Raw genomic sequence first — 230,686 nt, 5'->3', positions numbered from 1 at the left:
TAGCCTGGCGTGATTATGTTCCGCAGCCGGCCAGAAACGGTTTGAGCAACTTTACGGGCAACCTCGAAGAGCCGGCTGTAATGGTCAACTATTTCCTGCAGGGCGATCCTTATCAGGGGATGGTGCATTTCACCCGTTTCTTCCTGAACACCTTGCTAGGTATGGGCGGCTTTATCGATGTTGCGGGCATGGCGAATCCAAAACTGCAGCGCGTTGAACCACATCGTTTCGGCAGTACGTTAGGTCACTATGATGTAGGTTACGGTCCGTATATGCAGCTTCCGTTCTATGGCAGCTTCACGGTACGTGATGACGGTGGTGATATGGTGGATACGCTGTATCCGGTTCTGTCGTGGCTGACCTGGCCGTTGTCGGTCGGTAAATGGACCATTGAAGGGATTGAAACCCGCGCGCAACTGCTCGACTCCGACGGTCTGCTGCGTCAATCTTCCGATCCGTACATTATGGTGCGTGAAGCTTACTTCCAGCGTCATGACTTCATCGCGAACGGCGGGAAACTCAAACCAGAAGAAAACCCGAACGCGCAAGCTATTCAGGATGATTTAAAAGATATCGATTCCGAATAAGGAAGAGGTACAAATAAAAAGGTGAGCTAAAAAGCTCACCTTTTTTACGCCTGAAGAAAATCAGAATGCGTAGTTAAAGTTGGTACCGAACAGCCAAGCTTTACCTTCAGATTCGAAGGTATATGGACCTTCTTTGATGGTCACGTTCTGCCCGTGCATATAAGAAGCACCGATGTCGATAGACGCATCTTCATTGAACGCGTAGGTCGTACCCGCGCTCAGCCACAGGCGGTCCTGGTCTGGAATGGAGATGGAGCGTTTATCCGCAGGAACCGGGCTATCGTCGTAGGCGATACCAGTACGGAACGTCCAGTTTTTATCCATGTAGTAGGTCGTACCCAGCGCGAGGCGGTAAGAATCACGGAAGCCTTCTTCTTTATAGAACAATGTTTGTCCGTTGGTGCCCGTTGCTTTCAACTCCTGGAACTGACTCCAGCTGGTGTAAGCGATGCTGTAGTGAACGGCCCATTGCGGTGCTACGCGGTTATAGCCAGACAGTTCCCACATTTCCGGCAGGTTAAGCGTCAATGCGCCCGGAACGGTCGTGTTGGTTGTACCCCATGGGAACGTCACGCCAGCACCCGGTAAGCCGTTGGCCTGGCTTCTGATGCCGCTCTTATAATCACCGTCGAAATCGATTTTAACTTCTGAACGATAGGTTAAGCCCCAGCGGTTATCTTTATCCAGCTCATACAAAATACCCGCGTTCCAGCCGTAACCCCATTCATCACCTTCCATGCTTGCAATTTTAGGGCTGACCTTCGGTAATGCTGCGGTCATTTCACCGGAATAACGTTCAATTTTGGCGTCAGCATAAACGGCGTTAAAACCAAGGCCGAAGCTCCAGCTATCATTCAGGCGATAGGCGCCGCTGAGGTTAAGGTTGACCGTTTTAAGGTCGGTCTTGCCGCCGTATTCACCGACAATGTAGCTGTCGTTAAATTCGGTCGCCAGACCATAGTTAGAGGTGACAGACGCGCCCCAGCCAAACTGCTCGTTAATAGGCATCACGAAGTGCGCATTCGGAACCCATGCCGTCGGGGCGATGTTGTCCGCATTGGTGCTGCGCCCGGTGTATGGCGATTTACCGGAGATATTAACATCTGGATCGATATACACCGCACCTGCTGAGAAAGTAGGGCGATCGAACATCATGATCAGTGCCGGGTTGCGGCTGGCGTTACCTGCGTCGTCTGCGATAGCGCCTTCACCCGAATATGCCCGGCCAAGGCCAGAGGAAGAAAATTCGTTTAACTGAAAGCCTGCAGACCAGGCCTGTGTGGAAATAATTGCCACTGCGACTGCGAGAGCAGACTTTGTAAACAGGGTTTTCTGGCTCATGACCATAACCTCATCGATTTATTTTTATACAAACAATGTTACATGCCGTAACAGGAGCGCGAAGTGTAGGGTCTGAGGTACCACATAGAAATCAGACCAGTGGCGAGAGTATAGGTCCGACCAGATGGAATGTTGCAAGTATGTTTATAAGTTTTTTCAAATATGATCTTAAAAACGCGATCCAGCTGGCAAAATTGCGGGGATGCGCACTCACCTGTTCGGGCGATTTTTGTTTTGGATCATTTTTAAGTGTGATTTCGGTCGCTTATCGCATTTCGCACAATTAACGACTGGAGAGGAGGATAATGGGAGCGTAAAATATCCCCAACGTTTATCTGGCACCCTTGGTGCGAATACAGAGGAAATCTACAATGAGTAAATGCAGTGCTGATGAAACCCCGGTTTGCTGCTGTATGGATGTTGGTACCATCATGGACAACACCGATTGCACCGCGTCATACAGCCGTGTGTTCGCGACTCGCGCACAGGCAGAAGAAACGCTGGCTGCTCTCACCGAGAAGGCGCGTGGCGTAGAATCTGAGCCTTGCCAAATCACCCCGACCTTTACTGAAGAAGCTGAGGGTGTTCGTCTGGATATCGATTTTGTTTTCGCCTGTGAAGCCGAAACCCTGATCTTCCAGCTGGGTCTGCGTTAATCCCTTCTTTCAGTGCCCTTGCCACCTTCTGACAAGGGCATTTTCGTAACAAGCAGTGATTATTCACTGTGCCATAGCTCCCACTTTCATTTCTCTCCACTTGGCTAAATGTAAAAAATTGGTTAAGACTGTGATCAGGTCAGACCACTTATTTTATTTTTTAACAGGGGAGTGTTATGAGTCAGGCTTTACCGCTGGTTACCCGTCAGGGCGATCGCATCGCCATTGTGAGCGGATTGCGTACGCCTTTTGCCCGTCAGGCAACCGCGTTTCATGGCATTCCCGCCGTTGATTTGGGAAAAATGGTTGTCGGTGAGTTGCTGGCGCGCAGTGAAATTCCTGCCGATGCCATTGAACAACTGGTTTTTGGCCAGGTTGTGCAAATGCCGGAAGCGCCCAATATCGCCCGTGAAATTGTGCTGGGCACCGGGATGAACGTACATACCGATGCCTACAGCGTGAGCAGAGCCTGCGCCACCAGTTTTCAGGCGGTGGCGAATGTCGCGGAAAGCCTGATGGCAGGAACCATCCGTGCGGGTATTGCTGGCGGGGCTGACTCCTCTTCCGTGCTGCCAATTGGCGTCAGCAAAAAGTTGGCGCGGGTGTTGGTGGACGTCAATAAAGCCCGCACCACCGGTCAGCGGCTGAAGCTTTTTTCCCGACTGCGTTTGCGCGACCTGATGCCGGTCCCACCTGCAGTTGCTGAGTATTCCACCGGCTTACGTATGGGGGATACGGCAGAGCAAATGGCGAAAACCTACGGCATCACGCGTGAGCAGCAGGATGCTCTGGCGTACCGTTCGCATCAGCGAGCCGCTCAGGCCTGGGCCGAAGGCAAACTGGCAGACGAGGTGATGACCACCTATGCTCCGCCGTTTAAAGATCCCTTCTCAGAAGATAACAATATTCGCGGAAACTCTACGCTGGCGGATTACGCCAAACTGCGCCCGGCGTTTGACCGTAAACACGGCACCGTCACGGCGGCAAACAGTACACCGTTGACCGACGGCGCCGCTGCGGTGATTTTGATGACGGAGTCCCGGGCGAGAGAGCTGGGACTGGTGCCGCTGGGCTATCTACGCAGTTTTGCGTTTACTGCCATCGACGTCTGGCAGGATATGCTGCTGGGCCCGGCGTGGTCGACGCCGTTGGCTCTGGAGCGCGCGGGCCTGACTCTGGCCGATCTCACGCTGATTGATATGCATGAAGCCTTTGCCGCGCAGACGCTGGCGAATATTCAACTGCTTGGCAGCGAACGTTTTGCTCGTGACGTTCTGGGTAGGGCACATGCCACTGGCGAAGTGGATGACAGCAAATTTAACGTGCTGGGCGGTTCGATTGCCTACGGACACCCTTTCGCCGCGACCGGCGCGCGCATGATCACCCAAACGCTGCATGAATTACGGCGTCGTGGTGGTGGGTTTGGTTTGGTCACCGCGTGTGCGGCGGGTGGTCTGGGTGCGGCAATGGTTCTGGAGGCGGAATAATGGAAATGGCATCGGCTTTTACGCTACACGTGCGTCTGGATAACGTGGCGGTGGTCTCCATTGATGTGCCCGGAGAGAAAATGAATACCCTGAAAGCAGAGTTTGCTTCTCAGGTGCGGGCTATTTTGAAACAAATTCGCGATAACAAAGATCTGCGTGGCGTGGTGTTTATTTCGGCGAAGCCGGATAATTTCATCGCCGGGGCGGATATCAATATGATCGGCAACTGCCGCAGTGCGCAGGAAGCCGAAACCCTGGCTCGTCAGGGGCAACAGATGATGGCGGAAATTAATGCGTTGCCGATCCCGGTTATCGCTGCCATTCACGGTGCCTGTCTGGGCGGCGGTCTGGAGATGGCGCTGGCGTGTCATAGCCGTATTTGTACTGATGACGTTAAAACCGTGCTGGGTCTGCCGGAAGTACAGCTTGGTCTGTTACCCGGCTCTGGCGGCACGCAGCGGTTGCCCCGTCTGATTGGCGTTAGCACTGCGCTGGACATGATCCTGACCGGCAAACAATTACGCGCTAAACAGGCGCTGAAAGTGGGGTTGGTGGACGAGGTTGTGCCGCAGACCATTTTGCTGGAAGCAGCGGTGGAACTGGCTAAAAAGGAGAGTTCGGTACACCATAGCCTGCCGGTACGGGAACGCATTCTGGCCGGACCGCTGGGGCGGGCGCTGCTGTTCCGTATGGTCGGTAAAAAGACCGTACAGAAAACGCAGGGAAATTACCCTGCAACCCATCGTATTCTTGAGGTGATCGAGACTGGTCTGGCGCAGGGCAGCAGCAGCGGCTATGACGCCGAAGCCCGCGCGTTTGGTGAGCTGGCGATGACGCCGCAGTCTCAGGCTCTGCGTAACGTCTTTTTTGCAAACACCGACGTGAAAAAAGATCCCGGTAGCGAGGTACAACCCGGTCCGCTAAACAGCGTCGGGGTTCTGGGCGGGGGGCTGATGGGCGGGGGGATTGCCTACGTGACGGCCTGCAAAGGCGGCTTGCCGGTGCGTATCAAAGATATCAATGCTAAGGGAATCAACCACGCGCTGAAATACAGTTGGGATCAGCTTGAAACAAAAGTTCGCCGCCGCCATCTCAAAGCCGGCGAGCGTGACAAACAGCTGGCGCTGATTTCAGGCACCACCGATTTTCGCGGTTTTGCGCATCGAGATCTGGTAATTGAGGCGGTGTTTGAAGATCTGGCGTTGAAACAACAGATGGTGGCAGATGTTGAGCACAATTGTGCGCCTCATACCATTTTTGCCTCCAACACCTCATCTCTACCCATTGGCGACATTGCGGCCAATGCGGCGCGACCTGAGCAGGTCATTGGTTTGCACTTCTTTAGTCCGGTAGAAAAAATGCCGCTAGTGGAAGTTATTCCTCATACAACTACGTCTGAACGCACTATTGCCACCACGGTTAAACTGGCGAAAAAACAGGGGAAAACGCCGATTGTGGTGCAGGATAAGGCCGGGTTCTATGTAAATCGCATTCTTGCTCCGTACATCAACGAAGCTATCCGCTTATTGACCGAGGGCGAGCGCGTTGAGCAGATTGATGCTGCGCTGGTAAAGTTTGGTTTTCCGGTAGGGCCAATCCAACTTTTGGATGAGGTCGGAATTGATACAGGCACTAAAATTATACCTGTACTGGAAGCCGCTTACGGTGAACGTTTTAGCGCACCTGCAAATGTTGTTGCTTCAATTTTGAATGATGATCGCAAAGGTAGAAAAAATGGTCGGGGTTTCTATCTTTATGGTGCGAAAGGGCGTAAAAGCAAAAAACAGGTCGACCCTGCAATTTATACGCTTATTGGCGTCCAGGGGCAGAGCAAACTCAGTGGCCCGCAGATTGCAGAGCGGTGTGTCATGTTAATGCTCAACGAAGCGGCACGCTGTTTCGATGAGAAGATTATCCGCAGCGCACGCGATGGTGACATCGGCGCTGTGTTTGGTATTGGTTTTCCGCCATTCCTCGGCGGCCCGTTCCGGTATATGGACTCCCTCGGGGCGGGTGAAGTGGTTGCGGTTCTGCAACGACTGACTACACAGTATGGTTCCCGGTTTACGCCGTGTGAACCGTTACTGCAGATGGCGGAACGCGGAGATAGTTTCTGGAAGCACGGGGAAACTGACCTGAATTCATGAGGTCAAAGGTAAGATGAATCCGCACCGAATGTACGAGTTAAGCTCAAAATGTAAACAGAGATTGACTATACTTACGCCATTAAGGTAAAAAACAGCGTTTCATTCGGTGAATGGATAAGGCACAATGCCGGCCACCACACATTTACCCTCGCCAATAGGGGCGTTAGCTAAAGGTGTTGGTGTTTCTGGTTAACAAAAGCGGTGCAATATGCAAGTTTTTATCATGCGTCACGGCGACGCGGCCCTCGATGCCGCCAGTGATTCGGTTCGTCCCTTAACCTCCTGCGGTTGTGACGAATCTCGCCTGATGGCGAACTGGCTGAAAGGTCAAAAAGTGGATATCGAACGTGTTCTGGTGAGCCCGTTCCTGCGAGCCGAACAAACGCTGGATGTGGTCGGGGAATGTATGAACCTGCCAACCGGTGTGGATGTTTTGCCGGAGCTGACTCCCTGCGGCGATGTCGGTCTGGTCAGCGTCTATTTACAGGCACTGGCCAATGAAGGTGTCGCTACGGCGCTGGTCATTTCTCACCTGCCTTTGGTGGGATATCTGGTGTCCGAGCTGTGTCCGGGTGAAACGCCGCCGATGTTTACCACATCTGCGATTGCCAGCGTCACGCTTGATGAGAGCGGAAAGGGCGTTTTCAACTGGCAGATGAGCCCGTGTAATCTGAAGATGGCGAAAGCGATATAGTCGTTTCGTTGGCCGGATCCAGCGCGAGCGCAGCCATCCGGTAAAACGTCTTTGACATGAGCCTGCAATAAAAAGAGCCGCAACTGCGGCTCTTTCTGTTTTCCGTTCTCAGGGAAGTTCGGGCGGTAACCACTCTTCCACTTCAATCAGTACCAGCAGCGCGGCGTCGCCGCCGTACTCTTTAGGCGCCTGATGAAAAGCCATCACGTGCGGATGTTGCGCCAGCCAAAGCGGCGTTTGCTGTTTCAGAACGTGCTTTCCGTGGCCGTGCATGACGCAGGCGCAGAAGACGTGTTCACGACGACAGGCGGCAATCAGCGCCCCGAGTTCCTGTTTAGCCTGCTGTTGCGTCAGCCCGTGTAAATCAAGAAACAGTTCCGGGGAGTAGTCACCACGGCGCATTTTCTTCAGTTCAAAGTGGCTGACGTCGGCCCGCAGATATCTGACCGGACCCTCTGTGTTCAACAGCGGCTGAAACTCATCAGAGAAATAGTGGCTGGCATCAGCCTGTTCCTGCAACAGCCTTTTAACCGGCACCTCGGTGATTTTTTTACGCGGCGGTCGATGGACAATCGTGTCCTGCTTAATTTGACGAGTGCCGGTCATCAACTGGCGAAACAGCGTCTGATCCTCCTCGCTGAGCGATGTTTTCTTTTTCATTTGAGCGTCTCATCTTTTATTTTCCGTTAGTTTAACCCGACTCGATGGGCATCCGATCGCTTAAAACGCAATTTTCGCGCTCAGGCTCGGCGTGAATGCTGATTTATCGCCGTCTTCGTGGCAAACTAGCCGCCGAATTTAATACGAGCATGCCCTGGAGGAATACGTGGATAAAATTTTCGTTGATGAAGCAGTGAGTGAACTGCATACCATTCAGGACATGTTGCGTTGGGCGGTCAGCCGTTTTAGCGCGGCGAATATCTGGTATGGTCACGGGACGGATAACCCATGGGATGAGGCGGTACAACTGGTGCTGCCGTCACTCTACCTGCCGCTGGATATTCCTGAAGATATGCGCACTGCGCGCCTGACCTCCAGCGAACGCCACCGTATTGTTGAGCGCGTAATTCGCCGCGTTAACGAGCGTATCCCGGTTGCCTACCTGACCAACAAAGCCTGGTTCTGCGGTCACGAATTCTATGTTGATGAACGCGTGCTGGTGCCGCGCTCACCGATTGCCGAGCTGATCAATAATCGCTTTGCCGGTCTTATCAGCGAGCAGCCGCAGCACATTCTCGATATGTGTACCGGCAGCGGCTGTATTGCTATTGCCTGCGCGTATGCCTTCCCGGAAGCCGAAGTGGACGCGGTGGATATTTCCACTGACGCCCTGGCGGTGACCGAGCACAATATTGAAGAGCATGGTCTGATCAATCACGTGACGCCGATCCGCTCCGATCTGTTCCGTGACCTGCTGAAAGTACAGTATGACCTGATTGTGACCAACCCGCCGTATGTGGATGCGGAAGATATGTCCGATCTGCCGAATGAGTATCGCCACGAACCTGAGCTGGGCCTGGCGTCCGGAAGTGATGGGCTGAAGCTGACCCGTCGCATTCTTGGCAATGCGCCGGACTACCTGTCAGACAACGGTATTCTGATTTGTGAAGTCGGTAACAGCATGGTACATCTGATGGAACAATATCCGGACGTGCCGTTTACGTGGCTGGAATTCGACAACGGCGGTGATGGCGTATTCATGCTGACCAAAGCGCAGCTGATTGCCGCTCGCGAACATTTCAGCATCTATAAAGATTAACGACACACGCACACACAACAACGATAACGGAGCGGTGATGGCAGGAAACACAATTGGACAACTCTTTCGCGTAACGACCTTCGGTGAATCACACGGGCTGGCGCTCGGCTGTATCGTTGATGGTGTTCCGCCGGGTATTCCGCTGACAGAAGCTGATCTGCAGCACGATCTCGACAGACGTCGTCCGGGAACCTCGCGTTACACCACGCAGCGTCGCGAGCCGGATCAGGTGAAAATCCTTTCCGGCGTGTTTGACGGCGTCACCACCGGCACCAGTATTGGCCTGTTGATTGAAAATACCGATCAGCGTTCGCAGGATTACGGCGCCATTAAGGATGTTTTTCGTCCAGGCCATGCCGACTACACCTACGAGCAGAAATACGGCGTGCGTGACTACCGTGGCGGCGGGCGTTCGTCCGCGCGCGAAACGGCAATGCGCGTGGCGGCCGGGGCGATTGCCAAAAAATACCTGGCGGAAAAATTCGGCGTCGAAATCCGCGGATGCCTGACCCAAATGGGCAATATACCGCTGGAAATTAAAGACTGGTCTCAGGTCGAACAAAACCCGTTCTTTTGCCCGGATCCGGACAAAATCACCGCGCTGGATGAACTGATGCGTGCACTCAAGAAAGAGGGTGACTCCATCGGTGCAAAAGTGACCGTGGTTGCAAGCGGTGTACCGGCCGGTCTCGGCGAACCTGTTTTTGACCGTCTGGATGCTGACATCGCCCATGCGTTGATGAGCATTAATGCGGTGAAAGGCGTGGAGATTGGCGACGGCTTCGACGTTGTTGCGTTGCGCGGTAGTCAGAACCGTGATGAAATCACCAAAGAGGGTTTCCAGAGTAACCATGCTGGCGGCATTCTGGGGGGCATCAGCAGCGGGCAACAAATTGTTGCACATATGGCGCTGAAACCGACTTCCAGTATTACCGTTCCCGGGCGCACTATTAACCGCTTTGGCGAAGAAGTCGAGATGATAACCAAAGGACGTCACGATCCGTGCGTTGGGATCCGCGCGGTGCCGATCGCAGAAGCCATGCTGGCGATTGTGCTGATGGATCACCTGCTGCGTCAGCGGGCGCAGAATGCGGATGTAAAGACTGACATTCCACGCTGGTAAGAAATGAAAAAAACGGCACTTGCGGCGCTGGCACTGTTTGCCAGTTCGGCCTGCCTGGCGGCGACGCCCTGGCAGAAAATTACCCACCCGGTGGCAGGTAGCGCGCAGTCTATCGGCGCGTTTTCCAATGGCTGCATTGTGGGGGCAGAGACGCTGCCCGTACAGTCCGAACACTATCAGGTGATGCGCACCGATCAACGTCGCTATTTTGGTCATCCTGACCTGGTGACGTTCATCCAGCGTCTGAGTACCCAGGCCAATAATCTGGGACTGGGGACGGTGTTAATCGGCGATATGGGTATGCCGGCCGGTGGACGTTTCAACGGCGGACACGCCAGCCACCAGACGGGGCTGGATGTCGATATTTTCCTGCAACTGCCAAAGACGCGCTGGACGCAGTCGCAACTGCTGCGACCACAGGCGCTGGATCTGGTCGCTCAGGATGGCAAACGTGTCGTACCGTCACTGTGGAAGCCGGAGATTTTCAGTCTGATCAGGCTGGCGGCAAAAGATAATGATGTAACGCGTATTTTCGTGAATCCGGCAATTAAACAGCAACTTTGTCTGGATGCAGGGAGCGACAGGGACTGGTTACGTAAAGTGCGGCCATGGTTCCAACACCGTGCACATATGCATGTCCGGTTACGTTGTCCTGCCGACAGTCTTGAGTGCGAAGATCAACCGTTACCTCCACCGGGTGATGGCTGTGGCGCGGAGCTGCAAAGCTGGTTCGAACCTCCTAAACCGGGAACCACTAAGCCTGAGAAGAAGACACCGCCTCCGTTGCCGCCTTCCTGCCAGGCGCTACTGGATGAGCATGTACTTTAATGGATAATTTTGCCGATCTGTTTATGGTGTCTCCGCTGCTGTTGGGCGTTCTTTTTTTTGTGGCCATTCTGGCGGGATTTATTGATTCCCTGGCGGGTGGCGGCGGTTTACTCACCATTCCTGCGCTGATGGCCGCAGGCATGCCGCCAGCTCAGGCGCTGGCAACGAATAAACTGCAAGCCTGCGGAGGGTCCATCTCCGCTTCGCTCTATTTTATCCGCCGTGGCGTGGTGAACCTGGCTGACCAGAAGCTTAATATCGCCATGACCTTCATCGGCTCAATGAGCGGCGCGCTGCTGGTCCAGCATGTGCAGTCGGACATTTTGCGCCAGATCCTGCCGATTCTGGTTATCTGTATCGGTCTCTACTTTCTGTTAATGCCTAAGCTGGGTGAAGAAGACCGACAGCGTCGGCTGTACGGCCTGCCTTTTGCGCTGGTCGCCGGGGGCTGCGTCGGTTTTTACGATGGCTTTTTTGGCCCGGCAGCCGGATCGTTTTACGCGCTGGCCTTTGTCATGCTGTGCGGTTACAACCTGGCGAAATCCACGGCGCACGCCAAAGTCTTGAATGCCACCTCGAATATCGGCGGGCTGCTGCTGTTCGCGCTGGGGGGCAAAGTGATTTGGGCCACCGGTTTTGTGATGCTCATCGGCCAATTTATTGGCGCACGAATGGGGTCACGACTGGTCCTCAGCAAAGGACAAAAACTGATTCGGCCAATGATCGTCATTGTCTCCGCAGTGATGAGCGCCAAGCTACTTTATGATAATCATGGACAGGAGATTCTCCACTGGCTGGGGATGAACTAATGAATACGACCCATCACTATGAACAGTTAATTGATATTTTTAACGGCTGCTTTGCCGATGAATTTAATACCCGTCTGATTAAAGGCGATGACGAACCGATCTACCTTCCTGCAGATACAGAATTGCCGTATCACCGGATCGTTTTTGCCCATGGCTACTACGCCAGTGCACTACATGAAATTTCACACTGGTGCATTGCTGGTAAAGAGCGCCGTGAACTGGTCGACTTTGGTTACTGGTACTGCCCGGACGGGCGTGACGCTAAAACACAATGTCAGTTTGAAGACGTGGAAGTGAAGCCCCAGGCATTTGACTGGCTGTTCTGCATGGCGGCGGGCTATCCGTTTAACGTTAGCTGCGACAACCTGGAAGGGGACTTTGAACCGGATCGCGTGGTGTTCCAGCGTCGTGTTCATGCCCAGGTGATGGCGTATCTGGAAAACGGCATTCCTGAACGTCCGGCGCGTTTTATTCGTGCGTTACAGAATTATTATCACACGCCTGAACTTAAGGCGGAACAATTCCCGTGGCCCGAAGCGCTCAACTGAAGCGGCTGCCACGTTTACAATGAGGAAATAAGATGATCGCGGAGTTTGAATCACGCATTCTGGTACTAATCGACGATATGGTAGAACATGCCAGCGATGATGAGCTGTTTGCCAGTGGGTACTTGCGTGGACACTTGACGCTGGCTGTGGCAGAACTGGACGGCGGCGACGACCATTCCGCTGAGGCACTGTACGCCAATGTTACCAGCAGCCTGGAAAAAGCCATCAGCGCGGGCGAACTTTCGCCGCGTGACCAGGCGTTAGTAAAAGAGATGTGGGACACGTTGTTCCAGAAGGCGACACAACAATAATTGCCTTGCGGGCCGGATGCCGTTAACGACTCATGCGGCCCGCAATGATGACCTCAGGATTTTACCGCTTTTCCCTTCACTAATTTTCTCACCCATAAACGGTTCGGATTTAACGCGGCAAGGGTTTCTGCATCCATTGGGATGGGTTCATTACTCATTTGCGCGGCCAGGATCTCTGCACACAGCGGGGCGGAACACAGTCCGCGCGAGCCCAGCGCGCCCAGCAAAAAGACGTCACGGTAAACCGGTGCGCGCGCGGCGGTCTCTTTGTGTTCTGACAGATTGGCGTACTGGCTGAGCGTTGCCTCATAGTCCGGCACATTGCCGACCATCGGTAAGTGATCGCGGGTGGCGCAGCGAACGCCACAGCGTGCCGATTGCCCACTGACATCCACCTCTTTTACCCATGCGGCATGCGGGAAGCAGTCGAGTAAACGCTGGCGGTTTTGCTGCTGATCCTCCTCGCGATACGTTGTCTCTTCCTCACCACGACGATAGCTCGCACCGATGCAATGATGCTGATTGGCCGGATTTTGCGGCGTGAGGTAGCCGTCGTAACACAACACCTGATGTAGGGCCGATAGTGCAGGCGTGGTGGGGATATGGCTCACCTGACCGCCGACAGAATAAACCGGTAACGGTTGGGTCTGATCAAAGCGATTTATGCGATGACCATTCGCCAGCACCACTACCTCGTGTTCGACGGTTTCGCCAGTCGCAAACTGAAGCTGCCAGCTGTTTTCCTGCTGTACAAGTGATGCCAGTGTATGTTGGTAATGGGTGCGTAATCCCAGCGTCGTGGCGTAATCCAGTACGGCGGCGGTGAGCTGCGCCGGACACAGCCATCCTCCGCCAGGATACTGAATCCCGCCGCAGTTGGTTGCGACGCCGGTTGTTTGCAGAACCTGCTCAGCATCAACGGCCAGCGCGAGGTCGTCGGGTAAGGCAAGCGACAACATCTGGGTGATTTTCTGTTGGCTTTTTTCATCCCAACCAAGTTGCGTTACGCCGCACCAGTCGTGGGTAAAATCCACCGGCAGGGCGTCATACAGACGTCGGGCAAAGGTAAATGCGGTGGGGAAAAAGAGATTAATGGCGGCGTCATGTTTACTGAGTAAAGGATAAAGTGCGCCCTGACGATTACCGGATGCGCCCTGCGCAGGCTTATCGTCAGCGCAATACAGCGTTACCTGCCAGCCACGACGTAAGAGAGCCAGCGACAGCAGTGCGCTGGCAATACCGCCCCCGATAATAGCCGCTTCCCGTTTTTCCGTGCTGGCGCGTGAGAACCACGGTGCGGGTGACGGGAACGTGAGGTGTTGTTCCATCACGCCGCACAGCATTTCACGTTTGCGCCCAAAGCCTTTGCATTTCTGCATTGTAAAACCGGCGTCCTGCAAGCCCCGCCGGACAAAACCTGCGGAGGTGAAGGTTGCCAGCGTGCCGCCCGGACGGGCTAGCCGGGCCATGGCGTTAAACAGCGTTGGCGTCCACATATCGGGATTTTTTGCCGGCGCGAAACCGTCAAGGAACCAGGCGTCGACCTGCTGGTTCAGGGATTCATCCAACTTACTGGTGAGGTCGTTAATATCGCCGAACCACAAATCCAGCGTAACCCGACCTTCATCCAACAGCAGTCGATGACAACCTGCTAACGGTAGCGGCCACTGAGCCTGTAATGGCTCAGCCCACGGAGCCAGTTCCGGCCAATGCTGATGGGCCAACTTCAGGTCGTCACGCGTCAACGGATATTTTTCAAAACTGATGAAATGTAATCTTTTCAGGGTAGCGTCAGGGTGCGCAGTGCGAAAAGTCGTAAATGCCTGCCAGAGTGTGAGGAAGTTTAGCCCAGTGCCAAAACCACTTTCCGCCACTATGAATAACTGGCGTGAATGGGTGGGAAATCGGTCCGCGAGATGATTGCCGCCGAGAAAGACATAACGCGTCTCTTCCAGCCCGTTATCGTTAGAAAAATAGACATCGTCAAAATCTCGGGAAACAGGTGTACCCTCAGCGTTGAATTCGAGGTTGGCAGGTTGTATCGCGTATTGTTTCACGTAAGTTACTCGTCTGGCTTGCTGTGTCTCGATCTTAACGATGAGTGCCTGAGTGCGCAAATTTCCACATAAAATGGCTGATCGGACTTGTTCGGCGTACAAGTGTACGCTATTGTGCCACTCGAAACTTTAAAATAGTGCGACTTACAGAGGTATTGAATGAAACGTGCAGTGATTACTGGCTTGGGCATCGTTTCCAGCATCGGTAATAACCAGCAGGAAGTCCTGGCATCTCTGCGTGAAGGACGTTCAGGGATCACTTTCTCTCAGGAGCTGAAGGACTCCGGCATGCGTAGCCACGTTTGGGGCAACGTAAAACTGGATACCACTGGACTCATTGACCGTAAAGTTGTGCGCTTTATGAGCGACGCATCCATCTATGCATTCCTTTCTATGGAGCAGGCAGTGGCTGACGCCGGCCTCTCTGCAGAAGTTTACCAGAATAACCCGCGCGTTGGCCTGATTGCAGGTTCCGGCGGCGGCTCCCCACGTTTTCAGGTGTTCGGCGCTGACGCAATGCGTAGCCCGCGTGGCCTGAAGGCGGTTGGCCCGTATGTGGTCACAAAAGCGATGGGCTCAGGTGTGTCTGCCTGCCTCGCAACCCCGTTTAAAATCCACGGTGTGAACTACTCCATCAGCTCCGCCTGTGCGACATCTTCGCACTGTATCGGTAATGCGGTTGAGCAGATTCAGTTGGGCAAACAGGATATCGTTTTTGCTGGCGGCGGCGAAGAGCTGTGCTGGGAAATGGCCTGTGAGTTCGACGCCATGGGCGCACTGTCTACCAAATATAACGACTGCCCGGAAAAAGCATCCCGTACTTATGATGCGAACCGTGACGGTTTCGTTATCGCAGGCGGCGGCGGTATGGTTGTGGTTGAAGAGCTGGAACACGCTCTGGCACGTGGCGCGCATATCTATGCTGAAATCGTTGGCTACGGCGCAACGTCCGATGGCGCAGACATGGTGGCTCCATCAGGTGAAGGCGCAGTGCGTTGCATGCAGATGGCGATGAACGGCGTAGATACGCCAATCGACTACCTGAACTCCCACGGTACCTCTACTCCGGTAGGCGACGTGAAAGAATTGGGCGCTATCCGTGAAGTCTTCGGCGACAACAGCCCGGCGATCTCCGCAACCAAAGCGATGACTGGTCACTCTCTGGGCGCGGCTGGCGTGCAGGAAGCTATCTACTCCCTGCTGATGCTGGAACACGGCTTTATCGCACCAAGCATCAACATCGAAGAGATGGACGAGCAGGCGGCGGGTCTGAACATCGTGACCGAACCGACTGAAAAAGCGCTGACGACCGTCATGTCCAACAGCTTCGGCTTTGGCGGCACGAATGCCACGCTGGTTATGCGTAAGCTGAAAGCGTAAGAGATCAGAACAGGCCGGATTTGTTATCCGGTCCATGCTATACAGTAAGGGGAGCCGCCTGGCTCCCCTTTTTTATATCGTTGACAATTAATCTGGTTTACAGGCAGACTCCAGGTTCAACATTATCCTCATGATAATGCGTAAGCGTTTAACGTTATCCAACGCACCTTAATCCTGATCGTCAGGTAGAGGGGGGCGTGGGCATTCCTCGCCTTACTCTGCATTCTGGAGTAACGCATGACAGCAGTAACCCAACAAGAAAAAACACCGTCGGCGAATGTGTCGCTGTTTCGTATCGCTTTTGCCGTTTTCCTGACCTATATGACGGTCGGGCTACCTTTACCCGTCATCCCACTGTTTGTGCACCAGGAGCTAGGCTATGGCAACACCATGGTCGGCATTGCCGTGGGCATCCAGTTTCTGGCAACGGTCTTAACACGTGGCTACGCCGGGCGCTTAGCCGATCAATACGGTGCCAAACGTTCGGCGCTGCAGGGGATGTTGGCCTGTGCACTGGCGGGAGTCGCGTGGCTATTAGCGGCACTTTTACCCGTTTCCGTTCCAGTAAAGTTTGCGTTGTTGATTGTCGGACGTCTGATCCTCGGCTTTGGCGAAAGTCAGTTGTTGACCGGCACCCTGACCTGGGGATTGGGGCTGGTTGGGCCAACGCGTTCCGGCAAGGTGATGTCGTGGAATGGGATGGCGATTTACGGCGCCCTGGCGGCCGGTGCGCCGTTGGGTCTGCTGATCCACAGCCATTTTGGCTTTGCAGCGCTGGCGGCGACCACCATGGCATTGCCGCTGCTGGCATGGGCATTCAACGGCACCGTGCGTAAAGTGCCCGCCCATGCGGGGGAACGTCCTTCGCTATGGAGCGTGGTTGGGCTTATCTGGAAACCGGGGCTGGGGTTAGCGCTGCAGGGCGTGGGGTTTGCGGTGATCGGCACGTTTATTTCGCTCTATTTTGTCAGCAACGGCTGGACGATGGCAGGTTTTACCCTGACCGCGTTCGGCGGTGCGTTTGTGCTCATGCGCATTCTATTTGGCTGGATGCCGGATCGGTTTGGCGGCGTGAAGGTGGCGGTGGTTTCTTTGTTGGTTGAAACCGTGGGGCTGCTGCTGCTCTGGCAGGCGCCAACGGCCTGGATTGCGCTGCTGGGTGCAGCATTAACCGGGGCCGGATGCTCGCTGATCTTCCCGGCGCTGGGCGTGGAGGTGGTGAAGCGCGTTCCTGCACAGGTACGCGGTACTGCACTCGGTGGTTACGCCGCATTTCAGGATATCTCCTACGGCGTAAGCGGTCCTGTCGCGGGTGTTCTGGCCACCGCGTACGGCTATTCCTCGGTATTCCTTGCCGGGGCGATTTCCGCGGTGGTGGGGATTGTTGTGACGCTGCTGACGTTGCGCAAAAGCTAAACGACGAGCCAGAATATAGCTAACACAACCAGTAGCGCCGCAAATAGCAGTCCCGGTCGCGCCGACAGTGATTTAACGGTTTCAATCACTGGCGTGAACGGGCTGTAAATCGGCTGGATGTGGCGCGGATCGCTTAATTCCTGCTCCCTGTCACGCTCAACGCGGCGCAGGAAGATTTGATTGAGCAAATCCTGTATCTGCACGGTGGTAAGAATCGTTTGCGGTTGGATCTGATACGTTTGCTGCGCGTAGTCCTTGATGGCCACAAGTTCATTTGGCTCTAACGGCTGCTTGAGCGCCGCCTGCAACGTTTGCAACGTCGGGGCATTTTGCAGGCTCAGCGTCTGGCGCGCCTGTAGCCAGGTGACCAGGTGCGTAAACTGTTTTGCCGGGATCAGCTCACCGCTTTTTACCCCAGACAGTTCCAGCATCGACTGCCAGATCAGCTTGCCGGATTCTCCTGTAGCGGCCGCTACTTTTGTAACCAGTTGATTCAGCGTGTTGTGCTCGGCGGGTAGCAGAGGGCGAGCGGTTGCCGGGCGTTGCTGCGGCTGCGGAATAGAAAGCTGCCCCTGCTGCAATAGCGTCAGCACATTTTTCAACTGATCGGGCGTGAGTTGGCTGAGTGCCGTTTGTCCGTACTGTTGACGGATAAAATCGCTCACTGCCTGACGATTATTCCCCTGACTCAGCAGTTCCGTAAGCTGCGCCAGCACCTGACGATTGACATGCTTTTGTTGAGCAACCCCAAGTCGTTGGGTCAGGTTTTGTTCTGCAGCAGGAAAGTGACGTGACTGTAACGGCGTATCACTTTTGACGCCCAGATCGTGCTTCATTCCGGCCCACACCTCAGCGCTCTGCTGTTGGGTAAGTGAAATCAGACGGGTAATCAGTCGTTCCAGCACGGTACGTTGTTGCGTGGATAACGGTTGTTCGCCCGCAACGGAAGGGGCGTTTTGGCCTTCACCGGGAGGGCGCGCGGGCGTACCTGAAATGGGCTGCATCATCTCTGTTCCTTAAAACTGTGCTAGCCAGGTCTCGCAGTATGCCTGGCGGCGAGATTATGGCACACTTGCCCGGTTAACTCTCGTTCTCAAACAGGTGCGAAAGACGTGAAAATCCTCGTTGATGAAAATATGCCCTATGCCCGCGAACTGTTCAGTCGTTTGGGGGAGGTAAAAGCGGTTCCCGGTCGTCCGATTCCCGTCGCAGAACTGGATAATGCGGACGCCTTAATGGTGCGCTCGGTGACGAAGGTCAATGAAGCACTGCTTGGCGGAAAACCGGTTAAGTTTGTCGGGACGGCAACTGCGGGCACTGACCATGTTGATGAAGCCTGGCTTGCACAGTCTGAGATTGGCTTCTCCGCCGCGCCCGGTTGCAATGCGATTGCGGTTGTCGAGTATGTCTTTTCAGCACTGCTGATGCTGGCGGAGCGCGATGGTTTTGCGTTAGCCGATCGCACCGTGGGTATTGTTGGTGTCGGCAATGTGGGCGCGCGTTTGCAGGCGCGACTGGAAGCATTAGGGATCCGCACGTTACTTTGCGATCCGCCGCGTGCTGACCGGGGAGACGAGGGCGATTTCCGCTCGCTGAACGAACTGGTTGAGCACGCCGATGTACTGACTTTCCATACGCCGCTGTTTAAAGACGGTCCGTACAAGACTCTGCATTTGGCTGATGAAGCACTAATTGGCCGACTGAAGCCGGGCACCATCCTGATTAACGCCTGCCGTGGGCCGGTCATCGACAATACCGCGTTGCTGTCCCGCCTTAATGCCGGGCAACATCTGAGCGTGGTGTTGGATGTCTGGGAGGGCGAGCCGGACCTGAATGTCGCGTTGCTCGAGAAAGCGGATATCGGTACGGCGCATATTGCAGGATACACCCTTGAAGGGAAGGCTCGGGGAACCACGCAGGTCTTTGAGGCCTATAGCAAGTTTATTGGCCGCGAACAGCACGTTGCACTAAGCACCCTGTTACCTGCACCGGAATTTGGACGCATCACGCTGCACGGCACGTTGGATCAGCCAACGCTGAAAAGGCTGGTGCATTTAGTGTATGATGTGCGCCGCGACGATGCGCCGCTGCGTAAAGTCGCTGGAATTCCGGGTGAGTTTGATAAACTGCGTAAAAATTACCTTGAGCGCCGTGAATGGTCGTCTTTGTACGTCATGTGTGACGACGCCGCTGCCGCTACCTTGTTGTGTAAGCTGGGTTTTAACGCCGTTCATCACCCGGCACATTAATGTCTTCTTAATGCTCCCTGTCGAATAATACGACAGGGACGCTTACGTATTTCTGGAGTAAATCACCATGTCTGAAGGCTGGAATATTGCCATTCTGGGCGCAACGGGCGCCGTAGGCGAAGCCCTGCTCGACACGCTGGCGGAACGCCAGTTCCCGGTCGGTGAGATTTATGCGCTGGCTCGTAATGAAAGCGCGGGTGAGCACCTGCGTTTTAACGGTAAATCAATCATTGTCCAGGACGTTGCTGACTTTGACTGGACTCAAGCGCAACTGGCCTTTTTTGTTGCGGGCGTGGAAGCCACCGCAGCATGGGTAGAAGAAGCCACCAATGCGGGTTGCCTGGTGATTGACAGCAGCGGTTTGTTTGCGCTTGAACCGGACGTCCCGCTGGTGGTACCGGACGTGAACCCGTTCGTACTGGCAGATTACCGCAACCGCAACGTGATTGCGGTCCCTGGCAGCCTGACCAGCCAACTGTTGTCTGCATTGAAACCGTTGATTGACGACGGTGGCCTTTCGCGTATTACGGTGACCAATATTATCTCAGCTTCCGCTCATGGCAAAAAAGCGGTAGATGCGCTGGCCGGGCAAAGTGCGAAACTGCTCAACGGTATTCCGATTGATGACGACGATTTCTTTGGCCGTCAACTGGCGTTCAACATGCTGCCGTTGCTGCCAGACCGCGAAGGCAGTGTGCGTGAAGAGCGTCGTATCGTTGATGAAGTGCGTAAAATCATGCAGGACGAGGGGCTGATGATCTCCGCCAGCATCGTACAGTCGCCGGTGTTCTACGGTCATGCGCAAATGGTGAGCTTTGAAGCATTACGTCCGCTGGCAGCAGAAGAAGCGCGCGATGCGTTTGAGCGCGGCGAGGACATTGTGTTGTCAGAAGCGACCGATTTCCCAACCCAGGTCAGCGATGCGTCGGGTAGCCCACATCTTTCGGTAGGCTGCGTGCACAATGATTACGGTATGCCAGAACAGGTACAGTTTTGGTCTGTAGCAGACAACGTACGCTTTGGCGGCGCGTTGATGGCGGTGAAAATCGCTGAAAAACTGGTGCAGGAGTATATGTACTAATGTCTGACCTGCAACAGCTGCCCGTCCATAAAATTGCGCTGGGTATTGAGTATGATGGCAGCAAATATTATGGCTGGCAGCGCCAGAACGAAGTTCGCAGCGTTCAGGAAAAGCTGGAAAAAGCACTTTCGCAGGTCGCCAATGAACGCATCACGGTATTTTGTGCCGGGCGTACCGATGCTGGCGTTCATGGTACGGGCCAGGTGGTGCACTTTGAGACCACCGCGCAACGTAAAGATGCGGCATGGACGCTGGGGGTAAATGCGAATTTACCTGGTGACATTGCCGTGCGTTGGGTGAAAGCTGTACCGGATGATTTTCATGCGCGGTTTAGCGCCACGGCGCGCCGCTACCGTTATATCATCTACAATCATCGGTTGCGCCCAGCAGTTCTGGGTAAAGGCGTGACGCATTACTATGAGCCGTTGGATGCTGAACGTATGCATCGCGCGGCCCAATGCCTGATTGGGGAGAATGATTTCACCTCGTTTCGGGCAGTGCAGTGCCAGTCGCGCACACCGTGGCGTAACGTGATGCACATTAACGTGACGCGTCATGGTCCTTATGTGGTGGTAGATATTAAAGCGAATGCCTTTGTACATCATATGGTCAGGAATATTGTTGGCAGCCTGATGGAAGTAGGTGCCCACAACCAGCCGGAGAGCTGGATAGCAGAACTGTTAGCGGCGAAGGACAGAACGCTGGCAGCGGCAACGGCGAAAGCGGAAGGTTTGTATCTGGTGGCGGTAGATTACCCCGACCGGTTTGACCTGCCAAAACCGCCGATGGGCCCGCTATTTCTGGCGGACTAATTTGAGTCGTATAAAGGCATACTATGGAACTGATTTACTTTCTTATTGATTTTATCCTGCACATTGATGTGCACCTGGCGGAGTTGGTCGCGGAATACGGTGTCTGGGTATATGCCATTCTGTTTCTGATCCTGTTCTGTGAAACCGGACTGGTGGTTACGCCGTTCCTGCCGGGAGATTCGCTGCTGTTTGTCGCAGGCGCGCTTTCTGCATTGCCCACTAATGATTTAAATGTCCATCTGATGGTGGCGTTAATGATCGTAGCGGCAATCGTGGGCGATGCGGTGAACTACACTATCGGTCGGGTGTTCGGCGAAAGGCTGTTCAGCAATCCGAACTCGAAAATTTTCCGTCGCAGCTATCTGGATAAAACCCACGCGTTCTATGAGCGTCATGGCGGTAAAACCATTATTCTGGCGCGTTTTGTCCCTATCGTACGCACATTTGCACCGTTTGTTGCCGGTATGGGACACATGTCCTACCGTCATTTTGCACTGTTTAACGTAGCGGGCGCGCTGCTGTGGGTATTACTGTTCACCTACGCAGGCTATCTGTTTGGCGATCTGCCGGTGGTGCAGGAAAACCTGAAATTATTGATTGTGGCGATTATCGTCCTCTCCGTATTGCCTGGTGTTATCGAAGTGATTCGTCACAAACGCGCAGCATCAAGGGCGCAAAAATAGAAAGTAACTCAGCGGTTCGACCACTTTTTTGTCCAAAGTTTCGGGCTGTTATGTTTTAATGTGCAACATTCATGGTCTGTTGGGGGCAAAAATGGCATTATGCGCCCCTTATAACAAAGCTGACTAAGGTTCAGGCAGAAAGGTCACCAATGAGCTGGATTGAACGAATTAAAAGCAATATTACTCCCACCCGCAAGGCAAGCATTCCTGAAGGGGTGTGGACCAAGTGTGATAGCTGCGGTCAGGTATTATACCGTGCTGAGCTGGAACGTAATCTTGAGGTCTGTCCGAAGTGTGACCATCATATGCGCATGTCGGCGCGCAATCGCCTGCATAGCCTGTTAGATGAAGGTTCTCTTGTGGAGTTGGGTAGCGAGCTTGAGCCGAAAGACCTGCTGAAGTTTCGTGACTCCAAGAAGTATAAAGACAGACTGGCTTCTGCGCAGAAAGAAACCGGTGAAAAAGATGCGCTGGTAGTAATGAAAGGCACGCTTCACGGTATGCCGGTCGTTGCAGCCGCATTCGAGTTCGCGTTTATGGGCGGCTCCATGGGTTCTGTGGTTGGCGCACGTTTTGTTCGTGCCGTTGAGCAGGCGCTGGAAGACAATTGTCCGCTGATCTGCTTCTCCGCTTCCGGCGGGGCGCGCATGCAGGAAGCGCTGATGTCGCTGATGCAGATGGCTAAAACCTCTGCGGCGCTGGCAAAAATGCAGGAACGCGGTTTACCGTATATCTCTGTACTGACTGACCCAACCATGGGCGGTGTTTCCGCAAGTTTCGCGATGCTGGGCGACCTCAACATTGCTGAACCGAAAGCACTGATTGGCTTTGCCGGTCCACGTGTTATCGAGCAAACCGTACGTGAAAAACTGCCGCCGGGATTCCAGCGCAGTGAATTCCTGATTGAAAAAGGCGCTATCGATATGATCGTCCGCCGTCCGGAAATGCGCCTGAAACTGGCGAGCGTTCTGGCGAAGCTGATGAATCTTCCGGCACCGAATCCGGATGAGCCGACTGAAGGCGTAGTGGTACCTCCGGTACCCGATCAGGAATCAGAGGCCTGATAACGGACTCTATGGATTTCGCGTCGCAGGAAGACGGTGAGTGATTCCCGATGAGCTTACACCGCTAAGTGATTCGGGGGAGCGAGCACAGCCAACGCGCCTGCAACGTGAAAGACGACGAGTAGAAAAGGGCAGGCCGGTTGGCGCTGCCCTTTTGCTTTTATTAACGTGACGAATTGACAGGCATCATGGACAATAAACGTATTCCCCAAGCCGCGTCGCCCCTGGCGTCGTGGCTTTCTTATCTGGAAAACCTGCACAGTAAAACCATCGATCTCGGCCTCGAGCGCGTCAGCCAGGTTGCACGAAATCTGGGTGTGCTGAAACCCGCGCCGTTTGTTTTCACGGTGGCAGGCACCAACGGTAAGGGTACAACCTGCCGTACGCTGGAATCCGTACTGACCGCGGCGGGATATAAAGTCGGGGTATACAGTTCTCCTCATCTGGTGCGCTACACGGAACGTGTTCGCGTGCAGGGGCGTGAACTCGCGGAATCTGCCCATACTGCCTCGTTTGCCGAGATTGAAGCCGCACGCGGTGATATTTCGCTGAGCTATTTTGAATACGGTACGCTGTCGGCGCTGTGGTTATTTAAGCAGGCTAAGCTTGATGTGGTGATTCTGGAAGTCGGCCTGGGCGGGCGCCTTGATGCTACCAATATCGTTGATGCTGATGTCGCCGTAGTCACCAGTATTGCGCTTGACCATACTGACTGGCTGGGGCCGGATCGCGAAAGCATTGGTCGTGAGAAGGCCGGGATCTTCCGCGCTGAAAAACCGGCCATTGTCGGTGAACCGGAAATGCCTTACACCATTGCCGATGTGGCACAAGAGACCGGGGCTATTTTGCAGCGCTGTGGCGTCGACTGGCGCTATACGGTGACGGAAAGCGACTGGTCCTTTACCGACAGTCACGGTACGCTGATGCATCTTCCGTTACCTCAGGTGCCGCAACCGAATGCCGCCACGGCGTTGGCTGCGCTACGGGCAAGCGGACTTGATGTTAGCGAGCAAGCGATTCGTGAGGGGATTGAGCAGGCCATTTTACCGGGGCGTTTCCAGATTGTGAGCGAATCGCCGCGCGTTATTTTTGATGTCGCACATAACCCTCATGCAGCAGAATATCTGACCGGGCGTCTGAAAAAGTTAGTGAAAAACGGGCGCGTGCTTGCGGTTATCGGTATGCTACATGATAAAGACATTGCTGGTACGCTGGCCTGGCTGAAAAGTGTGGTAAACGCGTGGTATTGTGCGCCCCTGGAAGGGCCGCGAGGCGCGACGGCAGAACAACTGCTGGAACATCTGGGAACAGGTGAAGCCTATGATAGCGTGGCGCAGGCATGGCGTGCGGCGTTGGCAGATGCAAAACCAGAAGATACCGTGTTGGTGTGTGGATCGTTTCACACTGTCGCACATGTCATGGAAGTGATAGACGTGGGGAGAAGCGGTGGCGAGTAAGTTTCAGAATCGATTAGTCGGCACGATTGTGCTGGTTGCGCTCGGGGTGATTGTGCTTCCTGGGTTGCTTGACGGGCAGAAAAAACATTATCAGGATGAGTTCGCGGCCATTCCGTTGGTGCCAAAACCTGGTGACCGCGATGAACCGGATATGATGCCTGCTGCCACGCAGGCGCTGCCGACGCAGCCGCCGGAAGGTGCAGCAGAAGAGGTGCGTGCGGGCGATGCTGCCGCGCCGTCGTTGGATCCGTCGCGCCTGCCGGTGGCTAACGGCGCGGAGTTTGATCCTATTCCTGCGCCGGTCGAGCAACCTAAACTTAAACCGAAGCCACAACCTGTTGTTGCGACGCCAGTGCCAACACCGGCCGCCCCTGCACCTGCACCGAAACCGGTTGTCGCAGAAGCGCCGGCACCGACCGGCAAAGCGTATGTTGTGCAACTGGGTGCGCTGAAAAATGCGGACAAGGTCAATGAGATCGTGGGTAAACTTCGCGGTGCGGGTTTCCGGGTATTTACTTCCCCGTCCACGCCGGTACAGGGTAAAATAACCCGTATTCTCGTTGGGCCTGACGCCTCCAGAGATAAGCTGAAAAATTCGCTTGGCGAACTGCAGAAGATCTCCGGCTTGAGTGGGGTCGTGATGGGGTATACCCCTAATTAAGGGGACGTTGCCTGATGGCGCTGCGCTCGACGGCGCTACGCTTAGGTAGGCCGGATAAGGTGTTTACACCGCCATCCGGCAGTGCCCAAAGAGGCAAAAAGTTAGATGGCGTTGAAGATTTTTTCAGCGCCATTTTTATTTACGCGTGGAAAGGAAATCCCTACGCAAACGTTTTCTTTTTCTGTTAGAATGCGCCCCGAACAGGACGACAGGGCGTAAAATCGTGGGACATATATGGTCTGGATTGATTACGCCATTATCGCGGTGATTGGTTTTTCCTGTCTGGTTAGCCTGATCCGTGGCTTTGTTCGTGAAGCATTATCGTTGGTGACTTGGGGTTGTGCTTTCTTTGTCGCCAGCCATTACTACACTTACCTGTCTGTCTGGTTTACGGGCTTTGAAGACGAACTGGTTCGAAATGGGATTGCTATCGCGATACTGTTTATCGCGACACTTATCGTCGGCGCTATCGTTAACTTTGTGATAGGCCAACTGGTGGAGAAAACAGGTCTGTCGGGTACCGACAGGGTGTTGGGGATCTGCTTCGGTGCTTTGCGCGGAGCGTTGATCGTCGCCGCCATACTGTTCTTTCTCGATACGTTTACCGGTGTGTCGAAAAGTGAAGACTGGAGTAAGTCGCAGCTGATCCCGCAGTTCAGTTTCATCATCAGATGGTTCTTTGACTATCTGCAAAGCTCGTCAAGTTTCTTGCCCAAAGTATAAATTTTGGGTCGTTGCTGAACGAGGAAAAGACGTATGTGCGGTATTGTCGGTATCGCCGGTGTTATGCCGGTAAACCAGTCGATTTATGACGCGTTAACGGTGCTCCAGCATCGTGGCCAGGATGCCGCTGGCATCATCACCATTGATGCCAACAACTGCTTCCGCTTGCGAAAAGCGAACGGCATGGTGAGCGACATTTTTGAAGCTCGCCATATGCAGCGTTTGCAGGGCAATATGGGCATCGGTCATGTGCGTTATCCAACTGCTGGCAGCTCCAGCGCCTCCGAAGCTCAACCTTTTTATGTCAACTCACCGTACGGTATCACGCTTGCCCACAACGGCAACTTGACCAACGCCCATGAGCTGCGTAAAAAGCTGTTTGAAGAAAAGCGCCGCCACATCAACACCACTTCCGATTCAGAAATCCTGCTGAATATTTTCGCCAGTGAGCTGGATAACTTCCGCCACTACCCGCTGGAAGCGGACAATATTTTTGCCGCGATCGCCGCGACGAACCGCCAGATCCGTGGTGCCTATGCCTGTGTAGCGATGATTATCGGCCACGGTATGGTTGCCTTCCGCGACCCTAACGGTATCCGTCCGTTGGTGCTGGGTAAACGCGATATTGGTGATGGCCGCACCGAGTATATGGTGGCTTCTGAAAGCGTGGCGCTGGATACCCTTGGCTTTGAATTTCTGCGCGACGTTGCGCCGGGTGAAGCGGTCTATATCACTGAAAAAGGCAACTTGTTTACCCGTCAGTGTGCGGATAATCCGGTCAGCAATCCGTGCCTGTTTGAGTACGTTTACTTTGCGCGTCCTGATTCGTTCATCGACAAGATTTCCGTCTACAGCGCCCGCGTGAATATGGGCACCAAGCTTGGCGAAAAAATTGCTCGTGAGTGGGAAGATCTGGACATCGATGTGGTGATCCCTATTCCGGAAACCTCGTGCGATATCGCGCTGGAAATTGCCCGGATTCTCGGTAAACCGTACCGTCAGGGCTTTGTGAAAAACCGTTACGTCGGCCGTACCTTTATCATGCCGGGTCAGCAACTGCGTCGTAAATCCGTGCGTCGTAAGCTGAATGCCAACCGTGCTGAATTCCGCGATAAGAACGTGCTGTTGGTAGACGATTCCATCGTGCGCGGGACCACCTCTGAACAAATTATTGAGATGGCGCGTGAAGCCGGGGCGAAGAAAGTGTACCTGGCCTCTGCGGCACCGGAAATACGCTTCCCGAACGTCTATGGTATTGATATGCCCACGGCGACGGAGCTGATCGCTCATGGCCGCGAAGTTGACGAGATCCGCCAAATCATCGGCGCTGACGGTCTTATCTTCCAGGATCTGAACGATCTGATCGAAGCCGTCCGCGCAGAGAATCCGGATATTCAGCAGTTTGAATGTTCCGTGTTCAACGGCGTGTACGTCACCAAAGACGTTGACCAACAGTACCTCGATTTCCTCGATTCCCTGCGCAATGATGACGCTAAAGCGGTATTGCGTCAGAATGAAGCGGAAAACCTCGAGATGCACAACGAAGGGTAAGTCAGGGCATGCCGGATGGCGACGCTTTGCGTCTTATCCGGCCTACAGTCCACCATCGTTGTAGGCCGGATAAGGCGTAGCCGCCATCCGGCATTTTTATGTTACGCCTCGTCCACCCAAATCCGCATTTCACCTTCGCCACGATTGGCCCAGCTAAACCACGGAATAAACGTTAAGGTCTGCTTTTCGACCGTTGTCTGACGGTTATCAAAGCTGTACAGCGGCTTGTCACTCTCAGCGGTCAACACGCGCAGCCCTTCAGCTTGCAGCAACACTTTGCCCTTCAGCACTCCGACGCCCTGAATTTCACGCAGCTCGCTTGCTTTTGGCAGCGACAGGTTATGCAACTCAGCGCCGTTATCCGCCTGTTCCAGACAGTACACCAGCGGCCCGCGCTGAATAGCGACCTTGCCCGCAGCGTGGCGCACCAGTGGGTTGGCGTAAACGCGACGGACCGTCATCGGCAGGTTCAGGGTAATGATGTCACCTTGCTGCCACTGACGGCGCAGATGCAGATAGCCCTTAATCACTCTGCCTTGTGCCGTTTCTCCGTTGACCTGCACGTGCGGTGTTTCGCACCACGCCGGTAGACGTAGCGCGACGGTATGTTCAACGGTCTTTGGCTGGCTAAAGTGAATAGTGACCCGCTCATCCCATGGATAGTTACCGCTAATGTTCAGCGCCAGGGTCTGGTCTTTTACGCTGAACTGCGCTTCGCTCCCGGCGTAGAAGTTGATAAACAGCGCGTCCGGTCGCGGGGTGAAAATATAGTGACCAATGGCGACCAGCGTGCGGGCGATATTCGGTGGGCAGCAGGCGCAGCCGAACCAGCGCTGGCGCACCGGCTTAATGTGATCGTAAATATGGTTATGTGGAATACTTTTCGGGTACGTCTCCAGCGGATTGACGTAGAAGAAGTGCTTCCCGTCCAGCGCCATTCCACCCAACACCGTATTGTAAAACGCACGCTCCATGACGTCAGCGTAGTGCGCATCACCTTCCATTTCCAGCATGCGGCGGGCGAACATCATCAGGCCGATGGAGGCGCAGCTTTCGCCGTAAGCGGTGTCGTTCGGTAAATCGTAGTCGCTGGTAAAGGCCTCGCCGATGCCCTGCGAGCCGATACCGCCGGTGATGTACATCCGCCGCTGCACCATATTGTTCCAGATGCGCAGGCAGGTTTGGCGCTTCTCTTCATCCTGGGTGATACGGGCAATGTGCGCCAGTCCGGTCATCAGATACACCGACCGCACTGCATGACCGACCGCTTCATGCTGTTCAGCGAGCGGTTTGTGCGCATGGGTGTATGTTTTGTCTTTGATCATTCCCGGCCAGGCGTCGCCCCAACCAACCCAGTGTCGGGTACCGCCGCGTTTTTCGAACTCAATATCGTAATAGTAGGGTTGTTTGCCACGTTCCTCGACGAAATAGCAGGCCAGCGCCTGGTAGCGCGGTTCCTGAGTGACTTCATACAGACGCATCAACGCCAGCTCGATTTCCGGGTGCCCAGGATAGCCGCGCAGTTGGCCTTCTTTGGGACCAAACACCGTGTCGATGTGATCGGCAAAGCGACAAGCGATGTTCAGCAGTCGACGTTTTCCGGTGGCGTTGAAGAAGGCGACTGCCGCTTCAAACAGGTGTCCGGCGCAGTAGAGCTCGTGGCATTCGGCGACGTTGGTCCAGCGCAGCCCAGGCTCCTTTACGGTATACCAGGTGTTGAGATAGCCGTCGTCACACTGCGCCTGAGCCAGCAGCTCAATCACCTCGTCGGCGGTTTTTTCAAGCACTGCATCTGGCTTCTGGCACAGCGACCAGGCTACGGCTTCCAGCCATTTGGTGACATCGCTGTCCTGGAAGACCATGCCGTAAAACTCGCCGTGTTCCAGACCGGCGGCGATGCGGTAGTTAGCCAGCGCGTGGCTGGGTTCTGCCTCGGGAATCGTGTCGTTCAGTGCTTCCCATTGGTACGGGATCACTATGTCGCGAATCAAGCGTTGGTATTCACCCAGAAATGGATCGGTGATGGTGATTCGGTTGAGATCGGCTTCAATCACAGCAGACTGCATCATGTATACCTCAGGAAATGTGTGAATGTCGTTGGTGAAGATCGGTTGAAATACGCTGCATCATCGGGCCATTGAGGCGGCATTTGAGCAGGCACAGCGCCAGTGCGAGGTGGAAAATGGCCGGCACAATGCTTTGCAATAGGGTGATGCCCTGAAGAGAAGCTGCGGTCTGATTTTCAAGACCTGGCTGGTAGGCCACCATGATCAGCAGAATACTGATAATGCCGCCGGAAGATGCCCACGAGAGCTTGATGAAAAACAGATTAAAAGCGAAGTTCATCCCGGATGAGCGCACGCCGTTTTTCCATTCGCCGTAGTCGTCGGCGAAGGCCATGATTGAGAAGTGCAGGGGGAGGGTGAAGCCGAGGATCACGCCGTTAAGCGCAATGCAGCCCAGCCACAGCATGCGGTAATCAGCTCCGGTTGGCAGGAACCACATCGCAATGCCAAATACCACCAGAATCAGGTTGGTGCAGATATACAAGCGCACCATATCGAAACGCCGCGAGAGGGGATTAACGATGATCGCGCCTAAAATGCCCGCCACTGTCAGTACACCGAAAAACAGCGACATAAACCCGGCGCTGCCCTGCAGAACATACGAAATAAAGTACATGTAGCCGCCGCCGCGAATACACAGGATATTCACCAGCAGGAAGGACATCACCAGCATCATCAGTAACTGATCGTTTTTACGCAGCCCGGCCAGATGCTCACGCAGGGTAAATTTGCCGACCAGCGACAGCGGTACGCGTTCTTTCACCCACAAGAAGCACAGTAAAAACATCACCATGCCCACGCAGCACAGTACGGTGACGCCATATTGATAACCTTTGGCCAGATTGCCCTGACCAAAGAATTCCACCATCCACGGCAGACCGACCGCAACCAGAAAGCCGGCAATACCGCTTAATACAAAACGCCAGGACTGACACGACATCACCTGATCGTGGCGGTTCGTGACGGCGTTTATCAGCGCACAGTAGGGCACATTGTTGGCGGTATAGCCCAGGGAAAGCAGGAAGTAGGTACCGAATGCCCAGGCGATTTTCATGTTGGGGCTGATATCCGGGACGGTAAAGGTCAGGATGCCGATAATGCCCAAGGGAACGGCTGTCCATAATTGCCACGGACGAAAGCGCCCCCAGCGACTGCGGGTTCGGTCGGCAACCACGCCCATCACAGGGTCAGAGACGGCGTCGAAAATGCGTAGAACAAAAAACATTGCCCCGACAATGGCTGGGCTAAGCCCGAACACGTCGGTGTAGAAAAAAAGTAAAAAGCCGCTTATTAAATCTGAGATGCAGTGTCCACCAGCATCGCCTAATCCATAGCCTATCTTTTCGCGGGTTGAGAGCGTTTCTCCCGCATCAACGGTTTGTGCATCAGAATCCAGGTTATCAGCAATTGTCATAACCAATCCTCGAACAAGGGGGGATGATTTAAAAAGTCATTACGGCTTATCTCTGACAGTTTTTACTAAAGATGTAACGGTTCTGAGCATAGGACTGTACCGGTGTTTCGGTATATGACGGTTTTCTTTCTCTGTGAAAATGATCCTGGTTTTTACTAGAAATAATTATTTTATAGTGATCGGTGTCACGATAGTGGCGTTGGGAGGCGCCATTAGTGGTTCTGTTAGTTATTCTGTAGGGAAATGAGGGAGAGTTAATCATTGGCGCGTTAGTGGTATTCTTAGCGCTTAAGGAACCCGACATCGACTTAACCACGCGTGACAGGTAAAAACGAACGGAATGGCAAACAAGACCCGAATCAAAGATATTGCAATGGCGTGCGGTGTGTCGATTGCCGCCGTGTCCCGGGCCCTGAAAGGGCAGCCAGGACTGAGCGAAGAGACCCGGCAGCGGATACTGGCGATTGCCGAGTCTGAAGGTTACGATTTCGGTCGTTTGCGCAGTGGCCGCATTAAGCGGCTGCTATTTCTGCTGCACCGCGAGCACAATATAGCCAGTGCATTGCCGTTCTATTCCAGCGTGATGCTTGGGGTGGCTGACGCCTGCCGGGAAAACGATATTGCGATGAGTTTCTTGCCGATTGGCCCGGAAGATTCGCTGGCTGAACTCATTAATTTGCATCAGCCTGACGCGCTGATTGCCGCAGGGTATCTGGAAACGGAAACTCTGGTCGAGCTGCGTAAACTGGCACTGCCGGTCACGCTGGTGGATCTGTGGGCAGCGGATTTTCCCTGCGTCAATCCGGATAACTTTCATGGGGGCTTCATTGCGACACGGCATCTGCTTGAACAAGGGCGCAAACGCATTGCGTTTCTCGGCCATTCGCAACGCCATTACAGTATCCGCCAGCGCGTAGAAGGATATCAGCAGGCGTTATTTGACGCCGGGCTGTCTTTACCCGCGGAATATCGTGTTGAAGCACCGCCGGTCAAAGATATTGAACAGGCGCTGGTCGAGGGCATGGACAAACTGTTAGCTCTGCCGCAGCCGCCGGATGCTATCTTTGCCTATAACGATATTGCCGCGCTGGTGGCGATGCGCGTCTGCGCGCGTAAGGGGATCAACGTGCCGCAAGATATCGCGATTGTTGGCTTTGATGACATCGATGCCGCTGCCTGGGCGCATCCGGCGTTAACCACCGTGGCGGTAGATAAGCGCGAGCTTGGGCGAGATGCGTTTCGTTTACTGCTCAGCGAGCAACATGAGCGAAATTTGCTGCTGCCGGTGCGGCTGGTGATCCGCGAAAGCTCGCTGAGTGCGACCGCACATTCACAGTTGCACCCTACGCGGTAATCCGGCACAGTCACGCCATGAAGAACAAAGGGCTCTCACAGTGAAACGACTCATCATTGGTATTTCTGGCGCCAGCGGTGCAATTTATGGCGTGCGGCTGTTACAGGTTTTGCGTGACGTTGCTGGTGTGGAAACCCATCTGGTGATGAGTGCGGCGGCGCGTCAGACCCTGGCGCTGGAAACAGACCTGTCCGTACGTGAGGTGCAGGCATTAGCCAATGTGAATCACGACGCGCGTGATATCGCCGCCAGTATTTCATCTGGCTCATTCCAGACGGCGGGGATGGTCATTCTGCCTTGTTCCATTAAAACACTCTCCGGTATCGTCCACAGTTATACCGATGGGCTGCTGACCCGCGCCGCTGACGTGGTGCTGAAAGAGCGTCGTCCACTGGTGCTGTGCGTACGTGAGACACCGCTACATCTGGGGCATCTGCGATTGATGACCCAGGCGGCGGAAATAGGCGCGGTAATTATGCCGCCGGTTCCGGCATTTTATCATCGTCCCCAGACGCTTGATGATGTGATTAATCAAACGGTTAACCGTGTACTCGACCAGTTCGACATTGCTCTCCCACACGATCTGTTTACCCGCTGGCAGGGGGCATAAGCCGCTCCGCCAGCGTGCATATCTGCATTCCTTGCCCTGTTTCAGGGCAATTTTGTAACCGCGATCATATCCTCAACATTTAATTCGTTAAAACGTAACGAAACGCTGCGGTTCAACCGTCATACCTGCTATCTTCAAAATCAGGACAATATTGCAACGTTTTATTAACATATTTAACGTCGAATATCCTCATCGACGCGAAAATGGCATAAGACCTGCATGAAAAAGTCTGCAAACACACAACACAACGTAAAACATAATAAAATTTCGCCACTTGAGGGTTATGTATGAAGAAGACGGTACTTGCTTTGTCATTGCTGGTAGGACTTTCCGCCACCGCGGCCAGCTACGCAGCGCTTCCGCAGACAGTTCGTATTGGTACAGATACCACCTACGCCCCTTTTTCCTCTAAAGATGCCAAAGGGGATTTTGTCGGGTTTGATATCGATCTCGGCAATGAGATGTGTAAACGTATGCAGATCAAATGTACCTGGGTTGCCAGTGACTTTGATGCGCTGATCCCCTCTCTGAAAGCGAAGAAAATCGATGCCATTATCTCCTCTCTGTCTATTACCGAAAAGCGCCAGCAAGAAATCGCGTTCTCAGACAAACTTTACGCCGCAGACTCACGTCTGATTGCTGCGAAGGGTTCCCCGATCCAACCGACCCTTGATTCGCTGAAGGGAAAACATGTTGGCGTACTGCAAGGCTCAACCCAGGAAGCCTATGCTAACGATACCTGGCGCAGCAAAGGCGTGGATGTGGTGGCCTATGCGAACCAGGATCTTATCTATTCTGACCTGACGGCAGGACGTCTGGATGCCGCGTTGCAGGATGAAGTTGCGGCTAGCGAAGGATTCCTGAAGCAGCCTGCGGGCAAGGACTACGATTTTGCGGGTCCTTCGGTAAAAGACAAAAAATACTTTGGTGACGGAACCGGGATTGGCTTACGCAAAGATGACGCAGAGCTGAAAGCGGCCTTTAATAAAGCGCTCGGTGAACTGCGTCAGGATGGGACTTACGACAAAATGGCGAAAAAGTACTTTGCCTTTAATGTCTACGGCGACTAATACGCCAATACGGGAAGCGATTGCACCGTAACGGGGAACGATTACGGTGCATGATAGTTACAGTGCACTATTTTGGTGCTTTTATCGCTGACATAATGAGCATGAATGCATACTTAAGCGCTTTTCATGCAAAAAAATACCGCCAACAGGGCAGAATGCTTTGCCATGTTGGCCTGATTAATGGCACGATAACTGCACCTGGTCCTGTAAAGATCCCCTATAAAAGACAGTCTGTTGAGGATAGTTATGAAAAAACTGGTGTTGTCTCTTTCTCTGGTTCTGGCGTTCTCCAGTGCTACCGCAGCATTTGCCGCTATTCCGCAAAAAGTGCGGATCGGTACCGACCCCACTTATGCCCCGTTTGAATCGAAAAATTCGCAGGGTGAATTAGTCGGTTTTGACATCGATCTGGCAAAAGAACTGTGCAAGCGTATTAATACACAATGTACCTTCGTTGAAAACCCGCTGGATGCGCTGATCCCTTCGTTAAAAGCGAAGAAAATTGATGCCATCATGTCGTCACTTTCGATCACTGAAAAACGTCAGCAGGAAATCGCCTTTACCGACAAGCTTTATGCAGCAGACTCTCGTCTGGTGGTCGCGAAAGATTCGGCTATCCAGCCGACCATTGAATCGCTGAAAGGCAAGCGTGTCGGTGTACTGCAGGGCACGACTCAGGAAACGTTTGGCAATGAACACTGGGCGCCGAAAGGTATTGAAATTGTCTCCTATCAGGGGCAGGACAATATCTACTCTGACCTGACGGCCGGGCGTATTGACGCCGCGTTCCAGGATGAAGTTGCGGCCAGCGAAGGTTTCCTGAAGCAGCCGGTAGGCAAAGATTACAAATTCGGCGGCCCGTCTGTGAAAGACGAGAAATTGTTCGGAGTGGGTACCGGTATGGGGCTGCGCAAAGAGGATAACGAACTGCGCGAAGCACTGAATAAAGCGTTTGCAGAAATGCGCGCTGACGGAACTTACGAGAAGCTGGCGAAAAAGTACTTTGATTTTGATGTTTATGGCGGTTAATCACCGCTGGTGCTGATAAAGCCCGTAGATTTTTGACGTGTTGAATTTATGCCTGATGGCGCTGCGCTTATCAGGCCTACAGCGATTTTGTAGGCCGGATAAGGCAATGCCGCCATCCGGCATTTAACAGTTTGTCTGAAATCAAAAGAGGCTTCTTACTTCACCACACACGACAGGACAGGCAGCATGTTGTATGGCTTTTCAGGTGTTATTTTACAGGGCGCAATCGTGACGCTTGAGCTTGCTCTTAGCTCGGTGGTACTGGCGGTTCTGATAGGCCTTGTCGGCGCGGGCGCAAAGCTGTCGCAAAGCCGGGCAATGGCGCTGATTTTCGAAGGGTACACGACGTTGATCCGTGGGGTACCCGATCTCGTCTTGATGTTGCTCATTTTCTACGGATTACAAATCGCACTGAACACGGTCACTGACGCGGTTGGTATCAGCCAGATTGATATTGATCCGATGGTGGCGGGGATTATTACGCTCGGTTTTATCTACGGGGCCTATTTTACTGAAACGTTCCGTGGCGCGTTTATGGCGGTTCCAAGAGGCCATATTGAAGCGGCGACGGCGTTTGGGTTTACCTCTTCGCAGATTTTTCGCCGGATTATGTTCCCGGCGATGATGCGCTACGCGCTGCCGGGGATTGGCAATAACTGGCAGGTCATTTTGAAGGCGACGGCGCTGGTTTCGCTGCTCGGACTGGAAGACGTGGTGAAAGCGACACAGCTTGCCGGGAAGAGCACCTGGGAGCCATTCTATTTTGCCGTCGTGTGCGGGCTTATCTATCTGGTGTTTACCACCGTGTCTAATGGTGTGCTGCTGTACCTTGAGCGCCGCTACTCTGTGGGTGTGAAGAGGGCTGACCTGTGATTGAGATTATTCAGGAGTACTGGAAATCCCTGCTGTGGACCGACGGCTATCGCTTTACCGGCGTAGCGATCACCCTGTGGTTGCTGATTTCATCCGTAGTGATGGGCGGCATTCTGGCGCTGTTTTTGGCGATTGGTCGCGTATCCAGCAATAAGTTTATCCAGTTCCCCATTTGGCTATTTACCTATATTTTCCGTGGCACGCCGCTTTACGTTCAGCTACTGGTGTTTTATTCCGGGATGTACACGCTGGAAATTGTCAAAGGGACGGACCTTCTCAACGCGTTTTTCCGCAGCGGGCTGAATTGCACCGTGCTGGCATTAACGCTGAATACCTGCGCCTATACCACCGAGATCTTTGCCGGGGCGATTCGTTCGGTGCCTCATGGTGAGATTGAAGCCGCACGCGCTTACGGTTTTTCTTCATTCAAGATGTATCGCTGCATTATTTTGCCCTCCGCATTGCGTATTGCGCTGCCTGCGTACAGCAATGAGGTTATTTTAATGCTGCACTCAACGGCGCTGGCCTTTACGGCCACGGTACCGGATTTGTTGAAAATTGCCCGCGATATCAACTCGGCGACCTACCAGCCGTTTACCGCCTTCGGTATTGCCGCCGTGCTGTATTTGATGATTTCGTATGTCCTGATCAGTCTGTTCCGTAAAGCGGAAAAACGCTGGTTGCAGCATGTAAAACCTTCGACGCACTGAGAACATGATGTCTGAGAATAAATTAAACGTTATCGATTTACACAAACACTACGGCGAACATGAAGTGCTGAAAGGGGTATCGCTGCAGGCCAATGCGGGTGATGTGATCAGTATTATCGGCTCGTCAGGCTCTGGCAAAAGTACGTTCCTGCGCTGTATTAACTTTCTTGAAAAACCGAGCGCCGGGTCGATTGTGGTCAGCGGTCAGAACATTGGCCTGGTCCGTGACAAAGACGGTCAGCTTAAGGTGGCGGACAAAAATCAGCTGCGCCTGCTGCGTACGCGCCTGACCATGGTCTTTCAACACTTTAACCTGTGGAGCCACATGACGGTGCTGGAAAACGTCATGGAAGCGCCGATTCAGGTATTAGGGCTGAACAAGCAGGAAGCCCGCGAGCGTGCGGTGAAATATCTGGCTAAAGTGGGTATTGATGAACGCGCTCAGGGTAAGTATCCGGTGCACCTGTCCGGTGGTCAGCAGCAGCGTGTCTCCATTGCGCGCGCGCTGGCTATGGAGCCGGAGGTTCTGCTGTTTGATGAACCGACGTCAGCGCTTGACCCAGAGCTGGTGGGGGAAGTATTGCGTATCATGCAACAGCTGGCCGAAGAGGGGAAAACCATGGTGGTCGTCACCCACGAAATGGGGTTTGCCCGTCATGTCTCCACGCACGTGATTTTCCTGCATCAGGGGAAAATTGAAGAAGAAGGCGATCCGGAGCAGGTCTTCGGTAATCCGCAAAGTCCACGTTTACAGCAGTTCCTTAAAGGATCGCTGAAATAAGCGCTTGATTGCCCGGTGGCGTTTTTGTTGCTTACCGGGCCTTCGGCTTCCCGCACTCCAGACGATAACCCCAGTCGTCATAATGCACACCATTCACTTCATAGGCTTGCTCGAGCACCTGTGTGCGCACAAAACCGGTCTTTTCCAGTATGCGTACCGAGCCTTTGTTGTCCGCCAGCACCCACGCGTTTATCGCCATTACGCCAGCGTGTTCAAAGGCATAGTCGCACACCGCGCGTACCGCTTCACTGGCAATCCCTTTTCCCTGAGCGCGTGAAATAATGCAATAGCCAATATCAGCCTCTTGCGGAAAGTGATGACTAATCTGCAAACCAATATCACCGAGCGGAGTCGTGTCATGATGTTGGCGGATGACAAACGTATGGGGTGCATTAAGGCGCCGGGCGAACAGCAGGCGTGTTTCTTTTATCGGGGAGATAGTGCCCATAAAGCGCATGATGTCCGGGTTTTCGCGTAGTCGCAGGAAAAACGGCCAGTCAGTCGGTTGAAACGGGGAGAGGATAAGTCGCGGGGTGGTAATTATCGCCATAAATTCGCCATTACAGAAGTCAGGCTTATAACCTTACCACCGTAATGGCGACAGTGAACAGTCTTCGCGCTTATCGAATGACGTCGGCCAGTGCTTCCTCTAAATCATACCAGCGAAACGCAAAACCAGACGCTTCCAGCCGCTTAGGTAATGCGCGCTGACCGCCGAGAACCAGCACCGAGGATTCCCCCATCAGCAAGCGCATTGCGGTTGCGGGAACGCGTAAGACAGCAGGGCGATTCAGCGCATGGCCCAGCGCATGGGCAAATTGCTCATTACGCACCGGGTACGGCGAGACCATATTGAATGGGCCACGCAAATCGTTATCCAGCAGCCAGATGATCGCATTGACCATATCATCAATATGGATCCAGGCCAGATACTGACGTCCGTTACCGATGGGGCCGCCCAGACCAAGGCGAAACGGCGGAACCATTTTTCCGAGGATACCGCCCGCAGGTGCCAGTACGACACCGGTACGCAGCAGGCATACGCGCGTGTTATCGCTTTGCGCGCCGCAGGCAATTTGCTCCCACCGGGCGCAGAGCTTATGGGTAAATTCATTGTGCGGCGGTTCTTCTTCCGTGACGACGACTTCACCTAAGTCACCGTAGTATCCGGCAGCCGAACCTGAGATCAACGCCGTCGGTGGCGTATCGCTGGCGTTGATTAAATCGACCAGTTTCTGGGTGATACCCCAGCGACTTTGGCACAAACGCTCCTTTTGCTCAGCCGTCCAGCGCTTATCGGCGATGGGCTCTCCGGCAAGGTTAACAATCGCGTCGATGCCATTGAGGTTGGGCCTGTCCTCCAGCCCTTTCCACAGCGTAACCCGGGAGTCCAGAATCTGACGGGCCTTATCAGGGGTACGTGTTACAACGCTTATCTGATGCCCCAATTCCAGCAAACGGGGGATCAGATGGCGTCCAATCAGGCCAGTACCACCGGTAATCAGAATCTGCATATTGCCTCCCGGATAACGATTAACGCTGCCAGCTCAGCGTCATGGACACGGAGTCGGCGTAACGCAATGCGTGAAGTTTATCGATCTCTACTTCAGCATAAGTGACCCAGTGATGTTCGCGTGCGATATCGAGCACATCTTGGGTTAATTTTTCTAACAATGAGAAGCGGTTACTCTCTACGTGCGAAATAATGCTCTTGGTAATGGTGCGATAATTCAACGCATCGTTGATATCTTCGCTGGCGCGGGCTTTGTCTGCCGGGTAGTGGATGGCGATGTTAATGACGATATCCTGACGGTTCAGGATCTCCTCTTCTTTGATGCCAATAAACGTGCGCAGACGAAGGTTTTTTATACGAATAATTGCGTCAGGTTGTGACATTGCAGGTTTCCTCCATGTATGAACCTCTTAATGATACACGAGAATCGAATCGCGTTACCGGTTCTCACTCGGCGCGTGCTGCATCGCACGTTCCGTGGCGGGACGGGTACGAATGCGTTCGTACCAGTTATTAACCGCCGGATAGGTATCGAGGTCGATACGCTGACGCTGATGAGCATGAATCCACGGCCAGCAAGCAATATCCGCAATGCTGTAGTGATCGCCACCTAACCAGGGGGACATTTCCAGACGTTTGTTCATCACGTTGTACAGACGCTGAGTTTCAACCTGATAGCGCTCAATGGCGTAAGGGATGGTTTGGGGTGCAAAATGATTAAAATGATGATTCTGGCCCAACATGGGACCCAGACCGCTCACCTGCCAGAACAGCCACTGCAACGTGGTGTGGCGTTCGCGTAATTCACCGCTGAGCAGCTTGCCGCTCTTCTCTGCCAGATAGAGCAAAATTTCACCCGATTCAAACAGGCTGAGCGGCCTACCGCCGTCCTCCGGGGCGTTATCGATAATGGCCGGGATTTTATTGTTCGGCGAGATCTGCAGAAAATCCGGATGAAATTGATTCCCTTTGCTGATATCGACAGGAATCAGACGGTATTTCAACTGCGCCTCTTCGAGAAACAGCGTGATTTTGTGACCGTTGGGCGTTGGTGTGTAGTAGAGGTCGATCATTTTCAGCGTCCGTTGAGTGATGAACCGGGTCATGACAAGTATAGAGCCTGTTGGCGTGCGTGAGTTTTCATCAAGTGACAGGGTGAGAAAGACTCTATATTTTGAAAGCTAGCCAATCCAATCCCGAGGTCATTATGAGCAAACCTGCAATTACGCTGTGGTCAGATGCCAACTTTTTCTCCCCCTATGTGTTGTCCGTTTACGTTGCGCTACAGGAGAAAGGGCTGCCTTTTACGCTGAAAACCGTTGATCTCAGTGCGGGCGAGCATTTACAACCCGCCTGGCAAGGATATGCGCTGACGCGTCGCGTCCCGGTTCTTGAGATTGACGGTTTTGAATTGAGCGAATCATCGGCGATTGCCGAGTTCCTGGAAGAGACCTTCTCGCCGCCGCAGTGGGAACGCATCTATCCGCATGATGTGCAAAAACGCGCGCGTGCCCGCCAGGTTCAGGCGTGGATCCGCAGCGACCTGATGCCTATTCGTGAAGAACGTTCCACGGACGTTGTGTTTGCTGGGGTGAAGAAAGCGCCGTTGAGTGAAGCGGGTAAAGCCAGCGCAGAAAAATTGTTCGCCACGGCGGGAAGTTTGCTTGCTCATGGGAAACAAAATTTATTTGGCGAATGGTGTATCGCAGATTGTGATTTAGCGCTAATGCTTAATCGTCTGGTGCTAAACGGAGATGACGTTCCACAGGCGTTAGCAGACTACGCCACCTTCCAGTGGCAGCGGGCTTCGGTACAACGTTTTATCGCGCTTTCAGCGAAGCGTTCCTGCTGATAATCGAGCGATAATCCAGTATCATTAAACGGTATTATACGACGAGGAGTGAGTGATGAAGCTGATGTTCGCATCGGACATTCATGGGTCGTTGCCAGCCACGGAGCGCGTACTTGAACTGTTTGCCCAAAGCGGGGCGCGATGGCTGGTGATATTGGGTGATATTTTAAACCACGGACCGCGTAATGCGCTGCCACAAGGTTATGCACCTGCGCAGGTTGCTGACCGCTTGAACGCGCTGGCGTCACGTATTATTGCGGTACGCGGTAATTGCGATAGCGAAGTGGATCAGATGCTCCTGGATTTTCCAATAACTGCGCCATGGCAGCAGGTTCTGATGGATAATCAGCGGCTCTTTTTGACGCATGGGCATCTTTATGGCCCGGAAAACCTCCCGGCGCTGAATGCGGGTGATGTGCTGATTTATGGGCATACGCATCTGCCGGTTGCCGAGAAGCGTGGTGATATTTACCACTTTAACCCCGGCTCGGTCAGTATTCCGAAAGGGGGTTTTACGGCAAGTTACGGGATTCTGGATGATAATGTTCTCAGCGTAATGGCACTCAATGATCAAAGTATCATTGCGCAGATCGAGATTAATCCGTAAGTTACCCCACAAACGTAAACGCGCCGTAAGAGCGCTAGAAAAAAGAAGGTTTCCTGATGGTGGAACAGCATCGTTTGGCAAGTACGGAATGGGTGGATATTGTGAATGAAGACAATGAAGTCATCGCACAGTCCAGCCGTGAACAAATGCGGGCGCAGCGCTTACGTCATCGCGCAACGTATATCGTCGTGCATGATGGTATGGGCAAAATTCTGGTTCAGCGTCGTACCGAGACAAAAGATTTTTTGCCCGGCATGCTGGATGCTACCGCGGGTGGTGTTGTTCAGGCTGATGAGCAAATGCTTGAATCTGCCCGCCGTGAAGCGGAAGAAGAGTTGGGCATTGCAGGCGTACCGTTTGCTGAACACGGTCAGTTTTATTTTGAGGACCAACACTGTCGCGTATGGGGAGGGCTGTTTAGCTGCGTATCCCACGGGCCGTTCGCGCTGCAGGAAGAAGAAATTAGCGAAGTCTGCTGGCTAACGCCGGAAGAAATTACCGCGCGCTGTGATGAGTTCACACCGGACTCGCTGAAAGCGCTGGCGCTGTGGATGACCCGCAACGCCAAGAATGAAGGGGCGAAAGCCGAAAAACAGGAAGAGGCGGAGTAAACACCGCTTATCCAGCCTACCCAGTAATGCAATCGGGTAGGCCGGGTGACACGCTTTGACATCGCCAACCGGCGTTGTGAATTAGTGATACCCCATTATCTGCGCACCAATCACCACCACGCTGGACATAATAAACAGCAGGCCCAGCAGTGTGGCACCTACCTTCAGCCAGTTACGGAAGTCCACCCGGCAAACGCCTAACGTCGCCATTAATGATGCTGATGTTGGATAGATAATGTGGCTGAATCCGTCACCAAACTGGAAGGCCAGCACGGTCACCTGACGGTTTACGCCGACTAGATCGCCCAGAGGCGCTAACAGTGGCATAGTGAGCGCTGCCTGACCCGAACCGGAAGTGACGAAGAAATTAAATACCGCCTGGAACAGCAGCATAAACCACGCCGCAATGGCATTGTCCAGGCCGCTAATGCCGTTGGCAATGCTGTGCAGCAGGGTATTCAGCACACTCGCATCGCCTGCCTCACCATTACCAACCAGCAGTAATATCCCCTTGGCAAAACCGACCAGCAGGGCCGGGGCAATCATCATGCGTGCCCCCTCAGTGAATGAGGAAGCCATGATGTTAACCGTCATTCCGTTGAGCCGGAAGACAACGCCGATAATGCCAATCACCAGACCCATAGTGAAAAACTGGCTGGCGATTTCAGGAATGAACCATGCGTTGACGATAACGCCCCAGACAACCCAGATCATTACCGCAGTGAGGACGATCAGTACCAGCCAGTCACCCAGCGTGAAGCGTCGCTCTACCACCTCGTCCTGCTGTTCGCGGAAAAAACGGTCTGATTCATGAACGCGGGATAGCAGGGGGTTTTTCTTGATGCGTGTTGCGTAGGCCAGCGTAAAAGTCAGGCCAATCATTGTGGCAACGACCCACACCACGATACGTAAACCAGAGCCGGAGAGTACCGGGACGCCTGCAATGCCCTGTGCGACAACCACACAGAACGGGTTCATCCATGAACTGGCAAAGCCGATTTGGGTGGCAATGTAGGTCACCAGCACGGTGGTAATACTGTCGTAACCTAAGCGCACCATGAGTGGGGCGATGATAATGGCAAAGGCGACCGCCTCTTCTCCCATACCAAAGACCGCGCCACCCAATGAGAAGAGGATAAACAGCACCGGGATGAACAAGACCTCGTTACCCCGGGTATGGCGGATGAGCGCCAGGATGCCGTTATCAATGGTTCCGGTGCGCATAACAATGCCAAACGCGCCGCCGATCACCAGCATAAACATAATGATGCCAACGGCAGTACCGAATTTAGAGCCGGAGGTTAACCCTTCGAACGGAAAATTCATCAGCCCGGGACTTTCATCGCCGGTGGTGAAAAATTTCACCCGGTGATACTGCTCTTCGCCGGCATCGTTGGTCAGAATGCGAAAAGAGTGGGGATCGACCACTTTACGGGTTTTGGTTTGCCCATCAACCTGGTACTGCACTTCTTGACTGTCGAACATGCCGACGGGAACAACCCAGGTGGCCAGGCTGGTTAAAATAGCGACGAAAAAAATAATCACCAGCGTATCGGGCATAGCCCATTTTTTCGCGGATTGTGATTCTGTAACTGCAGACATGACAGACTATCCCTGTTGCAAAGCAAAGAGACTAAGTATGAGAAGAGAAGAATAGTTATTCATTGATGCAGCGCAGCTAAGCAAAATTTTCAGAATTTGCGACTGCAATTGCGGAGATAAAAAAGCCGGAAATATCAGCTATTTCCGGCTTTCATGAGCATGATGTGTAGGCCGGATAAGGCGCTTGGCGCCACTATCCGACACACGCAGCAAATTACTGCTGTTGCTGGGAAGACTGGATCGCGGTCAGTGCGATGGTGTAGACGATATCGTCTACCAGCGCGCCACGAGACAGATCGTTCACCGGCTTGCGCATACCCTGCAGCATCGGCCCGATGGAGATCAGGTCGGCAGAACGCTGTACCGCTTTGTAGGTGGTGTTACCGGTGTTCAGATCCGGGAAGATGAACACGGTAGCGCGACCTGCAACCGGAGAGTTCGGCGCTTTAGATTTCGCAACGTCAGCCATAACAGCGGCGTCGTACTGCAGCGGACCGTCGATCATCAGGTCTGGACGTTTTTCCTGAGCCAGACGCGTTGCTTCGCGGACTTTCTCAACGTCGCTACCTGCACCAGAGGTGCCGGTAGAGTAGGAGAGCATCGCTACGCGAGGTTCAATACCGAAGGCCGTTGCGGAGTCTGCGGACTGGATGGCGATTTCTGCCAGCTGTTCTGCAGTCGGATCCGGGTTGATCGCGCAGTCGCCGTAAACGTAAACCTGATCCGGCAGCAGCATGAAGAACACAGAAGACACCAGAGAGCTGCCCGGTGCAGTTTTGATCAGCTGCAGCGGTGGGCGAATGGTGTTTGCGGTGGTGTGAACAGCACCGGAAACCAGGCCGTCAACGTCGTCCTGCTCCAGCATCAGGGTACCGAGAACCACGTTGTCTTCCAGCTGTTCGCGGGCAACGGTTTCAGTCATACCTTTGTTTTTACGCAGTTCGACCAGGCGGGCCACGTAGCTTTCGCGAACCACATCCGGGTCAACGATTTCTACGCCTGCGCCCAGTTCAACGCCCTGAGACGCTGCAACACGGGTGATTTCATCCGGGTTACCCAGCAGTACGCAGGTCGCGATACCACGTTCAGCACAGATAGCTGCCGCTTTAACAGTACGCGGTTCGTCGCCTTCTGGCAGAACTACGCGTTTGCCTGCTTTACGCGCCAGCTCAGTCAGCTGGTAGCGGAACGCTGGCGGAGACAGACGACGGCTGCGCTCAGAGGTCGCAGTCAGGGATTCAACCCAGTCAGCGTTGATGTAGTTAGCAACGTATTCCTGAACTTTCTCAATGCGCTCGTGATCGTCAACCGGGACTTCCAGGTTGAAGCTCTGCAGGCTCAGGGAGGTCTGCCAGGTGTTGGTGTTTACCATGAATACCGGCAGACCGGTTTCAAATGCACGTTCGCACAGTTTTGTAATGCGCGCGTCCATTTCGTAACCGCCAGTCAGCAGCAGAGCACCGATTTCTACGCCGTTCATTGCCGCCAGGCATGCTGCAACCAGCACGTCAGGACGATCGGCAGAGGTCACCAGCAGAGAACCGGCACGGAAATGCTCGAGCATGTGCGGAATGCTGCGTGCGCAGAAAGTCACAGACTTCACGCGACGGGTATTGATATCGCCTTCGTTAACGATGGTGGCGTTCAGGTGACGCGCCATATCGATTGCACGAGTGGCGATCAGATCAAAGCTCCACGGCACCGCGCCCAGAACCGGCAGCGGGCTGGATTCTTGCAGTTTAGCCGGGTCAACTTTAACCACTTTCGCTTTGGAGGAGTCGTCAAAAATTTCGGACAGATCCGGGCGAGTACGGCCCTGCTCATCAACCGGTGCGTTCAGTTTGTTAACGATAACGCCGGTGATGTTGGTATTTTTAGCGCCGCCGAAGCTGCTGCGAGTCAGTTCAATACGCTCGTTCAGCTGTTCCGGGGTGTCAGTGCCCTGAGACATTACGAAGACGATTTCCGCATTCAGCGTTTTCGCAATTTCGTAGTTCAGAGACTGAGCGAACTGGTGCTTACGGGTTGGGACCAGGCCTTCAACCAGCACCACTTCAGCATTTTTGGTGTTCGCGTGATAGTTTGCGATGATCTCTTCCATCAGCACATCTTTCTGATTGCTGGAGAGCAGAGACTCAACGTGGCTCATCTTCAGCGGCTCAGCGGCTGGCAGAGACGAGTTCGCACGGACAATCGCAGTAGTCTGGTCTGGCGCATCGCCACCGGCACGCGGTTGAGCGATCGGCTTAAAGACGCTCAGACTTACGCCTTTACGTTCCATTGCACGGATCACGCCAAGGCTGACGCTGGTCAGACCGACGCTGGTTCCGGTAGGGATCAGCATAATAATACGGGACACGGTTTATCCTCTTTCGTTACCGTCGATTTCGACGGGTTACAAAACAGCACCGCCAGCTAGGCTGGCGGTGTGAAATCAGGCAGTCAGACGGCTCGCGTCTTGCGCGATAACCAGTTCTTCGTTGGTTGGGATAACCACCGCAGGACGGGTACCTTCTTTGTTGATGAAACCAGATTTGCCGAAACGCGCGGCCAGGTTACGTTCGTGGTCAACGTCAAAGCCCAGAACGCCCAGTTTGCCCAGGGACAGTTCACGAACCATCGCGGCGTTTTCACCGATACCACCGGTGAAGACGACGGCATCCAGACGACCGTCCATCAGTGCAGTGTAAGAACCGATGTATTTCGCCAGACGGTGACAGTAAACGTCCATTGCACGTTTAGCGTCTTCTTTGGTCTCGTAGTTGTCTTCAACGTAGCGGCAGTCGCTGGTGACTTCGGTCAGGCCCAGTAGGCCAGACTCTTTGGTCAGCATTTTGTTGATTTGGTCAACGCTCATGCCCAGGGTGTCGTGCAGATGGAAGATGATCGCCGGGTCGATGTCACCGGAACGCGTACCCATCACCAGACCTTCCAGCGGGGTCAGACCCATGGAGGTATCAACACATTTACCGTTACGGATAGCAGACACAGAACCACCGTTGCCCAGGTGGCAAGTGATGATGTTCAGTTCATCAACCGGTTTGTTCAGCATTTTTGCCGCTTCTTGAGTGACGAAGAAGTGGCTGGTGCCGTGTGCGCCATAGCGACGAACACCGTGCTCTCTGTACAGGCTGTACGGCAGAGCGTAGAGGTAAGATTCTTCCGGCATAGTCTGATGGAACGCGGTGTCAAACACGGCCACGTTTTTGTCTTTCAGATTAGGGAAAGATTTCAGCGCTTCTGCAATACCGATCAGGTGAGCCGGGTTGTGCAGCGGTGCGAAAGAGGCAGAATCTTTGATGCCCTGAATAACGGAATCATCGATAACCACGGAGCTGGTATACTTCTCGCCGCCGTGTACGATACGGTGACCAATCGCAGTCAATTGCGCGGACAATTCCGGTTTTTGTGCCAGAATAGTGTTAACGATGAAGTTCAGCGCTTCACTGTGAGCGGCGCCTGCACCTAAAGCCGCTTCTTGTTTACCGCCGTCCATTTTCCACTTGATACGTGCTTCTGGAAGATGGAAACATTCGGCTAAACCAGAAAGGTATTCTTCACCGTTTACTGCATCGATGATGGCAAATTTCAGTGAGGAGCTACCGCAGTTCAGAACCAGTACTAACTTACTCGACATGGAAGTACCTATTTATGGATACGTGGCTAAAAAAACGTCATGGAGCCAAAGAGCGTAGCGCATGATGACACCGACGTTTATGATTAACATCATGCGCCGTTGTCTTTTTGGGCATGATGGAATAAATACCTTTGAGTCTATGTCATTTTGCGTATTTTTCAGCCAATGGCATACTGTATGCCAATTTGACGACTCAATGATTTTGGACTAAAGGCCTTACAGGCCGACACAGGATACCTGATTGTGGGTATCGAAGACAAAATGTTTTGAACGATGTCCTTTGCAGTTGTTGTTTTGCACAAATTTTTTAAATTTTATATGTGAAGTTGAGGTAACCGCCATGTCGACACCGGATAATCGCTCCGTAAATTTTTTCAGTTTGTTTCGCCGGGGGCAGCACTACGCTAAGACGTGGCCGATGGAAAAGCGCCTGGCGCCCGTATTTGTTGAGAATCGCGTAATCCGTATGACGCGTTACGCGACCCGTTTTATGCCGCCGATTGCCGTCTTTACCCTGTGCTGGCAAATCGCGCTGGGTGGGCAACTGGGACCGGCCGTAGCGACCGCGCTGTTTGCGCTCAGCCTGCCGATGCAGGGCATGTGGTGGTTAGGTAAACGTTCCGTTACGCCGTTGCCGCCCTCGATTCTCAACTGGTTTTATGAAGTCCGGGGTAAATTACAAGAGGCCGGCCAGGCATTAGCTCCGGTGGAAGGGAAGCCTGATTATCAAGCGCTAGCTGACACGCTTAAGCGCGCCTTCAAACAACTGGATAAAACTTTTCTCGATGATTTGTAATTGACCCCTGATTACGCATATAAAAGAAGGCATAAGATGCCTTCTTTTTTTTCATCGCAGCAGTAGTGATACAGGAGTCCCAAATGGAAATGACCAACGCTCAACGTCTCATTTTATCTAACCAGTACAAAATGATGACTATGCTCGATCCAACCAACGCCGAGCGTTATCGTCGTTTACAGACGATTATTGAACGCGGTTATGGCTTGCAGATGCGCGAGCTCGATCGTGAGTTTGGTGAGCTGACGGAAGAAACCTGCCGCACCATTATCGATATCATGGAGATGTATCACGCATTACACGTTTCCTGGACTAACCTTAAAGACGCCCAGTCCATTGATGAGCGCCGCGTCACATTTTTGGGTTTTGATGCCGCAACGGAAGCGCGCTTCCTCGGATACGTGCGTTTTATGGTCAATGTGGAAGGGCGTTATACCCACTTTGATGCCGGTACGCATGGCTTTAACGCCCAGACGCCGATGTGGGAAAAATATCAGCGTATGTTGAGTGTCTGGCATTCTTGCCCGCGTCAGTACCACCTGAGCGCGAATGAAATTAACCAAATCATTAATGCCTGAGGGGGCGAGCGTGCAGTGCAAAGGCTTTCTGTTTGATCTGGATGGTACGCTGGTCGATTCCTTACCTGCGGTAGAACGTGCATGGTGCAACTGGGCCGATCGTTTTGGGCTTGACCACGATGAGGTGCTGGGCTTTATTCACGGTAAGCAGGCGATTACCTCCTTGCGACACTTTATGGTGGGTAAGTCAGAGGCAGATATTGCCGCAGAATTTACGCGCCTGGAGCAAATAGAGGCAACGGAGACCGCAGGCATCACCGCACTGCCAGGAGCGGTGGATTTACTCAATCACCTCAATAAAGCCGGTATCCCCTGGGCGATCGTCACGTCGGGATCCATGCCGGTGGCGCGGGCGCGCCATCGTGTTGCGGGTCTGCCTGCTCCGGAAGTGTTTGTCACTGCCGAGCGGGTAAAAAGAGGTAAGCCAGAGCCTGACGCCTATCTGTTAGGCGCGCAACTGCTGGGTCTTGCGCCGCGTGAATGTGCCGTTGTTGAGGATGCGCCAGCCGGGGTGCTCTCTGGTCTGGCGGCAGGGTGTCATGTCATCGCTGTGAACGCGCCGGCGGATACGCCGCGTCTGGATGAGGTCGATTTTGCGCTGACCAGTCTGGAGCATATTTCCGTGACTAAACAACCCAACGGAAATGTGGTCGTTGTAAGAAATACCTGAACATGATTTAGCCCCAGATTGTTGGGGCTTTTTTATGGCAGAATCGGTCCATCCCTCTCATTTAACAAGGATATGTTGTGAACGGTGAATTGATCTGGGTTCTCTCATTGCTGGCAGTTGCCGTGGTCTTGTTTGCGACGGGCAGAGTGCGTATGGATGCGGTCGCTTTGCTGGTCATTATTGCTTTTGTTTTGAGTGGAACGCTGAGCATTTCTGAGGCCTTCTCCGGTTTCAGCGATCCTAACGTTATTTTGATAGCCGCTCTGTTTATTATTGGCGACGGCCTGGTGCGCACCGGGGTGGCGACCGTGATGGGGGCCTGGCTGGTGAAGGTCGCCGGCAGCAGCGAGGTTAAAATGCTGGTGCTGCTGATGATAACCGTCGCCGGACTCGGCGCGTTCATGAGTTCTACCGGCGTTGTCGCTATCTTTATCCCGGTTGTCTTAAGCGTCTCCATGCGCATGCAAACCTCACCTTCACGCTTGATGATGCCGCTCAGCTTTGCCGGATTGATCAGCGGCATGATGACGCTGGTGGCAACGCCGCCTAACCTGGTCGTCAACAGTGAACTCCTGCGCGAAGGGCTTAACGGTTTCAGCTTCTTTAGCGTGACGCCGCTGGGTCTGGTGGTGCTGGTGCTCGGCATTATTTATATGCTGCTGATGCGCTTTATGCTGAAGGGCGATGATGCCGGTCAGCAGGGCGATGTCTGGAAGCGCCGGACTTTTCGCGATTTGATCAAAGAATATCGCCTTACTGGACGTGCGCGCCGACTGGCTATTCGCCCCGGCTCACCGATGATTGGTCAACGTCTGGACGATTTAAAACTGCGTGAACGCTACGGGGCGAACGTCATTGGCGTTGAGCGCTGGCGTCGTTTTCGCCGCGTCATTGTTGACGTAAACGGTGTTTCTGAGTTTCGTGCCCGTGATGTTTTGTTGATCGATATGTCTTCAGCCGATGTCGACCTGCGCGAATTTTGTAGCGAGCAGTTGTTGGAGCCGATGGTGCTGCGCGGCGAATATTTCTCCGAGCAGGCGTTGGATGTGGGTATGGCGGAAATTTCGCTGATCCCGGAATCGGAATTGATCGGTAAAACGGTGCGGGAGATTGGATTTCGTACCCGCTATGGACTTAACGTTGTCGGATTAAAGCGTGATGGCGCGGCGCTAGCCGGGGCGGTCGTCAATGAGCCGCTGCTGATGGGCGATATTATTCTGGTCGTGGGTAACTGGAAACTGATCACCGCGTTGGGGAAAAAGGGACGCGATTTTGTGGTGTTGAATATGCCCGTTGAGGTCAGTGAAGCGTCTCCGGCGCACAGCCAGGCACCGCATGCGATTTTCTGCCTGGTCCTGATGGTTGCCCTGATGCTGACCGATGAAATCCCCAATACGGTTGCTGCGATTATCGCCTGCCTGCTGATGGGTAAATTCCGCTGTATTGACGCAGAAAGTGCGTATAAAGCCATTCACTGGCCGAGCATTATTTTAATTGTCGGAATGATGCCTTTTGCGCTGGCCCTGCAAAAAACCGGTGGCGTCGATCTGGTAGTGAAAGGCCTGATGGACGTGGGTGGGGGATACGGGCCGTACATGATGCTGGGCTGTCTGTTCGTACTGTGCGCCACCATCGGGTTATTTATTTCGAATACCGCGACGGCGGTGTTGATGGCGCCGATTGCACTGGCGGCAGCGAAGTCGATGGGCGTTTCACCGTATCCTTTTGCGATGGTCATTGCGATGGCGGCATCTGCAGCCTTTATGACGCCGGTATCGTCACCGGTTAACACGCTGGTACTGGGACCGGGTAACTACAGCTTCAGCGACTTCGTGAAGATTGGCGTGCCGTTTACACTGATTGTCATGGTGGTCTGTATTGTGATGATCCCGATGCTGTTTCCGTTCTAATGCTTCCCTGGTGTCGTTTCGCGGGTCTTGTAGGCCTGATAAGCGTAGCGCCATCAGGCATGATGCCGGATGGCGACGTAAACGTCTTATCCGGCCTACAAAGGCAACGTCGCCGCAAATTTACAATGGCGAGTCCTGGCTAATTTCATCCAGCGAGAGATGGAAACTCGGTACAAATACGTCTAAGAAATAGTCCATCTCTTCACTGCGACGCGATTCCAGCGTTTTTTCCAGCCGCGTTTTCGCAAGCATAAACTCATTATTTCCGGCTGAAAGTTCCTCAAGGCACTTCAGATAGGCGCAAAGCGCATCGGCCTGTTTAACAATCGCGCGCTCTTCTTCGCTGCTGGCGTGTTCATCAATTAACGGCGCAAAAATATCGCGCAGTTCATCGGGTACCATGTCGACCAGTTTCTGCTGGGCAATTTTCTCAATGGCTTTATATTCCTGGGCGATTTGCGAGTTAAAGTATTTCACCGGGGTCGGGAGGTCACCGGTCAGCACTTCGGAGGCATCGTGGTACATCGCCAGCAGGGCAATGCGTTCCGCGTTAACCTGACCGCCGAACTTGCGGTTCTTGATTGCCGCCAGCGCATGCGCAACCATCGCGACTTGCAGACTGTGTTCAGATACGTTTTCGGTGCGCACGTTGCGCATCAGCGGCCAGCGGTTAATGAGTTTCAGACGGGAGAGGTGGGCAAAAAAATGGCTCTGCTTCATAACGACCCTTATATGATGGCAACCTAAGAGTCATTTTGCGCAGAGAAGGCTGTCAGATGCAAATACTCGTCATAATTCAAGTTGCATGCGCGTTGGCTTTCCTCATTCACCCCAGTCACTTACTTTTGTAAGCTTCTGGGGATTCATTGCGTCGCCGCCTTCCTGCAACTCGAATTATTTAGAGTATTATGGTTGCTGATTTTCGACTTACAGCTGGTGATAGCCAGACAGGAAGCGCTCAAATTTGCTTAGCGACATTTCGATATCGTCAATACGCGGCAGCGTCACGATACGGAAGTGATCCGGCCACGGCCAGTTGAAGGCTGTGCCCTGCACCAGCAGCACTTTTTCCTGTAACAGGAAGTCGAGAACCATTTTCTGGTCGTCATGAATATTGAAGCGTTTGGCGTCAATTTTCGGGAACATGTACAGTGCGCCGCGCGGCTTCACGCAAGAAACGCCGGGAATGTCGTTGAGTAATTCCCAGGCACGGTTGCGCTGTTCATACAGACGTCCGCCAGGCATGATGAATTCGCTAATGCTTTGGTATCCGCCCAGTGCGGTTTGAATAGCATGCTGTGCTGGAACGTTGGCGCATAAACGCATAGACGCTAGCATTTCCAGACCTTCAATATACCCTTTCGCGTGTTTCTTCGGTCCGTTCAGTACCATCCAGCCCTGACGGAAACCCGCAACACGGTACGTTTTTGACAGGCCGTTGAAGGTGATAGTCAGCAGGTCTGGTGCCAGCGGGGCAATAGAATGGTGCTCTGCGTCATCATAAAGAATTTTGTCGTAAATCTCGTCAGCAAAGATAATGAGATTATGCTGACGTGCAATTTCAACAATCTCCAGCAGAAGCTCTTTAGAATAGACTGCGCCGGTAGGGTTGTTGGGGTTGATAATAACAATCCCACGCGTGCGAGGGGTAATTTTGGCGCGAATATCGTCGAGGTCCGGGAACCAGTCAGAGGATTCATCACACAGGTAGTGCACAGCCTTACCGCTGGAAAGCGATACCGCCGCCGTCCACAGCGGATAGTCAGGCGCAGGTACCAGCATTTCGTCCCCGCTGTTCAGCAATGCCTGCATCGCCTGCACGATCAATTCGGAAACACCGTTGCCGATATAAATGTCTTCCACGGTAACATCGCGCATCCCACGTGCCTGATAATGCTGCATGATGGCTTTGCGGGCGGAATAAAGGCCTTTTGAGTCACAATACCCTTGCGCGGTAGGCAAATTACGGATCACATCAACCAGAATTTCATCCGGTGCTTCAAACCCGAATGGCGCTGGGTTGCCGATGTTCAGTTTCAGAACCTTATTGCCTTCTTCTTCCAGACGCTTTGCTTCTTTCAGAACCGGGCCACGAATGTCATAACAGACATTTTCTAATTTGCTGGATTTTTCAATAGGGGACATGAATCTTGACCTTTTAGCTGTGAATGCCACTCCCTGCCGTGGAAGTCAGCACAGAACAATGTACTCTTCCAACGGTGCATTTTGAAGGGTCTTTAGCAGAAGATTTTGATGAACTATGCAGTTATAATCAACCGTTAATGGCTGTTAAATCATTATAATTTAGAGTTTTATTCTTATTAATATATATTTCGTAGTTATCTGTTTTGATGTGATGCCAGTGTTGTGGTCGTTTATCTGGTAAGAAATAGTTATGTATCGGGCACGAAAGCAATCGTTCTCTGGGGTGAAAAGAAGAATTCGGAAATACGGAACACTTATCTCCACTGCCTGTTATCGGCATGATCGGTCAGCGCTGCAGTGTGAATCTATTGTTAAGCATAATTAATGAATGATGGAAGTTTTAATTAATTATTATTTAATATTTAAACAGCGCTCATTGAATGCGTTAATAATACGAAAATGGATAGTCTGACATAACGCCTTTTCGCATCAGATTATTCACGATAACACTTATAAATATAGTGGTTTTGGGTTAAGATAAGTCCCATGAAATGGTGTGTAGCGTATGTTCTTTGATAATTCTAATGCTGACACGTTGACCATAACATACTGAAAAATTAGATTTTAATGTGTAAATTGACGTCCATAAACTATTTTTTCATATTTACAAAATTTACATGTTTTCCATTAGTAAGAATCTGCCTGTAGCTAAAAAATGGCGCTTTCTCTTTGCTATATTCTGATGAGCCATGCGGCGCATTATATAGCGAAGTAAGAGGGTTGTTTCAGTTGTTACATCTAATACATCCTTATTTTCACTTAGTTACACTAAGTGAAACTACGAGGCAGGCACATTACAAATGGAATTTTTGTTTCTGAATGCACAGCATTAACCCGGAATGACCCGCGAGTAAGTGAAAATTTATGATAAATGCAAATCGTCCGATAATTAACCTCGATCTCGATCTGCTGAGAACGTTTGTTGCTGTTGCCGATCTGAATACTTTCGCGGCTGCGGCTGCTGCGGTATGTCGCACTCAGTCTGCGGTGAGCCAGCAAATGCAACGCCTCGAGCAACTTGTCGGGAAAGAGTTGTTCGCGCGCCATGGACGTAACAAACTGCTGACGGAACATGGTATCCAGCTGTTGGGTTACGCCAGAAAAATTCTGCGCTTCAATGATGAGGCTTGCTCATCATTAATGTTCAATAATCTTCAGGGTGTGTTAACTATTGGCGCCTCTGATGAATCCGCCGATACGATACTGCCGTTTTTGCTCAACCGCATCAGTTCGGTTTATCCGAAGCTTGCGCTGGATGTGAGGGTCAAGCGTAACGCCTTTATGGTGGATATGCTGAAGTCACAGGAAGTGGATTTGGTGGTGACCACCAACCGCCCTGGGGATTTCGAGTGCCTGAATCTGCGTACCTCTCCGACGCACTGGTATTGTGCGGCTGAATACATCCTGCAAAAAGGGGAACCGGTGCCGCTGGTCCTGCTGGACGATCCCAGCCCGTTTCGCGATATCGTGCTGTCTACGCTAAATGCTGCGCAGATCCCGTGGCGTTTGGCCTATGTGGCGTCAACATTGCCTGCGGTTCGCGCTGCAGTAAAAGCAGGATTGGGCGTCACTGCCCGTCCGGTAGAAATGATGAGTCCGGACTTGCGCGTGTTAGGTGCGGTGGATGGTTTGCCACCGTTGCCAGAAACCGAATACCTGCTGTGCTGCGATACCAGCACGCAAAACGAGTTAGCTCAGGTTATCTTTAAGTCGATGCAAACGTACCAAAACCCATGGCAATACAATCAGTTTACCCCTGAAGGGGGAGATGATTCGCTGATCGTTGAAGGTGACTTTGAGTAATGCGTCACAAATAATCGTTTTAAAATGTAAGTGCAAAAAAGAGCCACTAAAGATGAAATAACTTCCAGTGGCTCTTTTTTTATACAAAACAGGCAGTCTATGGCCCGTTTGTAAATGAAAAGTGAATAAAATCAGTAGGTAAAAGATTTTTGATTAAATTGAGCAAAAAACAAACAAAAGAAGGGCCTATTATTTTCATGTTAAAAAACTAGAGAAATTGTTGCTGTTTTTTATGATGGATTAACAAAAGCGTGTCACAGATCAAGAAAATACTCACATTTAGGGGGAGGCATCTGCACGAATTCCTGTCAAAATAGAGGTGTATTATCTTTTTTACTTCACTACGGACACGATTCAACAACATTAAAATTGGCTAATGACAGGACTGAAATGAGTCTAAATAGCACTTTATGTTAATGATACTGAATTGGTGTAAAATAATGTGAGGAAACTTTTGTTAAAGTTGACAAAAGGTTATAGAAAGGAGTAAAAAACCCCATCAATTGGCTGTATAAATGGTTTTCTACAGTGATTGTAAGGTTTTTTTTATTCCTCCCCATGAATCGATGTGGCGTTCATCTGCCGTAAAGAGCAGAGAATTTGGCGCTACTTTTGATGAGTAAGCAATGAGTATGTCAACATCCACTGAAATCATCGCTCATCACTGGGCATTCGCTATCTTTCTTATTGTTGCCATTGGCCTGTGCTGCCTGATGCTCGTCGGCGGCTGGTTTTTAGGGGGTCGCGCGCGCGCGAGATCTAAAAACGTGCCGTTTGAATCAGGTATCGACTCGGTCGGCACCGCCCGCTTGCGCCTGTCTGCCAAGTTTTACCTGGTAGCCATGTTCTTCGTTATCTTCGACGTTGAAGCGCTGTATCTTTTTGCATGGTCAACATCTATCCGTGAAAGCGGCTGGATTGGCTTTGTGGAAGCTGCAATTTTTATTTTTGTGTTACTGGCAGGTCTGGTTTATCTGGTGCGTATTGGCGCGCTGGACTGGACGCCCGCGCGTTCACGCCGCGAGCGTATGAACCCGGAAACGAACAGTATCGCTAATCGTCAACGCTAACCGCGAGGCATTAAGATGGATTATACGCTCACCCGCATAGATCCTAACGGTGAGAACGACCGTTACCCCCTGCAAAAACAGGAGATCGTAACCGACCCCCTGGAACAAGAAGTTAACAAAAACGTGTTCATGGGCAAACTGCATGACATGGTTAACTGGGGCCGTAAAAACTCAATTTGGCCATACAACTTTGGCCTTTCCTGCTGCTACGTTGAGATGGTGACCTCGTTCACCGCCGTGCATGACGTGGCCCGTTTTGGCGCAGAAGTTCTGCGTGCCTCTCCGCGTCAGGCCGACCTGATGGTCGTGGCCGGCACCTGCTTTACCAAAATGGCCCCGGTTATTCAGCGCCTCTACGATCAGATGCTGGAACCAAAATGGGTTATTTCCATGGGCGCATGTGCCAACTCGGGCGGTATGTACGATATTTACTCCGTTGTGCAGGGCGTTGATAAGTTTATTCCGGTTGATGTGTACATCCCGGGATGCCCGCCGCGTCCGGAAGCCTACATGCAGGCACTGATGCTGCTGCAAGACTCCATTGGCAAAGAACGTCGTCCACTCTCATGGGTGGTTGGCGATCAGGGCGTTTATCGCGCCAATATGCAGTCAGAGCGTGAGCGTAAGCGCGGCGAACGTATTGCTGTAACGAATCTTCGCACACCGGACGAGATTTAATTTGCGCCTGTCGGCCTGGGGATTACCTTCGCATATCACTATTCAAATAGCGCGAAGCCAGGCTTAACAGTCACCACGAACCATTTGCAATGGTGAACAATATGACCGACTTAACCGCGCAAGACGCTGCCTGGCAAACACGGGATCATCTCGATGACCCGGTCATTGGCGAACTGCGCAACCGTTTTGGGCCGGATGCCTTTACCGTTCAGGCGACTCGCACCGGGGTACCCGTTGTTTGGGTCAAGCGTGAACAACTCCTGGAAGTGGGTGATTTCTTAAAGAGATTGCCGAAACCTTACGTCATGCTGTTTGACTTACACGGCATGGACGAACGTCTGCGTACGCACCGCGAAGGGTTACCTGCCGCGGATTTTTCTGTTTTCTATCATCTGATCTCCATTGAACGCAATCGCGATATCATGCTCAAGGTGGCATTGTCTGAAAACGATCTGCGCGTGCCGACGTTCACCAAACTGTTCCCGAACGCCAACTGGTATGAGCGTGAAACCTGGGAAATGTTTGGTATTGATATCGAAGGCCACCCGCACCTGACGCGTCTTCTGATGCCGCATACCTGGGAAGGCCATCCGCTGCGCAAAGATTACCCGGCGCGTGCGACCGAATTCGATCCGTTTGAGCTGACCAAAGCCAAGCAGGATCTGGAAATGGAGTCACTGACCTTCAAACCTGAAGACTGGGGCATGCAGCGTGGTACCGAAAACGAGGACTTTATGTTCCTCAACCTCGGTCCGAACCACCCGTCTTCTCACGGTGCATTCCGTATTGTTCTTCAGCTTGACGGCGAAGAGATCGTCGACTGCGTGCCTGACATCGGCTACCACCATCGTGGCGCCGAAAAGATGGGTGAACGTCAGTCCTGGCACAGCTACATTCCGTACACCGACCGTATCGAATATCTCGGCGGCTGCGTGAACGAAATGCCGTACGTGCTGGCGGTAGAAAAGCTGGCGGGCATTACCGTACCGGATCGCGTCAACGTGATCCGCGTTATGCTTTCTGAACTTTTCCGTATCAACAGCCACCTGCTGTATATCTCCACGTTCATTCAGGACGTCGGCGCGATGACCCCCGTGTTCTTCGCCTTTACCGACCGTCAGAAAATCTATGACGTGGTAGAAGCGATCACCGGTTTCCGTATGCACCCGGCCTGGTTCCGTATCGGTGGCGTTGCACACGACCTGCCGCGCGGTTGGGACAAGCTGCTGCGTGATTTCCTCGACTGGATGCCGAAGCGTCTGGATTCCTACGAGAAAGCTGCGCTGCGCAACACCATCCTGAAAGGCCGTTCGCAGGGTGTTGCCGCTTACGGTAAGAAAGAAGCGCTGGACTGGGGTTGTACCGGTGCTGCGCTGCGTGCAACCGGTATTGATTTCGACGTGCGTAAGTCACGTCCGTACTCTGGCTATGAAAACTTCGACTTCGAAATCCCGGTGGGCGGTGGTGTTTCCGACTGCTACACCCGCGTGATGCTGAAAGTTGAAGAGCTGCGCCAGAGCCTGCGCATCCTTGAGCAGTGCCTCAACAACATGCCGGAAGGCCCGTTCAAAGCGGATCACCCGCTGACCACGCCGCCGCCGAAAGAGCGCACGCTACAGCATATCGAAACCCTGATCACCCACTTCCTGCAAGTGTCGTGGGGCCCGGTAATGCCGGCGCAGGAATCCTTCCAGATGGTGGAAGCGACCAAGGGTATCAACAGTTACTACCTGACCAGCGATGGCAGCACCATGAGTTACCGTACTCGTATCCGTACACCGAGCTATGCGCATTTGCAGCAGATCCCGGTAGCGGTACGTGGCAGCCTGGTGTCCGACCTTATCGTCCATCTGGGTAGTATCGATTTTGTTATGTCAGATGTGGACCGCTAATTATGCACGAGAATCAACAACCACAAACCGAGGCTTTTGAGCTGAGTGCGGCTGAGCGTGAAGCGATTGAGCACGAGAAGCACCACTACGAAGACCCGCGTGCGGCGTCCATTGAAGCGCTGAAAATCGTTCAGAAACAGCGTGGCTGGGTGCCGGATGGGGCGATCTATGCGATCGCTGATGTGCTGGGTATCCCGGCAAGCGACGTTGAAGGTGTTGCCACGTTTTACAGCCAGATCTTCCGCCAGCCGGTCGGTCGCCACGTGATCCGCTACTGCGACAGCGTGGTGTGCCATATCAACGGCTATCAAGGGATCCAGGCGGCACTTGAGAAAAAACTCAACATCAAGCCGGGGCAGACGACCTTTGACGGTCGCTTTACGTTGCTGCCGACCTGTTGCCTGGGGAACTGCGACAAGGGGCCGAACATGATGATCGATGAAGATACGCATGCTCACCTGACTCCGGAAGGCATTCCCGAACTGCTGGAGCGGTATAAATGAAAGACATTATCCGTACTCCCGAAACGCATCCGCTGACCTGGCGTCTGCGCGATGACAACCAGCCAATATGGCTGGATGAATACCGTAGCAAAAACGGTTATGAAGGTGCGCGTAAGGCCCTGACCGGGCTGTCACCGGACGAAATCGTTAATCAGGTGAAAGACGCTGGCCTGAAAGGGCGCGGCGGCGCAGGCTTTTCCACGGGTCTGAAGTGGAGCCTGATGCCGAAAGACGAATCCATGAACATCCGTTACCTGCTGTGTAACGCCGATGAAATGGAGCCGGGCACCTATAAAGACCGTCTGTTGATGGAACAGCTGCCACACCTGCTGGTGGAAGGCATGCTGATCTCCGCGTTTGCGCTGAAAGCGTACCGCGGTTACATCTTCCTGCGCGGTGAATACATTGAAGCGGCGGTGAATCTGCGTCGCGCCATTGCTGAAGCGACCGAAGCGGGTCTGCTTGGCAAAAATATCATGGGCACCGGTTTCGACTTCGAACTGTTTGTGCACACCGGGGCAGGGCGCTACATCTGCGGTGAAGAAACCGCCCTGATCAACTCCCTCGAAGGTCGTCGTGCTAACCCGCGCTCCAAGCCGCCGTTCCCGGCAAGCTCTGGCGCATGGGGTAAGCCGACCTGCGTGAACAACGTCGAAACTCTGTGTAACGTACCGGCTATCCTCGCCAACGGCGTGGAGTGGTACCAGAATATTTCGAAGAGCAAAGACGCAGGCACCAAGCTGATGGGCTTCTCCGGTCGTGTGAAGAATCCGGGACTGTGGGAACTGCCGTTTGGGACCACCGCGCGTGAAATCCTCGAAGATTACGCGGGCGGCATGCGTGATGGCCTGAAGTTCAAAGCCTGGCAGCCGGGCGGTGCGGGGACAGACTTCCTGACCGAAGCGCACCTTGACCTGCCGATGGAGTTCGAAAGCATCGGTAAAGCGGGTAGCCGTCTGGGTACGGCGCTGGCGATGGCGGTCGATCACGAGATTGGCATGGTGCCGCTGGTGCGTAACCTCGAAGAGTTCTTTGCCCGCGAGTCCTGCGGCTGGTGTACGCCGTGCCGTGATGGTTTGCCGTGGAGCGTAAAAATTCTGCGTGCGCTGGAGCGTGGCGAAGGCCAGCCTGGGGATATCGAGACACTTGAGCAACTGTGTCGTTTCCTCGGTCCGGGTAAAACCTTCTGTGCACACGCACCGGGTGCGGTCGAACCGCTGCAGAGCGCCATTAAATATTTCCGCGAAGAATTCGAAGCTGGCATCAAGCACACCTTCAGCAATACCCATGCGATTGGTGGTATTCAGCCGAACCTGTTGAAAGAGCGCTGGTAAACGTTTTACGCGAAAGCATTCAAGATGCGTCAAGGCGGCAACCGAGAGAATCCCTGAGCTTACTAAAGTAAGTGACTGGGGTGAACGAGAGAAGCCAACGCCGAGGCAGCTTGAAGGATAAAGCGGAAAAGAAATTCGATTAACGCTTGGTCACTGACTAAGCCAACTGGAAGCATGCTGACTATGGCTACGATTCATGTAGACGGCAAAGAATATGAGGTCAACGGCGCGGACAACCTGCTAGAAGCTTGTCTGTCCCTCGGCCTTGATATTCCGTACTTTTGCTGGCACCCGGCGCTGGGAAGCGTCGGTGCTTGCCGCCAGTGTGCGGTGAAGCAATATCAAAACGCGGAAGATACGCGTGGTCGCCTGGTGATGTCTTGTATGACACCGGCCACCGAAGGCACCTTTATTTCTATCGATGACGAAGAAGCGAAACAGTTCCGTGAAAGCGTGGTGGAATGGTTGATGACTAACCACCCACACGACTGTCCGGTCTGCGAAGAGGGCGGTAACTGCCACCTGCAGGATATGACCGTGATGACGGGTCATAGCTTCCGTCGCTACCGCTTTACCAAGCGTACCCACCGCAACCAGGACCTGGGGCCGTTCATCTCTCACGAAATGAACCGCTGCATCGCCTGCTATCGCTGCGTTCGCTACTACAAAGATTACGCTGACGGCGCGGATCTGGGCGTCTATGGCGCACATGACAACGTCTACTTCGGTCGCCCGGAAGACGGCGTGCTGGAAAGCGAATTCTCCGGTAACCTGGTAGAAATCTGCCCGACCGGCGTGTTCACCGATAAAACGCACTCCGAGCGTTATAACCGTAAATGGGACATGCAGTTTGCGCCAAGCATCTGCCAGCAGTGTTCCATTGGCTGTAACACCAGCCCGGGTGAGCGTTACGGTGAACTGCGTCGTATCGAAAACCGTTATAACGGTACCGTTAACCACTACTTCCTCTGCGACCGTGGTCGTTTTGGCTATGGTTACGTGAACCTGAAAGACCGTCCGCGTCAGCCGGTTCAGCGTCGTGGCGACGATCTGATCACCCTCAACGCCGAGCAGGCGATGCAGGGCGCGGCTGACATTCTGCGTCAGTCGAAGAAAGTGATCGGCATCGGCTCCCCGCGCGCCAGCGTTGAAAGCAACTTTGCGTTGCGTGAACTGGTGGGTGCGGAAAACTTCTATACCGGTATCGCTCAAGGCGAACTGGAACGTCTGCAACTGGCGCTGAGCGTGCTGCGTGACGGCGGTATTCATACCCCGGCACTGCGCGAGATTGAATCTTACGATGCGGTTCTGGTGCTGGGCGAAGATGTTACCCAGACCGGCGCACGCGTTGCGCTAGCTGTACGTCAGGCGGTGAAAGGTAAAGCACGCGAAATGGCAGCAGCGCAGAAAGTGGCTGACTGGCAGATTGCCGCGATCCTTAACATCGGCCAACGTGCCAAGCATCCGCTGTTCGTGACCAACGTGGATAACACCCGTCTGGATGATATCGCAGCATGGACCTACCGTGCTCCGGTTGAAGATCAGGCGCGTTTAGGTTTCGCCATTGCCCATGCGCTGGATAACACCGCTCCGGCCGTTGACGGTATTGACCGTGACCTGCAGAACAAAATCGACGTCATCGTTCAGGCCCTGGCTGGCGCGAAGAAACCGCTGATTATCTCTGGTACCAACGCCGGTAGCGCTGAAGTGATTCAGGCCGCTGCCAACGTGGCGAAGGCGCTGAAAGGTCGTGGCGCAGACGTCGGCATCACCATGATTGCCCGCTCTGTTAACAGCATGGGCCTCGGCATGATTGGCGGCGGTTCACTTGATGATGCGCTGACCGAACTGGAAACAGGTCGTGCTGATGCCGTGGTTGTACTGGAAAATGACCTGCATCGCCATGCGTCTGCCACTCGCGTTAACGCTGCGCTGGCGAAAGCACCGCTGGTACTGGTCGTTGACCATCAGCGTACCGCGATTATGGACAATGCCCATCTGGTCCTTTCTGCAGCAAGTTTTGCCGAAAGCGACGGTACGGTTATCAATAACGAAGGCCGCGCACAGCGTTTCTTCCAGGTATATGACCCAAGCTACTACGACAGCAACATTGTGATGCTGGAAAGCTGGCGCTGGCTGCACTCGCTACACAGCACCGTGCAGAGCCGTGAAGTGGACTGGACGCAGCTCGATCACGTCATCGACGCCGCCGTAGCCGCGTTGCCGCAGTTGGCTGGCATTAAAGATGCCGCGCCGGACGCGAGCTTCCGTATTCGTGGGCAGAAACTGGCACGTGAGCCGCATCGTTACAGTGGTCGTACCGCCATGCGTGCCAACATTAGCGTGCATGAACCGCGTCAACCGCAGGACAAAGACACTATGTTTGCCTTCTCGATGGAAGGGAACAACCAGCCGTCAGCGCCGCGTTCACAAATTCCGTTTGCCTGGGCACCAGGCTGGAACTCACCACAAGCGTGGAACAAGTTCCAGGATGAAGTGGGCGGCAAACTGCGCCATGGCGATCCGGGCGTGCGTCTGATTGAAGCCTCCGAAGGCGGTCTGGACTACTTCACTACCGTTCCGGCGAGCTTCCAGGCGCAGGATGGTCAATGGCGTATCGCGCCGTACTATCATCTGTTTGGTAGCGACGAAATGTCCCAGCGCGCGCCGGTTATCCAGACCCGCATGCCGCAGCCGTACATTAAACTCAACCCGGCTGATGCCGAGAAGTTGGGCGTCAATGCGGGTACGCGCGTTTCCTTTAGCTACGATGGCAACACGGTCACATTACCGGTTGAAATCGCAGAAGGGTTGACGGCGGGGCAGGTTGGTTTGCCGATGGGTATGCCGGGTATCGCGCCGGTTCTGGCTGGTGCGCGTCTTGAGGATCTGCAGGAGGCACAACAATGAGTTGGATTACACCCGATCTGATTGAGATCCTGCTGAGCATTCTCAAAGCGGTGGTGATCCTGCTGGTGGTGGTCACCTGCGGGGCATTCATGAGCTTTGGCGAACGTCGTCTGCTGGGTCTGTTCCAGAACCGTTATGGACCGAACCGTGTAGGCTGGGGCGGTTCGCTCCAGCTGGTCGCGGACATGATCAAGATGTTCTTTAAAGAAGACTGGATCCCGAAATTCTCGGATCGCGTCATCTTTACGCTGGCACCGATGATCGCCTTCACTTCGCTGCTGCTGGCCTTCGCCATTGTGCCGGTCAGCCCGAACTGGGTGGTCGCTGACCTTAACATCGGGATCTTGTTCTTCCTGATGATGGCCGGTCTGGCGGTGTACGCGGTGCTGTTTGCCGGTTGGTCGAGCAACAACAAATACTCGCTGCTCGGCGCAATGCGTGCGTCTGCGCAGACCCTGAGCTATGAAGTGTTCCTCGGACTTTCCCTGATGGGCGTGGTGGCGCAGGCCGGTTCATTTAACATGACCGACATCGTCAATAACCAGGCTGATATCTGGAACGTTATTCCGCAATTCTTTGGTTTTGTCACCTTTGCTATCGCGGGCGTCGCGGTCTGTCACCGTCACCCGTTTGACCAGCCGGAAGCCGAGCAGGAACTGGCCGATGGTTACCACATTGAATATTCCGGGATGAAATTCGGCCTGTTCTTCGTGGGGGAGTACATCGGTATCGTCACCATTTCTGCGCTGATGGTTACCCTGTTCTTCGGTGGCTGGCATGGTCCGTTCTTACCGCCATTCGTCTGGTTCGCGCTGAAAACCGCGTTCTTTATGATGATGTTCATTTTGATTCGTGCGTCGTTACCGCGTCCTCGTTATGACCAGGTAATGTCCTTCGGCTGGAAAGTTTGTCTGCCGCTGACGCTCGTCAATTTGCTGGTAACGGCGGCTGTCATTCTGTGGCAGGCGCAATAAGGGACACAAAGACCATGACCTTAAAAGAATTACTTGTAGGCGCAGGCACCCAGCTTCGTAGTATCTGGATGATCGGCCTGCATGCGTTCGCCAAACGCGAAACGCAGATGTACCCGGAAGAGCCGGTCTATCTACCGCCCCGTTTTCGTGGTCGTATCGTACTGACACGCGACCCGGACGGCGAAGAGCGCTGCGTTGCCTGTAACCTGTGTGCGGTAGCCTGTCCGGTCGGCTGTATCTCTCTGCAAAAAGCAGAGACTAAAGATGGTCGCTGGTATCCGGAGTTTTTCCGCATCAACTTCTCACGCTGCATTTTCTGCGGTATGTGCGAAGAAGCCTGTCCGACAACGGCTATTCAGCTTACTCCAGATTTCGAACTGGGTGAGTATAAGCGCCAGGATCTGGTTTACGAGAAAGAGGATCTGCTGATCTCCGGTCCGGGTAAATATCCGGAATATAACTTCTACCGGATGGCAGGTATGGCAATCGACGGCAAAGATAAGGGCGAAGCAGAGAACGAAGCCAAGCCTATCGACGTCAAGAGCCTGTTACCGTAAGGAGAGGGGCAATGGAGTTCGCTTTTTATATCTGTGGCCTGATAGCCATTCTCGCAACCTTGCGGGTCATCACTCACACCAATCCGGTACACGCACTGCTGTACCTGATTATTTCGCTGCTGGCGATTTCTGGGGTGTTTTTCTCGCTGGGCGCTTACTTTGCCGGTGCGCTGGAAATTATCGTGTACGCGGGCGCCATTATGGTGCTGTTCGTGTTCGTGGTCATGATGCTCAACCTGGGCGGTGCTGAAATCGAACAGGAACGTCAGTGGCTGAGACCGCAGGTGTGGATTGGTCCGGCGATTCTGTCGGCCATCATGCTGGCGGTGATTGTCTACGCGATTCTTGGCGTTAACGATCAGGGCATCGACGGGACACCAATTAGCGCGAAAGCGGTCGGTATCTCGCTGTTCGGACCTTATGTCCTGGCGGTTGAGCTGGCGTCAATGCTGCTGCTGGCGGGTCTGGTTGTGGCCTTCCACGTCGGTCGCGAAGAGCGTTCTGGCGAAGTGCTGAGCAACCGCACGGATGACCGCGCGAAAAGAAAAACGGAGGAGCACGCATGATCCCCTTACAACATGGACTGATCCTCGCGGCTGTCTTATTCGTACTGGGCTTAACCGGTCTGGTTATCCGCCGCAATCTGCTGTTTATGCTGATTGGGCTGGAAATCATGATTAACGCCTCTGCGCTGGCCTTTGTGGTCGCCGGAAGCTACTGGGGCCAGACCGATGGTCAGGTGATGTACATTCTCGCCATCAGCCTTGCGGCTGCGGAAGCGAGCATTGGACTTGCGCTGTTGCTGCAACTTCATCGCCGCCGCCAGAACCTGAACATCGATTCAGTAAGTGAGATGCGTGGATGAACATGCTTGCCTTAACCATTATTCTGCCATTTCTTGGCTTTGTATTACTGGCGTTCTCTCGTGGTCGTTGGTCAGAAAATCTGTCCGCTACCGTGGGCGTCGGGTCGATTGGCCTGGCGGCGCTGGTCACTGCATTTATTGGCGTCGATTTCTTCGCTAACGGTAAACAGGCATTTAGCGTTCCGCTGTGGACGTGGATGTCTGTTGGCGACTTTAACATCGGTTTTAATCTGGTGCTGGACGGCTTGTCGCTGACCATGCTCTCAGTAGTAACCGGCGTTGGTTTCCTGATTCACATGTTCGCTTCCTGGTACATGCGCGGGGAAGAGGGGTACTCCCGTTTCTTCGCCTATACCAACCTGTTTATCGCCAGCATGGTGATTCTGGTACTGGCGGATAACCTGCTGCTGATGTATCTCGGCTGGGAAGGCGTGGGCCTGTGCTCCTATCTGCTGATCGGTTTCTACTATACCGATCCGAAGAATGGCGCAGCGGCAATGAAAGCCTTCGTGGTAACCCGTGTCGGCGACGTATTTCTGGCGTTCGCGCTGTTCATTCTCTACAACGAGCTGGGCACGCTGAACTTCCGCGAAATGGTTGAACTGGCACCGGCGCACTTTGCCGCGGGCAATGACATGCTGATGTGGGCAACCCTGATGCTGCTGGGCGGTGCGGTCGGTAAATCGGCGCAGTTGCCGTTGCAGACGTGGCTTGCTGATGCGATGGCTGGCCCAACGCCTGTCTCCGCGCTGATCCACGCCGCAACGATGGTTACTGCCGGTGTCTACCTGATTGCGCGTACCCACGGCCTGTTCCTGCTGACGCCGGAAATCCTGCATCTGGTGGGGATTATCGGGGCGATCACGCTGGTTCTGGCAGGCTTCGCCGCACTGGTACAAACCGACATCAAACGCGTTCTCGCGTATTCCACCATGAGCCAGATTGGCTACATGTTCCTGGCGCTTGGCGTTCAGGCCTGGGATGCGGCGATTTTCCACCTGATGACGCACGCCTTCTTTAAAGCGCTGTTGTTCCTGGCATCGGGTTCGGTGATCTTGGCCTGCCACCACGAACAGAACATCTTCAAAATGGGTGGCTTGCGTAAGTCAATCCCACTGGTTTATCTCAGCTTCCTGGTTGGCGGCGCGGCGTTGTCGGCTTTGCCGCTGATTACCGCAGGCTTCTTCAGTAAGGATGAGATTCTGGCCGGTGCGATGGCGAACGGTCATATCAATCTGATGGTGGCAGGTCTGGTCGGTGCGTTTATGACCTCTCTGTACACCTTCCGTATGATTTTCATCGTGTTCCACGGTAAAGAACAAATTCACGCGCACGCAGGGAAGGGGATTACCCACCATCTGCCGCTGATTGTGCTGATGATCCTGTCCACCTTCGTTGGCGCGCTGATTGTGCCTCCGTTGCATGGCGTGCTTCCGGCAACCACCGAGCTGCCGCATGGTAGCGTGATGACGCTGGAAATTACCTCTGGCATCGTCGCGATTGCGGGGATCCTGATTGCAGCATGGCTGTGGCTGGGTAAACGTACGCTTGTGACCTCGATTGCCAACAGTGCGCCGGGCCGTCTGCTGGGCACCTGGTGGTATAACGCCTGGGGCTTTGACTGGCTGTACGACAAAGTGTTCGTCAAGCCGTTCCTTGGCGTTGCCTGGCTGCTGAAACGCGACCCGATGAACGCAATGATGAACATTCCGGCGATCCTCTCCCGCTTTGCAGGCAAAGGTCTGCTGCTCAGTGAGAACGGGTATCTGCGCTGGTATGTCGCGTCAATGAGCATCGGTGCGGTTGTCGTGCTGGCACTGCTGATGGTACTGCGTTGAGTTTGTTGGCCGGATGAACGACTGCCGGATGGCGCTGTGCTTATCCGGCCTACAAACCCAAAAATAATTTTTAGAATTCGTTGAAAATCTGTTCCTGAAGTACAGGCGTCATCGGCGAAGTCAGACCGAATACCGCCAGCGCAGAGCAACCGGAGCGTACTGAAGTACGTGAGGATTGCGAGCACTGCCGGGATTTGGGCTGACGAGTGAGATAGCCTGAGCAGGAATAAATATAAGGGACATACTTAGCTATGTTATTACCTTGGTTGATATTAATCCCCTTTATCGGTGGTTTCCTGTGCTGGCAGACCGAACGCTTTGGCGTGAAGGTACCGCGCTGGATCGCGCTGATTACCATGGGACTGACGCTGGCGCTTGGCCTACAATTGTGGTTGCAGGGCGGTTATTCACTGACGCAATCCGCTGGTATTCCGCAGTGGCAGTCTGAGTTCGTCATGCCGTGGATCCCGCGCTTTGGCATCTCTATTCATTTAGCTATCGACGGTCTGTCGCTGCTGATGGTGGTGCTGACCGGTCTGCTCGGTGTTCTGGCGGTACTGTGTTCCTGGAATGAAATTGAAAAGTACCAGGGCTTCTTCCACCTGAACCTGATGTGGATCCTCGGCGGCGTGATCGGCGTGTTCCTGGCCATCGACATGTTCCTGTTCTTCTTCTTCTGGGAAATGATGCTGGTGCCGATGTACTTCCTGATCGCGCTGTGGGGGCATAAAGCGTCCGACGGTAAAACGCGTATCACGGCGGCCACCAAGTTCTTCATTTATACCCAGGCGAGTGGTCTGGTGATGTTGATTGCCATCCTGGCGCTGGTATTTGTGCACTATAAAGCCACCGGTGTCTGGACCTTCAACTATGAAGAACTGCTGAACACACCGATGTCCCACGGCGTGGAATATCTGCTGATGCTGGGCTTCTTCATCGCCTTTGCGGTGAAAATGCCGGTGGTTCCGCTGCACGGCTGGTTGCCGGATGCGCACTCCCAGGCACCGACCGCAGGTTCCGTTGACCTGGCGGGGATTTTGCTGAAAACCGCGGCCTACGGTCTGCTGCGCTTCTCCCTGCCGCTGTTCCCGAACGCGTCTGCGGAGTTCGCACCTATCGCTATGTGGCTGGGTGTTATCGGTATTTTCTACGGCGCGTGGATGGCCTTTAATCAGTACGATATCAAGCGTCTGATTGCCTACACCTCCGTCTCGCACATGGGCTTCGTGTTGATTGCTATCTACACCGGTAGCCAGCTGGCGTACCAGGGTGCGGTTATCCAGATGATTGCGCACGGTCTGTCTGCGGCCGGCCTGTTCATTCTGTGTGGTCAGCTGTACGAACGTCTGCACACGCGTGATATGCGTATGATGGGCGGCCTGTGGGGCAAAATGAAATGGTTGCCTGCGCTGTCGATGTTCTTCGCGGTCTGTACGCTGGGTATGCCGGGAACCGGTAACTTCGTTGGCGAATTTATGATTCTGTTCGGCAGCTACCAGGTGGTTCCGGTCATTACCGTGATCTCGACCTTCGGTCTGGTGTTTGCCTCTGTTTACTCGCTGGCGATGCTGCATCGCGCTTACTTTGGTAAAGCGAAAAGCCAGATTGCCAGTGTTGAACTGCCAGGGATGTCGCTGCGTGAGCTGTTTATCATCCTGTTGCTGGTCGTGCTTCTGGTACTGCTTGGCTTCTATCCGCAGCCGATTCTGGATACCTCGCATTCTGCGATGAGCAACATCCAGCAGTGGTTTGTTAATTCCGTTACTACTACAAGGCCGTAAATCGCCATGACAATAACTCCACAACACCTGATTGCGCTGCTACCGCTGCTGATCGTCGGCTTGACGGTGGTGGTTGTGATGCTCTCCATTGCGTGGCGACGCAATCACTTCCTCAATGCCACGCTGTCGGTCATTGGGCTTAACGCCGCGCTGGTTTCGCTCTGGTTTGTTGGCCAGGCAGGCGCCATGGACGTCACCCCGCTGATGCGGGTTGACGGTTTCGCGATGCTCTACACCGGGATGGTCCTGCTGGCGAGCCTTGCTACTTGTACCTTTGCCTACCCATGGCTGGAAGGCTATGACGACAACCGGGAAGAGTTCTACCTGCTGGTGCTGATTGCCGCGCTGGGCGGGATTCTGCTGGCTAACGCTAACCATCTGGCGGCGTTGTTCCTCGGTATCGAACTGATCTCTCTGCCGCTGTTTGGTCTGGTGGGCTATGCGTTTCGTCAGAAACGCTCGCTGGAAGCCAGTATCAAATACACCATTCTGTCTGCCGCAGCGTCTTCATTCCTGCTGTTCGGTATGGCGCTGGTGTACGCGCAGTCCGGCAACCTGTCGTTCGTGGCACTCGGTAAGAGCCTCGGCGACGGTATGCTGAACGAACCGCTGCTGCTGGCAGGCTTCGGGATGATGATCGTCGGTCTGGGCTTTAAGCTCTCTCTGGTGCCGTTCCACCTGTGGACGCCAGACGTCTACCAGGGTGCTCCGGCTCCGGTGTCCACCTTCCTGGCGACGGCGAGCAAAATCGCTATCTTCGGCGTGGTAATGCGTCTGTTCCTGTACGCGCCGGTTGGCGACAGTGAAGCGGTACGTATTGTGCTGGGCGTGATTGCCTTTGCCTCTATCATCTTCGGTAACCTGATGGCGCTGAGCCAGACCAACATCAAGCGTCTGCTTGGTTATTCGTCTATCTCTCACCTTGGCTACCTGCTGGTGGCGCTGATTGCCCTGCAAAGTGGCGAGATGTCGATGGAAGCAGTAGGCGTGTACCTGGCTGGTTATCTGTTCAGCAGCCTCGGCGCGTTCGGTGTGGTCAGCCTGATGTCCAGCCCGTATCGTGGTCCGGATGCGGATTCACTTTTCTCCTACCGCGGTCTGTTCTGGCATCGTCCGATCCTCGCGGCTGTGATGACGGTGATGATGCTGTCTCTGGCGGGTATCCCGATGACGCTGGGCTTTATCGGTAAGTTCTACGTACTGGCCGTCGGTGTGCAGGCTAACCTGTGGTGGCTGGTTGCCGCCGTGGTGGTCGGTTCCGCGATTGGTTTGTACTACTACCTGCGCGTTGCCGTGAGCTTGTACCTGAGCGCACCGCAGCAGTTGAACCGTGATGCACCGTCTAACTGGCAGTACAGCGCGGGCGGTATCGTGGTGCTGATCTCTGCGCTGCTGGTGCTGGTGCTGGGTATCTACCCGCAACCGCTGATCAGCATCGTGCAGTTAGCGACGCCGCTGATGTAAACGATACGCTAAAACGAAAAAACCCGCCGCGGCGGGTTTTTTTATGTGCTGAGTTCAGTCAGGCTGAAATCTGGCGGCTCACCAGTGGCCCATTAATGTCTTTCGCCGCGCGCTCCATCACTTCCTGGATTACGGAAGACAGCTCGTTGATCTCGAATTTCGCCACGTAGCCATCGGCCTTCACTCTGCGCACGTGATCTTCATTGGCGCTGCCGGAAAGGGACGAGTGGATGACGACCGGGATCTTCTTCAGGCGTTCATCGGTCTTAATCTTGCGGGTCAGCGTAAAGCCGTCCATCTCCGGCATTTCCAGGTCGGTAAGCACTAGCGCAATTTTCTCGCTGATGGGCTTGCCTTCCGCCTGCGCTTCCAGGGACAGCTGCTGAATTTTTTCCCACGCGTCTTTGCCGGTGACATGCATCTGGTGCGGAATGTTCATGGCGTTAAGCCCTTTTTCCAGCATCGCACGGGCGACCTTGGAGTCTTCTGCCACAATCGCCACAGCACCTGGGGTAATATTGAATTTACTGGTCTCCAGGTGGGTGGCGCGCAGATCGTGGTTTGACGGCACAATGTCATACAGGATCTGTTCGACGTCGAGTACCAGCGCCAGGTTGTTGGTTTCTTTGTTGTCATCCAGACAGGCGATGCTGGTGATATAGCGACCGTTGACGGCTTTCTCGGCGGTATGCACTTGCTGCCAGTCCAGGCGCATAATGTTTTCCACTGACTCTACCGCAAACGCCTGTACGCTACGGGCGTATTCGGTGATCAGCAGGATGTTCAGTCCGGTCTCAGGCTTGCATCCGGCAACGGCGGGTAGGTCGATCACCGGGATCACCTGATCGCGAATGTTCACCATGCCCAGCAATGGGGCTTTCATGCCCGCCGGACGCGTAAATGCGGGCATGGGGACAATTTCGCGCAGCTTAAATACGTTGATACCAAACAGCTCTGATTTCTGCTCATCCAGCGATGTGCCGAGGCGAAACAGCAGCAGTTCAAAGCGGTTAGACAGGGTTAGGTTTGTCCTGTCATCAATGTCTTTCTGAATATTATTCATCCTGTCCTCAGTGTGAACGCCAGCCTTTTCACTGTTATCGGCACTGAGGCGGAAAAATAGAGCGTTAAACCGTGAAAACGGCGAAATCGTGCGCCAGTTCGGTGTCCGCAAACAGCGCCCGGCACTCTTCGAGCAAACGTTGGCAGCCTTTTTCATCATAACGCGAGCTGACGTGAGTCATAATCAATCGGCCCGCACCTGCCTCCCGTGCCAGCATCGCAGCCTGGCGGGTGGAGCTGTGTCCCCGACTGTTGGCCTTTTCTTCCATCGAGGCGTCCAGCGTGGTCTCATGTACCATCACATCCACCCCTTTTGCCAGTTCGAGGGCGGAGGCGCACGGCGCGGTATCGCCAAATATCGCCACGGATTTGCCCGGAATCGCCGGGGCGAGAAAATCAGCACCGTTAAGGGAACGACCATCTTCCAGCACGACGGTTTTACCGGCTTTGAGATCCTGGAACCACGGCCCTGGCTTAACGCCCGCTGCCTTCAGCGCGCTGGCGTCAAGCGCACCGGGTTTGTCATGTTCTTCAACGCGAAAACCGTAGCATTCGAGCGGATGCGCCAGCGCGAAAGCCGTTACTTTACGCAGACCGTCGTCGAGAATTTCTCCGGCGGTAATTTCCACAATCTCCAGCGGATAATCGGTCCAGGAGCCGCTCAGGCGTAATGCAGTCTCGGTAAATTCACGTAACCCTTTTGGCCCGTACAGCGTCAACGGCTGGACGTTTCCGGCCATCGAGCGGCTGCACAGCAGTCCCGGCAGGCCAAAAAGGTGATCGCCGTGCAAATGGCTGATAAAAATACGATCGAGTTTTCCCGGATTGAATGGCGTGGTCAGCATCTGGTGCTGCGTTCCTTCGCCGCAATCGAAAAGCCACAATCCCGCCTGAGTAGGGTGTTGCAGATTGAGTAATATTGCCGTTACATTGCGGGAGCGCGTGGGGACTCCCGCAGACGTGCCTAAAAAAATTAATTCCATCTTAGTATTACACTTTTCGCCATCAATAAGGCAGGGTGTTCAGGTTATCACAACCAAGGGGCAGACAATGATTCACTGGCAAGATCTCCACCATACAGAACTGACCGTCCAGCAACTGTATGCCATTCTTCAGCTGCGCTGTGCGGTGTTTGTTGTTGAGCAACAGTGTCCGTATCAGGATGTGGACGGCGATGACCTGACGGGTGAAAACCGACACCTTCTGGGATGGCATAATGATCGGCTGGTGGCGTATGCGAGGATTCTGAAAAGCGACGACGATCTCGAACCGGTGGTTATCGGTCGGGTGATTGTCAGCGCTGCGTTACGCGGGGAAAAACTGGGGCAGCAGCTGATGACGCAGACGCTGGCATCCTGTGCTCAGCACTGGCCGCACAAGGCGTTGTATCTGGGCGCGCAGGCGCATCTGCAACCTTTCTACGCGCGCTTTGGTTTCGTTCCGGTGACGGATATCTATGATGAAGATGGTATTCCACACATCGGCATGGCGCGTGAGGGACATCAAGCGTAAACAGCTCAGGTCGTCTATAGTTAGCGGGTACGTAAATAGAAAGGGAGAAAATAATGTCTTTTCATTCTTATGAATCACGTATTGATGATGACCTGGAATTACTCAGCGAAACGCTGGAAGAAGTGCTGCGCTCGTCGGGCGATCCTGCCGACCAGAAGTACCTGGAGTTAAAAGCGAAAGCCGAACAGGCGTTAGAAGAGGTGAGAAATCGCGTCAGCCACGCTTCGGACAGCTATTATTATCGCGCGAAAAAGGCCGTTTGCCGGGCAGATGACTATGTGCATGATAAACCGTGGCGCGGGATCGGCGTGGGTGCAACGGTCGGTTTAGTGATGGGTTTATTGTTAGCACGGCGATAAATTCGACACCTTCATCGCATTTGTCAGTACTCCCTAAACGGGGGTACTGCTTTTTCTCGTCAGTACCCCGTATAATGAGAGGTTTTTAACAGGGAGAGGTCTGCGTGCATTCAATTACTACTGCGCTGGAAAATCTGATGCGCCTTTTGACGCAAGAGATACCGGCAGCACCTGGCATTCGTATTTACGACATCCCTTTCCCTCTGAATGATGCTTTCGACGCTTTGGGCTGGCTGGCCAGTCAACCCGTCTGGCCGCAGTTTTATTGGCAACAGCGTAACGGTGATGAAGAAGCCGCCGTGCTGGGTGCCGTGGCCACGTTTTCCTCTCTGGCCGTCGCTCAGCAGTTTTTACACCAGCATGAAGACCATCCTGAACTGCGCATCTGGGGCCTGAATGCGTTTGAACCCCAGCGCGGTAATTTACTGCTACCTCGCCTGGAATGGCGGCGTTGCGCAGGCGTGGCAACCTTACGGTTACACCTGTATAGCGACGTGTCGCTGCAAGACGATGCCGTGCACGCGCGCGCCTTCCTTTCAACGCTTGCCAACGTGAAGCCGCTTCCCGCACTGCGCCTGAATTTAACCGCTGAGCAGCACTGGCCGGATAAAGCGGGCTGGACGCGCCTGATTGAACTGGCCACCCAAACCATTGCCGGGGAAGCGCTCGACAAAGTGGTGCTGGCGCGGGCAACCGACTTACAGTTCTCACAGCCGGTGAACGCCGCGTCGGTGATGGCCTCCAGTCGTCGCTTAAACCTTAACTGCTACCATTTCTTTATGGCGTTTTCCGCCGAGTGCGCTTTTTTGGGATCGTCTCCTGAACGTCTGTATCGGCGGCGTGACACGGCGCTGCGTACCGAAGCGCTGGCCGGAACTGTCGCTAATCATCCTGACGACCACCGGGCCTGGCAGCTCGGCGAGTGGCTGATGGAGGACGATAAAAACCAGCGTGAGAATATGCTGGTGGTGGAAGATATCTGTCAGCGACTGCAAAACTGTACGCAAACCCTCGACGTGCTGCCACCGCAGGTGCTCAGACTGCGCAAAGTGCAGCATCTGCGCCGCTGTATCTGGACTGCGCTGAATCAACCGGACGATACGCTTTGCCTGATGCAGCTCCAGCCGACCGCGGCAGTGGCGGGCATTCCGCGTGAACGGGCGCGCGCATTCATCCAGCATAATGAACCTTTTGAACGAGAATGGTATGCCGGCTCTGCGGGATATCTCTCCCTGCAGCAAAGTGAGTTTTGCGTGTCGCTACGTTCGGCGAAAATTAGCGGCAATGTGGTGCGCCTGTACGCTGGAGCCGGGATTGTACGCGGCTCCGATCCCGAACAAGAATGGCAGGAAATAGACAATAAAGCGGCGGGTTTACGTACTTTATTACAGATGGAAGCCTAATGAGTCACACATTATCGACTCATATCAAAAATCCATTTATTCGATTCTTTATACTGTGTCGCAATATTGATACCGGACAATCTTATGTCAGTAAGCGCATTTAACCGACGCTGGGCGGCGGTCATACTGGAAGCACTCACTCGCCACGGCGTCAGGCATGTTTGCATTGCGCCTGGCTCTCGTTCGACGCCATTGACGCTGGCCGCAGCGGAGAATTCTGCCTTTATCCACCATACCCACTTTGACGAGCGCGGGTTGGGGCATCTGGCCTTAGGTCTGGCCAAGGTCAGCCGGCAGCCGGTGGCGGTGATTGTGACCTCCGGTACGGCGGTAGCGAATTTGTATCCGGCGCTTATCGAAGCCGGTCTCACCGGTGAAAAACTGATTTTACTCACGGCGGACAGACCGCCTGAGCTTATCGACTGCGGGGCGAATCAGGCGATTCGTCAGCCGGGAATGTTTGCTTCTCATCCATCGCAAACGCTCTCTTTACCGCGTCCGACGCAGGACATTCCCGCCAGTTGGCTGGTTTCCACCCTCGATAATGCCATGGCTTCACTGCACAGCGGTGCGGTACACATTAACTGCCCGTTTGCGGAGCCGCTGTATGGCGAGATGGACGACACAGGCATTGAGTGGCAGCAGCGGCTGGGTGACTGGTGGCAGGATGATAAACCCTGGCTGCGCGAAGCGCGTCGGCTGGAAAGTGACAAACAGCGCGACTGGTTCTTCTGGCGGCAAAAGCGCGGCGTGGTGATTGCCGGGCGTATGACGGCGGAAGAGGGTAAGAAAGTTGCGCTGTGGGCGCAGACGTTAGGCTGGCCGCTGATTGGCGATGTGCTGTCGCAAACCGGACAGCCGCTGCCGTGTGCCGACCTGTGGTTGGGCAATGCGAAAGCGGTGACCGAATTACAGCAGGCACAGATTGTGGTGCAGTTGGGCAGCAGCCTGACCGGAAAACGTCTGTTGCAATGGCAGGCTACCTGTAACCCGCAAGAATACTGGATTGTCGACAATATCGAAGGACGGCTGGATCCCGCTCATCATCGTGGACGCAGGTTAGTCGCGAAGGTTAGCGACTGGCTGGATCTGCATCCGGCAGAGAAACGCCAGTCCTGGTGCGTCGATGTTCCACGCCTTGCGGAACAGGCGTGGCAGACGGTGGCAGCGCGTCGCGAGGCGTTTGGTGAAGCGCAGCTGGCGCACCGCATTCACGAGTATCTGCCTGAACAGGGCCAGCTGTTTGTCGGCAATAGTCTGGTGGTACGTCTGATTGACGCACTGTCTCAGCTTCCGGCAGGGTATCCGGTGTACAGCAATCGCGGGGCCAGCGGTATCGACGGTCTACTGTCAACCGCGGCAGGTGTACAGCGAGCCAGCGCGAAATCGACGCTGGCCATCGTCGGCGACTTATCGGCGCTGTATGATCTGAATGCGCTGGCCTTATTGCGCCAGGTCTCCGCACCGTTTGTCCTGATTGTGGTGAACAATAACGGCGGGCAGATTTTCTCCCTGCTGCCGACGCCGCAAAGTGAGCGTGAACGGTTCTATCTGATGCCGCAGAACGTCCATTTTGATCATGCGGCGGCGATGTTTAACCTCAAATATCACCGCCCGGAAAACTGGGAACAGCTGGAGCGCGCGCTGGCAGGAGCCTGGCGTACTCCGGCCGCCACGGTGATTGAGCTGGTGGTCAATGAGACTGACGGGGCGCAAACCCTGCAGCAGCTGCTGGCGCAGGTGAGTCATCTATGATCCTGCACGCGCAGGCGAACAAGGACCAGGCGGATGCCCCCTGGCTGGTTTTCCTGCACGGCTTCTCCGGCGATTGCCGGGAATGGCAGCCGGTCGGGGAGCAGTTTGCGGACTGTTCACGGCTGTATATTGATTTGCCCGGACACGGCGGTTCTGCGGATATTCACGTCAGCGGATTTGATGACGTCAGCGAACTGCTGCGTAATACTTTATTTAGTTACAACATACTTAGCTACTGGCTGGTGGGATATTCTCTTGGCGGCCGAGTGGCGATGATGGCGGCTTGCCAGGGGATGTCAGGGCTTTGCGGCCTGGTGGTCGAAGGCGGGCATCCGGGGCTGCAAAGTGAAGACGAGCGCGCGCAGCGTCGCCTGTCCGACGGTCGCTGGGCCGCACGTTTTCGCCACGAGCCGCTACGTGATGTTTTTAACGACTGGTACCAACAACCGGTTTTTGCCTCGCTAAGCCCTGCGCAACGGCAGGTGCTGGTTGAGCTGCGTAGCCAGAACAATGGCGTTACGCTTGCCGCTATGCTGGAGGCCACCTCGCTGGCGGGTCAACCCGATTTACGTGCGCCGCTCACCACGCGCACATTTCCGTTTTATTATTTATGTGGTGAACGTGACGATAAATTCCGCGCTCTGGCGACGGAAATGTCTGTACCGAACCATGTGATTCCTCACGCCGGACACAACGCGCATCGGGACAATCCCGCGGGCGTAGTAGACTGTCTGGCTCAGATTCTGCGTCGCTGACTAAAGGACATTTTATGATCTATCCTGATGAAACAATGCTTTACGCACCGGTAGAATGGCTCGATTGCTCTGAAGGCTATACCGACATTCGCTATGAAAAATCCACCGACGGTATCGCAAAAATCACCATCAATCGTCCGCAGGTACGCAATGCTTTCCGTCCTGTAACCGTCAAAGAGATGATTCAGGCGATGTCTGATGCGCGCTATGACGACAATATCGGCGTGATTATCCTGACCGGCGCAGGCGACAAAGCATTCTGCGCGGGCGGCGATCAGAAAGTACGCGGCGACTACGGCGGATACCAGGATGACTCCGGTGTACATCACCTGAACGTGCTGGACTTCCAGCGTCAGATCCGTACCTGTCCGAAGCCGGTTGTGGCGATGGTTGCGGGTTATTCCATCGGTGGTGGCCATGTGCTGCACATGATGTGTGACCTGACTATCGCGGCTGAAAACGCCATCTTTGGTCAGACAGGCCCGAAAGTGGGGTCCTTTGACGGCGGTTGGGGTGCGTCTTATATGGCCCGTATCGTTGGTCAGAAGAAAGCGCGTGAAATCTGGTTCCTGTGTCGTCAATACGATGCGAAACAGGCACTGGATATGGGCCTGGTCAACACCGTGGTTCCGCTGGCAGATCTGGAAAAAGAGACCGTGCGCTGGTGTCGTGAAATGCTGCAAAACAGCCCAATGGCGCTGCGCTGCCTGAAAGCAGCGCTGAACGCCGACTGCGATGGTCAGGCGGGGCTGCAGGAGCTGGCCGGTAACGCCACCATGCTGTTCTACATGACGGAAGAAGGTCAGGAAGGCCGTAATGCGTTCAACCAGAAACGTCAGCCTGACTTCAGCAAATTCAAACGGAATCCGTAATGCGTAGCGCGCAGGTATACCGCTGGCAGATCCCCATGGACGCGGGGGTGATTTTGCGTGACAGGCGGTTAAAAACGCGTGATGGGCTGTACGTGTGTCTTCGTGACGGCGAGCGTGAAGGGTGGGGAGAGATCTCCCCCTTGCCGGGCTTCAGCCAGGAAACCTGGGAAGAGGCGCAAACGGCTCTGTTGGCCTGGGTAAACGGCTGGCTGCAGGGGGAAACCTCTTTACCACAGCTGCCTTCGGTGGCCTTTGGTGCTAGCTGCGCACTCGCCGAGCTTGACGGGACATTGCCGGAGGCGGCGAATTATCGCGCCGCGCCATTGTGTACCGGCGACCCTGACGATCTGGTGCTGCAACTGGCGGACATGCCGGGCGAAAAAGTCGCGAAGATCAAAGTTGGCCTGTATGAAGCTGTACGTGACGGCATGGTGGCCAACCTGCTGCTGGAGGCGATCCCCGATCTGCATTTACGTCTTGATGCTAACCGTGCCTGGACGCCACTGAAGGCGCAGCAGTTTGCGAAGTACGTCAATCCGGATTATCGCGGGCGCATTGCCTTCCTCGAAGAGCCGTGCAAAACCCGTGATGATTCTCGCGCCTTTGCGCGGGAAACCGGGATTGCCATTGCCTGGGATGAAAGCCTGCGTGAAGCCGACTTTACCTTTATGGCGGAAGAAGGCGTGAGTGCGGTGATCATCAAGCCTACGCTCACCGGTAGTCTGGATAAGGTTCGCGAGCAGGTTGCAGCCGCGCATGCGCTCGGACTCACTGCGGTAATCAGTTCGTCTATTGAGTCAAGCCTGGGGTTAACCCAACTGGCGCGGATTGCCGCCTGGCTGACGCCGCAGACCATACCGGGTCTGGACACGCTGAGCCTGATGCAGTGCCAGCAGGTTCGCAGCTGGCCCGGCAGTGTGCTGCCATGTATTAACGTGGATGCGCTGGAACGACTGCTATGACCGTGCAGGACATGCCCGATGTCACAAGCATATCGGGTCTGGTGACGGCGTTTACCGACTGGCCGTGGCGTCACTGGCGGCAAGTTCGGGCAGAGGCGCCAGCGTTACGCCTCAATGATGAGGTGCTGAACTGGCGCGAGCTCTGTACGCGCGTCGACGCGCTGGCCACGGGGTTTGCCGCTCAGGGGGTGAAAGAGGGCGACGGCGTGCTGCTGCGTGCCTGGAATCACCCTTCGTCTGCGCTTGCCTGGCTGGCATTGTTACAGTGCGGGGCGCGGGTGTTACCGGTGAACCCGCAGCTGCCGCAGCCTCTGCTGGATGCGTTGCTCCCTGATTTAACGCTGCGTTTTGCGCTGGATCTGCAAAGCAATGACCCCTTTTCGGGGCTGATGCCGCTGCAGATCCAGCAACTGTCTGGCGAGCATGCAGCCGACTGGATGCCTCTGCGATTGAGTTCAATGACACTCACATCCGGTTCAACCGGGTTGCCTAAGGCAGCGGTGCATACCTGTCAGGCACATTTGGCGAGTGCGCAGGGGGTGCTGTCATTAATGCCGTTTGGCACAGAGGATGACTGGCTGCTCTCGCTACCGCTGTTTCATGTTTCCGGTCAGGGTATTTTGTGGCGCTGGTTATTGGCTGGTGCGCGCATGACCGTGCGTGACAAGCAACCGCTGGAACAGATGCTGGCGGGCTGCACTCATGCCTCGCTGGTACCGACGCAGCTTTGGCGATTGCTGGTAAACAACGCACCGATCACGTTGAAAGCGGTACTGCTGGGGGGCGCGGCCATTCCGGTTGAGCTGACCGAGCAGGCGCGTGAGCAGGGGATTCGCTGCTGGTGCGGTTACGGGCTGACGGAGTTTGCTTCCACGGTTTGCGCGAAAGAGGCCGATGGCCTGGGCGATGTCGGCTCTGCCTTGCCGGGCAGAGAGGTCAGGATCGTGGATGATGAAGTCTGGCTGCGCGCTGCCAGCATGGCGTCAGGTTACTGGCGCAACGGGCAGCTTATTCCGCTGGTTAATGACGAAGGCTGGTTTGCTACCCGCGATCGCGGGGTGTTAAACGACGGTAAGCTCACGATTGTCGGTCGCATGGACAACCTGTTCTTTAGCGGCGGGGAAGGTATTCAGCCGGAAGAGGTGGAACGCGTGATCGCCGCCCATCCGCACGTGCTGCAAGCCTTTGTTGTTCCGCTGGAAGACCATGAGTTTGGCCATCGTCCGGTGGCGGTCGTTGAATACGATACCCGTGCGGATGACGCCAATCTTGCTGAATGGGTTAAAGATAAACTGGCCCGTTTTCAACAACCGGTACGCTGGCTGGAATTACCGCCAGAGCTGAAAAGTGGCGGTATTAAGGTTTCTCGCCGCGCATTGCTGGACTGGGTCCGAGAAAAATCGTCATAAGCCCTGCCATAATGCACAGCACGCCGATGAGCGCCCGCCATGAAAATGAACCCTGCCAGCCAGGTAAGAACATTGAGGCGAGCCACACCAGCACGTAGCTGAGACTGAGCAGGGCGTAGGCCTTGCTCAGTGCCAGTCGGTGCAGGGCCTGGTGCCAGCAGATAACCGACAGTAAATATCCCGCCAGTCCCGCGTACAGCGTTAACGTCCCGACGCTTGCGGAAAATATCGCTTCCATAAATCGCAACGGATGCAGTATCGGCGGCAGATTGTCCATCGCGTAGCCGAGACTCAACTGAGCCAGCGAAGTAATCATGACGCTGCATAGCCCCCAGAATATCCCCATTACACCGCGCTCCCGAGAATAAAAATACCGGTGATAATCAGCCCCACGCCCAGCCAATGGCGCTTTGTGACGGGCTCTCGCCAGATTTTCCAGGCTGCCAGCGTGACCCAGACAAAGTTAAGGCTCAGCATCGGATAGGCCAGCCCAACCGGAATATTCTGCAACACTGCCAGCCATAACAGCATCGCCAGACCGAGGCTTGCCAGAGCCAGACTCATCCACCACGCAATGTGGCGTTTGCGCGCGCGGATGGCCACCGGGCGGGTGGCCTGCTTCTGGCACAGTTGCCCACCTACGCTGAGCAGACTGGCGAGGACTAACGCCAGCCAGATCATTGGGGCCGGTACTGAATCAAGACCAGACGCCCCTGATTATCAACGTAATCCGCAGGGGGAATGGCAAGTTGAGTTATATCCTGATCCTTCGAAATCGACAGCACCAGCGTAATAGTAACCTCCTGGCGATGTTGGGCTAACCAGTCGGGAAAGCCAGTCTGACTGACAAAGCGACCCTGGGCATCGGGATAATTCAGGCCATATTTTAGCTCGCCCATTTGCCCGTACAGGATGATGTCATCGCGTTTCAGGCTCCAGGCCAGACCTGCGGCGACGCCAACGTTGTCCGCAAGCACGTAGCGACTCGGTTGTAACACCTCTTTGGTCATCTCAACAAAAAACTGCGGTTGTTTCGCTTCCATGACCCTGTCGGGTATCGCGTATCCAAACAACAGCACCAGCCCCAATGGGCAGAATGCGGCATATTTCCAGGTTTTTTGGCTATTGGTCAGCGTATACCAGCCAAAAAAAGTCCAGATAAGAAAGATGCCCCACGAATAAAAAACCTTATAGGTTTCGATATGCGTCCAGACCGGGGTCTTGAGCGGACCCAGTGTGGAAACGACAAAAGTGGCGATAATACCTGTCACTCCAAACAGGATATTGATCCTGCCATTGACGCGCAGGACGCCAGATCCTCTCTCCGCCGCCTGCACACCGAAACGCGCGATGAGGAGAGCCAGCGGCGCGAAGCAGGAAAGAATATAGGTGGGGAGTTTTCCTTTAGCGATGCTGAAAAACACAATCGGCATGATAATCCAGCCCAATAGGTACAGCGCACCTCGCGGGATATCCCGCTCATTCCAGCCTGTTCGCAGCGCGCCAGGCAGAAGACCAAGCCAGGGCAAACAGCCTGCGATAAGGACGGGCAGGTAGTACCAGAACGGAGCTTTATGCTGGGCATCCGCCAGTGCGAAACGCTGAATATGTTCGACCCAGAAAAAGTAATGCCAGAAGTCAGGTTCGCGTTGTGCAATGGTTATTCCCCACGGCAACACAATGGTAATGCAACCGACCACCGCCAGCAGACCGTAGAGAAAGAGATCTTTCCATCGTTTTTGTACTAATACCCACGGCAGTACGCTGAGAACCGGGACTGCCAGTGCGAGAAAACCTTTGGTCATCACCCCCATGCCGCAGGCCAGTCCCAACAGCAAAAAGGCGATAATTTTGCCGGTTTTAGTGGTGGCCTGCATGCCTTGCCAAAAACAGCACATGCCCGCCATCAGCCACAGGGCGATGATAGGATCGAGAACTGCGTAGGTGCCGATGCTGTAAACGGAAAAAAACGTTAAGAAAATTACTGAGGAGAGTATGGCGGTGCGTTTATCCTGCCAGAGTCGCATGGCAAGCCAGGCCACCAGTAGCGCGGTGAGTAGGGTGGCAAAAATAGCGCCCGCCCTGACGCCAAAATTGTTTGCACCAAATAACCACTGCCCGATACTGTTTAACCAGTATCCGGCAATCGGTTTTTCAAAATAGCGTAACCCGAGAAAGTGCGGGACTATCCAGTCGCCCGAGTTGAGCATTTCCCGGCTAATTTCCGCGTAGCGCGTTTCGTCAGGCTGCCACAGCAGGCGGCTATTGATGGGAACAATATAATACAGCGCAATAAAGGCGATAAACGCCACGGTATAACGTAGAGATTTCATCGTGACACACTCACCGGGTACTGACAGCCGAGCCATCCCTCTCTGCCGGGTATTTTGCCGCGAACGACCTGGCCTGTTGGTAGCGTAGTGATATCGTCTGGCAGGAGCTCACCAAGTGTGCAAAACGTAATGCCCGCATCAGCGGCTCGAGTCAGCAAGTCATCAAAATCGTGATGGCAGGCGATCCCTTCAACTTCCGCATGAATGGTGTACACCGGCGTTGCTGTGTTCATCAGCATGTGGGAGAGGATCCAGGCATTGAAGTCGACAGCCTGCACTTCCCGGCCAATCACTTCATCCCAGGTCGGTAAAGTGACGGGAATCTGCGGCGTGCCGGCTTTCCCCGTCGCAAGCAGCGGGCGAAATAGTGAAGAGCCCCGACAATCGCTGTTGTAGCGTAGGTTAAAGGCTTCTTTGGCGTGGACGACGCGTTCGTCAGCACGCCATCCGGCAGCGGCTGAGCAGGTGACAGGCTGTCCGGTGATGGCCTCAAGCACGGTAATACCTTGAGAAATATCATCAATCAGTTGTTTGTCATTCCAGGTGCCACTTCGCGCCTGCCAGGCATGGTGATCCCAGGCATGCAGGCCGGTTTCGTGAAACCGGGCGGCTTGCGCAATAATGGCGGCATTCGCGTGGCCTATTTCTTTTCCTGGCCACGCGGTGCCGGCCAGTAAAATATCCCACCCGTAGAGAGAGACTGCGTTTGAGCGCAGCATCTTCCACAAAAATTGCGGTTTCACCAGACGCCAGAGATGGCGTCCCATGTTGTCAGGTCCAACGCTAAAGAAAAAACTTGCCCGAACGTTATGTCGGTTTAATGTCTCCAGCAGGCGGGGCACGCCTTCGCGCGTCCCCCTGAAGGTATCGACATCAATGCGCAAGCCCACTTTGGTCATGATGTGTGTTCCGTGATATCCACGCTGCGTAAGAAGAAATCGAGCGTCTCTTCTACCGTTTCCCGCATGTCGATGGTCGGTTCCCAGTTCAGGCAGCGTCGGGCATTAACAATACTCGGTTTACGGTGCTCAACGTCCTGATAACCTTTGCCATAGTAGCTGCTGCTTTCAACGTCACGGAAGCCGGCGAACGGCGGAAAGTGCTGACGCAGTGGATGTTTTTCAAAGCAGCTCAGCAGCATTTCTGCCAGTTCCTGAATGCTGGCTTCGTTATCCGGGTTACCGATGTTGATAATCTCGCCGTCACAGCATCCACCGGCGTTTTCTATGATGCGGAACAGCGCCTCGATACCGTCGCGAATATCAGTAAAGCAACGCTTCTGCTTACCACCTTCAATCAGCTTAATCGGCGAACCTTCCACCAGATTGAGGATCAACTGAGTAATGGCGCGTGAGCTACCGATACGGGCAGCGTTCAGGCTGTCGAGACGTGGTCCCATCCAGTTAAATGGACGGAACAGCGTGAAGCGCAGTCCTTCTTTTTCGCCGTACGCCCAAATAACGCGATCCAGAAGCTGCTTAGAAACGGAATAGATCCAACGCGGCTTATTGACCGGGCCGACGGTAAGGTTTGAGCTGTCTTCATCAAAGACCTTATCGCTACACATGCCGTACACTTCGGACGTTGACGGGAAAATAATGCGTTTCTGGTATTTCACGCAGTAGCGAATGATTTTCAGGTTTTCTTCGAAATCGAGCTCAAAGACACGCAGCGGGTTGCGGGTGTATTCAATCGGCGTGGCAATCGCCACCAGCGGCAGCACGACGTCGCATTTTTTCACATGGTATTCAATCCATTCAGAATGAATACTGATATCGCCTTCAACAAAATGGAAGCGGGGGTGTGACAAAAAACGTCCAATCGCATCGCTGCCAATATCCAGCCCATAAACCTCGTAGTTTTCTTCTTGCAGCAGGCGTTCGGTCAGGTGGTTACCGATAAAACCGTTAACACCGAGGATCAGAACACGGGTACGACGTTTGCTGGCGGAAACCTGCTGGCCGTTCAGGCGAGACCCCACCACCAGACCCAGAACCTGCGCCAGCTGTGAACCTTGCATGGCAATGCCATCGCCCGCTTGCCCGGTAATGATTTCAAGTGCGCCATCGGCACAGGCTATTTGCAATGGCGATGCGCTTATCACGGTGCCCGGTTGTGCGCCGATGGTATTCGTACACGGGCGTGATGACCAGACGGTAAATTTTTGTGTTCCTGCATAGCTAAACGCGCCAGGCCAGGGATCGGAGACGGCACGTACCTGGTTATGCAGTTGCGTTGCGGGATTGTTCCAGTCGAGGAGGCTGTCATCCGGCGTGCGGCGACCAAAATAGGTTGCATCGGCTTCCTGCTGGTGGCGCTGCTGAAAGTCAGCCGTTTTGATAGCAGGCAGCGTTTGTTCCAGCATTTGGCGGGCCGTCTGGCACAGTTTATGATGCAACGTTAATGCCACGTCATCGGGTGAAATAGCCACACGCTGTTGTGCGACAATCTCCCCGGCATCTGCGCGTTTGACCATACGGTGAAGCGTGACGCCCGTTTCCGTTTCGCCATTGACCAGCACCCAGTTCAGCGGGGCGCGACCACGATATTTCGGCAGCAGCGAGCCGTGCAGGTTGAATGCGCCTACAGGTGCGAGGCGAAGAATCTCATCGCTGAGTAAATGGCGATAGTAGAACGAAAAAATGACCTCAGGGGCGAGCTGGCTGATGCGCTCAACCCACAATGGATGATTGACGTTGTCTGGGGCATAGACCGGGATCCCTGCGCTGGCCGCAAGCCGGGAAACAGAGCCAAAAAACGCATTTTCACCGGGATTATCGGTGTGTGTGAAAATAGCAGCGATGTCATAACCCGCATCCAGCAAAGCTTGAATTCCCTGACATCCCATATCGTGATAAGCAAATACGACGGCTTTCATGCGTGGTTTTCCTCGGTTGACTGCGTGGTGTGTGGACGAATAACGTGTTGAACAAAGTAGCGGGGGCGGGCGCGGACATCGTTATAGATGCGACCGATATATTCGCCGAGTAAACCCATACCAATGAACTGTGCGCCGATAAACGTAAACAGCACGGCAAACAGCATAAAGACCCCCTCAGCTGCCCACTGCGGACCCAGCGTCAGGCGAAGAACGACCAGCAGAACGGACAGGGTGAAACCCGTGGCGGCAATCATGCTGCCCAGCAGGCTCAGCATGCGCAGCGGTGTGGTGGTCAGGCAGGTCACCAGGTCATACATCAGGTTAATCAAACGCATAAAGCTGTACTTAGAGTCGCCAAATTCACGCTCTGCATGGTGCACCGGGATTTCCGTCGCGCGACGGGCAAAGATGTTGGCAAGAATGGGAATGAAGGTGCTGCGCTCCTGGCAATGCAGCATGGCATCAACGATATGACGGCGATAGGCGCGTAGCATGCAGCCATAATCCCCCATCGCTTTACCGGTGGTACGTTGAATCAAATGGTTGATCATCCTCGAGGCCGTCTTACGAAAGATGCTGTCTTGCCTGTTTTGGCGCACCGTTCCGACCACGTCAAAGCCCTGGTCTGCGGTGGCGACCAGCCGTGGGATCTCTTCTGGTGGGTTCTGCAAGTCTGCATCCAGCGTGATGACCAAATCACCGGTGACGTGGCTGAAACCGGCCATAATCGCCGAGTGCTGCCCGTAATTGCGATTCAGCAGAATAGAGACAATATGGCTGTTGTGGGCCTGTGAGGCATCCATCATCAACTGTGCGGAATTGTCGCTGCTGCCGTCATCGATCAGCAGGATTTCATAGTCTTTCCCCAGTTTTTCGCAGGCGGCACAGGTACGTCTGATTAACTCCGGCAGGCTTTCCTGTTCGTTAAAAACGGGAATGACTACCGAGACTTTTTTAATCGGTGTGGCTTCAAACATGGTCATTGTCCTGCTATCCGGCGAAGTGCCGTGATGACGCGCTGGGTATCGTCGGCGGTCATGTCGGGAAATAAAGGCAGTGAACAGATGCGGGCGCTATTCCATTCTGTGTTGGGGAGCGACAGGGTGGGGAAGCGTTCGCGATAATACTTTTGCGTGTGCGCCGCGCGAAAATGCAGACCGGTACCGATACCTTCAGCCTTCAGTGCTTCCATTAAGGCGTCCCGACTCAGGCCGCAGCGTGCCTCGTCAACACGAATAATAAACAGATGCCAGGCGTGACCGTGCGACCATTGCGGCAAGCTCAACGGCTGAAAAGGCGTATCTGCCAGCGCGTGCTGATAGTGGTGCGCAATTTCAGCGCGACGTGCATTTATTCGACCCAGTTTATCCAGTTGTGCCAGGGCGATGGCAGCATTGATATCGGTCAGGTTGTACTTGTACCCCGGGGTTATAACTTCCGCCTGCGGTGCACGACCAAAGGTTTGCCGGTCATAGGCATCCACGCACAGACCGTGGAATTTCAGACTACGCAGACGTTGCGCGAGCGCACTGTCGTCGGTCACGATCAGTCCACCTTCCGCGCAGGTAACATTTTTGATGGCGTGAAAGGAGAAAATCGCCGTACCGCGGGCGCCAACATGACGGCCTTTGTATAAGGTTCCCACCGCATGTGCGGCGTCTTCGATGACCGGGATGCCATAACGTTCGCCGATGGCGTAAATCGCATCAAGATCGGCAGGAGCGCCGGCGTAATGCACCGGAATAATTGCTTTGGTTCGTGGAGTGATGGCCGCTTCGATTTGTTCGGGAGTGACCATCAGCGTATCGCGGTCGACATCGATCATCACCGGCGTCGCACCCAACAGGACAATCATATTGATCGTGGAAACCCACGTCATCGACGGGGTGATCACCTCATCACCTGCGGCTACGTCCAGCGCCATCAGCGTGATGTGCATACCTGCTGTAGCTGAGCAGACGGCAACGGCATGTTGGTTTCCCGTCAGCCGACAGAATGCCTCTTCCAGTTGCTGATTTTTAGGGCCGGTGGTTATCCATCCTGAGTCCAGAACGGTTTTGACGGCGGCAAGCTCTTCAGTACCGAAGGCCGGGCGAGAGAAAGGCAAAAAGTCAGACATCATTATTCCTTCAAGCCATTAAACGCCATCGCATATTTATTAGGATGATAAATAGAGGTGTCGTTAATTATTTCATCAGGCTGCAAAGATTAATGATTGAAGGTTAATTTATCCTTAAGAGTTTAAGGTTGAGAAATAATGTGGAGTGTTTTGATTTTTGTGATTATCTATTTGAAAGTGAAATGTTTTTATATTTTATTTTTCGTCGCGAGCTACCGACATTACTCCATTTTATTAAAAAATTAAGCAATGCCGGTACACATACAGCCAATTTCATCGTGACAAAAATTACAGTAGTCCTTTCAGTTTTAACGTTTTTCGGGTGGCGACGTTTAAGTCGTAATGGGCGAGGTCCTGCGGTTTAACCCAGGCGAAGTCCTGAAACTCTTCGTTAATCTTCACCTCACGATTGGCTGAAACACAATCGAAGATCAGATAAATCATGTAGATCTCTTCCTGGCGACCATCAGCATAGGTTTTGGTGCGGATATCATCACTAAAGGTCCACGGAGTTATCTCTGTGAGCACCAACTGCTCGCCCAATTCTTCGCGCACTTCGCGACGCAAGGCCTCTTCGATACGCTCACCCGGCTCAACTCCTCCACCTGAAAGTGCCCATTGACCGGGGAACACGCCGCGATCGTCGGCCATTTTGCACAGTAAATAACACCCTTCATTTTGAATTAATGGGCAAACAATCGTTCTTTGACGCATAAGTCTGTTCCTTAGTGTGTCTGTCCAGTGAGTCCATCTTTCACTCATCTTACCTGTTACCAGACGCAGAAAAAATGCGTCCAGGCCGATTTAAAGGAGAAGCGGGATTAAATGAATGCGATAACAGAAAACACGCCTCAGGCCCTTGCTGCGGCGTAAGTTGGCCGTTAACTTAACCTTTGCTAAACATTCTGAGTAGTATTTAGTTACAATATGTTATTGCATCGCCTTTTTAGCTCATTGATTCCTCGCCATCAGGCAGTACAATCCAGCGGTTTTGGGGCTATGTTTAGTTTCTTGCTGGAAAGGATAGAAAATGAAAAAAAGTATTTTATTGGGCCTTGCTGGAATGCTGTTTGTTTCTGCGTCGGCAAACGCGGTAAGCATCAGCGGCCAGGCGGGTGAAGATTACACCAACCTTGGCTTCGGTTTCGGTACCGAGTCCTCCGGGCTGGCAGCCAGCGGCAACTGGATGCATAACGACGATGATGGTGATGTTGCCGGCGTCGGTCTTGGCCTGAATATCCCGATTGGTCCTCTGCTGGCCACCGTTGGCGGGAAAGGCGTTTATACCAACCCAAACGACGGCGATGAAGGCTATGCGGCGGCGGTTGGTGGTGGCTTGCAGTGGCCGATTGGCGACAGCTTCCGTCTGTTTGGCGAGTACTACTACTCTCCGGATTCGCTTTCCAGCGGTATTGATAGCTACGAAGAAGCCAATGCGGGCGCGCGTCTGACCATTATTCGCCCACTGAGTATCGAAGCCGGTTATCGCTACCTGAACCTGGCGGGTAAAGATGGCAACCGTGACAATGCGATTGCTGACGGCCCGTATGTTGGGGTTAACGCCAGCTTCTGATGTCCCTGGCGCGGCGTTCAGCTGCGCCTGTTTTTCCTTCTCTTACTCATTCTCTTTCCCTCCATCCTCCATGTTCCCTCGCCATTGCGTTATAGTGTTTTGATTGCATAAGCAGGAGAACACAATGTTAAACGTGGAGATGCTATCCACCGGGGATGAAGTGTTGCACGGCCAGATCGTCGACACCAATGCCGCCTGGCTGGCTGATTTTTTCTTCAATCAGGGATTACCGTTAACACGCCGCAACACGGTGGGCGACAATCTCGACGACCTGGTCGCCATTTTGCGCGAACGCAGCGAACATGCCGATGTATTGATTGTGAACGGTGGTTTAGGGCCAACCAGCGATGATTTGAGCGCGCTGGCTGCGGCAACGGCAAAAGGTGAAGAGCTGGTGCTGCACGAGGCATGGCTTGCTCAGATGGAGCATTACTTCCGCGAACGCGGTCGTTTTATGGCACCGAGCAACCGTAAGCAAGCTGAGTTACCTGCCAGCGCCGAGTTTATCAATAACCCAGTGGGTACCGCCTGCGGATTCGCCGTGAAGCTCAACCGCTGTTTGATGTTCTTTACGCCGGGCGTTCCGTCAGAGTTTAAAGTGATGATCGAGCATGAGATCCTACCGCGTCTGCGGGAGCGATTCTCACTCTCCCAACCCCCGCTATGCCTGCGACTAACCACCTTTGGCCGTTCTGAAAGCGAGCTGGCGCAAAGTTTGGATCCGCTGCCTTTGCCTGCCGGGGTCACGATGGGGTATCGCTCATCAATGCCGATTATCGAGTTGAAGCTTACCGGGCCGGATTCCCAACGTGAAGCGATGCTGGCGCTCTGGCCGGAGGTGAAGCGGGTTGCCGGGCAGAATATGATTTTTGAAGGCACGGAAGGGCTGCCCGCGCAAATTGCACGCACGTTACAGGAACGGCAATACAGCCTGACGCTCAGCGAACAGTTTACTGCGGGCCTGGTCGCCCTCCAGCTGTCTCGCGCCAACGCCCCGCTGTTGGCCAGTGAAGTGGTGCCCTCTCAGGAGGAAACGCTGGCGCAAACCGCGCACTGGATAACCGAGCGACGCGGCAATCATTACGCAGATTTGGCGTTGGCGGTATCGGGTTTCGAAAACGAACATATTAACTTTGCGCTGGCAACGTCTGAGGGCACGCATGCATTACGCGTACGACTTAGCGCTAATCGCTACAGCTTGCCGGTGCGTCAGGAAGTGTGCGCCATGATGGCTCTGAATATGCTGCGCCGTTGGCTTAACGATCAGGATATTGCCACCGAGCATGGCTGGATTGAAGTGGTTGAATCACTGACCGTATAGTTTGTTATTGCCTGATGGCGAAGATTTTGTAGGCCGGATAAGGCGTTTTACGCTGCCATCCGGCAGATGTTTTGCCCGATGGCATTTCGCTTATCGGCCTACAATTGGGATGTAGGCTTGGTTAGTTAGCCTAACGCCTGTGCCAGCAGGGTTATTGGATGCTCACAGCGCTTGCTGGTGGACATCTCAATCTGCCATTTGCAGGTTTCGCAGTCGGTAACGACGATATCGGCTCCGCTTTCTTCGATCTGGCGGAATAGCGGGGCGCCAATGGATTGCGAAGTGGGGTAGTTTTCCTTTTTAAAGCCGTAGGTCCCGGCGATGCCGCAGCATTGGGAATCCAGCACCGTCAGTTCCAGACCAGGAATTTGACGCAGCAGCTCCAGCGTGTAGAGCGTCCAGCCCATTTTCTCCATATGGCAGGGGGTGTGGTAGACCACCTTCAGTGGCAGTGTTTTTAGCGGCAGCGTTTGCCCGCCGTCCAGTTTGCGCCACAGCCAACGGGTGGCCAGCTCAATATGTTCACGCAGGCCCGTGTTGTCGACATCCAGCACTTCGGGATATTCATCGCGAAGCGCAAAGGTACAGGTTGATGAGGTGGCAAGCACCGGAATACCTTTTCCGTCAATGGCTTCTCTGAGCGAAGCCACGTTGCTGACCGCCTGCTTACGTGCCTTATCGGTAAAACCGTTGGCGATCAGCGGCACGCCGCAGCACTTCTCTTTACTCAGCAACTGTACGCCGGTCCCCATCGCATTCAGCACTTTAATCAGGTCTTTGCCAAGCTGTGGATGGTTATAGTTCACAAAGCAGCCGTGAAAAAAGGCGACCTGATCCTGATACTGCGCCTGCTGTGCGGCAACGCTGCGGTACCAGCGGCGGAAGGTACCAAAGGAGTATTTTGGCAGCGTCCGGCGATGATCGATTTTTAACGCGTAATCGAGCAGCTGACGCACGGGCTTCAGCGAGGTGGCGGTATTGACGATCGGCGCGAACGGTGTGGAAACGCTGCCCATCAAATCGGTATGGCTTAAGACAAAGTTGCGCAGCGACGGACGCGTGGTGTCATATTTGGCGCGCGCGCGCTGGATGATATCGCCAATTTTAACATCTGACGGACAGGCGACTTCGCAGCGTTTGCAGTTGATACAGTATTTCAGCGCATCATCGTATAACGCACCGTCTTTTAGACGCAGACGTTCCCCGTCCGGCCCGGCCTGTTTGGGGCCTGGGTAGCTCGGATTGACGCGGCTGACCGGGCAGGCAGTGGTGCACACAGTGCATTTGATACAACTTTCAAAACGTGTGTCGCTCATTGCTGGCCTCCTGCTCGTTTTGCAATATGATGTGCGGCATGTAAGGCGCTGACTGCGCACACACCGCCTCCGCAACCCTGGGCTATAGGGTCAAAACCGCCAAGCACCGACCCGATGGCAAACAGGTTCTCTACCGTTTTTCCCGCAAGCGTTGGGCGCAGGGTGTTATCAGTATTCACACCAAATTGTTGCCACGGTTGTGGGTCGAAGACGTCGCGCTGATACCACTGCGCACGGGTCTCTGTTTGCTGGACATCCAGGCCGAGGATCGGCTCGTGGACAGCCTCGCGTGTTGCCACCAGTCCGCTGCTGAAGAAACTGCCGCTGGCGAGCACGGCAAAACGTGGACGCAATGGAATATCAGCATGATTGCGGGTCCACACTTCACTTACCACACCGTCCTGACAGGTGATTTTTTTCACCTCGTCACCGGGCATCCACACGCCGCCCTGGCGTACAAACTGACGCTGTAATTGATTGTGCAGGCGCATGCCGAGAACAGAAGGCGGTAAGGTGGGTAACAGCATCAGCGAGCAGGGCAGACGCTCGTTGAGCCACTGCCAGAGCCGGGAATCGGCGAGACCGAAGCAGGCTGGCATAATAATCATGTCGCAAGTTTTTGCTATTGGCAGCAACGCGTCACAGAGCAGTGGCCATTTATCTTCGTTATCCAGCAGGCGTGCGATGTTAACCGCGCGAAACTCGGTGGGGTTGTCGCGCAGAACATCCAGTTCCGGCAGCTCGATTTCTGCGGTGTCGACGCTGAGGTTACGCTGGCTCAGCGAGGCCGCCGCGAGGTGTGCCTGAAAATCCAGTAACCCGCTGATGCCCACCACGCAGATACGCTGAGCAGACAGCGGCCAGACCGGTACTTCCGGCGAACTGAGCCAGGTTGAGCGCAAGGTCCCCAGCGGCGTTACGCGCTGATGTACCTGATGCACCTCGCCCTGCAACTGGGCACCGGATTCTTTCAACAGGGTTTGCGCCTGCTGCGCCAGTGACAGGACGTTTTGCGTACCGATAAGGCTATAAGGGTGCAAGGGGGCCTGAGTGCGCAGTGCGTTCAGGCCTGCCTCGATATCGCTCACCGGCTGTCCATCCGGCAGCGTGCTGAGTAAATCCAGCGAGCCGGAGGAAAAATGCAGGGCGCTTTGGCCACGGGTAACAATCGCGCAGCGTAACCCGCTTTTTTGCAGTTGCAGACCGCACAGCAGTCCGGCGAGACCGCCGCCGATAATGACGGTATCAAATTTCATCCTGGTGCTCCTTTTCCAGACCGCATAACCCCTGATACACCCAGCGCGTGAACTCGCTTTCGCGCAGTGCGTCTCCCCAGGCAATCGGCTGCACGCCTTTCCAGCGTTCGTTGAGAAACTCGGAGAGCTGGGTGATGGACTGCGCGGCGGTGGTAACATTAAAACGTTGCAGTAACCCTGCGGCGCGGCAAGCGCACAGTTCGCCCTGGCATGTCCCCATCCCGACGCGAGTACGGCGGCGCAAGTCCAGCAGGCTGTTGACGGTTAAATTTTCCACGGCGTATTGGACTTCGCCTGCGGTGACCGCCTCGCACTCGCAGACCAGGCTGCGATGCTGACGACCTTCGCTCAGCCAGACCGGGGTGCGATCGCCGTGACGGTAGACTGCCGAGCCGCGTAGCGGTGCGGGCAACGAGATCACGCGCTTAAGCGTGTGCTCGGTTGATTCCTGCGAACCTGGCAGCGCGACGTCCGCCGTGGTGCAAGGGCGAGTGTTGCCCAGCTTGCGGCAGACGGCGTCGGTGGCCCATTCAGCCATCAGGCGGTAGGTCATCAGTTTGCCGCCGGTAATGGTGATAAAGCCATCCAGACCGTCGCGTTCAGCATGATCGAACAACACAATGCCGCGGCTGACGTTACGACCGCTTGGATCATTGTCGCTGGCCACCAGCGGACGCACGCCGGAGTAGGCGCGCAAAATGCGCGTTTTCGCCATAATCGGCGCCAGCTTCTCCCCTTCACGCAGCAGGATATCCACCTCTTCAGCGGTGACGCGGTTGCTGTCGATATCATCGTAATCAATATGTTGCGAGGTGGTGCCGATCAGCGAGATAGTGTCGCCAGGCACCAGAATGTCGGCATCCGACGGTTTACGGCAGCGGTTGATGACATGCTGGTTAATGCGATGATCCATGATCAACAACGAACCTTTTGCCGGGAACATGCGGATGCTCAGATCGGCATATTCCGCGATCCGCTGGCCCCAGATCCCGGCAGCGTTCACCACCACCGGCGCATGCAGGGACTGCATCTCGCCGGTGAGATGATTGCGAACGTTCACCCCGCAGACGGTTGCACCTTCACGAATCAGCCCGGTCACTTCATGGGCCGTCAGAATGACCGCGCCATGCTCTCTGGCATCCAGCATGTTGGCAGCGGTTAAACGGAAGGGATCCACGGTACCGTCTGGCACTTTGACTGCGCCAATCAACTGCGGGTTCACCGCGGGCTCGATAATGCGCGCTTGTTGAGGGTCGATCGCTTCTGCACGAATGCCCGCATCTTCGCAGGCACGAATAAAGGTGGCCTGGAAGGAGAGTTCATCTTCCGGCAGTGTGATAAACAGACCGTCCGTAGGCTCTACGCAGTGGCGGGCGATACGTTTCAGAATTTGGTTTTCGCTAATACATTCACGCGCAGATTCTGCGTCAGTGACGGCATAGCGCGCACCGCTGTGCAGCAGGCCGTGGTTACGTCCCGTCGCGCCGGTAGCGATATCGTGGCGTTCTACTAAGATGACGCGCAATCCGCGCAGAGCACAGTCGCGTGCGATCCCGGCACCTGTTGCTCCCCCACCAATGATAATCACGTCACTTGTTTGCGAGTCGCGAGTTTTCATTGTTTTTCCTCACAGTTCGTTTTTTTATCATTTAGCCACATAAAAAACATGGATTGTTTGATTTCGCGCATAATCGCTCATTATTCGAAAATGAAACGTGATTTCGTGCGCCTTTATGAACATTTGTCATAAATCTGTAACAATCTGTGCTGTGTTTCACATTTTTGTGCTGAATCTTTCCTTAACATCGCGGCCACACTGGGGGAGGTTGCGTCGTGATGACGTACTTACAGTGTTTCCTTCGAACGAAAGACGGCCACGGAGGCTACATACTATGTTGAGCATTTTTAAACCCGCGTCACATACGGCGCGCTTACCTGCAGCGGAAATCGATCCCACCTATCGTCGATTGCGCTGGCAGATTTTCTTGGGGATATTTTTTGGTTATGCGGCGTACTATCTGGTACGTAAGAACTTTGCCCTGGCGATGCCGTATCTGGTTGAGCAGGGTTTCTCCCGTGGCGATCTGGGTTTTGCGTTATCCGGTATTTCCATTGCCTATGGTTTTTCGAAATTTATCATGGGGTCCATTTCGGACCGCTCGAATCCGCGCGTTTTCCTGCCTGCCGGTCTGATTCTGGCGGCGGCGGTGATGTTGTTCATGGGCTTTGTGCCGTGGGCGACGTCCAGTATCGCGGTGATGTTTGTGCTGCTGTTCCTGTGTGGCTGGTTCCAGGGGATGGGGTGGCCGCCGTGCGGTCGTACCATGGTGCACTGGTGGTCGCAGAAAGAGCGTGGCGGTATTGTGTCCGTGTGGAACTGCGCGCATAACGTCGGTGGTGGTCTGCCTCCGCTGCTGTTCCTGCTGGGTATGGCCTGGTTTAACGACTGGAAAGCGGCATTGTACATGCCGGCATTCGGTGCGATTGTTGTCGCCCTGATTGCTTTTGCCCTGATGCGCGATACGCCGCAGTCTTGTGGCTTGCCGCCGATTGAAGAGTATAAGAACGACTATCCGGATGATTACAGCGAAAAAGCCGAAGAAGAGCTGACTGCGAAGCAGATCTTCATGCAGTACGTGCTGCCAAACAAACTGCTGTGGTACATCGCGATCGCCAACGTGTTTGTCTATTTACTGCGTTACGGCATCCTCGACTGGTCGCCGACCTACCTGAAAGAAGTGAAGCATTTCGCGTTGGATAAATCCTCCTGGGCCTACTTCCTGTACGAGTATGCGGGTATCCCGGGCACCCTGCTGTGTGGCTGGATGTCGGATAAAGTCTTCCGTGGCAACCGTGGCGCAACCGGCGTGTTCTTCATGACGCTGGTGACCATTGCAACGATCGTTTACTGGATGAACCCGGCGGGCAATCCGAACGTTGATATGGCATGTATGATTATCATCGGCTTCCTGATCTACGGTCCGGTCATGCTGATTGGTCTGCACGCGCTGGAACTGGCACCGAAAAAAGCGGCGGGTACGGCGGCAGGCTTTACAGGGCTGTTTGGTTACCTGGGCGGCTCTGTGGCAGCGAGCGCCATTGTCGGTTACACCGTTGACTTCTTCGGCTGGGACGGTGGCTTTATGGTGATGATTGGCGGCAGCGTGCTGGCGGTTATTCTGTTGGTGGTCGTCATGATTGGTGAAAAGCGCCATCATAAAGAGATTGAACTGAAGCGTAACGGGGGATAATAGATGAAAACCACATTGAAAAATCTTAGCGTCGCGTTGATGCTGACCGGTATGGTGGTCAGCAGCGCGGCCATCGCCGCTGACAAGATTGTGATTGCACATCGTGGGGCAAGCGGCTATTTACCGGAGCATACGCTGCCGGCAAAAGCGATGGCCTATGCGCAGGGCGCGGACTATCTCGAGCAGGATCTGGTGATGACCAAGGACGACCATCTGGTCGTTCTGCATGACCACTATCTTGACCGGGTCACCGATGTCGCCGAGCGTTTCCCGGACCGCGCCCGTAAAGATGGTCGCTACTACGCCATCGACTTTACGCTGGATGAGATCAAATCGCTGAAATTTACCGAAGGTTTCGATATCGAAAATGGCAAACAGGTGCAGACCTACCCAGGGCGCTTCCCGATGGGTAAATCTGATTTCTGTGTGCATACGTTCGAAGAAGAGATCGAGTTTATTCAGGGATTAAATCATTCCACCGGTAAGAACATCGGTATCTATCCGGAAATTAAAGCGCCGTGGTTCCATCACCAGGAAGGGAAGGACATTGCTGCGAAGACGCTGGAAGTGCTGAAAAAGTACGGCTACAGCGACAAACAGGATAAGGTCTATCTGCAAAGTTTTGATGTGGCGGAACTCAAGCGCATCAAGAATGAGCTGGAACCCAAAATGGGGATGGACCTCAACCTGGTGCAGCTGATTGCCTATACCGACTGGAATGAAACCCAGGAGAAAAAACCGGACGGCAGTTGGGTGAATTACAACTATGACTGGATGTTTAAACCGGGTGCGATGAAGCAGGTTGCTGAGTATGCAGATGGCATTGGTCCAGACTATCACATGCTGGTCGATGAGAAGTCGAAGAAAGGCAATATCGTGCTGACCGAGATGGTGAAGGACGCGCATCAGAATAAGATGATGGTGCATCCTTATACCGTGCGTGCCGATAAGCTGCCGGACTACACGACGGATGTGAATCAGCTGTATGACATCCTGTATAACAAGGCGGGCGTTGACGGGTTGTTTACCGACTTCCCCGACAAAGCGGTGATGTTCCTGCATAAGCAGTAACGGTATCAGGCCTGCGATAGCATGATATTGCAGGCCTTTTCACCGGCGCATTCCCGACGGTTAGATCAGACCGTCTGCGGTCAGTGTTTCCATACATGCCTGCAGTAAATATAAAGGGCTGCCGTCTACCGGCGGCTCTTTTGCCAATAATGATATTTGCCGATAAAACGTTGGCTCCAGCGCCACCGAACGTATTTGCCCGCCAACCGCCTTTAATGTGAGCTCCGGTAACAATGCGATCCCCAGCCCCTGACGAATAAAACTGATTGCCGTATCCGGGTGGTTGAACTCGTACTTAATGATTGGCTCAATACCTTGTTCTTTAAATAACGTCATGATGCTTAATTCATAGCGCCCTTTACTGATAATCAGCGGTTCTCCCACCAGTTCTTCTACTGAGATTGTGGCTTTGGCCGCCAGCGGGTGAGCCTCGGGGACAACAACGGTGAATTTGTCCCGATAAACCGGCACGCAGTACATGCCACTGACCGGAAAATGCACAAAACCCGCATCAATGCCTCCACTCTGCAGCGAATCAATAATGGCACTGCTGTTCTCTTCATAGGGAATGATTTTGATGTTGGGGTGATGCTGTTCAAAGTAGCGGATGATACCGGGCAAAATGCAGGCGCAGGCGCTGGGAAAACAGCCGATGTGCAAGGTTCGGGCTGGGTTTTGTTTCTCCTGTTCGGCGATCTCTTTTACGGCGTTCGTTTGTCCAATGATGGTCCGTAAATGTGGGAGCAGCCGGATACCTACCGGGGTAAGTTGAATATCTTTGCGCCGCTCGCGGATCAAAATATTAACCCCTAACTCTTCTTCCAGCGCCGAAATAGCCTGACTGACGGCGGACTGGGTGGTGTATAGCCGCTTGCTGGCTTCGGTAAAACCACCGTACTCAAGCACGGCCAGCAGGGCGTGGATCTGGGTTAGTGTCATTAGTTATCTCTAATTAATACTATTAAAATGATTAATTTCTCTAATAAAATAAGCCTGTTTATACTGACTTTCTACCTTAAATACCCAAAATAATTTGCGTAGCCGACACACAAGCAACGTGAACTATGACGGGGATAAATCACATTTTGACGCACCTGTCCGTTGTTCAGTCGCTCTGAGCGTTGCCTGCGTGCGCCGTCGGGACAGGTTGCCGAGTATGAAAGAAAAATTGTGGACGAAAGATTTTTGGGCCATCACGATTATCAGCTTTATTATCTTTTTTGTTTTTTATGTCCTGCTGACGCTGTTGCCGATTTATATCCTGGAGCGTCTCCATGCGACCCCTGATAAGGCGGGTTTATTAGTCACCTTCTTTTTGGGAGCCGCCATTGTGGTACGTCCGTTTGCCGGACAATGGGTGGGAAAATATTCGAATAAAACGATTCTGGTGCTCTCTTCTCTGGCCTTTTTGGTGGTCACTGCGCTGTATCCTGTTTGCCATTCAATTGAATCACTGCTGTTTATTCGGGTGCTTCATGGTGTCACGTTTGGCGTTATTACTACGGTAAAAGGGACGATTTCCGCGCGGTTGATACCGGCCTCCCGACGTGGGGAGGGCATCAGCTTTTTCTCTTTAGCTATGGGACTGGCGATGGTCGTTGGGCCATGGGTGGGTCTGAACATGGCGCGCTGGGAGGCCTTTACTTCCGCGTTCTGGCTTTGTACAGCGGTAGCGGCGGTGGGTATTGTGCTGTCATTGATTGTTGCCGTACCGCCGGTGATTCGTCATGCCGATGGCTCGCAGCCTAAGCTGGGATTTGCCGCCATGTTTGACCGTGCCGCCTTGCCTTTTGCCATGGTGACCTTCTTCATGACCTTTTCCTACGCCGGGGTATCTGCCTTCCTGGCGCTGTATGCACGCGAGCTGGATCTGATGGCCGCCGCCAGTAACTTCCTGCTTTGCTACGCTGTCTGCCTGATGATCTGCCGAACGTTTACCGGCAATATTTGTGATAAAAAAGGACCGAAATACGTGGTTTACCCGTGCCTGGTCGCCTTTACCGTAGGGCTTGTGGTGCTCGGATATACCCACGGCAGCATCATGATGATTATTGCCGGAGGACTGATTGGCATTGGCTACGGCTCGGTGACACCGGTGTTCCAGACGCAAATTATTAGCGCGGTAGAGCCGCATAAAATTGGCATCGCCAATTCGCTTTTTTTCAACGCAATGGATGCGGGAATGGCGATTGGGGCATTTATTATGGGGATGATGGTAGAAGGCGTGGGGTATCGGGCGATTTATCTGGTCGGTGCCGTGCTGGTGGTTCTTGCCGGAGCGCTGTACATCATGCAGATGAAAAAACGCGGAGACGTGGTGCTGGTCTCCGCGCATGAAGTTCACTAGGCGTTACATCTCAATCTCAATATCACCCTTTGCCCGGCAACAGCAGGGCAGTATCTCACCCGGCTGAATAAAGGCCAAAGGCTCTGCAATCCAGTCAACCTGACCCGCTACCAGGCGGGTACGGCAGGAGCCGCAGTAGCCTTCACGACATTGATACTCGACCTCAACATTGTGCGATTCAAGCGCGGCCAGCAGGGAAGGATGTTCATCCTGGCACAGCAGCTGCGTGCCAGAGATGCGCAGGGTAATACGGCCCATCAGAGCTGGAAATTACTCAGATCGTCGGTATCGACTTCGGCATCGATTTGCCCGACCAGATAAGAGCTGACTTCCACTTCTTGCGGTGCAACCTGCACGTTATCGGACACCAGCCAGGTGTTGATCCACGGAATGGGGTTCGAACGCGTCTGGAACGGCAGGTCAAGCCCTACGGCCTGCATACGAATGTTAGTGATGTACTCGACGTACTGGCACAGAATATCTTTGTTCAGACCGATCATTGAACCGTCGCGGAACAGGTAATCAGCCCACTCTTTTTCCTGCACAGCGGCCTGTACGAACAGGTCGTAGCAATCCTGTTTACACTCTTCGGCAATCTCTGCCATTTCCGGATCGTCTACGCCGCTGCGCAACAGGTTCAGCATATGCTGGGTCCCGGTCAGGTGCAGGGCTTCGTCACGGGCGATCAGGCGAATGATTTTCGCGTTGCCTTCCATCAGTTCGCGCTCGGCAAAAGCAAAAGAGCAGGCGAAGCTGACGTAGAAGCGGATCGCTTCCAGTGCGTTAACGCTCATCAGGCACAGATACAGTTTCTTCTTCAGCTCGCGCAGATTCACGACAACCGTCTTACCATTGACCGTGTGCGTACCTTCGCCCAGCAGATGCCAGTAGCTGGTCATCTCGATTAACTCGTCGTAGTAGCTGGAGATGCCTTCCGCACGCTTCTGAATCTGCTCATTGGTGACGATATCGTCAAACACCACCGCCGGATCGTTAACAATGTTACGGATGATATGGGTGTAAGAGCGTGAGTGAATGGTTTCGGAGAAGGCCCACGTTTCCACCCAGGTTTCCAGCTCAGGGATCGAGATCAGCGGCAACAACGCCACGTTCGGGCTGCGCCCCTGAATGGAGTCCAGTAAGGTCTGGTACTTCAGGTTGCTGATAAAAATGTGTTTTTCATGTTCTGGCAGCGCCTGAAAGTCAATGCGGTCACGAGAAACATCGACCTCTTCCGGACGCCAGAAGAACGAGAGCTGCTTTTCGATCAGTTTTTCGAAGATGTCATATTTTTGCTGATCATAGCGCGCGACGTTCACCGGCTGGCCGAAGAACATTGGTTCCAGAAGCTGGTCATTTTTCGTCTGTGAAAAAGTGGTGTATGCCATTGATGTGAATCCTTTGTGGGATGAGCGCCGGATGGCGGTGCAAGCACCTTATCCGGCCTACAAACCGTGCAATCGTAGGCCGGGTAAGCGTAGCGCCACCCGGCATTATTCATCAGATCTTACATGCGCCGCTTTCGCAGCCATCGTCCTGGATAGACGGCACCATATCGTCCTGAGTATCTTCAGCACCGTCGCGGGTGTTCTGATAATACAGCGTTTTGACACCAAATTTGTAGGCGGTGAGCAGGTCTTTCAGCAATTGCTGCATCGGCACTTTCCCTGACGGGAAGCGGGACGGATCGTAGTTGGTATTGGCTGAAATCGATTGATCGATAAACTTCTGCATCACGCCAACCAGTTGCAGGTAGCCGTCGTTATTGGGCATTTCCCACAGCAGTTCATAGGCATTTTTCAGGTGTTCGTAATCCGGCACAACCTGACGCAGGATGCCATCTTTCGAGGCTTTGATACTCACGTGACCGCGCGGTGGCTCAATGCCGTTGGTGGCGTTGGAGATCTGCGAAGAGGTCTCAGACGGCATCAGAGCAGAGAGTGTGGAGTTACGCAGACCGTGAGCCTTGATCGATTCACGCAACGCTTCCCAGTCGTGGTGCAGCGGTTCGTTGACGATGGCATCCAGATCTTTCTTGTAGGTATCGATCGGCAGAATACCTTTGGCATAGGTGGTTTCGTTAAACCACGGGCACGCGCCTTGCTCTTTAGCCAGCTCATTCGAGGCTTTCAGCAGGTAATACTGAATGGCTTCAAAGGTTTTGTGGGTCAGGTTATTGGCGCTGCCGTCAGAGTAACGTTTACCGTTCTTCGCCAGCCAGTAAGCGTAGTTGATCACGCCAATACCCAGCGTACGGCGACCCATGGCACCGCGTTTAGCTGCCGGGATCGGATAATCCTGATAATCCAGCAGCGCATCCAGTGCACGTACCGCCAGCACGGCCAGCTCTTCCAGTTCGTCGAGGCTGTTGATAGCGCCGAGGTTAAAGGCAGACAGCGTACACAGGGCAATTTCACCGTTTTCGTCGTTAACGTCGGTCAGCGGTTTGGTCGGCAGCGCGATTTCCAGGCACAGGTTGGACTGGCGCACTGGTGCGATAGCAGGATCAAACGGGCTGTGGGTGTTGCAGTGGTCAACGTTCTGAATGTAGATACGACCGGTAGAGGCGCGTTCCTGCATCATCAGCGAGAACAGCTCAACCGCTTTTACGCGTTGTTTACGAATGCTGTCATCGTTTTCGTATTGGGTGTACAGGCGCTCGAATTCGTCCTGATCGGCGAAGAACGCGTCGTACAGGCCCGGAACGTCAGACGGGCTGAACAGGGTGATGTCGCCGCCTTTCAGCAGGCGAGTGTACATCAACTTGTTGATCTGTACGCCGTAGTCCATGTGACGTACGCGGTTACCCTCGACGCCACGGTTGTTTTTCAGCACCAGCAGGCTTTCAACTTCCAGATGCCACATCGGGTAGAACAGCGTGGCCGCACCGCCGCGTACGCCGCCCTGAGAGCAGGATTTCACCGCAGTCTGGAAGTGCTTATAGAACGGGATACAGCCGGTGTGGAACGCTTCACCGCCGCGAATCGGGCTACCCAGCGCACGAATGCGTCCAGCGTTGATGCCGATACCGGCGCGCTGGGAAACGTATTTCACGATGGCGCTGGAGGTCGCGTTAATGGAATCCAGGCTGTCGCCGCACTCGATCAGCACGCAAGAGCTGAACTGACGGGTTGGGGTACGCACGCCAGACATGATTGGCGTTGGCAGCGAAATTTTAAACGTCGAAACGGCGTCGTAGAAATGCTTAACGTATTCCAGACGGGTTTCACGTGGGTAGTTCGAGAACAGGCAAGCTGCTACCAGAATATAGAGGAACTGAGCGCTTTCGTAAATTTCACCGGTGACGCGGTTTTGTACCAGATATTTGCCTTCTAACTGCTTCACGGCAGCATAGGAGAAGGTCATATCGCGGTCATGTTCGATGAACGAGTCCATCTGCTTGAACTCTTCTTCCGTGTAGTCTTCCAGCAGATGATTGTCGTATTTGCCCATCTCAACCATTTTAACAACATGGTCATACAGTTTTGGCGGTTCGAACTCACCGTAGGCTTTCTTGCGCAGGTGGAAAATCGCCAGACGAGCGGCCAGATATTGATAATCCGGTGCATCGCGGGAGATCAGATCGGCGGCGGCTTTGATAATCGTTTCGTGAATATCGGAAGTCTTGATGCCGTCATAAAACTGAATGTGGGAGCGAAGCTCGACCTGAGAAATCGATACGTTATTCAGTCCTTCTGCCGCCCAATCCAGAACTCGGTGGATTTTGTCGAGATTGATGCGCTCTGTACTACCATCACGCTTTGTCACCAGCAGACTCTGATTCATGTGGTTTTTTACCTGTCCGTGAAAGAAAAAAATATCCCCCGTATTATCCACAGTGCCATGTTGTGACTAAGTCTGTGGATAAATACTATATGTAGGGGTTGTTTGATAAGATAGACGCTATATGGTGAGTATTCTAGTAGGGATTCTTTTCAGTACAAGAGTTGATTTTGGCGTTAAATTGAGGTTGCAAAAGGGTAATAATCGCTAAGTGCGCGTCTTATAAGGCCTGGCGAGGATGTCAATAATTGAGAAAAAAAATAGAAAATTTGATCGAGTGCTGATTTCTTCATCGAAGAGCGATTACGTTATATGATCTGGCACAGAGTTTGTACGCCTGATAAGCGAAACGTCATCAGGCGTGCAGATAAGTTACTCGGCTTTCGCGGTGGTGTGCACCATATAGTTCACGTCCACGCCTGGACCCAGCTTAAAGGTGTTGGTGATCGGGTTGTAGTGCAGGCCGGTCATGTGGCGCTCTTTTAACACTGTCTGATCAACCCACTGTAACAATTCCGCAGGCTTAATAAATTTTTTCACATCATGCGTGCCTTTGGGCACCATGCGCAGAATGTACTCCGCGCCAACCACAGCCATCAGCCACGACTTGCCGTTGCGATTGAGCGTGGAGAAAAACACCTCGCCGCCTGGTTTCACCAACTGCGCGCAGGCTCTGACCACCGACTGCGGATCCGGTACGTGTTCCAGCATTTCCATGCAGGTCACTACGTCATACTGGTGTGCATGTTTTTCGGCGTGTTGTTCTACAGTTTCTTGTACGTATTCCACCTGAATGCCACTTTCCAGCGCATGCAGTTTTGCCACCTGTAGCGGTTCAAAACCCATATCCAGGCCGGTGACTGTTGCGCCTTCGCGCGCCATGCTTTCAGCCAGAATGCCGCCTCCGCAGCCGACGTCGAGCACTTTTTTACCAAACAGCCCGCCTGAGCGCTCGGTGATATAACCCAGACGCAGCGGGTTAATGCGGTGCAGAGGCTTAAATTCACCTTCAAGATCCCACCAGCGCGACGCGACTGCTTCAAATTTGGCAATTTCTTCATGGTCAACGTTCTGAGTCACCGGGGCTTTTTCGGCATTCATTGGGGCTTCTACTCCTTAATTAGCAATACAAACGAGTATATCAGCCTGGCAGGATGAATAAAGCCTCTCTCAGGGGGAATCCATTTACCTGAATCTGCACGGATGTGTTATAATTTGCGACCTTTGAATCCGGGATACAGTAGAGGGATAGCGGTTAGATGAGCGACCTTGCGAGAGAAATTACACCGGTCAACATTGAGGAAGAGCTGAAGAGCTCGTATCTGGATTATGCGATGTCGGTCATTGTTGGCCGTGCGCTGCCGGACGTCCGAGATGGCCTGAAGCCGGTTCACCGTCGCGTACTTTACGCCATGAACGTATTGGGCAACGACTGGAATAAAGCCTATAAAAAATCTGCCCGTGTCGTTGGTGACGTAATCGGTAAATACCACCCTCATGGTGATACCGCCGTTTACGACACCATTGTTCGTATGGCGCAGCCATTCTCCCTGCGTTACATGCTGGTGGATGGTCAGGGTAACTTTGGTTCTGTCGATGGCGACTCCGCCGCAGCGATGCGTTATACGGAAATCCGTATGTCGAAAATCGCCCACGAGCTGATGGCTGACCTGGAAAAAGAAACGGTTGATTTCGTCGATAACTATGACGGCACCGAACGCATTCCGGACGTCATGCCGACCAAAATTCCTAACCTGCTGGTGAACGGTTCGTCCGGTATCGCGGTAGGTATGGCGACCAACATTCCGCCGCACAACCTGACAGAAGTGATTAACGGCTGTCTGGCCTACATTGACGATGAAGACATCAGCATTGAAGGGCTGATGGAACACATCCCAGGCCCGGACTTCCCGACCGCCGCGATCATCAACGGTCGTCGTGGTATTGAAGAAGCCTATCGTACTGGTCGCGGTAAAGTGTACATTCGCGCCCGCGCGGAAGTTGAAGCTGACGCGAAAACCGGTCGTGAAACCATCATCGTGCACGAAATTCCGTATCAGGTGAACAAAGCGCGCCTGATTGAGAAAATTGCCGAGTTGGTAAAAGACAAACGCGTTGAAGGCATCAGCGCGCTGCGTGACGAGTCTGATAAAGACGGTATGCGCATCGTGATTGAAGTCAAACGTGACGCGGTCGGGGAAGTGGTTCTCAACAACCTTTACTCCCAGACCCAGCTGCAGGTTTCCTTCGGTATTAACATGGTTGCGCTGCACCATGGTCAGCCGAAGATCATGAACCTGAAAGATATTATCGCTGCGTTTGTGCGTCACCGTCGTGAAGTGGTTACTCGCCGTACTATTTTTGAACTGCGTAAAGCCCGCGATCGTGCCCACATCCTTGAAGCGTTAGCGATTGCACTGGCCAACATCGATCCGATCATTGAACTGATCCGTCGTGCGCCGACCCCGGCTGAAGCGAAAGCCGGACTGGTTGCCCGTTCGTGGGAGCTGGGTAACGTATCGGCGATGCTGGAACGTGCCGGTGATAACGCTGCCCGTCCTGAATGGCTGGAACCTGAGTTTGGCGTGCGTGACGGTCAGTACTACCTGACTGAACAGCAAGCCCAGGCGATTTTGGATCTGCGCTTGCAGAAACTGACCGGCCTTGAGCATGAAAAACTGCTCGACGAATACAAAGAGCTGCTGGAGCAGATCGCTGAATTGCTGCACATTTTGGGCAGCGCCGATCGCCTGATGGAAGTGATCCGTGAAGAGATGGAGCTGGTTCGCGAGCAGTTCGGTGATGAGCGTCGCACTGAAATCACCGCCAACAGCGCTGACATCAATATCGAAGATCTGATCACCCAGGAAGATGTTGTCGTGACCTTGTCTCACCAGGGTTACGTTAAATATCAGCCGTTAACCGATTACGAAGCACAGCGTCGTGGCGGTAAGGGTAAATCAGCAGCACGTATTAAAGAAGAAGACTTCATCGACCGCCTGCTGGTGGCCAACACCCACGACACGATCCTGTGCTTCTCCAGCCGTGGTCGTCTGTACTGGATGAAGGTCTATCAGCTGCCGGAAGCGAGCCGTGGTGCGCGTGGACGTCCAATCGTCAACCTGCTGCCGCTGGAAGCCAACGAACGTATCACCGCGATTCTGCCGGTACGCGAGTACGAAGAGGGCGTGAACGTCTTTATGGCAACCGCTAGCGGTACCGTGAAGAAAACGGCGCTGACCGAGTTCAGCCGTCCACGTTCAGCCGGTATTATTGCGGTTAACCTGAATGAAGGCGACGAACTGATTGGCGTGGATCTGACCTCCGGGTCTGACGAAGCGATGCTGTTCTCTGCCGCGGGTAAAGTGGTGCGCTTCAAAGAAGACGCCGTTCGTGCGATGGGTCGTACTGCGACCGGCGTACGTGGTATCAAACTGGCGGGCGAAGACAAAGTCGTTTCTCTGATTATTCCACGTGGCGAAGGCGCTATCCTGACCGTGACGCAAAACGGTTATGGTAAGCGTACTGCGGCAGAAGAGTATCCGACCAAGTCGCGTGCGACGCAGGGCGTTATCTCCATCAAAGTCACCGAACGCAACGGCTCCGTTGTTGGCGCGGTGCAGGTGACCGATAGCGACCAGATCATGATGATCACCGATGCGGGTACGTTGGTGCGTACTCGCGTGTCGGAAATCAGCGTGGTTGGGCGTAACACCCAGGGCGTTATCCTCATCCGCACGGCGGATGATGAAAACGTGGTGGGTCTGCAGCGTGTAGCTGAACCGGTTGATGATGAAGAACTGGATTCTATCGACGGAAGTGCTGCGGAAGGGGACGATGATATCGCGCCTGAAGCAGAAAGCGATGACGATGCGGCGGATGACGCAGAAGAGTAATTAAGTCGTAATGAGAAGGGCCGGAGAAATCCGGCCCTTTTTTTTAGTTCATCCTTTCCACAATCATTGCAATCCCCTGACCGCCGCCGATGCACAGCGTAGCCAGTCCGAGGGTTTTATCCCGCGCTTGTAGCGCGTGAAGCAACGTGACCAGAATACGCGCCCCGCTGGCGCCGATAGGGTGCCCAAGCGCGATTGCTCCGCCGTTGACATTCACCTTTTGTGCATCAAATCCCAGCGTTTTCCCTACTGCCAGAAACTGTGCGGCAAACGCCTCATTGGCTTCAATCAGGTCGATATCAGACAATTGAAGCCCGCTCAGTTGCAGCACTTTTTGCGTCGCCGGAACCGGCCCCATGCCCATGATGGCGGGTGCGACGCCGCCGCCGGCATAGGCTTTGATCCGCGCCAGCGGCTTCAGCCCAGCAGCCAGCGCCGCCGCTTCTTCCATGATTACCAGCGCGGCGGCACCGTCGTTGATCCCCGAAGCGTTACCGGCCGTGACGGTACCCGCTTTGTCGAAGGCCGGACGTAATGCGGCAAGGCCTTCCGCCGTAGAGTCGGCTTTGGGGAATTCATCACGATCAAACATGATCGCTTTTTTCCGCGATACCACACTCACCGGGACGATCTCTGCCTCAAATGCGCCTGACTCTATTGCCGATACCGCTTTACGCTGCGACATCAGCGCCAGTTCATCCTGCATCTCCCGGCTAATGCCATACTCCTTGGCAACGTTTTCAGCGGTGATCCCCATATGGTAGCCATGCTCGGCGCAGATCAGACCGTCGCGCAGGATTACATCTGACAACTGTCCGTCCCCGAGGCGATATCCCCAGCGGGCTTTGGCGTCTAACAGGTACGGTGCCTGGCTCATGTTTTCCATGCCGCCGGCGACAATTGCCTGAGCCTGTCCGGCCTGGATTGCCTGAGCGGCAAGCGCCACGCTTTTGAGGCCCGAGCCGCACACTTTGTTGAGGGTAAAACCGCATACGGTGTCGGCGAGACCGCTTTTTAACAGCGCCTGGCGTGCAGGGTTCTGTCCTAAACCAGACTGCAGCACGTTGCCCATGATCACCTCGTCAACCCGGAGTGGGTCAAGGCGGGCGCGCTCTAGCGCGGCTTTAATCACGGTTGCTCCGAGTTCGACGGCGCCGGTGGTGGCCAGTGAACCATTAAAGTTACCGATTGCGGTACGCGCCGCACTGACGATGACACAATTTTTCATTTTTCTGTTCCCTTAAATAAGTGGTTGCCGTCAGAACAAGGTCAATCCAATGACGAAAATGACGCCGGAGAAAAGCAGGGCGGTGATGCAGTAGCCCATAATGTCGCGCACGCCCAGCCCGGCGATAGCCAGCGCAGGTAATGCCCAGAACGGTTGCGCCATGTTCATCCACTGCTCGCCGTAGGCGATGGCCATCACCGATTTACCCAGGTCGGCACCGAGCGCCTGCGCGGCAGGCAACACGAACGGTCCCTGAATAACCCAGTGTCCGCCACCTGATGGCACGGCAAAGTTAATCAGCGCGGAGCTGAAGAAGGTCATTAATGGGAAGGTGTCTTTGTTGGCGACGTCGATGAAGAATTCGGTAATCAGCCCGCCAAGACCGGAATGCTCCATCATTAGTTGGATCCCGGCGTAGAAGGGGAACTGTACCAGGATCCCGGCGGTGCTGCGGGCGGCGGCGCTGACGGCACGCATATAGGCCATTGGCGTTTTGTGCAGCAGCAGACCGGCAATCATAAACATCAGGTTGACGGTGTTGATGGTGAGGTTGAAACCCTTGTCGGCGAAATACAGTGCCAGGTAAGCAATCCCCAGTCCGCCAATGATCAGCGTCAGAATACGGCTCTCTTCCAGACGCTCGGACGGCGGTGCGTCTGGCGGGAGTTTCTTCTGGAAATCATCTTCTTCCAGCAATAATTTTGGATCGATGCTGATCACATCAGACGGTTTCGGCGTCATCATGCGTGTGATGAACGGCATGACCACAATGAGCGCCAGAGTGATGAAAATATTGAAATCGGTAAACAGGGTGTCGCTGACCGGAATTAACCCGGCAACGTGCTCGACCGGGTTGCCCGGCGTTGCTGCCAGCAACGGCATTGAACCGGAGAAGCCGCCACCCCAGGTCAGAAAGCCGATGTAGGCGCAGGCAATCAGCAGCGGGTAGTCAGAGCCGGGTACCCGACGGGCGACTTCACGAGCAAACATCGCTCCCACCACCAGACCAAAGCCCCAGTTGATGACGCTGGCGACCGCGGCAAAGAATGTCACCAGCATAACGCCCTGTGTGGGGGTTTTAGCGGCTGAAGCGGCGGTGCGCAGCAGACTTTTAACCGGACCGGAGCTGGCCAGCGCGTGGCCGGTGACGATGATCAGCGCCATCTGCATACCAAATGCCAGCAGATTCCAGAAGCCGTCTCCCCAGAACTTGACCATGCTGATCGGTGTTTGCGGCGTCAACCACAGCGCAATGGCGAACGTTATCAGCGTCAGCAGCATGGCGAAGATCAGCGGATCGGGCAGCCAGCGGCTGACGAAACGCGTCATAAAGCGTGACATACGGCCAATCATACGTCACCTCGCAGGATGACCAGGTCGGTGGCGACAGCAAATTGTGCGTCGGTTTTCTCACGCAGGGCGGTGATATCGCAGCCTTCCGCGATTTCTGTCAGCCACATTTTACCGTCGATGAAACGGAAAACGGCGAGTTCGGTGACCAGCATATGTACCGCGTGCTGGGCCGTCAGTGGCATGGTGCAATGGCGGAGAATTTTAGCCGCGCCATCTTTCGCACAATGTTCCATGGCGATAATGACTTTACGCGCGCCGGTGACCAGATCCATTGCGCCGCCCATACCGGGCACCATCTTACCGGGAACCACCCAGTTGGCGAGGTTAGCCTGTTCATCAACCTGCAACCCACCGAGGACACAGGCATCAACATGGCCACCGCGAATTAACGCGAATGACATAGCGCTATCAAACATTGCGGCACCGGGCAAAATACCACACGGTTGCCCACCGGCGTTGACCAGATCGGGATGGGCGGTGGTGACCGGACCCAACCCGAGAAAACCGTTCTCGGACTGCAAGGTAATGTGAATATCGGCTGGCAGGTAGTTGGCGACCATCGTCGGCAGACCGATACCTAAATTCACCACGTCGCCGTCGCGAAGTTCTTGCGCCACGCGGCGCGCAATACGTTGTTTAGCATCCATAATCAGGCCTCCAGAGGGCAAATGATGTGGTCGATAACGGCGCCGGGGGTGATTATCTGGTCAGGGAGAAGCTCACCTATTTCGACCATTTCATCCGGCTCCACCAGCGTGAGGTCGGCGGCAAGGGCGATCAGTGGGTTGAAATTGCGCGCGCTGAGTTGATAGGTGAGGTTGCCAAGCATGTCTGCGCGGTGCGCACGAATCAGCGCCAGGTCTGCACGCAACGGGCGTTCAAGCAGCCAGGTTTTGCCATCAAGCGTCAGGGTCTGCTTGCCGTCTTCGACAATGGTGCCAACGCCGGTAGGCGTCAGAAAACCGCCAAGCCCCGCACCGCCGCAGCGGATTTGCTCTATTAGGGTACCTTGCGGCACCAGTTGAACCTCCATTTCACCGGCAATCATGCGTCGACCGGTTTCAGGATTGGTGCCAATGTGCGAAGCAATCACTTTGCTCACACGGCCATTGACGATCAGCGGCCCGATCCCGGTATCGACAAAGGCGGTATCGTTAGCGATAAGTGTCAGGTCTCTGACGCCGGACTCAAGTAAAGCTTCAACCAAACGGGGTGGGGTACCTACGCCCATAAAGCCCCCGACCATGATGGTCATGCCGTCGCGAAAGAAATGTGTAGCGTCTTGTAAGGTAAGAAGTTTTGTTTTCATTCTATTTCCCTGTTGCCTGGTCCATTTTGGGTACATCAGGGAATTGCAAGCGGGATGCCAGAATGGTGAAATAGAAAGGAATATCGTTAATTCATTGAATCTGTAGGGTTATTTGTTATCAGGCTATGTGATAGTGATGGGGGGGCTATGCAGAGTTTTGCGCAGTGTGCAAAATTCTGCATAGCAACTTTCTGTCTCAAACCCCTGTCGGGTCGATGTCATATTCTTGAAGTTTATACATCAGGGCGCGTCGGCTGATACCCAGCATCAGCGCCGTGCGGGTGCGGTTTCCGTCCTGTTGTTCAAGAACCTCCACGATGATCCGTTTTTCCTCGCGTTTAATTTCTTCTTTCAGGCTACGTTCCCCCGTTTGAGTGGGTTTTACTTCGGTTATTGCGCTGACGGGTGAACGGAACTGGTCGGGAAGATCGTCGGCAAAAATCACCGCGCCGGTGTTCATTACCACCGCGCGTTCAATCACATTGGAGAGTTCACGGATATTGCCCGGCCACGACCAGGCACTGAGGATCGACATTGCTGTTGGGTCGATATCGATGATATCGCGCTGATTCTCAGAACTGAATTTTTGTAAAAAATGGTTGGCCAGCAGGGCGATATCTTCCCGCCGCTCACGTAACGGTGGCAGCTGAAGGTGGATGACATTCAAACGATAAAACAGATCTTCGCGGAAAGTGCCTGCTTTCACCATTGTTTGCAGGCTACGGTTGGTGGCGGCGATAATGCGGATATCGACGCGAATGGTTTGATGCCCGCCGATGCGTTCAAATTCTCTTTCCTGCAAAATGCGCAGCAGCTTCGCCTGCAGGCCTGGAGGCATTTCGCCAATTTCATCAAGGAAAAGCGTACCCTGATGGGCGCGTTCGAATAAACCCTGGCGTAGCGTTTGCGCCCCGGTAAACGCCCCCTTTTCATGACCGAACAGCTCGCTTTCCAGTAACGATTCCGGCAGGGCGGCGCAGTTGATTTTGATAAAAGGACCGTTGGCGCGTCTGCTGTTGTAATGGATCGCCCGGGCGATCAGCTCTTTTCCGGTGCCGCTCTCACCGCTTACCAACACGCTGGCCTGCGAGAGGGCGATTTTCGCCGTATCTTTACAGATATCCTGCATTAGCGGGCTGTTGGTCAGGATATGCCCCCATTGCCAGCTGGTGCTTAGCGCTTTATGCAGGTTGCGGATCTCCTGCTTCATCGCCTGTAGCTGCAACGCGCGCTGGATAACCAGGTTAAGCTCATCCAGATCGAAAGGTTTGATCACGTAATCAAATGCGCCGCTGCGTAAGGCTTCTACCGCCGTTTCGACTTCAGCGTAAGCAGTCATCAAAATGACGGGGATACGCGGTTGCTGAGTACGCATGACTTTCAGTGCCTCAATACCGTCCATGACCGGCATGCGAATGTCCATCAACACTACGTCAGGCTGCTTTTCGTTAAACAGCGCCAGGCCAGCCTCACCGTCGCAGGCGCTGTGCGTCTCATGTCCTTGCAGAGAAAACGCGGTAGTCAGCATACGGCAAACATTGGCTTCATCATCAACGATGAGAATACGGTAGGTGGTTTTCATTCTGACGGGGTTTCCTGCGGATGAGTCGGTAAAATAAGGGTGAAGGTTGCACCGCAGCCCGGCATGCTGGCGACGCGAATATCGCCCTGATGGGCGTTAATAATCCGCTGGCTGAGGGCCAGACCAAGCCCTGTTCCCGAGGCTTTGGTGGTGAAGAACGGATCAAATATTTTTTTCTGCAGCGCAATATCGATGCCGCAGCCGTTATCCTCGATGGTCACCGCCTGGTGTGACGCCGTGTATTGCCAGGTACGGATCTTAATGTCACCGCGTGCGCTGATGGCTTGTACCGCGTTGATTAAAATGTTGAGGATCACCTGCTTAAGTAACTCGCGATCGGCAACGATCGCCGGCAGGTTGGGGTGTAACTCCGTGGTAAAATTAATGCGCGCCTGAATACCAGCGGTTTGAACCAGGATCAGCGTTTCTGCAATCAGCGTATTGAGCTGTACCTGCTGCCATTTGCTGCGTCGCGGACGAGAAAAATCCAACAGTTGCTGAATGACCCTGTTGATTGAGTCAATCTCGTTCAGCACCACGGATAAATATTCCTGATGCTCCGGCAAGGTCGTTTGTTGGCGGATAATCTGCACATAACCACGGATTGCCGTCAGCGGATTTCTCACTTCATGAGCCACTCCGGCCATCAGTTCGCCGAGGGTGGCAAGCCGTTCAGTTTGTGCCAGTCGCCGCTGGGTCTCTTTACGGGCGGTTAAATCGGAGAAGAAAACCAATGCGCCGATCAGTTCACCGTGTGCATTATGGATCCGGCTGGAAGTGACGCTTATCTCAATGACACGGTCGCGTCCGGGAAAGCTGACTTCCTGAGCGACATGTTCGGTACCATGTTCCAGCGTATCCAGCACCGGGCTGGAAAATGGGGTGTTGGAAAAAATCCTGGCATAAGGTTGCCCGACTAACTCATGCAACGTGTAACCGGTAATTTGTTCCGCTGCGGGGTTCATCGTGGTGACATCACCCTGCCTGTCGATAGCAATCACCCCGTCGGCGGCGTTTTCAATAATCAGATCGTTAAGGGTTTTGGTTTCCAGCAGCGTTTGCGCCAGCGCATTGACGCTGCGGCTAATTTGCCCCAGTTCGCCGGGCAATTCTGGCAGTCGGGTTGGCGTCTTTTGTCCCAGCGTTAACAGACCATCGGTGATGATGTCGATATTGGCACTGAGACGGCGGGAGAACAGCACGATCAGCAGCAGGCTGATCAGCAGTCCTGCCGCCAGCACGGCGACGATTCTGACGTCCATTTTTCTCGCTTGCTGGCGAATATCTTCCGTCAGTTCGTTGGCCCAGATATAGCCAATAACCTCACCATGACGTTTGATCGGTAGCATTGAGTTAAGGATGTCGCCGCGCACCTGTTGGCCTGAGACGACGATGGCCGACTGGGTGCTCATCACGTCACGTCCTGGGTGGTCAGGTGAGATAGTGAGTCCCACATTGCCCTGATAAAGCGCAGAAGGGGAGTAGGTGATCACGGCATCGAGGGCTTTGTGGTAGTAGCCCGCGCCCACGCCGGGAAACGCCTGTGTGATGCGCTCGGTGATGGGGCCCAGCGCCTGATTAAGCGCACGAATGCGCGCGTCACGCGGCAAATTTGCATAGTCGCTAAAACGATCGCCCAAGGCATCGTTTAGCAGGGCTAACACCGATGACAGTTTTTTCTCTTTTTCAGATAAGACTGCTGAACGGCCTTCGGTTTCTACGATATAACCAATGGATATCGTCGGTACTGTCACCATCAGAATGGCCATCATGATCATTTGGTTGCGTAAACGTCGCGGGGTTAAACGACGCGTCAGCCATTTCAGGTCGGGCATTCTGACATCCGTACAAGGTATTTAAGTCAAACGACGATTATCAGGGGTTAAGATAATGTTTTCTCAGCGGTGTATCATATTCCCGTAAAGAGAGGGCATTGCGACGCCGGGCATTTACCGCTACCTTAACCACACTTATTCATACCCTGAGGCGGAGCTTCGCCCCTTTGAAATACCTTGCTTCTGTTCATGCAACCCTAAAAGTCTCACGCTACCTGTTCAGAGCGCTGGCGCTGCTGGTCTGGCTTCTGATTGCTTTTGCGAGTGTGTTCTACATTGTGAATGCGCTGCATCAGCGAGAATCGGAGATCCGTCAGGAGTTTACGCTTAGCTCCGATCAGGCGCAGCGCTACATTCAGCGCACGTCTGATGTGATCAAAGAGCTGAAATATATTGCAGAGAACCGCTTAACGGCGGAAAACGGCGTGATGTCGTTGCGGGCGCGGGATGACAAAACCGTGGTGCCCAATTTTGAGCCGTTGTTTGCTGATTCCGACTGTGCGGTGATGGGCAACGCCTGGCGTGGTTCACTGGAATCGCTGGCGTGGTTTATGCGCTACTGGCGCGACAATTTCTCCGCCGCCTATGACTTAAATCGCGTGTTTCTGATCGGCAGCGATAACCTGTGTATGGCCAACTTTGGTCTGCGTGATATGCCCGTTGAACGCGATGAGGCGTTGAAAGCGTTGCATGAACGCATCGTTAAGTACCGCAATGCGCCGCAGGACGAAAACGGCAATAACCTGTTCTGGATAAGCCAGGGGCCGCGTCCGGGCGTGGGCTATTTTTATGCGCTGACGCCGGTGTATCTGGCGAATCGCCTGCAGGCGCTGCTTGGCGTTGAGCAGCCGATTCGTATGGAAAACTTCTTCACGCCGGGTAATCTGCCGATGGGCGTGACTATCCTCGATGAAAATGGTCACGCACTGATTTCGCTGGCTGGCCCTGAGGGGACGATCAAAGCTGAACCGCGTTGGATGCAGGAGCGTTCCTGGTTTGGTTATACGCCGGGTTTTCGCGAGCTGGTGCTGAAGAAAAATCTGCCGCCATCATCGCTCAGTATTGTGTATTCCGTCCCGGTCGATCTGGTGCTGGAACGTATTCGCATGTTGATCCTCAACGCTATTCTGTTGAATGTGCTGGTGGGCGCGGCGTTGTTTATGCTGGCACGTATGTATGAGCGACGTATTTTTATCCCTGCAGAAAGCGATGCCCAGCGTCTGGAAGAACATGAACAGTTTAACCGTAAAATTGTTGCCTCTGCGCCAGTCGGTATTTGTATTCTGCGCACTATCGACGGTATTAACATCCTGAGTAACGAGTTGGCGCATACCTATCTGAATATGTTGACCCACGAGGACAGGCAGCGGCTAACACAGATCATCTGCGGTCAGCAGGTTAATTTCGTTGATGTGCTCACCAGCAACAATACCAATCTGCAAATCAGCTTTGTGCATTCGCGCTATCGCAATGAAAACGTGGCGATTTGCGTACTGGTTGATGTTAGCGCACGTGTCAAAATGGAAGAGTCGCTGCAGGAGATGGCGCAGGCAGCGGAGCAGGCTAGCCAGTCTAAATCGATGTTCCTCGCCACGGTCAGCCATGAGCTGCGTACGCCGCTGTACGGCATTATCGGCAACCTGGATTTGCTGCAAACCAAAGAGTTGCCGAGTGGTGTCGATCGGTTGGTCACGGCGATGAACAACTCCTCCAGCCTGCTGCTGAAAATTATCAGCGATATTCTCGACTTCTCAAAAATTGAATCTGAACAGCTTAAGATTGAGCCGCGTGAGTTTTCACCGCGCGAGGTGATGAACCACATAACGGCCAACTACCTGCCGCTGGTGGTACGTAAGCAGCTGGGATTGTACTGTTTCATCGAACCGGATGTGCCGGTGGCGTTGAATGGCGACCCCATGCGCTTGCAGCAGGTGATCTCTAATCTGTTGAGCAATGCGATTAAGTTCACCGATACCGGCTGCATTGTGCTGCATGTGCAGCGTCATGGTGATTATCTCAGTATTCGCGTACGTGATACCGGCGTGGGCATTCCGGCCAAAGAAGTCGTGCGTCTGTTCGATCCGTTCTTTCAGGTCGGCACCGGGGTTCAGCGTAATTTCCAGGGAACCGGATTGGGGCTGGCGATTTGTGAAAAACTGATCAGCATGATGGATGGTGATATATCCGTCGATTCCGAACCCGGAATGGGCAGCCAGTTTACGGTGCGTATTCCACTGTATGGTGCGCAGTATCCACTGAAGAAAAGTGTGGAAGGGCTGACCAATACCCGCTGCTGGCTGGCGGTACGTAATGCTTCACTGTATCGCTTTATCGAAGCCAGCCTGACGCGTAACGGGATGACGGTGCTGCGCTATGAAGGTCAGCAACCCGACGCTGATGACGTGCTGATTGCCGATGATGTGCAGGAACAGGCATGGCAGGGACGCGCCGCGGTGATTTTCTGTCGCCGACATATCGGCATTCCGCAGGAGAGAGCGCCGGGTGAGTGGGTGCACAGCGTGGCCTCACCGCACGAGCTGCCTGCGCTGCTGGCGCATATATATCGCGTTGAGCTGGAGGATGAAAATCTCTCCAGCGCGCTGCCTGCCCCGGATAAAATCGGCAGTAACCACGATGACATGATGATTCTGGTGGTTGACGATCATCCGATCAACCGCCGCTTGTTGGCCGATCAGCTGGGATCGTTGGGGTATCAGTGCAAAACCGCCAATGACGGTGTGGATGCGCTCAATGTGTTGAGCAAAAATCATATCGATATCGTGTTGAGCGACGTCAACATGCCGAATATGGACGGTTACCGCCTGACGCAGCGCATTCGTCAGCTGGGGCTCACACTGCCGGTGGTTGGCGTAACGGCGAACGCACTGGCAGAAGAGAAGCAGCGTTGTCTGGAGTCAGGGATGGATAGTTGCTTATCCAAGCCGGTGACGTTGGATGTGCTGAAGCAGACGCTGACGGTGTATGCGGAAAGAGTGAGAAAAACGCGGGGATAAAAAATGCCGGATGGCGGCGTTTGCCTTATCCGGCCTACGGAACATACCTCAATGAGGTATCGTTCGTAGGCCGGATAAACGTAGCGCCATCAGGCATGTTGATGGTAAAAGGAATCAGTCTTTGTCGGACGGGCTTAGCGTCACGGACGAGAGATAATTAAGCAGGGCGATATCGTTTTCAACGCCCAGTTTCATCATCGCGGACTTTTTCTGGCTACTGATGGTTTTAATGCTGCGGTTGAGCTTTTTGGCGATTTCAGTGACCAGGAAACCTTCCGCGAACAGGCGCAGAACTTCGCTCTCTTTCGGCGAAAGACGTTTGTCACCATACCCGCTGGCACTGATTTTCTCCAGCAAACGAGAAACGCTTTCTGGGGTAAATTTCTTGCCTTTTTGCAGCGCCGCCAGTGCTTTTGGCAGATCCGTTGGCGCACCCTGTTTCAGCACGATCCCTTCAATGTCGAGATCCAGCACCGCGCTGAGGATCGCCGGGTTGTTGTTCATGGTCAGGACGATGATCGACAGGCTCGGGAAATGGCGTTTGATGTATTTAATTAACGTGATCCCGTCACCGTATTTATCTCCCGGCATAGAGAGATCGGTTATCAACACATGCGCGTCTAATTTCGGCAAATTGTTGATCAGTGCAGTGGAGTCTTCAAATTCGCCGACAACGTTCACCCATTCGATTTGCTCAAGTGATTTACGAATACCGAACAGTACAATCGGATGGTCATCGGCAATAATTACGTTCATAGTGTTCATGTATTGGGCTACCTTGCTACAGCAAGCTCTTGACGTAAGTGTCAATGTCGCTGATGTACTTTTCTATACCTGGAGCATCTTTTTCTTGAATAAGATGTTCCAGCGCTTCACATAACTGCTTGCCGGGTACCAGATTAAGCATGGCAAACACGCCTTTCAGGCGATGGGCGGTTTGGGCTAACGCAGCGAAATCGCTGGTTTCCGCCTCAGTATACAACCTCTTAACATCATCCGGTACTGTGTCTACAAAGAGTGCATAGTAACCACTGGCATGAAGTTCGGCGTTTTCATCTCCGCCGAGGGGGATTTCCTGGATCTCTTCCTGCGCCAGCTGCTCTTCTATTAGCTCGAGGACAGCTTCCTGCATAGCATTGCTCATATTAAAGTTGACGCGCAGCTGACCAGGGCCAATTTTGCGTACGCCAGACTCATCATCGCTTAAAAGCAAGCCCGAGGCAGTAAGATTAGACGGATTATCAGTTAAAAAGAGATCATATTCTTGACTACTCAACCGTTCATCGGGCGTGATGCAGGTGGCTCCCCAGTTTTCTAGCTGACGTAATACGATGCTACGTACCTCACTGGAGGTGACATCAACCATCACGCAGACGTCATCCAACAGGCGCTCTTCAATGTCAGCATGTTGGTCATGCAGCGGCATTTTAACATGGACGATATAACGCGTTCCAAGTTCTTCACGCGCTTTGATATTCAGGTGCCCGCCCAGTTTACGGGCCAGCTGATCGCATAGCCAAAAGGTCAGCGGGTTGGCTTTGCCATAGCGATCGCCCTGCGTTTCATTGATGAACGGAAAGTGTAGATTATCAATTTCATTCAACGTTACGCCTTCACCAGTATCCAGAATACGGAAGGTCAGGCGCTCTGCCTCTGATTCATCCTGGTCAACTTCGAGGGTAATTTTCCCAATTTGCGTGGTGGTTACCGCGTATTGAATCAACAGCAGCAGAATACGGCGCAGGGCGTCACGGTCGCCGCGGCGTTCATCGCTGGCGCTGAGGTTATTTTTAATCAGCAGCTGCAGGCCTTTGCGTTTAATGACCGGCAGAACGTCAGGCACCACTTCATCAATTAACGTTTGAACGGAGAACAGCGTGGACTCGCTTTTCCAACTGTCGCTCTCGAGAATATTGGCCAACTGAATTTCATCAACCATTCGCACCAGCACATCGGCCTGATTTGCCAGTTTTTGGCTGTCAGGCGTATTGAGTGCGGCGGCATTAACGGCAAGTATTCTGGCCGGATCTTTCAGGGCACTGCCGATATTCTGCATAAATGCGGCGCGGGCCTGCTGATTTTTCTCATACAGGCGCTGGGCTTGTTTCAGTTTTTTATTCACCAGCACTTCTTTGTCCTGGTCGCGAATAATAAAGATCTGCGTACGCGGTGATATCTGGCTGCGGAACAGTCGGATTTCATACAGTTCATTATTAATGGTGGCCTGGATCACGCCCTGATGCTGCTCAGCCATGCTAGTTATGTTTTGCAAATTCAAATGCGGCAGCAGGTGGTCGGCAATTTTATTGCTGATGACCGTACGGTTAGCCTCCTGGTCGTGCACCAATAATCCCAGCGGCAGCAGTGAAACAATCTCTTCGTTGATTGCTCGCAAAACGCGTAATTCATTATTGGCGGCAAGGTTTGGCGCCACGTCGGTCGAGCGGGCAGGGAGGTGGCGAAAGGTGGTATAGCCAAACAACGCCAGTGCCAGCAATGCGATGTTCAGCAACAGCGGCAGCAGGATATTTTGCAAGGTGTCGAGCAGCAATGAACCGAACGGGACCTGCCAGACCAGTCGCATATCCGTTGAGTTTAGCGCCGATGAAATCTCAATTTTGGCGTTATTGAAGCTGATACTGACGCTGTCAGGCGACTCTTTTTCATTACTGTGCTCGACCGTTGAGGTGGCATCAGGTTCCAGATGAAAACTGTCCAGCGGCATGCCTGGCGGGATCAGATCATTAATGGGCAGGTCAAACGCCACCACGGTGGCCAGATGTCCCGGCTGATTAAAGGTGGTACGCAGTGTGAAGTAATGGCCGTTTTGCCAGACCAGGCGGCGCAGCGAGGAGAAGCTTTCACGTTCATCCAGCGCATTGGCCTGCTGTAGCATTTCTGCGCGGCGCGAATCGACGATATTACCAATCGTCGACTCTTTAAAGCCGGAGGTCAGATCTTTCAGTGGCAACGTCGAAATCAGGATCAGGCTGTTGTCCTGGCCATTGAGATAATACATTGACCATGGGACATTCTCGGCTCCCCACAGGGTATCCAGATAGGTTGAGATACGCTGGGTCATCTCCAGCGTTGAGCTGTCATGCGAGCCAAAAATAAGCGCTTCGGTCTTTCTGCGTGGTTTCTCAAGATAGTAGATATCTTGTTTCAAACGGGTTTCTTGTAGTCCATCTGCTGTGGCGGATTGCGGGGTGGCGGCAATATTGTCATAAATTTGCCACGTGACGTACCGCCAGGTATCTACTCGTTTATGGATGGCATGCGTGATATCGACAATCTGATAGCTCTTATCTTTTAGCCAGGTGTTGACCGCGCTCTGGACCATCACGCCCATCATCACTAACAGCACAACGATCAGTAATAAGAAGAAACGGGTAATACTTCCCGGAAGTAGGGAAAATCGGGTAGAAGCCGTTGTGTCTGACTGACTCATTCGTGTTTAAGACCTGTTAGAACGATGCTTAAGATGAAGGGGCAGTATAAAGGGTAATGGATGAATTGCCATACTCTCGCAGCACCGGACGCATGGCACGTGTTTACCGCACATCTTGCTTCGTCACGCCGTGGTCAATCTGTACAGTCCACCGTGTCAGGTACAAATAGAAATCTTGAACCTAAGAAATTAGCATTAAATAACAAGAAATTATTAGATAAGCTTAGGTGTGATTAATACACAAAAAAATAGTTAATAATTGTTATAGTTTTTGGTTGGTAGCACAGGACTGTCAGTTTTGTGTAAATTAGGGTAAAAAAAAACCGAACGCAGAGCATTCGGTTGAAATAGGGGTAAACAGACATTCAAGAATGAATGACGGTAATAAATAAAGTTAATGATGATAGCAGTGCTATTTTAGTTGCGAGTGAAGATTTTGTTTTGTCATTCAGTGCTATGAGTTTTTCGAATGCAATTAGTTGATTTATATCGTCATATGTATGTTTCTTGACTATTTGTGCTTATTTTGCTCATTTTTTGATTTTTAAAAAGTTCCCTGATATTAACATTTTGAAACATCTGTGTAGATAAATGAAACACCTTTAAAGTTTTAGTATCATATTCGTGTTGGATTATTCTGTGTTTTTGCGGAGAATGAAGTTGCCGACTGGTTAATGAACGTAATCAGTATGCAGTGGCATAAAAAAAGCAATAAAGGCATATAACAGAGGGTTAATAACATGAAAGTCAAAGTACTGTCCCTCCTGGTCCCAGCTCTGCTGGTAGCAGGTACCGCGAATGCGGCTGAAATTTACAACAAAGACGGCAACAAATTAGACCTGTACGGTAAAGTCGACGGTCTGCACTATTTCTCCGATAACAAAGGTGATGATGGTGACAAGACTTACATGCGTATCGGCTTCAAAGGCGAAACTCAGGTTAACGACCAACTGACCGGTTACGGCCAGTGGGAATACCAGATTCAAGGTAACGCGGCTGAAAGTGAAAACAACTCCTGGACCCGTGTGGCGTTTGCGGGTCTGAAATTCGCTGATGCCGGTTCTTTCGACTACGGTCGTAACTACGGCGTGGTTTACGACGTAACGTCCTGGACCGACGTTCTGCCGGAATTCGGCGGCGATACCTACGGTGCTGACAACTTCATGCAGCAGCGTGGTAACGGCTTCGCGACCTACCGTAACACCGATTTCTTCGGCCTGGTTGATGGTCTGAACTTTGCCATTCAGTACCAGGGCAAAAACGGTAGCGTGAGCGGCGAAGACGAGAACGGCAGAACGTTCACTGGCGTGACCAACAACGGTCGTGATGCACTGCGTCAGAATGGCGACGGTGTTGGCGGATCGATCACGTATGATATCGGTGAAGGCTTCGCGCTGGGTACCGCAGTCACCAGCTCCAAACGTACTGACGAGCAGAACCGTTTAAACTTCGGTACTGGCGATCGTGCTGAAACCTACACCGGTGGTCTGAAATACGACGCGAACAACGTGTACCTGGCAGCACAGTACACCCAGACCTACAACGCAACGCGTGCAGGTGATTTAGGCTGGGCTAACAAAGCGCAGAACTTCGAAGCCGTTGCACAGTACCAGTTCGACTTCGGTCTGCGTCCGTCCGTGGCTTACCTGCAGTCCAAAGGTAAAGACCTGGGTCGTGGTTATGGCGACGAAGACATCCTGAAATATGTTGATGTTGGCGCGACTTACTACTTCAACAAAAACATGTCTACCTATGTTGATTACAAAATCAACCTGCTGGATGACAACAACTTCACCCGTGATGCGGGTATCTCTACCGATGATATCGTAGCGCTGGGTCTGGTTTACCAGTTCTAATCTGCGTTCATTGTTATTCAAAGGCCCTGCGGGGCCTTTTTTAATGCCGTTATTCCGGCGTACAGGCAACCCTTTTTGGTGTACTCTTGCGTCCGTTCGCATGAGGATAATCACGTATGGATATGAATTTTTGCCGCGCAGCCCTGTTGGCTGTGACGATCTTTTCTGTCGGCTGCGATAACGCACCAAAGCCGGTTCAGACCACACCGCCTGCGGCCACCGTACTGGAAGGCAAAACGATGGGCACCTTCTGGCGGGTTAGCGTGGTGAACGTTGATGCTAAACGCGCCGAAGAACTGCGGGTCAAGATCCAGACGCAGCTTGATGCTGACGATCAGCTGCTCTCTACCTATAAAAACGATTCTGCGCTGATGCGTTTTAACTTGTCGAAAAGCCTGTCGCCCTGGCCGGTCAACGATGCCATGGCGGATATCATCACCTCGGCGCTGCGTATTGGCGCGAAAACCGATGGCGCGATGGACATCACCGTCGGCCCGTTGGTTAACCTGTGGGGATTTGGTCCGGACAAGCAGCCGCTGCATATCCCCACGCAGGCACAAATTGATGCCGCAAAAGCACAAACCGGGCTGCAGCACCTGAGCGTAATCAATGACACGCGGCAGAACTATCTGCAGAAAGATCTACCGGATCTGTATGTCGATCTCTCTACCGTTGGTGAAGGTTATGCTGCCGATCATCTGGCCCGACTGATGGAGCAGGAGGGGATCGCCCGTTATCTGGTGTCCGTTGGTGGGGCGCTGAACAGCCGGGGGATGAACGCCGAGGGACGTCCGTGGCGAGTAGCGATCCAGAAACCCACCGATCGGGAAAACGCGGTGCAGGCGGTTGTAGATATTAACGGTCATGGCATCAGCACGTCCGGCAGTTATCGCAATTATTACGAACTGGACGGAAAGCGTCTGTCGCATGTTATCGATCCGCAAACCGGTCGGCCAATTGAGCATAATCTGGTCTCGGTGACAGTGATTGCGCCTACGGCACTGGAGGCCGACGGCTGGGATACTGGGCTGATGGTGCTCGGCACGGATAAAGCCAAAGAGGTGGTGCGTCGTGAAGGGCTGGCGGTTTATATGATTGTCAAAGAAGGCGAGGGGTTTAAAACCTGGATGTCGCCGCAGTTCGAAAGCTTTCTTGTCAGCGATAAAAATTAAAAAGCAAGATTGCAGGTTTTTATGCCCTGCAATGCGGACACACTGAGGCTAAGCACTATGCTTAACAAAGGAGTCCATTATGAATAATCTTCAACGCGTAACCGATGAGGACCGTTGGCAGTCTGTGTTACAGCGTGACGCGGACGCTGACGGTCAGTTTGTTTTTGCCGTACAGACTACGGGTATCTTTTGTCGACCGTCATGTCGGGCTAAACATGCGCTGCGTAAAAATGTCCGTTTCTTTGCCGATGCCGGGCAGGCGTTAGCGGCAGGGTTTCGTCCCTGCAAACGCTGTCAGCCGGATAAAGCCAACGCGCAGCAGCAGCGGCTGGAGAAGATTAGCCTGGCGTGCCAGCTGTTAGAGCAGGAGTCGCCGCTCACGCTGGAGGCTTTAGCTCAGCAGGTGGCGATGAGCCCGTTTCATCTACATCGTCTGTTTAAAGCTACGACGGGCATGACGCCGAAAGCGTGGCAGCAGTCCTGGCGCGTCAGGCGTTTGCGTGACGCGCTGGCGAAAGGCGCACCGGTGACCCAGGCGATTTTGAATGCCGGCTTCCCCGACAGCAGCAGCTATTACCGTAAAGCGGATGGAGCGCTGGGCATGACGGCAAAGCAGTTTCGTCAAGGCGGCGATAAGCTGGCGATTCGCTATACCGTGGCGGACTGCGCACTGGGCCGCTGCCTGGTAGCGGAAAGTGAACGCGGTATCTGCGCAATTTTACTCGGCGACGACGATGCTACGCTGGTATCTGAGCTGCATGAACTGTTTCCTGCAGCACGTGGTGTGCCTGCGGATCCCGATTTTCAACAGCGTGTGCGCGAAGTGATCGCGGTCATTAACTCACGCAATACCCCATTGTCGCTGCCGCTGGATATTCGGGGAACCGCGTTTCAGCAGCAGGTGTGGCAGGCGCTGCGTGACATTCCCTGTGGCGAAACGGTGAGCTACCAGCAGTTGGCGAATGCCGTGGGGAAACCGAAAGCGGTGCGCGCTGTGGCGAGTGCCTGCGGAGCAAATAAGCTGGCGATTGTGATCCCGTGTCATCGGGTGATCCGCGGCGATGGCGCGCTTTCGGGTTATCGCTGGGGCGTCGCCCGCAAGGCGCAACTGCTGCAACGTGAAACCACAGGTGAGGACAGATAATGCTCGATCTCTTTGCGCAGGCAAAACCCTGGCAGGAGCCGCTGGCGTCCGGTGCGGTCATTTTGCGCCGTTTTGCGTTTGATGCCGCACCTTCTTTATTACAGGAAATGGCGGTTGTCGTCAGACAATCGCCGTTTCGCCAGATGGTGACCCCCGGCGGATATACGATGTCGGTGGCGATGACCAACTGTGGTCAATTGGGGTGGACGACCGATCAGCATGGCTACCTCTATTCTCCGGTCGATCCGTTGACCGGTAGCGCCTGGCCGCGTTTACCTGACGTTTTTGCCGAACTGTGTCAACAGGCGGCAACCGCTGCGGGCTATCCCGATTTTCGACCAGATGCCTGTTTGATCAACCGCTATACGCCAGGGGCAAAACTGTCGTTGCATCAGGATAAAGACGAACCCGACCTGCAAGCGCCCATTGTTTCTGTCTCGCTGGGCCTGCCGGCAATCTTTCAGTTCGGTGGTCTGAAGCGCAACGATCCGTTAAAGCGGCTGCTGCTGGAACACGGTGATGTGGTGGTGTGGGGCGGGAAATCGCGCTTGTTTTATCATGGTATACAGCCGCTTAAGACTGGCTACCATCCGTTGACAACGGACTGCCGTTACAATCTGACTTTTCGCCGGGCGAGTAAAGAAGAATAAAAATAAGAATTATTATTGCTGTCGGCGAAGAGATGTTTAAACTGCGGGCTGTTATTACTTGTCCGGGTTGAACACATGGAACTTTTACTTCTTGTCTGGCGGCAGTATCGCTGGCCATTTATCAGCGTCATGGCGCTCAGCCTTGCCAGTGCTGCGTTGGGGATTGGGCTGATTGCGTTTATCAACCAGCGCCTGATTGAAACGGTCGACACCACGCTTATGGTGCTGCCGGAGTTTCTCGGCCTGCTGCTGTTGCTGATGATCGTGACCCTTGGTTCACAGCTGGCGTTGACCACGCTGGGACACCACTTTGTCTACCGCCTGCGTAGCGAATTTATCAAACGTATTCTGGATACTCACGTCGAGCGCATCGAACAGCTCGGTAGCGCCGCGTTGCTGGCTGGCTTAACCAGCGATATCCGCAATATCACCATCGCCTTTGTCCGCCTGCCGGAGCTGGTGCAGGGGATTATATTGACCGTCGGGTCAGCGGCATACCTGGCGATGCTGTCGACCAAAATGTTGCTGGTGACGGCAATCTGGATGGCGATCACCATCTGGGGTGGATTCGTACTGGTGGCGCGGGTGTACAAACACATGGCCACGTTGCGTGAAACCGAAGACAAGCTGTACAACGATTACCAGACGGTGCTGGAAGGGCGCAAAGAGCTGACCCTTAACCGTGAACGCGCCGAGCATATTTTTAATCAACTGTACGTCCCGGATGCCAAAGAGTACCGCCACCATATTATTCGTGCCGATACCTTCCACCTGAGCGCGGTCAACTGGTCGAATATTATGATGTTGGGTGCCATTGGCCTGGTGTTCTGGATGGCTAACAGCCTCGGCTGGGCGGATACCAACGTCGCGGCAACCTATTCGCTGACGCTGCTGTTCCTGCGTACGCCGCTGCTGTCTGCCGTTGGCGCGCTGCCCACGCTGCTCACCGCCCAGGTGGCGTTTAATAAACTGAATAAATTTGCACTGGCACCGTTCAAGGCTGAATTCCCTCGTCCTACTGCATTCCCAAACTGGAAAACGCTCGAGCTACGTAACGTAGTTTTCCACTATCAGGACAATGCTTTCTCCGTTGGGCCGGTCAATCTGACCATTCACCGTGGCGAGCTGATCTTCCTGATTGGCGGCAATGGCAGCGGGAAGTCTACGCTGGCCATGTTACTGACTGGGTTATACCAGCCGCAGTCTGGCGAGATCCTGCTCGACGGTAAGGCGGTGGCGGTCGACAAACCTGAAGACTACCGCAAGCTGTTCTCCGCCGTGTTTACCGACGTCTGGCTGTTTGACAAACTGCTGGGGCCGGAAGGTCAATCGGCCAACCCGGCGCTGGTCGATAAGTGGCTGGAACATCTGCAGATGGCGCACAAGCTGGAGTTGAACGACGGGAGCATTCTGAATCTTAAGCTGTCGAAAGGGCAGAAAAAACGCGTGGCACTGCTGCTGGCGTTAGCCGAGGAACGCGACATTATTCTGCTGGATGAATGGGCTGCCGATCAGGACCCGCACTTCCGGCGCGAATTCTACCAGGTGCTGTTGCCGTTGATGCAAGAGATGGGCAAAACCATTTTTGCCATTAGTCACGATGATCACTACTTTATTCATGCCGATCGCTTGCTTGAGATGCGCAATGGCCAGCTGACTGAGCTGTTGGGCGACGATCGCGACGCTGCCTCGCGTGATGCCGTCGCACGTACTGCCTGAATCGGTGAGTTGTTACCCGATGGCACTACGCTTATCGGGCCTATAACTCCGCGTGCCGCCGGTTTTTTATCCATCCGGCGGCTTCGTTTATTGTTATTTACATAATTCGGCATCATGATTAATGATATTTCATATCATGGATTTATGATTGATGTCCGTAATAAACAAAAATAGCGCCAGGCTACGTGATGAAGAACGTGCCCGCCTGATCTGGCTGCTAACCACTGATAAAGCCATTATTTCAACGCTGTTGGGCAAGCTTACCCTGGCTGAGCAATATGACGTCGGTACGCTTGCCGACGATATTGCTGAGGTAGGGGCGCTGGTGGAGCATTTGCCGCCACCCGATCTGGCCGATACCCTCGAAGCATTACCCTCCGAAGAGCGTCACGCGCTGTGGCGGCTGATCCAAAGCGACAAGCGTGGTTATGTGTTGCTGGAGGCGTCTGAAAACGTCTGGGACGATCTGATCGATGAAATGTCGGACCGGGAATTGCTCGACGCGCTGCAATACCTCGACATCGACGAGCAGATTTACGTGGTGCAGCATTTACCGCGTAACCTGACCGGTCGACTGCTGGCGACGTTACCGGCGGAAGAGCGGGCGCGCGTGCGCCAGGTGATGCACTACGAGAAGAATCGCGTCGGTGCGATCATGGAGTTCGAGGTCATTACCGTGCGCCCGGACGTGACGCTGAAGGTGGTACAACGCTACCTGCGACGGCTGGGTAAAATGCCGGAGAACACCGATAAACTCTTCGTCACCGACCGCAATAAAGTGCTGGTGGGCGAGCTGACGTTAACCCGTATTCTGCTCAATGACGTGCAACGCAAAGTCAGTGAGGTGATGGAAGACGATCCGCTCACCTTTGCTCCGGAAGATATCGCCGAGCACGCCGCGCGTACCTTTGAACGTGATAACCTGGTCAGTGCGGCGGTGGTGGACCCAACCGGCAAGCTGATGGGGCGTTTAACCATCGATGAGATCGTCGATGTGGTGTATGAAGAAACGGACACCGATCTGCGCCGGATGGGGGGCTTAAGCGCCGGAGAAGATGTCTTTGCCCCGGTTACCAAAGCGGTAAAAACCCGTTGGGCCTGGCTGGCTGTTAATCTCTGTACCGCATTTATCGCATCGCGCGTCATCGACGGTTTTGAACACACGATTTCACAGCTGGTGGCGCTGGCCTCGCTCATGCCCATCGTGGCGGGGATCGGCGGCAATACCGGTAATCAGACCATCACCATGATTGTCCGCGCGCTGGCGCTGCAAAACATTCAGCCAGGAAACCTGACGTTCCTGATCCTGCGAGAAATGGGCGTGGCGGTGATTAACGGGCTGGTCTGGGGCGGGATTATGGGCGGCATCACCTGGTGGTTGTACGATGACATGGCGCTCGGCGGCGTGATGACCCTGGCAATGATGCTTAATCTGTTAATGGCAGCGCTGATGGGGGTGATTATTCCAATGACCATGGTCAAGCTGGGGCGCGACCCGGCGATCGGCTCAAGCGTGATGATCACCGCTATTACCGACACCGGCGGGTTCTTTATTTTTCTCGGTCTGGCGACGCTGTTTTTGGTGTAGTCGGGCGTTTGCCTCTGACGATGCGTGGCAGGACCAGCATCGTCAATACCCCGCCAACCACGCCAATAGCCAGGTTGCCGGTCGACACCGTTGCAGCAACGGTAATCAGCATCACCAGCGTTTCGCTGACCGGCATTTTCACCAGTGTCGCTGGCTGAATGCTGTGCCAGCTGAACGTTTTCACCGCCACTATGACCATAATACCTGCCAGCACTGACATGGGGATTTTTGCCATCATGTCGCTTAACGCAGTGACCAACAGCAGCAAGACCAGCCCAGCGGCGAACGTGGAGACGCGGCTGCGTCCTTTACCCATCTCAACGTTAACAATCGTTTGACCAATCATCGCGCATCCGGCGATACCGCCATATAACCCGGCCAGAATATTGGCTATCCCCAGCCCCGTACTTTCACGATTTTTATTCGAGGGCGTGACCGTCAGATCGTCAACCAGTCGGGCGGTAAGCAGCGACTCCATCAAGCCGACAAAGGCAATACTCAGCGCGCAGGGCCAGATAATCGCCAACGTGTGCAGGTTGAGAGGCACCAACAGCTGCGTGAATCCGGGTAATCCACCGCTCAATGAGCCTTCGTCACCGACGGTAGGCAACAACTGCCCGCTGGTCACGGTGAAGACCGTCAGCAGCACGATGGCAATCAGCGGCGCGGGAATGCTTTTAATAAACCGCGGTACCCACAGCACGATAAGCAGCGTCAGAACAAACAGCCCCCAAATCAACGGGCTTTTACTCCAGAAGTGCGGAACCTGAGCAAAGAAGATCAAGATGCCTAGCGCGTTAACAAAGCCGGTCATCACGGCCCCAGGGATAAAACGCATCAGTCGTGCCATCCCCAATACACCAAACAGGATTTGGATAACCCCGGCCAGCAGCACCGCGGGCAGGATGTACTGTACGCCGTGCTGATGCACCATTGGGCCAATCACCAGCGCCACCGATCCGGCTGCGGCGGTAACCATGGCCGGACGTCCGCCTAAAAAGGACATCGCCAGACACAGGACAACCGAGGCTATCAGGCTGACTTTGGGGTCTACGCCGGCGATAACAGAAAAAGAGATCACTTCCGGGATCAGCGCCAGCGCCGTGACCACGCCGGCCAGTGTTTCGCGCATCAGCAGGCGGGGTTGACGCAGCACAACGCCGACGGAATGTTCCGCCACGGCGGCAGGGGATGAATCAGTCGCAGACATAGTTACTCTCAGGTCAGAAATGGCCTGATAACAGCAGACCGGCAGGCATCCGTGCGGTGAATAGCAAAGCGCTGCATAGTACCCGCCTGACGGGTAGGTTTCCAGAAATGATTGTCAATAACCGTATAAAGAATCAACCTATTAATAACATTTTTAAAATTTAAACATAAATTATAAACATTATTTTATTATTTTTTACTTAAGTGTTACCGTTGGGCCGTTCGATTTTCACCTGCATGAAAAGCAAAAAGCGATACTAAAAGTAAGGCATTAACATTATGAAAAAAGTGACAGCCATGCTCTTCACCATGGCCCTGGGGCTGAATGTTGTCTCGATGGCGGCAAAAGCGAAAGCAGTGGAAGAGCAGGAAACGGATGTACTGTTGATTGGCGGCGGTATCATGAGCGCCACATTGGGAACCTATTTACAGGAACTGGAACCACAATGGTCTATGACCATGGTCGAGCGAATGGATGGGGTGGCCGAGGAGAGTTCAAACGGCTGGAACAATGCTGGCACGGGCCACTCCGCGCTGATGGAACTGAACTACACGCCGAAAAAAGCCGACGGTACTGTCAGCATTGAAAAGGCCGTTGAAATTAACGAAGCCTTCCAGATTTCCCGCCAGTTTTGGGCCTATCAGGTCAATAACGACGTGATGCATGACCCACGCTCATTTATCACTACCGTTCCCCACATGAGCTTTGTCTGGGGGGATGAGAACGTTAACTTCCTGCGCGCGCGTTATAAAGCCCTGCAGCAAAGTTCGCTGTTCCGTGGCATGCGCTACTCCGAAGATCACGCCCAGATCAAAGAGTGGGCACCGCTGGTGATGGAAGGACGCGATCCAAACCAGAAAGTGGCAGCAACGCGTACCGAGATTGGGACTGACGTCAACTACGGCGAAATTACGCGCCAGCTGATCGCTTCGTTACAGAAAAAGCCTAACTTTGCGCTGCAACTCAGTACTGAAGTACGGGGTTTTAAGCGTAACGCTGATAACAGCTGGACCGTCACGGTTGCCGATCTGAAAAACAACGCAGCGGAACGCGACATCAAGGCGAAGTTTGTCTTTATTGGCGCCGGTGGCGCTGCGCTGAAACTGTTGCAGGAAACCGACATCCCGGAAGCGAAAGGCTACGGCGGATTCCCGGTTGGCGGACAGTTCCTGGTGGCGGAAAACCCGGATGTGGTGAATCGCCACCTGGCGAAAGTATATGGTCAGGCTTCTGTCGGTGCACCGCCGATGTCCGTACCGCACATTGACACCCGTATTCTGGATGGCAAACGCGTGGTGCTGTTTGGGCCGTTTGCGACCTTCTCCACCAAGTTCCTGAAAAACGGTTCATTGTGGGATCTGCTGAGTTCTACCACCACTTCAAACGTTATGCCGATGATGAATGTGGGTCTGGATAATTTCGATCTGGTGAAATATCTGGTCAGCCAGGTCATGCTCAGCGACGACGACCGTTTTGCTGCGCTGCAGGAATACTACCCGCAGGCGAAGAAAGAAGACTGGCGTTTGTGGCAGGCGGGCCAGCGCGTGCAGATCATCAAAAGTGATGAAGACAAGGGCGGCGTTCTGCGTCTGGGGACCGAAGTGGTGAGCGACAAAGACGGCACGATTGCCGCGCTGTTGGGTGCATCACCGGGCGCGTCAACGGCGGCACCGATCATGCTGCATCTGATGGAAAAAGTGTTTAAAGATAAAGTCGCCAGCCAGCAATGGCAGGCGAAGCTGAAAACGATTATTCCGTCTTACGGCACCAAGCTGAACGGTAACGTCGAGGCCACGGAACAAGAGCTGCAGTACACCAGTGGCGTTCTGGGTCTGAAATACGATAAACCGCAGGTGGCTGATGAAACGCCTCAACCGCAGTTAAAACCTCAGGCTCAACCGCAGCCAGAGCAGAAAGCGGTTGCGGATATTGCACTGTAATCGCATGGTTGCATGCCGGATGGCGCTGCGCTTATCCGGCCTACAACACGCTATACGTAGGCCGGATAAGGCGGTACGCCGCCATCCGGCACATTCTCATTTATCGCGCGACTGCGTCCTGAATCTTCTCTTCTGCTTTCCAGATACGGTATTTTACTTCTACGTTTTCCGGGGTGTAGACCACAATCGGTAATTTGCTGTTGTAACGCAACATACCGTCGTCACCTAAATGAGCGGTAATAAACTTCTTCTCTTTCTTGCCGTCCGGGCAGGCCATCATGGTTGACACCGGAGAGGTAACTTTGTCGAATACGTAGTAGTCATAACCCCAACCTTCCAGCGTTTTGCTGTCCAGTTCTCCGCCCAGGCGATGCTGGTTGCAGTCAACGTCCAGCGTTTGGCCGATCAGCAGTTCTACCTTTAGAGTAGATTCATCTTTCTCAGGAGTAAGCTGGATAACCTGGCGTTTCATCCCTTTGTCTGCTTTCGGATACGGGGCGACTTTTTCCAGCGGCTGAGCGGGAGTATCACTGGTTGCTGCCCATGCAGAGGTGCTGGCAAACGTGGCTAGCAGGATGGCAGGGACGATGGTCTTCATCTTATTGTTCACAGTGTTTCCTTTCTTCTGTCTTCTGAACGTGTTTTTCGCAGGTTAGCATATTCACATGCGCTATTAATCTAAATTTACTTATATTTAAGGTGTATTAATTGAATGTTTAATTATTAACTAGAGATATATGCTAAGAGTTATCCTATTTTTAAGATTATTCTCTTGTATATGTATTCGCTATATAATTGTTTATATAACTCATTGAAATGTGAGTAAAAGCGCGTTTTTTTATACCAACCCTACACTCTTTTGATCCGGCAACAGCATTTACCCCGATTGGGGTATGCACCTCTAACACATCCTGAAATATCTTACTGTTAAAAATAACTACTCATAAATAGTGCGGTTACTTATTGTCGTTCAACCCGCTCAGGGAGAGCGTCATTTATGGAAGGACAATGTCATGGTTGATTTATCCCGTCGAGGCATGTTGACAGGTAGCTGGCGTAACGCCAGTACGGGGATCCGTCCGCCGTGGAGCATGGAAGAATCTCACTTTCTGGCGCATTGCCTGCGTTGTGACGCCTGCGTCCAGGCGTGTGAAACCGGCATCCTGCAGCGAGGCCAGGGCGGTTTTCCGAGCGTAAATTTCAAACACGGCGAGTGCAGCTTTTGTTACGCCTGCGCAGAGGCCTGTCCCGAATCACTCTTTCTTCCGCGCCACACCAGGGCCTGGGATCTGAATGTTACGATCGGTGAAAACTGTCTCGCCAATCAATCTGTAGAGTGCCATCGCTGTCAGGATAGCTGTGAACCCATGGCCATTACCTTTCGCCCCACGCTGTCCGGTATATATCAGCCACAGCTCGACAATCAAGCCTGTAGCGGATGTGGTGCGTGTGTCGCGACCTGTCCGGTATCAGCCATTAATGCGGAGTACCACCATGGACACTAACTGGCAGGTTTGCAGCCTGGTCGTTCAGGCCAAAAGTCAGCACATCAACGATATCGCTACGCAGTTACGTACATTTCCAGGTTGTGAAGTTGCACTCAGCGATGTGGAAAGCGGCCAACTGATTGTGGTGGTAGAAGCAGAACACAGTGAAACACTAATGAAAACAATTGAGTCAGTGCGCAACGTTGCGGGCGTACTGGCGGTGTCGCTGGTTTATCACCAGCAGGATGAGCAAGGTGAGGAAACACCATGAAACTCAGTCGTCGTAGCTTTATGAAAGCTAACGCCGTTGCGGCCGCTGCGGCGGCTGCCGGGTTAAGCGTGCCGGGCGTTGCCCGCGCGGTAGTCGGTCAGCAAGAAGCGATCAAATGGGACAAAGCCCCGTGCCGTTTTTGCGGTACTGGCTGTGGCGTATTGGTTGGCACCCAGCAAGGCCGTGTTGTGGCATGCCAGGGTGACCCGGAAGCGCCGGTTAACCGTGGACTTAACTGTATTAAAGGGTATTTCCTACCCAAAATCATGTACGGAAAAGACCGTTTAACGCAGCCAATGCTGCGCATGAAGGACGGTAAATATCACAAAGAAGGCGAGTTCACCCCGATTAGCTGGGATCAGGCCTTTGATGTGATGGAAGAAAAATTCAAAACGTCGCTGAAAGAGAAAGGACCTGATGCCATCGGCATGTTTGGTTCCGGTCAGTGGACCATCTGGGAAGGCTACGCCGCCGCGAAGCTGTTCAAAGCCGGTTTCCGTACCAACAATATCGACCCGAACGCGCGTCACTGCATGGCGTCGGCGGTGGTTGGCTTTATGCGTACCTTTGGTATGGATGAGCCGATGGGCTGCTATGACGATATCGAACATGCGGATGCGTTCGTGCTGTGGGGTGCGAACATGGCGGAAATGCACCCAATTCTGTGGTCGCGCATCACTAACCGTCGTCTGTCCGATCCCAACGTCAACGTTGCGGTTCTCTCTACCTATCAGCATCGTAGCTTTGAGCTGGCAGATAACGGCATGGTCTTCACGCCGCAAAGCGACCTGGTGATCCTCAACTATATCGCCAACTATATCATTCAAAACAATGCGATAAACCAGGATTTCTTCAGCAAACACGTTAACCTGCGCAAAGGTGCGACGGATATTGGCTACGGCTTACGCCCAACGCATCCGCTGGAAAAAGCCGCGAAAAACCCTGGTTCCGATGCGTCTGAGCCGATCAGCTTCGAAGAGTACAAGGCGTTTGTTGCGGACTATACGCTGGATAAAACCGCAGAAATGACCGGCGTGCCGAAAGATCAGCTGGAACAGCTGGCGCAACTGTATGCCGATCCGAAGAAGAAAGTTATCTCCTACTGGACGATGGGCTTTAACCAGCATACTCGCGGCGTATGGGCCAATAACCTGGTCTATAACCTGCACCTGCTAACCGGCAAAATCTCTCAGCCTGGCTGCGGACCGTTCTCGCTGACCGGCCAGCCTTCCGCCTGTGGTACCGCCCGTGAAGTTGGGACGTTCTCTCACCGTCTGCCTGCGGACATGGTGGTGACTAACGAGAAGCACCGCGATATCTGTGAAAAACACTGGAATCTTCCGACCGGCACCATCCCGGCGAAAGTCGGTCTGCACGCCGTGGCGCAGGACCGTGCGCTGAAAGACGGCAAGCTGAATGTCTACTGGGTGATGTGTAACAACAACATGCAGGCCGGGCCGAACATCAACGAAGAGCGTATGCCGGGTTGGCGCGATCCGCGCAACTTTATCATCGTGTCCGATCCGTATCCGACTGTCAGCGCTCTGGCTGCCGACCTGATCCTGCCGACCGCAATGTGGGTAGAAAAAGAAGGGGCCTACGGTAACGCCGAGCGTCGTACTCAGTTCTGGCGTCAGCAAATTAAAGCGCCGGGTGAAGCGAAGTCTGACCTGTGGCAAATGGTGCAGTTTGCCCGTCGTTTCAAAACCGAAGAGGTCTGGCCGGAGGAACTGCTGGCACAGAAACCGGAGCTGCGCGGTAAAACGCTGTACGACGTCCTGTTCGCCACGCCTGCGGTGACGAAATTCCCGCTGACGGAACTGGCTGACGATCAGCTGAACGATGAATCCCGCGAACTGGGCTTCTATCTGCAAAAAGGGCTGTTCGAAGAGTACGCCTGGTTTGGTCGCGGTCATGGTCACGATCTGGCGCCATTTGACGATTACCACAAAGCGCGCGGTTTACGCTGGCCGGTGGTCGACGGTAAAGAGACCCAGTGGCGCTACAGCGAAGGTAACGACCCTTACGTGAAGGTGGGCGAAAGCTACAAGTTCTACGGCAAGCCGGATGGCAAAGCGGTCATCTTCGCGCTGCCGTTTGAACCCGCCGCAGAAGCACCGGATAAAGAGTATGACCTGTGGCTCTCCACCGGTCGCGTGCTGGAGCACTGGCACACCGGTAGCATGACGCGCCGCGTACCTGAACTGCACCGCGCCTTCCCGGAAGCCGTCCTGTTTATTCATCCGCTGGATGCGAAAGCCCGCGATCTGCGTCGTGGCGACAAGGTGAAAGTGGTTTCCCGTCGTGGCGAAGTGATTTCGATTGTTGAAACCCGCGGTCGTAACCGTCCACCGCAGGGGCTGGTGTACATGCCGTTCTTCGACGCCGCACAGCTGGTGAACAACCTGACGCTGGATGCGACGGATCCGCTCTCTAAAGAGACGGATTTCAAGAAGTGCGCCGTGAAGCTGGCGAAGGTGTAACGCGTTATGTCCCGGTCAGCAAAACCCCAAAATGGCCGCCGCCGCTTTCTGCGCGATATGGTTCGCGCAGCGGGCGGGCTGGCCGCCGTTGGCGTGGTGCTGGGGTTGCAACAGCAAACTGCACGTGCAACCGGCGTGCGGTTGCGCCCGCCAGGGGCATTGGCTGAAGACGCCTTTGCCAGCGCCTGCGTGCGCTGTGGACAGTGCGTTCAGGCTTGCCCGTACGACACGCTGAAACTGGCAACGCTGGCCTCCGGGCTGGCAGCGGGGACGCCGTATTTTATCGCGCGCGACATTCCCTGCGAAATGTGTGAAGACATCCCGTGCGCCAAAGTCTGCCCAAGCGGCGCGTTGGACAAGGAGATCGAATCCATTGACGATTCACGCATGGGACTGGCGGTACTGCTGGATCACGAGAACTGCCTCAACTATCAAGGGCTGCGCTGCGATGTCTGTTATCGCGAATGTCCAAAGATAGACGAGGCCATCACCCTGGAACTGGATCGCAATATGCGCACCGGTAAGCACGCGCGGTTTATTCCGACCGTACACAGCGATGCCTGCACCGGATGCGGTAAATGTGAAAAGGTCTGCGTGCTGGAACAGCCGGCAATAAAAGTGCTGCCGCTGTCGCTGGCGAAAGGGGAGTTGGGACACCATTACCGCTTCGGTTGGCTGGAGGGGAACAATGGCAAATCGTAAACGTGATGCCGGGCGTGAAGCGCGGGAGAAAAAAGGCTGGTGGCGCAGCCACCGTTGGCTGGTGCTGCGTCGTCTGACGCAGTTTTTGGTGCTGGCAATGTTTCTCAGCGGCCCGTGGTTAGGGGTGTGGATCCTGCATGGCAATTACAGCAGCAGCCTGTTGCTGGATACCATCCCATTCACCGATCCGCTGATTACGCTGCAAAGCCTCGCCAGTGGACATCTGCCTGCGACCGTAGCGTTAATCGGTGCTGCACTTATTACGGGGCTGTATGCCCTGGCCGGTAAGCGGTTGTTTTGCAGCTGGGTCTGCCCAATGAACCCGGTCACTGATTTGGCAAGTGTGTTACGCAGAAGGTTTGACCTGAATCAGTCTGCGACTATTCCGCGCCATATACGGTACGTCCTGCTGGTCGTTATCCTGGTGGGATCCGCGCTGACCGGTACGCTGCTGTGGGAATGGATAAACCCGGTCTCTTTGCTGGGACGTAGCCTGGTAATGGGATTCGGTAGCGGTATCCTGCTGATTATTGCACTGTTTTTATTTGATTTACTGGTTGTTGAGCATGGCTGGTGCGGGCACCTTTGCCCATTAGGCGCGCTGTATAGCGTGCTGGGAAGCAAAGGGGTGTTAACCGTGTCAGCAAAAGAACGCGAGAGATGTAACCGCTGTATGGATTGTTTTCATGTTTGCCCGGAACCGCATGTGCTACGTGCCCCGGTGCTGGATGAGCAAAGTCCGGTGCAGGTAACCAGTCGCGATTGCATGGGTTGCGGTCGCTGTGTGGATGTCTGTTCTGAGGATGTTTTTACAATAACAACACGATGGAGTTCGGGAGCGAAATCATGAAAAGCCATGACCTGATTAAAGCGCTGAGTCAAATGGCGGCCGCGCTGGCCCTGGTAGTGAGTGGGGCCGTTTGGGCTGCAAACGGAGTGGATCTGAGCCAGTCACCGGAAGTCTCGGGGACCCAGGAAGGGGCGATTCGCATGCCGAAAGAGCAGGAGCGTATGCCGCTGAACTATGTTAACCAGCCGCCGATGGTCCCGCACAGCGTTGACGGTTACCAGGTAACGACCAACACCAACCGCTGTCTGCAATGCCACGGCGTCGAAAGCTATCGCACCACCGGCGCGCCGCGCATTAGCCCGACGCACTTTATGGATAGCGATGGCAAAGTACTGGCGGAAGTCGCGCCGCGTCGCTATTTCTGTCTGCAGTGCCATGTCCCGCAGGCGGATGCTGCACCGATTGTCGAAAATACCTTCACCCCCTCGAAAGGTTACGGGAAATAAGAGGTCATTATGGAAAATTCTAACCGTAAACCAGGCTGGATTAAGCGCGTCTGGCAATGGTGGCGTCGCCCCAGCCGTCTGGCGCTCGGCACGCTGTTGTTAATCGGCTTTGTGGGCGGCATTATTTTCTGGGGCGGCTTTAATACCGGTATGGAAAAGGCCAATACGGAAGAGTTCTGCATTAGCTGTCACGAAATGCGCAACACGGTATACCAGGAATACATGGAAACCGTACACTACAACAACCGCAGTGGTGTACGAGCTACGTGTCCTGATTGCCACGTCCCGCACGAGTGGGGCCCGAAAATGATCCGTAAAATCAAGGCCAGCAAAGAACTGTACGCGAAAGCACTGGGGTTGATAGATACACCGCAAAAATTTGAAGACCATCGTCTGACGATGGCGCAAAATGAATGGCGGCGTATGAAAGACAATAATTCGCAAGAGTGTCGTAACTGCCACAACTTCGAGTTTATGGATTTAACTGCCCAGAAAGGCGTGGCGGCTAAAATGCATGACCAGGCCGTAAAAGAAGGGCAAACGTGTATTGACTGTCATAAAGGGATTGCACACAAGCTGCCTGATATGCGCGAAGTCAAACCGGGCTTTTAACAGGATGTAAATAATCAGGATGCTTGAAGCCAGAGAACTGCTCTGTGAGCGAGATGACAGAATACTGTTTAGCGAGCTGTCATTTCGCGTTAACGCAGGGGAATGGGTGCAAATTACCGGAAGTAACGGTGCGGGGAAAACGACCCTGTTGCGGTTGCTTACCGGGCTGGCTCGTCCTGATGCCGGAGACGTTCTCTGGCAAGGTCAACCGCTGCATCAGGTGCGGGACAATTTCCATCAGGAACTGCTGTGGATCGGACATCAGCCGGGGATAAAAACCCGGCTTTCGGCGTTGGAGAATCTGCGGTTTTTCCATCATGATGGCGATATCGCCCAGTGTCTGGAGGCGCTGGCACAGGCAGGTCTTGCCGGATATGAAGATATTCCGGTCAATCAGCTCTCCGCCGGGCAGCAGCGTCGTGTTGCGCTGGCTCGCCTGTGGCTAACCCGCGCCCGACTGTGGATCCTCGATGAACCGTTCACCGCGATTGATGTTAATGGCGTTGAGCGTCTCACCCAACGTATGGCTCAGCATACGGAGCAGGGCGGAGTTGTTATTCTGACGACTCACCAACCTCTCAATGTAGAAACCAATAAAGTGCGGCGCATCGCGCTGACCCGCGAGAGGACAGCACAATGATGTGGCGAATTTTCCGTTTAGAACTGCGGGTTGCGTTTCGTCATAGTGCGGAGATCGCCAATCCGTTATGGTTCTTCCTGATTGTGATTACGTTATTCCCGCTGAGCATTGGCCCAGAGCCACAGCTGCTGGCGCGCATTGCGCCGGGGATTATCTGGGTGGCGGCATTACTGGCGTCGTTGCTGGCGCTGGAACGCTTATTCCGTGATGACCTGCAGGACGGTAGCCTTGAGCAGCTGATGCTGTTGCCGTTACCGTTACCGGCTGTGGTGCTGGCGAAGGTGATGGCGCATTGGGTAGTGACTGGCCTGCCGCTGCTGATCCTCTCGCCGTTGGTGGCGTTGCTGCTGGGCATGGATATGTACGGGTGGAAAATTATGGCGCTAACCCTGCTGCTCGGCACGCCAACACTGGGTTTTCTCGGGGCACCGGGCGTGGGGTTAACGGTGGGATTAAAGCGTGGCGGCGTATTGTTAAGTGTACTGGTGCTACCGCTCACGATTCCATTACTGATTTTTGCTACTGCCGCGATGGATGCTGCCTCAATGCACTTACCCGTTGAAGGCTACATGGCGATTCTGGGCGCACTGTTGGTTGGCAGCGCAACGTTAAGTCCGTTTGCGACAGCGGCGGCGCTACGTATTAGCGTGCAGTAACTGTAGGCCGGATAAGGCGCAAGCGCGACCATCTGGCACCAAGGTAATTTCATTTGTTTTGCTTGAGTCTGGTGACTGAACTATGTGGAAAATACTTCATCAACTGGCGATGCCCCCACGGCTCTATCAGATCTGTGGCTGGTTTATCCCGTGGCTGGCCATTGCCAGTGCAGTGGTACTGGTAACGGGCTGGATCTGGGGATTTGGCTTTGCACCCGCGGATTATCAGCAGGGACAAAGTTATCGCATCATCTACCTGCACGTCCCGGCGGCAATCTGGTCGATGGGCATTTACGCCTCAATGGCGGTTGCCGCGTTTATCGGCCTGGTCTGGCAGATGAAAATGGCCAACCTGGCGCTGGCGGCGATGGCGCCCATTGGTGCGGTGTTTACCTTTATTGCCCTGGTGACCGGTTCTGCATGGGGTAAACCGATGTGGGGAACCTGGTGGGTGTGGGATGCCAGACTCACCTCTGAACTGGTGCTGCTGTTTCTCTACGTTGGCGCGATTGCGCTGTGGCACGCATTTGATGACCGCCGTGTAGCAGGGCGTGCCGCGGGGATTCTGGTGCTGATTGGCGTGGTGAACTTACCGATCATTCACTACTCGGTAGAATGGTGGAATACGCTGCACCAGGGGTCAACCCGTATGCAGCAAAGTATCGACCCGGCGATGCGCGCGCCGCTGCGTCTGGCGATCGTCGGTTACCTGTTACTGTTTGTCACGCTGACGCTGATGCGCATGCGTAACCTGATTTTGTTGATGGAAAAACGCCGCCCGTGGGTGAGTGAACTGATCTTAAAAAGAGGCCGCCAATGACCCCTGCATTTGCATCCTGGAGTGATTTTTTCGCCATGGGCGGTTACGCCTTGTATGTCTGGCTGGCCGTGGCGATGAGCGTTATCCCGCTGACGGTGCTGGTACTGCATTCCGCGCTACAGCACCGCGCGATTTTACGCGGCGTGGCGCAGCAGCGGGCAAGAGAAGCGCGCATGCGTGCGGCGCAAGTACAGCGGGAGGCGGCGTGAATATTCGACGTAAAAATCGGCTATGGATAGCCTGTGCGGTACTGGCGGGCCTGGCATTGACCATCACGCTGGTGCTTTACGCGCTGCGTTCCAATATCGACTTGTTCTATACGCCGGGCGAAATCCTCTACGGCAAGCGTGAAACCCAGCAGATGCCAGAAGTCGGCCAACGCCTGCGCGTGGGTGGCATGGTCATGCCGGGCAGTGTAAAGCGTGACCCGCAATCGCTGAAGGTGAATTTCAGCATCTATGACGCCGAAGGCGTGGTGGATGTGACGTATGAAGGCATCCTGCCGGATCTGTTCCGTGAAGGGCAGGGCGTCGTTGTTCAGGGTGAGCTGGGCGAGGGGAATCATGTTCAGGCAAAAGAAGTTCTCGCCAAACATGATGAGAATTACACCCCGCCGGAAGTCGAAAAAGCGATGCAGGAAAACCATCGTCGCCCGGAAAGTGTGTATAAGGATAAAACGTCATGATGCCTGAAATTGGCAACGGGCTGCTGTGCCTGGCGCTTGGCGTCGCATTGCTGCTCTCGGTTTATCCGCTGTGGGGCGTTGCGCGCGGCGATGTACGGATGATGGCCTCTGCGCGGCCCTTTGCCTGGCTGTTGTTTATCTGTGTGATGGGCGCGTTTTTGGTGTTGATTAACGCCTTTGTAGTCAATGACTTTACCGTGACCTACGTCGCCAGCAACTCCAATACCCAGCTTCCGGTCTGGTATCGTGTGGCGGCCACGTGGGGCGCGCATGAAGGCTCGCTGCTGCTGTGGGTGCTGCTGATGAGTGGCTGGACCTTTGCCGTGGCGCTGTTTAGTCAGCGTATGCCGCTGGATATCGTCGCCCGTGTGCTGGCGGTGATGGGGATGGTTAGCGTCGGCTTCCTGCTGTTTATTCTGTTTACCTCCAACCCGTTTGCCCGCACGCTGCCGGACTTCCCGATAGAAGGGCGCGATCTGAACCCGCTGTTGCAGGATCCGGGGCTTATTTTCCACCCGCCGCTGCTGTATATGGGTTATGTCGGCTTCTCCGTTGCCTTTGCTTTTGCCATTGCAGCGCTGATGAGCGGGCGTCTGGACAGCACCTTTGCCCGTTTTTCACGCCCGTGGACGCTGGCGGCGTGGGTGTTTCTGACGCTGGGTATTGTGCTCGGTTCGGCCTGGGCTTACTACGAGTTGGGCTGGGGCGGCTGGTGGTTCTGGGATCCGGTAGAGAACGCCTCGTTTATGCCGTGGCTGGTGGGGACGGCGCTGATGCACTCCCTGGCCGTTACGGAGCAACGCGCCAGCTTTAAGGCCTGGACGTTACTGCTGTCGATCTGCGCGTTCTCACTGTGCCTGTTGGGGACGTTCCTCGTGCGCTCGGGCGTGCTGGTGTCGGTACATGCCTTCGCCTCCGATCCGTCGCGCGGGATGTTTATCCTGGCCTTTATGGTGCTGGTGATTGGTGGTTCTCTGCTGCTGTTTGCGGTACGTGGGCATAAGGTTCGATCGCGGGTCAATAACGCACTGTGGTCGCGTGAATCGCTGCTGCTGGGGAACAACGTTTTGCTGATTGCCGCCATGCTGGTGGTTCTGCTGGGCACGCTGTTGCCGTTGGTGCATAAACAGCTGGGGCTGGGCAGTATTTCGATTGGTGAGCCGTTCTTTAATACCATGTTCACCTGGCTGATGGCACCGTTTGCGCTGTTGTTGGGGATTGGGCCGCTGGTGCGCTGGGGACGCGACCGACCGCGCAAACTAAAAACGTTGCTGATTATCGCTTTTGTCACCACGCTGGTAATGTCCGTGCTGCTACCGTGGTTGTTTGAGGATCGCATTGCCGCGATGACCGTCGTCGGCATGGCAATGGCCTGCTGGATATTTGTGCTGGCCATGTCTGAGGCATTTCTGCGTATTTCACGCGGCACGAAGCTGACGCCGAGTTACTGGGGTATGGTGTCGGGTCACGTAGGGCTTGCCGTCACTATCGTCGGTATTGCGTTTAGCCAGAACTACAGCGTTGAACGCGATGTGCGCATGAAGGCGGGCGATAGTGTCGGCATTCATGATTACCAGTTCACCTTCCGTGAAGTGAAAGATATCACCGGTCCTAACTATCGCGGCGGTGTCGCGATTATTGGCGTCACGCGTGACGGCAAACCGGAAGCGACGCTGCATGCGGAAAAACGCTTTTATAACAGCACCAGCTCGATGATGACCGAGGCGGCCATTGACGGCGGATTTACCCGTGACCTGTACGCGGCGCTGGGCGAGGAGCTGGACAACGGCGCATGGGCCGTGCGTCTGTATTACAAACCGTTTATTCGCTGGATTTGGGCCGGAGGGTTACTGATGGCGCTGGGCGGATTGTTCTGCCTGTTTGATCCGCGCTATCGCCAGCGCACGCGTCCCCGCACTGCCGGGCAAGAAAAAGCGCCGGAGGCTGTATGAAGCGCAACGCACTGTTAATTCCGTTTATTATTTTTCTCGTGATTGCCGCAGCGTTGCTGTGGCAGCTGGCACGTAACGCGCAGGGCGACGATCCTACAAATCTGGAGTCGGCGCTGATCGGTAAACCGGTACCGACATTCCGTCTGGAGTCGCTGGAGAACCCGGGTCAGCATTATCAGGCCGATGTGCTTACGCAGGGCAAGCCGGTACTGCTTAACGTCTGGGCGACCTGGTGTCCGACCTGTCGCGCTGAACATCAGTATCTGAACCAGCTTTCAGCGCAGGGCATTCGGGTTGTGGGTCTGAACTACAAAGACGATCGCCAGAAAGCTATCGTCTGGCTGAAAGAGCTGGGTAATCCGTATGCGCTGAGCCTGTTTGACGGCGACGGGATGCTGGGTCTGGATCTGGGGGTGTACGGCGCGCCGGAAACGTTCCTGATCGACGGGAAAGGCATTATTCGTTACCGCCATGCCGGTGATTTAAACGCCAGGGTGTGGGAGAGCGAGCTCAAACCGTTGTGGGATAAGTACAGTAAGGAGGCCGCGCAATGAGGTTTTTACTGGGCGTGCTGATGCTGATTGTCTCAGGTTCGGCGTTGGCCACTATCGATGTGATGCAGTTCAAGGACGAAGCGCAGGAGCAGCAGTTCCGCCAGCTTACCGAGCAGCTGCGTTGTCCAAAATGTCAGAACAACAGCATTGCTGATTCAAACTCGATGATTGCCACCGACCTGCGTCAGAAAGTGTATGAGCTGATGCAAGAAGGGAAAAGCCAGAAAGAGATCGTCGATTATATGGTGGCGCGTTATGGCAACTTCGTGACCTACGATCCGCCGCTGACACCACTGACCGTACTGCTGTGGGTGATGCCGCTGGTGGCGATTGGTCTGGGAGGCTGGATTATCTTCGCCCGCTCTCGTCGTCGCGTTCGCCTGAAGCAGGAAGAATTTCCTGACGATACCACACCGGATGGCACGCGGGGTGGATGGTGGCTGTTTGCACCTGGCGTGGTGGTGGCGCTTGTGGTGGGTGCGGTGAGCTATTACTACACCGGTAATTATAAGCAGGTAAAAGTTTGGCAGCAGGCCACCGCCCAGGCTCCGGGGTTGCTGGAACGCGCGTTGGATCCGAAAGCCGAGCCGCTGAATGAAGAGGATATGACGCGCCTGGCGCTGGGGCTGCGTACGCGGCTGCAATCTGACGCCGGAAACGTTGAAGGCTGGATCATGCTCGGGCGTATTGGCATGGTATTAGGCAATGCCAGTACGGCGACCGAAGCCTATGCTAACGCTTACCGGCTGGATCCGAAAAATAGCGATGCCGCGCTGGGTTATGCGGAAGCGTTGACCCGTTCCTCCGATCCGGACGATAACCGCCGGGGAGGAGAACTGCTGCGTCAACTAGTCAGAAGCGATCATGCCAACGTCCGTGTGCTGAGTATGTATGCGTTTAATGCGTTTGAGCAGCAGCGCTTTGGTGAAGCGGTCGCCGCGTGGGAGATGATGCTGAAATTATTACCTGCCAACGATACCCGCCGCTCGGTGATTGAGCGCAGCATTAAACAAGCGCTGGAACAGCTGTCGCCGCAGGAGAAATAAGCGTGGAAGATGCCGGATGGCGACGCAAAGCGTCTTATCCGGCCTACTGATGCACGCAACTTGTAGGCCCGATAAGCGTAGCGCCATCGGGCAATATCTGGTTATTGCATGCCGCGTGTTTGTAAAAACAGGATGGTAGCCGCAACGCGAGAACGCACGTTAAGTTTGCGCAGCAGATTGCGAATATGCACCTTTACTGTTTGTTCGGAGATATTTAGCACTGACGCGATCTGTTTGTTTGACAGCCCCTGTGCCAGTTCGTGTAATACATCCAGTTCGCGTTCGGTCAGCATGCTGAACGGATCTTCTTCTGCGCCAAATAGCTCACGTTCACGCAGGTAGTTGCTGACGCGTTCGCTGAAGGCTTTACCGCCTTTCGCACCGCTGCGAATAGCTTCGAGCAACACTTCCGGATCGCTGTCTTTCAGCAAATAACCGTCAGCGCCAGCATCAATTAAGGCATAAACATCGCTGGCGGAATCCGATACGGTAAGAATGATAATTTGTGCTGTGATGCCATCCCGGCGCAGCGCATTCAGGGTATCCAGTCCGCTCATACCTTTCATATTGAGATCCAGCAGGATCACATCCAGGTCAAGCCGGTTTGCCAGATCGATAGCACTCGCGCCGTCGCCTGCTTCGGCAACCACGTCAAATGCGCTATCCAGCTGCAGTAATTGACTGATTCCTCGCCGCATGAGTGGGTGGTCATCAACGATCATCACCTTAAAAGGTGTTAATTCAGGCATCTTCTTCTCCTGAGCACTCTTAATTTCGTTATATTTCGGGGCATGGGATAATCCTGATTTATCACGCAGATGATAAGGCAACGTGACCCTACTTTTTACAGGTGCAAATAGTATATCCTGACTCAAAAAGCTCTCATTGGAATTTTTACAAAGAATACTCTTTATGACTTGAATCAAGGTGCTGCCGGTTTGCGAGACGAAATAAAAAAACCGCAACGACTGGCGCTGCGGTTGCCTTTTAATTGCTGAGCGTCATCTTAAAAATGGCGCTTAGTTTTTCTCGTTTGCCAGCGTCATCGATTTAGCGTTGGCTTTGGTAAGCAGCTTCAGTGCAAAGAGCGCCAGCAGCAGTCCACCGATACCGAAGATGATGTCGCCCGGGACACGCAGCCAGACCAGTGTTTCAACGATATGCGAGTGAATCACTTCCGGAGAGCGCGCGTACCACAGCCCCTTATCAATGCTGGCCCATGACTGATAAATCCCTACCGGCAGCAGCGAGACAAAGACCATCCACGTTAAGCCGATGTTCATCAACCAGAATGCCCATTTCAACAGAGAATCAACCCAATGGTTGTCCGGCAGCAGACCACGCAGACAGAACAACATTAGACCAATACCGAGCATACCGTATACGCCAAACAGCGCGGCATGAGCATGCGCTGCCGTCAGGTTCAGACCCTGCACGTAGTACAGTGAAATCGGCGGGTTGATGGCGAAGCCCAGCAGGCCAGCGCCGACCATATTCCAGAATGCCACGGCCACGAAGAAGAAGATCATCCAACGGTAACGCTGTACCCACGGTGCTTTACGTGCCAGTGAGTAACTGTGTGCAGCTTCAATCCCAACCAGCGACAGCGGAACCACTTCCAGTGCAGAGAAAATTGAACCCCAGGCAATGACGGAGATCGGTGCGCCAGTGAAGTACAGGTGGTGCAGCGTTCCCAGAATGCCACCAAACAGGAAGATGATGGTCGAGAACAGTGTTGCTTTGTTCGCCGCGCTACTACGAATAAGACCCAGACGACAGAAGATAAGCGCAATCACGGCGGTGGCGAAGACTTCAAAGAAACCTTCTACCCACAGGTGAACCAGCCACCAGCGCCAGTATTCAATAATGGCGTAATGCGTCTTAAAGCCCCAAATCAGGGACGTAGAGTAGAACAGGCCGATACAAATGGCTGCCAGGAACATCAGCATGATCAGACCACGGTTTTCTGATGGACGGGTGAGGGCAGGCCATAATGCACGTCCCACCAGTACCAGCCAAATCATCAGGCCGATAAACAGCAGCCACTGCCACATGCGTCCCATGTTGGTGAACTCGAGACCCTGGGCACCAATATAGAAGTTCTGTTTGGCATCCAGATAGCCCATTGCACCCAACCAGCCGAAGCCCAGCGAACCAACCACCAGAATCAGCAGCGCAACAAACAGAATATTAACGCCCAGACGCTGGAATGCGGGTTCTTTGCCGGAAATCAGCGGGGCGATATACAGACCGGTTGCCAGCCACGCGGTAGCAATCCACAGAACTGACAGCTGGGTGTGCCAGCTACGCAGTACGGTGTACGGTAAGATTTTCGATAGCGGGATGCCGAAGAAATCCTGGCCTTCCACGCTGTAGTGCGCAGTCATCGAACCGAGGAAAATTTGCACCATAAACAGGGCGATAACCACGTAAAAATATTTTGTGGTTGCGCGCATCGACGGTGTCAGCGTCAGCCGGAACAGCGGATCGCTGGCCGGAGAGACAATGGTTTCGTCTTCTTCGTTACGAAAATGGTACCAGACCAGGGCACCAATACCGCCCAGCAGCAGAATGACGCTGGCAATAGACCAGATGCCTAAGCTGGCACTTGGCGTATTACCCACCAGCGCTTCATGCGGCCAGTTGCTGGTGTAAGTGATGGTATCATCTGGGCGTTCGGTGGTGGCAGCCCAGGCGCTCCAGAAGAAGAAGGCACCGAGATCCTGCCGGTCCAGAGAAGAGGAAAGTGTGTTTTCCTTCATCGCATAGTCAACGCGCAGCGCGTGGAAATCAGGCGCGTCGCTGAACAGACCGTCATAATGCGCGGCAACCTCACGAATGGCTTTGGCGCGCTCCGGTGTAATAATGATGACATTACGCAGCGCGTCATAGCTATTATGGCGCATCTCCTGTTTCATCAGGCCGCCCGCAACCAGCTGTTGTTCTTGCGTTAGCGCATCGAACGGTTGCTGATATTTTTTCTCGGCGATGATGTCGCGTAAGGCAAGCGCTTCACGGTGCAGCCAGTCCGCAGACCAGTCAGGCGCAACGTAGCTGCCATGGCCCCAAACGGAACCCAGCTGTTGACCGCCAGATTTAAACCAGGCTTCCTGCCCATCCTGAATTTGTTCCCCGGTGAAAACCTGCTCACCATCCGTCGTGATAACTTGTGCCGGAATAGGCGGAGCCTGCTGATAAATCTCGCCGCCCAGCCACAGTAGCACGCCAAAGGACGCCAGGCAGATAACGAGAAGCGTTAGCCATAAACGCTTTGAGTAATGCATAACCTAACCTTTTTTATTGTACAAAGCCTGAGCCATCGCGACGCAGGAGGGGGAAGGTACTTTCCCCTGACATATCTTTACACATATAAACATGTATTTTAAATACAACTTTGTGTGTATAAAGAGGGTTATGCGTTGATTTTGATTTATAAGTAAGTCGATGGGGCGAGTACGGAAGTGTCACTATCAACAGATAGCGTTAAATGTGTTTCTTAACGACACAAAAATTATTCAGTTATTACGTCACTATTTTTCAATCGTGTTAAATAATGGCAGGCACATTATTGCTAAGCAGGTATCCATCGAACACCTGCTCATCGTATTATTTAGCGCAATACACTCTCGCCTCACGAGGTGTGTAGATACCGATAGTAATAATACGCAAGAAAACATCCATTCCCGATTCCTGTACTTCGGTACGGATAACTTTGTCTGCACCACCACAAACAAGTGCTGCATCAATAGTTTGCGACTGGCCTATGCCGTGAACAAAAAAGCTCTGTTTGACCTCTTGGGTCGGTTTTTCGGCAATGCCGTTATTTATTTTAAAGGTTTGCTGTGCACAACCTGATAACGCTACAGCTGCCACTAATGCCATCATTAACTTTTTCATTTTACCATCGTAGGGTTAGGATAGAAATGTCATGTTCTTATTTATTTTATTTCGCACATATCCGACCAGCGATTCATTCTGCTATGAAATGCTTAACGTTTAAGCAGGGTTTATTAAAGTAAAAAATTAATAAAATATTTGTGTCATTACTGTAATATCGATTTGCTGTTTGACAACATTAATTAAATATCAACTTTAATGAGCGGCAATAATAAACAATGTTGATATTAAAGATGCAAGCAGCTGGCAGAGAAGTCAGCAGGGTGAATTATGCCAGGCACCGGCCAGGCACCGGCCAGGAAAGAGGGCGCTGAGTCCCGGCAAATTGCAGACATAAAAAAACCAATCGTAGAAGATTGGTTTTTTTGGGGAATTTTGGTCGGCACGAGAGGATTTGAACCTCCGACCCCCGACACCCCATGACGGTGCGCTACCAGGCTGCGCTACGTGCCGACACTATGGCGCTAATACTACTGCTTTCCACCACGATTGCAAGAGGATGGTTTACTAACTGATTTATAATTAATCAGTTAGCAATAAAACGTTTCTCATCCGTCAGAACCTGTAGCAGTAAGCTCAGCTGTGGTTTCTGATCTTTAATCTTCTCGCCGCGTAAATCATAGGTCTGGTAATTACCGTTGTTGTTGAGCACCAGCGTCATTTCTGGAGTGGTAATCGCCATTGTGCTGCTGTCGGCGGCCGTTACCCAATAGTGGCGTCGCGTGGCATTAAACAAATCCTGGCCTTGCGAATATTCGTTTGCCGGTGTGCTGACGTGCAGTAGTCGCTGCATCAGCGTGGTCATCAGGTCGGTATGATCGGTCAGGCTATTAATGCGCTGAGCGGGTGTACCCGGCCAGTGAATTATCAGTGGAACCTGAAGATGACCGCGCGACCAGTCGAAGCGATTCTCATCCTGTGACAGTGGGACACCCCGACCGGCGGTAATAATCACCACCGTGTTGTTGAGCTTACCCGAATCACGCAGGGCGCCCAGAACGCGGTTAATGTTCGCATCTACGTCCTGAGCGGCGTTGGCGTAGCGTTTAGCAAAGTTCTTCTGGTTGCTGTCATCAATGTTAGTCCCGTTAAAGGAGACCCATGAGAACCAGCGGTTATCTTCCTGCGCGTAGCGGCCCAGCCAGTTGACCCATTGGTTCGCCGTTTGTTCGTCAGATTGTGTCTGCACGCTTGGCATGGAGAAGTCTGACAGCAGCGCCTGGCGATAGAGCGGGCTGGTAAAGCCGTCAGAGGAGAATAACCCCAACTGATAACCTTGTTGATTCAGGGCAGAGATCAGCGCGGCAGGCGTTCTGCTTGCCAGAATGCCGTCCATATAGCTTGGCGACACGCCATAGAACAGGCCAAAAATACCGTTATCGGAGGTATTACCGGAACTCATATGGCGCGTGAAGGAAATATTTTGCCCGGCAAATTCTGCCAGGGCTGGCATCTGTTTTTCAAAGCGCGAGTAGTTCAGACCGTCTACGGTGATCAGCAGGACGTTCTGGCCGGTACCCATATCACGATAGCGTAAATCGCTAAGCGGATACTGCACGGAGACCGCTTCCGGATTACCTTGTTCGATCAGGCGGCGCTGATACTCTTGCGCATCCAGCAAACCATGTTTTTCCAGAAACTTACGCGCTGTCATTGGGTAAGACAGCGGCAGGTTTGCGCGCTGCATAGTGATCGGCCGATAGAAATTGGCGTCCGCCCAGATGTACACCACATGCGATGCGATGAACGATACGAAAAAGAAAGCGGCTAAAGGTTTCGCGAAATGACGGCGACGCGTCAGGCTGCGCAGCTTTTGCCAGCTCCAGGTCGCAAACAACATTTCTATTAGCAGAATAATCGGCACGCTGATGAACATCAGCTGCCAGTCACGCGTCGTTTCGTTCTGATCGGGGTTAATGACCAGTTCCCAGACAATCGGATTGAGATGCAGGTGGAAACGGGTGAACACTTCGCTGTCAATCAACAGCAGCGTCATGCCCACGGTCGCCAGGATGGCTGATAAGAATCGCATCAGCCTCTGGGACATGACGATAAACGTCAGGGGGAACAGGATCAGCAAATAGGCGGCAAACACCAGGAAGCTAAAATGCCCGACAACGCTCAGATAAGAATAAACACGACCTGCAAGCGTTGTCGGCCAGTCGGCGACAAACAGGTAACGACTACCGAGCACCATGGCCAACAGAATGTTGAACAAGGCGAACCAGTGCCCCCAGCTAACCATCTGGGAGACTTTCTCACGGTAGCGTTGACGATGAGTTACCATAAACTGTTGTTCGTTTCCCCGGAGCAGGCTCTTAGTGCGCTTGGTCGTCGTTTATCGAAGACTGCAATGCGCGGGCAAATGAATTCGCAATCGCCTGGCGCTGGGCCGGTGCGACGCTTGTATTGATAAGGTTAGTGACCATGTTTCCCAGTACCATCAGGGAAAGATCGGTCGGTGCCTTATGTTTTTCCAGTACGTTGAGCATTTCATTCAGCAATTGTTCAACGTGTTCGTCACTATAGCGGGAAATTTGTGGCATAAATCGAAATCTGTCTGTTCATGAAAGGGCAACATATTACCGTAGCGACAGTTTTTTTTCTGCTTTTTTATCTTCTATTGCGTCACTGCCCGGCAGGTGGTTGAATACCGCCCGGTCTTAAAGGAGAGTTTATCATGAGTCTGGATATCAACCAGATTGCCCTGCACCAGCTTATCAAGCGTGATGAGCAGAACCTTGAGCTGGTCTTGCGCGATTCATTACTGGAGCCGACGGCGACCGTTGTCGAGATGATGGCTGAGCTGCATCGGGTATATAGCGCCAAGAATAAAGCCTATGGCCTGTTTAGCGAAGAGAGCGAACTGGCGCAAACGCTGCGTTTGCAGCGTCAGGGCGAAGAGGATTTTCTGGCGTTCAGTCGTGCCGCAACCGGGCGTCTGCGCGATGAGCTGGCGAAGTATCCGTTTGCTGACGGCGGCATCGTGCTGTTCTGTCATTACCGTTACCTGGCGGTAGAGTATCTGCTGGTGGCGGTGCTGAACAACTTAAGCAGCATGCGCGTGAATGAAAATCTGGATATCAACCCGACGCACTATCTGGATATCAATCATGCTGATATCGTGGCGCGTATTGATTTAACCGAGTGGGAAACCAACCCGGAGTCCACGCGGTATCTGACGTTCCTGAAAGGAAGGGTAGGGCGTAAAGTTGCCGATTTCTTTATGGATTTCCTCGGGGCCAGCGAAGGACTGAATGCGAAAGCGCAAAACCGTGGCCTGCTGCAGGCGGTAGACGACTTCACTGCCGAAGCTCAACTGGATAAAGCTGAACGCCAGAACGTGCGTCAGCAGGTTTATAGCTACTGTAACGAGCAGCTTCAGGCTGGTGAAGAGATTGAACTGGAGTCCCTGTCAAAAGAACTTTCCGGCGTCAGCGAAGTCAGCTTCAGTGAATTTACCGCGGATAAAGGCTATGAGCTGGAAGAGAGCTTCCCGGCAGATCGCAGCACGCTGCGTCAGTTAACCAAGTTTGCCGGTAGCGGCGGTGGGTTAACGATCAATTTCGACGCCATGCTGCTGGGCGAACGCATTTTCTGGGATCCGGCGACGGACACCTTAACCATTAAAGGTACGCCGCCTAACCTGCGCGATCAGTTGCAGCGTCGTACTTCTGGCGGAAAATAAGGGCATACTACATAAAAGGACGCAGTAGTGAGTAAAGGAATACGTCAGAAGCCGCCTGTTAATTTCAGTTTATTTCGGCAGGTTTTTTACGCGCACATTGTAACATTTTTGATGATGTTGATGCTTGGTATTGTGTTCATCGTTCTCTCGTTGGTACTGTTTTATACTCATGGTGCCAACTGGTTACTGAGCTTGTCCATATGCCCACTGTTCTTATTTACTGGTTTATTCATTACTGGATTTGCTTTTAAATCAACTTATTCCAGCATGAGTTACTATTACGATAAGGGGCAGTTGAAACGGTATGGACTCAATCTTGATGCTACTTTGACACATAAAGAGAAGGTGGAAATAAGCATCGATAATGCAAAGCGTCGAGTGCGCGTAGATGAACTGGAACTCCATGTCTTTTTTGATTTTCAGTTTGATAGCAAGACATGGAGCGGCGGCGACTTACTTACCAATGAAAAGGTATTTGATGCGTTGAATGAAGGGCAAACTATGCCAATACGAATTTTGCCGTGGAAACCGGAAAGTGCCAGCGTTCGTCAACGGGCATTATTCAATCGGCTTAAAGGTATGAATACAGCAGCGGAAACTACAGATCCTCGATTAGGGGAGGCGTTAATTGAATTTGACGAGATTTAAGAAAGCGGAAAAGCAAAGTGGGTTCTCGTTGCTCTTAATGTCGTCAAACTAAATTAAACGCATAAAAAAACCCCGCCGAGGCGGGGTTTTTCTTCAACTTGTTGGCGATTACGCGCGAACGAAGTCGATGTGAGCCAGTTTCGGCTTGAACGGGTGACGCTGTACAGCCTGAGCTTTAACTTTAACTTCTTTACCGTCAACAACGATGGTCAGAACTTCGCTGTAAAATTCAGCTTTAGCTTGCATGTTCATGATTGAATCGTGATCCAGTTCGATAGCAATCGGGGCTTCTGCGCCACCGTAGATGATTGCCGGGAACTTGTTAGCGGTACGCAGGCGGCGGCTCGCACCCTTACCCTGCTCTTTACGTACTTCAGCGTTAATAGTAAACATTTAAATCTCTCTTTAATAATTCCTGCTACAGGCGACCCAGCAACAGGTAAGTGATCTGCTTTGCGTATGCAAAAGCGGGCGAGATTCTATCCTCAAATGACGGGTACATCAATCAAAAGTACGATTAACCGCGTAATTCATGTGCCCGGCGGAAGCGGCCTTCATAATCAAAGACCTTTTCACGAACCTGCCAGTACTGGCCTTTCATGCGCGCGACCACAAAATCGGGATGGCGTAACAATGCCTGCTGCGCCAGGATGTCGGCGGCAGTTATCCAGCGTAAAGGGATGCCGGGTGTGCGGGTGTGCGGGCGAATAAACAGCTGTTCAAAGGCCGTGCGCTGCGCGGGAGTGTGCAAACGAAATCGTTCGCTGACGTCGGCGCCATCCTCGTCATAATAGGTAATCTTCAGCCATTCGCCTTTTTCATCCTGGCCGTTTTGTAACACCATACCGCTGCAGCGCAGGACCAGCGCATCTTTGAGCCTGAGCGCTGCTTTCAGCATATCGTCCGGATCGACCAGTACGGTATCGCATTCCCGGCAACGGCGGGCGGCAATGTCATTTTCTGCATTGCACTGTGGGCAGTTTTTGAAACGGAAGCGAAAGTCACACTGCTCGCGATGGCCATCATCATCTTCAAACCACCCCTGACAGCGACGGCCAAAGTGTTCGAACAGCGTGCCATCGGCTGTGGTCTTACCCCAGAAGGTGTTAGCAAACCCGCAGGCCGGGCAGAATACCTGTACCGGAACGTTGTCGCTTTTGCCCTTCGGCGCACCCACTTCCGGGGCATACAGATCGTGAGGATTACCCGCGTAGTCGAGGATCAGACAATCCGTTTTTCCCGGCGCCAGACGCAGCCCTCGTCCGACGATTTGTTGATACAGGCTAACGGACTCGGTGGGGCGCAGTATCGCAATGAGATCGACATGTGGGGCGTCAAACCCGGTGGTCAGCACCGCTACGTTGACCAGATAGCGAAAGCGCTGGGCTTTGAAATCCTCAATCAACACATCTCGCTCTGCGCCAGGCGTGTCACCGGTGATCAGTGCGGCATCGTCTGCGGGCAGCAGACCAACAATCTCTTTCGCGTGCTCCACGGTAGCGGCAAATATCATGACGCCTTTACGCGTCTGGGCAAATTCAACAATCTGGCTGATGATATGCGGTGTTATCCGCTGCTGTTTTTTCAGCTCATGGTTGAGGTCAGCTTCGCTGAACAAACCGTTACTTTGTGCTTGCAGGCGGCTGAAGTCATACTGGACGACCGGCATGTCGAGGCGATCTGGCGGCGTCAGATAGCCGTGCTTAATCATGTAGCGCAGCGGCAGCTCATAAATACAGTCGCGAAAAAGCGCTTTTTCATCGCCGCGCACCATACCGTGATAATGAAAATGGTAAATCCAGCCTTTACCGAGGCGGAAAGGCGTGGCGGTCAGTCCGAGCAGGCGTAGGTGAGGGTTGACGTGGGTCAGGTGAGTCAGAATTTGCTGATACTGGCTCTCTTCGTCGTCACCAATGCGATGGCACTCGTCGACGATGAGCAGGGAAAATTCACCCTGAAACGCTTCCAGATTACGTGCCACCGACTGTACGCTGCCGAAAACCACTTTACCGTGGCTCTCTTTACGCTTCAGGCCAGCGGCAAAGATATCGGCTTCCAGCCCCAACGCACAATATTTGGCATGATTCTGTGCGACCAACTCCTTCACATGCGCCAGCACTAATACGCGCCCACGCGCCACACGCGCCAGTTCAGCAATCACCAGGCTTTTACCGGCCCCGGTTGGCAGGACGATGACCGCAGGTGTGCGGTGGTGGCGAAAATGGTTGAGCGTGGCATCCACGGCTTCTTGTTGGTAAGGGCGAAGTGTAAAAGTCATGGTCTCACTAGGGTAAACAATAACAATGAATAGTATGCCACGAATCTTTTTCCCTTGAGGGAAGTTGTTAGCCCGCTATACTGAGCGGAAAACGGCTCCACTTTTCGGGCATAACGCTCGATTTCCGTATTGTTACAGGCAAAATCACACTCATGCGACTTGATAAATTTATCGCTCAGCAACTCGGCGTCAGCCGCGCTATTGCCGGGCGTGAAATCCGTGGTAACCGCGTTACCGTCGATGGCGAAATCGTCAGAAATAGCGCCTTTAAACTGCTGCCAGAACATGACGTCGAATACGACGGTAATTCACTGGCTCAGCAAAATGGCCCGCGCTATTTTATGCTCAACAAGCCTCAGGGCTATGTGTGCTCCACGGAAGACCCGGATCATCCGACAGTGCTTTATTTCCTCGATGAACCTGTTGCCCACAAGCTGCATGCGGCAGGGCGTCTGGATATCGACACCACCGGGCTGGTACTGATGACCGATGACGGTCAGTGGTCACACCGCATCACCTCCCCGCGTCACCATTGTGAGAAAACCTATCTGGTGACGTTAGAGTCGCCGGTGGCGGAAGATACCGCCGAACAGTTTACTCGTGGTGTACAGTTGCATAACGAAAAAGATCTGACAAAACCGGCGGTGCTGGAAGTGATTACGCCAACCCAGGTGCGCTTGACTATTAGCGAAGGGCGCTATCATCAGGTTAAGCGTATGTTTGCCGCCGTTGGCAACCATGTTGTGGAACTGCACCGTGAGCGCATCGGCGCCATCAAACTGGATGACGATCTTGCGCCCGGCGAATACCGCCCCTTGACTGAAGAAGAAATCGCCAGCGTTAACGTAACCCCTCGTTAATTTCAGGAGCTAAATGTGACCACCCGGCAGAACTCTTCAATTGCCATTGTTTTTATCCTTGGCTTGTTGGCCATGTTAATGCCGTTGTCGATTGATATGTATCTTCCGGCGCTGCCGGTGATCTCTGCTCAGTTTGGCGTGCCTGCGGGCAGTGCGCAAATGACCCTCAGTACCTATATTTTGGGGTTTGCAGTGGGGCAACTGATCTACGGCCCTATGGCAGACAGCATCGGGCGTAAGCCGGTGATTCTGGGGGGAACGCTGGTGTTTGCGGCGGCGGCAGTCGCCTGCGCGCTGGCACAAACTATCGATCAATTGATCACTATGCGTTTCTTCCACGGCCTGGCGGCTGCGGCGGCGAGCGTGGTGATTAACGCCCTGATGCGCGATATTTATCCGAAAGAAGAGTTTTCACGCATGATGTCCTTCGTCATGCTGGTCACAACGATTGCGCCGCTGCTGGCGCCGATTGTCGGTGGCTGGGTGCTGGTATGGTTAAGCTGGCACTACATCTTTTGGATCCTGGCCGTGGCGGCAATTCTGGCTTCGGTGATGATTTTCACCTTGATCAAAGAGACCTTGCCCGTTGAGCGACGCCAGCCGTTTCGTTTGCGTACCACAATGGGCAATTTCGCCTCGCTGTTTCGCCATAAGCGCGTGTTGAGCTATATGCTGGCCAGCGGATTTAGTTTTGCTGGGATGTTCTCGTTTCTCAGCGCTGGTCCCTTTGTCTACATTGAGATCAACCATGTTTCGCCGCAGAACTTTGGCTATTACTTTGCGCTGAACATTGTCTTCCTGTTTGTGATGACCATTATTAACAGCCGCTTTGTTCGGCGGGTTGGGGCATTGAATATGTTCCGCACCGGGCTGTGGATCCAGTTTGTTATGGCGGGCTGGATGGTATTTAGCGCGCTGTTCGGGTTGGGCTTCTGGGCGCTGGTGGTCGGTGTTGCGGCGTTTGTTGGTTGCGTATCGATGGTGTCATCTAATGCGATGGCAGTGATCCTCGATGAGTTCCCGCATATGGCTGGCACGGCGTCGTCGCTGGCGGGAACCTTCCGCTTTGGCATCGGTGCCATTGTAGGTGCGCTACTGTCACTGGCGACCTTTAACTCGGCCTGGCCGATGATCTGGACGATTGCCTTTTGTGCGTCCTGTTCCATTCTCTTCTATCTCTATGCCAGTCGAGCCAAAAAAACGGTGATCTAATACACAACCTGGGGGGCATTTGCCCCCCGGAGTTGATGTACATCAACCGCTAATCTATCTATTCCCCTGGTTATGTTTATTTTATGTAAAATCAATTTATGTAAAAAGTCACATCATTGTAGTTAAAAAGGTTGAGTTAGATCGCAGAAACGCGTACATATAGCCCGGAAAACTGCCAGAACCGTTGAATAAATTTAAATATTGGGTTCGGAAAGTGGCATACGGACAGGGTGTAAACGTTTGCCAACTGTCTAAAGACGTATTGTCAATGATGTGTTAATATTGATGTAAAATAATTGTGAAGTAATTGTACTTCCAGGGAAAGAAAGTGATGACATTACAACTCTCAATCGTTCACCGTCTGCCGCAGTGCTATCGTTGGTCGGTGGGTTTCGCAGGTTCAAAAGTTGAACCGATTCCGCAAAACGGCCAGAGCAATGAGAATAGCCTGGTGGCGCTCAAGTTACTCAGTCCGGACGGTGACAGTGCGTGGTCGGTAATGCATAAACTCAGCCAGGCGTTGAGCGACATTGAAGTTCCGTGTTCCGTACTGGAATGTGAAGGGGAGCCGTGTTTGTTCGTCAATCGTCAGGATGAATTTGCAGCGACCTGCAGACTGAAAAATTTCGGCGTGGCTATCGCAGAACCTTTTTCAAATAATAACCCATTTTGAGCGTCAGCTTAGCGCGAGCAGCTGACGCGTATAGGCTTGTTGTGGCGCGTTGAAGACGTGCTCGCATTGCCCCTGTTCCACGACCTCTCCTTGCCGTAGCACAATAACCTGATGGCATAGCGCACGTACAACATGCAAATCGTGGCTGATAAAGATGTAGGCCAGGCGATGCTTTTGCTGTAATGACTTAAGCAACGTCAGGATTTGCGCCTGGACGGTCCTGTCGAGTGACGATGTCGGCTCATCCAGAATAATCAGCGATGGTTTTAAAATCAGTGCTCTGGCAATCGCAATACGTTGACGCTGACCACCGGAAAACTCGGCAGGGTAACGATGCCGCGTGTCGCTATCCAGGCCGACTTCTGCCATTACTGCTTTCACCTGCGCTTCACGTTGCTCGGCAGACAACGTGGGTTGATGCACGCGTAACCCCTCTTCAATAATCTGTAACACGCTCAGGCGCGGGTTCAGCGATGAGTTAGGGTCCTGAAAGACAACCTGAATGCGGTGGCGTACCGGCAGCAGTTGACGGCGGTTTAAGGTATGCAGCGCCTGACCATCGAATACAATGCGTCCTTGTGAGGCGATGAGCCTCAGCAGTGCCAGACCGGTGGTACTTTTCCCCGATCCTGATTCGCCAACCAGTCCCAGCGTTTCTCCCGGTTTCAGAGAAAAACTGACGTTGTTGACCACCACGTTATGGTCCACCACGCGCTTAAGCAGCCCTTTACGGATGGGGAAAGCGACGCGAAGCTGCTCCACTTCCAGCAAGGGGGGTTGGCCGGTGGGTAAAGGCACTGGATCGCCGGCAGGTTCACTGTTGAGCAATTTCTGCGTGTAAGGATGGGTGGGGGCAGAAAGCAGTTGCCCGGCACGGTTTTGTTCAACGCACTGACCGTTTTGCATCACCGCAACGGTGTCAGCTAACTTTTTGACGATACTGAGATTATGGGTGATGAACAGCAGGCCCATATTCAGCTCGCGTTGTAGCTCGCGCAGCAGTTGCAGGATTTGTGCCTGCACGGAAACATCCAGTGCGGTGGTGGGTTCGTCGGCAATCAGCAGTTCAGGGCGAGTGAGCAGCGCCATGGCGATCATCACGCGCTGACGCTCTCCGCCGGAAAGCTGGTGCGGGAAATCCGCCAGACGCTTGGCGGCCTGACGGATCCCGACGCGATCCAGACAGGTCAAGATCTCTGCCCGTGCGGCTTCCCGACGCATCCCCCGATGCAGCGACAACACTTCATAGAGCTGTTTTTCCAGAGTGTGCAGCGGGTTAAGCGACACCATCGGCTCCTGGAAAATCATGGCGATTTTATTCCCCCGTACGCCGCGTAGCGTTTGTTCGCTGGCGTGGAGTAGTGATTCACCGTGAAAGCGGATATCACCGGCAAGATAGACCGCCGGAGGTGTGGGGAGCAAACGTAAAATCGAGAGTGCGGTGACGCTTTTACCCGAGCCGGACTCGCCCACCAGTGCCAGGGTTTGCCCGGCTTCGACGTGCAATGAAATTTCGTTCACCACGGTACGTACGGTTCCCTGCTGACGAAAACCGACCGATAAATTGTCAATGGCTAACAGAGGTTGCGTCATCTTATACCGCCTTGTTGGGATCAAATGCGTCGCGTACCGCTTCACCAATAAAGATCAGCAGCGATAATAACAGGGCTACCGACACGAACGCGGTGATCCCAAGCCACGGTGCCTGTAAGTTGTTTTTTCCCTGCAACAGCAGTTCTCCGAGCGACGGGGAGCCGAGCGGTAAGCCGAACCCCAGAAAATCCAGCGAGGTCAGTGTGGTAATTGAGCTACATAAAATAAACGGCAAAAAGGTCAGCGTGGCGACCATCGCATTCGGCAGCATGTGGCGCAGGATAATGCTGCGATCGCTCACGCCGAGCGCCTGTGCGGCGCGGATGTAATCAAAGTTTCGCGTGCGTAAAAACTCTGCGCGTACCACGCCGACCAGGCTCATCCAGCCAAACACGACCGTAATGGCCAATAGCCACCAGAAGTTGGGTTGGACGACGCTGGAGAGCAGGATTATCAAAAATAGCGTCGGCATCCCGGACCAGACTTCAATGAAGCGTTGCCCCCACAGGTCCACCTTTCCGCCGTAATAGCCCTGCAGCGCACCGGCCATCACGCCCATGACGCTGGAGCACAGGGTTAACATCAAACCAAACAGGATGGAAATGCGGGTCCCATAGAGGATGCGCGCCAGTACGTCGCCGCCGTTGGCATCGGTGCCCAGCCAGTTTTGTGCGGACGGCGGGGAAGGGAAGGGGGTGTCGGTGGCAAAGTTAATGCTGGTGGCGCCAAAGCGCACGGGTGCCCACAGGATCCATCCCTGGCTTTCCAGACGCTGCTGCAGCCACGGATCCTGATAATCTGCTTTGGTGGCTAACGGGCCGCCGAAATCGCTTTCACTGTAGTTTTTGACCAGTGGAAAGTACCAGCTGCCGTCATAGCGCACCAGCAGTGGCTTATCATTGGCAATCAGCTCGGAACACAGGCTTAAGCCGAACAGCAGCAGAAAAATCCACAGCGACCAGTAGCCACGGCGATTGTGGCGAAAACGCGCCCAGCGGGCCTGATTGACGGGGCTTAAGCGCGACATTAGCGTCCCTCGAAATCAATACGCGGATCGACCAGCGTATAGCTAATATCACTGAGGATATTGAGCAGCAGGCCGATCAGCGTGAAGATATAAAGCGTACCAAACATCACCGGATAGTCGCGTGACACGGTTGATTCATAGCCCAGTAATCCCAGACCGTTCAGCGAGAACATGACTTCAATCAACAGTGAGCCGGTGAAAAACATACTGATGAAGGTGGCTGGGAAACCGGCTATCACTAACAGCATGGCGTTACGAAAGACGTGTTTGCGCAGAATGTTTTTCTCGCTAACGCCTTTAGCGCGCGCGGTGACGACATACTGTTTGCGAACCTCATCCAGAAAGGAGTTTTTGGTTAGCATCGTCAGTGCGGCAAATCCACCCACCACCGTTGCCAGCACCGGTAGGGTGATATGCCACAGATAATCGGTGATTTTTTGATACCAGGGCAGAGCGTCAAAATTGGCGGAAACCAGATCGCGTAGCGGGAAAAGGTCGTAATAGCTGCCGCCGGCAAAGAAAACGATCAATAAAATTGCAAATAGGAATGCGGGGATGGCGTAGCCGATAATAATGAATGCGCTGCTCCACACGTCAAAGCGGCTGCCGTTGTACACCGCTTTGCGGATCCCCAGCGGAATCGACACCAGATAGATAATCAGCGTACTCCATAATCCCAGCGTGACGGAGACGGGCAGGCTGTCTTTGATTAATGTCAGGACCGAGGCGCTGCGAAACAGGCTGTCGCCAAAATCGAAGCGGATATAGTTCCAGAGCATGTTGAAATAACGTTCGTGAATCGGTTTATCGAATCCGTAACGGCGGGTGATTTCAGCAATCACTTCCGGATCCAGGCCGCGACCACCACGATAATTGCTGTCGCTGATGTTCCCGACGCCAGTTTGCGCGTGGCTGGCACGCACACCCTCACTACCGGCGCCCGGCAGTGCGCCGCTTTGCCCGAATTCAATGGCGGCGACGGCCTGCTCGACCGGGCCGCCAGGGGCAATCTGCACGATAAAAAAGTTGATGGTAATGATGGCCCAGAGCGTCGGGATCACCAGCAGCAAACGTCGAATCAGATATGCGCCCATTTATTCTCCCTGTCGTCTGGCAGCGGGAAGTTTGGCCGCTTTGTTGACGTCATACCACCAGTTGTCCACGCCGATGGTGTAAATCGGGCGAACGGCAGGCTGCGAAAATTTGTCCCACCATGCCAGCCGATCTTCGGCCATAAACCACATCGGCAACATGTAATAATTCCAGGTTAACACGCGGTCCAGTGCGCGTCCCAGCGGGATAAGTTTTGCTTTATTACCTTGCGCCGCAATGATCTGGCTAATCAGCTTATCAATGACCGGGCTTTGCACGCCGGGAGCGTTATAGCTGGAATCAATATATTCGGAAGCCCACAGAATTTGCAGATCCGAGCTGGGCCACGGCATCGCACGATACAGCCTTGGCATCATGTCATAGTCGCGGCTGCGCAGGCGGTTGGTGATTTGTGAGTTATCGACCTGGCGGATATTCATCGTAATGCCCAGCCGCTGCAGGTTATGCTGGAACGGCAATACCCATTGGCTGTTACTGCCTGCCGGGAGCAACAGCTCAAAAGTCAGCGCTTTGCCGCTGGTGATGTTGACCCGCTGCTGCCCTTTCAATACCCATCCGGCCTTGTCCAGGAGTGCACTGGCCTTCAGCAGGTTTTCACGATCGTAACCGTCGCCTTTTGATGTGGGTGGCTGATAGATTTGGCTGAAGACTTCGGGAGGCAGATCGTTTTTCATCGGCGCAAGTAGCACCAGCTCATCCGCGTCGGGATAATTTTTGGCGGCATATTCGGTGTTCTGGAAATAGCTGGTCGTCCTGCTCCAGGCATTATAAAACAACGCCTTATTCATCCATTCAAAATCAAAGGCCAGCGTGATCGCTTCACGAACACGGCGGTCGCTGAACACCGGACGCTGGATGTTAAACGCTAACCAGCGCGTATCCTGCGCCGACTCGTTTTTTTGTTCGGCTTTGACGATGTACTGTTTTGTGAAGTTCTTACCGGTATAACGTGTTGCCCAGTTTTTGGCATCGTTCTCAAGACGCAGGTCAAATGCACCGGCTTTAAATGCTTCAAAGGCCACGTTGTCATCAAGGTAATAGTCGTAGCGGAGGGTATCAAAATTCCAGCGCCCACGATTAACCGGCAGGTCAGCGGCCCAGTAATCTTTGACCCGTGAGTAGACGATATACTGCCCCATTTTCCACTGGGTGATGCGGTAAGGTCCGCTGGCAAGGGGTGGGGAGGATAACGGGTCGCTGAGCTTGTGATCTTTCCAGTATTTCTCAGGCATCACCGGTAATGAAAACAGGCTGAGCATGTCTTCTTTACCCGGTTTGGCTAACTCAATTCGCACGGTTAACGGGGCGATCGCTTTAACGGTGGTCCCTTTGTATACCAGACGAAACTGCGGCACGCCTTCGGTCATAAATTTTTGGAAGGTAAAGGCAACGTCGCTGGCGGTGATCGGCGACCCATCGTGAAAACGCGCGCGCGGGTTAATGGCGATTTCAACCCAGGAATAGTCGTCCGCGTAGCGGGCTCTGTCGGCAATGAGCGGGTAATAGCTACCGGGTTCATCATCGGAAGTGGTAAACAGCGCATCGTAAAGTGATTCAGTCCGGGCGCCGGGATTCCCTCGCATCGAGTAGCGGTTGAAATTATCGAAGGTGCCGATGGACGAGAGCGTGATTTTCCCCCCTTTGGGGGCAGCGGGATTCACATAGTCGAAGTGGGTAAAATTGAACGCATACTTGGGTTCGCCCAGTACGGAAAATGCATAGCTTTCTTTGATGGACTGAGCCTGAGCGCTAAAACCTATAACGGTGAAAAATAGCAGCAGTACGCGAACAATCCTATGCACGGGTTTTCCTTTTCTTGTCCACCTGCCGATGGACCTCATGTCCGAGCCTCGGGGGAGGTTCCGGCAAGCGTAGTGTATCGACGAATCGCACTGTGCGATCACCACTTTGGCATATCTGGCTTCGCCATCCAGCGTACGAAATCAGCCAGCTTTAACGGACGGCTGACCCAGTAACCCTGGAAGAAATGCACGCCGCGATCGCGCAGCCACCGGGCCTGCTCCTGCGTTTCTACGCCTTCAGCAACCGTCAGCATATTGAGGCGTCTGGAGAGTGTCAACACGGCATCCAGTACCGGCGACGTCAGCGTCTCGGTACCAATGGCATTGATAAATCCACGGTCAATCTTCAGGTAATCGACCGTAAAACGTTCCAGATAGATAAGGGCACTATGGCCGGTGCCGAAATCATCAATGGCAATTTCGAGTCCGGCAGCATGCAGCCATTCAAAAATTTTCGTGGCTTCGTGCTGATCGAGCATATCGCGTTCGGTGATTTCCAGTACCACCTGAAAATAGTTGGCGGGTAACGAGGCGCTCAGTTCCTGAATATCTGCTTTGAAACTCTCACCATGCAAATGTGAAGGCGCGATGTTGATCCCCAATTTTGCGCCCTTGGGGAGTACTTTTTGCAGGGCAGGGGCATCGCTGGCCACCAGCTTAAAGAGATGCTGCGTGAGTGGCACAATCATTTGCTGCGATTCGGCGTAATGAATAAAGGCATCAGGCGGGATCTCGCCCGTCGTTGGATGACGCCAGCGTAATAAGACTTCTACGCCTTTTACCTCCAGCGTTTGCATCTCCATGACCGGTTGGTAGACCACATAAAACTGATTGTGCTTGATGGCGTTCAGAATATCTTTCCCGGGCCGTAAACGGAGGGTGTAGATGTAGTACCAGACAAGCAGGGCCGCCATAATCCCAGCCATGCATCCCAGCATGAGGGAATACCAGATATCGTTATACGTCCACTCTTCTGCGTACAATCGAACGGTCACCGGCAGGCCGTCAATCGTCGCCTGTCGTGGGGTTGAGGCATCAGGAAGATCGGAGACGGGTATCAGGTGAGCTGAAAATGTCGAAATAGCCGTCTTGCCCACGATAATAGCAATACCGTCAAAATCATCTTGCCGGGCGGTATAGAGAAGATAGGGGGCCAGATTAATGTTCAGTGAACTAAATACGCCGCTATTTGGCAAGGCAGGATGACGATACCAAATCATTATTGCGGGTTTGTCAGGCACCATCGGCGTACCCGGGAGCAGGGCCACATCGATATCGTGGTTGATATTAATCGACGGCATCAGCTCCTGGATGGGGGTGTTCATGGGGCCCGTTGCGGAAGAGCAAAATGCGATGCTGTCTTTTACCAGCAAAAAAGCCCGTACGTTCAGGCTAAAGGCCGCACTGGAGGTTAGTTTCGTGGCAACTTGTTGGCAACTGTCAGTGACCAGGGGTTGTAGTTCATCGGTGGTCGTTTTGAGTTCTGAGAAGTAACTTTTGACGTAATTCTGTATATCGGAGAGCAGCGTGTCGTACTTCACTTCTCGTTTGTGCCACGAGACGAAAAATTGCAGTGTGCTGACGAGTAAGGCGACGACGAGCCCCGTTAAAATACAGGTGATCAGGATTTTCCGACCGGAAGAAGAGGCACGTTTGAACATAGTTCTTTATGTTTACCTGCAGTAACTGCTTATTATTAAACCGCTTAATTTGTAAGACTATAGCCTGGATTGACGCTTATCGTGAGATTTTTCTGTTGTGTAAAAGAAAAGCAAAAAGCACCGCCTAAGCAGTGCTTTTGATTTGTCTCATCAGGATAGCCAAGGGATAGCTGCCAAACGAATTAACTGCGACTCAGAACCCGGCGGGCTTCGTTGTAACGCTTTTTCCAGTAAGGCTCGTTCATACTGGAAATAACAACGCCGCTGCTGGTCGAGGCATGTACAAACTGGTTGTTACCGATATAAATACCGACGTGACGGCCCGTAGAGCCCGCACGGAACAGAACCAGATCGCCGGTGCGCAGATTGGTGCGCGAAACGGATTTACCCGTTTCCTGTTGTTCGTAGGTTGAGCGAGGAAGCTCTAAACCAAATTGTTCACGGAATGTACGTTGTACAAAGCTTGAACAATCAATCCCTTTCTTAGTGCTGCCGCCAAGGCGGTAACGCACGCCTTTCCAGTCAGCGTATTGGTCCATAATACGAGATTTAACATCGATATTACGTACCATACTTTCAAATTCATCCTGAGAGGCTTGCAGTGAAGAGTTATCTCCATTGCCCACAGCATGCGTCTCAGAATGCATATTCTTGGCGGTGTTCGTTGTGCTACATGCAGAAAGCAGAACCGCAACTGCTATCGCGGGTATGCCCCGCAAGATATATCTCAAAATCGGTTGAGATTTGACCATGTTGTTTGTTTTCCCTTGAAGTCCTTAACGATAAATATCGTTATAAAAAATGCCAAACGTGACGAGACTAATTACCTACGCACGATGAGACAATTCTTTATGGTCAAATCTGTGGTAGAACGCACAAATTTATTCGTAAAGAGAATAATTATCTCGCGAGGCAAAACGAGTTCGAGATTACCCGATCGCCACAGTCATTGCGAGTGATTTTACGTGATTTCTTATAAGAAAAATTGATACAGAAAGTGAATAAACGGCATTGGCTAAATTAAGAACAATTAGGCTGAAAAACACGCAATTCATTCATTTTCAACAGGAATAAGATGACAAGAGAATGACAGTCAGCAAGAGAGATTATCGTCAGATATCATCAGGGAATCAGAAGTATCCCTGATGATGTTAATTACTCTGCGTTATTTGTTTAAAAAATGTTTTTTTTACCTGGGAGATAATTCGTGAACAGGGTGACCAAACGGTCGCTTAATGGTGTCATTAGCCACCAGGGCAGGCCAATCAAAACGACGGTCATCGAACCGACCACGATATCAGTAAGCCAGTGAGCACCAATCATTACGCGAGGAAAGGCAAAAACCACAGCGATAATAAGGCCGATTAATCCTGCGACTTTTCCGAAATACCGCAGCATAAATGCGGAAAAAATAAGCAGCATCATGCCGTGATCGCCCGGGAAGCTGTCTCTTGACGCATCTTTGGTTGAAATATGCAGCAGCTCGCTGACACGATGAATATTATCCAGCATCAGCGTTGGACTGGCGCGTTTAACCGGAATAAGCGCCTGGCCTAACTGATTTAATACCACCGCCGTGAGCAGCATCACCAGACCAATTGCGATGATACGGCGGCGACCGTCCGGGGTTTCTTTGCGCCAAAAACTCAGCATCAGGGCACCCATTGCCAGCAGCGAGCAGCCGTCAAACGCGCGGTTGTTGGTGATTGCGACAACCCACAGGAACATTGGGCTGTCGACCAGTTTTTGGTTGAAGAAATGGAAAACACCAAAATCGATGGAATACCAGAACCCATGTCCGGCTGGAATATACCAGGACAGAAACAGCGCCAGACCTGCGATATTAAGCAGGAGAATAAAAGGGTATCGGGTTTTCATCGTCGTTCACCATTGCCAAAATCGCAGGCAACCTTACGCGTTAGCGTCTAAACGAAGCTTCAACAATGCACCCTGTAACGCGTTCCAGTCAGTCTCGGTGTCCGAGATGAGTTCAATACGGCTGTCCGGAGGTGCGACGTTTTGGGTCTCAATGTGCCAGTCATCACCCTGACGGTTGATGCGTACCAATCCTTCCTTGATTCGCATGACGCCTTTTACGCGACCTACCGGCGCGAGACGCGACCATTCCAGCAGGCCGATGGTATCGAACACGGTGTCCGCATCGAAAATCCAGCCGCAGGCCTGATGCCCCTGACCGCTGTTGAGACTACGACGCCAGCGCTGCTGTGCCGGCAGGCTCAGTGCCGCCAGCCCTTTTTTGTCGGCATGCTGGTGGGCGTGTGCCGCACTTGTGGGAAGCTCAGCCAGATTCAGACGCGGTAAATCCAGTAACTGCGTGTCAATGTGTCCATGGTCGGCATGAACCAACTGACGGTGACCGCCGTAGTGCTGCCACCAGGTTTGCAAGGCATGTTCACTTTCAGCCGTAGCGCGATCGGTTTTGTTGGCGACGATAACGTCAGCGGCGGCCAGCTGGTCGCGGAAATTCTCATTGGCGACGCTTTTTTCATCCAGCAGCAGGCGAGGGTCAAGGATACAGAGTGTCGCGCGCAGATCGATCCACGGTTCGTAAACCGGGGCGGTGAGTAAATCCAAAATCTGTTTTGGATGCCCGAGGCCGGTAGGTTCGATCAATAACCGGTCGGGTTTGCCCTGACGCAGTAACGTATTAAGGCCTACCTGCATCGGCAAACCGTTAACACAACACATGCATCCTCCGGGGATCTCTTTTAGCAGTGCGCCGCTGTCGGCCAACAGCGCGCCGTCAATACCGACTTCGCCAAACTCATTGACCAGCACAGCCCACTTCTCAGCGGGATCTTTGTTGGCGAGTAAATGAAGAATAGAGGTGGTTTTACCGCTGCCGAGAAAACCGGTAATGAGGTTGGTTTTGGTCACGTTGGCTCCAGAATCATCAAATGCTGTTATAGCGTTCAACAATCCTGGCGAAAAAAGGATAAAAAGAGAAGGGCAGAGAGGACGAAGGTGCGCTTCGTCCCGCTGAATGGCAGAAATTGTGAATTTTTTAACGTCTGCATGACGGCCTGATGCGCGCCATATTGCGCAATATTCTGCCAGGCCTGCTCGATAGCTTCGACGAATTGCGGATTTTGCACCAGATCGGGGGCAAAAATCTCGCGCAGGGAAAGCAGTGCGCTGACGCGCTCTGATAGGGAACTGAGCTCGACAAGCGCGCGGATCTTATCACGCAACGGATCGCGCACATCAATGGCTGCACCCGCATCATCAATGCCGCTCACGTAGCGCATCCAGCCCGCAACGCCCAGTGCCAGCAGAGGCCAGTCGCTTTGCCGTGATAAATGTATGCGGATCCCTTCCAGCATTCTTTGCGGCAATTTTTGGCTGCCGTCCATCGCGATTTGCCATGTCTTATGCTTCAGTGCGGGATTGGCAAAACGTTGCAGCAGGCTTTCGGCATACTGATTTAGATCGACGTTAGTGATGTGCAGCGTGGGGGCCTGCTCCGTCATCATCAGACGGTAAGCCGCTTCACGAAAGGCGTTGTCCTGCATGCAATCGCTGATGTGCTGAAACCCGGCCAGATAGCCAAGATAGGCCAGAAATGAGTGACTGCCGTTTAGCATCCGCAGTTTCATCTGTTCCCACGGCAGCACGTCATCAACCATCTGGACACCGGCGGTTTCCCACTGCGGGCGGCCGGCGACAAAATTGTCTTCAATCACCCACTGGATAAACGGCTCACAGCTGATGCCACAGGGGTCAGCGATGCCCAGCGCTTGGGCAATTTCTTCCAGCGATTCGTCGGTTGCTGCAGGGACAATTCTGTCGACCATGGTGCCCGGAAAACTGACCTGCTGTTGTATCCACGTCGCCAGCTCAGGCGAACGTTTTTGCGCCATGCCCAGGATCGCGTTTTTCACCACATGCCCGTTGTCCGGGATGTTATCGCACGAGAGTACGGTAAACGGCGGTAATCCGCGTTCGCGTCGGCGATGCAGGGCTTCGACGATAATGCCCGGCGCTGAGTGCGGTTCATCCGGCGACTGCAAATCATGAATAATGCGTGGGTTTGTGACATCAAGCGACCCGGTGGACGGATCAATACAGTAGCCTTTTTCCGTGATGGTTAACGACACAATCGCCACCTGCGGTTCACAGAATTTTTCAATAATGGCCGCCAGCGAATCCAGCGTGGCGTTCAGGCATTCGTTAACGGCACCTATCACTATCGGTTGATTGCCGTCAGCACCTTTTTCTAACACGGTATACAGATGATCCTGCTCACGAAGCTGGCTCATCAGCCGATCGCCGCTGAACAAGCTGATCTCACAAATCCCCCAGTTTCCTCCCTGCGTATTGAGTACGCGATTGGTCAACAATGCTTGATGAGCACGGTGAAAAGCACCGAAACCAAAATGTACGATCCGCGAGGTTAAGCGTTGGCGATCGTACTGAGGCATCTGTACATTTTTTGGGAGTGAAGCCGAGGCAATTGTCTTCATTAAATACACCTGATTAACCATTAATTAACAATGGCAGTATAAAGTTATATGACAGCAAGTTAAATTGGTGTGCCTTATTTATCCGGGGAATGTGAGCTGGATCAATCAATCATCGGCGTTCAGTTGATCATCCACCCGATGCCTGTATGGTAGTCGTCATGCAGCTAACTTAATTTGGTATAACAACTTGTGAGGTGAAGCAATGGAACAAACCTGGCGTTGGTACGGACCTAACGATCCGGTATCGCTTGATGATGTGCGTCAGGCTGGCGCAACCGGTGTTGTGACCGCCTTGCACCACATTCCTAATGGTGAAGTGTGGCCGGTAGAAGAGATTCAAAAGCGACAGGCTATTTTGGCTGAAAAGGGGCTGACCTGGTCGGTGGTGGAAAGCATTCCCGTTCACGAAGACATCAAAACCCAGTCTGGACAGTATCAAACGTGGATCGCCAATTATCAGCAGAGTATCCGTAATCTGGCGACCTGCGGCATTGATACCGTGTGCTATAACTTCATGCCGATCCTCGACTGGACGCGCACTGACCTTGAATATCAGCTCCCGGACGGTTCTAAAGCCCTGCGCTTCGATCAAATTGCTTTTGCGGCCTTTGAGCTGCACATCCTGCAGCGCCCCGGTGCGGAAGCGGATTACACCGCAGAAGAACAGCGTCAGGCTCTGGATTATTTCAATGCCATGAGCGAAGCCGATGTAGAGAAGCTGACTCGCAATATTATCGCCGGTCTGCCGGGTGCAGAAGAAGGTTATACGCTGGACAAGTTTCGCGCGCGCCTGGCGGAGTATGACGGTATCAGTAAAGACGATCTGCGCAATAATATGGCCGTATTCCTGCGCGCAATTGTGCCGGTAGCTGAAGAAGCAGGTGTGCGCATGGCCGTGCATCCTGACGATCCGCCGCGCCCGATCCTCGGCCTGCCGCGTATTGTTTCCACCATTGAAGATATGCAGTGGTTGAAAGAAACAGTAGACAGCATCTATAACGGCTTCACCATGTGTACCGGTTCTTACGGTGTACGGGCGGATAACGATCTGGTGAAAATGATTGAAACCTTTGGCGATCGTATTCACTTTACGCATTTGCGTTCGACCTGCCGTGAAGATAACCCGAAAACCTTTCATGAAGGTGCTCACCTGCAGGGCGACGTAGATATGGTCTCTGTGGTGGCGGCGATCCTGCGTGAAGAACAGCGTCGTAAGAAGGCGGGCGATCTGCGTCCTATCCCAATGCGTCCGGATCACGGGCATCAGATGCTGGACGATCTGCACAAGAAAACCAATCCGGGTTACTCCGCAATTGGTCGTCTGAAAGGGCTGGCAGAAGTTCGTGGCGTTGAGCTGGCGCTGAAACAAACGCAGTTCCGCGATCTGCTGTAATGGCATCAACAGGGATTGGGCGAGTCGCTCGATCCCTGTTCTGCCTTCAGGGCTGAATTAACGCCTGCTCCAGCACTCTCAGCACTTTATTGATCTGCGGTAACTGCAACCCGCCAAAACCGAAAAACATCACCCCGGCGTTGTTCTCCTTGCGCCAGATTTCTTCTGAACCATTTTCAATGTCCTGTAACGTATCAAAGCGAACACCTGCCTGCAGGCAGCGCTGTTGCAGCAAGGCGATGACGTCGGGCGAGCGATCGATGTGTAACGAGAGATGCAGGCCCGCCGTTGCGCCGTCAATTTTTCCGTCGGGGAACAGCGCAGAAAGACCGTCCCGGAGAAGCGCGAGCCGGGACGCGTAGCTGCAGGCCAGTTTGCCGAGGTGGGTATAAAAAACCTGATTTTGCATTAACTCAGCGAGAAACTGCTGCAATAACCACTGGCTGCCGTTGTTGTTTAACGCTTTCATATTCTGCACTGCCGGGAGCAGTTCATCCGGGCAAATGAGATAGCCAAGACGCGCACCCGGCCCCAGCGTTTTTGAGAATGTCCCCATATAGATAACCCGATCGTGATAATCCATGGCTTTCAGCGCGGGGAGGGGATTTTCGCCGTACGTAAAAACGGCATCATAATCATCTTCGATAATGTACGCCCCGACACGCTGCGCCCAGGTCAGCAACGACAGACGCCGCTCCAGTGAAAGCACGCTCCCCATCGGATACTGATGTGCGGGCGTCACGTAACAAAGTTGGGTTGCATATTCGGGTAATTTATCCGTGCACAGTCCCTGATTATCCACCGCGATAGGCGTAATGTCGGCACCGTAGTAATTAAACAGATGCCAGGCTCCAGAATAACAAGGGGATTCGGTCACAATATGACACTTTTTCTCCTGACTTGCCGCGTGATGAATAATAAATATTTGGCTGAGCAGTGATAACCCTTCCTGAATTCCGTTGGTAATAATGATGTTTTCTGCGCGAGTATTAATTCCCCGGGATAGATTAAGGTATCTGACCATTTGCTCACGCAATGAAAATAATCCATTTGGTGAATGATATCGGGTAAACAATTGCTCTTTTAGTACGCTGGGAGCATTATTCCATTTTCGCCAGCTTGACCAGGGAAAGGCATTGGGGTCGGGGACGCCCATCCGGCAATAAAAATCCCGTCCCATCTCACCGTAAACATCGGTGGAAACGCCTGCAGGCTCAGGCTTTACCGGCGGTGAACCCTGGGCTAACGGTATGTGTGCTGCGGGTGTACGTACTGGTGTAGTAAAGATCACTTCATAGCCAATACCCTGTCGGCTCTTAATCAACCCTGCCGCCATCAATTTTTCATACGCCATAACGACTGTGATTTTGGCCACGTTCAGCGCCTGCGCCTGCTCGCGGATAGAAGGAAGTTTGTCCCCGCACAGCAAATTCCCCCGCTGAATAGCCTGAAAATAAAATTGAAAGATCTGCAGTTGCAGCGATGTACGGCTTTCTCTGTTGAGAAACAGTGCCAGCATGAGAAATTCCTTATTAAAACGATAGCCGCATATTACGAGTTTCCATTTTTAACTATTTTGACTCGCCTCATAGAGTGAACGCTGTTCCTATACTCTGCTGCCGGTGTCTCTATTCTCCTTTTTTAATATCCCTTAGCGTGTCGCTATTAAAATAAGGGAGCCAAATATGTCGTGGATGAGAAAGAACGCGCTATGGTGGGCATTTGGTGGAGCCGTTGCCATGGCCTTTGCCATTTGGGGAACGTGGCAAGGCGTGCATTACACCAGTAGCACCGAGTTTTGTTTGTCGTGCCATTCGATGCGTACGGTGGGGGAGGAATATCAGACCAGCATACATTTTCGCAATGCCTCCGGCGTGCGTGCCGAGTGTAAGGATTGCCATATTCCACCAGGCATCGTTCCGACGCTTCTGCGCAAAACGGAAGCCTTGAACGATCTCTACCATACGTTTATTTCCCCGTCGATTGATACGCCTGAAAAGTTTACCGCCAAGCGGGCAGAACTTGCTCAGCGGGAATGGGCGCGAATGAGCGCCAATAATTCAGCGGCCTGTAAATCCTGCCATAGCTATGAGGCGATGGATCACGGCAAGCAATCGACGAATGCAGCGGCACAAATGACCGCAGCGGCGGCGAAAGACAGCAACTGCATTGACTGTCACAAAGGTATTGCCCATCACAAGCCTGATATGAGTAGCGGCTTTCGCGATCGGTTTAAGCAACTCCAACGCCAGGGAGAGACGCCGTCGGAGGCGACCACGCTGTTTTCGTTAGGCGAGAAAGCCCTGACGGCAACGGCTGGGAGCCCCGCCGGTAAAGCGCTACTTTTTCCGGCCACCGAAGTCAGAGTGCTGAAAAAAGAGGGCAGTAATGTCCAGTTGGAAGTGACGGGGTGGCGTGAAAGTAAAGGCCGTGGGCGGGTGATCACGCAGTTTATGGGCAAACGCGTTTTCTCCGCGGTGCTTGATGACTCCCTGATGGCAAACGTAAAAATTCTGCAAACCCAGGTTGACCCAGATTCGCACCAGCAGTGGCAGCAAGTGAGCGTGACCGCATGGACCTCCGCGCAGGGGCTTATCACCAGTATTGCACCGGTGTGGGAATACTCGGAACAAATGCTGCAATCCACCTGCAGCGCCTGCCACAGCACACCGCCGACCATCCGTTATACCGCCAATGGCTGGATTGCCGGACTGAAAGCGATGTCGACCTATTACCGGCTTAATCCGGTGGAAGAACGCACGCTGTTGAAATACCTCCAGACGCACGCCAGCGATGTGCCTGCCCCCCAATAATAAAGAGGATAATGTATGGATATTCACGATTTTAATCCGTCCCGTCGCCGTTTTCTGAGCGGTATGCTGGCGGTAGGTGCCGCCAGTGCGCTGGCGCCGAACCCGCTGATATCAAAGGTATGGGCGGCAGGAGAAAACCCTGAGCAGTGGATCCAGTCCGGCTCGCATTACGGCGCTTTTGAAGCCAAAGTGGTCAACGGCGAGTGGACCGAAACCCGGCCCTTTAAACACGACAAATACCCGTGCGATATGCTGAATGCAGTACGTGAAGTGGTCTACAACCCTTCGCGAGTCCGCTACCCGATGGTCCGTCTGGACTGGTTACGTAAGCGTGAAAAATCAGACCGCAGCCAGCGCGGTGATAACCGTTTTGTGCGGGTCAGTTGGGATCGGGCGCTGGATCTATTTTACGAAGAGCTGGAGCGGGTGCAAAAAAACTACGGATCTTCCGGTGTCTTTACCGGGTTGGCCGACTGGCAAATGGTGGGCAAATACCATAAAGCAGGTGGCGCAATGGACAGGGGGCTCGGCCTGCACGGGAGCTATGTCACCACCGTTGGCGACTACTCGGCGGCGGCTGCACAGGTCATCTTGCCGCATGTGATTGGTTCGCTGGAAGTCTACGAGCAGCAAACCTCGCTGCCGCTGGTGATTGAGAATACCCATACCATCGTGTTGTGGGGCTGCGATCCGATTAAGAATTTGCAGATAGAATTCCTGGTACCCGACCACGAAGCATTTGGCTACTGGCAGCAGATTAAAGAGGCGGTCGCACAGGGCAAAATGCGCGTCATTAGCGTTGATCCGGTGCGCAGTAAATCGCAAAACTATCTGGGTGCTGAACAACTGGCGCTGCGACCGCAAACCGATGTTGCTTTGCTGCTGGCGCTCGCGCACACCTTGTATGAAGAAAAACTGTACGACACGGCATTTATTAACGATTACACCGTCGGCTTTGAACAGTTTTTACCGTACCTGACGGGCGAGACTGACAAGCAGGTGAAAAACGCCGAGTGGGCAGCCCAAATCTGTGGCCTGAGCGCAGAACAAATCCGTGACTTCGCCCGCCTGCTGGTGAAAGGTCGCACGCAGTTTATGGGCGGCTGGTGCGTCCAGCGTATGCACCACGGAGAGCAGTATCCCTGGATGCTGGTGGTGCTGGCGAGCATGGTCGGACAAATTGGTTTACCGGGCGGCGGCGTAGGATTTGGCTGGCACTACAACGGCGGTGGAACGGTAACGTCGGCCGGGCCTGTGCTGTCGGGGCTGGGAAGTATTAACAATCCCCCAGAGGCGAAATATAAAGCGGATTTTCGTGGCGCATCGGCGCATATTCCCACCTCGCGTATCGTCGACTGCCTGCTTGCGCCGGGTAAGAAAATTGCCTTCAACGGTGAAACGTTAACCTGGCCTGATATCAAAATGGCCGTCTACAGCGCGGCCAATCCGTTCCATGCGCAGCAGGATCGCAACCGCATGATTGAGGCATGGAAGAAGCTGGAAACCGTCGTGGTGTTAGATCACCAATGGACTGCATCCTGTCGTTTTGCCGATATTGTCCTGCCCGTCACTACGCGCTTTGAGCGGAATGACATTGAGCAGTTTGGCACGCATTCGAATAAAGGACTGATGGCGCTGCGTCAGGTGGTCAAACCGCAATATGAGGCGCGTCACGACTTTGACGTATTTGCCGGGCTGTGTAAGCGCTTTGATAAAGAAGTGGCATATCGTGAAAACCGCGATGAAATGCAGTGGATACAAGCGCTTTATGACGAAGGCGTGAAGATGGGCGCATCGCTCGGCGTCACCTTACCGGACTTTGATACCTTCTGGAAAGGGGACGGATATATTGAATATCCGGCGGGGCAGCCGTGGGTGCGGCACGGTGAGTTCCGCGACCAGCCCGACCTTAATCCGTTAGGCACCCCGTCGGGCCTTATTGAAATCTACAGTAAAACCATCGCGGGTTTTCAATATGAAGATTGTCCAGGACACCCGGTGTGGATGGAGCCGTTTGAACGTAGCCATCAGGGCAAGACGAATAAATATCCGCTGCATCTGCAATCCTGTCACCCGGACAAGCGTCTGCACTCGCAGTTATGCTCAAGCGAGGCGTTTCGTAACACCTACGCGGTGGCTGGCAGAGAGCCGCTTTACATCAGCGAGCAGGATGCAACCGCCCGCGGTTTAAAAGCCGGAGATATTGCTCGCGTCTTTAACGCCCGAGGTCAGGTGCTGGCGGGCGTAGTGATTAGCGCCGATTTTCCCGCTGGCGTGATCCGCATTCATGAGGGCGCGTGGTATTCCCCGCAGGAAGGCGGGAAAACCGGGACGCTATGCACCTATGGCGATCCGAATGTCCTGAGTGCGGATATTGGAACATCGCAGCTGGCGCAAGGCCCTTCCGCGCATTCCGTGCTGGTAGAGGTTGAACGCTTCCAGCAGAAGGCCCCGCAGGTAACCGCTTTCGGTGGACCTGAGACAGTGAAAGAGGAGGGGGCCAGTGCCGCATAATCACATTCATCAGCAGCGTGCAGCAGTATATCAGTGGTTTTCGCAACTGCTGTTTCGTGAACTGGACGAGAAGCAATTAGCCCGTCTTGAGAGCGAGGAGAGCCGGGAGTGGATGACCTCACTGACGGGGATCCCCGGACTGGCTGCTGACGTCAAAAAGTTAGCGCGTAGTCTGGCTCAGGTGCTGCGGCGCGAATGCCGACAACTGGAGCTGGCGGCCGATTTTGCTTCACTGTTTTTGCTGGCCCCTCCACAGAGCGTGTCGCCTTATGCAGGGCATTACCCGCACACGACGGCACCTGAAGAACGACGGCAAATGAATGTGCTGTTAGTTGAACAGGGGCTGGCTGCGCGGGAGAATGAACCTGCCGATCATATTGCGGTACAGCTGGCGTTAATGGCGAAAATGGTGGGCAAAGAGCAGAGCGTCGCTGAGCAATATTACTTTTTGCATCATCATATTATGTGCTGGGCATCATTGTTCCGGGATAGCTGTCTGCATCGCGACGGCGAGGGCTTTTACCCTCAGGCGGTTAATGTCATCGTGCGTTTTATGCGCGAGGATGAGCAGTATCTGGAATCATTATTGATGGATGATTTTTATCTCAGCAGTCAGCGCTGAAAACAGCAAAGGGACAGCGTGCGCTGTCCCTTTTAGTCTGTGTCTTAGCAGAAACGTTAGTCTGCACGCCCCATATAACGGCGTTCTTCGATATGAATGCGGATTTTCTCACCGGCACTCAGATACTCAGGAACCAGGATCACCAGGCCGGTGGTCAGGGTGGCTGGCTTGTTACGTGCACTGGCTGACGCACCTTTAATGCCAGGTGAGGTTTCAACGATCTCAAGGTCTACGGTCTGCGGCAGTTCAAGCGCCAGCAGTTGGCCATCCCAGGTCAGCACCTGCATGTCCGGCATTCCGCCTTCCGGGATAAACAGCAACTCTTCTTCGATCTGGTCTTTGGTGAAGGTATACGGGGTATAGTCTTCTTTATCCATAAAGACATATTCGTTGCCATCGACGTAAGAGAAATCAACACCACGACGGCTCAGGGTGACGGTATCCACAATATCGTCGCCTTTGAAGCGCTCTTCGACTTTTAGGCCGGTACGGACATCAGAAAAACGCATTTTGTACAGCGTGGCTGCACCACGTGCGCTCGGTGATTGAATATCAATGTCTTTTACAATCAGTAGCTTGCCGTTGTAGTTAAGTACCATACCTTTTTTAATTTCGTTCGCTCTTGGCATCGAAAAAATCCTGTAGTGAGGAGTGTCTAAAATATCGCGTCAAACTACTCGCGCCGGGTCATTCAGGCAAGCGGAATTCGCACTTTTGCGGGTGCAAAAAAGGTGGTACTGTTCGCTACCTACACAATCCGCGGGTTTACCTTAAAGAGAATATTGTATGGAATGCCGTCCGGATTGTGGCGCATGTTGCACTGCGCCTTCTATTTCCAGCCCCATCCCCGGCATGCCTGAGGGCAAGCCCGCCAATACGCCATGCGTTCAGCTTGATGAATTCCTGCGCTGTAAAATTTTTGGTTCCGCACTGCGGCCAAAAGTGTGTGCAGGCTTACAGCCCAGCGCTGAAATGTGTGGTCAGACAACGCGCCAGGCTATGGTGTACCTTATTGAGCTTGAAGCGCTCACCGCACCTTAAACGTCTTTGATCCGCGCCAGGCAAAAGACCGTGGCGATAATCATCACCAGCGCAAACCAGAACACCGCATGGTAGTTCCAGATTTCAGCGGCAATACCGGCCAGCGATCCGGCTATAATCCAGCCCACGCGGATGGTGTTGGTGTAAAGAGTGGTTGCAGAACCCGCCTGTCCTGGCATTAAGTCCTGGAAATAGAGCATGCCAATACCGCCGAGGATACCGATGTAAATCGCGTTCAGCAGCTGCAAGCTGAGCAGAATGACCGGCGAATGCGCCAACAGCATTCCGGCATAAAAGAAGAAACCGGCGACCACGGCGATCCGCATCAACAAACGCTTGCCCAGACGTTTAGCAAAGTATCCGGCAATGAGCATCGTCGGTATTTCCAGCCCGGCGGCGGTGCCCATCATAATGCCTGCGAGCTTTTCCGGCAGATGCAGTTCGTTGATGATAAACAGTGGCATATTAATGATGTACAGGCTGTTGGTGCCCCACATTAATGTGCAGATAGCGAACAGCAGCAGCGTATCGCGCCGGTTACGACGCGGGGCTTCCACCGCGCCCGTGGCGAGGGACGCATTTTTGTTCATCGACGGTAAGAACAACCACACCATGACGCCGCAGACGATAAACGCAACGGCGGCACTCAGATACATCACCGTAAAGCTGAAACCCATAGCCAGCGCGTAAGCTAACGGCGGGCCAATCACCCATGCCAGCGAAACCTGAGCACGCAAAATAGAGCTGAACATGACGGCTTCCCGGCCCGTGCGGTCAGCATGCTCGCGGGCGAGGGCAAACATTTGCGGGTTAGCGGTCGATCCAAAGCTACTGAGGAAGACGCCGACAAACAGCAAAATAAAATAGTTACGGTTCCAGGCAAACAGCACACAGGCCAGCATCCCCAGTACGCAGCAAAAAACGATCAGATTTTTGCGATCGCCCTTCTTATCAGAACGCCCAGCTAAAAACTGGCTTACCAGGATGCCGATGACAGCGCTACCGGTAAAAAAGAAACCGACCATACCCGGACGGGCATGAACTTCATCGGTCAGAAAAAGGCTGAGCGTAGGGGTCTGCAATGCGCCGGCGATACCCGTAAGAAAAGCGACAAGCAGGAACGCCGAAGACGTTAAATCAAACGACTTGGGGGAGGCGGCTACCGGGGTGTTATGCATGTTTCAATATCTGTGATGTGAAGAGACGCGGAGTTTACGCTGCCTGCCAGAAAATAAACAGGGCGCGAAATCAAAATCGGCATGAAAAATCAAAATAGCATTTCAGTCTGTAAAAACAGCCTGCTGACGATGCTGAAATCGATAACTTAGCTTCCTTTCTATGTCAGCAATTATTGATGCACAGAAGAAAAAATGTGCGTTATATCTAAATTCAGCAAGCAAATTGCTAACTTTACTTGCGTGCTGAAGCAGAAAGCGCAAAACTTCTTGAAACGTTTCAGCGTCATCTTTTCTTAAGTGTTGGAGTTGGGTGGCGCCTTTTTTCTCATGTTAGCTGAATCGTTTCAATTCAGCAGGAGAGGAGAACCATGTTCCAGTTATCTGTTCAGGATATTCACCCGGGCGAACAGGCCGGAAATAAAGAAGAGGCCATTCGCCAGGTTGCTGCCGCGTTAGTGCAGGCTGGCAACGTGGCGGAAGGCTACGTCAACGGCATGCTGGCGCGCGAGCAGCAAACATCTACTTTCCTCGGCAACGGTATTGCTATTCCTCACGGTACCACGGACACCCGTGACCAGGTGTTGAAAACCGGGGTGCAGGTATTCCAGTTTCCGCAAGGTATTACCTGGGGTGAAGACCAGGTTGCATATGTGGCTATTGGTATTGCGGCCAGCTCCGACGAACATCTGGGTTTGCTGCGTCAGCTGACACACGTACTCAGCGATGATTCGGTGGCTGAACAGCTGAAATCCGCCACCACCGCAGAAGAACTGCGCGCGTTGCTGATGGGTGAAAAGCAGAGTGAACAGCTCAAGCTCGACAACGACATGCTGTCGCTGGACGTGGTCGCCGGTTCGCTGGTCACGCTGCAAGCCCTGAACGCCGCGCGTCTGAAAGAAGCGGGTGCGGTTGATGCTAACTTTGTTGCCACGGCTATCAATGAGCAACCGCTGAACCTCGGCCAGGGGATTTGGCTGAATGATTGTGCTCAAGGCAATCTGCGAAGCGCAGTTGCGCTCAGCCGAGCGGCAAATGCCTTCGACGTAGAAGGCGAGACGGCCGCGCTATTGGTGACCGTCGCGATGAATGACGATCAGCCCGTGGCAGTGCTCAAGCGCCTTAGCGATTTGCTGCTGGAAAATAAAGCTGACCGCTTGCTGAAAGCGGATGCAGCGACCGTACTGGCCCTGCTGACCAGTGATGATGCGTTAACTGATGATGTGCTGAGCGCAGAGTTTGTTGTGCGCAATGAGCATGGTTTACACGCCCGTCCGGGCACCATGCTGGTGAATACCATTAAACAATTTAACAGTGAAATTACCGTGACAAATCTTGATGGAACCGGAAAACCGGCAAATGGACGCAGTCTGATGAAAGTTGTGGCGCTGGGCGTGAAGAAAGGACATCACCTGCGCTTTACCGCCCAGGGTGAAGATGCTGAACAGGCGCTGAAAGCGATTGGCGAGGCCATCGCAGCCGGTCTTGGGGAGGGCGCATAATGAGCAGACGTGTCGCAACTATTACCCTGAATCCAGCCTATGACCTGGTCGGCTTTTGTCCGGAAATTGAACGCGGTGAAGTGAACCTGGTAAAAACGACCGGCCTGCATGCCGCGGGTAAAGGCATCAACGTTGCCAAGGTACTGAAAGACCTGGGGATCGACGTCACGGTGGGTGGTTTTCTGGGTAAAGATAACCAGGATGGCTTTCAGCAGTTGTTCAGCGAACTGGGGATCGCCAACCGTTTTCAGGTGGTGCAGGGGCGTACCCGTATTAACGTCAAGCTGACTGAAAAAGACGGTGAAGTTTCTGACTTCAATTTCTCCGGTTTTGAAGTCACCCCGGCGGACTGGGAACGCTTTGTGAATGACTCCCTGAGCTGGTTGGGCCAATTCGACATGGTCTGCGTCAGCGGCAGTCTGCCAACCGGCGTGAGTCCGGAAGCCTTCACCGACTGGATGACGCGCCTGCGCAGTCAGTGTCCATGCATTATCTTTGATAGTAGTCGTGAAGCGCTGGTTGCAGGTTTGAAAGCGGCGCCATGGCTGGTGAAACCCAACCGTCGTGAGCTGGAAATCTGGGCGGGCCGTAAGCTGCCAGAAATGAAAGATGTGATTGAAGCTGCGCATGCGCTGCGTGAGCAGGGTATTGCGCATGTGGTGATTTCCCTCGGTGCGGAAGGTGCATTGTGGGTTAACGCTTCTGGCGAATGGATTGCTAAACCGCCGTCAGTTGAGGTGGTCAGCACAGTAGGCGCAGGGGATTCGATGGTTGGCGGTCTGATTTATGGCCTGCTGATGCGTGAGTCCAGCGAACACACTCTGCGTCTGGCGACTGCCGTTGCCGCCCTGGCGGTAAGCCAAAGCAATGTCGGCATTACCGATCGTCCTCAGTTGGCCGCGATGATGGCGCGCGTCGACTTAAAACCGTTTAACTGACAGCAGGAGAGGCATAATGAAAACGCTGCTGATTATTGACGCTAATCTCGGCCAGGCTCGCGCTTACATGGCGAAAACCCTGCTTGGAGCGGCGGCACAAAAAGCGCATCTGGATATTATCGATAATCCGAATGATGCAGAGATGGCGATTGTCCTGGGTGACACCCTCCCTAACGACAGTGCGCTGAACGGCAAAAAAGTTTGGCTGGGAGACATCTCCCGTGCGGTGGCGCATCCTGAACTGTTCCTGAGCGAAGCGAAAGGTCATGCGAAACCCTACAGCGCACCGGTTGCGGCAGCGCCTGTAGCTAGCAGTGGCCCCAAACGCGTGGTGGCGGTAACGGCCTGTCCGACCGGCGTGGCGCATACGTTTATGGCGGCTGAAGCCATTGAAACTGAAGCCAAAAAACGCGGCTGGTGGGTGAAGGTTGAAACCCGTGGTTCAGTAGGCGCAGGCAATGCGATTACCCCGGAAGAGGTGGCGCAGGCCGATCTGGTGATTGTGGCGGCGGATATTGAAGTTGATCTGGCGAAATTTGCCGGAAAACCGATGTACCGCACCTCTACCGGACTGGCGCTGAAGAAAACCAAGCAGGAGCTGGATAAAGCCGTAGACGAAGCGACGCCGTACCAGCCTGTAGGGAATGGGCAGTCCGGAGCAACAGAAGGTAAGAAAGAGAGCGCAGGTGCATACCGTCACCTGCTGACCGGCGTGTCTTACATGCTGCCGATGGTGGTTGCCGGTGGTCTGTGTATTGCACTGTCTTTTGCTTTTGGTATTAAAGCATTTGAAGAGCCGGGCACACTGGCTGCGGCGTTGATGCAAATTGGCGGCGGTTCAGCCTTTGCGCTCATGGTGCCGGTTCTGGCGGGTTATATTGCATTTTCCATCGCTGACCGTCCCGGTCTGACGCCGGGTCTTATCGGCGGTATGCTGGCGGTTAGTACCGGTTCTGGCTTTATTGGTGGGATTATCGCCGGTTTCCTTGCCGGTTACGTGGCGAAACTCATCAGCACCAAGCTGAAGCTGCCGCAAAGTATGGAAGCGCTGAAACCAATCCTGATCATTCCGCTGCTATCGAGCCTGGTAGTTGGGCTGGCAATGATTTACCTGATTGGTAAACCGGTTGCCGGTATTCTGGAAAGCCTGACCCACTGGCTGCAAACCATGGGAACGGCGAACGCAGTGCTGCTTGGGGCGATTCTTGGCGGCATGATGTGTACCGACATGGGCGGTCCGGTCAACAAAGCGGCGTATGCTTTCGGTGTCGGCCTGCTCAGTACGCAGACGTATGCACCGATGGCGGCTATTATGGCGGCGGGGATGGTTCCCCCTCTGGCGCTGGGTCTGGCTACGCTGGTGGCGCGTCGTAAATTCGACAACGCACAGCGTGAAGGGGGCAAAGCGGCTCTGGTGCTGGGCCTGTGCTTCATCACCGAAGGGGCGATCCCGTTCGCCGCCCGTGACCCGATGCGTGTGCTGCCATGCTGTATCGTCGGTGGTGCGCTGACCGGCGCACTGTCGATGGCGGTGGGTGCGAAGCTGATGGCACCACATGGCGGTTTGTTCGTACTGCTGATCCCTGGCGCGATTACGCCGGTAGTGGGATATCTGCTGGCGATTATTGCCGGTACGCTGGTCGCGGGTCTGTCTTATGCCTTCCTGAAACGTCCAGAAGAGGACGCGGTGGCGAAAGCATAATTTCTGCTGCTGACACAAAAGGGCCGATGATTCGGCCCTTTTTTATTCACTCAATCCGCCCGATCAGGCGGCGGCAGAATCGGTTTGCTGCGCTTTCAGCCAGGCTATTTCTTCCGCCCAGATATCTGGATTGATGGTTTCCAGCACCAGCGGAATGCCGTCAAAACGGTCATCCTGCATAATCCAGCGGAAGGCGTCGTGACCGATATTGCCTTCACCTAAGCTGTGATGGCGGTCAACGCGGCTGCCAAACGTGCTTTTGGCATCGTTCAGGTGCATCCCACGTAAATAGTTGAAGCCGACAATACGTTCAAATTCGGCAAAGGTCTTTTCACACTCGGCGGCGCTTCGCAGATCGTATCCGGCGGCGAAGGCGTGGCAGGTATCAATGCAGACGCCCACGCGGGATTTATCTTCTACGCCATCGATAATGGCGGCCAGATGCTCAAACTTAAAGCCAAGATTGCTGCCCTGACCGGCGGTGTTTTCAATAACTGCGGTTACGCCCTGGGTCTGCGCGAGGGCAATGTTGATGGACTCGGCAATGCGTGCCAGGCATTCGTCTTCCGGGATCTGCATTAAATGGCTGCCCGGATGAAAGTTAAGCAGGGATAACCCCAGCAGCTCGCAACGCTGCATTTCATCAATAAAGGCATCGCGTGATTTTTCCAGCGCCTCGCTGACCGGGTGGCCGAGGTTAATCAGGTAGCTGTCGTGAGGAAGAATTTGTGCGCTGCTAAAGTGATACTTTTCGCAGGCCGACTTGAAGTCATCAATGACGTCAGTAGTCAACGGCGCGGCGCGCCATTGGCGCTGATTTTTGGTGAACAGGGCGAATGCGGTGGCATCGATTTCTGCGGCGCGAATAGCGGCATTGGCCAGACCGCCAGCGGCGCTTACGTGCGCTCCAATATATTTCATAATTGATTCCCCAAATAGTTCGAGTTGCAGGACAAAACGCAATACGTTTTGAGCAGCGCCTGCAACTCGAAATATGACGGGAAAACCCGCCATACTCAAATACAAAAGGGGAGAGTATAGCGGGTCAACGGGGGTTAGTCGTGTTTGATTATGCCATCACGCTGTGAATCAAAACGTTGATTGCACCACCACCGACAATCAGCCAGACAAACAGCACCAGCGCCATCAGTAACGGTTTGGCACCGGCCTTTTTCAGTGCGCTGACGTGAGTGGTCAGCCCAAGTGCGGCCATCGCCATTGCCAGCAGCACGGTATCGAGGGTGACCAGCATGTTCACCATAGACTGCGGCAGCAGGTGGAACGAGTTAAATATCGCCACCACAATGAACAGGATGGCAAACCACGGAATGGTGATTTTGCTCTTTTCGCCGCCGTTAGCCGGAGACAGTTGTTTCACACGAGCTGCCAGCAGGATGAGGAACGGAGCCAGCATCATGACGCGCAGCATTTTGGCAATAACGGCTGCGTTTTCTGCATCCGGGTTAATCGCATGTCCGGCAGCAACAACCTGTGCGACTTCATGCATGGTTGACCCAATGTAAATCCCGTAGGTTTCAGGGCTAAACCAGTGCGAAAGCAACGGATACATCGCCGGGTACAGGAAGATAGCAATGGTACCGAAGATGACCACGGTGGCGACAGCGACCGTCACTTTACTGGCTTCTGCTTTCACGACCGGCTCTGTTGCCAGTACCGCCGCGGCACCACAAATGCTGCTCCCGGCGCCAATCAGCCAACTGGTGTGTTTGTCCAGACCAAACACCTTCTGGCCGAGGAAGCAGGCAAGCATAAAGGTGCTGGTCAGCGTCAACGCATCGATCACAATCCCGCTGACGCCAACGTCAGCAATCTGCGAGAAGGTGAGACGAAAGCCGTAAAGGATGATCCCCAGTCGCAATAAATGTTGTTTCGCAAACAGTACGCCGCCGTCACAGCTTTTCCAGATGTGCGGATAGACGGTGTTGCCGAGGACCATCCCCAGTAAAATGGCTAAGGTGAGGGCGCTGAACCCGGCCCCCGCAACCGCGGGGATTGAACCACCCCATAACGCGGCTCCGGTGATGACTGCGCTCAGGGCAAGCCCCGGAATAAAATGCCACACTGTACGTCGATGATTCTTTAGGGCGAGTTCGGTCATAACCCCTCCTGTCAATGGAATGATTTCTTGGAGAAAATAGTAAGGTGAAGTGGTTTAAAAATAAAATTGATTATATATTTATAATTAATCTGAATAAGTGGTAAACACGGGCCATCTAGAGGAAAACGACCATGCATATCACCCTGCGACAACTTGAAGTGTTTGCCGAGGTACTGAAAAGTGGCTCGACAACCCAGGCCTCTGTCATGCTGTCATTGTCGCAATCCGCAGTGAGCGCAGCGCTGACTGATTTAGAAGGCCAGCTTGGCGTACAGCTGTTCGATCGCGTAGGTAAACGTCTGGTGGTCAATGAGCACGGGCGTTTACTCTATCCCCGCGCGTTGGCGCTGCTTGAGCAAACGGCCGAGATAGAACAGCTTTTCCGGGAAGATAATGGGGCGATTCGCGTCTATGCCAGCAGCACCATCGGCAATTACATTTTACCTGCCATGATTGCCCACTATCGTCATGATTTTCCCGATCTGCCGTTGGAACTGAGCGTGGGGAACAGCCTGGACGTAATTAATGCCGTACTGGATTTCCGGGTCGACATTGGACTGATAGAAGGGCCATGCCACAGTACGGAAATCATCTCAGAACCCTGGCTGGAGGATGAGCTGGTGGTGTTTGCTGCACCGACGTCACCGCTGGTAAAAGGTCCCGTTACGCTGGAACAACTGGCGGCTTCACCGTGGATCCTGCGTGAGCGCGGGTCCGGTACGCGTGAATTGGTGGATTACTTGCTGTTATCTCATTTGCCGCGATTTCAGATGGCCATGGAGTTGGGTAACTCCGAGGCCATTAAGCATGCTGTGCGTCATGGATTAGGGATTAGCTGCCTGTCACGTCGGGTGATTGAGGAGCAGCTACAGGCGGGAACGCTGAGTGAAGTGGCTGTACCGTTACCGCGTTTAGTCCGTACTCTTTGGCGTGTCCATCACCGTCAAAAACATCTCTCCAATGCGCTGCTGCGCTTTTTACGCTACAGCGACCAGCAGTAGGGCGGCGATATTTTTTCAGGCAGCATGCCGACTATTTTCGGCTTTACTTATAATCCACGGCCAGTCATGAAGGTCTCTTATAACAGCGTATTTGTGCCGGAAGAATGCCATTTCGTCTGCTACAATCGCGCCTCATTTTTTGGATGGATAGCATTTTCCCATGGTTTCCGAAACTAAAACCACAGAAGCGCCCACGCTACGTCGTGAACTGAAGGCGCGCCACCTGACGATGATTGCCATTGGCGGTTCCATCGGTACGGGTCTTTTCGTTGCATCTGGTGCAACCATTTCTGCGGCGGGTCCAGGCGGCGCGCTGTTTTCCTATATTCTGATTGGCCTGATGGTGTACTTCCTGATGACCAGTCTCGGTGAACTGGCTGCGTACATGCCGGTTTCTGGTTCGTTCTCCACTTACGGTCAGAACTATGTAGAAGAAGGCTTTGGCTTCGCGCTGGGCTGGAACTACTGGTACAACTGGGCGGTCACCATTGCCGTCGACCTGGTCGCTGCGCAGTTGGTGATGAGCTGGTGGTTCCCGGATACGCCAGGCTGGATCTGGAGTGCGCTGTTCCTGTGCGTCATCTTCCTGCTGAACTACATCTCTGTTCGCGGTTTTGGTGAAGCAGAGTACTGGTTCTCGCTGATCAAAGTCACTACCGTTATTATCTTCATCGCGGTTGGCGTGCTGATGATTTTCGGCATCTTCAAAGGCGCTCAGCCGGTGGGCTGGAGCAACTGGACTACGGGAGATGCACCTTTCGCCGGTGGCTTTGCAGCCATGATTGGTGTGGCGATGATCGTCGGCTTCTCCTTCCAGGGTACTGAACTTATCGGTATTGCGGCGGGTGAATCTGAAGATCCTGAGAAGAACATTCCGCGCGCGGTGCGTCAGGTGTTCTGGCGAATCCTGCTGTTCTATGTGTTCGCGATCCTGATTATCAGCCTGATTATTCCGTATACCGATCCAAGCCTGCTGCGCAACGATGTGAAAGACATCAGCGTCAGTCCGTTTACGCTGGTCTTCCAGCACGCGGGCCTGCTTTCTGCGGCTGCGGTAATGAACGCTGTGATCCTGACCGCGGTGCTGTCGGCGGGTAACTCCGGTATGTATGCCTCAACGCGCATGCTCTACACCCTGGCATGCGACGGCAAAGCGCCGCGTATTTTCGCCAAATTGTCTCGTGGCGGCGTCCCGCGTAATGCGCTGTATGCGACCACGGTGGTGGCAGGTTTGTGTTTCCTGACCTCTATGTTTGGCAACCAGACCGTGTACCTGTGGCTGCTGAACACCTCCGGTATGACGGGCTTTATCGCATGGCTGGGGATTGCCATCAGCCACTATCGCTTCCGTCGCGGTTATGTGATGCAGGGGCGTGATATAAACGATCTGCCGTATCGTTCAGGCTTCTTCCCGCTGGGACCGATCTTTGCGTTCGTGCTGTGCCTGATAATCACCCTGGGGCAAAACTACGAAGCGTTCCTGAAAGACACCATTGACTGGGGTGGCGTGATGGCGACCTATATTGGTATTCCGCTGTTCCTGATTATCTGGTTCGGCTATAAACTGACCAGAGGGACGCGTTTCGTGCGTTACAGCGAAATGCAATTCCCGGATCGCGTGAAGAAATCGTCTTAAGCATTTTGGCAAGAAATAACAAAAAACCCCGGCAGGGTAAATGCCGGGGTTTTTTATTGCGCCAAACTTAGAAGTTATAGGTCAGGCCAACCGTGTAACGACGACCATCGAGTATGGTGTCATAGGTTTCGTAATCGATTTGCTTATCCAGCACGTTGTACACGCCAGCGGTGGCCAGCACATTCTTGCTCACGTAGTAACGCACACCAACATCGACCTGAGTATAGGACGGTGTCCCTTGAGCCATCGACGTACGGCTCAGGTACTCAGAGGTTTTCCCGCGCAGGTTCAGACGGCTCCAGAAACCGAGATCCTGCGTGGCCTGCCAGTCCAGCGTGGTGTTAAACATATGCTTCGGCATTTTGTTTAACGGCTGACCGGAGAACTGACCGCTTTTCTGTTCAGATTCGGTGAACGTGTAGTTTGCCGTCCAGTTGAGATCGGAGGTGATTTTCCAGCCGAAGGTGGATTCTACGCCGCGCATATTGGCTTCATCGACGTTAACGCGATCGCTGACAAAATCATAGTGGGTTCCGCCGATGGTACAGGCCGGATCGGCGCTGCTGTTACAGCGGCGAACTTCGGTGATCTTGTCTTTGAAGTCGGTGTTGAACAGCGTCACGCCCGCGTTGAGGTCGTTGCCGTTATCCCACAGCAGGCCGATTTCTTCGCTCAGGCTCTTTTCCGGTTTCAGATCCGGGTTGCCCACAATGATGCCGTTCAGACGACCACCGCCAGTCACCTGTCCCCAGCTTGCTGACGACTGGCGCAGATCCGGCGCGCGGTAACCTGCAGACACGCCGCCTTTCAGGGTCCATTGATCGCTGAGATGCCATACGCCGTAGCCGCGAGGTGTCCAGTTATCACCGTAGTTTTCATCTTTATCCATACGCAGGCCGCCGGTCAGCGTGAAGGTATCGGTTACGGCCCATTCATCTTCAGCAAACAGCGCCCAACTCCAGCGGGTCAGCTTGTTCAGACCGTCTGCCGCTTCCAGCTGGTTACCATTATCGCGCAGTTTTTCATAACGGTACTGTCCGCCTGCCGTCAGGGTATGTGCCCCGAGGAAAATCTGGTTCTGATTGTTAAAAATAGTGTTGTAGGACTTCATCTGACGACCCGGGTTATCGGTCTCTTCCTGCTGAATATAGCTGGTGGTGTTGAAGTCGTCGTAGTAACCGCTGTGGGTTAATGAATAGGTCGTGTGCACATACTTGTTTTCGCTTTTGCTGTTTGGCTTACAGCTTCCGTTGCGACAGCTTTCTTCTGCTGTGGATTTACCTGGCGTACTGTCGCGATCCTGCAGTTCACGGGCGTAATCGAAGTCAATGTCGTTTTTATCATCCGGCGTAAGGTTCAGGGTTAATCCCCCATTACGCATACGCTGTTCGTTATAACCATTGACGATTTCATCTTCGGCACGGTGAGAGAATAACCCGGTGACTTTTGCGCCGAGTAATCCGTCAATCAGCGGCCCGGACGCATAGGCGTTAGTCTGGTAAATATCGCCGGAGTCACGGTCTTCCTGGAAGGTGGCGTCACCATGTAGAGAACCACTCCAGCCTTTGGTATTCGATACCTTTTTGGTGATCACGTTAATCACCCCGCCCATTGCATCGGAGCCGTACAGCGATGACATGGGGCCACGGATCACTTCGATGCGTTCAATGGATTCCAGCGGCGGCAGCCAGCCTTGTTCAATGCCGGAGTTATCGCTGTTCGGTCGCGTGCCGCGTGTGCTGATCCGCTTACCGTTAACCAGGAAGAGCGTGTACTGCGAGGCCATCCCGCGGATGCTGATATCACTGCTGCTACCGCCACCCGTGACGACGACGCCAGGCACGTCTTTGAGCGCATCGGTGACATCGCGGTAGGCTTTATCCTCAATTTGCTGCTTGGTGATCACAGAAATAGAGGCGGGGGCATCCTGAATCTTTTGCTCGAAACCGGTCGCGGTGACCACTACGGTATCCTGGTCAGCGGCATAGACGAGTGATGGGAGGCTGGCGACGCATACTGCGGCAGCAACGGCCTTAACGTGAGGTATAGTCATTTGTATCATTCCATTTAAATGAATCTAACTGCGTGTCATGTGAAAGGCCATGACAATTGTATGTATTTGTCTTTTAAGGACTCTTTTCAGTAAAGAAGCGGAGGGATTGTACAAAAGTATGAATTTTTGTAAACACAAATGATAATAGAAATCATTTGTGTTTGATGTGATATTATGGGAAGTGTTTATAAAATCAAAGAGATAGCTGTTAAATAAAAAAGGAGAAAAAGTGAAGGAATGATGGAGAAACAAAGAGGGCTTGCGCCCTCGGGGGGTTACTTCAGCAGATACTGCGCGTGGAAGCGCAGGTGATCTTCAATGAACGACGCAATAAAGTAATAGCTGTGATCAAAGCCTGGCTGGATACGTAACGTCATCGGCCACGCGGTCTGACGGGCTACCTCCGCCAGTACGGCGGGCTGGAGCTGATCGGCAAGGAACTGATCGCTATCACCCTGATCGATAAGCGTTGGAATTGCCTCTTCCGGTTTACTGGCTAACATTAATGCGCAGCTGTCCCATTCGGCCCAGGTCGATTTATCCTCGCCCAGATAGGCGCTAAACGCCTTCACGCCCCACGGCACGCGACAGGGGTTAACAATCGGTGCAAAGGCGGAAACGCTGGTGTATCTGCCGGGATTTTTCAGCGCCATAATCAGTGCGCCGTGACCGCCCATCGAGTGTCCGCTGATGGCGCAGCGCTCGCTGACGTTAAAATGCGCTTGAATAAGCTGCGGCAGCTCATCCCGCAAATAATCATACATGCGGAAATGCGCGGCCCAGGGAGCCTGGGTAGCATTGAGATAAAAGCCGGCGCCCTGGCCTAAATCGTACCCGTCATCGTTCGCAACGTGTTCACCGCGTGGGCTGGTATCCGGCATCACCAGTACGATCCCCAACTCAGCCGCAATGCGCTGCGCACCCGCTTTGGTGGTAAAGTTTTCATCATTACAGGTCAGGCCCGACAGCCAGTACAGTACCGGAGGCGGCGTATTTTCGCGCGGTGGTGGGAGAAAAATGCTGAAGGTCATGGTGCAATTTAAGGTGGCGGAATCATGACGCCAGCGTTGCTGCCAGCCTTCAAAACAGCGGTGCTCTTCGAGCATTTCCATGCACGGCTCCTTGTTGTGTTGAATCTGAATATGTTTGCGAATTCACCATAATACAGATAATTCATGATGCCGTGAGTAACTTTCACTTCCGCAATGGGCAAACATACATCATCATCTATATAACCTCGCGTTAACACTCCGTATCGACCCGATCGAGCGGTGCATGAAAGCCACATGTTGAAAGGCGGTGCCAATTTCAATAATTATCGCGGTGAATACTGGATTATGTGCGCAGCCTCACGCACAATGTTCTGGCTGTGACACAGCCTAAAAACTTTGCCCCACGCAGGGCAGAGGCGCCACACCTGCAGGAGAAGAATAAATGTCATCACTCAGTAAAGAAGCGGCCCTGGTACATGAAGCGCTGGTTGCGCGTGGTCTCGAAACACCGCTGCGCCCGCCCGTGCAAGAGATGGATAACGAAACGCGCAAACGTCTTATCTCCGGCCATATGACCGAGATTATGCAATTGCTCAATCTCGATTTGAGCGATGACAGCCTGATGGAAACGCCGCATCGCATCGCAAAAATGTATGTCGATGAGATTTTTTCCGGTCTCGATTACGCCAATTTTCCTAAAATCACCGTCATTGAAAACAAAATGAAGGTTGATGAAATGGTCACCGTTCGTGATATCACGCTGACCAGCACCTGCGAACATCACTTTGTCACTATCGATGGCAAAGCGACGGTGGCGTATATCCCGAAAGAATCCGTGATTGGTTTGTCGAAGATTAACCGTATCGTGCAATTCTTTGCCCAGCGTCCGCAGGTGCAGGAGCGTCTGACCCAACAAATCCTGACCGCACTGCAAACCCTGCTGGGTACCAATAATGTGGCGGTGTCGATTGATGCGGTGCATTACTGTGTGAAAGCGCGCGGTATTCGCGATGCGACCAGCGCCACTACGACCACCTCACTGGGCGGATTATTTAAATCCAGCCAGAATACGCGTCAGGAATTCCTGCGCGCTGTACGTCACCACAACTGACAAGGGCAGGACCATGGAGCGTAATGTCACGCTGGATTTTATTCGTGGCGTTGCCATCCTCGGGATCCTGCTTCTCAATATCAGCGCCTTTGGTTTGCCAAAGGCGGCATATCTCAACCCGGCCTGGTCTGGCAGCATTACTTTATCGGATGCCTGGACCTGGGCGGTGCTCGATCTCTTCGCACAGGTGAAATTCCTCACGCTGTTCGCTCTGCTCTTCGGCGCGGGCCTGCAAATGCTGCTGCCACGCGGAAAACGCTGGATCCAGTCGCGACTCACGCTGCTGGTCTTACTGGGGTTTATTCACGGCTTACTATTCTGGGATGGCGATATCCTGCTGGCGTATGGCTTAATCGGCCTGATCGGCTGGCGGCTGATTCGTGATGCCCCATCGGTAAAAAGCCTGTTTAACACCGGTGCTCTGCTGTATCTGGTGGGGATCGGCGTACTGCTGCTGCTGGGTTCGATTTCTGGGGGGGAAACCAGTCGCGCCTGGACACCGGATGCCTCCGCGTTGCTGTATGAAAAGTACTGGAAGATTAATGGCGGCATGGAAGCGGTGAGTAACCGCGTGGATATGCTGTCAAACAGCCTGCTGGCGCTGGGGGCGCAGTACGGCTGGCAACTGGCGGGGATGATGCTGTTGGGTGCCGCATTAATGCGCAGTGGCTGGCTGAAAGGGCAGTACAGTTTGTCGCATTATCGACGTACAGGCATGCTGCTGGTGGTGACCGGTATAGCAATCAATCTGCCTGCGATTATGCTGCAGTGGCATCTCGACTGGGCGTACCGCTGGTGTGCTTTCCTGCTACAAGCCCCGCGTGAACTGAGCGCGCCGTTTCAGACCATCGGCTACGCTGCGTTGATGTTTGGTTTCTGGCCGCAACTGAGTCGCGTTAAGATTGTTATCGCTATTGCCTGCGTAGGACGCATGGCGCTGACTAATTATCTGCTGCAGACGCTTATCTGCACCACGGTGTTTTATCAGTTCGGTTTGTTTATGCAATTCGACCGGCTGACGCTGCTGTTTTTCGTTATTCCCGTCTGGGCTGTTAACCTGCTTTTCTCCGTCATTTGGCTGCATTTTTACCGGCAGGGCCCGGTGGAGTGGCTATGGCGTCAATTAACCCTGCGTGCTTCAGGGACATCATTGCCGCGAACATCCAGATAACGATCTGGATCACATTCATTAACAAAATGGATGTAACCGTTTTCATTCCTGTGACATGACTCACGCAGTCCTGTACCCCGTGCTGACAAAATACACAGCTTGGGTGTCCGTGGGCAACCGCAATCTTAAACAGGGCAGTGAATATGGTAACCATACGTGATGTGGCACGGCAGTCTGGCGTTTCTGTAGCGACGGTTTCCCGCGTACTGAATAACAGTGCGTTGGTGAGTCCTGACACCCGTGAAGCGGTAATGAAGGCTGTGACACAGTTAGGCTATCGACCCAATGCCAATGCGCAAGCGCTGGCGACGCAGGTGAGCGACACCATTGGGGTCGTGGTGATGGATGTATCAGATTCGTTTTTTGGTGCATTGGTGAAAGCCGTGGATCTGGTGGCTCAGCAGCACCAGAAATATGTGCTGATTGGCAACAGTTATCATGAAGCTGAAAAAGAACGTCATGCCATCGAAGTCCTGATCCGCCAACGTTGTAATGCCTTGATTGTCCACTCAAAAGCGCTGAGCGATCGCGAGCTAGGCGAGTTTATGGAACACATCCCGGGCATGGTGCTCATCAATCGCATTGTGCCGGGTTACGCCCATCGCTGTGTCTGCCTGGACAATATCAGCGGAGCTAAAATGGCCACCCGCATGCTGCTCAATAACGGTCATCAACGTATTGGCTACCTAGCGTCAAGCCACCGAATTGAAGATGATGCGATGCGCAAAGAGGGCTGGATGAGCGCGTTGCAGGAACACGGTATTACGCCAGCGGAAAGCTGGGTAGGTACCGGTTCACCGGATATGCCGGGGGGCGAATCAGCCATGGTGGAGTTGTTGGGGCGCAATTTGCAGCTGACGGCGGTTTTTGCCTACAACGACAACATGGCTGCCGGAGCGCTGACGGCGTTAAAAGACAACGGCATCGCCATTCCATTACACCTGTCTATCATTGGTTTCGATGATATCCCGATTGCCCGTTACACTGACCCTCAACTGACCACCGTGCGCTACCCCATTGCGTCAATGGCGAAAATGGCGACAGAGCTTGCGCTACAAGGGGCGGCGGGTACGCTGGATCCGGCGGCAACGCACTGTTTTATGCCGACACTGGTGCGACGTCATTCTGTGGCGTTGCGACAGAATGCGGCACCGATCACTAACTGATAATGTCACCTGATGTAACCGCTTTCAATCTGTGAGTAAATTCACAGTATCTTAACAATGCGATAGCTATGATGACACTGTTTGTTGCGCTGTAACTACTATGTAACGGTGAATAATCACTTTCATCGAGGTGTGGGCGTCTTAAACAACAATTAAAGCCTGTTTTTGGAGCGTTGCCAGACACGGAAGAAATATTTTTAAAAGTGAGCTTCGGCGTTCAGTAACAGTTTAGTAACGTTCTGTCCCGCCGAGCATTTATCTCAAGTACTACCCTGCATAATAAAACCGGAGATACCATGAATAAGAAGGTGTTGACCCTGTCTGCTGTAATGGCAAGCATGTTATTCGGTGCGGCTGCGCACGCTGCTGATACCCGTATTGGTGTGACGATTTATAAGTATGACGATAACTTTATGTCTGTGGTACGTAAAGCAATCGAAAAAGATGCCAAAACGGCGCCAGATGTACAGCTGCTGATGAATGACTCCCAGAACGATCAGTCTAAACAAAACGATCAGATTGATGTGTTGCTGGCAAAAGGCGTGAAAGCTCTGGCGATCAACCTGGTTGACCCGGCAGCAGCGGGCACGGTCATTGAGAAAGCACGCGGTCAGAACGTTCCTATCGTGTTCTTCAACAAAGAGCCTTCTCGTAAAGCGCTGGACAGCTATGACAAAGCCTTCTACGTCGGTACTGACTCCAAAGAATCCGGCATCATTCAGGGCGATTTGATTGCTAAGCACTGGGCGGCAAACCCGAACTGGGACCTGAACAAAGACGGTAAAATTCAGTTTGTTCTGCTGAAAGGCGAGCCGGGACACCCGGATGCTGAAGCACGTACCACCTACGTGATTAAAGAGCTGAACGACAAGGGCATTAAAACTGAGCAGTTGCAGTTAGATACCGCTATGTGGGATACCGCTCAGGCGAAAGATAAAGTTGATGCGTGGATGTCCGGTCCAAATGCTAACAAAATTGAAGTCGTTATCGCGAACAACGACGCTATGGCAATGGGTGCGATAGAAGCGCTGAAAGCACACAACAAAACCAGCGTACCGGTATTTGGCGTGGATGCATTGCCAGAAGCACTGGCACTGGTTAAATCTGGCGCAATGGCCGGTACCGTGCTGAACGATGCTAACAACCAGGCGAAAGCGACTTTCGATCTGGCGAAAAACCTGGCAGCCGGCAAAGGCGCAGCGGATGGCACGACCTGGAAAATCGAGAATAAAATCGTTCGTATTCCTTACGTCGGCGTCGATAAAGATAATCTGGCAGAGTTCACTAACAAATAAATACTCCGTCTGTGGGCGCAATTTGGTTGCGCCCTTAATAACACGCTTTGCAAGGCCAACAAGGTATAATTATGGTCAGCACTAATACTCAGTCGTCAGGCGAATACTTGTTGGAAATGAGCGGCATCAACAAGTCCTTTCCGGGCGTTAAGGCTCTTGATAATGTTAATTTAAAAGTCCGCCCACATTCTATTCATGCCTTGATGGGCGAGAATGGTGCTGGAAAGTCGACATTATTAAAATGTCTTTTTGGGATCTATCAAAAAGATTCCGGCAGTATTTTATTTCAGGGTAAAGAAATCGATTTTCATTCTGCGAAAGAAGCGCTTGAAAACGGTATTTCAATGGTACACCAGGAATTAAACCTGGTTTTACAACGTTCTGTGATGGACAACATGTGGCTGGGGCGTTATCCCACCAAAGGCATGTTTGTCGACCAGGATAAAATGTACCGTGATACCAAAGCGATATTTGATGAGCTGGATATTGATATCGATCCGCGTGCGCGTGTCGGTACGTTATCGGTTTCACAAATGCAGATGATAGAAATTGCCAAAGCATTTTCGTATGACGCCAAAATCGTCATCATGGATGAACCGACCTCATCGTTAACCGAAAAAGAGGTTAATCATCTGTTCACCATCATCCGTAAGCTGAAAGAACGTGGCTGCGGTATCGTATATATTTCTCACAAAATGGAAGAAATCTTCCAGTTGTGCGATGAAATCACCGTCCTGCGCGATGGTCAGTGGATTGCCACCCAGCCGCTTGAAGGGCTGGATATGGATAAGATCATCGCCATGATGGTGGGACGTTCGCTGAACCAACGTTTCCCGGACAAAGAGAACACGCCTGGTGAAGTGATTCTTGAAGTACGCAATCTGACGTCGTTACGTCAACCGTCAATTCGTGATATCTCTTTTGATCTGCATAAAGGGGAAATCCTCGGTATTGCCGGTTTAGTCGGCGCAAAACGCACGGATATCGTTGAAACCCTTTTTGGTATTCGTGAAAAATCATCGGGTACGATTACGCTCCACGGCAAAAAAATTAATAACCACAGCGCCAATGAAGCCATTAACCATGGTTTTGCGCTGGTCACGGAAGAGCGCCGTTCAACCGGTATTTATGCCTATCTGGATATTGGATTTAACTCGTTAATATCCAATATTCAGAACTATAAAAACAAAGTGGGTCTGTTGGATAATTCCCGCATGAAGAGCGATACCCAATGGGTTATTGACTCAATGAGGGTAAAAACACCGGGCCATCGTACGCAAATTGGTTCCCTGTCCGGTGGTAACCAGCAAAAGGTGGTTATTGGTCGTTGGTTGTTAACGCAGCCAGAGATACTGATGCTGGATGAACCCACGCGAGGAATCGACGTTGGTGCAAAATTTGAAATTTATCAGTTAATTGCAGAACTGGCGAAAAAGGAGAAGGGGATTATTATCATCTCCTCTGAAATGCCGGAACTGCTGGGTATTACCGATCGTATTCTGGTTATGAGCAATGGTCTCGTGGCTGGAATTGTTGACACAAAAACAACAACGCAAAACGAAATCCTCCGTCTTGCGTCTTTGCACCTTTAAGATTAGGGGCTCCTCATGAGTGCGTTAAATAAGAAAAGTTTTCTTACTTACCTGAAAGAAGGCGGAATTTACGTTGTTCTTTTAGTTCTGCTGGCCATTATTATTTTCCAGGACCCCACATTCTTAAGTTTACTGAACTTGAGTAACATTCTGACCCAATCCTCGGTGCGTATTATTATCGCGCTGGGCGTAGCCGGACTGATTGTTACCCAGGGTACTGACCTGTCAGCCGGGCGTCAGGTTGGCCTGGCGGCGGTGGTTGCCGCAACGTTGCTGCAATCTATGGAGAACGCCAACAAGGTGTTCCCGGAAATGGCCACCATGCCGATCATCGTGGTGGTACTGATTGTTTGTGCCATCGGTGCCATTATCGGCCTGGTGAACGGTATCATCATTGCTTACCTGAACGTGACGCCGTTTATCACTACCCTTGGTACGATGATCATCGTGTACGGGATCAACTCACTGTATTACGATTTCGTTGGGGCATCGCCTATTTCTGGCTTTGACAGCGGGTTCTCCACCTTTGCGCAGGGCTTTATTGCGCTGGGGAGTTTCCGACTCTCCTACATCACCTTCTATGCGCTGATTGCGGTGGCCTTTGTTTGGGTATTGTGGAACAAGACCCGCTTCGGTAAAAACATTTTTGCCATTGGCGGTAACCCGGAAGCGGCGAAAGTGTCGGGTGTTAACGTTGCGCTGAACCTGCTGATTATCTATGCGCTGTCCGGGGTGTTCTATGCCTTCGGTGGTTTGCTGGAAGCAGGGCGTATCGGCTCGGCAACCAACAACCTCGGCTTTATGTATGAGCTTGATGCCATTGCGGCCTGTGTCGTGGGCGGCGTGTCGTTCAGTGGTGGGGTCGGTACCGTCTTTGGCGTAGTGACCGGTGTGATAATCTTCACCGTCATCAACTATGGCCTGACCTACATCGGCGTGAACCCTTACTGGCAGTACATCATTAAAGGCGGCATTATTATCTTCGCCGTGGCGCTGGACTCACTGAAATACGCGCGTAAGAAGTAACGATAGACAACAAAAAGCCCGGGGCAGAGAAATGACTGCACCGGGCTTTTTGTTACTTGTGTTACAGCGTTACTGCATGTGCTTTCTCACCTGTTTTGAATTTGACCTCGCCTAAATCAATGCAGGCGACCGGACAAACGTGACCACACAGCAAGCAGCCGACGCATTTTTCCGTGTCGCAGTGCGGTGTACGGGTCTGCTCATCCCACTCCATCGCCTGATGCCCGCCGTCATAGCAGGAGATATAGCAGCGTCCGCAGCCGACGCATTTTTCGAGGTTGATATGGGGGTAGACGATGTAACTACGGTCAAGATCTTCAGCCGGAATAATATTGGCATTGGCAAGACCGACCATCTCTTCCAGTGAGTTAATCCCCTGATCGGCAAGATAGTGTGACAGTCCGCTGGTCATATCTTCCACAATACGGTAGCCGTACTGCATGATCCCGGTGGTGACCTGCAGCGTGGCTGCGCCTAACAGCAAGAATTCGGCGGCATCTTCCCAGGTTTCAATACCGCCAATGCCGCTAATCGGGAAATCATGCAGTTCTGGGTGCGAACGCAGTTGTTGGATAAAACGCAGTGCGATGGGTTTTACCGCCTTGCCAGAATAGCCAGAAATACTGGATTTCCCGTTGACCACCGGCATGCCGATCTTCCGCTTCAGGTCGATATTGGTGATGGATTTTACGGTGTTAATGGTCGCGATACCGTCAGCGCCTCCGTGTTTAGCCGCCAGAGCGACTTCGCACATATCACCGATATTTGGCGTCATTTTGGCTAACATCGGTAGGGAGGAACCGCGTTTAACTGCCCGACAGTATTTCTCAACCAGCTCCGGGCTTTGCCCGACATCGCTGCCCATCGCATGTGAAGTCATCTGCGGACACGAGAAGTTGCACTCAATCATATCCGCACCGGCTTCTTCAACCAGTCGTGCCAGCTCCTGCCATTGCTGCTCATTTTCGCCCATGATTGACGCAATCAGCACCTTATCAGGGTAATGTTGTTTCAGTTTACGAATGGCGGCCAGGTTCTCTTCCAGCGGATGTTCGGCAATCTGCTCCATATTCTTGAAGCCAATAAAGCCGGTATCTTCTTTTGTCAGATGGTCAAATCGTGGGGAGACTTCGTTGGCAATAAAAAAACCAATTGTTTTAAACACAATGCCGCCCCAGCCGGTGTCATAGGCTTTGGCGCACATCTCAAAGCAGTTGCCTACCGGAGAAGAAGAGAGGCAAAACGGGTTGGGGAATTTTACGCCGCAAAAGGTAATAGAAAGATCTTTCGTTAACATGAGCAAGCCCCCTCTAAATAGTGATGAATTGCCTGAGCGGCTTCTTTACCGGTTTTCACGGCAGACACCACGGTTTTATCTCCTTTGACAATATCGCCAGCGGCGAAAATAACCGGATCGGCGGTTTGATAATTATGGGTTTCAATAAGATTACGTTGCGCTGTTAACGCGTGAAATGCATCCAACTGCGCGTGTTGGCCGACGGCGAGAATAATATGCTCGGCTTCAAGAGAGAGTTCCCCTGGCAGACGCACGTGTTTAAAGGTGACTTTATTTCCGGCAACCGCTACCGGCGTAAAACCGTCGATGATCGACACGCCTAATGCCTGCGTGCTGGTAAACTCTTTGTCACTGGCGGGAAATTCAGCTAATTCTTCACGAGCGACACAGGTAACTGACGGGCAGCCGAGGAGTTTCAGCGTGCTGGCGACATCCATGGCGACATCGCCCCCGCCGATAATTAACGCACTCTGCGGTAAGGTGATATCACCGTGCGCCTGTCGCACGCGTTGCAGGAAATCGACGGCAATCTCAACGTTATCCGCCTCGTCAAACAATGGCAGGGTTGAACCGTAAGACATCCCAACAGTCACCAGCACGGCGCGATTTTCAGCTTTGAGTTGTTCGACGGCGATCGTGTTGCCGACTTCGCAATCGCACTTGATGGTGACGCCCATTTCAACGATACGAGCAATCTCAAGATCCAAAACAGACTGGGGCAGGCGAAACTCAGGAATGCCAAAGCGTAGCCAGCCACCCGGCTGAGCCTGCTTTTCGTAGATCGTTACGTCATAACCCAGGTTACTCAACGTCACGCTGGCCTGCAACCCAGCTGGCCCTGCGCCGATAATGGCGACTTTGCCACGTGTTTTAGTTGCCGGTTGATAAATTTTCATCGCAGTCTGCTGTTCAAAATCGGTAATAAAACGTTGCAGCTGTGCAATATCGATCGGTTTATCTATTCCTGAGCGCGTACATCCACGCTGGCATAATTTTTCGGTGGGGCATACCCGAGCACAAATGGCGCCGAGCGCATTATTTTCGCGAATAGTTTCGGCTGCCCCCTTAAAATTGCGAAAATAGATAGAGCGGATAAATTTCCCTGGGTCAGTTTGTGCCGGACAATCCTGACTACAGGGGGCATCGTGACATAATAAACAGCGCGAGGCCTCTTTTATTGCTAATAAGGGGGTGAAAGCGGGCGTTAGCTCATCCAGATAATTTTGTTGTGGCATCTTTTCTTCCTTAATGCTTGAGTAAATTAAGGCGAACTGTTAATAACAAAATATAAAAATAAAAAAGCCTTTCTTAAGGCTAAGCATTGCAGGAAGAGTATTCTGTGAAAGGTTTCACAAATAAAAGATGGTGTGAGGGAAATGCCGATAAGCAGCATTAATCCCTTATGTTAAAATAGGAATTATTATCATAATATTAGCTATTCTCAAGCGCTAATATTAATAACTGGATTTTATCGATAAAAGATTAAATAAATCACCATGCCAAAAGATAAACATCCGCATCCGGCGTAAACAAGAACGTATGACCAGAATTGCAGCGGTTCTTGATGACGATAGGCATAAACGGGTTCACGGGCGTTCTTCTTTATTTTATCCACCGCACCTGTACGCCAGCCCTTCCAGGCTTCACGAAAACAAAATACAGGGATTAACAGAAAGGCTAAAACGACGAAGAGGGTTTGCACATCCATGCTTATTTTCCTTGTTTCTTTTGTAATTCTAACAATTGTTCAGGCGTGACCGCCGGGTAGCCCTGCGCATCATCCGGAACCTGGTGCAGGGCCGGGATGGGCACCAGCGGACCTAAAAAACGCGGCTCACGTTTAAAAAGATAGAGATCGGCCAGGGCGCCAAAACGTGCGCCAAATTCGCGTACGCGTACGGTCAGCATATCTTTTGGTGACGGTACCGCGTAGCACTGGGCTTGAATGCCCATATGCAGCGCAATAAACAACGCGCGCTCGCAGTGGAATCGCTGAGTGATAATGATGAAATCGTTGGTATCAAATACTTTGCGGGTGCGCACAATGGAGTCAAGTGTACGGAAACCGGCGTAGTCAAGCACGATGTCGGCAGGATCGACGCCAGCGGCAATCAGATCTTTACGCATCGTCATCGGTTCGTTGTAGTTTTGCTGGGCATTGTCGCCGCTGAGCAGCAGATAATTCACCTTACCGCTGTTATACGCGTTTAATGCGCCCTGAATGCGGTAGCGGTAATACTGGTTAATTACGCCGGTGCGATAGTATTTCGCGGTGCCTAATACCACGCCGACCTGACGGTAGGGTAAATCCTGCAATTCGTCGTAGATATAGGGTGCCGTCTTCCAGCTCATCCATCGGTCGAGGCCAAGCACCGTCAACAGCAGTAAGCCTATCAGGACTAACAAGCTGTAAAACACGCGCTTTAACATGTAGATAACTCGGCAATGGGATGGAATGTTAATCAGGCTACTGTACTCGACGGCGTAGCGCAAGAAACAGCAGTCTGATTGAGGGGATTTTCAGCAATACTGTTTAGAGCATGTAGGTCAGATAAGACGCTAACGCGTTGCCATCAGGCTATGGCGATAATGCCTGATGGCGGCGTTGGCTTATCCGGCCTACATGACGACCTTTTTACGCTAGCAAAACGCGCTCGATGCGGTTGCAGCCCAGAGCTTTCAGGGTAGCGGCAGTGGCATCCCACTGGATCAACGGCGCATCGGCTTTTTCTGCCAGTACGGCGCGTTGAATATCCGGATAATCGTAGCCGTTCAGATTCAACAGGTTTAATGCACCCTGCAGCGGAGGCAGAGTGGGGTTAAAGGCGGCGTTTTCAGCGTAGCTACCGCTGAAGATTTGACCGTCTTTGCATTCCAGTGCCACACCGCTTGGGGCGTTGCTGTACGGCATATGGCAGCGGTTGGCTGCGGCGATCGCCGCCTGCGTCAGCGCGTCACCTTGCAGCGCAAAGCCGTGATCCTGCTCATCCATCAGCAATGTTTTGATGTCGAGATCTTTCGGACCAAAAGCATCCGGCAGGTAGTCACGCAGCGGGTGCGGCTCACGACCCGGCAAATGAATGCGTAAATCCAGCCCGCTGTTCAGCTCGTTCATAAACTGACGGCAGTGGCCGCAGGGGGTGTAGTTGACGGTAATGGCGGCGAGTCCCTTTTCTCCGCGCAGCCAGGCGTGACTGATGGCGCTTTGTTCGGCATGAACGGTTTGCTGCATCGTCGCGCCGAGGAATTCCATATTGCCACCAAAATACCAGTTGCCACTGACGCCGCGCGCAATGGCACCAACGTTAAAATGGGACAGATCGGTACGTGCGCAGGCGGCAGCCAGCGGCAGCAGAGCGAATGCCAGCGCGTCTTCGTCCAGTCCCGATTCGCGTTTCAGCAAAGAGACCTGCTCCGCAGTCAACATGGCGGGGAAATGGACATCCGCCAGAAGGGGGGCCAGGGCTGATTGCACGTTACCCGCGAGTTGGGCGAAAGCAGTTTGAAAACGTGGATGCATGGCGATGCCTCATAACAATGTAATGGAATCGTAGTTTACGGGCCTGTTACGGCTTTATATGTGATCCAAATCTCACTGTGTATGCAACTCATGAAACTTAAATGAAAAATGTGCAACGCATCGCAAATAAATGAACTAAAAATGGCGCTAACCGACTACAGCCAGAATCACCGGGAACAGGAAGGGGGCCACCAGCGAGGTGATGATCCCGCAAATAACCAGTGCCAGGGAACTGAACGCACCTTCCTGGTAATCAAGCTCCGCGCAGCGTGCCGTACCCAGGGCGTGTGACGCGGTACCCATTGCCAGTCCACGCGCGGCCTTGGTGCGAATGCGCATCGCATTTAACAGTGTGTGGCCAAACACGGCACCCAGGATCCCGACAAAGATGACGCAGACGGCGCTGATAGCAGGAATACCGCCGATGCTACCCCCCACAGCCATGGCGATCGGCGTGGTGACCGATTTAGGCATTATAGATGCGGCAATTTCTGGCGATGCCCCCATCAGTAACGCAATAGTGGTCCCGGTGACCATCGCCACAATGCTACCGGCAAAGCAGATGGCAATAATGGATTTCCAGCGGGCGCGGATTTGGTGCAGCTGTTCGTACAGCGGGTATGCCAACGCGACCACGGCAGGTTGCAGTAAATCGTTCAGCACTTCGCTACCTTTGAAATAGTGATCGTAGGGAATGCCGGTCAGGATCAGAAAAGGAATAATCACCACCATGGCAACCAGCAGCGGGTTTAGCAGCGGCATTTTGATCTGCATTGCCAACTTACGTGCGCCAAAAAATACCGCCAGCGTGAGGGGTAACGACCACCAGATATACGCCATCATTCTTTTGACCCTTTTTGCCCAACGATTTTGCGTTCACCGTGCACAAGGTGTGAGCTCCAACTCACCACCAGGAAAACGACCAGCGTACTGATGGTGCAGGACACCACGACCGGTCCAAATTGCGCGCGCAGCAAGTCAAAGTACTGCATGATCCCGACGCCAATCGGGACAAACAGCAGCGCCATGTAACGAATCAGGACGTAGCAACCGGGGTTAACCCATTTCGCTGGCAGTATCTGTAATGCCAGCAGAACAAACAGAATCAGCATGCCAATAATGCTACCCGGGATGGTGATAGGCAGCAGTGAGGCAAGAAAAATACCCGCATACAGGCAGGCATAAATCAGGATAAACGCGCGTAAATATTGCCAGATAATGTTCAGTGACTTGCTCATAGTAGAAACCCTTGACGAGACCTATTCATCATACAATTAAACTCAAAAACGTGCTACCGATCACATCATGAATTCTAAGCATAGTGGAAATAGATAACTGGAACATCAGGCAATAGCCCCAATCGACAGGCTGACGCCTGTGTGCTGCTGACAGTGCTTTGATCTCTTGTACGGAGACGCTACCATAGCGCCTCTCTTTTTTGCAGGTAACAATATGCGTGTTTTACTGGCGCCGATGGAAGGCGTGCTCGACTCACTGGTGCGCGAGCTGCTGACTGAAGTTAATGATTATGATCTGTGTATCACCGAATTTGTGCGCGTGGTGGATCAGCTCCTGCCAGCAAAAGTATTTCATCGGATCTGCCCGGAGCTGCATAACAACAGCCGTACCCCATCCGGCACGCAGGTGCGCATCCAACTGCTGGGGCAGCATCCACAATGGCTGGCAGAGAACGCGGCCCGCGCGGTTGAGCTGGGGTCGTACGGTGTCGATCTGAACTGTGGCTGCCCGTCAAAACTGGTTAACGGCAGCGGTGGCGGCGCAACGCTATTGAAAGATCCTGAACTTATCTATCAGGGCGCGAAGGCGATGCGCGAGGCGGTGCCGGGGCATTTGCCGGTAACGGTGAAAGTGCGCCTGGGCTGGGACAGCAGCGACCGGCAGTTTGAAATCGCCGATGCCGTTCAGCAGGCGGGTGCCAGCGAACTGGCGGTTCATGGCCGCACCAAAGAGCAAGGGTATAAAGCGGAGCATATCAACTGGCAGGCTATCGGTGAGATCCGCCAGCGTCTTACGATTCCGGTTATCGCCAACGGTGAAATCTGGGACTGGCAGAGCGCGCAAAATTGTATGGCGGTCACCGGATGTGATGCGGTGATGATCGGACGCGGGGCGCTAAATATCCCGAACCTGAGTCGGGTGGTGAAATACAACGAACCGCGGATGCCGTGGCCCGACGTGGTGACATTACTGAAAAAATATACCCGTCTGGAAAAGCAGGGTGATACCGGGCTATATCATGTGGCGCGTATTAAGCAGTGGCTGGGATATTTACGCAAAGAATATGCCGAAGCGACGACGCTGTTTCAGGAGATTCGCGCTCTCAATAATTCACCGGATATCGCGCGGGCGATTCAGGCCATTGAGATTTAACCGGTCATTATATTACTGGCCGGAGACGGCGTTTACGCCGCCATCCGGCATTGATGTCAGAAAATCATCTTAAACACGCCAGTCACCACCAACAGTCCAATCAGAAAAATAATTAAAATAGCCCACAGCAGAATTTTCATTAGCCTTCCCTTTTTGGTAAGTTCAAATTTAGTATAGGAAACTATTGAAAACTCTGCCTGCAGGCACTGTTATGCCGGCTTACGTGCGCTGAGCAGAAACACCATCGGGCGCTCTTTCTCTTCATCCAGCGCGGGGTTGGCGGCAATCTGTTCAGCAGACGGTCCCCACTCATCAACACAGACAATCTCAAACCCGGCGCCAATCAGCGCGTTGATCCAGGTTGCCAGCTTGCGGTGTTGTTTTTTTACCCCTTCAGCAAACCAGTTGCTGATGCGTTCACCTTCCTGCTGATAGTGATTCACCGGCCAGGAGAGTTGCCCGGTTTTGTCTTTTATCCAACCCTGGGTGAGGGGCGCAGTATAAATCGGATGTTCTGCCGAAAAGACCAACATTCCGCCTGGTGTTAACGCCTGGTAAATGGTTACCAATAATCGCTCTATATCCTGCAAATAATGCAAGGCGAGCGAGCTATAAACCAGCTCAAAGGAATCCGCGGCCAACGTCAGCGCGTCAAGATCTTCGCGCTGGTACGAAATACCCTCTCCGGTGGTCATGTTGCGAGCCTGGGTTAACATTTTCTCTGAAATATCTAAGCCCACGACGCTTGCCGCGTGGTTATCGCGTGCGTAGCGGCAAAACCAGCCGTATCCGCAGCCTAGATCGAGAATGCGCTGACCTTGTAACGGAGGGAGCATGGCCTGTAATGCTGGCCATTCGGGCGCGCCGTCGAGTCCTTTTACGGAGCGGTCCAGCGTGGCATATCCGGCAAAGAAGTGCGGATCATCATAGATATTTTGTGACATCGTGCCTCCATTCATAAATTATTAGAATTATTTTATCCGTATTATTAAACGGGAATATATTTTTCTAATTATATATTTTGATGTCCAAAGATGTATTGCCACGCGTAACTAAAAAAGCATCTGCGACAAGTCGTACTCTTTGCACATCATTTCTTACCAGTATATCCCCATGAATCGTAATTCTGTGCTTCTTGCAGCGGCATGCTTGCCGCTTTTTATTCTGCTGCCCGGTTGTGCCCCAATGCACGATACCCGCCAGTCGCTCTCACAGCAGACGCCCGCTGAAAATGTGGATTCTGCGTTACCCGCGGCATTAAAAAATGGTTGGCCGGATAGCCAATGGTGGAAGGCATATCACGATCCCCAGTTGAATGCGTTGATTGACAGTACATTAAAGAATTCGCCTGATATGCAGGTGGCAGAGCAGCGTATCCAACTGGCAGAGGCGCAGGCGAAGGCCGTTGAGGCGCAGGATGGTCCGCAGATTGATTTCTCGGCAGACGTCGAGCGCCAGAAAATGTCGGCAGAAGGCTTGATGGGACCGTTTGCCCTCACCGATCCGGCGGCGGGCACCACCGGGCCGTGGTACACCAATGGCACCATGGGATTAACCGCTGGCTGGAACCTGGATCTGTGGGGTAAGAATCGGGCGGAGGTAACAGCACGCATTGGTGCAGTCAAAGCGCGTGAAGCTGAGCGCGAGCAAACCCGACAGCTTTTGGCGAGCGGTGTCTCCCGCTTATACTGGGAATGGCAGACGCAGGCGGCGCTGAAGACCGTGCTGACGCAAATCGAAACCGAGCAGCAAAATGTGATTACCGTCGATCGCGAGCTGTACCAAAACGGGTTGACCTCCTCGGTAGAAGGCGTTGAAACCGATATTGATTCCGGTAAAACGGAGCAGCAACTCAACGACGTCAACGGGAAAATGAAGGTCATCGAGGCGCGGTTGAGCGCGCTGACCAACACGCAGTCCACCTCGCTGAAGCTGCATGCCACCACGATGCCGGTCGTCGAAAGCCAGTTGCCGTCCCAGTTAGGTTATTCCTTGCTGGCCCGCCGACCAGACCTGCAGGCGGCTCACTGGTACATTGAATCTTCTCTGAGCAGTATTGATGCGGCAAAAGCGGCATTTTATCCCGACGTTAACCTGATGGCCTTCCTGCAGCAGGATGCTTTACATCTGAGCGATCTGTTCCGCCATTCTGCCCAACAAATGGGGGTCACCGCCGGATTAACGCTCCCGATCTTCGACAGCGGCAGGTTGAATGCGAATCTCGACATCACCAAAGCGCAAAGTAACCTGACCGTGGCCAATTACAATAAAGCGGTGGTTGATGCGGTGAATGATGTCGCGCGTGCGGCAACGCAGGTGGATACGCTGGCGCAGAAGAATCAGCATCAGCTGCAGATCGAACATGACGCGCAGCGGGTAGTGGGGCTTGCGCAGGCGCGGTTCAACGCCGGGATTATCGCCGGCTCCCGCGTCAGTGAGGCAAAAATTCCGGCACTGCGTGAACAGTGTAACGGCCTGATACTACAAGGTCAGTGGCTGGATGCGTCTATTCAGCTCACCAGCGCCCTGGGTGGCGGATACCACGCATCCTGAGAGTCTGGCCCGGCAGATTCAGGCTGTCGGGTCGGTTTTTTGTTTATTGCGCCGTTTCATCCACCAGCGGACCGCCACCACCAGCCCAACAACCAGAATCAGCCATACCCCATGCTTGATATGCTGGTCGAGACTGTGCAGCCACGGCGCGACCACTTCTCCACCCACATAACCAAGGGTAGTAAACAGCAATGCCCAGACCAGTGCGCCGAGAATATTCAGCGGTAAAAAGATTTTCGGCGGCAGGTGACTGGCACCAATCAGCAAGGGGCCAATGACCCGAAAGCCATACATAAAACGTGTCCCGACCACGAACAGGTATGGGCGCCGCTGGATCATTTTCTGTGCATACTGAATTTTTGCCCGATGACGCGAGAAGCGACGGAGAATGTTGCCGCCGTAACGACGACCAAGCAGATACAGCAACTGATCGCCAATCATTCCCCCCAGCGCGACAGAGACAACAACCAGCGGAAATTTGAGTAATCCCTGATGCGCCGCCACACCGCCCAACAGGGTAATGGTTTCGCCTTCGGCCAGGCTGCCAATGATGAGCGCCGCATAGCCGTACTGGGCAATAAGATTGTTTATATCCATACGTCTGTATGACCTCCACAACCATTAGCATACACCTGATGAATTGTTGATGCCGGAAAAGCCGTCACCCAGCGCATCGGTATTTTTACCGTGTACATAAAATAATCAAAAGCTGAATTATACTTGAAGTGTTGAGGTCCGGAGCTGACAAGAAGGGGGCGGTATGAACCATGTCTGGGGGCTATTTTCCCATCCCGATCGTGAAATGCACGTGATCAACAGCGAAAACGAAAGTGTTTCGCATCACTATACCCACCATGTTCTGCTGATGGCGGCCATCCCGGTCATTTGCGCATTTATTGGCACCACGCAAATTGGCTGGAGTTTTGGCGACGGCAACGTATTGCAGTTATCCCTGTTGACCGGATTTGCGATGGCAATTCTGTTTTACGGTGTGATGCTGGCCGGCGTGGCCGTGATGGGCAGGGTTATCTGGTGGATGGCACGTAACTATCCGCAGCGTCCGTCGCTGGCACATTGCATGGTCTTTGCCGGCTATATCGCCACACCGCTGTTTTTAAGTGGGTTGGTGGCGCTGTATCCGCTGGTCTGGCTGTGTGCCTTAGTCGGAACTGTCGCGCTGTTTTACACCGGCTATTTGCTGTATCTCGGCATCCCGACATTCCTGAATATCAGCAGAGAGGAAGGACTCAGCTTTTCCAGCTCAACGCTGGCAATTGGCGTCCTGGTGCTCGAAGTTCTGCTGGCGATTACGGTTATCCTGTGGGGGTACGGATACCGATTGTTCTAAGCTAACAACCTGTCTACTCTGCGTTGCTGGTGTAAAAGCCAGCAACGCAGCATTTCGAGATGATTCTCCGGTGGCGGCAATGCTGCCGGGTGGTTATGATGCCTGCGCTAGCTTGAGATTATTCTCTATCTCGGGCGGTGTGCGTTGTGACGTGCGTGAACCATTATCAGAAATCTCATCATGCTTAAATTTCGAGTTTCATTATTAAGCCTTGCCCTGGTGCTGGCAGTTCCTTTTGCACCCCAAGCCGTGGCGAAAACGGCGGCTACCGCAGCGGCCTCTCAACCCGAGATTGCGTCTGGTAGTGCGATGATTGTTGATTTGAATACCAATAAGGTCATCTATTCGAACCATCCGGACCTTGTGCGTCCGATTGCGTCGATCACCAAATTAATGACGGCGATGGTGGTGCTGGATGCACGACTGCCGCTGAACGAAAAGCTGAAAGTAGACATCAGCCAGACGCCAGAAATGAAAGGCATCTATTCTCGTGTACGGCTGAACAGTGAAATCAGCCGCAAAGACATGCTACTGCTGGCGCTGATGTCATCGGAGAACCGTGCGGCGGCAAGCCTGGCGCATCATTATCCTGGCGGTTATAACGCGTTTATCAAAGCGATGAATGCCAAAGCGAAATCACTGGGGATGACTAAGACCCGCTTTGTGGAACCGACAGGGTTATCCATTCATAACGTGTCGACCGCCCGTGACCTCACTAAATTACTGATTGCCAGCAAACAGTATCCGCTGATTGGTCAGTTAAGTACCACGCGTGAAGACATGGCCACCTTTGCCAACCCGGCCTATACGCTGCCGTTCCGCAACACCAACCATCTGGTGTATCGCGATAACTGGAATATCCAGCTCACCAAAACCGGCTTTACCAACGCGGCGGGTCACTGTCTGGTGATGCGCACGGTCATCAACAACAAACCGGTGGCGCTGGTGGTGATGGATGCGTTTGGTAAATACACCCATTTTGCCGATGCCAGCCGTTTACGTACCTGGATAGAAACGGGCAAGGTGATGCCGGTTCCGGCGGCGGCACTGAGCTATAAAAAGCAAAAAGCCGCACAGATGGCGGCGACGGGTGAACAAACTGCGCAGAACGATTAAACCGTAGGCCGGGCAAGCGAAGCGCCCCCGGCAACGTGCCCGATGGCGCTTACGCTTATCGGGCCTACGATTCTTTCCAGAACTTCTGTTTACTGGTTTTACCGATCCCTGGGTTCATGCTGTTGGTCGGATCGTTGGCGCGATAAAAACGCGTCAAGGTTTCCGGCGCTTTGTACAGGTGTCCCACATTGTGCTCTGCCGGGTACTGCGCCCCGCGAGCCTGCAACAGTTCCAGCATTTGCTCTTTCAGCGCATGCGCATCCACACCTTTCTTCACAATGTAATCCTGATGGAAGACATAGCACATAAAGTGTCCGTAATAGAGCTTATGCACCAGCTTACTGTCGATCTCGGGCGGCAGATGCTCATACCATTCCGTGTCGTTACGGCGCAACGCAATATCCAGCGCCAGAATATCTTCGACCTCATCGGCATGGACGGCCTGATAGCGAATCGCCGCTCCGGCTGCAGCAAAGCGGTGTAAAAAGGCTTTACTGCCTTCTTCCGGCGTACAGGCAAAGAAATCGCCCTCGGCCGTTTTGAAAAACTCGGTCAACCAGCTTTGTGCTTCGGCCACGCCGCCACCGGCCATTTTTAACAGCAGGTGGTGTTCGTATTTATCGCGCCAGCTTTTCATCCGCGCCGGTAAATGGCTGGGGAATAAATGGCCAAATTTCTGCATGGCACGGTCGGTAAAGTGCGGGCGGAAAATTTTCACTTTTTCCAGCATCGCGTCGGTGCGACCTTTCAGGGTAAAGAAGAACGGCATTTTGTCGGTGCCGAGCTTGTCTATCATCAGAAACGTATCTTTGCCGTACTGCTCGGCGATATCGTAGATATCACGGTGCATGTACTCGCCGGCGACCGGCAGGTGTTCGAACTTTGCCAGAATATGACGGCGGATCTCCGTCAGCACCTCTGGCTGATTGGTACCGATATAAAACACCTGCTGATTTTTCTCGGCTTCAAAGGTGTCGAGGCGCACCGCAAACACCGCCAGTTTTCCCGCGCAGCCGGAAGATTCAAACAGCCGGTCCGGGTCGGCGTTATAGCGTGCGGGGGTATCGGCTTCGATATCTCTGACGCGGGTAACGTAATCGTGATCGTGCGCGTGACGCCCGTCGTGATGCACATCGTCATCTTTAATGCGTTCGTCATCAAGTTTGCTGAGGATCTGCTCCGGCGTCTGGCCAAGTTCGATACCCAGATGGTTGACCAGCTGTAATTTGCCTTGTTCGTCAATTCGCGCAAACAGCGACATCTCGGTATATGCCGGGCCGCGCTGTACCAACGAGCCGCCGGAGTTGTTGCAAATCCCACCAATCACCGATGCGCCAATGCATGAAGAGCCAATCACCGAATGCGGTTCGCGACCAAATGGCTTGAGTGCTTTTTCCAGCGAATAGAGCGTGGTGCCGGGATACGCCAGAACCTGTTCGCCTTTGCCGATGACGTGCAGTTTGTCGAGGCGCAGGGTGCTGATAATAACAATCTCGCGATCGTAGTCATTGCCGCTGGGCGTAGAGCCTTCGGTTAGCCCGGTGTTGGCGGCCTGCATCAGGATAATTTTGTCGGCGACGACGCAGGCGTTCAGCACACGCCACAGTTCCAGCAATGAGCCAGGAAAGACAACGGCTAACGCCTCGCCCTGACCTGAGCGGAAGCCCTTGCGATAGCGGGCCGTTTTAGACGGTTCGGTAAGCAGGTGCGAATGACCCACCAGACGGGCCAGTTCGTTAAGCAACGCTTTATTATCGGTTGTTGTAATGGAAGACATTCTCCACTCCTTGTGGTGGGCAAAAATATCAGAAACAAGCATAGCGCTCTGTATGACAATACGCTTTCTCATTCAGGTTGTCTCTGAATTGGCTGTGCTTCATTCATCCCGGATTTCAAAATTAGGAGAATAACCTTAGCTTTCTTTATCTCTCCCGTTTAGGCTTACGGCAAACTGCGGTTTTTGTTATATTTTCGCTGCCTCGTCGGGAAAAAATAAAGAGAGAATCAACATGAAATGGCTTTGTTCTGTAGGTATCGCGGTGAGCCTGGCGTTGCAGCCAGCGCTGGCGGACTCCTTGTTTGGTAACCATCCTCTGACCCCTGAAGCACGGGATGCATTTGTTACCGATTTACTCAAACAGATGACCGTCGATGAGAAGATCGGCCAACTACGTTTGATAAGCGTCGGGCCGGATAACCCGAAAGAAGCCATCCGTGAGATGATCAAAGACGGGCAGGTTGGGGCGATTTTTAACACCGTTACCCGCGAGGATATCCGTAAAATGCAGGATCAGGTGATGGAACTCAGCCGCCTGAAAATCCCTCTCTTTTTCGCCTATGACGTACTGCACGGTCAGCGCACCGTGTTCCCGATAAGCCTCGGTCTGGCGTCATCGTTTAATCTGGATGCGGTCAGAACGGTGGGGCGCGTTTCTGCCTATGAAGCCGCAGACGATGGCCTGAATATGACCTGGGCGCCAATGGTTGATGTCTCGCGCGATCCGCGCTGGGGACGCGCCTCAGAAGGTTTCGGGGAAGATACTTATTTGACCGCCACGATGGGCAAAACCATGGTCGAAGCGATGCAGGGTAAAAGCCCGGCCGATCGCTATTCGGTGATGACCAGCGTCAAACACTTCGCCGCCTATGGCGCGGTAGAAGGCGGAAAAGAGTACAACACCGTGGATATGAGTCCGCAGCGGTTGTTTAACGACTATATGCCACCGTACAAAGCCGGGTTAGACGCCGGGAGCGGGGCGGTGATGGTGGGTCTTAACTCGCTGAACGGCACCCCTGCGACTTCTGACGCCTGGCTGTTGAAAGATGTGCTGCGCGATGAGTGGGGCTTTAAAGGGATTACCGTTTCCGATCACGGCGCGATTAAAGAGTTGATCAAACATGGTACCGCCTCCGATCCGGAAGACGCGGTGCGCGTGGCGATCAAGTCCGGCATTAACATGAGCATGAGCGATGAGTATTACAGTAAGTATCTACCGGGCCTGATTAAGTCAGGTAAGGTGACGATGGCTGAACTGGACGATGCCGCGCGTCATGTGCTGAACGTCAAATATGATATGGGGCTGTTTAACGATCCGTACAGCCATCTGGGGGCCAAAGAGACTGACCCGCAGGACACCAACGCGGAAAGCCGTTTACACCGTAAAGACGCGCGTGACGTTGCCCGCGAAAGTCTGGTGCTGCTGAAAAACCGCCTGGAAACGTTGCCGCTGAAGAAATCGGGGACCGTGGCAGTCGTCGGTCCACTGGCGGACAGCAAGCGTGATGTGATGGGCAGTTGGTCGGCAGCAGGCGTTGCCGAACAGTCAGTGACGGTGCTGACAGGCATTAAAAATGCGCTCGGCGATAAGGGCAAAGTGGTGTACGCCAAAGGGGCGAATATCACTAACGATAAAGGAATTGTCGACTTCCTCAATCTGTATGAAGAGGCGGTGAAAGTCGACCCACGCTCGCCGCAGGCCATGATTGATGAAGCGGTCAAGGCCGCGCAGCAGTCTGATGTGGTGGTCGCTGTGGTCGGTGAAGCGCAAGGTATGGCGCATGAAGCCTCCAGCCGGACCGATATCACGATTCCGCAAAGCCAGCGTGACCTGATTACCGCGCTGAAAGCCACCGGCAAGCCGCTGGTGCTGGTGCTGATGAACGGGCGTCCATTGGCGCTGGTGAAAGAAGACCAGCAGGCCGACGCGATTCTGGAAACCTGGTTTGCCGGGACGGAAGGTGGCAACGCCATTGCCGATGTGCTGTTTGGCGATTACAACCCGTCAGGCAAACTGCCGATGTCTTTCCCGCGCTCTGTCGGGCAGATCCCGGTCTATTACAGCCACCTGAATACCGGTCGTCCGTATAACGCCGATAAGCCGAACAAATACACCTCACGCTACTTTGACGAAGCCAACGGCCCGCTGTATCCCTTTGGCTATGGTCTGAGCTACACCACCTTTACCGTTTCTGATGTGAAGCTTTCTGCACCAACGATGAAGCGTGATGGAACGGTCACCGCCAGCGTGCAGGTTACCAACACCGGCAAACGCGAAGGAGCGACGGTGATTCAGATGTATTTACAGGATGTGACCGCTTCCATGAGTCGCCCTGTCAAACAGCTGAAAGGATTTGAGAAGGTGAATCTCAAACCGGGCGAGACGCAAACGGTCAGTTTCCCGATTGATATTGAGGCGTTGAAATACTGGAACCAGCGCATGCAATACGATGTGGAGCCGGGCAAATTCAACGTTTTTATCGGCGTAGATTCTGCCAGAGTGAAGCAGGGCGAGTTTGAACTGCTGTAATGATCAGGTGAATTTGCGTCAGACCTGATGGCTCCACACGTGTCAGGTCCATCGATTCATCCCCACCGGCAAAGCCCATGAGGTTTTGCCGGTCTTTTTATATTTATCACCGAGTTACTGCTAATCCTTCCCTCCGTTACCCCTCAATTGCCAGGTTAAGGTCAGATTTTTCGACTATGCTTTTCCCTCTATGTCCTGAAAAGGACAGTCAAAGGATGAGGAGAGCAGCATGATAATCTCAAAGGTCTGGGCGGGCTCGCTGGCGCTGTTTGCCGCGATGAGCTTACCCCTGCAGGCCGCATCACCCGTCACGGTGGGATCAAAAATTGATACGGAAGGGGCGCTGCTCGGCAATATGATTTTGCAGGTGCTTGAAAGCCACGGCGTGAAAACCGTCAACAAAGTCCAGTTGGGAACCACGCCAGTGGTGCGCGGGGCCATCACCTCCGGCGAACTGGATATTTACCCGGAATATACCGGAAACGGGGCTTTCTTCTTTAAAGATGAAAATGACCCGGCGTGGAAAAATGCGCAGGCCGGTTATGAAAAAGTCAAAAAACTGGATGCGGAACAGAACAAACTGGTCTGGCTAACGCCTGCGCCCGCTAATAACACCTGGACCATTGCCCTCCGTCAGGATGTCGCCGAAAAGAATAAGCTCGTTTCGCTGGCTGACCTGGGACGCTACCTGAAAGACGGCGGCACGTTCAAACTGGCCGCCTCGGCAGAGTTTATCGAACGTGCGGATGCGTTGCCTGCGTTTGAAAAAGCTTATGGCTTTACGCTCAATCAAAATCAGCTTTTATCGCTGGCAGGGGGAGACACGGCGGTGACCATTAAAGCCGCTGCGCAGCAAACCTCAGGCGTCAATGCCGCGATGGCCTACGGGACCGACGGCCCTGTTGCGGCGCTGGGGCTGCAAACGCTCAGCGATCCGAAAGGTGTCCAGCCGATCTATGCTCCTGCGCCGGTGGTGCGTGAATCAGTACTGCAGGCCTACCCACAAATGGCGGAATGGCTGCAACCAGTCTTTGCCAGTCTCGATGAAAAAACGCTGCAACAGCTTAATGCCAGTATTGCCGTGGAAGGACTGGATGCGAAAAAAGTCGCAGCAGATTACCTGAAACAAAAAGGATGGGTGAAGTAACGGAGTTTGCATCAGGTGAGTGTTGTATCAACGATGTCTGTTAATCGAGTGCTGTTGCTGCTGGTATTTCTGCTAATGGCGGCAGCCGCGCTGCCTTTCATCAGTTATGCCCCCAATCGTCTGGTCTCTGGCGAAGGTCGACAACTCTGGGAACTCTGGCCCGGTTTTGCGTGGGGGCTGGCGGCGATGTTTCTGCTACTGGTGGCGCTGTGCTTTATCCCCGGTCGCGCCGGCAACGTGTTAACCCTGATCGTAGTGCAACTGCTGCTAATAGCGGCGTTGATTGCCGCCGGTAAAACGGCAAGCGGGCTGGCGCAGACGGGAAGTCCGCTGGCGAGAACCAGTCTGGGTAGCGGATTCTGGCTTGGGCTGGGACTGATGCTGCTGGCGCTCAGCGACGCGATTCGTCGTCTCACCGCGAGGCCACTGTGGCGTTGGTTACTGCATATGCACATTGCCATCGTCCCCGTTGCGCTGCTGCTAACCGGGATGTTCAACGACCTTTCGCTGCTCAAAGAGTATGCCAATCGTCAGGATGTCTTCGACGATGCGCTGGCGCAACATCTGACTATCCTGCTCGGAACCGTGCTGCCTGCGCTGGTGATTGGCATCCCGTTGGGCATCTGGTGCGCCTTCTCTACGTCGCGCCAGGGGCCGGTATTTGCCGTACTGAATATTATTCAGACCATTCCTTCCGTGGCGCTGTTTGGCCTGCTGATTGCCCCGCTTGCCGGGCTGGTTCAGCATTTTCCCTGGTTACGTGCATTGGGCATTGCCGGAACCGGGCTGGCCCCTGCGCTGATTGCGTTGGTGCTGTACGCGCTACTGCCGCTGGTGCGCGGCGTGGTGGCGGGGCTGAACCAGGTTCCTCGCGATGTGCTGGAAAGCGCCCGGGCAATGGGAATGAGCTCGCGTCAGCGCTTTTGTTCGGTACAACTCCCGCTGGCGTTACCGGTCTTCTTGCGCAGTTTACGCGTCGTGATGGTGCAGACGGTGGGGATGGCCGTTATTGCCGCACTGATTGGCGCGGGGGGATTTGGCGCATTGGTTTTTCAGGGATTGCTCAGCAGTGCCGTCGATTTAGTGCTACTGGGTGTCGTCCCGGTGGTGGTGCTGGCGGTGCTGATCGATGCCCTGTTTGATTTAGGTTTAGCTCTGCTGAAGGTGACCGTTGATGATTGAATTTAGCCATGTCTGTAAAACCTTTGGCCAACAACACGCGGTCAACGATCTCAATCTGCATTTTCGCGAAGGCAGCTTTTCCGTCTTGATTGGTACGTCGGGGTCGGGGAAGTCCACCACGCTCAAAATGATTAACCGCCTGGTGGAGCATGACAGCGGGACGATTCGCTTTGCTGGCGATGAGATCCGCAGTCTGCCGGTGCTGGAATTAAGACGACGGATGGGATACGCCATTCAGTCTATTGGACTGTTTCCGCACTGGACCGTTGCACAGAACATTGCCACCGTATTGCAGCTGCAGAAATGGTCGCGTTCACGTATTGATGACCGAACAGATGAACTGATGGCGTTGCTGGGGTTGGAAGAGGGGTTGCGTCATCGTTATCCTCATCAGCTTTCCGGTGGGCAACAACAGCGGGTGGGAGTGGCGCGTGCGCTGGCCGCCGATCCCCAGGTGCTGCTGATGGATGAACCTTTTGGTGCGCTGGATCCGGTAACGCGCAGCGCCTTGCAGCAGGAGATGACCCGCATTCACCGGCTGTTGGGACGCACCATTGTGCTGGTTACCCATGATATTGACGAAGCGCTGAGGCTGGCGGAACACCTGGTGCTGATGGACGCAGGTCAGGTGGTGCAACAGGGCACGCCGCTATCGATGCTCACAGCACCGGCTAACGACTTCGTACACACCTTTTTTGGCCGCAGCGAACTGGGTGTTCGGCTGCTGGCGCTGCGCACTGTCGGTGATTTTACCCGCCGCCATGAGCAGCTCAGCGGCGAGCCGCTGGTAGACGAGATGACACTGCGCGATGCGCTCTCTATTTTTGTGGCGCGGGGGTGCGACGTTCTGCCGGTGGTTGACGCAAAGGGCGGAGCCTGCGGGACGCTCCATTTTCAGGATTTACTCTCACCGAGGCCGCACCGTGAAACGTCTGACTGATCCGCTGTTATGGCTGGTTATCTGTTTTCTGCTGCTGCTGGCAGGGTTGCCTCATAGCCAGGCGCTGTTTAGCGCGCTGTTCCCGCAGCTGCCGCGACCGGTTTATCAGCAGGAGAGTTTTCTGGCGCTGGCGTTGGCCCATTTTAGCCTGGTGGGGATCTCGAGCCTGGTGGCGGTGATCATTGGCATGGGGGCGGGGATCGTGGTCACGCGTTCATGGGGAACTGAATTCAGACCGCTGGTGGAAACCATTGCCGCCGTGGGGCAAACTTTTCCGCCGGTCGCCGTGCTGGCCATCGCTGTTCCGGTGATGGGGTTTGGTCCACAGCCGGCCATCATCGCGCTGATCTTGTACGGCGTGTTACCGATTTTACAGGCGACGCTGGCGGGGCTGGGCGGGATATCAGCCAGCGTGCTGGATGTTGCCAGTGGAATGGGGATGAGCAGCGGTCAACGGTTGCGCAAAGTGGAGCTGCCGCTGGCCGCGCCGGTTATTCTGGCTGGTATTCGCACGTCGGTGATTATTAACATTGGCACCGCCACGATCGCCTCAACTGTCGGGGCAAACACGCTGGGTACGCCGATAATCATCGGGCTGAGCGGGTTTAATACTGCCTATGTGATACAGGGGGCGCTTCTGGTCGCGTTGGCGGCCATCATTGTCGATCGCGGGTTTGAGCGAGTCGCGCAACACCTTACCCGGCACGTAAAATAAAGGTATAACCTGCAAGCATCACACCGCCGATTCCGCCGATGGCCATCAACAGGAAGAGGGTGATCACGCCGATTTTAGCTGCGCTCATGATGTACTCCTTATGGTATATAAAAGGATTGTACACGTTTGTTAATGGAATATTAAATACCGAGTGGATAAATATCGTGGCCTAGCGCACGCCACTCGGTTAATTGTTGGTGTTGAGCGGCCGTCTGGTTATCGCCGCACCACACCAGAAGTGTCCGGCCTTCAAACAGTTCCGGTCGCAGTTGATTGAGCGAGTGAGCCAGTACGTCAACCCGCCATCCTTGCTGGCTGGCGACCCAGCCCTCCAGCCATAGCCGGGTGGTATCGTGAATATTCCAGCCGACGACCAGCGCGTCTTTACCTTGTTTCTTACGGGCTGAGGCGAGGCAAATCGCAATGTAGTTAATCAGCACGCCGTCAAGAATGCCGAGCAGTGCCTGAAGAATAGGTTGCTGACATTGCAGGCGTCGCCGCAGCGGAATGAACAGATGGGTGTTCAGCGTCTGGGCGGGATAATCCTGGCCACGTTCTTTGATCCACAATCGCAGACTATGCAAATTATTACTTTGCAAATAGCTCAACAGCGTTTCTTGCTGCTCGCGCCAGCCGTTGTGCACATCAATGCTCTCATTGCTGAGCAACATTTTAACCTTACTGACCTGCACACCGTTGTTTATCCAGCGTTTGATCTCGCGGATCCTGTCGATGTCCGCGTCGTTAAACAAACGATGACCGCCGTCTGTGCGCTGCGGTTTCAGTAATCCATATCGCCGCTGCCACGCACGTAAAGTGACAGGGTTAATATCACAAAGCAAAGCCACTTCACCGATGGTGTAAAGCGCCATTTGTTGTCTCACTCTTGCTCGCGAGGTCCCAGTTTTACTTTAGACGCTCTTTTGCGAACCAGGTAGTTTTGTCTGTTTTTTGCTCACGGAATGGGTGATTTTGTAGTCATACCCACGCTTTTGAGTGACCGTTCTCACAAATTCCTCATTTTTTGCAACAGTTCAAAGAAAGTTACGCGCAGCCCATGTATGTTACGCGCTTTTAAGAAGACTGTGGTTGGCGGGTATGTACGAGTTTAATCTGGTGTTGCTGCTGCTACAGCAGATGTGCGTGTTTCTTGTTATTGCGTGGTTAATGAGCAAAACGCGTTTATTTATCCCGCTGATGCAGGTCACTATCCGGCTGCCGCACAAACTCCTTTGCTACGTCACCTTTTCCATCTTTTGCATTCTGGGTACCTATCTGGGGCTGCATATTGAAGACTCCATTGCCAACACCCGTGCGATTGGCGCGGTGATGGGCGGCTTGCTTGGCGGCCCGGTAGTTGGGGGGCTGGTCGGGCTGACTGGCGGCCTGCATCGTTATTCGATGGGCGGAATGACCGCGCTGAGCTGCATGATCTCGACCATTGTTGAAGGACTGCTCGGCGGGCTGGTACACAGCGTACTGACCCGTCGCGGCCGCACTGATAAAGTCTTTAGCCCGCTGACGGCGGGCGCGATCACCTTTTTTGCCGAACTGGTGCAGATGCTGATCATTTTATTGATTGCGCGTCCCTTTGATAATGCGCTGCATCTGGTGAGTAATATTGCTGCGCCGATGATGGTCACCAATACCGTGGGTGCGGCCTTATTTATGCGTATTTTGCTCGACAAACGGGCCATGTTCGAAAAATACACCTCGGCGTTTTCTGCCACTGCGCTAAAAGTTGCCGCCTCAACGGAAGGCATATTGCGCCAGGGGTTTAACGAGGTTAACAGCATGAAGGTGGCCCAGGTACTGTATGAGGAGTTGGACATTGGTGCAGTGGCGATAACCGATCGCGATAAGCTGCTGGCCTTTACCGGAATTGGTGACGACCATCATCTGCCAGGCAGACCGATTTCATCCTCTTATACCCAAAAAGCGATTGATACCGGCGAAGTGGTGTATGCCGACGGCAACGAGGTACCTTACCGCTGCTCACTGCATCCGCACTGCAAATTAGGCTCGACGCTGGTGATCCCTTTGCGTGGTGAAAACCAGCGGGTGATGGGGACCATCAAACTGTATGAAGCCAAAAACCGCTTATTTAGTTCGATCAACCGCACGCTTGGCGAAGGGATTGCGCAGTTGCTGTCAGCGCAGATCCTTGCCGGGCAATATGAACGGCAAAAAGCGATGCTCACGCAGTCAGAAATTAAGCTTCTGCATGCGCAGGTGAATCCCCATTTTCTGTTTAATGCGCTCAATACCATTAAAGCGGTGATTCGCCGCGACAGCGAGCAGGCCAGTCAGTTGGTGCAATATCTGTCGACCTTCTTTCGCAAAAACCTCAAACGGCCGTCAGAAATTGTGACGCTGGCAGATGAAATTGAACACGTTAACGCCTATCTGCAAATTGAAAAGGCGCGCTTTCAGTCGCGCCTGCAGGTCACTTTAACGGTACCGGATGAACTTTCGCATCAGCAATTGCCAGCATTTACGTTGCAGCCCATTGTCGAGAATGCGATTAAGCACGGTACCTCTCAGCTACTTGATACCGGTGAAGTCTCCATTGCCGCCCGGCGAGAAGGGCAGTATCTGATGCTGGATATCGAAGATAATGCCGGCCTGTATCTGCCGACAACCGAGGCCAGCGGGCTGGGGATGAATCTGGTGGATAAGCGACTACGTGAACGGTTTGGCGATGATTTTGGCATCAGCGTAGTGTGTGAACCTGACCTCTTTACCCGAATCACTTTACGACTTCCCCTGGAGGAACTGGCATGATCAAAGTGTTGATTGTGGATGACGAACCGTTAGCGCGGGAAAATCTGCGGATCCTGTTGCAGGAGCAAAGCGACATTGAGATTGTGGGGGAATGTTCGAATGCCGTTGAGGCCATCGGCGCGGTGCATAAATTGCGCCCTGATGTGCTGTTTCTCGATATCCAGATGCCACGTATTAGCGGTCTGGAAATGGTGGGCATGCTCGATCCTGAACACCGTCCGTATATTGTTTTTCTCACCGCATTTGATGAGTATGCGGTGAAAGCCTTTGAAGAGCATGCCTTTGATTATTTGCTCAAGCCGATTGAAGAAACCCGGCTGGAGAAAACGCTGATCCGTTTACGCCAGGAGCGCACGAAGCAGGATGTGTCGGTGCTGCCGGAAAACCAGCAGGCGCTAAAATTTATTCCGTGTTCCGGTCACAGCCGCATTTATCTGCTGCAAATGGACGATGTTGCGTTTGTCAGTAGCCGCATGAGCGGCGTTTTTGTCACCAGCAGCGACGGCAAAGAAGGCTTTACCGAGCTTACGCTGAGAACGCTGGAGAGCCGCACGCCGCTGTTGCGCTGCCATCGACAATTCCTGGTGAACATGGCGCAGCTGCAGGAGATTCGCCTGGAAGATAACGGCCAGGCCGAGTTGATTTTACGTAACGGCCTGACCGTGCCGGTGAGCCGCCGTTATCTTAAAAGCCTAAAAGAGGCGATTGGTCTGTAAAACTGGTACACTGCGCGCCATTGCATCACCGACAGTTGAAGGCTCTATGCTAAGTAACGACATTCTTCGTAGCCTGCGCTACACCCTGAAAGCGAACAATAACGACATGGTGCGGATCCTTGCGCTTGCTGACATGGAATCCACCGCCGCAGGTTTCGACACCTGGATGACGAAAGAAGATGAAGACGGGTTTATTCGTTGCCCGGACATCATTCTCTCCGGTTTTTTAAACGGCCTGATCTACCATCTGCGCGGTAAAGATGATTCGGCGCCGGAACTGGCGCTTGAGCGTCGGGTGAACAACAATACGGTGCTGAAAAAGCTGCGTATTGCCTTTTCACTGAAAACCGATGATATTCTGGCCATTATGACCGAGCAGAAATTCCGCGTATCGATGCCGGAAATCACCGCCATGATGCGTGCGCCGGAACATAAAAACTACCGCGAGTGTGGAGACCAGTTTTTACGTTATTTCCTGCGTGGTTTGACTCACCGGGTACATCACACGAAAGCGTGATTTAATACCCGCAGGTCCGTGCATGCGTAGCGCGAACGGGCAAAAAAAAGCCGGATAATAATCCGGCTTTTTTTGTTTATTTCACCTGTTGGCCAGGTTTGGCGCCTTCATCAGGGCTTAACAGGAAGATATCTTTCCCGCCAGGGCCGGCGGCCATCACCATACCTTCAGAAATGCCGAAGCGCATTTTACGCGGTGCCAGGTTAGCCACCATAATGGTCTGGCGGCCAATCAGCACCTGCGGGTCAGGGTAGGCTGAACGGATGCCGGAGAAGACATTACGCTTTTCACCGCCCAGATCCAGGGTCAGGCGTAGCAGCTTGTCCGAACCGTCAACGAACTCGGCGTTTTCGATCAATGCCACGCGTAGGTCAACTTTGGCAAAATCGTCAAAGGTGATGGTTTCCTGAATCGGGTCGTCCGCCAGCGGGCCGGTAACCGGTGCGGCAGCCGCTTTCACTTCTTCTTTTGATGCTTCAACCAGGGCTTCAACCTGTTTCATGTCGATGCGGTTGTACAGCGCTTTGAAGGTGTTGACCTTGTGGCCGAGCAGCGGCTGCTGGATGGCATCCCAGGTCAGTTCGCTGTTCAGGAATGCTTCGACACGCTCGCTCAACGTTGGCAGAACCGGTTTCAGGTAGGTCATCAGGACGCGGAACAGGTTAATACCCATGGAGCAAATCGCCTGCAGATCGGCGTCACGGCCTTCTTGTTTGGCGACAACCCACGGAGCCTGTTCGTCAACGTAGCGGTTAGCCACGTCGGCCAGCGCCATAATTTCACGAATGGCTTTACCGAACTCGCGGCTTTCCCACGCTTCGCCAATCACTGTAGCGGCGTCGGTAAAGGTCTTGTACAGTGCCGGATCGGCCAGTTCAGCTGCCAGTACGCCGTCAAAACGCTTACTGATAAAGCCCGCGTTACGGGACGCCAGGTTGACCACTTTGTTGACGATGTCGGCGTTAACGCGCTGAACAAAATCTTCGAGGTTCAGGTCGATGTCATCGATACGTGAAGAAAGCTTCGCCGTGTAGTAATAGCGTAGGCTGTCGGCATCAAAGTGCTTCAGCCAGGTGCTGGCTTTAATGAAGGTTCCGCGAGATTTTGACATCTTCGCGCCGTTCACCGTCACATAACCGTGGACGAACAGGTTAGTCGGTTTACGGAAGTTACTGCCTTCCAACATGGCAGGCCAGAACAGGCTGTGGAAATAAACGATATCTTTACCGATGAAGTGATACAGCTCGGCGTCAGAATCTTTTTTCCAGTATTCATCAAAGCTTGTGGTATCGCCGCGCTTGTCACACAGGTTTTTGAACGAGCCCATATAGCCAATCGGCGCATCCAGCCAGACATAGAAGTATTTGCCTGGCGCATTCGGGATTTCAAAACCGAAGTACGGTGAGTCGCGGGAAATGTCCCACTGCTGCAGGCCGGATTCAAACCACTCCTGCATTTTGTTCGCAACTTGTTCCTGCAACGCGCCGCTGCGCGTCCATGCCTGCAGCATTTCGCTGAATGACGGCAGGTCAAAGAAGAAGTGTTCGGAGTCACGCATGACCGGCGTCGCGCCAGACACCACGGACTTCGGCTCGATAAGTTCGGTTGGGCTGTAGGTCGCGCCGCACACTTCGCAGTTATCGCCGTACTGATCCGCAGCCTTACATTTCGGGCAAGTGCCTTTAACGAAACGGTCCGGCAGGAACATGCCTTTTTCCGGGTCGTACAGCTGGGAGATCGTGCGGTTTTTAATAAAACCGTTTTCTTTCAGGCGCGTATAAATAAGCTCGGACAGCTCCCGGTTCTCATCGCTGTGCGTGGAGTGGTAGTTGTCGTAGCTGATATCAAACCCTGCAAAATCAGTCTGATGCTCCTGACTCATTTCACCGATCATCTGCTCTGGTGTAATGCCAAGCTGCTGAGCCTTCAGCATGATTGGCGTACCGTGTGCGTCGTCCGCGCAGATGAAGTTTACCTGGTGGCCGCGCATTCGCTGGTAACGGACCCAGACATCAGCCTGGATGTGCTCCAGCATATGGCCGAGGTGGATGGAGCCGTTGGCGTACGGCAGCGCGCACGTTACCAGAATTTTCTTCGCGACTTGAGTCATAGTGGGCAATTACTTCTTTTGTAGTGAAAAGGGCTTTGATAGTACCAAAATGGTAATTACTGCGCCAAGTGATAAGGGCATTTATCCGTAAATGAATAATTGTCGCGGTTGGAGTAAACTAGCTGGTGACAATCGTCTTTCAGAACAACAAAAAGGAGTCGGGATGAACGCACAATCCCAGGCCAAATCACCAGAAACCCTGCGCGCTATGGTCGCCGGGACGCTGGCGAATTTTCAACATTCAACCCTGAAGCATAATCTGACGACGCTAAAAGCGTTGCACCATGTCGCCTGGATGGATGACACGCTGCACGTTGAGCTGGTGATGCCGTTCGTCTGGCACAGCGCGTTTGAAGTATTAAAAGAGCAATGCAGTGCCGATCTACTGCGTATCACCGGCGCGAAAGCCATTGACTGGAAGCTGTCGCACAACATTGCGACGCTGAAACGCGTGAAAAACCAGCCGGGCATCAACGGTGTGAAAAACATCATTGCCGTCAGTTCCGGTAAAGGTGGGGTAGGGAAATCCTCAACCGCCGTTAACCTGGCGCTGGCGCTTGCTGCGGAAGGGGCGAAGGTCGGTATTCTCGATGCCGATATTTATGGCCCGTCTATCCCGACGATGCTCGGTGCAGAAAATCAGCGCCCGACCTCACCGGACGGCACCCATATGGCGCCGATTATGTCTCATGGCCTGGCAACCAACTCCATTGGTTATCTTGTCACCGACGATAACGCCATGGTGTGGCGCGGCCCGATGGCCAGTAAAGCGCTGCTGCAGATGCTGCAAGAAACGTTATGGCCAGATCTCGATTATCTGGTCCTGGATATGCCGCCGGGCACCGGTGACATTCAGCTGACGCTGGCGCAGAACATCCCGGTAACGGGGGCGGTTGTAGTAACCACACCGCAGGACATTGCGCTTATCGATGCCAAAAAAGGCATTGTGATGTTCGAAAAGGTAGAAGTGCCGGTTCTGGGCATTGTTGAGAATATGAGTATGCATATCTGCAGAAACTGTGGTCATCATGAGCCGATCTTCGGCACCGGTGGCGCGCAGAAGCTGGCGGAGCAATATCGTACTCAACTGCTGGGACAAATGCCGCTGCATATTTCTCTGCGTGAAGACCTCGATCGCGGTACGCCGACGGTTATCAGTCGTCCAGACAGCGAATTTACCGCCATTTACCGTGACCTGGCAGGACGTATCGCCGCACAGCTGTATTGGCAGGGCGAAGTTATCCCCGGTGAGATTGCCTTCCGCGCGGTGTAATTTATAGCGTTACAGATATTCACCGCATCAATGTATTATTGATGCGGTGAATACTTAGAGTGAAAAAGCTTCGTAATATTGTTTATCCTGCCTGTATAATTCATGTCTTTTTCCGAATAAATCACCTCAATGCATCATTATAATTGATCAAATAAAACCAATTAATCTACAATCTCAATTGGTTTTAGCAAGGAAGTTAACCCATAATTAACCGGACCGACGGCGAATGCGCTGTTTTCCACCCATACAGGAATAATGAATGCAATGAAAATTGGTTTATTGTTGGGACTTATTACTCTGGCTTATGGAATGAGTTCGTCTGCCTTCGCTTCAGATAGCGCCACATTAACCATCAGTGGCAGGGTGACTGAACCGACGTGTAGCGCTGATGTTGTTAACAATAAAGTGCAGCAACGCTGTGGTATCGTAACCTTAACTCCTGACCTCCACGAGGTTGCGTCTCATCCTGTAAGAGGCGTGGTGACCGAGCTTGTGCCCCTGGGAAGGGATGCCACTCGGCAAATAGTGTTAAGCCGTTACGATTAATATACGGAAATTACTATTAAGCACTAATCATGATTATGAATGATTGGTGCTTTTTTATTGCCTTCACGAATAATGTCGAATGATTAATTACGCTAATTTATTAAATGCAAAAATAGTATTCGCTCTTACTTATTTGTTGTAATTATATTGCTGTTTATAACTTGTTTTAAATCAATAAAACAAGGTGTTTACATTGCGGTAACGTTTCTTGTGTGCGAATTTAATTTCAAGAGTTGAACCTCTTAACAAATAGAAATTAATTCATTAAGGAAGATACTATGAAACGTTCAATTATTTCTGCTGCTGTGCTGTCTGTTGTATTTATGAGCGCTGGGGCTTTTGCTGCTGAGGTGGAAACTGGACAGCTGACCATTACTGGGAAAGTAACAAATGCACCATGCACATTTGACGTTGGTGGGGATTCTGTAAGTATTAATATGCCTACTGTACCAACCAGTGTTTTTTCACAAAAAGACATATATACCACGTATAATGATGCAGTAGGTGTAACCAGTAACGTACTTAAAATTAAGTGCTCTGGAGATTCATCAAAAATTAAACTCTCATTAATCAGTGGAGGTAAAATCCCTGGTAATGACAAAGCAATTAAAAGCGGTAATGACACTGTAGGTTATTATTTATATTTAGGGTCAGAAGCTACAGAACTTGATGTATCCAAACCATTAGATATTTCAAACTATAAAAATGATGCAGGAGATTATTCAATTCCTTTTAGTGCGAAATATCTGAAATTAACCAGCAATGATGTGGCTGCAGGCGATGTCATTTCAAATTTAGTTTTGCGTGTTTCTGAGGATTAATTTCAGGTCGGCGGCATTGCCGTCGACGTTTTTCATCTCTTTGCTAAGGATGAAGATTCCCCTTACGCAGGTCACCGACTGTAGAGAATAAACTTAAGTATAAGAGGCATCAAAATGAAAGGGCTCGCAGTCATACTCATTGCATCGATAGTCCTGCCCGCGCATGCGGGCATTGTGATCTACGGTACTCGCATTATCTATCCGGCAGAAAAAAATGAAGTACTGGTACAGCTGATGAACCAGGGAGAACGTTCTTCACTGGTACAGTCGTGGATTGATGATGGTGATATGTCTTTATCGCCAGAAAAGATCCAGGTCCCTTTTCTGCTGACTCCTCCGGTTGCTAAAGTAGCGGCCAAATCAGGCCAGCAGTTGAAAATTAAAAAAATGCCCAATATGTTGCCCAATAATAAAGAGAGTCTTTTTTACCTCAATGTACTGGATATTCCTCCGAACAATCCTGACAGTGTAGGAAAGAATGTACTCAAGTTCGCGATGCAGAATAGGATTAAACTATTTTATCGACCTAAAGGTATCTCACCAGTTAATAAGCTTACGTTTCAAAAACTGTCTATGAAACGTAGCGGCAGTATTTATTCCATTAAGAATGATGCCGCTAACTGGGTCACGGTGACGGAAGTAAAAGCTAATGATGTAAAAATAAATAACGAAAGCATTATGCTTGCACCACTTTCCAGTGCAGATGTGACATTAAAAAGTGCGAATGCTAATCAGTATGAAATGACCATTATTGACGACCACGGTAATTACATCAGCGATAACGTCAGCCTAAAATAACAGGAGTTGATTATGTTAAGGATGACTCCGATTGCTTCGGCGGTATTACTGTTGCTGCTCGGTATCGACGGCCACGCCGCAGAAGAAACGTTTGACACTAACTTTATGATGGGTGGTATGAAGGGCGAGAAGGTTTCCGATTTCCGCCTCGATGATCACCAACCACTACCAGGCCAATATGATATTGATATCTACGTCAATAAGCAGTGGCGTGGTAAGTATGAAATAACCGTTAAGGATGATCCTGATGACACCTGTTTATCTCGCGACGCATTAACGCGTCTGGGGATAAATATACAAGCGTTGGACAAGCAGAATGAATGCCCAACCTTGAA

At 53.3% G+C, this 230,686-nt stretch carries 203 protein-coding genes, 1 tRNA gene and 2 pseudogenes (2 of these 206 running past the window's edge); 125 read left to right on the top strand and 81 right to left on the bottom strand.

Going from position 1 to position 230,686, the window contains the following annotated elements; genetic code table 11:
• A protein-coding gene (gene mlaA / locus M2374_RS06275; RefSeq protein ID WP_096756318.1) for a phospholipid-binding lipoprotein MlaA crosses the window boundary here: on the top strand, window positions 1–587 show its 3' portion. The gene continues 169 nt to the left of window position 1, outside the view; the window shows 587 of its 756 coding nt (coding positions 170–756); the start codon falls outside the window, past its left edge; it ends in the stop codon at window positions 585–587.
• A gap of 60 nt (window positions 588–647) precedes the next feature.
• Here the strand turns inward: mlaA and fadL are convergent, their stop codons facing one another.
• Complete coding sequence (fadL, locus tag M2374_RS06270) at window positions 648–1,928, bottom strand: long-chain fatty acid transporter FadL (RefSeq protein WP_115257883.1); 1,281 nt, start codon at window positions 1,926–1,928, stop codon at window positions 648–650.
• 371 nt (window positions 1,929–2,299) lie between these two features.
• Between fadL and M2374_RS06265 the strand changes: the two genes are divergently transcribed.
• The 4 genes from M2374_RS06265 (at window position 2,300) to sixA (ending at window position 6,912) form a co-directional block, all read left to right on the top strand.
• Window positions 2,300–2,584, top strand: a complete 285-nt coding sequence (locus M2374_RS06265; protein WP_115257884.1) for a YfcZ/YiiS family protein — start codon at window positions 2,300–2,302, stop codon at window positions 2,582–2,584.
• A gap of 176 nt (window positions 2,585–2,760) precedes the next feature.
• Window positions 2,761–4,071, top strand: coding sequence for an acetyl-CoA C-acyltransferase FadI (gene fadI, locus M2374_RS06260; protein ID WP_181688905.1), 1,311 nt, complete (start codon window positions 2,761–2,763; stop codon window positions 4,069–4,071).
• Window positions 4,071–6,218, top strand: a complete 2,148-nt coding sequence (gene fadJ, locus M2374_RS06255) for a fatty acid oxidation complex subunit alpha FadJ (protein WP_181688906.1) — start codon at window positions 4,071–4,073, stop codon at window positions 6,216–6,218. Before fadI ends, fadJ begins: the two co-directional genes overlap by 1 nt.
• Window positions 6,219–6,426: 208 nt before the next feature.
• Window positions 6,427–6,912 (top strand): phosphohistidine phosphatase SixA, encoded by a 486-nt coding sequence (gene sixA / locus M2374_RS06250; protein ID WP_135911667.1) that lies wholly within the window; start codon window positions 6,427–6,429, stop codon window positions 6,910–6,912.
• A gap of 108 nt (window positions 6,913–7,020) precedes the next feature.
• On the opposite strand, the gene smrB is transcribed toward sixA, so the two are convergent.
• Entirely contained in the window at window positions 7,021–7,572 is a 552-nt protein-coding gene (smrB, locus tag M2374_RS06245; protein WP_096756325.1) for an endonuclease SmrB, read from the bottom strand.
• A gap of 166 nt (window positions 7,573–7,738) precedes the next feature.
• On the opposite strand from smrB, the gene prmB reads away from it, so the two are divergent.
• From prmB to M2374_RS06215, 6 genes are read left to right on the top strand one after another with little or no spacing between them, the layout of a single operon-like run.
• Entirely contained in the window at window positions 7,739–8,671 is a 933-nt protein-coding gene (prmB, locus tag M2374_RS06240; protein WP_115257887.1) for a 50S ribosomal protein L3 N(5)-glutamine methyltransferase, read from the top strand.
• A 37-nt stretch (window positions 8,672–8,708) separates the two neighbouring features.
• A complete protein-coding gene (gene aroC / locus M2374_RS06235; protein WP_096756327.1) occupies window positions 8,709–9,794 on the top strand; it encodes a chorismate synthase in 1,086 nt (361 codons plus the stop codon).
• Window positions 9,795–9,797: 3 nt separating this feature from the next.
• Window positions 9,798–10,622 carry a penicillin-insensitive murein endopeptidase gene (mepA, locus tag M2374_RS06230; RefSeq protein WP_137362117.1) on the top strand — a complete coding sequence of 275 codons (825 nt, stop codon included), beginning with the start codon at window positions 9,798–9,800 and terminating at the stop codon, window positions 10,620–10,622.
• Window positions 10,622–11,431 carry a sulfite exporter TauE/SafE family protein gene (locus M2374_RS06225; RefSeq protein ID WP_096756329.1) on the top strand — a complete coding sequence of 270 codons (810 nt, stop codon included), beginning with the start codon at window positions 10,622–10,624 and terminating at the stop codon, window positions 11,429–11,431. Before mepA ends, M2374_RS06225 begins: the two co-directional genes overlap by 1 nt.
• On the top strand, window positions 11,431–11,979 hold the full coding sequence (locus M2374_RS06220; protein ID WP_181688907.1) for an elongation factor P hydroxylase: 549 nt from the start codon (window positions 11,431–11,433) through the stop codon (window positions 11,977–11,979). Before M2374_RS06225 ends, M2374_RS06220 begins: the two co-directional genes overlap by 1 nt.
• Window positions 11,980–12,011: 32 nt before the next feature.
• Window positions 12,012–12,290 (top strand): YfcL family protein, encoded by a 279-nt coding sequence (locus M2374_RS06215; protein WP_096756331.1) that lies wholly within the window; start codon window positions 12,012–12,014, stop codon window positions 12,288–12,290.
• Between the two features lie 53 nt (window positions 12,291–12,343).
• On the opposite strand, the gene mnmC is transcribed toward M2374_RS06215, so the two are convergent.
• Window positions 12,344–14,347 (bottom strand): bifunctional tRNA (5-methylaminomethyl-2-thiouridine)(34)-methyltransferase MnmD/FAD-dependent 5-carboxymethylaminomethyl-2-thiouridine(34) oxidoreductase MnmC, encoded by a 2,004-nt coding sequence (gene mnmC / locus M2374_RS06210; RefSeq protein WP_181688908.1) that lies wholly within the window; start codon window positions 14,345–14,347, stop codon window positions 12,344–12,346.
• A gap of 159 nt (window positions 14,348–14,506) precedes the next feature.
• Here mnmC and fabB point away from each other — a divergent pair, with 159 nt between their 5' ends.
• Both fabB and M2374_RS06200 read left to right on the top strand, forming a co-directional pair.
• A complete protein-coding gene (gene fabB / locus M2374_RS06205; protein WP_096756333.1) occupies window positions 14,507–15,727 on the top strand; it encodes a beta-ketoacyl-ACP synthase I in 1,221 nt (406 codons plus the stop codon).
• Between the two features lie 237 nt (window positions 15,728–15,964).
• A complete protein-coding gene (locus M2374_RS06200) occupies window positions 15,965–17,143 on the top strand; it encodes an MFS transporter (protein ID WP_096756337.1) in 1,179 nt (392 codons plus the stop codon).
• Here the strand turns inward: M2374_RS06200 and flk are convergent.
• Complete coding sequence (gene flk / locus M2374_RS06195) at window positions 17,140–18,147, bottom strand: flagella biosynthesis regulator Flk (protein ID WP_181689114.1); 1,008 nt, start codon at window positions 18,145–18,147, stop codon at window positions 17,140–17,142. The genes M2374_RS06200 and flk overlap by 4 nt on opposite strands.
• A gap of 108 nt (window positions 18,148–18,255) precedes the next feature.
• Between flk and pdxB the strand changes: the two genes are divergently transcribed.
• From pdxB to purF, 9 genes are all read left to right on the top strand, one after another.
• Window positions 18,256–19,392, top strand: coding sequence for a 4-phosphoerythronate dehydrogenase PdxB (gene pdxB, locus M2374_RS06190; protein ID WP_181688909.1), 1,137 nt, complete (start codon window positions 18,256–18,258; stop codon window positions 19,390–19,392).
• Between the two features lie 67 nt (window positions 19,393–19,459).
• Window positions 19,460–20,473: an aspartate-semialdehyde dehydrogenase gene (locus M2374_RS06185; protein WP_115257894.1), complete on the top strand. Its 1,014-nt coding sequence runs from the start codon at window positions 19,460–19,462 to the stop codon at window positions 20,471–20,473.
• Window positions 20,473–21,285 carry a tRNA pseudouridine(38-40) synthase TruA gene (gene truA / locus M2374_RS06180; protein WP_096756340.1) on the top strand — a complete coding sequence of 271 codons (813 nt, stop codon included), beginning with the start codon at window positions 20,473–20,475 and terminating at the stop codon, window positions 21,283–21,285. Before M2374_RS06185 ends, truA begins: the two co-directional genes overlap by 1 nt.
• Window positions 21,286–21,308: 23 nt before the next feature.
• On the top strand, window positions 21,309–21,968 hold the full coding sequence (locus M2374_RS06175; protein ID WP_096756341.1) for a DedA family protein: 660 nt from the start codon (window positions 21,309–21,311) through the stop codon (window positions 21,966–21,968).
• A gap of 149 nt (window positions 21,969–22,117) precedes the next feature.
• Window positions 22,118–23,032 (top strand): acetyl-CoA carboxylase, carboxyltransferase subunit beta, encoded by a 915-nt coding sequence (gene accD, locus M2374_RS06170; protein WP_096756342.1) that lies wholly within the window; start codon window positions 22,118–22,120, stop codon window positions 23,030–23,032.
• A gap of 188 nt (window positions 23,033–23,220) precedes the next feature.
• Window positions 23,221–24,489, top strand: coding sequence for a bifunctional tetrahydrofolate synthase/dihydrofolate synthase (gene folC, locus M2374_RS06165; protein WP_115257895.1), 1,269 nt, complete (start codon window positions 23,221–23,223; stop codon window positions 24,487–24,489).
• Complete coding sequence (gene dedD, locus M2374_RS06160; protein ID WP_181688910.1) at window positions 24,479–25,150, top strand: cell division protein DedD; 672 nt, start codon at window positions 24,479–24,481, stop codon at window positions 25,148–25,150. Before folC ends, dedD begins: the two co-directional genes overlap by 11 nt.
• A 234-nt stretch (window positions 25,151–25,384) precedes the next feature.
• The gene (cvpA, locus tag M2374_RS06155) at window positions 25,385–25,873 is read left to right on the top strand and encodes a colicin V production protein (protein ID WP_096756345.1); all 489 of its coding nucleotides are present in this window, start codon (window positions 25,385–25,387) and stop codon (window positions 25,871–25,873) included.
• Window positions 25,874–25,906: 33 nt separating this feature from the next.
• Window positions 25,907–27,424 (top strand): amidophosphoribosyltransferase, encoded by a 1,518-nt coding sequence (gene purF, locus M2374_RS06150; protein WP_096756346.1) that lies wholly within the window; start codon window positions 25,907–25,909, stop codon window positions 27,422–27,424.
• 101 nt (window positions 27,425–27,525) lie between these two features.
• Here the strand turns inward: purF and M2374_RS06145 are convergent, their stop codons facing one another.
• Both M2374_RS06145 and M2374_RS06140 read right to left on the bottom strand, forming a co-directional pair.
• Complete coding sequence (locus tag M2374_RS06145; RefSeq protein ID WP_259154035.1) at window positions 27,526–29,493, bottom strand: glycoside hydrolase family 127 protein; 1,968 nt, start codon at window positions 29,491–29,493, stop codon at window positions 27,526–27,528.
• Window positions 29,494–29,500: 7 nt separating this feature from the next.
• Window positions 29,501–30,904, bottom strand: coding sequence for an MFS transporter (locus M2374_RS06140; protein WP_115257898.1), 1,404 nt, complete (start codon window positions 30,902–30,904; stop codon window positions 29,501–29,503).
• 340 nt (window positions 30,905–31,244) lie between these two features.
• Here M2374_RS06140 and M2374_RS06135 point away from each other — a divergent pair, with 340 nt between their 5' ends.
• The 7 genes from M2374_RS06135 to hisP all read left to right on the top strand — a co-directional run bounded on the left by M2374_RS06135 (window position 31,245) and on the right by hisP (window position 37,331).
• Window positions 31,245–32,258 carry a LacI family DNA-binding transcriptional regulator gene (locus M2374_RS06135; RefSeq protein WP_117343401.1) on the top strand — a complete coding sequence of 338 codons (1,014 nt, stop codon included), beginning with the start codon at window positions 31,245–31,247 and terminating at the stop codon, window positions 32,256–32,258.
• A 40-nt stretch (window positions 32,259–32,298) separates the two neighbouring features.
• Complete coding sequence (locus M2374_RS06130; protein ID WP_181688912.1) at window positions 32,299–32,868, top strand: UbiX family flavin prenyltransferase; 570 nt, start codon at window positions 32,299–32,301, stop codon at window positions 32,866–32,868.
• Window positions 32,869–33,155: 287 nt separating this feature from the next.
• Window positions 33,156–33,938, top strand: a complete 783-nt coding sequence (argT, locus tag M2374_RS06125) for a lysine/arginine/ornithine ABC transporter substrate-binding protein ArgT (RefSeq protein ID WP_096756351.1) — start codon at window positions 33,156–33,158, stop codon at window positions 33,936–33,938.
• A 246-nt stretch (window positions 33,939–34,184) separates the two neighbouring features.
• A complete protein-coding gene (hisJ, locus tag M2374_RS06120) occupies window positions 34,185–34,967 on the top strand; it encodes a histidine ABC transporter substrate-binding protein HisJ (RefSeq protein ID WP_096756352.1) in 783 nt (260 codons plus the stop codon).
• A 186-nt stretch (window positions 34,968–35,153) separates the two neighbouring features.
• Entirely contained in the window at window positions 35,154–35,840 is a 687-nt protein-coding gene (locus M2374_RS06115) for a histidine ABC transporter permease HisQ (RefSeq protein WP_096756353.1), read from the top strand.
• Window positions 35,837–36,550: a histidine ABC transporter permease HisM gene (gene hisM, locus M2374_RS06110; RefSeq protein WP_096756354.1), complete on the top strand. Its 714-nt coding sequence runs from the start codon at window positions 35,837–35,839 to the stop codon at window positions 36,548–36,550. Before M2374_RS06115 ends, hisM begins: the two co-directional genes overlap by 4 nt.
• Window positions 36,551–36,557: 7 nt before the next feature.
• Window positions 36,558–37,331 (top strand): histidine ABC transporter ATP-binding protein HisP, encoded by a 774-nt coding sequence (hisP, locus tag M2374_RS06105; protein WP_096756355.1) that lies wholly within the window; start codon window positions 36,558–36,560, stop codon window positions 37,329–37,331.
• A 31-nt stretch (window positions 37,332–37,362) separates the two neighbouring features.
• On the opposite strand, the gene M2374_RS06100 is transcribed toward hisP, so the two are convergent.
• The 4 genes from M2374_RS06100 to yfcG all read right to left on the bottom strand — a co-directional run bounded on the left by M2374_RS06100 (window position 37,363) and on the right by yfcG (window position 39,917).
• Window positions 37,363–37,881 carry a GNAT family N-acetyltransferase gene (locus M2374_RS06100; protein WP_137362126.1) on the bottom strand — a complete coding sequence of 173 codons (519 nt, stop codon included), beginning with the start codon at window positions 37,879–37,881 and terminating at the stop codon, window positions 37,363–37,365.
• 70 nt (window positions 37,882–37,951) lie between these two features.
• The gene (locus tag M2374_RS06095; RefSeq protein ID WP_096756357.1) at window positions 37,952–38,845 is read right to left on the bottom strand and encodes a TIGR01777 family oxidoreductase; all 894 of its coding nucleotides are present in this window, start codon (window positions 38,843–38,845) and stop codon (window positions 37,952–37,954) included.
• A 19-nt stretch (window positions 38,846–38,864) separates the two neighbouring features.
• A complete protein-coding gene (gene folX / locus M2374_RS06090; RefSeq protein ID WP_096756358.1) occupies window positions 38,865–39,227 on the bottom strand; it encodes a dihydroneopterin triphosphate 2'-epimerase in 363 nt (120 codons plus the stop codon).
• A 54-nt stretch (window positions 39,228–39,281) separates the two neighbouring features.
• On the bottom strand, window positions 39,282–39,917 hold the full coding sequence (yfcG, locus tag M2374_RS06085; RefSeq protein WP_181689115.1) for a GSH-dependent disulfide bond oxidoreductase: 636 nt from the start codon (window positions 39,915–39,917) through the stop codon (window positions 39,282–39,284).
• Window positions 39,918–40,051: 134 nt separating this feature from the next.
• On the opposite strand from yfcG, the gene yfcF reads away from it, so the two are divergent.
• Genes yfcF through yfcD form a run of 3 tightly spaced genes read left to right on the top strand, consistent with a single transcriptional unit; the run spans window position 40,052 to window position 41,914 of the window.
• On the top strand, window positions 40,052–40,696 hold the full coding sequence (gene yfcF / locus M2374_RS06080) for a glutathione transferase (RefSeq protein WP_115257901.1): 645 nt from the start codon (window positions 40,052–40,054) through the stop codon (window positions 40,694–40,696).
• A gap of 55 nt (window positions 40,697–40,751) precedes the next feature.
• Window positions 40,752–41,303: a phosphodiesterase gene (gene yfcE, locus M2374_RS06075; RefSeq protein ID WP_137362127.1), complete on the top strand. Its 552-nt coding sequence runs from the start codon at window positions 40,752–40,754 to the stop codon at window positions 41,301–41,303.
• 56 nt (window positions 41,304–41,359) lie between these two features.
• Entirely contained in the window at window positions 41,360–41,914 is a 555-nt protein-coding gene (gene yfcD / locus M2374_RS06070) for an NUDIX hydrolase YfcD (protein ID WP_096756361.1), read from the top strand.
• Between the two features lie 81 nt (window positions 41,915–41,995).
• Here the strand turns inward: yfcD and yfcC are convergent, their stop codons facing one another.
• The 3 genes from yfcC to ackA form a co-directional block, all read right to left on the bottom strand.
• Window positions 41,996–43,516, bottom strand: a complete 1,521-nt coding sequence (yfcC, locus tag M2374_RS06065; protein ID WP_117343405.1) for a putative basic amino acid antiporter YfcC — start codon at window positions 43,514–43,516, stop codon at window positions 41,996–41,998.
• Window positions 43,517–43,730: 214 nt separating this feature from the next.
• Window positions 43,731–45,875 (bottom strand): phosphate acetyltransferase, encoded by a 2,145-nt coding sequence (gene pta, locus M2374_RS06060; protein ID WP_096756363.1) that lies wholly within the window; start codon window positions 45,873–45,875, stop codon window positions 43,731–43,733.
• Window positions 45,876–45,950: 75 nt separating this feature from the next.
• Window positions 45,951–47,153 (bottom strand): acetate kinase, encoded by a 1,203-nt coding sequence (ackA, locus tag M2374_RS06055; protein ID WP_115257905.1) that lies wholly within the window; start codon window positions 47,151–47,153, stop codon window positions 45,951–45,953.
• Window positions 47,154–47,493: 340 nt separating this feature from the next.
• On the opposite strand from ackA, the gene yfbV reads away from it, so the two are divergent.
• From yfbV to M2374_RS06035, 4 genes are all read left to right on the top strand, one after another.
• Window positions 47,494–47,949 (top strand): terminus macrodomain insulation protein YfbV, encoded by a 456-nt coding sequence (gene yfbV / locus M2374_RS06050; RefSeq protein ID WP_045445597.1) that lies wholly within the window; start codon window positions 47,494–47,496, stop codon window positions 47,947–47,949.
• Window positions 47,950–48,032: 83 nt separating this feature from the next.
• Window positions 48,033–48,527: a YfbU family protein gene (locus M2374_RS06045; RefSeq protein ID WP_096756365.1), complete on the top strand. Its 495-nt coding sequence runs from the start codon at window positions 48,033–48,035 to the stop codon at window positions 48,525–48,527.
• Entirely contained in the window at window positions 48,520–49,197 is a 678-nt protein-coding gene (locus tag M2374_RS06040; RefSeq protein ID WP_117343406.1) for a sugar phosphatase, read from the top strand. Before M2374_RS06045 ends, M2374_RS06040 begins: the two co-directional genes overlap by 8 nt.
• Before the next feature lie 77 nt (window positions 49,198–49,274).
• A complete protein-coding gene (locus M2374_RS06035) occupies window positions 49,275–51,107 on the top strand; it encodes an SLC13 family permease (protein WP_135911680.1) in 1,833 nt (610 codons plus the stop codon).
• Window positions 51,108–51,227: 120 nt separating this feature from the next.
• Here the strand turns inward: M2374_RS06035 and yfbR are convergent, their stop codons facing one another.
• Both yfbR and alaA read right to left on the bottom strand, forming a co-directional pair.
• Window positions 51,228–51,827, bottom strand: coding sequence for a 5'-deoxynucleotidase (gene yfbR, locus M2374_RS06030; RefSeq protein ID WP_181688914.1), 600 nt, complete (start codon window positions 51,825–51,827; stop codon window positions 51,228–51,230).
• A gap of 207 nt (window positions 51,828–52,034) precedes the next feature.
• The gene (gene alaA / locus M2374_RS06025) at window positions 52,035–53,252 is read right to left on the bottom strand and encodes an alanine transaminase AlaA (RefSeq protein WP_096756369.1); all 1,218 of its coding nucleotides are present in this window, start codon (window positions 53,250–53,252) and stop codon (window positions 52,035–52,037) included.
• Between the two features lie 924 nt (window positions 53,253–54,176).
• Here alaA and lrhA point away from each other — a divergent pair.
• The 14 genes from lrhA to nuoN all read left to right on the top strand — a co-directional run bounded on the left by lrhA (window position 54,177) and on the right by nuoN (window position 70,981).
• Window positions 54,177–55,115, top strand: coding sequence for a transcriptional regulator LrhA (gene lrhA / locus M2374_RS06020; RefSeq protein ID WP_117343408.1), 939 nt, complete (start codon window positions 54,177–54,179; stop codon window positions 55,113–55,115).
• Window positions 55,116–55,741: 626 nt separating this feature from the next.
• Complete coding sequence (gene nuoA, locus M2374_RS06015; RefSeq protein ID WP_003028077.1) at window positions 55,742–56,185, top strand: NADH-quinone oxidoreductase subunit NuoA; 444 nt, start codon at window positions 55,742–55,744, stop codon at window positions 56,183–56,185.
• 15 nt (window positions 56,186–56,200) lie between these two features.
• Window positions 56,201–56,863 carry an NADH-quinone oxidoreductase subunit NuoB gene (gene nuoB, locus M2374_RS06010; RefSeq protein WP_003028075.1) on the top strand — a complete coding sequence of 221 codons (663 nt, stop codon included), beginning with the start codon at window positions 56,201–56,203 and terminating at the stop codon, window positions 56,861–56,863.
• Between the two features lie 89 nt (window positions 56,864–56,952).
• Window positions 56,953–58,755 carry an NADH-quinone oxidoreductase subunit C/D gene (nuoC, locus tag M2374_RS06005; RefSeq protein WP_096756372.1) on the top strand — a complete coding sequence of 601 codons (1,803 nt, stop codon included), beginning with the start codon at window positions 56,953–56,955 and terminating at the stop codon, window positions 58,753–58,755.
• Between the two features lie 2 nt (window positions 58,756–58,757).
• Entirely contained in the window at window positions 58,758–59,258 is a 501-nt protein-coding gene (gene nuoE, locus M2374_RS06000) for an NADH-quinone oxidoreductase subunit NuoE (protein WP_003028069.1), read from the top strand.
• Window positions 59,255–60,592 (top strand): NADH-quinone oxidoreductase subunit NuoF, encoded by a 1,338-nt coding sequence (gene nuoF, locus M2374_RS05995; protein WP_181688915.1) that lies wholly within the window; start codon window positions 59,255–59,257, stop codon window positions 60,590–60,592. The genes nuoE and nuoF overlap by 4 nt, the downstream gene beginning before the upstream one ends.
• 183 nt (window positions 60,593–60,775) lie before the next feature.
• Window positions 60,776–63,502 carry an NADH-quinone oxidoreductase subunit NuoG gene (gene nuoG, locus M2374_RS05990; protein WP_117343484.1) on the top strand — a complete coding sequence of 909 codons (2,727 nt, stop codon included), beginning with the start codon at window positions 60,776–60,778 and terminating at the stop codon, window positions 63,500–63,502.
• Window positions 63,499–64,476 (top strand): NADH-quinone oxidoreductase subunit NuoH, encoded by a 978-nt coding sequence (gene nuoH, locus M2374_RS05985; RefSeq protein WP_003028063.1) that lies wholly within the window; start codon window positions 63,499–63,501, stop codon window positions 64,474–64,476. Before nuoG ends, nuoH begins: the two co-directional genes overlap by 4 nt.
• A 14-nt stretch (window positions 64,477–64,490) precedes the next feature.
• Window positions 64,491–65,033 carry an NADH-quinone oxidoreductase subunit NuoI gene (gene nuoI / locus M2374_RS05980; RefSeq protein WP_096756374.1) on the top strand — a complete coding sequence of 181 codons (543 nt, stop codon included), beginning with the start codon at window positions 64,491–64,493 and terminating at the stop codon, window positions 65,031–65,033.
• An 11-nt stretch (window positions 65,034–65,044) separates the two neighbouring features.
• Entirely contained in the window at window positions 65,045–65,599 is a 555-nt protein-coding gene (gene nuoJ / locus M2374_RS05975; protein ID WP_096756375.1) for an NADH-quinone oxidoreductase subunit J, read from the top strand.
• Complete coding sequence (gene nuoK / locus M2374_RS05970; RefSeq protein ID WP_006683663.1) at window positions 65,596–65,898, top strand: NADH-quinone oxidoreductase subunit NuoK; 303 nt, start codon at window positions 65,596–65,598, stop codon at window positions 65,896–65,898. Before nuoJ ends, nuoK begins: the two co-directional genes overlap by 4 nt.
• A complete protein-coding gene (gene nuoL / locus M2374_RS05965; RefSeq protein ID WP_096756376.1) occupies window positions 65,895–67,736 on the top strand; it encodes an NADH-quinone oxidoreductase subunit L in 1,842 nt (613 codons plus the stop codon). The genes nuoK and nuoL overlap by 4 nt, the downstream gene beginning before the upstream one ends.
• A 251-nt stretch (window positions 67,737–67,987) precedes the next feature.
• Complete coding sequence (gene nuoM / locus M2374_RS05960) at window positions 67,988–69,517, top strand: NADH-quinone oxidoreductase subunit M (protein ID WP_117343410.1); 1,530 nt, start codon at window positions 67,988–67,990, stop codon at window positions 69,515–69,517.
• 6 nt (window positions 69,518–69,523) lie between these two features.
• Window positions 69,524–70,981: an NADH-quinone oxidoreductase subunit NuoN gene (gene nuoN / locus M2374_RS05955; protein ID WP_115257911.1), complete on the top strand. Its 1,458-nt coding sequence runs from the start codon at window positions 69,524–69,526 to the stop codon at window positions 70,979–70,981.
• A gap of 58 nt (window positions 70,982–71,039) precedes the next feature.
• Here the strand turns inward: nuoN and M2374_RS05950 are convergent, their stop codons facing one another.
• Both M2374_RS05950 and rbn read right to left on the bottom strand, forming a co-directional pair.
• Entirely contained in the window at window positions 71,040–72,044 is a 1,005-nt protein-coding gene (locus tag M2374_RS05950; protein WP_096756379.1) for a chemotaxis protein, read from the bottom strand.
• Window positions 72,045–72,108: 64 nt separating this feature from the next.
• A complete protein-coding gene (gene rbn / locus M2374_RS05945; RefSeq protein ID WP_137399798.1) occupies window positions 72,109–73,026 on the bottom strand; it encodes a ribonuclease BN in 918 nt (305 codons plus the stop codon).
• Window positions 73,027–73,093: 67 nt separating this feature from the next.
• Between rbn and M2374_RS05940 the strand changes: the two genes are divergently transcribed.
• The 8 genes from M2374_RS05940 (at window position 73,094) to menE (ending at window position 81,070) form a co-directional block, all read left to right on the top strand.
• Window positions 73,094–73,555, top strand: a complete 462-nt coding sequence (locus M2374_RS05940; protein WP_096756381.1) for a GNAT family N-acetyltransferase — start codon at window positions 73,094–73,096, stop codon at window positions 73,553–73,555.
• 53 nt (window positions 73,556–73,608) lie between these two features.
• Window positions 73,609–73,914, top strand: a complete 306-nt coding sequence (elaB, locus tag M2374_RS05935; protein WP_096756382.1) for a stress response protein ElaB — start codon at window positions 73,609–73,611, stop codon at window positions 73,912–73,914.
• A gap of 104 nt (window positions 73,915–74,018) precedes the next feature.
• Window positions 74,019–75,317 carry an isochorismate synthase MenF gene (menF, locus tag M2374_RS05930; RefSeq protein WP_181688916.1) on the top strand — a complete coding sequence of 433 codons (1,299 nt, stop codon included), beginning with the start codon at window positions 74,019–74,021 and terminating at the stop codon, window positions 75,315–75,317.
• 84 nt (window positions 75,318–75,401) lie between these two features.
• Entirely contained in the window at window positions 75,402–77,072 is a 1,671-nt protein-coding gene (menD, locus tag M2374_RS05925; protein WP_181688917.1) for a 2-succinyl-5-enolpyruvyl-6-hydroxy-3-cyclohexene-1-carboxylic-acid synthase, read from the top strand.
• On the top strand, window positions 77,069–77,827 hold the full coding sequence (gene menH, locus M2374_RS05920) for a 2-succinyl-6-hydroxy-2,4-cyclohexadiene-1-carboxylate synthase (protein WP_181491142.1): 759 nt from the start codon (window positions 77,069–77,071) through the stop codon (window positions 77,825–77,827). Before menD ends, menH begins: the two co-directional genes overlap by 4 nt.
• Window positions 77,828–77,841: 14 nt before the next feature.
• Window positions 77,842–78,699: a 1,4-dihydroxy-2-naphthoyl-CoA synthase gene (menB, locus tag M2374_RS05915; RefSeq protein ID WP_096756386.1), complete on the top strand. Its 858-nt coding sequence runs from the start codon at window positions 77,842–77,844 to the stop codon at window positions 78,697–78,699.
• A complete protein-coding gene (menC, locus tag M2374_RS05910; RefSeq protein WP_096756387.1) occupies window positions 78,699–79,661 on the top strand; it encodes an o-succinylbenzoate synthase in 963 nt (320 codons plus the stop codon). Before menB ends, menC begins: the two co-directional genes overlap by 1 nt.
• The gene (gene menE, locus M2374_RS05905) at window positions 79,658–81,070 is read left to right on the top strand and encodes an o-succinylbenzoate--CoA ligase (RefSeq protein WP_181688918.1); all 1,413 of its coding nucleotides are present in this window, start codon (window positions 79,658–79,660) and stop codon (window positions 81,068–81,070) included. The genes menC and menE overlap by 4 nt, the downstream gene beginning before the upstream one ends.
• Here menE and arnF read toward each other — a convergent pair.
• From arnF to nudI, 8 genes are all read right to left on the bottom strand, one after another.
• Window positions 81,018–81,416 (bottom strand): 4-amino-4-deoxy-L-arabinose-phosphoundecaprenol flippase subunit ArnF, encoded by a 399-nt coding sequence (gene arnF / locus M2374_RS05900; protein WP_096756389.1) that lies wholly within the window; start codon window positions 81,414–81,416, stop codon window positions 81,018–81,020. The two genes, menE and arnF, sit on opposite strands and share 53 nt — an antisense overlap.
• Window positions 81,416–81,751, bottom strand: a complete 336-nt coding sequence (gene arnE, locus M2374_RS05895) for a 4-amino-4-deoxy-L-arabinose-phosphoundecaprenol flippase subunit ArnE (protein WP_181632058.1) — start codon at window positions 81,749–81,751, stop codon at window positions 81,416–81,418. Before arnE ends, arnF begins: the two co-directional genes overlap by 1 nt.
• On the bottom strand, window positions 81,748–83,403 hold the full coding sequence (gene arnT, locus M2374_RS05890; RefSeq protein ID WP_259154031.1) for a lipid IV(A) 4-amino-4-deoxy-L-arabinosyltransferase: 1,656 nt from the start codon (window positions 83,401–83,403) through the stop codon (window positions 81,748–81,750). The genes arnE and arnT overlap by 4 nt, the downstream gene beginning before the upstream one ends.
• Window positions 83,400–84,302, bottom strand: a complete 903-nt coding sequence (gene arnD, locus M2374_RS05885) for a 4-deoxy-4-formamido-L-arabinose-phosphoundecaprenol deformylase (RefSeq protein ID WP_181688920.1) — start codon at window positions 84,300–84,302, stop codon at window positions 83,400–83,402. Before arnD ends, arnT begins: the two co-directional genes overlap by 4 nt.
• Window positions 84,299–86,281 carry a bifunctional UDP-4-amino-4-deoxy-L-arabinose formyltransferase/UDP-glucuronic acid oxidase ArnA gene (gene arnA / locus M2374_RS05880; RefSeq protein ID WP_181506757.1) on the bottom strand — a complete coding sequence of 661 codons (1,983 nt, stop codon included), beginning with the start codon at window positions 86,279–86,281 and terminating at the stop codon, window positions 84,299–84,301. The genes arnD and arnA overlap by 4 nt, the downstream gene beginning before the upstream one ends.
• Window positions 86,278–87,261 carry an undecaprenyl-phosphate 4-deoxy-4-formamido-L-arabinose transferase gene (gene arnC / locus M2374_RS05875; protein WP_181688921.1) on the bottom strand — a complete coding sequence of 328 codons (984 nt, stop codon included), beginning with the start codon at window positions 87,259–87,261 and terminating at the stop codon, window positions 86,278–86,280. Before arnC ends, arnA begins: the two co-directional genes overlap by 4 nt.
• 2 nt (window positions 87,262–87,263) lie before the next feature.
• Entirely contained in the window at window positions 87,264–88,403 is a 1,140-nt protein-coding gene (arnB, locus tag M2374_RS05870) for a UDP-4-amino-4-deoxy-L-arabinose aminotransferase (protein WP_181689116.1), read from the bottom strand.
• Window positions 88,404–88,691: 288 nt separating this feature from the next.
• A complete protein-coding gene (gene nudI / locus M2374_RS05865; protein WP_115257926.1) occupies window positions 88,692–89,117 on the bottom strand; it encodes a nucleoside triphosphatase NudI in 426 nt (141 codons plus the stop codon).
• Between the two features lie 316 nt (window positions 89,118–89,433).
• Here nudI and M2374_RS05860 point away from each other — a divergent pair, with 316 nt between their 5' ends.
• Together M2374_RS05860 and M2374_RS05855 are read left to right on the top strand one after the other, a co-directional pair.
• Entirely contained in the window at window positions 89,434–89,976 is a 543-nt protein-coding gene (locus tag M2374_RS05860) for a YfaZ family protein (protein ID WP_115257927.1), read from the top strand.
• A 124-nt stretch (window positions 89,977–90,100) separates the two neighbouring features.
• Window positions 90,101–91,297, top strand: coding sequence for a nicotinamide mononucleotide deamidase-related protein YfaY (locus M2374_RS05855; RefSeq protein WP_181688922.1), 1,197 nt, complete (start codon window positions 90,101–90,103; stop codon window positions 91,295–91,297).
• A gap of 125 nt (window positions 91,298–91,422) precedes the next feature.
• Here M2374_RS05855 and glpC read toward each other — a convergent pair whose 3' ends face one another.
• The 3 genes from glpC to glpA are packed head-to-tail and all read right to left on the bottom strand — an operon-like array spanning window position 91,423 to window position 95,487.
• The gene (glpC, locus tag M2374_RS05850; RefSeq protein WP_096756399.1) at window positions 91,423–92,613 is read right to left on the bottom strand and encodes an anaerobic glycerol-3-phosphate dehydrogenase subunit GlpC; all 1,191 of its coding nucleotides are present in this window, start codon (window positions 92,611–92,613) and stop codon (window positions 91,423–91,425) included.
• Window positions 92,610–93,869, bottom strand: coding sequence for a glycerol-3-phosphate dehydrogenase subunit GlpB (gene glpB, locus M2374_RS05845; RefSeq protein ID WP_181688923.1), 1,260 nt, complete (start codon window positions 93,867–93,869; stop codon window positions 92,610–92,612). The genes glpC and glpB overlap by 4 nt, the downstream gene beginning before the upstream one ends.
• The gene (glpA, locus tag M2374_RS05840) at window positions 93,859–95,487 is read right to left on the bottom strand and encodes an anaerobic glycerol-3-phosphate dehydrogenase subunit A (RefSeq protein WP_117343428.1); all 1,629 of its coding nucleotides are present in this window, start codon (window positions 95,485–95,487) and stop codon (window positions 93,859–93,861) included. The genes glpB and glpA overlap by 11 nt, the downstream gene beginning before the upstream one ends.
• A gap of 274 nt (window positions 95,488–95,761) precedes the next feature.
• Between glpA and glpT the strand changes: the two genes are divergently transcribed.
• Together glpT and glpQ are read left to right on the top strand one after the other, a co-directional pair.
• Window positions 95,762–97,120 (top strand): glycerol-3-phosphate transporter, encoded by a 1,359-nt coding sequence (glpT, locus tag M2374_RS05835; RefSeq protein WP_137399812.1) that lies wholly within the window; start codon window positions 95,762–95,764, stop codon window positions 97,118–97,120.
• A gap of 3 nt (window positions 97,121–97,123) precedes the next feature.
• On the top strand, window positions 97,124–98,191 hold the full coding sequence (glpQ, locus tag M2374_RS05830; RefSeq protein WP_181688924.1) for a glycerophosphodiester phosphodiesterase: 1,068 nt from the start codon (window positions 97,124–97,126) through the stop codon (window positions 98,189–98,191).
• Between the two features lie 60 nt (window positions 98,192–98,251).
• Here the strand turns inward: glpQ and M2374_RS05825 are convergent, their stop codons facing one another.
• Window positions 98,252–99,130, bottom strand: coding sequence for a LysR family transcriptional regulator (locus M2374_RS05825; protein WP_096756404.1), 879 nt, complete (start codon window positions 99,128–99,130; stop codon window positions 98,252–98,254).
• Window positions 99,131–99,347: 217 nt separating this feature from the next.
• On the opposite strand from M2374_RS05825, the gene M2374_RS05820 reads away from it, so the two are divergent.
• Window positions 99,348–100,538: an MFS transporter gene (locus M2374_RS05820; RefSeq protein WP_117343430.1), complete on the top strand. Its 1,191-nt coding sequence runs from the start codon at window positions 99,348–99,350 to the stop codon at window positions 100,536–100,538.
• A 3-nt stretch (window positions 100,539–100,541) separates the two neighbouring features.
• Here the strand turns inward: M2374_RS05820 and yfaE are convergent, their stop codons facing one another.
• The 4 genes from yfaE to ubiG form a co-directional block, all read right to left on the bottom strand.
• Window positions 100,542–100,796, bottom strand: a complete 255-nt coding sequence (yfaE, locus tag M2374_RS05815; protein WP_096756406.1) for a ferredoxin-like diferric-tyrosyl radical cofactor maintenance protein YfaE — start codon at window positions 100,794–100,796, stop codon at window positions 100,542–100,544.
• On the bottom strand, window positions 100,796–101,926 hold the full coding sequence (nrdB, locus tag M2374_RS05810; RefSeq protein WP_096756407.1) for a class Ia ribonucleoside-diphosphate reductase subunit beta: 1,131 nt from the start codon (window positions 101,924–101,926) through the stop codon (window positions 100,796–100,798). Before nrdB ends, yfaE begins: the two co-directional genes overlap by 1 nt.
• A gap of 112 nt (window positions 101,927–102,038) precedes the next feature.
• Entirely contained in the window at window positions 102,039–104,324 is a 2,286-nt protein-coding gene (nrdA, locus tag M2374_RS05805; protein WP_181688925.1) for a class 1a ribonucleoside-diphosphate reductase subunit alpha, read from the bottom strand.
• Window positions 104,325–104,693: 369 nt separating this feature from the next.
• Complete coding sequence (gene ubiG / locus M2374_RS05800; protein WP_096756409.1) at window positions 104,694–105,422, bottom strand: bifunctional 2-polyprenyl-6-hydroxyphenol methylase/3-demethylubiquinol 3-O-methyltransferase UbiG; 729 nt, start codon at window positions 105,420–105,422, stop codon at window positions 104,694–104,696.
• A gap of 158 nt (window positions 105,423–105,580) precedes the next feature.
• On the opposite strand from ubiG, the gene gyrA reads away from it, so the two are divergent.
• Window positions 105,581–108,217 carry a DNA topoisomerase (ATP-hydrolyzing) subunit A gene (gyrA, locus tag M2374_RS05795; protein WP_096756410.1) on the top strand — a complete coding sequence of 879 codons (2,637 nt, stop codon included), beginning with the start codon at window positions 105,581–105,583 and terminating at the stop codon, window positions 108,215–108,217.
• Window positions 108,218–108,260: 43 nt separating this feature from the next.
• Here gyrA and M2374_RS05790 read toward each other — a convergent pair whose 3' ends face one another.
• The 6 genes from M2374_RS05790 to atoS all read right to left on the bottom strand — a co-directional run bounded on the left by M2374_RS05790 (window position 108,261) and on the right by atoS (window position 115,524).
• Window positions 108,261–109,445 (bottom strand): acetyl-CoA C-acetyltransferase, encoded by a 1,185-nt coding sequence (locus M2374_RS05790; RefSeq protein ID WP_115257934.1) that lies wholly within the window; start codon window positions 109,443–109,445, stop codon window positions 108,261–108,263.
• Window positions 109,446–109,475: 30 nt separating this feature from the next.
• Window positions 109,476–110,798: a TIGR00366 family protein gene (locus M2374_RS05785; RefSeq protein ID WP_181632067.1), complete on the bottom strand. Its 1,323-nt coding sequence runs from the start codon at window positions 110,796–110,798 to the stop codon at window positions 109,476–109,478.
• A complete protein-coding gene (locus M2374_RS05780; RefSeq protein ID WP_115257936.1) occupies window positions 110,795–111,445 on the bottom strand; it encodes a 3-oxoacid CoA-transferase subunit B in 651 nt (216 codons plus the stop codon). Before M2374_RS05780 ends, M2374_RS05785 begins: the two co-directional genes overlap by 4 nt.
• Window positions 111,446–111,447: 2 nt before the next feature.
• Entirely contained in the window at window positions 111,448–112,107 is a 660-nt protein-coding gene (atoD, locus tag M2374_RS05775; protein WP_117343431.1) for an acetate CoA-transferase subunit alpha, read from the bottom strand.
• Between the two features lie 196 nt (window positions 112,108–112,303).
• Window positions 112,304–113,689 carry an acetoacetate metabolism transcriptional regulator AtoC gene (gene atoC, locus M2374_RS05770; protein WP_153879799.1) on the bottom strand — a complete coding sequence of 462 codons (1,386 nt, stop codon included), beginning with the start codon at window positions 113,687–113,689 and terminating at the stop codon, window positions 112,304–112,306.
• Window positions 113,686–115,524, bottom strand: a complete 1,839-nt coding sequence (gene atoS / locus M2374_RS05765; protein WP_181688926.1) for a two-component system sensor histidine kinase AtoS — start codon at window positions 115,522–115,524, stop codon at window positions 113,686–113,688. Before atoS ends, atoC begins: the two co-directional genes overlap by 4 nt.
• A gap of 167 nt (window positions 115,525–115,691) precedes the next feature.
• Here atoS and rcsC point away from each other — a divergent pair, with 167 nt between their 5' ends.
• Entirely contained in the window at window positions 115,692–118,538 is a 2,847-nt protein-coding gene (rcsC, locus tag M2374_RS05760; RefSeq protein WP_181688927.1) for a two-component system sensor histidine kinase RcsC, read from the top strand.
• A 114-nt stretch (window positions 118,539–118,652) separates the two neighbouring features.
• On the opposite strand, the gene rcsB is transcribed toward rcsC, so the two are convergent.
• Together rcsB and rcsD are read right to left on the bottom strand one after the other, a co-directional pair.
• Window positions 118,653–119,303, bottom strand: a complete 651-nt coding sequence (gene rcsB / locus M2374_RS05755; protein ID WP_045445418.1) for a response regulator transcription factor RcsB — start codon at window positions 119,301–119,303, stop codon at window positions 118,653–118,655.
• Between the two features lie 16 nt (window positions 119,304–119,319).
• Complete coding sequence (gene rcsD / locus M2374_RS05750; RefSeq protein WP_117343435.1) at window positions 119,320–121,989, bottom strand: phosphotransferase RcsD; 2,670 nt, start codon at window positions 121,987–121,989, stop codon at window positions 119,320–119,322.
• A 740-nt stretch (window positions 121,990–122,729) separates the two neighbouring features.
• Here rcsD and M2374_RS05745 point away from each other — a divergent pair.
• From M2374_RS05745 to mgtE, 6 genes are all read left to right on the top strand, one after another.
• Complete coding sequence (locus M2374_RS05745; RefSeq protein ID WP_135911705.1) at window positions 122,730–123,845, top strand: porin OmpC; 1,116 nt, start codon at window positions 122,730–122,732, stop codon at window positions 123,843–123,845.
• Between the two features lie 116 nt (window positions 123,846–123,961).
• Entirely contained in the window at window positions 123,962–125,017 is a 1,056-nt protein-coding gene (gene apbE / locus M2374_RS05740) for an FAD:protein FMN transferase ApbE (RefSeq protein WP_181688928.1), read from the top strand.
• Window positions 125,018–125,096: 79 nt separating this feature from the next.
• A complete protein-coding gene (ada, locus tag M2374_RS05735; RefSeq protein WP_181688929.1) occupies window positions 125,097–126,161 on the top strand; it encodes a bifunctional DNA-binding transcriptional regulator/O6-methylguanine-DNA methyltransferase Ada in 1,065 nt (354 codons plus the stop codon).
• On the top strand, window positions 126,161–126,811 hold the full coding sequence (gene alkB / locus M2374_RS05730) for a DNA oxidative demethylase AlkB (RefSeq protein WP_096756423.1): 651 nt from the start codon (window positions 126,161–126,163) through the stop codon (window positions 126,809–126,811). The genes ada and alkB overlap by 1 nt, the downstream gene beginning before the upstream one ends.
• 75 nt (window positions 126,812–126,886) lie before the next feature.
• A complete protein-coding gene (locus M2374_RS05725) occupies window positions 126,887–128,530 on the top strand; it encodes a multidrug ABC transporter permease/ATP-binding protein (protein WP_181688930.1) in 1,644 nt (547 codons plus the stop codon).
• A gap of 151 nt (window positions 128,531–128,681) precedes the next feature.
• A complete protein-coding gene (gene mgtE / locus M2374_RS05720) occupies window positions 128,682–130,118 on the top strand; it encodes a magnesium transporter (RefSeq protein WP_115257946.1) in 1,437 nt (478 codons plus the stop codon).
• On the opposite strand, the gene M2374_RS05715 is transcribed toward mgtE, so the two are convergent.
• A complete protein-coding gene (locus M2374_RS05715) occupies window positions 130,081–131,328 on the bottom strand; it encodes a SulP family inorganic anion transporter (RefSeq protein ID WP_259154027.1) in 1,248 nt (415 codons plus the stop codon). The genes mgtE and M2374_RS05715 overlap by 38 nt on opposite strands.
• A 278-nt stretch (window positions 131,329–131,606) precedes the next feature.
• On the opposite strand from M2374_RS05715, the gene mqo reads away from it, so the two are divergent.
• A complete protein-coding gene (mqo, locus tag M2374_RS05710; protein ID WP_259154026.1) occupies window positions 131,607–133,268 on the top strand; it encodes a malate dehydrogenase (quinone) in 1,662 nt (553 codons plus the stop codon).
• Between the two features lie 100 nt (window positions 133,269–133,368).
• Here mqo and eco read toward each other — a convergent pair whose 3' ends face one another.
• Entirely contained in the window at window positions 133,369–133,866 is a 498-nt protein-coding gene (gene eco / locus M2374_RS05705) for a serine protease inhibitor ecotin (protein WP_096759370.1), read from the bottom strand.
• A 415-nt stretch (window positions 133,867–134,281) separates the two neighbouring features.
• Here eco and napF point away from each other — a divergent pair, with 415 nt between their 5' ends.
• From napF to M2374_RS05630, 15 genes are all read left to right on the top strand, one after another.
• Window positions 134,282–134,773 carry a ferredoxin-type protein NapF gene (napF, locus tag M2374_RS05700; protein WP_096756428.1) on the top strand — a complete coding sequence of 164 codons (492 nt, stop codon included), beginning with the start codon at window positions 134,282–134,284 and terminating at the stop codon, window positions 134,771–134,773.
• A complete protein-coding gene (napD, locus tag M2374_RS05695) occupies window positions 134,763–135,026 on the top strand; it encodes a chaperone NapD (protein ID WP_096756429.1) in 264 nt (87 codons plus the stop codon). The genes napF and napD overlap by 11 nt, the downstream gene beginning before the upstream one ends.
• The gene (gene napA, locus M2374_RS05690) at window positions 135,023–137,509 is read left to right on the top strand and encodes a nitrate reductase catalytic subunit NapA (protein WP_096756430.1); all 2,487 of its coding nucleotides are present in this window, start codon (window positions 135,023–135,025) and stop codon (window positions 137,507–137,509) included. The genes napD and napA overlap by 4 nt, the downstream gene beginning before the upstream one ends.
• 6 nt (window positions 137,510–137,515) lie before the next feature.
• Complete coding sequence (napG, locus tag M2374_RS05685; protein ID WP_117343443.1) at window positions 137,516–138,211, top strand: ferredoxin-type protein NapG; 696 nt, start codon at window positions 137,516–137,518, stop codon at window positions 138,209–138,211.
• Window positions 138,198–139,061, top strand: coding sequence for a quinol dehydrogenase ferredoxin subunit NapH (gene napH, locus M2374_RS05680; protein WP_115257950.1), 864 nt, complete (start codon window positions 138,198–138,200; stop codon window positions 139,059–139,061). Before napG ends, napH begins: the two co-directional genes overlap by 14 nt.
• Entirely contained in the window at window positions 139,058–139,507 is a 450-nt protein-coding gene (gene napB / locus M2374_RS05675; protein ID WP_096756433.1) for a nitrate reductase cytochrome c-type subunit, read from the top strand. The genes napH and napB overlap by 4 nt, the downstream gene beginning before the upstream one ends.
• A gap of 9 nt (window positions 139,508–139,516) precedes the next feature.
• Complete coding sequence (gene napC / locus M2374_RS05670; protein WP_096756434.1) at window positions 139,517–140,119, top strand: cytochrome c-type protein NapC; 603 nt, start codon at window positions 139,517–139,519, stop codon at window positions 140,117–140,119.
• A 13-nt stretch (window positions 140,120–140,132) separates the two neighbouring features.
• Complete coding sequence (gene ccmA / locus M2374_RS05665; RefSeq protein ID WP_096756435.1) at window positions 140,133–140,759, top strand: cytochrome c biogenesis heme-transporting ATPase CcmA; 627 nt, start codon at window positions 140,133–140,135, stop codon at window positions 140,757–140,759.
• Window positions 140,756–141,415 carry a heme exporter protein CcmB gene (gene ccmB / locus M2374_RS05660; RefSeq protein ID WP_003027542.1) on the top strand — a complete coding sequence of 220 codons (660 nt, stop codon included), beginning with the start codon at window positions 140,756–140,758 and terminating at the stop codon, window positions 141,413–141,415. The genes ccmA and ccmB overlap by 4 nt, the downstream gene beginning before the upstream one ends.
• An 82-nt stretch (window positions 141,416–141,497) precedes the next feature.
• Complete coding sequence (locus tag M2374_RS05655) at window positions 141,498–142,235, top strand: heme ABC transporter permease (RefSeq protein ID WP_096756436.1); 738 nt, start codon at window positions 141,498–141,500, stop codon at window positions 142,233–142,235.
• Window positions 142,232–142,444, top strand: coding sequence for a heme exporter protein CcmD (gene ccmD, locus M2374_RS05650; protein ID WP_096756437.1), 213 nt, complete (start codon window positions 142,232–142,234; stop codon window positions 142,442–142,444). Before M2374_RS05655 ends, ccmD begins: the two co-directional genes overlap by 4 nt.
• Window positions 142,441–142,920 carry a cytochrome c maturation protein CcmE gene (gene ccmE, locus M2374_RS05645; RefSeq protein ID WP_096756438.1) on the top strand — a complete coding sequence of 160 codons (480 nt, stop codon included), beginning with the start codon at window positions 142,441–142,443 and terminating at the stop codon, window positions 142,918–142,920. Before ccmD ends, ccmE begins: the two co-directional genes overlap by 4 nt.
• Complete coding sequence (locus M2374_RS05640) at window positions 142,917–144,872, top strand: heme lyase CcmF/NrfE family subunit (protein WP_181637831.1); 1,956 nt, start codon at window positions 142,917–142,919, stop codon at window positions 144,870–144,872. Before ccmE ends, M2374_RS05640 begins: the two co-directional genes overlap by 4 nt.
• Window positions 144,869–145,426: a thiol:disulfide interchange protein DsbE gene (gene dsbE, locus M2374_RS05635; RefSeq protein WP_096756440.1), complete on the top strand. Its 558-nt coding sequence runs from the start codon at window positions 144,869–144,871 to the stop codon at window positions 145,424–145,426. The genes M2374_RS05640 and dsbE overlap by 4 nt, the downstream gene beginning before the upstream one ends.
• Window positions 145,423–146,472, top strand: coding sequence for a cytochrome c-type biogenesis protein CcmH (locus M2374_RS05630; protein ID WP_135911713.1), 1,050 nt, complete (start codon window positions 145,423–145,425; stop codon window positions 146,470–146,472). Before dsbE ends, M2374_RS05630 begins: the two co-directional genes overlap by 4 nt.
• Before the next feature lie 101 nt (window positions 146,473–146,573).
• Here the strand turns inward: M2374_RS05630 and narP are convergent, their stop codons facing one another.
• The 6 genes from narP to M2374_RS05600 form a co-directional block, all read right to left on the bottom strand.
• Window positions 146,574–147,221 (bottom strand): nitrate/nitrite response regulator protein NarP, encoded by a 648-nt coding sequence (narP, locus tag M2374_RS05625; protein ID WP_115257955.1) that lies wholly within the window; start codon window positions 147,219–147,221, stop codon window positions 146,574–146,576.
• A 270-nt stretch (window positions 147,222–147,491) separates the two neighbouring features.
• Window positions 147,492–149,756, bottom strand: coding sequence for a nitric-oxide reductase large subunit (locus tag M2374_RS05620; RefSeq protein WP_115257956.1), 2,265 nt, complete (start codon window positions 149,754–149,756; stop codon window positions 147,492–147,494).
• 322 nt (window positions 149,757–150,078) lie between these two features.
• Window positions 150,079–150,369 (bottom strand): Bor family protein, encoded by a 291-nt coding sequence (locus M2374_RS05615; protein ID WP_115257957.1) that lies wholly within the window; start codon window positions 150,367–150,369, stop codon window positions 150,079–150,081.
• Between the two features lie 376 nt (window positions 150,370–150,745).
• Window positions 150,746–150,822 (bottom strand) — tRNA-Pro (locus M2374_RS05610).
• Window positions 150,823–150,895: 73 nt separating this feature from the next.
• Window positions 150,896–152,656, bottom strand: a complete 1,761-nt coding sequence (gene yejM, locus M2374_RS05605) for an LPS biosynthesis-modulating metalloenzyme YejM (protein ID WP_181688933.1) — start codon at window positions 152,654–152,656, stop codon at window positions 150,896–150,898.
• 31 nt (window positions 152,657–152,687) lie between these two features.
• The gene (locus tag M2374_RS05600) at window positions 152,688–152,915 is read right to left on the bottom strand and encodes a YejL family protein (protein ID WP_096756447.1); all 228 of its coding nucleotides are present in this window, start codon (window positions 152,913–152,915) and stop codon (window positions 152,688–152,690) included.
• A gap of 134 nt (window positions 152,916–153,049) precedes the next feature.
• On the opposite strand from M2374_RS05600, the gene yejK reads away from it, so the two are divergent.
• A complete protein-coding gene (yejK, locus tag M2374_RS05595) occupies window positions 153,050–154,057 on the top strand; it encodes a nucleoid-associated protein YejK (protein WP_005129293.1) in 1,008 nt (335 codons plus the stop codon).
• A 27-nt stretch (window positions 154,058–154,084) separates the two neighbouring features.
• Entirely contained in the window at window positions 154,085–154,705 is a 621-nt protein-coding gene (locus M2374_RS05590; protein ID WP_135911715.1) for a hypothetical protein, read from the top strand.
• A 108-nt stretch (window positions 154,706–154,813) separates the two neighbouring features.
• Here M2374_RS05590 and rplY read toward each other — a convergent pair whose 3' ends face one another.
• Together rplY and M2374_RS05580 are read right to left on the bottom strand one after the other, a co-directional pair.
• Window positions 154,814–155,098: a 50S ribosomal protein L25 gene (rplY, locus tag M2374_RS05585; RefSeq protein ID WP_045445132.1), complete on the bottom strand. Its 285-nt coding sequence runs from the start codon at window positions 155,096–155,098 to the stop codon at window positions 154,814–154,816.
• A gap of 124 nt (window positions 155,099–155,222) precedes the next feature.
• Window positions 155,223–156,983, bottom strand: a complete 1,761-nt coding sequence (locus M2374_RS05580) for a DEAD/DEAH box helicase (protein WP_181491160.1) — start codon at window positions 156,981–156,983, stop codon at window positions 155,223–155,225.
• A gap of 152 nt (window positions 156,984–157,135) precedes the next feature.
• Between M2374_RS05580 and rsuA the strand changes: the two genes are divergently transcribed.
• The 3 genes from rsuA to M2374_RS05565 all read left to right on the top strand — a co-directional run bounded on the left by rsuA (window position 157,136) and on the right by M2374_RS05565 (window position 159,728).
• A complete protein-coding gene (rsuA, locus tag M2374_RS05575) occupies window positions 157,136–157,843 on the top strand; it encodes a 16S rRNA pseudouridine(516) synthase RsuA (RefSeq protein WP_115258005.1) in 708 nt (235 codons plus the stop codon).
• 15 nt (window positions 157,844–157,858) lie between these two features.
• Complete coding sequence (locus M2374_RS05570) at window positions 157,859–159,055, top strand: Bcr/CflA family multidrug efflux MFS transporter (protein WP_135911718.1); 1,197 nt, start codon at window positions 157,859–157,861, stop codon at window positions 159,053–159,055.
• Between the two features lie 328 nt (window positions 159,056–159,383).
• Window positions 159,384–159,728 (top strand): YejG family protein, encoded by a 345-nt coding sequence (locus tag M2374_RS05565; RefSeq protein ID WP_029139605.1) that lies wholly within the window; start codon window positions 159,384–159,386, stop codon window positions 159,726–159,728.
• Between the two features lie 3 nt (window positions 159,729–159,731).
• Here the strand turns inward: M2374_RS05565 and yejF are convergent, their stop codons facing one another.
• The 9 genes and pseudogenes from yejF to M2374_RS05520 all read right to left on the bottom strand — a co-directional run.
• Window positions 159,732–161,321 (bottom strand): microcin C ABC transporter ATP-binding protein YejF, encoded by a 1,590-nt coding sequence (gene yejF, locus M2374_RS05560; RefSeq protein ID WP_115258007.1) that lies wholly within the window; start codon window positions 161,319–161,321, stop codon window positions 159,732–159,734.
• Window position 161,322: 1 nt separating this feature from the next.
• Entirely contained in the window at window positions 161,323–162,348 is a 1,026-nt protein-coding gene (locus M2374_RS05555; RefSeq protein WP_096756454.1) for an ABC transporter permease, read from the bottom strand.
• Window positions 162,348–163,442, bottom strand: a complete 1,095-nt coding sequence (locus M2374_RS05550; protein ID WP_259154023.1) for a microcin C ABC transporter permease YejB — start codon at window positions 163,440–163,442, stop codon at window positions 162,348–162,350. Before M2374_RS05550 ends, M2374_RS05555 begins: the two co-directional genes overlap by 1 nt.
• A complete protein-coding gene (locus M2374_RS05545) occupies window positions 163,443–165,302 on the bottom strand; it encodes an extracellular solute-binding protein (protein WP_181491161.1) in 1,860 nt (619 codons plus the stop codon).
• Between the two features lie 59 nt (window positions 165,303–165,361).
• Window positions 165,362–166,924, bottom strand: a complete 1,563-nt coding sequence (locus M2374_RS05540; protein ID WP_135911720.1) for a cyclic di-GMP phosphodiesterase — start codon at window positions 166,922–166,924, stop codon at window positions 165,362–165,364.
• A 182-nt stretch (window positions 166,925–167,106) separates the two neighbouring features.
• Entirely contained in the window at window positions 167,107–167,676 is a 570-nt protein-coding gene (mepS, locus tag M2374_RS05535; RefSeq protein ID WP_096756458.1) for a bifunctional murein DD-endopeptidase/murein LD-carboxypeptidase, read from the bottom strand.
• A gap of 413 nt (window positions 167,677–168,089) precedes the next feature.
• Window positions 168,090–168,802 (bottom strand): annotated as a pseudogene (locus tag M2374_RS05530) (phosphatase PAP2 family protein).
• Window positions 168,803–168,835: 33 nt separating this feature from the next.
• The gene (locus tag M2374_RS05525) at window positions 168,836–169,822 is read right to left on the bottom strand and encodes a GTP-binding protein (RefSeq protein ID WP_096756460.1); all 987 of its coding nucleotides are present in this window, start codon (window positions 169,820–169,822) and stop codon (window positions 168,836–168,838) included.
• A 125-nt stretch (window positions 169,823–169,947) separates the two neighbouring features.
• Window positions 169,948–171,408, bottom strand: a pseudogene (locus tag M2374_RS05520) (mannitol dehydrogenase family protein); the annotation flags it as partial.
• A 202-nt stretch (window positions 171,409–171,610) separates the two neighbouring features.
• Between M2374_RS05520 and uxuA the strand changes: the two are divergent.
• Window positions 171,611–172,801: a mannonate dehydratase gene (gene uxuA, locus M2374_RS05515; protein WP_181688936.1), complete on the top strand. Its 1,191-nt coding sequence runs from the start codon at window positions 171,611–171,613 to the stop codon at window positions 172,799–172,801.
• Window positions 172,802–172,847: 46 nt separating this feature from the next.
• Here the strand turns inward: uxuA and M2374_RS05510 are convergent, their stop codons facing one another.
• Window positions 172,848–174,320, bottom strand: a complete 1,473-nt coding sequence (locus tag M2374_RS05510) for a PLP-dependent aminotransferase family protein (RefSeq protein ID WP_137399831.1) — start codon at window positions 174,318–174,320, stop codon at window positions 172,848–172,850.
• Window positions 174,321–174,486: 166 nt separating this feature from the next.
• On the opposite strand from M2374_RS05510, the gene torC reads away from it, so the two are divergent.
• The 3 genes from torC to torD are packed head-to-tail and all read left to right on the top strand — an operon-like array spanning window position 174,487 to window position 178,750.
• Window positions 174,487–175,614 carry a pentaheme c-type cytochrome TorC gene (torC, locus tag M2374_RS05505; protein ID WP_137362809.1) on the top strand — a complete coding sequence of 376 codons (1,128 nt, stop codon included), beginning with the start codon at window positions 174,487–174,489 and terminating at the stop codon, window positions 175,612–175,614.
• A 15-nt stretch (window positions 175,615–175,629) separates the two neighbouring features.
• Complete coding sequence (gene torA / locus M2374_RS05500) at window positions 175,630–178,128, top strand: trimethylamine-N-oxide reductase TorA (protein WP_115258017.1); 2,499 nt, start codon at window positions 175,630–175,632, stop codon at window positions 178,126–178,128.
• Window positions 178,118–178,750, top strand: a complete 633-nt coding sequence (gene torD, locus M2374_RS05495; RefSeq protein WP_117343456.1) for a molecular chaperone TorD — start codon at window positions 178,118–178,120, stop codon at window positions 178,748–178,750. Before torA ends, torD begins: the two co-directional genes overlap by 11 nt.
• A 56-nt stretch (window positions 178,751–178,806) precedes the next feature.
• Here the strand turns inward: torD and yeiP are convergent, their stop codons facing one another.
• Window positions 178,807–179,379, bottom strand: coding sequence for an elongation factor P-like protein YeiP (gene yeiP, locus M2374_RS05490; RefSeq protein ID WP_096756467.1), 573 nt, complete (start codon window positions 179,377–179,379; stop codon window positions 178,807–178,809).
• A 157-nt stretch (window positions 179,380–179,536) separates the two neighbouring features.
• Between yeiP and M2374_RS05485 the strand changes: the two genes are divergently transcribed.
• The gene (locus M2374_RS05485) at window positions 179,537–179,791 is read left to right on the top strand and encodes a YkgJ family cysteine cluster protein (RefSeq protein WP_096756468.1); all 255 of its coding nucleotides are present in this window, start codon (window positions 179,537–179,539) and stop codon (window positions 179,789–179,791) included.
• Here M2374_RS05485 and setB read toward each other — a convergent pair.
• The gene (setB, locus tag M2374_RS05480; protein ID WP_117343457.1) at window positions 179,788–180,969 is read right to left on the bottom strand and encodes a sugar efflux transporter SetB; all 1,182 of its coding nucleotides are present in this window, start codon (window positions 180,967–180,969) and stop codon (window positions 179,788–179,790) included. The genes M2374_RS05485 and setB overlap by 4 nt on opposite strands.
• A 368-nt stretch (window positions 180,970–181,337) precedes the next feature.
• On the opposite strand from setB, the gene fruB reads away from it, so the two are divergent.
• Genes fruB through fruA form a run of 3 tightly spaced genes read left to right on the top strand, consistent with a single transcriptional unit; the run spans window position 181,338 to window position 185,108 of the window.
• The gene (gene fruB, locus M2374_RS05475; RefSeq protein ID WP_096756470.1) at window positions 181,338–182,468 is read left to right on the top strand and encodes a fused PTS fructose transporter subunit IIA/HPr protein; all 1,131 of its coding nucleotides are present in this window, start codon (window positions 181,338–181,340) and stop codon (window positions 182,466–182,468) included.
• Window positions 182,468–183,406, top strand: a complete 939-nt coding sequence (fruK, locus tag M2374_RS05470; RefSeq protein ID WP_003834544.1) for a 1-phosphofructokinase — start codon at window positions 182,468–182,470, stop codon at window positions 183,404–183,406. The genes fruB and fruK overlap by 1 nt, the downstream gene beginning before the upstream one ends.
• 16 nt (window positions 183,407–183,422) lie before the next feature.
• On the top strand, window positions 183,423–185,108 hold the full coding sequence (fruA, locus tag M2374_RS05465) for a PTS fructose transporter subunit IIBC (protein ID WP_117343459.1): 1,686 nt from the start codon (window positions 183,423–183,425) through the stop codon (window positions 185,106–185,108).
• 63 nt (window positions 185,109–185,171) lie between these two features.
• Here fruA and nfo read toward each other — a convergent pair whose 3' ends face one another.
• Complete coding sequence (nfo, locus tag M2374_RS05460; protein WP_115258023.1) at window positions 185,172–186,029, bottom strand: deoxyribonuclease IV; 858 nt, start codon at window positions 186,027–186,029, stop codon at window positions 185,172–185,174.
• A gap of 148 nt (window positions 186,030–186,177) precedes the next feature.
• Entirely contained in the window at window positions 186,178–187,227 is a 1,050-nt protein-coding gene (locus M2374_RS05455) for a YeiH family protein (RefSeq protein WP_181688937.1), read from the bottom strand.
• A 131-nt stretch (window positions 187,228–187,358) separates the two neighbouring features.
• Between M2374_RS05455 and yieE the strand changes: the two genes are divergently transcribed.
• Together yieE and lysP are read left to right on the top strand one after the other, a co-directional pair.
• A complete protein-coding gene (yieE, locus tag M2374_RS05450; RefSeq protein ID WP_181688938.1) occupies window positions 187,359–188,228 on the top strand; it encodes a DNA-binding transcriptional regulator YeiE in 870 nt (289 codons plus the stop codon).
• 160 nt (window positions 188,229–188,388) lie between these two features.
• On the top strand, window positions 188,389–189,864 hold the full coding sequence (gene lysP, locus M2374_RS05445; protein ID WP_153879882.1) for a lysine-specific permease: 1,476 nt from the start codon (window positions 188,389–188,391) through the stop codon (window positions 189,862–189,864).
• Between the two features lie 67 nt (window positions 189,865–189,931).
• Here lysP and M2374_RS05440 read toward each other — a convergent pair whose 3' ends face one another.
• Both M2374_RS05440 and fghA read right to left on the bottom strand, forming a co-directional pair.
• Window positions 189,932–191,917, bottom strand: coding sequence for a ligand-gated channel protein (locus M2374_RS05440; RefSeq protein ID WP_259154018.1), 1,986 nt, complete (start codon window positions 191,915–191,917; stop codon window positions 189,932–189,934).
• A gap of 275 nt (window positions 191,918–192,192) precedes the next feature.
• Window positions 192,193–193,029 (bottom strand): S-formylglutathione hydrolase, encoded by an 837-nt coding sequence (gene fghA / locus M2374_RS05435; protein WP_096756481.1) that lies wholly within the window; start codon window positions 193,027–193,029, stop codon window positions 192,193–192,195.
• A gap of 322 nt (window positions 193,030–193,351) precedes the next feature.
• Between fghA and folE the strand changes: the two genes are divergently transcribed.
• The 6 genes from folE to mglC all read left to right on the top strand — a co-directional run bounded on the left by folE (window position 193,352) and on the right by mglC (window position 200,270).
• A complete protein-coding gene (folE, locus tag M2374_RS05430; RefSeq protein WP_096756482.1) occupies window positions 193,352–194,020 on the top strand; it encodes a GTP cyclohydrolase I FolE in 669 nt (222 codons plus the stop codon).
• Window positions 194,021–194,033: 13 nt separating this feature from the next.
• On the top strand, window positions 194,034–195,191 hold the full coding sequence (gene yeiB / locus M2374_RS05425) for a DUF418 domain-containing protein YeiB (protein ID WP_135911730.1): 1,158 nt from the start codon (window positions 194,034–194,036) through the stop codon (window positions 195,189–195,191).
• Window positions 195,192–195,334: 143 nt separating this feature from the next.
• Complete coding sequence (gene galS, locus M2374_RS05420) at window positions 195,335–196,357, top strand: HTH-type transcriptional regulator GalS (protein ID WP_096756484.1); 1,023 nt, start codon at window positions 195,335–195,337, stop codon at window positions 196,355–196,357.
• A 296-nt stretch (window positions 196,358–196,653) separates the two neighbouring features.
• A complete protein-coding gene (gene mglB / locus M2374_RS05415; RefSeq protein ID WP_096756485.1) occupies window positions 196,654–197,652 on the top strand; it encodes a galactose/glucose ABC transporter substrate-binding protein MglB in 999 nt (332 codons plus the stop codon).
• Between the two features lie 71 nt (window positions 197,653–197,723).
• Window positions 197,724–199,244: a galactose/methyl galactoside ABC transporter ATP-binding protein MglA gene (gene mglA / locus M2374_RS05410; RefSeq protein WP_096756486.1), complete on the top strand. Its 1,521-nt coding sequence runs from the start codon at window positions 197,724–197,726 to the stop codon at window positions 199,242–199,244.
• Between the two features lie 15 nt (window positions 199,245–199,259).
• Complete coding sequence (mglC, locus tag M2374_RS05405; RefSeq protein WP_115258030.1) at window positions 199,260–200,270, top strand: galactose/methyl galactoside ABC transporter permease MglC; 1,011 nt, start codon at window positions 199,260–199,262, stop codon at window positions 200,268–200,270.
• A gap of 61 nt (window positions 200,271–200,331) precedes the next feature.
• Here the strand turns inward: mglC and preA are convergent, their stop codons facing one another.
• From preA to M2374_RS05370, 7 genes are all read right to left on the bottom strand, one after another.
• Complete coding sequence (gene preA, locus M2374_RS05400) at window positions 200,332–201,567, bottom strand: NAD-dependent dihydropyrimidine dehydrogenase subunit PreA (RefSeq protein ID WP_181540642.1); 1,236 nt, start codon at window positions 201,565–201,567, stop codon at window positions 200,332–200,334.
• Entirely contained in the window at window positions 201,561–202,802 is a 1,242-nt protein-coding gene (locus M2374_RS05395; RefSeq protein WP_181540643.1) for an NAD(P)-dependent oxidoreductase, read from the bottom strand. The genes preA and M2374_RS05395 overlap by 7 nt, the downstream gene beginning before the upstream one ends.
• Before the next feature lie 233 nt (window positions 202,803–203,035).
• Window positions 203,036–203,275, bottom strand: coding sequence for a DUF2542 family protein (locus tag M2374_RS05390; RefSeq protein ID WP_096756490.1), 240 nt, complete (start codon window positions 203,273–203,275; stop codon window positions 203,036–203,038).
• Between the two features lie 2 nt (window positions 203,276–203,277).
• Window positions 203,278–203,997, bottom strand: a complete 720-nt coding sequence (sanA, locus tag M2374_RS05385; RefSeq protein WP_117343464.1) for an outer membrane permeability protein SanA — start codon at window positions 203,995–203,997, stop codon at window positions 203,278–203,280.
• Between the two features lie 205 nt (window positions 203,998–204,202).
• Window positions 204,203–205,087: a cytidine deaminase gene (gene cdd, locus M2374_RS05380; RefSeq protein WP_181688939.1), complete on the bottom strand. Its 885-nt coding sequence runs from the start codon at window positions 205,085–205,087 to the stop codon at window positions 204,203–204,205.
• 147 nt (window positions 205,088–205,234) lie between these two features.
• Window positions 205,235–205,930: a CidB/LrgB family autolysis modulator gene (locus tag M2374_RS05375; protein WP_181688940.1), complete on the bottom strand. Its 696-nt coding sequence runs from the start codon at window positions 205,928–205,930 to the stop codon at window positions 205,235–205,237.
• Window positions 205,927–206,325, bottom strand: coding sequence for a CidA/LrgA family protein (locus M2374_RS05370; RefSeq protein WP_096756494.1), 399 nt, complete (start codon window positions 206,323–206,325; stop codon window positions 205,927–205,929). The genes M2374_RS05375 and M2374_RS05370 overlap by 4 nt, the downstream gene beginning before the upstream one ends.
• Window positions 206,326–206,539: 214 nt before the next feature.
• Between M2374_RS05370 and dusC the strand changes: the two genes are divergently transcribed.
• Window positions 206,540–207,478, top strand: coding sequence for a tRNA dihydrouridine(16) synthase DusC (dusC, locus tag M2374_RS05365; protein WP_115258034.1), 939 nt, complete (start codon window positions 206,540–206,542; stop codon window positions 207,476–207,478).
• A 56-nt stretch (window positions 207,479–207,534) separates the two neighbouring features.
• Here the strand turns inward: dusC and yohP are convergent, their stop codons facing one another.
• Both yohP and M2374_RS05355 read right to left on the bottom strand, forming a co-directional pair.
• On the bottom strand, window positions 207,535–207,618 hold the full coding sequence (yohP, locus tag M2374_RS05360) for a small membrane protein YohP (RefSeq protein WP_000698460.1): 84 nt from the start codon (window positions 207,616–207,618) through the stop codon (window positions 207,535–207,537).
• A gap of 69 nt (window positions 207,619–207,687) precedes the next feature.
• Window positions 207,688–208,422 carry a class I SAM-dependent methyltransferase gene (locus M2374_RS05355; protein ID WP_174360416.1) on the bottom strand — a complete coding sequence of 245 codons (735 nt, stop codon included), beginning with the start codon at window positions 208,420–208,422 and terminating at the stop codon, window positions 207,688–207,690.
• 169 nt (window positions 208,423–208,591) lie between these two features.
• Here M2374_RS05355 and mdtQ point away from each other — a divergent pair, with 169 nt between their 5' ends.
• The gene (gene mdtQ / locus M2374_RS05350) at window positions 208,592–210,031 is read left to right on the top strand and encodes a multidrug resistance outer membrane protein MdtQ (protein ID WP_117343469.1); all 1,440 of its coding nucleotides are present in this window, start codon (window positions 208,592–208,594) and stop codon (window positions 210,029–210,031) included.
• Window positions 210,032–210,049: 18 nt separating this feature from the next.
• Here the strand turns inward: mdtQ and M2374_RS05345 are convergent, their stop codons facing one another.
• Window positions 210,050–210,628: a DedA family protein gene (locus tag M2374_RS05345; protein WP_115258037.1), complete on the bottom strand. Its 579-nt coding sequence runs from the start codon at window positions 210,626–210,628 to the stop codon at window positions 210,050–210,052.
• Between the two features lie 163 nt (window positions 210,629–210,791).
• Between M2374_RS05345 and M2374_RS05340 the strand changes: the two genes are divergently transcribed.
• Together M2374_RS05340 and pbpG are read left to right on the top strand one after the other, a co-directional pair.
• Window positions 210,792–211,379, top strand: a complete 588-nt coding sequence (locus M2374_RS05340) for a Yip1 family protein (RefSeq protein WP_181688941.1) — start codon at window positions 210,792–210,794, stop codon at window positions 211,377–211,379.
• Window positions 211,380–211,559: 180 nt separating this feature from the next.
• A complete protein-coding gene (pbpG, locus tag M2374_RS05335; RefSeq protein ID WP_115258039.1) occupies window positions 211,560–212,495 on the top strand; it encodes a D-alanyl-D-alanine endopeptidase in 936 nt (311 codons plus the stop codon).
• Window positions 212,496–212,559: 64 nt separating this feature from the next.
• Here pbpG and dld read toward each other — a convergent pair whose 3' ends face one another.
• A complete protein-coding gene (gene dld, locus M2374_RS05330) occupies window positions 212,560–214,272 on the bottom strand; it encodes a D-lactate dehydrogenase (protein WP_135911736.1) in 1,713 nt (570 codons plus the stop codon).
• Window positions 214,273–214,504: 232 nt separating this feature from the next.
• Between dld and bglX the strand changes: the two genes are divergently transcribed.
• From bglX to M2374_RS05305, 5 genes are all read left to right on the top strand, one after another.
• Window positions 214,505–216,802 (top strand): beta-glucosidase BglX, encoded by a 2,298-nt coding sequence (gene bglX / locus M2374_RS05325; protein ID WP_117343472.1) that lies wholly within the window; start codon window positions 214,505–214,507, stop codon window positions 216,800–216,802.
• Window positions 216,803–217,031: 229 nt separating this feature from the next.
• Entirely contained in the window at window positions 217,032–217,949 is a 918-nt protein-coding gene (locus tag M2374_RS05320) for an ABC transporter substrate-binding protein (protein WP_115258042.1), read from the top strand.
• 33 nt (window positions 217,950–217,982) lie between these two features.
• Entirely contained in the window at window positions 217,983–219,131 is a 1,149-nt protein-coding gene (locus tag M2374_RS05315) for an ABC transporter permease (protein WP_259154009.1), read from the top strand.
• On the top strand, window positions 219,124–220,071 hold the full coding sequence (locus M2374_RS05310; protein WP_115258044.1) for an ABC transporter ATP-binding protein: 948 nt from the start codon (window positions 219,124–219,126) through the stop codon (window positions 220,069–220,071). The genes M2374_RS05315 and M2374_RS05310 overlap by 8 nt, the downstream gene beginning before the upstream one ends.
• Entirely contained in the window at window positions 220,055–220,786 is a 732-nt protein-coding gene (locus M2374_RS05305; RefSeq protein WP_135911741.1) for an ABC transporter permease, read from the top strand. The genes M2374_RS05310 and M2374_RS05305 overlap by 17 nt, the downstream gene beginning before the upstream one ends.
• Here M2374_RS05305 and M2374_RS05300 read toward each other — a convergent pair.
• On the bottom strand, window positions 220,767–220,874 hold the full coding sequence (locus M2374_RS05300) for a protein YohO (RefSeq protein ID WP_003027354.1): 108 nt from the start codon (window positions 220,872–220,874) through the stop codon (window positions 220,767–220,769). The two genes, M2374_RS05305 and M2374_RS05300, sit on opposite strands and share 20 nt — an antisense overlap.
• A gap of 52 nt (window positions 220,875–220,926) precedes the next feature.
• Window positions 220,927–221,658 carry an HTH-type transcriptional regulator MlrA gene (gene mlrA / locus M2374_RS05295; RefSeq protein WP_115258046.1) on the bottom strand — a complete coding sequence of 244 codons (732 nt, stop codon included), beginning with the start codon at window positions 221,656–221,658 and terminating at the stop codon, window positions 220,927–220,929.
• Window positions 221,659–221,884: 226 nt separating this feature from the next.
• Between mlrA and M2374_RS05290 the strand changes: the two genes are divergently transcribed.
• The 3 genes from M2374_RS05290 to M2374_RS05280 are packed head-to-tail and all read left to right on the top strand — an operon-like array spanning window position 221,885 to window position 224,803.
• Entirely contained in the window at window positions 221,885–223,570 is a 1,686-nt protein-coding gene (locus M2374_RS05290; RefSeq protein ID WP_181688943.1) for a sensor histidine kinase, read from the top strand.
• Window positions 223,567–224,286, top strand: a complete 720-nt coding sequence (gene btsR / locus M2374_RS05285; protein WP_181217891.1) for a two-component system response regulator BtsR — start codon at window positions 223,567–223,569, stop codon at window positions 224,284–224,286. Before M2374_RS05290 ends, btsR begins: the two co-directional genes overlap by 4 nt.
• 46 nt (window positions 224,287–224,332) lie before the next feature.
• Complete coding sequence (locus M2374_RS05280) at window positions 224,333–224,803, top strand: DUF1456 family protein (protein ID WP_115259919.1); 471 nt, start codon at window positions 224,333–224,335, stop codon at window positions 224,801–224,803.
• Between the two features lie 76 nt (window positions 224,804–224,879).
• Here the strand turns inward: M2374_RS05280 and metG are convergent, their stop codons facing one another.
• Complete coding sequence (gene metG, locus M2374_RS05275; protein ID WP_115258048.1) at window positions 224,880–226,913, bottom strand: methionine--tRNA ligase; 2,034 nt, start codon at window positions 226,911–226,913, stop codon at window positions 224,880–224,882.
• Window positions 226,914–227,076: 163 nt separating this feature from the next.
• Between metG and apbC the strand changes: the two genes are divergently transcribed.
• The 5 genes from apbC to M2374_RS05250 all read left to right on the top strand — a co-directional run.
• The gene (gene apbC, locus M2374_RS05270; RefSeq protein ID WP_181688944.1) at window positions 227,077–228,186 is read left to right on the top strand and encodes an iron-sulfur cluster carrier protein ApbC; all 1,110 of its coding nucleotides are present in this window, start codon (window positions 227,077–227,079) and stop codon (window positions 228,184–228,186) included.
• A 264-nt stretch (window positions 228,187–228,450) separates the two neighbouring features.
• Window positions 228,451–228,732 carry a DUF2574 family protein gene (locus M2374_RS05265; RefSeq protein WP_115259920.1) on the top strand — a complete coding sequence of 94 codons (282 nt, stop codon included), beginning with the start codon at window positions 228,451–228,453 and terminating at the stop codon, window positions 228,730–228,732.
• Window positions 228,733–229,010: 278 nt separating this feature from the next.
• On the top strand, window positions 229,011–229,553 hold the full coding sequence (locus tag M2374_RS05260) for a fimbrial protein (protein ID WP_181688945.1): 543 nt from the start codon (window positions 229,011–229,013) through the stop codon (window positions 229,551–229,553).
• 114 nt (window positions 229,554–229,667) lie between these two features.
• Window positions 229,668–230,351 (top strand): fimbria/pilus periplasmic chaperone, encoded by a 684-nt coding sequence (locus M2374_RS05255; RefSeq protein ID WP_259154007.1) that lies wholly within the window; start codon window positions 229,668–229,670, stop codon window positions 230,349–230,351.
• Between the two features lie 12 nt (window positions 230,352–230,363).
• Window positions 230,364–230,686, top strand: the 5' portion of a protein-coding gene (locus tag M2374_RS05250) for a fimbrial biogenesis outer membrane usher protein (protein ID WP_181688946.1). The gene runs 2,158 nt beyond the window's last position; only the first 323 of its 2,481 coding nucleotides appear in the window; its start codon is at window positions 230,364–230,366; the stop codon falls past the right edge of the window.

The organism is Citrobacter sp. JUb117 (assembly GCF_024809055.1).
Taxonomy (GTDB): domain Bacteria; phylum Pseudomonadota; class Gammaproteobacteria; order Enterobacterales; family Enterobacteriaceae; genus Citrobacter; species Citrobacter gillenii.
The sequence above is the reverse complement of the archived record's forward strand: the minus strand, read 5'-3'. Positions and strand labels throughout refer to the sequence as shown.

Excerpts from the sequence above, each read along its gene's own strand:
- fadL (WP_115257883.1), bottom strand. The coding sequence starts at position 1,928 with ATGAGCCAGAAAACCCTGTTTACAAAGTCTGCTCTCGCAGTCGCAGTG.
- M2374_RS06265 (WP_115257884.1), top strand. The coding sequence starts at position 2,300 with ATGAGTAAATGCAGTGCTGATGAAACCCCGGTTTGCTGCTGTATGGAT.
- fadI (WP_181688905.1), top strand. The coding sequence starts at position 2,761 with ATGAGTCAGGCTTTACCGCTGGTTACCCGTCAGGGCGATCGCATCGCC.
- fadJ (WP_181688906.1), top strand. The coding sequence starts at position 4,071 with ATGGAAATGGCATCGGCTTTTACGCTACACGTGCGTCTGGATAACGTG.
- sixA (WP_135911667.1), top strand. The coding sequence starts at position 6,427 with ATGCAAGTTTTTATCATGCGTCACGGCGACGCGGCCCTCGATGCCGCC.
- smrB (WP_096756325.1), bottom strand. The coding sequence starts at position 7,572 with ATGAAAAAGAAAACATCGCTCAGCGAGGAGGATCAGACGCTGTTTCGC.
- aroC (WP_096756327.1), top strand. The coding sequence starts at position 8,709 with ATGGCAGGAAACACAATTGGACAACTCTTTCGCGTAACGACCTTCGGT.
- mepA (WP_137362117.1), top strand. The coding sequence starts at position 9,798 with ATGAAAAAAACGGCACTTGCGGCGCTGGCACTGTTTGCCAGTTCGGCC.
- M2374_RS06225 (WP_096756329.1), top strand. The coding sequence starts at position 10,622 with ATGGATAATTTTGCCGATCTGTTTATGGTGTCTCCGCTGCTGTTGGGC.
- M2374_RS06220 (WP_181688907.1), top strand. The coding sequence starts at position 11,431 with ATGAATACGACCCATCACTATGAACAGTTAATTGATATTTTTAACGGC.
- M2374_RS06215 (WP_096756331.1), top strand. The coding sequence starts at position 12,012 with ATGATCGCGGAGTTTGAATCACGCATTCTGGTACTAATCGACGATATG.
- fabB (WP_096756333.1), top strand. The coding sequence starts at position 14,507 with ATGAAACGTGCAGTGATTACTGGCTTGGGCATCGTTTCCAGCATCGGT.
- M2374_RS06200 (WP_096756337.1), top strand. The coding sequence starts at position 15,965 with ATGACAGCAGTAACCCAACAAGAAAAAACACCGTCGGCGAATGTGTCG.
- flk (WP_181689114.1), bottom strand. The coding sequence starts at position 18,147 with ATGCAGCCCATTTCAGGTACGCCCGCGCGCCCTCCCGGTGAAGGCCAA.
- M2374_RS06185 (WP_115257894.1), top strand. The coding sequence starts at position 19,460 with ATGTCTGAAGGCTGGAATATTGCCATTCTGGGCGCAACGGGCGCCGTA.
- truA (WP_096756340.1), top strand. The coding sequence starts at position 20,473 with ATGTCTGACCTGCAACAGCTGCCCGTCCATAAAATTGCGCTGGGTATT.
- M2374_RS06175 (WP_096756341.1), top strand. The coding sequence starts at position 21,309 with ATGGAACTGATTTACTTTCTTATTGATTTTATCCTGCACATTGATGTG.
- accD (WP_096756342.1), top strand. The coding sequence starts at position 22,118 with ATGAGCTGGATTGAACGAATTAAAAGCAATATTACTCCCACCCGCAAG.
- folC (WP_115257895.1), top strand. The coding sequence starts at position 23,221 with ATGGACAATAAACGTATTCCCCAAGCCGCGTCGCCCCTGGCGTCGTGG.
- cvpA (WP_096756345.1), top strand. The coding sequence starts at position 25,385 with ATGGTCTGGATTGATTACGCCATTATCGCGGTGATTGGTTTTTCCTGT.
- purF (WP_096756346.1), top strand. The coding sequence starts at position 25,907 with ATGTGCGGTATTGTCGGTATCGCCGGTGTTATGCCGGTAAACCAGTCG.
- M2374_RS06145 (WP_259154035.1), bottom strand. The coding sequence starts at position 29,493 with ATGATGCAGTCTGCTGTGATTGAAGCCGATCTCAACCGAATCACCATC.
- M2374_RS06140 (WP_115257898.1), bottom strand. The coding sequence starts at position 30,904 with ATGACAATTGCTGATAACCTGGATTCTGATGCACAAACCGTTGATGCG.
- M2374_RS06135 (WP_117343401.1), top strand. The coding sequence starts at position 31,245 with ATGGCAAACAAGACCCGAATCAAAGATATTGCAATGGCGTGCGGTGTG.
- argT (WP_096756351.1), top strand. The coding sequence starts at position 33,156 with ATGAAGAAGACGGTACTTGCTTTGTCATTGCTGGTAGGACTTTCCGCC.
- hisJ (WP_096756352.1), top strand. The coding sequence starts at position 34,185 with ATGAAAAAACTGGTGTTGTCTCTTTCTCTGGTTCTGGCGTTCTCCAGT.
- M2374_RS06115 (WP_096756353.1), top strand. The coding sequence starts at position 35,154 with ATGTTGTATGGCTTTTCAGGTGTTATTTTACAGGGCGCAATCGTGACG.
- hisP (WP_096756355.1), top strand. The coding sequence starts at position 36,558 with ATGTCTGAGAATAAATTAAACGTTATCGATTTACACAAACACTACGGC.
- M2374_RS06100 (WP_137362126.1), bottom strand. The coding sequence starts at position 37,881 with ATGGCGATAATTACCACCCCGCGACTTATCCTCTCCCCGTTTCAACCG.
- M2374_RS06095 (WP_096756357.1), bottom strand. The coding sequence starts at position 38,845 with ATGCAGATTCTGATTACCGGTGGTACTGGCCTGATTGGACGCCATCTG.
- folX (WP_096756358.1), bottom strand. The coding sequence starts at position 39,227 with ATGTCACAACCTGACGCAATTATTCGTATAAAAAACCTTCGTCTGCGC.
- yfcG (WP_181689115.1), bottom strand. The coding sequence starts at position 39,917 with ATGATCGACCTCTACTACACACCAACGCCCAACGGTCACAAAATCACG.
- yfcF (WP_115257901.1), top strand. The coding sequence starts at position 40,052 with ATGAGCAAACCTGCAATTACGCTGTGGTCAGATGCCAACTTTTTCTCC.
- yfcE (WP_137362127.1), top strand. The coding sequence starts at position 40,752 with ATGAAGCTGATGTTCGCATCGGACATTCATGGGTCGTTGCCAGCCACG.
- yfcD (WP_096756361.1), top strand. The coding sequence starts at position 41,360 with ATGGTGGAACAGCATCGTTTGGCAAGTACGGAATGGGTGGATATTGTG.
- yfcC (WP_117343405.1), bottom strand. The coding sequence starts at position 43,516 with ATGTCTGCAGTTACAGAATCACAATCCGCGAAAAAATGGGCTATGCCC.
- ackA (WP_115257905.1), bottom strand. The coding sequence starts at position 47,153 with ATGTCGAGTAAGTTAGTACTGGTTCTGAACTGCGGTAGCTCCTCACTG.
- yfbV (WP_045445597.1), top strand. The coding sequence starts at position 47,494 with ATGTCGACACCGGATAATCGCTCCGTAAATTTTTTCAGTTTGTTTCGC.
- M2374_RS06045 (WP_096756365.1), top strand. The coding sequence starts at position 48,033 with ATGGAAATGACCAACGCTCAACGTCTCATTTTATCTAACCAGTACAAA.
- M2374_RS06040 (WP_117343406.1), top strand. The coding sequence starts at position 48,520 with ATGCCTGAGGGGGCGAGCGTGCAGTGCAAAGGCTTTCTGTTTGATCTG.
- yfbR (WP_181688914.1), bottom strand. The coding sequence starts at position 51,827 with ATGAAGCAGAGCCATTTTTTTGCCCACCTCTCCCGTCTGAAACTCATT.
- alaA (WP_096756369.1), bottom strand. The coding sequence starts at position 53,252 with ATGTCCCCTATTGAAAAATCCAGCAAATTAGAAAATGTCTGTTATGAC.
- lrhA (WP_117343408.1), top strand. The coding sequence starts at position 54,177 with ATGATAAATGCAAATCGTCCGATAATTAACCTCGATCTCGATCTGCTG.
- nuoA (WP_003028077.1), top strand. The coding sequence starts at position 55,742 with ATGAGTATGTCAACATCCACTGAAATCATCGCTCATCACTGGGCATTC.
- nuoB (WP_003028075.1), top strand. The coding sequence starts at position 56,201 with ATGGATTATACGCTCACCCGCATAGATCCTAACGGTGAGAACGACCGT.
- nuoC (WP_096756372.1), top strand. The coding sequence starts at position 56,953 with ATGGTGAACAATATGACCGACTTAACCGCGCAAGACGCTGCCTGGCAA.
- nuoE (WP_003028069.1), top strand. The coding sequence starts at position 58,758 with ATGCACGAGAATCAACAACCACAAACCGAGGCTTTTGAGCTGAGTGCG.
- nuoF (WP_181688915.1), top strand. The coding sequence starts at position 59,255 with ATGAAAGACATTATCCGTACTCCCGAAACGCATCCGCTGACCTGGCGT.
- nuoG (WP_117343484.1), top strand. The coding sequence starts at position 60,776 with ATGGCTACGATTCATGTAGACGGCAAAGAATATGAGGTCAACGGCGCG.
- nuoH (WP_003028063.1), top strand. The coding sequence starts at position 63,499 with ATGAGTTGGATTACACCCGATCTGATTGAGATCCTGCTGAGCATTCTC.
- nuoI (WP_096756374.1), top strand. The coding sequence starts at position 64,491 with ATGACCTTAAAAGAATTACTTGTAGGCGCAGGCACCCAGCTTCGTAGT.
- nuoJ (WP_096756375.1), top strand. The coding sequence starts at position 65,045 with ATGGAGTTCGCTTTTTATATCTGTGGCCTGATAGCCATTCTCGCAACC.
- nuoK (WP_006683663.1), top strand. The coding sequence starts at position 65,596 with ATGATCCCCTTACAACATGGACTGATCCTCGCGGCTGTCTTATTCGTA.
- nuoL (WP_096756376.1), top strand. The coding sequence starts at position 65,895 with ATGAACATGCTTGCCTTAACCATTATTCTGCCATTTCTTGGCTTTGTA.
- nuoM (WP_117343410.1), top strand. The coding sequence starts at position 67,988 with ATGTTATTACCTTGGTTGATATTAATCCCCTTTATCGGTGGTTTCCTG.
- nuoN (WP_115257911.1), top strand. The coding sequence starts at position 69,524 with ATGACAATAACTCCACAACACCTGATTGCGCTGCTACCGCTGCTGATC.
- M2374_RS05950 (WP_096756379.1), bottom strand. The coding sequence starts at position 72,044 with ATGAATAATATTCAGAAAGACATTGATGACAGGACAAACCTAACCCTG.
- rbn (WP_137399798.1), bottom strand. The coding sequence starts at position 73,026 with ATGGAATTAATTTTTTTAGGCACGTCTGCGGGAGTCCCCACGCGCTCC.
- M2374_RS05940 (WP_096756381.1), top strand. The coding sequence starts at position 73,094 with ATGATTCACTGGCAAGATCTCCACCATACAGAACTGACCGTCCAGCAA.
- elaB (WP_096756382.1), top strand. The coding sequence starts at position 73,609 with ATGTCTTTTCATTCTTATGAATCACGTATTGATGATGACCTGGAATTA.
- menD (WP_181688917.1), top strand. The coding sequence starts at position 75,402 with ATGTCAGTAAGCGCATTTAACCGACGCTGGGCGGCGGTCATACTGGAA.
- menH (WP_181491142.1), top strand. The coding sequence starts at position 77,069 with ATGATCCTGCACGCGCAGGCGAACAAGGACCAGGCGGATGCCCCCTGG.
- menB (WP_096756386.1), top strand. The coding sequence starts at position 77,842 with ATGATCTATCCTGATGAAACAATGCTTTACGCACCGGTAGAATGGCTC.
- menC (WP_096756387.1), top strand. The coding sequence starts at position 78,699 with ATGCGTAGCGCGCAGGTATACCGCTGGCAGATCCCCATGGACGCGGGG.
- menE (WP_181688918.1), top strand. The coding sequence starts at position 79,658 with ATGACCGTGCAGGACATGCCCGATGTCACAAGCATATCGGGTCTGGTG.
- arnF (WP_096756389.1), bottom strand. The coding sequence starts at position 81,416 with ATGGGGATATTCTGGGGGCTATGCAGCGTCATGATTACTTCGCTGGCT.
- arnE (WP_181632058.1), bottom strand. The coding sequence starts at position 81,751 with ATGATCTGGCTGGCGTTAGTCCTCGCCAGTCTGCTCAGCGTAGGTGGG.
- arnT (WP_259154031.1), bottom strand. The coding sequence starts at position 83,403 with ATGAAATCTCTACGTTATACCGTGGCGTTTATCGCCTTTATTGCGCTG.
- arnD (WP_181688920.1), bottom strand. The coding sequence starts at position 84,302 with ATGACCAAAGTGGGCTTGCGCATTGATGTCGATACCTTCAGGGGGACG.
- arnA (WP_181506757.1), bottom strand. The coding sequence starts at position 86,281 with ATGAAAGCCGTCGTATTTGCTTATCACGATATGGGATGTCAGGGAATT.
- arnC (WP_181688921.1), bottom strand. The coding sequence starts at position 87,261 with ATGTTTGAAGCCACACCGATTAAAAAAGTCTCGGTAGTCATTCCCGTT.
- arnB (WP_181689116.1), bottom strand. The coding sequence starts at position 88,403 with ATGTCTGACTTTTTGCCTTTCTCTCGCCCGGCCTTCGGTACTGAAGAG.
- nudI (WP_115257926.1), bottom strand. The coding sequence starts at position 89,117 with ATGCGTCAAAGAACGATTGTTTGCCCATTAATTCAAAATGAAGGGTGT.
- M2374_RS05860 (WP_115257927.1), top strand. The coding sequence starts at position 89,434 with ATGAAAAAAAGTATTTTATTGGGCCTTGCTGGAATGCTGTTTGTTTCT.
- M2374_RS05855 (WP_181688922.1), top strand. The coding sequence starts at position 90,101 with ATGTTAAACGTGGAGATGCTATCCACCGGGGATGAAGTGTTGCACGGC.
- glpC (WP_096756399.1), bottom strand. The coding sequence starts at position 92,613 with ATGAGCGACACACGTTTTGAAAGTTGTATCAAATGCACTGTGTGCACC.
- glpB (WP_181688923.1), bottom strand. The coding sequence starts at position 93,869 with ATGAAATTTGATACCGTCATTATCGGCGGCGGTCTCGCCGGACTGCTG.
- glpA (WP_117343428.1), bottom strand. The coding sequence starts at position 95,487 with ATGAAAACTCGCGACTCGCAAACAAGTGACGTGATTATCATTGGTGGG.
- glpT (WP_137399812.1), top strand. The coding sequence starts at position 95,762 with ATGTTGAGCATTTTTAAACCCGCGTCACATACGGCGCGCTTACCTGCA.
- glpQ (WP_181688924.1), top strand. The coding sequence starts at position 97,124 with ATGAAAACCACATTGAAAAATCTTAGCGTCGCGTTGATGCTGACCGGT.
- M2374_RS05825 (WP_096756404.1), bottom strand. The coding sequence starts at position 99,130 with ATGACACTAACCCAGATCCACGCCCTGCTGGCCGTGCTTGAGTACGGT.
- M2374_RS05820 (WP_117343430.1), top strand. The coding sequence starts at position 99,348 with ATGAAAGAAAAATTGTGGACGAAAGATTTTTGGGCCATCACGATTATC.
- yfaE (WP_096756406.1), bottom strand. The coding sequence starts at position 100,796 with ATGGGCCGTATTACCCTGCGCATCTCTGGCACGCAGCTGCTGTGCCAG.
- nrdB (WP_096756407.1), bottom strand. The coding sequence starts at position 101,926 with ATGGCATACACCACTTTTTCACAGACGAAAAATGACCAGCTTCTGGAA.
- nrdA (WP_181688925.1), bottom strand. The coding sequence starts at position 104,324 with ATGAATCAGAGTCTGCTGGTGACAAAGCGTGATGGTAGTACAGAGCGC.
- ubiG (WP_096756409.1), bottom strand. The coding sequence starts at position 105,422 with ATGAATGCCGAAAAAGCCCCGGTGACTCAGAACGTTGACCATGAAGAA.
- gyrA (WP_096756410.1), top strand. The coding sequence starts at position 105,581 with ATGAGCGACCTTGCGAGAGAAATTACACCGGTCAACATTGAGGAAGAG.
- M2374_RS05790 (WP_115257934.1), bottom strand. The coding sequence starts at position 109,445 with ATGAAAAATTGTGTCATCGTCAGTGCGGCGCGTACCGCAATCGGTAAC.
- M2374_RS05785 (WP_181632067.1), bottom strand. The coding sequence starts at position 110,798 with ATGATTGGCCGTATGTCACGCTTTATGACGCGTTTCGTCAGCCGCTGG.
- M2374_RS05780 (WP_115257936.1), bottom strand. The coding sequence starts at position 111,445 with ATGGATGCTAAACAACGTATTGCGCGCCGCGTGGCGCAAGAACTTCGC.
- atoD (WP_117343431.1), bottom strand. The coding sequence starts at position 112,107 with ATGAAAACAAAACTTCTTACCTTACAAGACGCTACACATTTCTTTCGC.
- atoC (WP_153879799.1), bottom strand. The coding sequence starts at position 113,689 with ATGAAAACCACCTACCGTATTCTCATCGTTGATGATGAAGCCAATGTT.
- atoS (WP_181688926.1), bottom strand. The coding sequence starts at position 115,524 with ATGCCCGACCTGAAATGGCTGACGCGTCGTTTAACCCCGCGACGTTTA.
- rcsB (WP_045445418.1), bottom strand. The coding sequence starts at position 119,303 with ATGAACACTATGAACGTAATTATTGCCGATGACCATCCGATTGTACTG.
- rcsD (WP_117343435.1), bottom strand. The coding sequence starts at position 121,989 with ATGAGTCAGTCAGACACAACGGCTTCTACCCGATTTTCCCTACTTCCG.
- M2374_RS05745 (WP_135911705.1), top strand. The coding sequence starts at position 122,730 with ATGAAAGTCAAAGTACTGTCCCTCCTGGTCCCAGCTCTGCTGGTAGCA.
- apbE (WP_181688928.1), top strand. The coding sequence starts at position 123,962 with ATGGATATGAATTTTTGCCGCGCAGCCCTGTTGGCTGTGACGATCTTT.
- ada (WP_181688929.1), top strand. The coding sequence starts at position 125,097 with ATGAATAATCTTCAACGCGTAACCGATGAGGACCGTTGGCAGTCTGTG.
- alkB (WP_096756423.1), top strand. The coding sequence starts at position 126,161 with ATGCTCGATCTCTTTGCGCAGGCAAAACCCTGGCAGGAGCCGCTGGCG.
- M2374_RS05725 (WP_181688930.1), top strand. The coding sequence starts at position 126,887 with ATGGAACTTTTACTTCTTGTCTGGCGGCAGTATCGCTGGCCATTTATC.
- mgtE (WP_115257946.1), top strand. The coding sequence starts at position 128,682 with ATGTCCGTAATAAACAAAAATAGCGCCAGGCTACGTGATGAAGAACGT.
- M2374_RS05715 (WP_259154027.1), bottom strand. The coding sequence starts at position 131,328 with ATGTCTGCGACTGATTCATCCCCTGCCGCCGTGGCGGAACATTCCGTC.
- mqo (WP_259154026.1), top strand. The coding sequence starts at position 131,607 with ATGAAAAAAGTGACAGCCATGCTCTTCACCATGGCCCTGGGGCTGAAT.
- eco (WP_096759370.1), bottom strand. The coding sequence starts at position 133,866 with ATGAAGACCATCGTCCCTGCCATCCTGCTAGCCACGTTTGCCAGCACC.
- napF (WP_096756428.1), top strand. The coding sequence starts at position 134,282 with ATGGTTGATTTATCCCGTCGAGGCATGTTGACAGGTAGCTGGCGTAAC.
- napD (WP_096756429.1), top strand. The coding sequence starts at position 134,763 with ATGGACACTAACTGGCAGGTTTGCAGCCTGGTCGTTCAGGCCAAAAGT.
- napA (WP_096756430.1), top strand. The coding sequence starts at position 135,023 with ATGAAACTCAGTCGTCGTAGCTTTATGAAAGCTAACGCCGTTGCGGCC.
- napG (WP_117343443.1), top strand. The coding sequence starts at position 137,516 with ATGTCCCGGTCAGCAAAACCCCAAAATGGCCGCCGCCGCTTTCTGCGC.
- napH (WP_115257950.1), top strand. The coding sequence starts at position 138,198 with ATGGCAAATCGTAAACGTGATGCCGGGCGTGAAGCGCGGGAGAAAAAA.
- napB (WP_096756433.1), top strand. The coding sequence starts at position 139,058 with ATGAAAAGCCATGACCTGATTAAAGCGCTGAGTCAAATGGCGGCCGCG.
- napC (WP_096756434.1), top strand. The coding sequence starts at position 139,517 with ATGGAAAATTCTAACCGTAAACCAGGCTGGATTAAGCGCGTCTGGCAA.
- ccmB (WP_003027542.1), top strand. The coding sequence starts at position 140,756 with ATGATGTGGCGAATTTTCCGTTTAGAACTGCGGGTTGCGTTTCGTCAT.
- M2374_RS05655 (WP_096756436.1), top strand. The coding sequence starts at position 141,498 with ATGTGGAAAATACTTCATCAACTGGCGATGCCCCCACGGCTCTATCAG.
- ccmD (WP_096756437.1), top strand. The coding sequence starts at position 142,232 with ATGACCCCTGCATTTGCATCCTGGAGTGATTTTTTCGCCATGGGCGGT.
- M2374_RS05640 (WP_181637831.1), top strand. The coding sequence starts at position 142,917 with ATGATGCCTGAAATTGGCAACGGGCTGCTGTGCCTGGCGCTTGGCGTC.
- dsbE (WP_096756440.1), top strand. The coding sequence starts at position 144,869 with ATGAAGCGCAACGCACTGTTAATTCCGTTTATTATTTTTCTCGTGATT.
- M2374_RS05630 (WP_135911713.1), top strand. The coding sequence starts at position 145,423 with ATGAGGTTTTTACTGGGCGTGCTGATGCTGATTGTCTCAGGTTCGGCG.
- narP (WP_115257955.1), bottom strand. The coding sequence starts at position 147,221 with ATGCCTGAATTAACACCTTTTAAGGTGATGATCGTTGATGACCACCCA.
- M2374_RS05620 (WP_115257956.1), bottom strand. The coding sequence starts at position 149,756 with ATGCATTACTCAAAGCGTTTATGGCTAACGCTTCTCGTTATCTGCCTG.
- M2374_RS05615 (WP_115257957.1), bottom strand. The coding sequence starts at position 150,369 with ATGAAAAAGTTAATGATGGCATTAGTGGCAGCTGTAGCGTTATCAGGT.
- yejM (WP_181688933.1), bottom strand. The coding sequence starts at position 152,656 with ATGGTAACTCATCGTCAACGCTACCGTGAGAAAGTCTCCCAGATGGTT.
- M2374_RS05600 (WP_096756447.1), bottom strand. The coding sequence starts at position 152,915 with ATGCCACAAATTTCCCGCTATAGTGACGAACACGTTGAACAATTGCTG.
- yejK (WP_005129293.1), top strand. The coding sequence starts at position 153,050 with ATGAGTCTGGATATCAACCAGATTGCCCTGCACCAGCTTATCAAGCGT.
- rplY (WP_045445132.1), bottom strand. The coding sequence starts at position 155,098 with ATGTTTACTATTAACGCTGAAGTACGTAAAGAGCAGGGTAAGGGTGCG.
- M2374_RS05580 (WP_181491160.1), bottom strand. The coding sequence starts at position 156,983 with ATGACTTTTACACTTCGCCCTTACCAACAAGAAGCCGTGGATGCCACG.
- rsuA (WP_115258005.1), top strand. The coding sequence starts at position 157,136 with ATGCGACTTGATAAATTTATCGCTCAGCAACTCGGCGTCAGCCGCGCT.
- yejF (WP_115258007.1), bottom strand. The coding sequence starts at position 161,321 with ATGACGCAACCTCTGTTAGCCATTGACAATTTATCGGTCGGTTTTCGT.
- M2374_RS05555 (WP_096756454.1), bottom strand. The coding sequence starts at position 162,348 with ATGTCGCGCTTAAGCCCCGTCAATCAGGCCCGCTGGGCGCGTTTTCGC.
- M2374_RS05550 (WP_259154023.1), bottom strand. The coding sequence starts at position 163,442 with ATGGGCGCATATCTGATTCGACGTTTGCTGCTGGTGATCCCGACGCTC.
- M2374_RS05545 (WP_181491161.1), bottom strand. The coding sequence starts at position 165,302 with ATGAGGTCCATCGGCAGGTGGACAAGAAAAGGAAAACCCGTGCATAGG.
- M2374_RS05540 (WP_135911720.1), bottom strand. The coding sequence starts at position 166,924 with ATGTTCAAACGTGCCTCTTCTTCCGGTCGGAAAATCCTGATCACCTGT.
- mepS (WP_096756458.1), bottom strand. The coding sequence starts at position 167,676 with ATGGTCAAATCTCAACCGATTTTGAGATATATCTTGCGGGGCATACCC.
- uxuA (WP_181688936.1), top strand. The coding sequence starts at position 171,611 with ATGGAACAAACCTGGCGTTGGTACGGACCTAACGATCCGGTATCGCTT.
- M2374_RS05510 (WP_137399831.1), bottom strand. The coding sequence starts at position 174,320 with ATGCTGGCACTGTTTCTCAACAGAGAAAGCCGTACATCGCTGCAACTG.
- torC (WP_137362809.1), top strand. The coding sequence starts at position 174,487 with ATGTCGTGGATGAGAAAGAACGCGCTATGGTGGGCATTTGGTGGAGCC.
- torA (WP_115258017.1), top strand. The coding sequence starts at position 175,630 with ATGGATATTCACGATTTTAATCCGTCCCGTCGCCGTTTTCTGAGCGGT.
- yeiP (WP_096756467.1), bottom strand. The coding sequence starts at position 179,379 with ATGCCAAGAGCGAACGAAATTAAAAAAGGTATGGTACTTAACTACAAC.
- M2374_RS05485 (WP_096756468.1), top strand. The coding sequence starts at position 179,537 with ATGGAATGCCGTCCGGATTGTGGCGCATGTTGCACTGCGCCTTCTATT.
- setB (WP_117343457.1), bottom strand. The coding sequence starts at position 180,969 with ATGCATAACACCCCGGTAGCCGCCTCCCCCAAGTCGTTTGATTTAACG.
- fruB (WP_096756470.1), top strand. The coding sequence starts at position 181,338 with ATGTTCCAGTTATCTGTTCAGGATATTCACCCGGGCGAACAGGCCGGA.
- fruK (WP_003834544.1), top strand. The coding sequence starts at position 182,468 with ATGAGCAGACGTGTCGCAACTATTACCCTGAATCCAGCCTATGACCTG.
- fruA (WP_117343459.1), top strand. The coding sequence starts at position 183,423 with ATGAAAACGCTGCTGATTATTGACGCTAATCTCGGCCAGGCTCGCGCT.
- nfo (WP_115258023.1), bottom strand. The coding sequence starts at position 186,029 with ATGAAATATATTGGAGCGCACGTAAGCGCCGCTGGCGGTCTGGCCAAT.
- M2374_RS05455 (WP_181688937.1), bottom strand. The coding sequence starts at position 187,227 with ATGACCGAACTCGCCCTAAAGAATCATCGACGTACAGTGTGGCATTTT.
- yieE (WP_181688938.1), top strand. The coding sequence starts at position 187,359 with ATGCATATCACCCTGCGACAACTTGAAGTGTTTGCCGAGGTACTGAAA.
- lysP (WP_153879882.1), top strand. The coding sequence starts at position 188,389 with ATGGTTTCCGAAACTAAAACCACAGAAGCGCCCACGCTACGTCGTGAA.
- M2374_RS05440 (WP_259154018.1), bottom strand. The coding sequence starts at position 191,917 with ATGACTATACCTCACGTTAAGGCCGTTGCTGCCGCAGTATGCGTCGCC.
- fghA (WP_096756481.1), bottom strand. The coding sequence starts at position 193,029 with ATGGAAATGCTCGAAGAGCACCGCTGTTTTGAAGGCTGGCAGCAACGC.
- folE (WP_096756482.1), top strand. The coding sequence starts at position 193,352 with ATGTCATCACTCAGTAAAGAAGCGGCCCTGGTACATGAAGCGCTGGTT.
- yeiB (WP_135911730.1), top strand. The coding sequence starts at position 194,034 with ATGGAGCGTAATGTCACGCTGGATTTTATTCGTGGCGTTGCCATCCTC.
- galS (WP_096756484.1), top strand. The coding sequence starts at position 195,335 with ATGGTAACCATACGTGATGTGGCACGGCAGTCTGGCGTTTCTGTAGCG.
- mglB (WP_096756485.1), top strand. The coding sequence starts at position 196,654 with ATGAATAAGAAGGTGTTGACCCTGTCTGCTGTAATGGCAAGCATGTTA.
- mglA (WP_096756486.1), top strand. The coding sequence starts at position 197,724 with ATGGTCAGCACTAATACTCAGTCGTCAGGCGAATACTTGTTGGAAATG.
- mglC (WP_115258030.1), top strand. The coding sequence starts at position 199,260 with ATGAGTGCGTTAAATAAGAAAAGTTTTCTTACTTACCTGAAAGAAGGC.
- preA (WP_181540642.1), bottom strand. The coding sequence starts at position 201,567 with ATGTTAACGAAAGATCTTTCTATTACCTTTTGCGGCGTAAAATTCCCC.
- M2374_RS05395 (WP_181540643.1), bottom strand. The coding sequence starts at position 202,802 with ATGCCACAACAAAATTATCTGGATGAGCTAACGCCCGCTTTCACCCCC.
- M2374_RS05390 (WP_096756490.1), bottom strand. The coding sequence starts at position 203,275 with ATGGATGTGCAAACCCTCTTCGTCGTTTTAGCCTTTCTGTTAATCCCT.
- sanA (WP_117343464.1), bottom strand. The coding sequence starts at position 203,997 with ATGTTAAAGCGCGTGTTTTACAGCTTGTTAGTCCTGATAGGCTTACTG.
- cdd (WP_181688939.1), bottom strand. The coding sequence starts at position 205,087 with ATGCATCCACGTTTTCAAACTGCTTTCGCCCAACTCGCGGGTAACGTG.
- M2374_RS05375 (WP_181688940.1), bottom strand. The coding sequence starts at position 205,930 with ATGATGGCGTATATCTGGTGGTCGTTACCCCTCACGCTGGCGGTATTT.
- M2374_RS05370 (WP_096756494.1), bottom strand. The coding sequence starts at position 206,325 with ATGAGCAAGTCACTGAACATTATCTGGCAATATTTACGCGCGTTTATC.
- dusC (WP_115258034.1), top strand. The coding sequence starts at position 206,540 with ATGCGTGTTTTACTGGCGCCGATGGAAGGCGTGCTCGACTCACTGGTG.
- yohP (WP_000698460.1), bottom strand. The coding sequence starts at position 207,618 with ATGAAAATTCTGCTGTGGGCTATTTTAATTATTTTTCTGATTGGACTG.
- M2374_RS05355 (WP_174360416.1), bottom strand. The coding sequence starts at position 208,422 with ATGTCACAAAATATCTATGATGATCCGCACTTCTTTGCCGGATATGCC.
- mdtQ (WP_117343469.1), top strand. The coding sequence starts at position 208,592 with ATGAATCGTAATTCTGTGCTTCTTGCAGCGGCATGCTTGCCGCTTTTT.
- M2374_RS05345 (WP_115258037.1), bottom strand. The coding sequence starts at position 210,628 with ATGGATATAAACAATCTTATTGCCCAGTACGGCTATGCGGCGCTCATC.
- M2374_RS05340 (WP_181688941.1), top strand. The coding sequence starts at position 210,792 with ATGAACCATGTCTGGGGGCTATTTTCCCATCCCGATCGTGAAATGCAC.
- pbpG (WP_115258039.1), top strand. The coding sequence starts at position 211,560 with ATGCTTAAATTTCGAGTTTCATTATTAAGCCTTGCCCTGGTGCTGGCA.
- dld (WP_135911736.1), bottom strand. The coding sequence starts at position 214,272 with ATGTCTTCCATTACAACAACCGATAATAAAGCGTTGCTTAACGAACTG.
- bglX (WP_117343472.1), top strand. The coding sequence starts at position 214,505 with ATGAAATGGCTTTGTTCTGTAGGTATCGCGGTGAGCCTGGCGTTGCAG.
- M2374_RS05320 (WP_115258042.1), top strand. The coding sequence starts at position 217,032 with ATGATAATCTCAAAGGTCTGGGCGGGCTCGCTGGCGCTGTTTGCCGCG.
- M2374_RS05315 (WP_259154009.1), top strand. The coding sequence starts at position 217,983 with ATGTCTGTTAATCGAGTGCTGTTGCTGCTGGTATTTCTGCTAATGGCG.
- M2374_RS05310 (WP_115258044.1), top strand. The coding sequence starts at position 219,124 with ATGATTGAATTTAGCCATGTCTGTAAAACCTTTGGCCAACAACACGCG.
- M2374_RS05300 (WP_003027354.1), bottom strand. The coding sequence starts at position 220,874 with ATGAGCGCAGCTAAAATCGGCGTGATCACCCTCTTCCTGTTGATGGCC.
- mlrA (WP_115258046.1), bottom strand. The coding sequence starts at position 221,658 with ATGGCGCTTTACACCATCGGTGAAGTGGCTTTGCTTTGTGATATTAAC.
- M2374_RS05290 (WP_181688943.1), top strand. The coding sequence starts at position 221,885 with ATGTACGAGTTTAATCTGGTGTTGCTGCTGCTACAGCAGATGTGCGTG.
- btsR (WP_181217891.1), top strand. The coding sequence starts at position 223,567 with ATGATCAAAGTGTTGATTGTGGATGACGAACCGTTAGCGCGGGAAAAT.
- M2374_RS05280 (WP_115259919.1), top strand. The coding sequence starts at position 224,333 with ATGCTAAGTAACGACATTCTTCGTAGCCTGCGCTACACCCTGAAAGCG.
- metG (WP_115258048.1), bottom strand. The coding sequence starts at position 226,913 with ATGACTCAAGTCGCGAAGAAAATTCTGGTAACGTGCGCGCTGCCGTAC.
- apbC (WP_181688944.1), top strand. The coding sequence starts at position 227,077 with ATGAACGCACAATCCCAGGCCAAATCACCAGAAACCCTGCGCGCTATG.
- M2374_RS05265 (WP_115259920.1), top strand. The coding sequence starts at position 228,451 with ATGAAAATTGGTTTATTGTTGGGACTTATTACTCTGGCTTATGGAATG.
- M2374_RS05260 (WP_181688945.1), top strand. The coding sequence starts at position 229,011 with ATGAAACGTTCAATTATTTCTGCTGCTGTGCTGTCTGTTGTATTTATG.
- M2374_RS05255 (WP_259154007.1), top strand. The coding sequence starts at position 229,668 with ATGAAAGGGCTCGCAGTCATACTCATTGCATCGATAGTCCTGCCCGCG.